This window comes from Streptomyces sp. NPDC096048 (assembly GCF_044763415.1).
Lineage (GTDB): Bacteria > Actinomycetota > Actinomycetes > Streptomycetales > Streptomycetaceae > Streptomyces.
Map to the genome: position 1 here is coordinate 465,278 of NZ_JBIWGG010000001.1, position 222,039 is coordinate 687,316.

General features: G+C 70.9%; 202 protein-coding genes and 4 pseudogenes (1 of these 206 running past the window's edge). 118 read left to right on the forward strand and 88 right to left on the reverse strand.

Annotated features, from left to right (window positions below; translation table 11 throughout):
• Both ACIQ6R_RS02305 and ACIQ6R_RS02310 read left to right on the forward strand, forming a co-directional pair.
• A protein-coding gene (locus ACIQ6R_RS02305) for an NAD(P)H-quinone dehydrogenase (RefSeq protein ID WP_404218163.1) crosses the window boundary here: on the forward strand, positions 1-1,138 show its 3' portion. It extends 311 nt beyond the left edge of the window; 1,138 of the gene's 1,449 nt are visible here — the last part of the coding sequence; its start codon lies off the left edge, out of view; it ends in the stop codon at positions 1,136-1,138.
• Between the two features lie 179 nt (positions 1,139-1,317).
• On the forward strand, positions 1,318-2,304 hold the full coding sequence (locus ACIQ6R_RS02310; RefSeq protein WP_404169514.1) for a DeoR/GlpR family DNA-binding transcription regulator: 987 nt from the start codon (positions 1,318-1,320) through the stop codon (positions 2,302-2,304).
• A gap of 96 nt (positions 2,305-2,400) precedes the next feature.
• On the opposite strand, the gene ACIQ6R_RS02315 is transcribed toward ACIQ6R_RS02310, so the two are convergent.
• Complete coding sequence (locus tag ACIQ6R_RS02315; protein WP_404169517.1) at positions 2,401-4,173, reverse strand: acetyl/propionyl/methylcrotonyl-CoA carboxylase subunit alpha; 1,773 nt, start codon at positions 4,171-4,173, stop codon at positions 2,401-2,403.
• Positions 4,174-4,548: 375 nt separating this feature from the next.
• Here ACIQ6R_RS02315 and ACIQ6R_RS02320 point away from each other — a divergent pair, with 375 nt between their 5' ends.
• Entirely contained in the window at positions 4,549-5,031 is a 483-nt protein-coding gene (locus tag ACIQ6R_RS02320) for a hypothetical protein (protein ID WP_404218165.1), read from the forward strand.
• On the opposite strand, the gene ACIQ6R_RS02325 is transcribed toward ACIQ6R_RS02320, so the two are convergent.
• From ACIQ6R_RS02325 to ACIQ6R_RS02340, 4 genes are all read right to left on the reverse strand, one after another.
• Complete coding sequence (locus tag ACIQ6R_RS02325; protein ID WP_404218168.1) at positions 5,000-5,620, reverse strand: Maf family protein; 621 nt, start codon at positions 5,618-5,620, stop codon at positions 5,000-5,002. The two genes, ACIQ6R_RS02320 and ACIQ6R_RS02325, sit on opposite strands and share 32 nt — an antisense overlap.
• Positions 5,621-5,651: 31 nt before the next feature.
• Positions 5,652-5,780, reverse strand: a complete 129-nt coding sequence (mmpB, locus tag ACIQ6R_RS02330; protein WP_121748868.1) for a morphogenic membrane protein MmpB — start codon at positions 5,778-5,780, stop codon at positions 5,652-5,654.
• A 109-nt stretch (positions 5,781-5,889) separates the two neighbouring features.
• Positions 5,890-6,096, reverse strand: a complete 207-nt coding sequence (locus tag ACIQ6R_RS02335; RefSeq protein ID WP_404169526.1) for an acyl-CoA carboxylase subunit epsilon — start codon at positions 6,094-6,096, stop codon at positions 5,890-5,892.
• Positions 6,097-6,105: 9 nt separating this feature from the next.
• Entirely contained in the window at positions 6,106-7,698 is a 1,593-nt protein-coding gene (locus tag ACIQ6R_RS02340; RefSeq protein WP_404218170.1) for an acyl-CoA carboxylase subunit beta, read from the reverse strand.
• 110 nt (positions 7,699-7,808) lie between these two features.
• Between ACIQ6R_RS02340 and ACIQ6R_RS02345 the strand changes: the two genes are divergently transcribed.
• Complete coding sequence (locus ACIQ6R_RS02345; protein WP_404169532.1) at positions 7,809-8,675, forward strand: biotin--[acetyl-CoA-carboxylase] ligase; 867 nt, start codon at positions 7,809-7,811, stop codon at positions 8,673-8,675.
• A gap of 119 nt (positions 8,676-8,794) precedes the next feature.
• Positions 8,795-9,937, forward strand: coding sequence for an adenylate/guanylate cyclase domain-containing protein (locus ACIQ6R_RS02350; RefSeq protein WP_404169535.1), 1,143 nt, complete (start codon positions 8,795-8,797; stop codon positions 9,935-9,937).
• 15 nt (positions 9,938-9,952) lie between these two features.
• On the opposite strand, the gene ACIQ6R_RS02355 is transcribed toward ACIQ6R_RS02350, so the two are convergent.
• On the reverse strand, positions 9,953-10,657 hold the full coding sequence (locus tag ACIQ6R_RS02355) for a hypothetical protein (protein WP_404169537.1): 705 nt from the start codon (positions 10,655-10,657) through the stop codon (positions 9,953-9,955).
• A gap of 211 nt (positions 10,658-10,868) precedes the next feature.
• Here ACIQ6R_RS02355 and ACIQ6R_RS02360 point away from each other — a divergent pair, with 211 nt between their 5' ends.
• From ACIQ6R_RS02360 to hutH, 3 genes are all read left to right on the forward strand, one after another.
• Positions 10,869-11,669, forward strand: a complete 801-nt coding sequence (locus ACIQ6R_RS02360; RefSeq protein ID WP_404169540.1) for an enoyl-CoA hydratase/isomerase family protein — start codon at positions 10,869-10,871, stop codon at positions 11,667-11,669.
• Positions 11,670-11,860: 191 nt separating this feature from the next.
• On the forward strand, positions 11,861-13,009 hold the full coding sequence (locus ACIQ6R_RS02365; RefSeq protein ID WP_404169543.1) for a diguanylate cyclase domain-containing protein: 1,149 nt from the start codon (positions 11,861-11,863) through the stop codon (positions 13,007-13,009).
• A 93-nt stretch (positions 13,010-13,102) separates the two neighbouring features.
• Positions 13,103-14,641 (forward strand): histidine ammonia-lyase, encoded by a 1,539-nt coding sequence (gene hutH, locus ACIQ6R_RS02370; protein WP_404218661.1) that lies wholly within the window; start codon positions 13,103-13,105, stop codon positions 14,639-14,641.
• Positions 14,642-14,756: 115 nt separating this feature from the next.
• On the opposite strand, the gene ACIQ6R_RS02375 is transcribed toward hutH, so the two are convergent.
• Positions 14,757-15,074 (reverse strand): hypothetical protein, encoded by a 318-nt coding sequence (locus ACIQ6R_RS02375; RefSeq protein ID WP_404218172.1) that lies wholly within the window; start codon positions 15,072-15,074, stop codon positions 14,757-14,759.
• Positions 15,075-15,183: 109 nt separating this feature from the next.
• Between ACIQ6R_RS02375 and ACIQ6R_RS02380 the strand changes: the two genes are divergently transcribed.
• The 3 genes from ACIQ6R_RS02380 (at position 15,184) to ACIQ6R_RS02390 (ending at position 20,762) form a co-directional block, all read left to right on the forward strand.
• A complete protein-coding gene (locus ACIQ6R_RS02380; RefSeq protein WP_404218174.1) occupies positions 15,184-15,537 on the forward strand; it encodes a hypothetical protein in 354 nt (117 codons plus the stop codon).
• A gap of 219 nt (positions 15,538-15,756) precedes the next feature.
• On the forward strand, positions 15,757-17,004 hold the full coding sequence (locus ACIQ6R_RS02385) for an Ig-like domain-containing protein (RefSeq protein WP_404169552.1): 1,248 nt from the start codon (positions 15,757-15,759) through the stop codon (positions 17,002-17,004).
• Between the two features lie 380 nt (positions 17,005-17,384).
• A complete protein-coding gene (locus ACIQ6R_RS02390; protein ID WP_404218176.1) occupies positions 17,385-20,762 on the forward strand; it encodes a S8 family peptidase in 3,378 nt (1,125 codons plus the stop codon).
• 49 nt (positions 20,763-20,811) lie between these two features.
• Here ACIQ6R_RS02390 and ACIQ6R_RS02395 read toward each other — a convergent pair whose 3' ends face one another.
• The gene (locus ACIQ6R_RS02395; RefSeq protein WP_404169558.1) at positions 20,812-21,687 is read right to left on the reverse strand and encodes a helix-turn-helix domain-containing protein; all 876 of its coding nucleotides are present in this window, start codon (positions 21,685-21,687) and stop codon (positions 20,812-20,814) included.
• Between the two features lie 171 nt (positions 21,688-21,858).
• Here ACIQ6R_RS02395 and ACIQ6R_RS02400 point away from each other — a divergent pair, with 171 nt between their 5' ends.
• Complete coding sequence (locus tag ACIQ6R_RS02400; protein ID WP_404169561.1) at positions 21,859-22,899, forward strand: NAD(P)-dependent alcohol dehydrogenase; 1,041 nt, start codon at positions 21,859-21,861, stop codon at positions 22,897-22,899.
• Between the two features lie 225 nt (positions 22,900-23,124).
• Positions 23,125-23,940: an SDR family oxidoreductase gene (locus tag ACIQ6R_RS02405; protein WP_404169564.1), complete on the forward strand. Its 816-nt coding sequence runs from the start codon at positions 23,125-23,127 to the stop codon at positions 23,938-23,940.
• 24 nt (positions 23,941-23,964) lie between these two features.
• On the opposite strand, the gene ACIQ6R_RS02410 is transcribed toward ACIQ6R_RS02405, so the two are convergent.
• Entirely contained in the window at positions 23,965-24,984 is a 1,020-nt protein-coding gene (locus ACIQ6R_RS02410; protein WP_404169567.1) for an aldo/keto reductase, read from the reverse strand.
• A 164-nt stretch (positions 24,985-25,148) separates the two neighbouring features.
• On the opposite strand from ACIQ6R_RS02410, the gene ACIQ6R_RS02415 reads away from it, so the two are divergent.
• Complete coding sequence (locus ACIQ6R_RS02415; protein ID WP_404169570.1) at positions 25,149-25,748, forward strand: TetR/AcrR family transcriptional regulator; 600 nt, start codon at positions 25,149-25,151, stop codon at positions 25,746-25,748.
• Between the two features lie 98 nt (positions 25,749-25,846).
• Here ACIQ6R_RS02415 and ACIQ6R_RS02420 read toward each other — a convergent pair whose 3' ends face one another.
• Entirely contained in the window at positions 25,847-26,038 is a 192-nt protein-coding gene (locus ACIQ6R_RS02420) for a hypothetical protein (RefSeq protein ID WP_404218178.1), read from the reverse strand.
• A 77-nt stretch (positions 26,039-26,115) separates the two neighbouring features.
• The gene (locus tag ACIQ6R_RS02425) at positions 26,116-26,469 is read right to left on the reverse strand and encodes a DUF6247 family protein (RefSeq protein WP_404218180.1); all 354 of its coding nucleotides are present in this window, start codon (positions 26,467-26,469) and stop codon (positions 26,116-26,118) included.
• Between the two features lie 269 nt (positions 26,470-26,738).
• Here ACIQ6R_RS02425 and msrA point away from each other — a divergent pair, with 269 nt between their 5' ends.
• Positions 26,739-27,251: a peptide-methionine (S)-S-oxide reductase MsrA gene (gene msrA, locus ACIQ6R_RS02430; protein WP_404169579.1), complete on the forward strand. Its 513-nt coding sequence runs from the start codon at positions 26,739-26,741 to the stop codon at positions 27,249-27,251.
• A gap of 50 nt (positions 27,252-27,301) precedes the next feature.
• On the opposite strand, the gene ACIQ6R_RS02435 is transcribed toward msrA, so the two are convergent.
• A complete protein-coding gene (locus ACIQ6R_RS02435; protein WP_404218182.1) occupies positions 27,302-28,420 on the reverse strand; it encodes a hypothetical protein in 1,119 nt (372 codons plus the stop codon).
• Positions 28,421-28,517: 97 nt separating this feature from the next.
• Here ACIQ6R_RS02435 and ACIQ6R_RS02440 point away from each other — a divergent pair, with 97 nt between their 5' ends.
• Positions 28,518-29,672 carry a cystathionine gamma-synthase gene (locus tag ACIQ6R_RS02440; RefSeq protein ID WP_404218184.1) on the forward strand — a complete coding sequence of 385 codons (1,155 nt, stop codon included), beginning with the start codon at positions 28,518-28,520 and terminating at the stop codon, positions 29,670-29,672.
• Between the two features lie 19 nt (positions 29,673-29,691).
• Here ACIQ6R_RS02440 and ACIQ6R_RS02445 read toward each other — a convergent pair whose 3' ends face one another.
• The 3 genes from ACIQ6R_RS02445 to ACIQ6R_RS02455 all read right to left on the reverse strand — a co-directional run bounded on the left by ACIQ6R_RS02445 (position 29,692) and on the right by ACIQ6R_RS02455 (position 31,155).
• Positions 29,692-29,949, reverse strand: coding sequence for a hypothetical protein (locus tag ACIQ6R_RS02445; RefSeq protein ID WP_404169588.1), 258 nt, complete (start codon positions 29,947-29,949; stop codon positions 29,692-29,694).
• 73 nt (positions 29,950-30,022) lie between these two features.
• Positions 30,023-30,526, reverse strand: a complete 504-nt coding sequence (locus tag ACIQ6R_RS02450; protein WP_404169591.1) for a sigma factor-like helix-turn-helix DNA-binding protein — start codon at positions 30,524-30,526, stop codon at positions 30,023-30,025.
• Between the two features lie 131 nt (positions 30,527-30,657).
• Positions 30,658-31,155: a MarR family winged helix-turn-helix transcriptional regulator gene (locus ACIQ6R_RS02455; protein WP_404170690.1), complete on the reverse strand. Its 498-nt coding sequence runs from the start codon at positions 31,153-31,155 to the stop codon at positions 30,658-30,660.
• 162 nt (positions 31,156-31,317) lie between these two features.
• On the opposite strand from ACIQ6R_RS02455, the gene ilvA reads away from it, so the two are divergent.
• The 3 genes from ilvA (at position 31,318) to ACIQ6R_RS02470 (ending at position 34,572) form a co-directional block, all read left to right on the forward strand.
• Positions 31,318-32,547: a threonine ammonia-lyase gene (gene ilvA / locus ACIQ6R_RS02460; protein WP_404218186.1), complete on the forward strand. Its 1,230-nt coding sequence runs from the start codon at positions 31,318-31,320 to the stop codon at positions 32,545-32,547.
• 148 nt (positions 32,548-32,695) lie between these two features.
• Positions 32,696-33,718: an ATP-binding cassette domain-containing protein gene (locus ACIQ6R_RS02465; protein WP_404218188.1), complete on the forward strand. Its 1,023-nt coding sequence runs from the start codon at positions 32,696-32,698 to the stop codon at positions 33,716-33,718.
• Positions 33,715-34,572, forward strand: a complete 858-nt coding sequence (locus ACIQ6R_RS02470; protein ID WP_404169600.1) for an ABC transporter permease — start codon at positions 33,715-33,717, stop codon at positions 34,570-34,572. Before ACIQ6R_RS02465 ends, ACIQ6R_RS02470 begins: the two co-directional genes overlap by 4 nt.
• A gap of 85 nt (positions 34,573-34,657) precedes the next feature.
• On the opposite strand, the gene greA is transcribed toward ACIQ6R_RS02470, so the two are convergent.
• Both greA and ACIQ6R_RS02480 read right to left on the reverse strand, forming a co-directional pair.
• The gene (gene greA, locus ACIQ6R_RS02475; protein ID WP_055418146.1) at positions 34,658-35,155 is read right to left on the reverse strand and encodes a transcription elongation factor GreA; all 498 of its coding nucleotides are present in this window, start codon (positions 35,153-35,155) and stop codon (positions 34,658-34,660) included.
• A 181-nt stretch (positions 35,156-35,336) separates the two neighbouring features.
• Entirely contained in the window at positions 35,337-35,735 is a 399-nt protein-coding gene (locus ACIQ6R_RS02480; RefSeq protein WP_404218190.1) for a DUF4307 domain-containing protein, read from the reverse strand.
• A 125-nt stretch (positions 35,736-35,860) separates the two neighbouring features.
• Here ACIQ6R_RS02480 and mca point away from each other — a divergent pair, with 125 nt between their 5' ends.
• Positions 35,861-36,742 carry a mycothiol conjugate amidase Mca gene (gene mca, locus ACIQ6R_RS02485; protein WP_404169603.1) on the forward strand — a complete coding sequence of 294 codons (882 nt, stop codon included), beginning with the start codon at positions 35,861-35,863 and terminating at the stop codon, positions 36,740-36,742.
• Complete coding sequence (locus tag ACIQ6R_RS02490) at positions 36,735-36,977, forward strand: hypothetical protein (protein WP_404169606.1); 243 nt, start codon at positions 36,735-36,737, stop codon at positions 36,975-36,977. Before mca ends, ACIQ6R_RS02490 begins: the two co-directional genes overlap by 8 nt.
• An 84-nt stretch (positions 36,978-37,061) precedes the next feature.
• On the opposite strand, the gene ACIQ6R_RS02495 is transcribed toward ACIQ6R_RS02490, so the two are convergent.
• Positions 37,062-40,268, reverse strand: coding sequence for a tetratricopeptide repeat protein (locus ACIQ6R_RS02495; RefSeq protein ID WP_404169609.1), 3,207 nt, complete (start codon positions 40,266-40,268; stop codon positions 37,062-37,064).
• 614 nt (positions 40,269-40,882) lie between these two features.
• Between ACIQ6R_RS02495 and ACIQ6R_RS02500 the strand changes: the two genes are divergently transcribed.
• From ACIQ6R_RS02500 to ACIQ6R_RS02540, 9 genes are all read left to right on the forward strand, one after another.
• Positions 40,883-42,409 (forward strand): xanthine dehydrogenase small subunit, encoded by a 1,527-nt coding sequence (locus ACIQ6R_RS02500; protein ID WP_404218192.1) that lies wholly within the window; start codon positions 40,883-40,885, stop codon positions 42,407-42,409.
• Positions 42,406-44,850, forward strand: a complete 2,445-nt coding sequence (gene xdhB, locus ACIQ6R_RS02505) for a xanthine dehydrogenase molybdopterin binding subunit (protein WP_404218194.1) — start codon at positions 42,406-42,408, stop codon at positions 44,848-44,850. Before ACIQ6R_RS02500 ends, xdhB begins: the two co-directional genes overlap by 4 nt.
• A gap of 1 nt (position 44,851) precedes the next feature.
• Positions 44,852-45,730 (forward strand): xanthine dehydrogenase accessory protein XdhC, encoded by an 879-nt coding sequence (xdhC, locus tag ACIQ6R_RS02510; protein WP_404218663.1) that lies wholly within the window; start codon positions 44,852-44,854, stop codon positions 45,728-45,730.
• A 169-nt stretch (positions 45,731-45,899) separates the two neighbouring features.
• Positions 45,900-46,403: a nucleoside deaminase gene (locus ACIQ6R_RS02515; protein WP_404218197.1), complete on the forward strand. Its 504-nt coding sequence runs from the start codon at positions 45,900-45,902 to the stop codon at positions 46,401-46,403.
• 131 nt (positions 46,404-46,534) lie between these two features.
• Positions 46,535-48,577, forward strand: coding sequence for a thioredoxin domain-containing protein (locus ACIQ6R_RS02520; RefSeq protein WP_404218199.1), 2,043 nt, complete (start codon positions 46,535-46,537; stop codon positions 48,575-48,577).
• 207 nt (positions 48,578-48,784) lie between these two features.
• Complete coding sequence (locus tag ACIQ6R_RS02525; protein WP_404218201.1) at positions 48,785-50,047, forward strand: glycosyltransferase; 1,263 nt, start codon at positions 48,785-48,787, stop codon at positions 50,045-50,047.
• On the forward strand, positions 50,044-51,693 hold the full coding sequence (locus tag ACIQ6R_RS02530) for an ArnT family glycosyltransferase (protein ID WP_404169625.1): 1,650 nt from the start codon (positions 50,044-50,046) through the stop codon (positions 51,691-51,693). The genes ACIQ6R_RS02525 and ACIQ6R_RS02530 overlap by 4 nt, the downstream gene beginning before the upstream one ends.
• Positions 51,690-52,880, forward strand: coding sequence for a glycosyltransferase (locus tag ACIQ6R_RS02535; RefSeq protein ID WP_404218203.1), 1,191 nt, complete (start codon positions 51,690-51,692; stop codon positions 52,878-52,880). The genes ACIQ6R_RS02530 and ACIQ6R_RS02535 overlap by 4 nt, the downstream gene beginning before the upstream one ends.
• On the forward strand, positions 52,877-55,312 hold the full coding sequence (locus ACIQ6R_RS02540) for a galactose oxidase-like domain-containing protein (protein WP_404218205.1): 2,436 nt from the start codon (positions 52,877-52,879) through the stop codon (positions 55,310-55,312). The genes ACIQ6R_RS02535 and ACIQ6R_RS02540 overlap by 4 nt, the downstream gene beginning before the upstream one ends.
• On the opposite strand, the gene ACIQ6R_RS02545 is transcribed toward ACIQ6R_RS02540, so the two are convergent.
• The 4 genes from ACIQ6R_RS02545 to ACIQ6R_RS02560 all read right to left on the reverse strand — a co-directional run bounded on the left by ACIQ6R_RS02545 (position 55,299) and on the right by ACIQ6R_RS02560 (position 57,878).
• On the reverse strand, positions 55,299-55,634 hold the full coding sequence (locus ACIQ6R_RS02545; RefSeq protein WP_404218207.1) for a hypothetical protein: 336 nt from the start codon (positions 55,632-55,634) through the stop codon (positions 55,299-55,301). The genes ACIQ6R_RS02540 and ACIQ6R_RS02545 overlap by 14 nt on opposite strands.
• 61 nt (positions 55,635-55,695) lie before the next feature.
• On the reverse strand, positions 55,696-56,427 hold the full coding sequence (locus ACIQ6R_RS02550) for a Mut7-C RNAse domain-containing protein (protein WP_404169637.1): 732 nt from the start codon (positions 56,425-56,427) through the stop codon (positions 55,696-55,698).
• A gap of 33 nt (positions 56,428-56,460) precedes the next feature.
• A complete protein-coding gene (locus ACIQ6R_RS02555; protein ID WP_404218209.1) occupies positions 56,461-57,105 on the reverse strand; it encodes a TetR/AcrR family transcriptional regulator in 645 nt (214 codons plus the stop codon).
• A gap of 68 nt (positions 57,106-57,173) precedes the next feature.
• Positions 57,174-57,878 (reverse strand): hemolysin III family protein, encoded by a 705-nt coding sequence (locus tag ACIQ6R_RS02560; RefSeq protein ID WP_404169643.1) that lies wholly within the window; start codon positions 57,876-57,878, stop codon positions 57,174-57,176.
• 286 nt (positions 57,879-58,164) lie between these two features.
• On the opposite strand from ACIQ6R_RS02560, the gene ACIQ6R_RS02565 reads away from it, so the two are divergent.
• Both ACIQ6R_RS02565 and ACIQ6R_RS02570 read left to right on the forward strand, forming a co-directional pair.
• Positions 58,165-59,994, forward strand: coding sequence for a phosphoenolpyruvate carboxykinase (GTP) (locus tag ACIQ6R_RS02565; RefSeq protein WP_404218211.1), 1,830 nt, complete (start codon positions 58,165-58,167; stop codon positions 59,992-59,994).
• A 529-nt stretch (positions 59,995-60,523) separates the two neighbouring features.
• Entirely contained in the window at positions 60,524-62,293 is a 1,770-nt protein-coding gene (locus tag ACIQ6R_RS02570; protein WP_404218213.1) for an Ig-like domain repeat protein, read from the forward strand.
• 143 nt (positions 62,294-62,436) lie between these two features.
• Here ACIQ6R_RS02570 and ACIQ6R_RS02575 read toward each other — a convergent pair whose 3' ends face one another.
• The 4 genes from ACIQ6R_RS02575 to ACIQ6R_RS02590 all read right to left on the reverse strand — a co-directional run bounded on the left by ACIQ6R_RS02575 (position 62,437) and on the right by ACIQ6R_RS02590 (position 67,192).
• The gene (locus ACIQ6R_RS02575; RefSeq protein WP_404218215.1) at positions 62,437-62,859 is read right to left on the reverse strand and encodes a hypothetical protein; all 423 of its coding nucleotides are present in this window, start codon (positions 62,857-62,859) and stop codon (positions 62,437-62,439) included.
• A gap of 78 nt (positions 62,860-62,937) precedes the next feature.
• Positions 62,938-64,149 carry a pyridoxal phosphate-dependent aminotransferase gene (locus ACIQ6R_RS02580; protein WP_404169655.1) on the reverse strand — a complete coding sequence of 404 codons (1,212 nt, stop codon included), beginning with the start codon at positions 64,147-64,149 and terminating at the stop codon, positions 62,938-62,940.
• Positions 64,150-64,247: 98 nt separating this feature from the next.
• Positions 64,248-65,858, reverse strand: a complete 1,611-nt coding sequence (locus ACIQ6R_RS02585; protein ID WP_404169658.1) for an amidohydrolase family protein — start codon at positions 65,856-65,858, stop codon at positions 64,248-64,250.
• A gap of 44 nt (positions 65,859-65,902) precedes the next feature.
• On the reverse strand, positions 65,903-67,192 hold the full coding sequence (locus ACIQ6R_RS02590; protein WP_404218217.1) for an amino acid deaminase: 1,290 nt from the start codon (positions 67,190-67,192) through the stop codon (positions 65,903-65,905).
• 138 nt (positions 67,193-67,330) lie between these two features.
• On the opposite strand from ACIQ6R_RS02590, the gene ACIQ6R_RS02595 reads away from it, so the two are divergent.
• The 6 genes from ACIQ6R_RS02595 (at position 67,331) to ACIQ6R_RS02620 (ending at position 73,338) form a co-directional block, all read left to right on the forward strand.
• Positions 67,331-68,398 carry a sugar kinase gene (locus tag ACIQ6R_RS02595; protein ID WP_404218219.1) on the forward strand — a complete coding sequence of 356 codons (1,068 nt, stop codon included), beginning with the start codon at positions 67,331-67,333 and terminating at the stop codon, positions 68,396-68,398.
• Positions 68,395-69,159, forward strand: a complete 765-nt coding sequence (locus tag ACIQ6R_RS02600; RefSeq protein ID WP_404169666.1) for an IclR family transcriptional regulator — start codon at positions 68,395-68,397, stop codon at positions 69,157-69,159. Before ACIQ6R_RS02595 ends, ACIQ6R_RS02600 begins: the two co-directional genes overlap by 4 nt.
• On the forward strand, positions 69,156-69,566 hold the full coding sequence (locus ACIQ6R_RS02605; protein ID WP_404218221.1) for a RidA family protein: 411 nt from the start codon (positions 69,156-69,158) through the stop codon (positions 69,564-69,566). The genes ACIQ6R_RS02600 and ACIQ6R_RS02605 overlap by 4 nt, the downstream gene beginning before the upstream one ends.
• A 121-nt stretch (positions 69,567-69,687) precedes the next feature.
• Positions 69,688-71,175 carry a GntP family permease gene (locus tag ACIQ6R_RS02610; RefSeq protein ID WP_404218223.1) on the forward strand — a complete coding sequence of 496 codons (1,488 nt, stop codon included), beginning with the start codon at positions 69,688-69,690 and terminating at the stop codon, positions 71,173-71,175.
• 77 nt (positions 71,176-71,252) lie between these two features.
• Positions 71,253-71,948, forward strand: a complete 696-nt coding sequence (locus ACIQ6R_RS02615; RefSeq protein ID WP_404218224.1) for a hypothetical protein — start codon at positions 71,253-71,255, stop codon at positions 71,946-71,948.
• Between the two features lie 67 nt (positions 71,949-72,015).
• Entirely contained in the window at positions 72,016-73,338 is a 1,323-nt protein-coding gene (locus tag ACIQ6R_RS02620) for an Nramp family divalent metal transporter (RefSeq protein WP_404218225.1), read from the forward strand.
• A gap of 265 nt (positions 73,339-73,603) precedes the next feature.
• On the opposite strand, the gene ACIQ6R_RS02625 is transcribed toward ACIQ6R_RS02620, so the two are convergent.
• Positions 73,604-75,310 carry a chitinase gene (locus ACIQ6R_RS02625; RefSeq protein ID WP_404218227.1) on the reverse strand — a complete coding sequence of 569 codons (1,707 nt, stop codon included), beginning with the start codon at positions 75,308-75,310 and terminating at the stop codon, positions 73,604-73,606.
• 399 nt (positions 75,311-75,709) lie between these two features.
• On the opposite strand from ACIQ6R_RS02625, the gene ACIQ6R_RS02630 reads away from it, so the two are divergent.
• The 13 genes from ACIQ6R_RS02630 to ACIQ6R_RS02690 all read left to right on the forward strand — a co-directional run bounded on the left by ACIQ6R_RS02630 (position 75,710) and on the right by ACIQ6R_RS02690 (position 86,158).
• Positions 75,710-76,681 (forward strand): hypothetical protein, encoded by a 972-nt coding sequence (locus tag ACIQ6R_RS02630; RefSeq protein WP_404218665.1) that lies wholly within the window; start codon positions 75,710-75,712, stop codon positions 76,679-76,681.
• An 84-nt stretch (positions 76,682-76,765) separates the two neighbouring features.
• On the forward strand, positions 76,766-77,473 hold the full coding sequence (gene cpaB / locus ACIQ6R_RS02635) for a Flp pilus assembly protein CpaB (protein ID WP_404169679.1): 708 nt from the start codon (positions 76,766-76,768) through the stop codon (positions 77,471-77,473).
• An 8-nt stretch (positions 77,474-77,481) separates the two neighbouring features.
• Entirely contained in the window at positions 77,482-78,744 is a 1,263-nt protein-coding gene (locus ACIQ6R_RS02640) for a CpaE family protein (protein ID WP_404218229.1), read from the forward strand.
• Positions 78,745-78,926: 182 nt separating this feature from the next.
• A complete protein-coding gene (locus ACIQ6R_RS02645) occupies positions 78,927-79,256 on the forward strand; it encodes a pilus assembly protein (RefSeq protein ID WP_375924787.1) in 330 nt (109 codons plus the stop codon).
• 115 nt (positions 79,257-79,371) lie between these two features.
• Complete coding sequence (locus tag ACIQ6R_RS02650) at positions 79,372-79,692, forward strand: TadE/TadG family type IV pilus assembly protein (protein WP_404169685.1); 321 nt, start codon at positions 79,372-79,374, stop codon at positions 79,690-79,692.
• A gap of 18 nt (positions 79,693-79,710) precedes the next feature.
• Complete coding sequence (locus ACIQ6R_RS02655; RefSeq protein WP_404169688.1) at positions 79,711-81,048, forward strand: CpaF family protein; 1,338 nt, start codon at positions 79,711-79,713, stop codon at positions 81,046-81,048.
• A 174-nt stretch (positions 81,049-81,222) separates the two neighbouring features.
• Complete coding sequence (locus ACIQ6R_RS02660; protein WP_404218232.1) at positions 81,223-82,167, forward strand: type II secretion system F family protein; 945 nt, start codon at positions 81,223-81,225, stop codon at positions 82,165-82,167.
• A gap of 17 nt (positions 82,168-82,184) precedes the next feature.
• The gene (locus ACIQ6R_RS02665; protein WP_404169694.1) at positions 82,185-83,078 is read left to right on the forward strand and encodes a DUF5936 domain-containing protein; all 894 of its coding nucleotides are present in this window, start codon (positions 82,185-82,187) and stop codon (positions 83,076-83,078) included.
• Positions 83,079-83,540: 462 nt separating this feature from the next.
• Positions 83,541-83,741, forward strand: coding sequence for a Flp family type IVb pilin (locus tag ACIQ6R_RS02670; protein WP_404218234.1), 201 nt, complete (start codon positions 83,541-83,543; stop codon positions 83,739-83,741).
• Positions 83,741-84,331, forward strand: a complete 591-nt coding sequence (locus ACIQ6R_RS02675) for a pilus assembly protein TadG-related protein (RefSeq protein ID WP_404218236.1) — start codon at positions 83,741-83,743, stop codon at positions 84,329-84,331. The genes ACIQ6R_RS02670 and ACIQ6R_RS02675 overlap by 1 nt, the downstream gene beginning before the upstream one ends.
• A 33-nt stretch (positions 84,332-84,364) precedes the next feature.
• Complete coding sequence (locus ACIQ6R_RS02680; protein ID WP_404218238.1) at positions 84,365-84,943, forward strand: hypothetical protein; 579 nt, start codon at positions 84,365-84,367, stop codon at positions 84,941-84,943.
• 8 nt (positions 84,944-84,951) lie between these two features.
• Complete coding sequence (locus ACIQ6R_RS02685; RefSeq protein WP_404218240.1) at positions 84,952-85,578, forward strand: OmpA family protein; 627 nt, start codon at positions 84,952-84,954, stop codon at positions 85,576-85,578.
• 208 nt (positions 85,579-85,786) lie between these two features.
• Entirely contained in the window at positions 85,787-86,158 is a 372-nt protein-coding gene (locus ACIQ6R_RS02690) for a hypothetical protein (RefSeq protein ID WP_404218242.1), read from the forward strand.
• A gap of 61 nt (positions 86,159-86,219) precedes the next feature.
• Here the strand turns inward: ACIQ6R_RS02690 and ACIQ6R_RS02695 are convergent, their stop codons facing one another.
• Positions 86,220-86,591 carry a DUF192 domain-containing protein gene (locus ACIQ6R_RS02695; protein WP_404218244.1) on the reverse strand — a complete coding sequence of 124 codons (372 nt, stop codon included), beginning with the start codon at positions 86,589-86,591 and terminating at the stop codon, positions 86,220-86,222.
• A gap of 279 nt (positions 86,592-86,870) precedes the next feature.
• Between ACIQ6R_RS02695 and ACIQ6R_RS02700 the strand changes: the two genes are divergently transcribed.
• The 8 genes from ACIQ6R_RS02700 (at position 86,871) to ACIQ6R_RS02735 (ending at position 93,779) form a co-directional block, all read left to right on the forward strand.
• The gene (locus ACIQ6R_RS02700; protein WP_404218245.1) at positions 86,871-87,533 is read left to right on the forward strand and encodes a hypothetical protein; all 663 of its coding nucleotides are present in this window, start codon (positions 86,871-86,873) and stop codon (positions 87,531-87,533) included.
• Positions 87,534-87,559: 26 nt separating this feature from the next.
• Positions 87,560-88,564, forward strand: a complete 1,005-nt coding sequence (locus ACIQ6R_RS02705; RefSeq protein WP_404218247.1) for a hypothetical protein — start codon at positions 87,560-87,562, stop codon at positions 88,562-88,564.
• A gap of 127 nt (positions 88,565-88,691) precedes the next feature.
• Positions 88,692-89,009: a hypothetical protein gene (locus ACIQ6R_RS02710; protein WP_404218249.1), complete on the forward strand. Its 318-nt coding sequence runs from the start codon at positions 88,692-88,694 to the stop codon at positions 89,007-89,009.
• Positions 89,006-90,364, forward strand: coding sequence for a putative T7SS-secreted protein (locus ACIQ6R_RS02715; protein ID WP_404218251.1), 1,359 nt, complete (start codon positions 89,006-89,008; stop codon positions 90,362-90,364). Before ACIQ6R_RS02710 ends, ACIQ6R_RS02715 begins: the two co-directional genes overlap by 4 nt.
• Before the next feature lie 89 nt (positions 90,365-90,453).
• Positions 90,454-91,047, forward strand: coding sequence for a hypothetical protein (locus ACIQ6R_RS02720; RefSeq protein ID WP_404218253.1), 594 nt, complete (start codon positions 90,454-90,456; stop codon positions 91,045-91,047).
• A 20-nt stretch (positions 91,048-91,067) separates the two neighbouring features.
• Positions 91,068-91,742 carry a hypothetical protein gene (locus tag ACIQ6R_RS02725; protein WP_404218255.1) on the forward strand — a complete coding sequence of 225 codons (675 nt, stop codon included), beginning with the start codon at positions 91,068-91,070 and terminating at the stop codon, positions 91,740-91,742.
• A 41-nt stretch (positions 91,743-91,783) separates the two neighbouring features.
• Positions 91,784-92,656: an LLM class flavin-dependent oxidoreductase gene (locus ACIQ6R_RS02730; protein ID WP_404218257.1), complete on the forward strand. Its 873-nt coding sequence runs from the start codon at positions 91,784-91,786 to the stop codon at positions 92,654-92,656.
• Positions 92,657-92,984: 328 nt separating this feature from the next.
• Positions 92,985-93,779, forward strand: coding sequence for a class I SAM-dependent methyltransferase (locus ACIQ6R_RS02735; RefSeq protein WP_404218260.1), 795 nt, complete (start codon positions 92,985-92,987; stop codon positions 93,777-93,779).
• A gap of 27 nt (positions 93,780-93,806) precedes the next feature.
• Here ACIQ6R_RS02735 and ACIQ6R_RS02740 read toward each other — a convergent pair whose 3' ends face one another.
• Positions 93,807-95,000 (reverse strand): winged helix DNA-binding domain-containing protein, encoded by a 1,194-nt coding sequence (locus tag ACIQ6R_RS02740; protein WP_404218263.1) that lies wholly within the window; start codon positions 94,998-95,000, stop codon positions 93,807-93,809.
• 1,045 nt (positions 95,001-96,045) lie between these two features.
• Here ACIQ6R_RS02740 and ACIQ6R_RS02745 point away from each other — a divergent pair.
• The 3 genes from ACIQ6R_RS02745 (at position 96,046) to ACIQ6R_RS02755 (ending at position 100,060) form a co-directional block, all read left to right on the forward strand.
• Positions 96,046-97,371 (forward strand): PhoH family protein, encoded by a 1,326-nt coding sequence (locus ACIQ6R_RS02745; RefSeq protein ID WP_404169739.1) that lies wholly within the window; start codon positions 96,046-96,048, stop codon positions 97,369-97,371.
• 426 nt (positions 97,372-97,797) lie between these two features.
• Entirely contained in the window at positions 97,798-98,502 is a 705-nt protein-coding gene (locus ACIQ6R_RS02750) for a transglycosylase SLT domain-containing protein (RefSeq protein WP_404169741.1), read from the forward strand.
• A gap of 151 nt (positions 98,503-98,653) precedes the next feature.
• Positions 98,654-100,060, forward strand: a complete 1,407-nt coding sequence (locus ACIQ6R_RS02755) for an AI-2E family transporter (protein ID WP_404218265.1) — start codon at positions 98,654-98,656, stop codon at positions 100,058-100,060.
• 195 nt (positions 100,061-100,255) lie between these two features.
• Here the strand turns inward: ACIQ6R_RS02755 and ACIQ6R_RS02760 are convergent, their stop codons facing one another.
• Positions 100,256-100,792 (reverse strand): alkyl hydroperoxide reductase, encoded by a 537-nt coding sequence (locus ACIQ6R_RS02760; protein WP_310871478.1) that lies wholly within the window; start codon positions 100,790-100,792, stop codon positions 100,256-100,258.
• A 6-nt stretch (positions 100,793-100,798) separates the two neighbouring features.
• Complete coding sequence (locus tag ACIQ6R_RS02765) at positions 100,799-101,353, reverse strand: peroxiredoxin (protein WP_404169747.1); 555 nt, start codon at positions 101,351-101,353, stop codon at positions 100,799-100,801.
• Positions 101,354-101,490: 137 nt separating this feature from the next.
• On the opposite strand from ACIQ6R_RS02765, the gene ACIQ6R_RS02770 reads away from it, so the two are divergent.
• Positions 101,491-102,429, forward strand: coding sequence for a LysR substrate-binding domain-containing protein (locus tag ACIQ6R_RS02770; RefSeq protein WP_404169750.1), 939 nt, complete (start codon positions 101,491-101,493; stop codon positions 102,427-102,429).
• Between the two features lie 101 nt (positions 102,430-102,530).
• On the opposite strand, the gene ACIQ6R_RS02775 is transcribed toward ACIQ6R_RS02770, so the two are convergent.
• The 5 genes from ACIQ6R_RS02775 to ACIQ6R_RS02795 all read right to left on the reverse strand — a co-directional run bounded on the left by ACIQ6R_RS02775 (position 102,531) and on the right by ACIQ6R_RS02795 (position 107,549).
• A complete protein-coding gene (locus tag ACIQ6R_RS02775) occupies positions 102,531-104,909 on the reverse strand; it encodes an ABC transporter permease (RefSeq protein WP_404218267.1) in 2,379 nt (792 codons plus the stop codon).
• Positions 104,906-105,595 carry an ABC transporter ATP-binding protein gene (locus ACIQ6R_RS02780; protein ID WP_404169756.1) on the reverse strand — a complete coding sequence of 230 codons (690 nt, stop codon included), beginning with the start codon at positions 105,593-105,595 and terminating at the stop codon, positions 104,906-104,908. The genes ACIQ6R_RS02775 and ACIQ6R_RS02780 overlap by 4 nt, the downstream gene beginning before the upstream one ends.
• Positions 105,592-106,116: a PadR family transcriptional regulator gene (locus ACIQ6R_RS02785; RefSeq protein WP_386319821.1), complete on the reverse strand. Its 525-nt coding sequence runs from the start codon at positions 106,114-106,116 to the stop codon at positions 105,592-105,594. Before ACIQ6R_RS02785 ends, ACIQ6R_RS02780 begins: the two co-directional genes overlap by 4 nt.
• Before the next feature lie 171 nt (positions 106,117-106,287).
• A complete protein-coding gene (locus ACIQ6R_RS02790; RefSeq protein WP_404218668.1) occupies positions 106,288-106,656 on the reverse strand; it encodes a hypothetical protein in 369 nt (122 codons plus the stop codon).
• Entirely contained in the window at positions 106,602-107,549 is a 948-nt protein-coding gene (locus ACIQ6R_RS02795) for an SPFH domain-containing protein (RefSeq protein ID WP_404218269.1), read from the reverse strand. Before ACIQ6R_RS02795 ends, ACIQ6R_RS02790 begins: the two co-directional genes overlap by 55 nt.
• A gap of 281 nt (positions 107,550-107,830) precedes the next feature.
• Between ACIQ6R_RS02795 and ACIQ6R_RS02800 the strand changes: the two genes are divergently transcribed.
• On the forward strand, positions 107,831-110,152 hold the full coding sequence (locus tag ACIQ6R_RS02800) for a transglycosylase domain-containing protein (protein WP_404218271.1): 2,322 nt from the start codon (positions 107,831-107,833) through the stop codon (positions 110,150-110,152).
• A 67-nt stretch (positions 110,153-110,219) separates the two neighbouring features.
• Here ACIQ6R_RS02800 and ACIQ6R_RS02805 read toward each other — a convergent pair whose 3' ends face one another.
• The 4 genes from ACIQ6R_RS02805 to ACIQ6R_RS02820 all read right to left on the reverse strand — a co-directional run bounded on the left by ACIQ6R_RS02805 (position 110,220) and on the right by ACIQ6R_RS02820 (position 116,570).
• Entirely contained in the window at positions 110,220-112,331 is a 2,112-nt protein-coding gene (locus ACIQ6R_RS02805; RefSeq protein WP_404218273.1) for a SpoIIE family protein phosphatase, read from the reverse strand.
• A gap of 295 nt (positions 112,332-112,626) precedes the next feature.
• Positions 112,627-113,343 (reverse strand): DUF402 domain-containing protein, encoded by a 717-nt coding sequence (locus tag ACIQ6R_RS02810; RefSeq protein WP_404218275.1) that lies wholly within the window; start codon positions 113,341-113,343, stop codon positions 112,627-112,629.
• A gap of 77 nt (positions 113,344-113,420) precedes the next feature.
• Positions 113,421-114,824 carry a class II fumarate hydratase gene (locus ACIQ6R_RS02815; protein ID WP_404218277.1) on the reverse strand — a complete coding sequence of 468 codons (1,404 nt, stop codon included), beginning with the start codon at positions 114,822-114,824 and terminating at the stop codon, positions 113,421-113,423.
• A 78-nt stretch (positions 114,825-114,902) separates the two neighbouring features.
• Entirely contained in the window at positions 114,903-116,570 is a 1,668-nt protein-coding gene (locus tag ACIQ6R_RS02820; RefSeq protein WP_404169772.1) for a fumarate hydratase, read from the reverse strand.
• 218 nt (positions 116,571-116,788) lie between these two features.
• Between ACIQ6R_RS02820 and ACIQ6R_RS02825 the strand changes: the two genes are divergently transcribed.
• Together ACIQ6R_RS02825 and ACIQ6R_RS02830 are read left to right on the forward strand one after the other, a co-directional pair.
• Positions 116,789-117,496, forward strand: coding sequence for a DUF1707 domain-containing protein (locus tag ACIQ6R_RS02825; protein ID WP_404218279.1), 708 nt, complete (start codon positions 116,789-116,791; stop codon positions 117,494-117,496).
• Between the two features lie 104 nt (positions 117,497-117,600).
• Complete coding sequence (locus ACIQ6R_RS02830; protein WP_404218281.1) at positions 117,601-117,978, forward strand: WhiB family transcriptional regulator; 378 nt, start codon at positions 117,601-117,603, stop codon at positions 117,976-117,978.
• Between the two features lie 259 nt (positions 117,979-118,237).
• Here ACIQ6R_RS02830 and glpX read toward each other — a convergent pair whose 3' ends face one another.
• Positions 118,238-119,269, reverse strand: a complete 1,032-nt coding sequence (gene glpX, locus ACIQ6R_RS02835; RefSeq protein WP_404169781.1) for a class II fructose-bisphosphatase — start codon at positions 119,267-119,269, stop codon at positions 118,238-118,240.
• 126 nt (positions 119,270-119,395) lie between these two features.
• On the opposite strand from glpX, the gene ACIQ6R_RS02840 reads away from it, so the two are divergent.
• The gene (locus ACIQ6R_RS02840) at positions 119,396-119,929 is read left to right on the forward strand and encodes a DUF4245 domain-containing protein (RefSeq protein ID WP_404169783.1); all 534 of its coding nucleotides are present in this window, start codon (positions 119,396-119,398) and stop codon (positions 119,927-119,929) included.
• Between the two features lie 98 nt (positions 119,930-120,027).
• Here the strand turns inward: ACIQ6R_RS02840 and ACIQ6R_RS02845 are convergent, their stop codons facing one another.
• Positions 120,028-120,618 (reverse strand): malonic semialdehyde reductase, encoded by a 591-nt coding sequence (locus ACIQ6R_RS02845; RefSeq protein ID WP_404169786.1) that lies wholly within the window; start codon positions 120,616-120,618, stop codon positions 120,028-120,030.
• A 251-nt stretch (positions 120,619-120,869) separates the two neighbouring features.
• On the opposite strand from ACIQ6R_RS02845, the gene ACIQ6R_RS02850 reads away from it, so the two are divergent.
• Positions 120,870-121,082 carry a DUF4287 domain-containing protein gene (locus ACIQ6R_RS02850; RefSeq protein WP_404218284.1) on the forward strand — a complete coding sequence of 71 codons (213 nt, stop codon included), beginning with the start codon at positions 120,870-120,872 and terminating at the stop codon, positions 121,080-121,082.
• A gap of 18 nt (positions 121,083-121,100) precedes the next feature.
• On the opposite strand, the gene ACIQ6R_RS02855 is transcribed toward ACIQ6R_RS02850, so the two are convergent.
• The 3 genes from ACIQ6R_RS02855 to ACIQ6R_RS02865 all read right to left on the reverse strand — a co-directional run bounded on the left by ACIQ6R_RS02855 (position 121,101) and on the right by ACIQ6R_RS02865 (position 124,022).
• Positions 121,101-121,352 (reverse strand): exodeoxyribonuclease VII small subunit, encoded by a 252-nt coding sequence (locus ACIQ6R_RS02855; protein ID WP_404169791.1) that lies wholly within the window; start codon positions 121,350-121,352, stop codon positions 121,101-121,103.
• A gap of 9 nt (positions 121,353-121,361) precedes the next feature.
• Positions 121,362-122,570, reverse strand: a complete 1,209-nt coding sequence (xseA, locus tag ACIQ6R_RS02860) for an exodeoxyribonuclease VII large subunit (RefSeq protein WP_404218286.1) — start codon at positions 122,568-122,570, stop codon at positions 121,362-121,364.
• A gap of 78 nt (positions 122,571-122,648) precedes the next feature.
• The gene (locus ACIQ6R_RS02865) at positions 122,649-124,022 is read right to left on the reverse strand and encodes an APC family permease (protein WP_404218288.1); all 1,374 of its coding nucleotides are present in this window, start codon (positions 124,020-124,022) and stop codon (positions 122,649-122,651) included.
• Between the two features lie 128 nt (positions 124,023-124,150).
• On the opposite strand from ACIQ6R_RS02865, the gene ACIQ6R_RS02870 reads away from it, so the two are divergent.
• The gene (locus tag ACIQ6R_RS02870) at positions 124,151-125,167 is read left to right on the forward strand and encodes a 4-hydroxy-3-methylbut-2-enyl diphosphate reductase (RefSeq protein ID WP_210964216.1); all 1,017 of its coding nucleotides are present in this window, start codon (positions 124,151-124,153) and stop codon (positions 125,165-125,167) included.
• A 29-nt stretch (positions 125,168-125,196) separates the two neighbouring features.
• Positions 125,197-125,961 carry a polyphosphate--glucose phosphotransferase gene (gene ppgK, locus ACIQ6R_RS02875; RefSeq protein ID WP_404169802.1) on the forward strand — a complete coding sequence of 255 codons (765 nt, stop codon included), beginning with the start codon at positions 125,197-125,199 and terminating at the stop codon, positions 125,959-125,961.
• A gap of 33 nt (positions 125,962-125,994) precedes the next feature.
• On the opposite strand, the gene ACIQ6R_RS02880 is transcribed toward ppgK, so the two are convergent.
• Positions 125,995-126,645, reverse strand: a complete 651-nt coding sequence (locus tag ACIQ6R_RS02880; RefSeq protein ID WP_404218290.1) for a DUF6542 domain-containing protein — start codon at positions 126,643-126,645, stop codon at positions 125,995-125,997.
• Positions 126,646-126,829: 184 nt separating this feature from the next.
• On the opposite strand from ACIQ6R_RS02880, the gene ychF reads away from it, so the two are divergent.
• From ychF to ACIQ6R_RS02895, 3 genes are all read left to right on the forward strand, one after another.
• Entirely contained in the window at positions 126,830-127,918 is a 1,089-nt protein-coding gene (ychF, locus tag ACIQ6R_RS02885; protein ID WP_404218292.1) for a redox-regulated ATPase YchF, read from the forward strand.
• Positions 127,919-128,199: 281 nt separating this feature from the next.
• Positions 128,200-128,484, forward strand: coding sequence for a hypothetical protein (locus ACIQ6R_RS02890; RefSeq protein WP_404218294.1), 285 nt, complete (start codon positions 128,200-128,202; stop codon positions 128,482-128,484).
• Entirely contained in the window at positions 128,466-128,879 is a 414-nt protein-coding gene (locus ACIQ6R_RS02895; protein WP_404218296.1) for a DNA-binding protein, read from the forward strand. Before ACIQ6R_RS02890 ends, ACIQ6R_RS02895 begins: the two co-directional genes overlap by 19 nt.
• A 16-nt stretch (positions 128,880-128,895) precedes the next feature.
• On the opposite strand, the gene ACIQ6R_RS02900 is transcribed toward ACIQ6R_RS02895, so the two are convergent.
• Complete coding sequence (locus ACIQ6R_RS02900) at positions 128,896-129,981, reverse strand: hypothetical protein (RefSeq protein ID WP_404218298.1); 1,086 nt, start codon at positions 129,979-129,981, stop codon at positions 128,896-128,898.
• Positions 129,982-130,057: 76 nt separating this feature from the next.
• Here ACIQ6R_RS02900 and ACIQ6R_RS02905 point away from each other — a divergent pair, with 76 nt between their 5' ends.
• Complete coding sequence (locus ACIQ6R_RS02905) at positions 130,058-130,291, forward strand: hypothetical protein (protein WP_404218300.1); 234 nt, start codon at positions 130,058-130,060, stop codon at positions 130,289-130,291.
• Positions 130,292-130,309: 18 nt separating this feature from the next.
• Here the strand turns inward: ACIQ6R_RS02905 and ACIQ6R_RS02910 are convergent, their stop codons facing one another.
• The 10 genes and pseudogenes from ACIQ6R_RS02910 to ACIQ6R_RS02955 form a co-directional block, all read right to left on the reverse strand.
• The gene (locus ACIQ6R_RS02910) at positions 130,310-130,852 is read right to left on the reverse strand and encodes a hypothetical protein (protein WP_404218302.1); all 543 of its coding nucleotides are present in this window, start codon (positions 130,850-130,852) and stop codon (positions 130,310-130,312) included.
• An 82-nt stretch (positions 130,853-130,934) separates the two neighbouring features.
• Positions 130,935-132,173: a hypothetical protein gene (locus tag ACIQ6R_RS02915; RefSeq protein WP_404218304.1), complete on the reverse strand. Its 1,239-nt coding sequence runs from the start codon at positions 132,171-132,173 to the stop codon at positions 130,935-130,937.
• A gap of 98 nt (positions 132,174-132,271) precedes the next feature.
• Positions 132,272-134,272, reverse strand: coding sequence for a hypothetical protein (locus tag ACIQ6R_RS02920; protein ID WP_404218306.1), 2,001 nt, complete (start codon positions 134,270-134,272; stop codon positions 132,272-132,274).
• Complete coding sequence (locus tag ACIQ6R_RS02925; RefSeq protein WP_404218308.1) at positions 134,269-135,063, reverse strand: toll/interleukin-1 receptor domain-containing protein; 795 nt, start codon at positions 135,061-135,063, stop codon at positions 134,269-134,271. The genes ACIQ6R_RS02920 and ACIQ6R_RS02925 overlap by 4 nt, the downstream gene beginning before the upstream one ends.
• 308 nt (positions 135,064-135,371) lie before the next feature.
• The gene (locus tag ACIQ6R_RS02930; protein ID WP_404218670.1) at positions 135,372-136,625 is read right to left on the reverse strand and encodes a helix-turn-helix domain-containing protein; all 1,254 of its coding nucleotides are present in this window, start codon (positions 136,623-136,625) and stop codon (positions 135,372-135,374) included.
• 366 nt (positions 136,626-136,991) lie between these two features.
• On the reverse strand, positions 136,992-137,723 hold the full coding sequence (locus ACIQ6R_RS02935; RefSeq protein WP_404218310.1) for a HEAT repeat domain-containing protein: 732 nt from the start codon (positions 137,721-137,723) through the stop codon (positions 136,992-136,994).
• Positions 137,720-138,100 carry a CPCC family cysteine-rich protein gene (locus ACIQ6R_RS02940; RefSeq protein ID WP_404218313.1) on the reverse strand — a complete coding sequence of 127 codons (381 nt, stop codon included), beginning with the start codon at positions 138,098-138,100 and terminating at the stop codon, positions 137,720-137,722. The genes ACIQ6R_RS02935 and ACIQ6R_RS02940 overlap by 4 nt, the downstream gene beginning before the upstream one ends.
• A 340-nt stretch (positions 138,101-138,440) precedes the next feature.
• A complete protein-coding gene (locus tag ACIQ6R_RS02945; protein WP_404218315.1) occupies positions 138,441-138,704 on the reverse strand; it encodes a type II toxin-antitoxin system RelE/ParE family toxin in 264 nt (87 codons plus the stop codon).
• Positions 138,697-138,966 (reverse strand): type II toxin-antitoxin system Phd/YefM family antitoxin, encoded by a 270-nt coding sequence (locus ACIQ6R_RS02950; RefSeq protein ID WP_071271322.1) that lies wholly within the window; start codon positions 138,964-138,966, stop codon positions 138,697-138,699. The genes ACIQ6R_RS02945 and ACIQ6R_RS02950 overlap by 8 nt, the downstream gene beginning before the upstream one ends.
• Before the next feature lie 371 nt (positions 138,967-139,337).
• Positions 139,338-139,523: pseudogene (locus tag ACIQ6R_RS02955) on the reverse strand (DNA-binding protein); the annotation flags it as partial.
• 430 nt (positions 139,524-139,953) lie between these two features.
• Between ACIQ6R_RS02955 and ACIQ6R_RS02960 the strand changes: the two are divergent.
• Positions 139,954-142,116: a SpoIIE family protein phosphatase gene (locus tag ACIQ6R_RS02960; protein ID WP_404218317.1), complete on the forward strand. Its 2,163-nt coding sequence runs from the start codon at positions 139,954-139,956 to the stop codon at positions 142,114-142,116.
• A gap of 81 nt (positions 142,117-142,197) precedes the next feature.
• On the opposite strand, the gene ACIQ6R_RS02965 is transcribed toward ACIQ6R_RS02960, so the two are convergent.
• The 3 genes from ACIQ6R_RS02965 to ACIQ6R_RS02975 all read right to left on the reverse strand — a co-directional run bounded on the left by ACIQ6R_RS02965 (position 142,198) and on the right by ACIQ6R_RS02975 (position 145,090).
• Positions 142,198-143,382: a type III polyketide synthase gene (locus ACIQ6R_RS02965; RefSeq protein ID WP_404218319.1), complete on the reverse strand. Its 1,185-nt coding sequence runs from the start codon at positions 143,380-143,382 to the stop codon at positions 142,198-142,200.
• A 311-nt stretch (positions 143,383-143,693) separates the two neighbouring features.
• On the reverse strand, positions 143,694-144,185 hold the full coding sequence (locus ACIQ6R_RS02970) for a DinB family protein (RefSeq protein WP_404218321.1): 492 nt from the start codon (positions 144,183-144,185) through the stop codon (positions 143,694-143,696).
• Positions 144,186-144,460: 275 nt separating this feature from the next.
• Positions 144,461-145,090, reverse strand: a complete 630-nt coding sequence (locus tag ACIQ6R_RS02975; RefSeq protein ID WP_404218323.1) for a class I SAM-dependent methyltransferase — start codon at positions 145,088-145,090, stop codon at positions 144,461-144,463.
• A gap of 152 nt (positions 145,091-145,242) precedes the next feature.
• On the opposite strand from ACIQ6R_RS02975, the gene ACIQ6R_RS02980 reads away from it, so the two are divergent.
• The 9 genes and pseudogenes from ACIQ6R_RS02980 (at position 145,243) to ACIQ6R_RS03020 (ending at position 155,953) form a co-directional block, all read left to right on the forward strand.
• Positions 145,243-145,824 (forward strand): helix-turn-helix domain-containing protein, encoded by a 582-nt coding sequence (locus tag ACIQ6R_RS02980; protein WP_404169829.1) that lies wholly within the window; start codon positions 145,243-145,245, stop codon positions 145,822-145,824.
• 279 nt (positions 145,825-146,103) lie between these two features.
• Positions 146,104-147,687 (forward strand): S8 family peptidase, encoded by a 1,584-nt coding sequence (locus ACIQ6R_RS02985; protein ID WP_404218325.1) that lies wholly within the window; start codon positions 146,104-146,106, stop codon positions 147,685-147,687.
• A gap of 272 nt (positions 147,688-147,959) precedes the next feature.
• Positions 147,960-149,153 carry a DUF4190 domain-containing protein gene (locus ACIQ6R_RS02990; protein WP_404218327.1) on the forward strand — a complete coding sequence of 398 codons (1,194 nt, stop codon included), beginning with the start codon at positions 147,960-147,962 and terminating at the stop codon, positions 149,151-149,153.
• A 147-nt stretch (positions 149,154-149,300) separates the two neighbouring features.
• Positions 149,301-150,053 (forward strand): GntR family transcriptional regulator, encoded by a 753-nt coding sequence (locus ACIQ6R_RS02995; RefSeq protein ID WP_404169836.1) that lies wholly within the window; start codon positions 149,301-149,303, stop codon positions 150,051-150,053.
• A gap of 323 nt (positions 150,054-150,376) precedes the next feature.
• Positions 150,377-150,619, forward strand: a pseudogene (locus ACIQ6R_RS03000) (SPOR domain-containing protein); the annotation flags it as partial.
• A 95-nt stretch (positions 150,620-150,714) separates the two neighbouring features.
• Positions 150,715-151,137: a (deoxy)nucleoside triphosphate pyrophosphohydrolase gene (locus ACIQ6R_RS03005; RefSeq protein ID WP_404169839.1), complete on the forward strand. Its 423-nt coding sequence runs from the start codon at positions 150,715-150,717 to the stop codon at positions 151,135-151,137.
• A gap of 135 nt (positions 151,138-151,272) precedes the next feature.
• Positions 151,273-151,683, forward strand: a complete 411-nt coding sequence (locus ACIQ6R_RS03010; protein ID WP_404218329.1) for an ATP-binding protein — start codon at positions 151,273-151,275, stop codon at positions 151,681-151,683.
• 279 nt (positions 151,684-151,962) lie between these two features.
• Positions 151,963-154,551 carry a SpoIIE family protein phosphatase gene (locus tag ACIQ6R_RS03015; protein WP_404218331.1) on the forward strand — a complete coding sequence of 863 codons (2,589 nt, stop codon included), beginning with the start codon at positions 151,963-151,965 and terminating at the stop codon, positions 154,549-154,551.
• A gap of 241 nt (positions 154,552-154,792) precedes the next feature.
• Positions 154,793-155,953, forward strand: coding sequence for a glycoside hydrolase family 18 protein (locus ACIQ6R_RS03020; RefSeq protein ID WP_404218333.1), 1,161 nt, complete (start codon positions 154,793-154,795; stop codon positions 155,951-155,953).
• 17 nt (positions 155,954-155,970) lie between these two features.
• On the opposite strand, the gene ACIQ6R_RS03025 is transcribed toward ACIQ6R_RS03020, so the two are convergent.
• The 4 genes from ACIQ6R_RS03025 to ACIQ6R_RS03040 are packed head-to-tail and all read right to left on the reverse strand — an operon-like array spanning position 155,971 to position 159,830.
• A complete protein-coding gene (locus ACIQ6R_RS03025; protein ID WP_404218336.1) occupies positions 155,971-156,735 on the reverse strand; it encodes a succinate dehydrogenase/fumarate reductase iron-sulfur subunit in 765 nt (254 codons plus the stop codon).
• Complete coding sequence (locus tag ACIQ6R_RS03030) at positions 156,732-158,675, reverse strand: fumarate reductase/succinate dehydrogenase flavoprotein subunit (RefSeq protein ID WP_404218338.1); 1,944 nt, start codon at positions 158,673-158,675, stop codon at positions 156,732-156,734. The genes ACIQ6R_RS03025 and ACIQ6R_RS03030 overlap by 4 nt, the downstream gene beginning before the upstream one ends.
• Positions 158,675-159,511: a hypothetical protein gene (locus ACIQ6R_RS03035; protein ID WP_404218340.1), complete on the reverse strand. Its 837-nt coding sequence runs from the start codon at positions 159,509-159,511 to the stop codon at positions 158,675-158,677. Before ACIQ6R_RS03035 ends, ACIQ6R_RS03030 begins: the two co-directional genes overlap by 1 nt.
• Positions 159,512-159,539: 28 nt before the next feature.
• Positions 159,540-159,830, reverse strand: coding sequence for a hypothetical protein (locus ACIQ6R_RS03040; protein ID WP_404169860.1), 291 nt, complete (start codon positions 159,828-159,830; stop codon positions 159,540-159,542).
• Positions 159,831-160,218: 388 nt separating this feature from the next.
• Here ACIQ6R_RS03040 and ACIQ6R_RS03045 point away from each other — a divergent pair, with 388 nt between their 5' ends.
• The 7 genes from ACIQ6R_RS03045 to ACIQ6R_RS03075 all read left to right on the forward strand — a co-directional run bounded on the left by ACIQ6R_RS03045 (position 160,219) and on the right by ACIQ6R_RS03075 (position 171,464).
• A complete protein-coding gene (locus tag ACIQ6R_RS03045) occupies positions 160,219-162,459 on the forward strand; it encodes an ABC transporter substrate-binding protein (protein ID WP_404218342.1) in 2,241 nt (746 codons plus the stop codon).
• Positions 162,460-162,626: 167 nt separating this feature from the next.
• Positions 162,627-164,534 carry a translational GTPase TypA gene (typA, locus tag ACIQ6R_RS03050; protein WP_404169865.1) on the forward strand — a complete coding sequence of 636 codons (1,908 nt, stop codon included), beginning with the start codon at positions 162,627-162,629 and terminating at the stop codon, positions 164,532-164,534.
• A 701-nt stretch (positions 164,535-165,235) separates the two neighbouring features.
• The gene (locus tag ACIQ6R_RS03055) at positions 165,236-166,270 is read left to right on the forward strand and encodes an ABC transporter permease (protein ID WP_404169868.1); all 1,035 of its coding nucleotides are present in this window, start codon (positions 165,236-165,238) and stop codon (positions 166,268-166,270) included.
• A 101-nt stretch (positions 166,271-166,371) separates the two neighbouring features.
• Positions 166,372-168,183: an ABC transporter substrate-binding protein gene (locus ACIQ6R_RS03060; protein ID WP_404218344.1), complete on the forward strand. Its 1,812-nt coding sequence runs from the start codon at positions 166,372-166,374 to the stop codon at positions 168,181-168,183.
• A gap of 103 nt (positions 168,184-168,286) precedes the next feature.
• On the forward strand, positions 168,287-169,264 hold the full coding sequence (locus ACIQ6R_RS03065; RefSeq protein ID WP_404169874.1) for an ABC transporter permease: 978 nt from the start codon (positions 168,287-168,289) through the stop codon (positions 169,262-169,264).
• 10 nt (positions 169,265-169,274) lie between these two features.
• Positions 169,275-170,336, forward strand: coding sequence for an ABC transporter ATP-binding protein (locus tag ACIQ6R_RS03070; RefSeq protein WP_404169877.1), 1,062 nt, complete (start codon positions 169,275-169,277; stop codon positions 170,334-170,336).
• Between the two features lie 12 nt (positions 170,337-170,348).
• A complete protein-coding gene (locus tag ACIQ6R_RS03075) occupies positions 170,349-171,464 on the forward strand; it encodes an ABC transporter ATP-binding protein (RefSeq protein WP_404218346.1) in 1,116 nt (371 codons plus the stop codon).
• Between the two features lie 143 nt (positions 171,465-171,607).
• Here ACIQ6R_RS03075 and ACIQ6R_RS03080 read toward each other — a convergent pair whose 3' ends face one another.
• The 5 genes from ACIQ6R_RS03080 to ACIQ6R_RS03100 form a co-directional block, all read right to left on the reverse strand.
• A complete protein-coding gene (locus tag ACIQ6R_RS03080) occupies positions 171,608-172,648 on the reverse strand; it encodes an ABC transporter ATP-binding protein (RefSeq protein ID WP_404218348.1) in 1,041 nt (346 codons plus the stop codon).
• Between the two features lie 26 nt (positions 172,649-172,674).
• Entirely contained in the window at positions 172,675-173,712 is a 1,038-nt protein-coding gene (locus ACIQ6R_RS03085) for an ABC transporter ATP-binding protein (protein ID WP_404169885.1), read from the reverse strand.
• A gap of 72 nt (positions 173,713-173,784) precedes the next feature.
• Complete coding sequence (locus ACIQ6R_RS03090; protein WP_404169888.1) at positions 173,785-174,765, reverse strand: ABC transporter permease; 981 nt, start codon at positions 174,763-174,765, stop codon at positions 173,785-173,787.
• Between the two features lie 105 nt (positions 174,766-174,870).
• The gene (locus ACIQ6R_RS03095; protein WP_404218350.1) at positions 174,871-176,628 is read right to left on the reverse strand and encodes an ABC transporter substrate-binding protein; all 1,758 of its coding nucleotides are present in this window, start codon (positions 176,626-176,628) and stop codon (positions 174,871-174,873) included.
• 79 nt (positions 176,629-176,707) lie between these two features.
• Positions 176,708-177,697, reverse strand: a complete 990-nt coding sequence (locus ACIQ6R_RS03100) for an ABC transporter permease (protein WP_404218352.1) — start codon at positions 177,695-177,697, stop codon at positions 176,708-176,710.
• Between the two features lie 561 nt (positions 177,698-178,258).
• Here ACIQ6R_RS03100 and ACIQ6R_RS03105 point away from each other — a divergent pair.
• Genes ACIQ6R_RS03105 through ACIQ6R_RS03125 form a run of 5 tightly spaced genes read left to right on the forward strand, consistent with a single transcriptional unit; the run spans position 178,259 to position 183,863 of the window.
• Positions 178,259-179,884: an ABC transporter substrate-binding protein gene (locus ACIQ6R_RS03105; protein WP_404218354.1), complete on the forward strand. Its 1,626-nt coding sequence runs from the start codon at positions 178,259-178,261 to the stop codon at positions 179,882-179,884.
• Between the two features lie 9 nt (positions 179,885-179,893).
• The gene (locus ACIQ6R_RS03110; RefSeq protein WP_345630160.1) at positions 179,894-180,817 is read left to right on the forward strand and encodes an ABC transporter permease; all 924 of its coding nucleotides are present in this window, start codon (positions 179,894-179,896) and stop codon (positions 180,815-180,817) included.
• The gene (locus ACIQ6R_RS03115) at positions 180,810-181,799 is read left to right on the forward strand and encodes an ABC transporter permease (RefSeq protein WP_404169902.1); all 990 of its coding nucleotides are present in this window, start codon (positions 180,810-180,812) and stop codon (positions 181,797-181,799) included. The genes ACIQ6R_RS03110 and ACIQ6R_RS03115 overlap by 8 nt, the downstream gene beginning before the upstream one ends.
• An 8-nt stretch (positions 181,800-181,807) precedes the next feature.
• The gene (locus tag ACIQ6R_RS03120) at positions 181,808-182,791 is read left to right on the forward strand and encodes an ABC transporter ATP-binding protein (RefSeq protein WP_404218356.1); all 984 of its coding nucleotides are present in this window, start codon (positions 181,808-181,810) and stop codon (positions 182,789-182,791) included.
• On the forward strand, positions 182,784-183,863 hold the full coding sequence (locus ACIQ6R_RS03125; RefSeq protein WP_404218358.1) for an ABC transporter ATP-binding protein: 1,080 nt from the start codon (positions 182,784-182,786) through the stop codon (positions 183,861-183,863). Before ACIQ6R_RS03120 ends, ACIQ6R_RS03125 begins: the two co-directional genes overlap by 8 nt.
• 128 nt (positions 183,864-183,991) lie before the next feature.
• On the opposite strand, the gene ACIQ6R_RS03130 is transcribed toward ACIQ6R_RS03125, so the two are convergent.
• On the reverse strand, positions 183,992-186,106 hold the full coding sequence (locus tag ACIQ6R_RS03130) for a prolyl oligopeptidase family serine peptidase (protein ID WP_404218360.1): 2,115 nt from the start codon (positions 186,104-186,106) through the stop codon (positions 183,992-183,994).
• A 198-nt stretch (positions 186,107-186,304) separates the two neighbouring features.
• Here ACIQ6R_RS03130 and ACIQ6R_RS03135 point away from each other — a divergent pair, with 198 nt between their 5' ends.
• Entirely contained in the window at positions 186,305-186,499 is a 195-nt protein-coding gene (locus tag ACIQ6R_RS03135; RefSeq protein ID WP_121749054.1) for a hypothetical protein, read from the forward strand.
• On the opposite strand, the gene ACIQ6R_RS03140 is transcribed toward ACIQ6R_RS03135, so the two are convergent.
• Both ACIQ6R_RS03140 and ACIQ6R_RS03145 read right to left on the reverse strand, forming a co-directional pair.
• Complete coding sequence (locus tag ACIQ6R_RS03140; RefSeq protein WP_404169914.1) at positions 186,489-186,698, reverse strand: DUF397 domain-containing protein; 210 nt, start codon at positions 186,696-186,698, stop codon at positions 186,489-186,491. The genes ACIQ6R_RS03135 and ACIQ6R_RS03140 overlap by 11 nt on opposite strands.
• Positions 186,695-187,582: a helix-turn-helix domain-containing protein gene (locus ACIQ6R_RS03145; RefSeq protein ID WP_404218362.1), complete on the reverse strand. Its 888-nt coding sequence runs from the start codon at positions 187,580-187,582 to the stop codon at positions 186,695-186,697. The genes ACIQ6R_RS03140 and ACIQ6R_RS03145 overlap by 4 nt, the downstream gene beginning before the upstream one ends.
• 110 nt (positions 187,583-187,692) lie before the next feature.
• Between ACIQ6R_RS03145 and mshB the strand changes: the two genes are divergently transcribed.
• From mshB to ACIQ6R_RS03160, 3 genes are all read left to right on the forward strand, one after another.
• Positions 187,693-188,589 (forward strand): N-acetyl-1-D-myo-inositol-2-amino-2-deoxy-alpha-D-glucopyranoside deacetylase, encoded by an 897-nt coding sequence (gene mshB / locus ACIQ6R_RS03150; protein WP_404169920.1) that lies wholly within the window; start codon positions 187,693-187,695, stop codon positions 188,587-188,589.
• Entirely contained in the window at positions 188,586-189,008 is a 423-nt protein-coding gene (locus tag ACIQ6R_RS03155) for a DUF6113 family protein (protein WP_404218364.1), read from the forward strand. Before mshB ends, ACIQ6R_RS03155 begins: the two co-directional genes overlap by 4 nt.
• A 156-nt stretch (positions 189,009-189,164) precedes the next feature.
• On the forward strand, positions 189,165-191,522 hold the full coding sequence (locus ACIQ6R_RS03160) for a hypothetical protein (RefSeq protein ID WP_404218366.1): 2,358 nt from the start codon (positions 189,165-189,167) through the stop codon (positions 191,520-191,522).
• Positions 191,523-191,577: 55 nt separating this feature from the next.
• Here ACIQ6R_RS03160 and ACIQ6R_RS03165 read toward each other — a convergent pair whose 3' ends face one another.
• A complete protein-coding gene (locus tag ACIQ6R_RS03165; protein ID WP_404218368.1) occupies positions 191,578-192,450 on the reverse strand; it encodes a tetratricopeptide repeat protein in 873 nt (290 codons plus the stop codon).
• Between the two features lie 30 nt (positions 192,451-192,480).
• Positions 192,481-193,554, reverse strand: a complete 1,074-nt coding sequence (locus ACIQ6R_RS03170; RefSeq protein WP_404218370.1) for a GNAT family N-acetyltransferase — start codon at positions 193,552-193,554, stop codon at positions 192,481-192,483.
• A 110-nt stretch (positions 193,555-193,664) separates the two neighbouring features.
• On the opposite strand from ACIQ6R_RS03170, the gene fdxA reads away from it, so the two are divergent.
• Together fdxA and ACIQ6R_RS03180 are read left to right on the forward strand one after the other, a co-directional pair.
• A complete protein-coding gene (fdxA, locus tag ACIQ6R_RS03175) occupies positions 193,665-193,985 on the forward strand; it encodes a ferredoxin (protein ID WP_003973842.1) in 321 nt (106 codons plus the stop codon).
• A 110-nt stretch (positions 193,986-194,095) separates the two neighbouring features.
• Complete coding sequence (locus ACIQ6R_RS03180; protein ID WP_404169932.1) at positions 194,096-195,193, forward strand: bifunctional succinyldiaminopimelate transaminase/glutamate-prephenate aminotransferase; 1,098 nt, start codon at positions 194,096-194,098, stop codon at positions 195,191-195,193.
• An 89-nt stretch (positions 195,194-195,282) separates the two neighbouring features.
• Here the strand turns inward: ACIQ6R_RS03180 and ACIQ6R_RS03185 are convergent, their stop codons facing one another.
• On the reverse strand, positions 195,283-195,750 hold the full coding sequence (locus tag ACIQ6R_RS03185) for an ATP-binding protein (RefSeq protein ID WP_404169935.1): 468 nt from the start codon (positions 195,748-195,750) through the stop codon (positions 195,283-195,285).
• A gap of 322 nt (positions 195,751-196,072) precedes the next feature.
• Entirely contained in the window at positions 196,073-197,086 is a 1,014-nt protein-coding gene (locus ACIQ6R_RS03190; RefSeq protein ID WP_404218372.1) for a heavy metal transporter, read from the reverse strand.
• 84 nt (positions 197,087-197,170) lie between these two features.
• Here ACIQ6R_RS03190 and dapE point away from each other — a divergent pair, with 84 nt between their 5' ends.
• Positions 197,171-198,250, forward strand: a complete 1,080-nt coding sequence (dapE, locus tag ACIQ6R_RS03195; protein WP_404169941.1) for a succinyl-diaminopimelate desuccinylase — start codon at positions 197,171-197,173, stop codon at positions 198,248-198,250.
• Positions 198,251-198,358: 108 nt separating this feature from the next.
• Positions 198,359-199,117 (forward strand): TIGR00730 family Rossman fold protein, encoded by a 759-nt coding sequence (locus ACIQ6R_RS03200; RefSeq protein ID WP_404169944.1) that lies wholly within the window; start codon positions 198,359-198,361, stop codon positions 199,115-199,117.
• 115 nt (positions 199,118-199,232) lie between these two features.
• Here ACIQ6R_RS03200 and folP read toward each other — a convergent pair whose 3' ends face one another.
• Entirely contained in the window at positions 199,233-200,093 is an 861-nt protein-coding gene (gene folP / locus ACIQ6R_RS03205) for a dihydropteroate synthase (protein WP_404170704.1), read from the reverse strand.
• 233 nt (positions 200,094-200,326) lie between these two features.
• Here folP and ACIQ6R_RS03210 point away from each other — a divergent pair, with 233 nt between their 5' ends.
• Positions 200,327-200,686, forward strand: coding sequence for a DivIVA domain-containing protein (locus tag ACIQ6R_RS03210; RefSeq protein ID WP_404218374.1), 360 nt, complete (start codon positions 200,327-200,329; stop codon positions 200,684-200,686).
• Positions 200,683-201,303: a DNA-3-methyladenine glycosylase I gene (locus tag ACIQ6R_RS03215; protein ID WP_404169950.1), complete on the forward strand. Its 621-nt coding sequence runs from the start codon at positions 200,683-200,685 to the stop codon at positions 201,301-201,303. Before ACIQ6R_RS03210 ends, ACIQ6R_RS03215 begins: the two co-directional genes overlap by 4 nt.
• Here ACIQ6R_RS03215 and ACIQ6R_RS03220 read toward each other — a convergent pair.
• The gene (locus ACIQ6R_RS03220) at positions 201,288-202,091 is read right to left on the reverse strand and encodes an enoyl-CoA hydratase/isomerase family protein (protein ID WP_404218376.1); all 804 of its coding nucleotides are present in this window, start codon (positions 202,089-202,091) and stop codon (positions 201,288-201,290) included. The genes ACIQ6R_RS03215 and ACIQ6R_RS03220 overlap by 16 nt on opposite strands.
• A gap of 382 nt (positions 202,092-202,473) precedes the next feature.
• Here ACIQ6R_RS03220 and ACIQ6R_RS03225 point away from each other — a divergent pair, with 382 nt between their 5' ends.
• Complete coding sequence (locus ACIQ6R_RS03225; protein WP_003966491.1) at positions 202,474-202,641, forward strand: DUF3117 domain-containing protein; 168 nt, start codon at positions 202,474-202,476, stop codon at positions 202,639-202,641.
• Positions 202,642-202,762: 121 nt separating this feature from the next.
• On the opposite strand, the gene ACIQ6R_RS03230 is transcribed toward ACIQ6R_RS03225, so the two are convergent.
• A complete protein-coding gene (locus tag ACIQ6R_RS03230; protein ID WP_404170707.1) occupies positions 202,763-203,461 on the reverse strand; it encodes an O-methyltransferase in 699 nt (232 codons plus the stop codon).
• 286 nt (positions 203,462-203,747) lie between these two features.
• Here ACIQ6R_RS03230 and sigE point away from each other — a divergent pair, with 286 nt between their 5' ends.
• The 5 genes from sigE to ACIQ6R_RS03255 all read left to right on the forward strand — a co-directional run bounded on the left by sigE (position 203,748) and on the right by ACIQ6R_RS03255 (position 209,230).
• Positions 203,748-204,419 carry an RNA polymerase sigma factor SigE gene (gene sigE, locus ACIQ6R_RS03235; RefSeq protein ID WP_310871372.1) on the forward strand — a complete coding sequence of 224 codons (672 nt, stop codon included), beginning with the start codon at positions 203,748-203,750 and terminating at the stop codon, positions 204,417-204,419.
• Positions 204,416-205,408: a zf-HC2 domain-containing protein gene (locus tag ACIQ6R_RS03240; RefSeq protein ID WP_404169956.1), complete on the forward strand. Its 993-nt coding sequence runs from the start codon at positions 204,416-204,418 to the stop codon at positions 205,406-205,408. Before sigE ends, ACIQ6R_RS03240 begins: the two co-directional genes overlap by 4 nt.
• A 95-nt stretch (positions 205,409-205,503) precedes the next feature.
• Positions 205,504-207,708 carry a S1C family serine protease gene (locus ACIQ6R_RS03245; RefSeq protein ID WP_404218379.1) on the forward strand — a complete coding sequence of 735 codons (2,205 nt, stop codon included), beginning with the start codon at positions 205,504-205,506 and terminating at the stop codon, positions 207,706-207,708.
• Positions 207,709-207,856: 148 nt separating this feature from the next.
• Positions 207,857-208,312, forward strand: a complete 456-nt coding sequence (locus tag ACIQ6R_RS03250; RefSeq protein ID WP_404169962.1) for a sec-independent translocase — start codon at positions 207,857-207,859, stop codon at positions 208,310-208,312.
• A 246-nt stretch (positions 208,313-208,558) separates the two neighbouring features.
• On the forward strand, positions 208,559-209,230 hold the full coding sequence (locus tag ACIQ6R_RS03255; protein WP_404169965.1) for a hypothetical protein: 672 nt from the start codon (positions 208,559-208,561) through the stop codon (positions 209,228-209,230).
• A 77-nt stretch (positions 209,231-209,307) separates the two neighbouring features.
• Here ACIQ6R_RS03255 and ACIQ6R_RS03260 read toward each other — a convergent pair whose 3' ends face one another.
• From ACIQ6R_RS03260 to ACIQ6R_RS03270, 3 genes are read right to left on the reverse strand one after another with little or no spacing between them, the layout of a single operon-like run.
• Positions 209,308-210,441, reverse strand: coding sequence for an Mrp/NBP35 family ATP-binding protein (locus ACIQ6R_RS03260; protein WP_404218381.1), 1,134 nt, complete (start codon positions 210,439-210,441; stop codon positions 209,308-209,310).
• Positions 210,442-210,485: 44 nt separating this feature from the next.
• Positions 210,486-211,085, reverse strand: a complete 600-nt coding sequence (locus ACIQ6R_RS03265) for a DUF1003 domain-containing protein (protein WP_404169971.1) — start codon at positions 211,083-211,085, stop codon at positions 210,486-210,488.
• The gene (locus ACIQ6R_RS03270; RefSeq protein ID WP_404169974.1) at positions 211,075-212,367 is read right to left on the reverse strand and encodes a magnesium transporter MgtE N-terminal domain-containing protein; all 1,293 of its coding nucleotides are present in this window, start codon (positions 212,365-212,367) and stop codon (positions 211,075-211,077) included. The genes ACIQ6R_RS03265 and ACIQ6R_RS03270 overlap by 11 nt, the downstream gene beginning before the upstream one ends.
• Positions 212,368-212,638: 271 nt before the next feature.
• Between ACIQ6R_RS03270 and ACIQ6R_RS03275 the strand changes: the two genes are divergently transcribed.
• Complete coding sequence (locus tag ACIQ6R_RS03275) at positions 212,639-213,376, forward strand: hypothetical protein (RefSeq protein ID WP_404169977.1); 738 nt, start codon at positions 212,639-212,641, stop codon at positions 213,374-213,376.
• A gap of 85 nt (positions 213,377-213,461) precedes the next feature.
• On the opposite strand, the gene ACIQ6R_RS03280 is transcribed toward ACIQ6R_RS03275, so the two are convergent.
• The gene (locus tag ACIQ6R_RS03280; RefSeq protein ID WP_404169980.1) at positions 213,462-213,974 is read right to left on the reverse strand and encodes a hypothetical protein; all 513 of its coding nucleotides are present in this window, start codon (positions 213,972-213,974) and stop codon (positions 213,462-213,464) included.
• A gap of 33 nt (positions 213,975-214,007) precedes the next feature.
• Entirely contained in the window at positions 214,008-215,123 is a 1,116-nt protein-coding gene (locus ACIQ6R_RS03285; protein WP_404218383.1) for a magnesium and cobalt transport protein CorA, read from the reverse strand.
• A gap of 520 nt (positions 215,124-215,643) precedes the next feature.
• On the opposite strand from ACIQ6R_RS03285, the gene ACIQ6R_RS03290 reads away from it, so the two are divergent.
• On the forward strand, positions 215,644-216,240 hold the full coding sequence (locus tag ACIQ6R_RS03290; protein WP_404169986.1) for a suppressor of fused domain protein: 597 nt from the start codon (positions 215,644-215,646) through the stop codon (positions 216,238-216,240).
• Between the two features lie 6 nt (positions 216,241-216,246).
• On the opposite strand, the pseudogene ACIQ6R_RS03295 reads toward ACIQ6R_RS03290, so the two are convergent.
• Positions 216,247-216,615: pseudogene (locus ACIQ6R_RS03295) on the reverse strand (hypothetical protein); the annotation flags it as partial.
• A gap of 103 nt (positions 216,616-216,718) precedes the next feature.
• Here ACIQ6R_RS03295 and ACIQ6R_RS03300 point away from each other — a divergent pair.
• The 3 genes from ACIQ6R_RS03300 (at position 216,719) to ACIQ6R_RS03310 (ending at position 219,036) form a co-directional block, all read left to right on the forward strand.
• Complete coding sequence (locus ACIQ6R_RS03300; protein ID WP_404169989.1) at positions 216,719-217,360, forward strand: DUF6758 family protein; 642 nt, start codon at positions 216,719-216,721, stop codon at positions 217,358-217,360.
• 147 nt (positions 217,361-217,507) lie between these two features.
• Positions 217,508-218,365 carry a PHP domain-containing protein gene (locus ACIQ6R_RS03305; RefSeq protein ID WP_404169992.1) on the forward strand — a complete coding sequence of 286 codons (858 nt, stop codon included), beginning with the start codon at positions 217,508-217,510 and terminating at the stop codon, positions 218,363-218,365.
• A 65-nt stretch (positions 218,366-218,430) separates the two neighbouring features.
• Positions 218,431-219,036 (forward strand): MarC family protein, encoded by a 606-nt coding sequence (locus ACIQ6R_RS03310; protein WP_404169995.1) that lies wholly within the window; start codon positions 218,431-218,433, stop codon positions 219,034-219,036.
• 103 nt (positions 219,037-219,139) lie between these two features.
• Here the strand turns inward: ACIQ6R_RS03310 and ACIQ6R_RS03315 are convergent, their stop codons facing one another.
• Entirely contained in the window at positions 219,140-219,292 is a 153-nt protein-coding gene (locus ACIQ6R_RS03315; protein ID WP_007444413.1) for a hypothetical protein, read from the reverse strand.
• A 236-nt stretch (positions 219,293-219,528) separates the two neighbouring features.
• Here ACIQ6R_RS03315 and ACIQ6R_RS03320 point away from each other — a divergent pair, with 236 nt between their 5' ends.
• Positions 219,529-220,434 (forward strand): NYN domain-containing protein, encoded by a 906-nt coding sequence (locus ACIQ6R_RS03320; protein ID WP_404170710.1) that lies wholly within the window; start codon positions 219,529-219,531, stop codon positions 220,432-220,434.
• A 51-nt stretch (positions 220,435-220,485) separates the two neighbouring features.
• Here the strand turns inward: ACIQ6R_RS03320 and ACIQ6R_RS03325 are convergent, their stop codons facing one another.
• Both ACIQ6R_RS03325 and ACIQ6R_RS03330 read right to left on the reverse strand, forming a co-directional pair.
• Positions 220,486-221,385 (reverse strand): alpha/beta fold hydrolase, encoded by a 900-nt coding sequence (locus ACIQ6R_RS03325; protein WP_404218385.1) that lies wholly within the window; start codon positions 221,383-221,385, stop codon positions 220,486-220,488.
• 209 nt (positions 221,386-221,594) lie between these two features.
• Positions 221,595-222,039: pseudogene (locus ACIQ6R_RS03330) on the reverse strand (ATP-dependent helicase); the annotation flags it as partial.

A 222,039-nucleotide genomic window follows, 5' to 3' on the forward strand; every position in this document is an offset into this window, starting at 1 on the left:
CGCCCAGTCGCACGACATCACCGCCTCCGTGACGCGCGCCGGTGCGCGGGTCATGCGCGGGCGCGGGCGGCTGGAGGGCATGCAGGCGCTCGACGGGTCGCGGAAGGTCGTGGTGCGCGCCGCCGACGGGAGCGAGGAGACGCTCACCGCGGACGCGGTGCTCATCGCGACCGGTGGGCATCCGCGGGAGCTTCCGGACGCGCGGCCCGACGGGGAGCGCATCCTGAACTGGACCCAGGTGTACGACCTCGACGAGCTGCCCGAGGAGCTCATCGTGGTGGGGTCGGGTGTGACCGGTGCCGAGTTCGCCGGCGCCTACCAGGCCCTCGGGTCGCGGGTCACGCTCGTGTCGTCGCGGGACCGGGTGCTGCCGGGCGAGGACCCGGACGCCGCCGCCGTGCTGGAGGACGTCTTCCGGCGGCGCGGTATGAACGTCATGTCGCGATCGCGGGCCCAGTCCGCCAAGCGTGTCGGGGACCGGGTGGAGGTCACGCTCGCCGACGGACGCGTCATCACCGGCTCGCACTGTCTGGTGGCCGTGGGCGCCATCCCCAACACCGAGGGGATGGGGCTGGAGGAGGCCGGGGTCAAGCTCAAGGACTCCGGGCACATCCGGACCGACCGGGTCTCGCGGACCTCCGCGCCCGGCGTGTACGCCGCCGGTGACGTCACCGGTGTCTTCGCGCTCGCCTCGGTCGCCGCCATGCAGGGGCGTATCGCCATGTACCACTTCCTCGGGGACGCGGTCACCCCGCTGAACCTGAAGACCGTCTCGTCCAACGTCTTCACCGACCCCGAGATCGCCACCGTCGGGTACTCGCAGGCCGACGTCGACGCCGGCAAGATCGACGCCCGCGTGGTCAAGCTGCCGCTGCTGCGGAATCCGCGCGCCAAGATGCAGGGCATCCGGGACGGCTTCGTCAAGATCTTCTGCCGGCCGGGTACCGAGATCGTCGTGGGTGGTGTGGTCGTGGCGCCGCGCGCCTCGGAGCTCATCCATCCCATCTCGATCGCGGTCGACAACAACCTGACGGTCGAACAGATCGCGAACGCCTTCACCGTGTATCCCTCCCTTTCGGGGTCGATCGCGGAGGTGGCGCGGCAGCTGCACACGCGGAAGGCCGGCGGAGAGGGCTAGGGCTCTCGTCCGCGGCCGGTATCGACTCCCCGCCGGTCACGGGGAGTTGCGGCGCTTGCGGGTGGCATAGGCGGACTGGGTAGGTCCGTATACCACTTCCGGATCTGGCGTGCGAACAACTTCTGTTATTCGGCGCATACTGCTGAAAGCAGACGGTCGTTGGGGTTACTGTCAGTTTCGTGTTCGCTGCAGAACGTCGCCAATTGATCCTCGAAATGGTGCGAGCGAACGGGGCCGTGTCGCTCCGTGAGCTCGCCCGCGTCGTCCAGACCTCCGAAGTGACCGTACGGCGGGACGTGCGCGCACTGGAGGCAGAAGGACTCCTCGACCGCCGGCACGGCGGTGCGGTATTGCCGGGCGGGTTCACGCGAGAGTCCGGCTTTCCGCAGAAGTCCCATCTCGCGACCGCCGAGAAGACGGCCATCGCCGACCTCGCCGCGGGCTTCGTCGAAGAGGGCGAGGCCATCGTGGTCGGGGCGGGTACCACGACGCAGGAGCTGGCACGCCGGCTCGCGCGGGTGCCCGGGCTGACCGTCGTCACCAACTCGCTGCTGGTGGCCCAGGCCCTCGCCCATGCCAACCGGGTCGAGGTCGTGATGACCGGTGGCACGCTCCGGGGGTCCAACTACGCCCTCGTCGGCTCCGGTGCCGAGCAGTCCCTGCAAGGGCTGCGTGTGTCCAAGGCCTTCCTGTCCGGGAGCGGGCTGACGGCGGAGCGGGGCCTGTCCACGTCCAACATGCTGTCGGCGTCCGTCGACCGCGCGCTGGTGCAGGCCGCCGCCGAGGTCGTCGTCCTCGCCGACCACTCCAAGCTGGGCACGGACACCATGTTCCAGACCGTGCCCACGGACGTCATCACCCGTCTGGTCACGGACGAGCCGCCGGCCCACGACGACCGTGCCGCCACCGAGCTCCAGGCCCTGGCCGACCAGGGCGTGCAGATCGCCGTGACCGGGGCGTCGGGGGGTGCGACGACCGGCTCAGGGGGCCCGGGGGCCTCGGGGAGTGATGCCGTCCCGGCGCGTCAGCAGCGTCGGGACGTGCCGCTTCCGGGGCCGCGCCGTCAGGTCCCGGGCGCGGCGGCGGGTCTGCGGTCGGCCACCGCCCTGGGCGAGCAGAACGCCGGGGCGGAACGGGCACGCGTCGCGGATCTGCGCCGGCGCTGAGCCACCGCACGGTCCGTCGCGCCCCCGGCACCAACGGCGGAGCGCCCGGCGGACCGTCGTGGTCCACCGGGCGCCCCGGACGTCGCGTACGCCCGCTCAGTCCTTGATCTCGCAGATGGCGGCGCCGGAGGTGATGGAGGCTCCGACCTCGGCGCCCAGGCCCTTGATGGTGCCGGACTTGTGGGCGTTGAGGGGCTGTTCCATCTTCATGGCCTCCAGGACCACGACCAGGTCGCCTTCCTGGACTTCCTGGCCCTCTTCGACGGCGATCTTGACGATGGTGCCCTGCATCGGGGAGGCGAGGGTGTCGCCGGACGCGGCGGGGCCGGACTTCTTCGCCGCGCGGCGCTTGGGCTTGGCGCCGGCCGCGAGACCGGTGCGGGCCAGGCTCATGCCCAGGCTGGAGGGGAGGGAGACCTCCAGGCGCTTGCCGCCGACCTCGACGACGACCGTCTCCCGGCCGATCTCGTCGTCCGTCTCCGTGTCGGCGGGGGCGGCGAAGGGCTTGACCTCGTTGACGAACTCCGTCTCGATCCACCGGGTGTGGACCGTGAAGGGGTCGGTGGAACCGGTCAGTTCCGGCGCGAACGCCGGGTCGGTGACCACCGCACGGTGGAACGGGATCGCGGTGGCCATGCCCTCGACGGTGAACTCCTCCAGCGCGCGGGAGGCGCGCTGCAACGCCTCCTCGCGGGTGCGGCCGGTGACGATGAGCTTGGCCAGCAGGGAGTCCCAGGCCGGGCCGATCACGCTGCCGGACTCGACGCCGGCGTCCAGGCGGACACCCGGGCCGGTGGGCGGGTCGAAGAGGGTGACGGTGCCGGGGGCGGGCAGAAAGCCCCGGCCGGGGTCCTCGCCGTTGATGCGGAACTCGAAGGAGTGGCCGCGCAGCTCCGGGTCGCCGTAGCCGAGTTCCTCGCCGTCGGCGATGCGGAACATCTCCCGGACCAGGTCGATGCCGGCGACCTCCTCGGTGACCGGGTGCTCGACCTGGAGGCGGGTGTTGACCTCCAGAAAGGAGATCGTGCCGTCGGTGCCGACCAGGAACTCGACCGTGCCGGCGCCGACGTAGCCCGCCTCCTTCAGGATCGCCTTGGAGGCCGCGTACAGCTCGTCGACCTGCGCCTGGGACAGGAACGGGGCCGGGGCCTCCTCCACCAGCTTCTGGTGGCGGCGCTGGAGGGAGCAGTCACGGGTGGAGACGACGACCACGTTTCCGTGGGTGTCGGCCAGGCACTGCGTCTCCACGTGGCGGGGCTTGTCGAGGTAGCGCTCGACGAAGCACTCGCCGCGCCCGAACGCGGCCACCGCCTCACGCACGGCGGAGTCGTAGAGTTCGGGGACCTCTTCCAGGGTCCGGGCGACCTTCAGACCCCGGCCGCCGCCGCCGAAGGCGGCCTTGATCGCGATGGGCAGGCCGTGCTCCTTGGCGAAGGCCACGACCTCCTCCGCGCCCGAGACCGGGTCCGGGGTGCCGGCGACCAGCGGAGCACCGGCGCGCTGGGCGATGTGCCGGGCCGCGACCTTGTCGCCCAGGTCGCGGATGGCCTGTGGGGGCGGTCCGATCCAGATCAGGCCGGCGTCCAGGACCGCCTGGGCGAACTCGGCGTTCTCGGAAAGGAATCCGTAGCCGGGGTGGATGGCGTCCGCGCCCGACTCGCGCGCGGCCTTGAGGACCTTGGCGATGTCCAGATAGCTGGTGCCGGGGGTGTCACCACCCAGGGCGAACGCCTCATCAGCGGCGCGGACATGCAGAGCGTCCCGGTCCGGGTCCGCGTAGACGGCCACGCTCGCGATCCCGGCGTCCCGGCAGGCCCGGGCCACACGGACAGCGATTTCGCCACGGTTGGCGATGAGCACCTTGCGCACGATTGAGGCTCCCTCCTTGAAACAAGCCGAGTTTAGGGACTGCCGACACGGCACTTCGACCCGTCCCCACTGGTGAGCTTGCCCACACGGAGCGTGATTCGAGGCTCGCTCGACCCGCGAAATCCCTTGTCGTACCGCGATACGCAGGACTCCTCGGGGAAACCCTAGCCCCCCGATGTGGGCAAGGTCTCTGTAAGAGGGTGCTGCGGGCCACTCCGATTCTTTGTGGAGTCCCTACGAATGGCCCAATGATTCTTTGCTCGCGGCAGACCCCTTGTCGCGAGGTTTACCCGTTAGTAACGTTCCGGGTGTCTCGAACGTACTTGGGGTAACAGCTGTCCTGTGCGGGCAGCGGTCGAAAGTGGGTGGGGACCGGTGACAGTGCGCAGGCCGGTGGCGTGGATCGTGGCGGTCGTGCTCTTCGTGGAGGCGGTCGGCGTCGCGGCGCTGAACTGGTTCCTCGGGACTGTCGTCGACCGGCAGGACATGTCCCTGGCCGGTCTCGACCCGGACATGATGTCCGTGTCCTCGAAGGTCGGCGGTGTCGTCTTCGGACTCTACTTCGCGCTGTGCGGGCTGGTGGCCCTGCTCGTGGCGCTGCGCGACCGGGCGCCCGCCGGCCTCGGCCGGGTCCTGCTGATCAGCGCGGCCGTGGTGCACGGGGTGCTGGGTGCCCTCACCTGGGGACTGGTGGGCTGGCACGCCTTCCTGTTCATGATCCTCACCCTCGCCCTCATCGTGCTGCTGCTGATGACCTACGACGCTCGCGGGGAACCCGCGGCCGGTCGGCGGCCCGAGGACGGCAAGGGTGACGACGGCTCCCCGGTCAGCCCTCCGCCGGCGCCCACAACTCCGTGATGCTGACCCCGAGTTCGGCGAGCAGTCGGCGTACCAGGGGCAGGCTGATGCCGATCACGTTCCCGTGGTCGCCCTCGATGCCGTCGATGAACGGGGCCGAGCGGCCGTCCAGGGTGAACGCCCCGGCGACGTAGAGGGGCTCGCCGGAGGCCACGTAGGCCGCGACCTCCTCGTCGGTCGGCTCGCCGAAGCGGACGACGGTGGAGGCGGTGGCCGAGACGTAGCGGCCGGAGGCGGTGTCCCAGACGCAGTGGCCGGTCTGCAGCGTTCCCGCCCGGCCGCGCATCGCCTTCCAGCGGGCGGTGGCCTCCTCGGCGTCCGCCGGCTTGCCGAGGGCCTGGCCGTCCAGGTCGAGCACCGAGTCGCAGCCGATCACCAGGGCGCCGTGCACCTCGGGCTTGGCGGCCACGACGGAGGCCTTGGCCTCGGCGAGGGCGAGGGCCAGCTCGGCGGGGGTGGGCGCCGTGACGGCGTCCTCGTCGACGCCGCTCACGAGGACCTCGGGGGCGAGCCCGGCCTGGCGGAGCAGCCCGAGCCGGGCCGGGGACTGGGAGGCGAGGACGAGTCGCCTGCGGCGCTGAGCAGTCATGGGATCAGGTTAGTCACCCGGGCGGGGCGGTTCACCCCAGGCCGATCACGATCATCGCGAGAACCATGGCCGCCGCCAGGAAGACGCTGAGCCGCCGCAGCATGTCCTGCATGTCGCGCAGTTCCTTGGGCGGCTCGTTCTCGGGGTCGGACCACAGCATGCCACTAGCGTGGGGCTTGGCCGTTGGGGGGCGCTTGAGTACGGGTACTTATTTGGGGCGCGGCGTTCCTCTTCCGTGCGCGGTTCCCCGCGCCCCTGGGGGCCTGGCCTCAGCCCGGCCAGTATGTGCGGCCCCATGAAGCGGGGCCTGGCTGGGGCATGTGCCGGGCTGCGATGCGGGACGGGTCGGACCACGCGTCCCTGCTGCTCGGCGCGCCGGACGGCTCGGGTTCCGCCGTCGCGGCGCGGGCCCTGACCACCGCCAGGGCGGCGGCCAGCTCCTCCGGGGTGGGGTTGCCCCGTACGACCTTGATCACAGCGGCTCCTTACAGGGGGATGTTGCCGTGCTTCTTCGGGGGGAGGGATTCCCGCTTCGTCCGCAGCTGACGCAGGCCGCGGACGATGTGGCGGCGGGTGTCGGACGGCATGATCACCGCGTCGACGTAGCCGCGCTCGGCCGCCGTGTAGGGGTTGAGGAGGGCGTCCTCGTACTCCTGGATCAGGCGGGCCCGGGTGGCCTCGGCGTCGTCACCGGCCTCGGTGATGGTGCGGCGGTGCAGGATGTTGACCGCGCCCTGGGCGCCCATGACGGCGATCTGGGCGGTGGGCCAGGCGAGGTTCAGGTCGGCGCCCAGGTGCTTGGAGCCCATGACGTCGTAGGCGCCGCCGAAGGCCTTGCGGGTGATGACCGTGATCAGGGGGACGGTGGCCTCGGCGTAGGCGAAGATCAGCTTGGCGCCGCGGCGGATGATGCCGTCGTGCTCCTGGTCGACGCCCGGGAGGAATCCGGGGACGTCCACGAAGGTGAGGACGGGAACGTTGAAGGCGTCGCAGGTGCGCACGAAGCGGGCGGCCTTCTCGGACGCGGTGATGTCCAGGCAGCCGGCGAACTGCATCGGCTGGTTGGCGACGATGCCGACCGGGCGGCCTTCGACGCGGCCGAAGCCGGTGAGGATGTTCGGCGCGAACAGCGGCTGCGTCTCGAAGAACTCGGCGTCGTCGAGGACGTGCTCGATGACGGTGTGCATGTCGTACGGCTGGTTCGCCGAGTCCGGGACGATCACGTCCAGTTCGCGGTCCTCGTCCGTGACCTCCAGGTCCGCCTCCTCGGGGAAGGCGGGCGGCTCGGAGAGGTTGTTGGACGGCAGGTACGACAGCAGCTGCTTGACGTACTCGATGGCGTCCTTCTCGTCGCCGGCCATGTGGTGGGCCACGCCGGAGGTGGAGTTGTGGGTGCGGGCGCCGCCCAGCTCCTCGAAGCCGACGTCCTCGCCGGTGACGGTCTTGATGACGTCGGGGCCGGTGATGAACATGTGGCTGGTCTGGTCGACCATGACCGTGAAGTCGGTGATCGCGGGGGAGTAGACCGCGCCGCCCGCGCACGGCCCGACGACCAGGCTGATCTGCGGGATGACGCCGGAGGCGTGGGTGTTGCGGCGGAAGATCTCGCCGTAGGCGCCGAGGGAGGCCACGCCCTCCTGGATGCGGGCGCCGCCGGAGTCGTTGATGCCGATGACCGGGCAGCCGGTCTTCAGCGCGAAGTCCATGACCTTGACGATCTTCTGGCCGTAGACCTCGCCCAACGCCCCGCCGAAGACGGTGAAGTCCTGGGAGAAGACCGCGACGGGGCGGCCGTCGACGGTGCCGTATCCGGTGACGACGCCGTCGCCGTAGGGGCGGTTGGCGTCGAGGCCGAAGTTGGTGGAGCGGTGCCGGGCGAACTCGTCCAGCTCGACGAAGGACCCCTCGTCGAGGAGGAGGTCGACGCGCTCACGGGCCGTCAGCTTGCCCTTCGCGTGCTGCTTCTCGACGGCGCGTTCCGAACCGGCGTGCGTCGCTTCCTCGATACGGCGCCTCAGGTCCGCGAGCTTGCCCGCGGTCGTGTGGATGTCGGGCTGCTGCTCTTCCGGCTCGGACATCGGGATGCGGCTCCCTGCCTGCTCAAAAGGGGGGACGGTTACTCGTTCGTAGAGTAGTAGGGGGCCTTCCGTTCGGCAGTGCGGTGTTTCCCACACCTAGTGTGGGTTGCATGACGCCCCGAGATGCCTCTGACTCCCCGAACAACCGGTGGTCCGACCTGGACCGGCCGCCCCTCAACACCACCGCCCTGCGCCGGGGGCTGGTGCGGGACGGAGGGCTGTGGCGGCAGGTGGACGTGGTGCAGCGCACCGGTTCCACCAACTCCGACCTGGTGGCCCGTGCCGCCGAGGGGAAGCTGGACGAGGGGTTCGTCCTCGTCGCGGAGGAGCAGAGCGCCGCGCGTGGCCGCCTCGACCGGCAGTGGACGGCACCGGCCCGCTCCGGGCTCTTCTTCTCCGTACTGCTGCGGCCCGCCGAGGTGCCCGTGACCCGCTGGGGCTGGCTGCCGCTGCTCACCGGCGTCGCGGTGGCGACGGGGCTGTCCCGGGCGGCGGGTGTCGATACGGCCCTGAAGTGGCCCAACGACCTGCTGGTGACGGTCGGCGACGAGGAGCGCAAGGCGGGCGGCATCCTCGCCGAGCGGGCCGGGGACGACGGGGTCGTCATCGGGGTGGGCGTCAACGTCACCCTCCGGGCCGACGAGCTCCCGGTGCCGCGGGCCGGGTCCCTGGCGCTGGCCGGGGCCGTGAACACCGACCGGGATCCGCTGCTGCGGGGGGCACTGCGGTCGCTGGAGGACTGGTACGGGCGGTGGCGGGCGGCCGAGGGCGACCCGGCGGCCAGCGGGCTGCAGGAGACCTACGCGGCCGGATGCGCGACGCTCGGGCGGGTGGTGCGGGCGGAGCTTCCGGGGGACCGGTCGATCGTGGGGGAGGCGGTGGCCGTGGACGGGGACGGGAGGCTCGTGCTGGCCACCGAGGCGGGGGTGCAGGAGCCGGTGGGGGCGGGGGACATCGTGCACCTGCGGCCGGCGTGAGTGCGCCCGCCCGCGCGGCGGGCCGCTGCCTGCGGCTCGCCGGGAGTGAGCTGGGGCACACCTGACGTAAAGTTGGGGCCGGTCGAACCTGACCGCAGCAGATCGGAAGGGCAGCAGGCGTGACCGTCGACGACACGGGCTCCGGCGCGGACGGGGACGGCCGGGTGGACCCCGAGCCCGACCCGGAGTCCGCCGACTCCGGCGAGGACCCGCTCGCGCTGCGACTCGAAGGGCTCATCCTGGGCGCCGAGCGCCGCTACACCCCCTTCCAGGCCGCCCGCAGCGCGGGCGTCTCCATGGAGCTGGCGTCCCGTTTCTGGCGGGCCATGGGCTTCGCCGACATCGGCCAGGCCAAGGCGCTCACCGAGGCCGACGTCCTCGCCCTGCGGCGCCTGGCCGGTCTGGTGGAGGCGGGGCTGCTCAGCGAGGCCATGGCCGTTCAGGTGGCGAGGTCCACCGGGCAGACCACCGCCCGGTTGGCCGAGTGGCAGATCGACTCCTTCCTGGAGGGCCTGACCGAGCCCCCGGAGCCCGGGATGACGCGCACCGAGGTGACCTATCCCATCGTCGAGCTGCTCCTGCCCGAGCTGCAGGAGTTCCTCGTCTACGTCTGGCGGCGCCAGCTCGCCGCCTCGGCGGGCCGGGTCGTGCAGGCCGGTGACGACGAGGAGATGGTGGACCGGCGTCTCGCGGTCGGCTTCGCGGACCTGGTCGGCTTCACCCGGCTGACCCGCCGGATGGAGGAGGAGGAACTCGGCGAGCTGGTCGAGGCCTTCGAGACCACCTGCGCCGACCTGGTGGCCGCACGCGGCGGCCGGCTGATCAAGACCCTCGGCGACGAGGTGCTCTACGCCGCCGACGACGCCGGTACGGCCGCCGAGATCGCGCTGCGTCTCATCGAGACCATGGCGAACGACGAGACCATGCCGGAACTGCGCGTCGGCATCGCCTTCGGCACGGTGACCACCCGGATGGGCGACGTCTTCGGCACGACCGTCAACCTGGCCTCCCGGCTCACCTCGATAGCCCCCAAGGACGCCGTCCTCGTCGACGCCGCCTTCGCGCAGGAGCTGATCCGTACGCGCGACGCCCCGGCCTCGGAGGCGGCGGCCGCCGAGGAGGCCGCCGCCGCGGAGAAGGAGGGCGAGGAGCCGCCGGCGTACCGCTTCGCGCTCCAGCCGATGTGGCAGCGGCCGGTGCGCGGTCTCGGCGTGGTGGAGCCGTGGCTGCTCACGCGGCGGGGCGACGGCGGGGAGTCGTAGGGCCGCCGGTGCCCGTCAGCCGTCGCCGTCGCGCAGGTCCACGCACAGGCCGATGACCGGCACGCACAGACCCGGAGGGTCCGGCTCCGGCGTCGGGGCGGGCGCGGGCGGCGTGCCGCGGTCCGGGGGCGGGGTCGGCGTGGGGCGCGGTGCGGGGGTGTCCGGCCGCGGTGGCGGCGGAGATCCCGGGGGCCGTGGCGGCCGCGGGGTGTGAGCGGGCGGCGGAGCCGTGTGGTGTGTGTCCGGGGAGTCCGGGACGGTCGTCGCGGAGGGGAGCGCGGCCGAGGGGCCGCTCGCGAACGGCCCCGGTCCGGGTATGAGACCCGGTCCGGGGGAGCCGCTCAGACCGCCCATGGCCGAAGTCGCCGACGGGCTGACCTCGGGCGAACCCGCGGTGCTCGCGGCGGCGGGTGCGGTCGCCGGGTCCGGCGCGGCGCCCCGGCCCCCGCCCGCCTCCACGCTCGGTCCGGCCTCGGCGCCGTATCCGTCCACGTCGCCGCCACCGGACTCCGGCAGCAGGCGTACGAGGCCCAGGGCGCCGGCCGCCAGTGCGAGGCCGCCGGCGGCGAGTACCGCCTTGCGGGGGCGGGGCCTGCGGTGCCGGCCGCGGTTGCCCCACGGGTGCCGTGCCTTCGTCGGTGTGCCGGTCGTGCTGGTCGTGCTGGTCGTGCCGGTCGTGCCGGTCGTGCCGGTCGTGCTGGTCGTGCCGGTCGTCGTCATGATCCCTCCCCGGTGCGCACGCGCCCCCGCTGCGCCGTGGCGGAGCGACGCTATGGGCCGGCGCGGGCCGGGACACGGCGGTCGGCCGGATGTCACCCGAACGGGTAAGCGGGCAGCGGGGGCGAGCGGGCGCGTCCGGTCTTTCGCCGCGCGGGCCCGCCTGCGATGATCGGGTGGTCGACTTGTTAACACGCGTTAACCGGAGGGTGTCATGAGCGAGGAGCGGTTCGGAGAGTTCGTCCTGGTGCGACGGCACGGGGACGGACATGTCGCGGAGCTCGCGCTCGACCGGCCGAAGGCCATGAACGCCGTCTCCACCGCGATGGCCCGGTCCGTCGGGGCGGCGTGCGCGGCGCTGGGCGAGGACCGGAGCGTACGGGTGGTGGTGCTGACCTCGACCCACGAGCGCGCGTTCTGCGTCGGGGCCGACCTCAAGGAGCGCAACTCCTTCTCCGACGCCGACCTGCTGCGGCAGCGGCCGGTGACGCGGGCGGCGTACACCGCGGTGCTGGAGCTGCCGGTGCCGACGGTCGCGGCCGTGCACGGGTTCGCGCTGGGGGGCGGGTTCGAGCTGGCGCTGTCGTGCGACGTGATCGTGGCCGACCCCACGGCGGTGGTGGGACTGCCCGAGGTGTCGGTCGGGGTGATTCCGGGCGGCGGCGGTACGCAGCTGCTGCCGCGCCGGGTGGGGGCGGCGCGCGCCGCCGAGCTGGTGTTCACGGCGCGGCGGGTGGAGGCCGCGGAGGCGCGCGAGCTGGGGCTGGTGGACCAGCTGGTGGACGAGGGCCGGGACCGGGAGGAGGCGTTGGACCTCGCCTCCCGGATGGCCGCGAACTCGCCCGTGGGGCTGCGGGCGGCCAAGCGGGCGCTGCGGCTCGGGCACGGTCTCGACCTGCGGGCCGGGCTGGAGGTCGAGGACGCGGCGTGGCGGTCGGTGGCGTTCTCCGGGGACCGGGCCGAGGGGGTGGCGGCGTTCAACGAGAAGCGGGCGCCGCGGTGGCCGGGGGAGTAGCCCCCGCCGGTGGTCGGGGGAGCGGCCCCGTCGGTGGCCGTGGGAGCAGCCCCGTCGGCGGCCGGGGGGTGTGGCCCCGCTGGTCCGTCTCCGCTGCTGTCCGATGTCCGCATCGCAGGTGGGCGCCCCCGTTCGCCCCCGTTCGCCCCGCTTGAGTCCCGTTTCGGCCTGAATCTCCCTAGCCTGGAGTGATGGGTGACGACAGGCGGCTCGCGGCCGTGGTGGCACTGGCGCAGGGCATGGCCGCAGCGCACAGCTCGCGTGAGGCGTGGCGGGCGGCGGCGGTCGGTGCGTGCCTGGCGCTGGGCGGCAGCTTCGCCGCGCTGTCGGTGTGGGAGCGCGAGCTGGGCCGGCTCCGGGTCCTCGTGAACGTCGGCCGGCGGGCCGAGGGCGAGGAGGAGTTCCCGGAGGACGAGTCCTATCCGGTGCACCAGTTCGCGGAGATCACCGAGTTCCTGCACGAGCGCTGGGCAGGCGGCGGTGAGCCCGACGCCTGGGTCGAGACGGCCGAGGGGCCCGCCGCCGGGCGCCCCGGGTACGTCCACCAGCGCGTCGCCGCCCTGCGCCGCCGGGGGCGCGGCTGCTGCGTGGTCGCGCCGATCGTGCTGCACGGCCGCGCCTGGGGCGAGCTGTACGTGGCCCGTCCGGTGGGGGAGCGGGTCTTCGAGCGGCCCGACGCCGACTTCGCCACCGTGCTGGCCTCGGTCGTCGCCGCCGGTATCGCCCAGACCGAGCGGCTGGAGGAGGTCCGGCGCCTCGCGTACACCGACGCGCTCACCGGGCTGGCCAACCGCCGCGCCGTCGACACGGCCCTGGACGAGGCCGTCGAACGGCACCGCGGGGAGGACGTCGTCGTCAGTCTCGTCGTCTGTGATCTGAACGGCCTCAAGCGGGTGAACGACACGCACGGGCACGCCGTGGGCGACCGGCTCCTGGAGCGCTTCGGGTCGGTGCTGTCGCTGTGCGGGGCGATGCTGCCGGGTGCGCTCGCCGCGCGGCTCGGCGGGGACGAGTTCTGTCTGCTCGCGGTCGGGCCGTCCGCCGACGAGGTGGTCAAGGCGGCCGAGGAGCTGTGCCGCCGCGCGGCCGAGCTGGAGCTGGGGGACGGCGTGGCCTGCGGGGTCGCGTCCACGCAGGACCCCGTCGGCCCCGTGCGCTCCGCCCGCAGGCTCTTCCGGCTCGCCGACGCCGCCCAGTACCGCGCCAAGGCCGAGCGTTCCGCCGGGCCGGTCGTCGCCGGCCGGGAGGGGCCCGACGACCCCGTCGTACGCCTCGCCGACGAGCCCTCCCGGGAGGAGGGCGGGGAGCGCCGGCGGTTCCGCGGGCGGCACTCGCCGTGACCCGGCATCGGTAAGGGGCGCGACCGGCGCGCATCCGTGACGTACTCCCTCGTGACATCATCGAATTCAGTGCGTACGCTCCTGAATATGGATATGCACAGTGTGGTGGTGGGGACCACCGGAGTCACCGCGTCCGACGTCCTCGCCGTGGCGCGGGGCGGCGCCCGGGTCGAGCTCTCCGGCGAAGCGGTGGCCGCCCTGGCCGCGGCTCGTCAGATCGTGGACGCGCTGGCCGCCAAGCCGGACCCCGTGTACGGCGTGAGCACCGGTTTCGGCGCCCTGGCGACCCGGCACATCAGCCCGGACCTGCGGGCCCAGCTGCAGCGCAACATCGTCCGCTCGCACGCCGCCGGGATGGGTCCGCGCGTCGAGCGCGAGGTGGTCCGGGCGCTGATGTTCCTGCGGCTGAAGACCGTCTGCTCCGGGCACACCGGCGTCCGCCCCGAGGTCGCGCAGACCATGGCGGACGTGCTCAACGCCGGGATCACCCCGGTCGTGCACGAGTACGGCTCCCTCGGCTGCTCCGGCGACCTCGCCCCCCTCTCGCACTGCGCGCTCACCCTCATGGGCGAGGGCGACGCCGAGGGCCCCGACGGCACCGTGCGGCCGGCCGGCGAGCTGCTCGCCGAGCACGGGATCGCCCCCGTCGAACTGCGCGAGAAGGAGGGGCTCGCCCTCCTCAACGGCACCGACGGCATGCTCGGCATGCTGGTCATGGCTCTCGCCGACCTCGACACCCTCTACAAGTCCGCCGACATCACCGCCGCGCTGACCATGGAGGCCCTGCTCGGCACGGACAAGGTGCTCGCCCCCGAGCTGCACGCCATCCGTCCGCACCCGGGGCAGGCCGCCAGCGCCGCCAACATGGCCGCCGTGCTCAACGGCTCCGGCCTGACCGGGCACCACCAGGACGACGCCCCCCGCGTCCAGGACGCCTACTCGGTGCGCTGCGCCCCGCAGGTCGCGGGTGCCGGACGCGACACCATGGCGCACGCGGGCCTGGTCGCCGAGCGCGAGCTGGCGGCGGCCGTGGACAACCCGGTGGTCCTCCCCGACGGACGCGTGGAGTCCAACGGCAACTTCCACGGCGCCCCGGTCGCCTACGTACTCGACTTCCTCGCCGTCGCCGCCGCCGACCTCGGCTCCATCGCCGAACGGCGCACCGACCGGCTCCTCGACAAGAACCGCAGCCACGGCCTGCCACCGTTCCTCGCCGACGACGCCGGTGTCGACTCCGGTCTGATGATCGCCCAGTACACGCAGGCCGCCCTGGTCAGCGAGCTGAAGCGGCTCGCCGTACCCGCCTCGGCGGACTCGATCCCGTCCTCCGCGATGCAGGAGGACCACGTCTCCATGGGCTGGTCGGCGGCGCGCAAGCTGCGCACGGCCGTCGACAACCTCACCCGCGTGATCGCCGTCGAGCTGTACGCCGCCACGCGCGCGATCCAGCTCCGCGAGGGCCTCACCCCCGCCCCGGCCTCGCAGGCGGTCATCGACGCCGTACGGGCGGCCGGTGTCGAGGGTCCCGGCCCGGACCGGTTCCTGGCGCCCGATCTCGCCGCGGCGGACGCGTTCGTACGCGCCGGGCACCTGGTCGCGGCCGCGGAGACGGTCACCGGGCCGCTGCGGTAGCGGAGTCGGCGAAGTCGGAGGGGCCCGGTCGGGAGGACGGGGCCCCTCTGCGCCGTCTCCGGCGGGCCTGTCGTCCCCGCACGGTCAAGAACAGCTAAAAGAACGTCAAGCGCTGTCAAAAATCGAGGCGTTCCCGGCGCACCGAATACCCGACGAACCCGGCGCCGAGGCCGAGGCACAGGGCGCCGCCGACGACGTACGGCGTGCTGTCGAAGCTTCCGGTGTCGGCCAGGCGGGCGGTGCCCTCACCGGTGGCCGCCGTGCCCGTGGAAGCGACTCTGGCCTGCTCGGTGACCTGCGGAGACGGGCCCGCGGACGCGGCCTTGAGTACCGGTGTGTCGGGTGTCGCGTTCGCGGACGGGACGAACCACAGGGCGCACAGTAGGCCGCCCGCGGCGGCGGCGGTCAGCAACGGTCGGCGAGCGGATGACACGGAATATCGATCCCCTTGTGGCGCTGGCGAATTGGCCGTGTGGGCAGATGTTAGTGAAAGCCGCGGGTCACAGGAAAGTCACGGGAGCGGTCGGCCTTACGCTCCGGGCATGAGTACTCCAGAGACATCACGTTTTGTACGGATTCGCGTCGAGCTCGTTCTCGAGATCGACGACGAGGAGGCCGTCACCGGGGCCGCGCTGCAGTCGCTCGCCGACGACGCCGACCTGCCCGACGCGGAAAGGGTCCACGCCGAGCGTGCTGTGACGGAGGACACCGCGGAGGCCCTGGCCCACCTTGTGGACCCGTTCGACCTGGTCAGCGCGGTGCCCGGAGTCGAGCTCCAGCAGGCCTCCTGGAGCAGCGAGCAGATCGACTACGACCCCGATTCGCCCGAGTGGGACCTGGACGAGGAAGATGGCGACGAGAACGACCCGGAAGACGATGAAATGACGGTCGGCTGACGCGGTGTGGGGAAAAACGTGACCCCGGGCGGCAACCGTCGTCCGGGGTTTCGTCGTCTCAAGGGGCGCGCTGGCCGAACCCCGCACCGCCCCCGTGGCAAACGTGGCATGCCCCACACCCACGAGCGATGTGGAACGGGACGAACCGGTCGTAGCGTTGAAAGTTCTTGACGGGGAATCTCGGGGTTTCCGGACTCGGCAACGATGGAGAAGCGTGTGATGACGGACGGTAAGCGGCGCAAGGGTCTGGCGGCCGCGTCCGCACTGCTCGGCGGTGTGCTGGTGCTCTCGGCATGTTCCAGTGGCGACGCCGGCACCTCCGGGGGTGGGGACGGCAAGACCTCGCAGGCCGAGGCCGACAAGGCGGCGGCCAAGAAGGCGTCCGAAGCCCAGATCAAGATCACGCCGAAGGACAACTCGGACAACGCCTCCATCAACAACTCCGCCGGCGTCACCGTGAGCAAGGGCACGCTCACCGAGGTGAAGATGACCGCCTCCGACGGCACCGAGGTCAGCGGTGAGATATCCGCGGACAAGACCAGCTGGAAGCCCACCGGTCAGCTGGAGCGGGCCACCACCTACAAGCTGACGGCGACCGCGAAGGACTCCGAGGGCCGCGCCGCCCACGAGAACGCGTCGTTCACCACGGTCTCCCAGAAGAACAGCTTCATCGGCACCTTCACCCCGGACGACGGCAAGACCGTCGGTGTCGGCATGCCGGTGTCGATCAACTTCGACAAGGAGATCACCGACAAGGCCGCCGTCCAGAAGGGCATCACGGTCAACACCAGCAGCGGCCAGGAGGTCGCCTGCCACTGGTTCAGCACCCAGCGCATGGACTGCCGCCCCGAGGACTACTGGCAGGAGGGCTCGACCGTCACCCTCAAGCTGGCGCTCGACGGGGTCGAGGGCGCCGAGGGCGTCTACGGCGTCCAGCAGAAGTCGGTCACCTTCAAGATCGGCCGCAACCAGGTCTCGTACGTCGACGCGAAGACCAAGCAGATGAAGGTCACGCAGGACGGCAAGACCGTCAAGACGATCCCGATCTCCGCCGGCTCCCCCGAGAACAAGACCTACGAAGGCCAGATGGTCATCTCCGAGAAGTTCAAGGAGACCCGGATGGACGGCTCGACGGTCGGCTTCACCGACGACGACGGCAAGGGCGAGTACGACATCAAGGACGTGCCCCACGCCATGCGTCTGAGCACCTCCGGCACCTTCATCCACGGCAACTACTGGAGCAAGGGCATCTTCGGCAGCGCCAACACCAGCCACGGCTGCGTCGGCCTGGCCGACACCCAGGGCGCCGACGACCCGAACACGCCGGGCGCGTGGTTCTACAACAACTCGATCATCGGTGACGTGGTCGTCGTCCAGAACACCGGTGACAAGACCATCGCCCCGGACAACGGCCTCAACGGCTGGAACATGGACTGGGCCCAGTGGAAGGCGGGTTCGGCGGTCTGACGCCGAACGCACCGCGTCCCACCGCGACTTCGCTTCATCCGACGCCCGTCGCCCCTCCTCGGGGCGGCGGGCGTCCGGCGTGCGGTGTGCGGTGTGCGGTGTCTTCCGTCTTCCGTCTTCCGTGTTTCGTGTTTCGTGTTTCGTGTTCGGCGTCCAATCCCGCTGTTGCGTAACGGAGTTCGCGCGGACGCGTAACGCCGGACGGCGATCTCGTAACAGTTGGCAGGCGGTTTCCCGACCGTCTCCGCGGTCGCCGTTCGCGGTCTTGAGCGGCTGATCTTCCCTCGGCATACTCCGAGTTCCGGGGGAGCACGCGCGTGCGAGACCACCCCCGGCCGGGTGAACGGGGAATTCTCCCGGTACTTCCGCAAGGGGGAACTTTGCGCAGAAAAGTGAAAAGGGTCGGCGCGGCCACGGTCGCCACGGCCGCGGCGGTGGCGCTCGCGGCGGGCATGACCAGCCCGGCAGCGGCGGACGGGGCACGGACGGCGGACGGGGACCGTACGGCGGCCTCGGCGCGGGCCGAGACCGCCCAGGCCGGTGCCGCGCGGGCCGCCTCCGGCACGGCCAAGCACCGCGTCACGCTGATCACCGGCGACCGGGTCGCCGTCGACGCCAAGGGCCGCGTCGTCGGCCTGGAGCGGGCCGAGGGCCGCGAGCACATACCCGTCCAGATCCGCAGAGCCGGCGGGCACACCCTCGTCGTCCCGGCCGACGCCGCCCGCCTGGTTGCCACCGGCAGGCTGGACCAGCGCCTCTTCGACATCACCGAGCTGAACAAGGCCACCACCCGAAAGGCCCAGAAGAAGGGCCTGAAGGTCATCGTCGGCTACCGGGGCGGCGCGCAGGCCACCAAGGCCGACGTCCGCGACGCGGGCACCCTCCGCCGCACCCTGAACTCCCTGAACGCCGATGCCGTACAGACCCCGCACGAGGACACGCCCGAGCTGTGGGACGCGTTGACCAACGGCGAGAAGACCGCATCCGGCATCGCACACGTGTGGCTCGACGGCGTGCGCACGGCCAGCCTCGACAAGTCCGTCCCGCAGATCGGTGCCCCCAAGGCCTGGGCCGCCGGCTACGACGGCAAGGGCGTCAAGATCGCCGTACTGGACACCGGCGTCGACACCACCCACCCCGACCTGAAGAACCAGGTCGTCGCGTCCAAGAACTTCTCCGTCTCGCCCGACGCCACCGACAAGTACGGCCACGGCACCCACGTCGCCTCCATCGCCGCCGGCACCGGCGCGAAGGCGGGCGCCACGTACAAGGGCGTGGCCCCCGGCGCCAAGCTGCTCAACGGCAAGGTGCTCAGCGACGACGGCTTCGGCGACGACTCCGGCATCCTCGCCGGCATGGAGTGGGCGGCCGCGCAGGGCGCCGACATCGTCAACCTCAGCCTCGGCGGCGGCGACACCCCGGAGATCGACCCGCTGGAGGCCGAGGTCAACAAGCTCTCCGCGGAGAAGGGCATCCTCTTCGCCATCGCCGCCGGCAACGACGGCGAGTTCGGCGACCGCACCGTCGGCTCCCCGGGCAGCGCCGCCGCCGCCCTGACCGTCGGCGCGGTCGACGACGGGGACAAGCTCGCGTCGTTCTCCAGCACCGGTCCCGGCCTCGACGGCGCGATCAAGCCCGACGTGACCGCGCCCGGCGTCGACATCACCGCCGCCTCCGCCAAGGGCAGCATCATCGCCCGCGAGGAGGGCGAGAAGCCCGCCGGATACGTCACCATCTCCGGTACGTCGATGGCGACCCCGCACGTCGCGGGCGCCGCGGCCCTCCTCAAGCAGCAGCACCCCGACTGGACGTACGCCGAGCTGAAGGGCGCGCTGACGGGATCGGCGAAGGGCGGCAAGTACACCCCCTTCCAGCAGGGTTCGGGTCGTATCCAGGTCGACAAGGCGGTCAAGCAGACCGTGCTCGCCGACCCGGTGTCGGCCACCTTCGGCACCCAGCAGTGGCCGCACGCCGACGACAAGCCGGTCACCAAGCAGCTGACCTACCGCAACCTCGGCACCAAGGCCGTCACGCTCAAGCTGACCTCGACCGCCACCGGCCCGGGGGGCAAGGCGGCCCCCGCCGGCTTCTTCGAACTGGGCGCCGGCTCGGTCACCGTCCCGGCGGGCGGCAAGGCCTCCGTGGCCCTCACCGCCGACACCAGGCTCGGCGGCACGGTGGACGGCGCCTACTCGGCGTACGTCACGGCGACCGGCGGCGGGCAGACCGTCCGCACGGCAGCCGCCGTGGAGCGCGAGGTGGAGTCGTACGACGTCACGCTGAAGGCCCTCGGCCGCGACGGCAAACCCACCGCGAACTACGAGACCGACCTGACCGGCGTCTCCGGCCTCGCCACGGACACCTGGTTCACCCCGTACGAGGCCGACGGCACCGTCACCGTGCGCGTGCCCAAGGGCGCCTACATCCTCAACTCCTCGATCCGCGTGAGCGACGACCCGGAGAAGTGGAAGGGCGCCGACTGGATCGCGCAGCCGAAGCTGAACGTCACGCGGAAGACCACCGTCACCCTGGACGCGCGCACCGCGAAGCCGGTGAACATCACCGTGCCGGACAAGGCCGCGAAGTCCGAGTTCGCCTCCGCTGACTTCACGGTGGAGGCGGGCGGCAACAGCTACAGCTACGGCTGGTGGCTGGACTCCTACGCGGGCCTGCGCACCAAGCACCTCGGCCCGCGGATCACCGACGGCTCGGTCAGCCAGCAGTGGGACGGCCACTGGACCAAGGGCGCCAAGGAGCAGTACGACACCGTCGCCGGCGGCACGGTCAAGCAGCTCGCCACCGGCTACACCCGGCACTACAAGGCGGGCGAACTGGCCACCCTCAAGGCCGGCCTCGGCGCCTCCGCGAGCGGCAAGAAGGGCGCGGTCACCGCGACCGGCTGGCTGCCCGGCGGCATGGGCGCCTCCTCGATCGGCATCGAACAGCCCCTGCCCGGCATCCGCACCCTGCACCTGTCCACCGGGAACGGTGTGAGGTGGGAGCTCGGCTTCGAGCAGTACGGAGGCCTCGACGCCGACGGCTTCCCGGTCGTCGAGGCCGGCTACACGGTCGGCGCCCCGCAGCGCTACAAAGCGGGCAAGAGCTACTCGGCGACCTTCAACACCGCCGTCTTCGGCCCGCGCCTCAACGCCGACTTCGGCCTCCACCGCGACGGCAACACCATCACCGGCACGGTCCCGCTCTTCGCCGACGGCAAGGGCCACGCCGGCTCCTCGGCCTTCACCTCGGTCGCCACCACGCTCTACCGCAACGGCACCAAGGTCGGCTCCCACAAGGACCCGCTGTTCGGCGAGGGCGAGTTCAAGGTGCCCTCCGGTGACGCCCGTTACCGGCTGACGACGTCGGTCAAGCGTTCCGCCAAGGTCGCCGCGGCCTCCAGCCGTATCGACGCGAGCTGGACGTTCCGCTCCAAGAAGACGGCCGACCGCACCGAACTGCCCGCGTCCACCGCCCGCTTCGCCGCGGCGACCGGCCTGGACAGCAAGGTCACCGCCGGCAGGACGGTCACCGTCCCGGTCACCGTCGAGGGCGCGGCGGCGGGCCGCAACCTCAAGTCCCTCACGGTCCACGTGTCGTACGACCACGGCAAGACCTGGAAGAAGGTCACCGTGAAGAAGGGCAAGGTCAGCGTCAAGAACCCGGCGAAGGGGAAGTCCCTCTCCTTCCGCGCCACGATCGTCGACAAGAAGAAGAACGAGTCGGTGATCTCGATCTACGACGCGTACTACGGCAAGTAGGCCGCGCCGCGCGAAACGACCTGGCCGGAGCCCCGCGGTTCCGGCCAGGTCACGTCCGCAGCGAAGCCGCCGCGTCCGTGCCCCAGCTCGCCAGCAGGCGCAGAGCCTCCGCCGAAGGGGAGCCCGGCTCGGCGTGGTACGTGATGAACGCCTGCTCGTCGTCGTCGACGAGGCGGAACGTCTCGAAGGACAGGGTCAGCTCACCGACCAGCGGGTGCCGCATCCGCTTGACGCCGAAGGACTTCTCCTTGACGTCGTGCGTGGCCCACAGCCGCCGGAACTCCTCGCTCTTCACGGACAGCTCGCCGACCAGGGTGGACAGCCGCGGGTCGTCCGGGTGCCGGCCCGCGTCCATGCGCAGGAAGCTGACCATGTCGTGCGCCTTCTGGTCCCAGTCCACGAACAGGTCGCGGTAGTCCGGGTTCAGGAAGACCAGCCGCGCCCAGTTCCGCTCCTGGGCCGGGACCTTGCCCCAGTCGCCGAAGAGGGCCGCCGCCATCCGGTTCCAGGCGAGAATCTCCGAGCGCCGGCCGGTCACGTACGCCGGGACCGTGTCGATCGACTCCAGCAGCTGGAGCAGCGCCACCCGCACCGGCTGCTGCGCGCGTGACGCCGCCGCCCGCCTGCGCTGCTGCTGCGGTTTCGCCAGGTGCGTCAGGTGCGCCTGCTCGGCGTCGGACAGCCTGAGCGCACGGGCGATCGCGTCGAGGACCTCCGCCGACACGTTCCGCCCGTTGCCCTGCTCCAGGCGCGTGTAGTACGCCACGGACACCCCGGCCAGTTGCGCCAGCTCCTCCCGCCGCAGCCCCGGCACCCGGCGGTGCCGCCCGTACGACGGCAGTCCCACGTCCTCCGGCTTCAGCCGGGCCCGCCGGGTGCGCAGGAACTCGCTCAGTTCGGCACGCCGGTCCAGCTGTCCATCCATGTACTCCAGTATTGCCGGTCGTATTCCCGGTCGTACGCACGAGAGCCTGTCCCCGTCAGTGGTACGCACGCTGGTCGTAGGCAAAGCCGTGGTCTGGGTGGATGCCCGCCGCGGCGGCAGGGTGGAGGTATCCCACAGAAGACCAGCCACGAGGAACCCGGAGAACCCGGCATGACCACTGTCGCCGCATACGCCGCACCCGCCGCCAAGGCTCCGCTGGAGCGGACCACCATCGAGCGGCGCGAGGTGCGCGAGCACGACGTCCTGATCGACATCAAGTTCGCCGGCATCTGCCACTCCGACATCCACCAGGTCCGCGAGGGCTGGGGCGAGGCCATCTTCCCGATGGTCCCCGGTCACGAGATCGCGGGCATCGTCTCCGAGGTCGGCCCCGGCGTCACCAAGTTCGCCGTCGGCGACCGGGTGGGCGTCGGCTGCATGGTCGACTCCTGCCGCGAGTGCGAGAACTGCGAGGCCGGCCGGGAGCAGTACTGCACGGGCGGCAACGTGATGACGTACAACGGCATCGGCAAGGACGGTGAGCCCACCTACGGCGGCTACTCCGAGAAGGTCGTCGTCGACGAGAACTTCGTCCTCGGCATCCCCGAGGGCATCGCGCTGGACGAGGCCGCGCCGCTGCTGTGCGCCGGCATCACCACGTACTCCCCGCTCCGGCGCTGGAACGCCGGCCCCGGCAAGAAGGTCGCCGTCGTCGGCATGGGCGGCCTCGGCCACATGGCCGTCAAGCTCGCGCACGCCCTGGGCGCCGAGGTGACGGTGCTGTCGCAGTCCCTGCGCAAGAAGGACGACGGCCTGAAGCTGGGCGCCGACCACTACTACGCGACCAGCGACCCGGCCACCTTCGAGGAGCTGGCCGGCACCTTCGACCTGATCGTCTCGACGGTCTCCGCCCCGCTCGACCTCGGCGCCTACCTGGGGCTGCTGAAGACGGAGGGCACCCTGGCCAACGTCGGTGCCCCCGAGGAGCCGGTCTCCCTCAACCTGTTCGCACTGCTCGGCGGCGGCAAGACCCTCGCCGGGTCCATGATCGGCGGCATCCGGGAGACCCAGGAGATGCTGGACTTCTGCGCCGAGCACGGCATCGGCGCCGAGATCGAGCTGATCGCCGCGTCCGAGGTCAACGCCGCGTACGAGCGGGTACTGGCGAGCGACGTGCGGTACCGCTTCGTGATCGACACCGCGACGATCTGACCGGCCGGAAGCATCCTCGGGATTCCCTCGGGTGCCCTCGTGGATTCCGTCGTGGATTTCCTCGGGGATTTCCCCGTCCCTGTCACACGGCCGCGCCGCCCCGGGTCATACCGCCGTAGACACACGGCGGACGCCCGGACGGGCAGGAACCGGACAGCGCACCAGACAGCGCACCAGACAGCTGTCGACCTGTCCGTCCGGGCGTCAGGACCCTCGGGAGCAGTCATGACGTACCCCTCGTCCCCCACCACCCCCCTCCTGGTCACCGGCGGCACGGGCACCCTGGGCGGCCACGTCGTCCCGCTGCTGCGGGCGGCCGGCCACGAGGTACGGGTCCTCACCCGGCGCCCCCGCCCGGCCGAGGACGGCGTCACCTACGCCACCGGCGACCTCCTCACCGGTGAGGGCGTCGGGGCCGCCGTCGACGGCGTGCACACCGTCCTGCACCTGGCGGGCGGCCCGAAGGGCGACGACGAGGCGACCCGCACGCTGGTGCGCGCCGCCTCGCACGCGGACGTACGGCACCTCGTGTACATCTCGGTCGTGGGCGCGGACAGCGTGCCGCTGGCGTGGCTGCGCACCAAACTGGACTCGGAGCGGGCGATCGCCGACTCGGGCCTCGGGTGGACGGTGCTGCGGGCGGCCCAGTTCCACGAGCTGACCCTGACGATGATCGAGAAGATGGCCAAGCTGCCGGTCCTGCCCGTCCCGGGCGGCCTGCGCCTCCAGCCGGTCGACTCCCGCGAGGTCGCCGCCCGCCTGGCCGAGCTGGCCCTCGCGGCGCCCGCGGGCCGGGTCCCCGACATGACCGGCCCCGAGGTCCACGACCTGGCCGGCCTGGCCCGCCCGTACCTCGCCCTGCACGCCCGGCGCCGCCGTCCGCACCTGCCGGTCCGCATCCCGGGCAAGGCGGGCCGCGCCTACCGCGCCGGGGCGAACCTCACGCTGGACGGGGCGCGGGTGGGCCGGCGGACGTGGGAGGAGTTCCTGTCGGAGCGGGCGGGGCGGGGGACGGTGACGGCCGACGCGCGCCGCTCGTGAGCCCGGCTCCGGCCGGCGTGCTCGTCAGCGGCGCCGCAGCGACGCGTCCAGCAGCGCGGGCGGGGTGTCGAACTTCTCCTGCGCGGCCAGGTCGGTCCCGGGGGCGACGATCGCGTCGATCGCGTCGAGGACATCGGCGGAGAGCACCGTGTCGGCGGCGGCGAGCTGCGCGTGCAGGTGGTCCAGCGTGCGGGGGCCGATGAGCGCGCTGGTCACGGCAGGGTGCGCGGTCACGAAGCCGAGCGCGAGCTGGATCATGGTCAGGCCGGCCTCGTCGGCGACCGTGGCCAGCCGCTCGACGGCGTCGAGCCGGGCCCGGTTGGCGGGCAGGGAGGTGTCGAAGCGCTCCGGCATGAACGCCGAGCGGTGGGTGGCGATCTCCCGGCCCGCACGCACCGCGCCCGACAGCCAGCCCGACGCCAGCGGGCTCCAGGCCAGTACCCCGAGCCCGTACTCCTCGGCCACGGGCAGCACGTGGCTCTCTATCCCGCGCTGCAGGACGGAGTAGCTGGGCTGCTCGGTGACGTACCGGCTCAGGTGGTGTTCGCGGGCGGCCCACTGGGCCTGGACGACGCGGTAGGCGGGGAAGGTCGAGGAGCCGAAGTAGCGGATCTTGCCCGCGCGCTGGAGGTCGGTCAGGGCCGACAGCGTCTCCTCGTCGCTGGTGGCCGGGTCCCAGCGGTGGATCTGGTAGAGGTCGACGTGGTCGACCCCGAGGCGGCGCAGGCTGTCGTCCAGCTCGGTGACCAGCCAGCGGCGCGAGGCGCCCCGGTGGTTGCGCTCCTCGCCCATGGGCATGCCCGCCTTCGTGGCCAGCACGATGTCGTCGCGGCGGCCGGCGATGGCCTTGCCGACCATCTCCTCCGACTCGCCGGCGCTGTACATGTCGGCGGTGTCGATGAGGTTGACCCCGGCCTCCAGAGCGGCGTCGACGATGGCGTTGGCCTCGTCCTGGGTGGTACGCCCGATGCGGCCGAAGTTCATGGCGCCGAGCGCGAGGGAGCTGACCTGCACGCCGGTGCGGCCCAAGGTGCGGTATTGCATGATCGTGTTCCTCCGTCGAGGGAAGGGAGCGCGGTGCGCGCGGGCGCACGGCGTGGCACGACGGCTCCGGCCTCTGGCATGATGGGTAACCGGAACGCCGTCCCGTTTGACGATACGGAACAGCGTCCCGTTTAGCAATGCCGGTATGTGGAGGGAACGACGCGATGGTGGACGCCGACGAGGCCGCGGGGCACACCAGCCGCCCCGGCCGCCCCAGACGGGCGGACGCCCGGCGCAACCAGGAGGCACTTCTGGACGCGGCCGCCGCGGTCTTCGTGAGGTCCGGGGTGGAGGCGGCGGTCCGCGACATCGCGGCCGAGGCGGGCGTCGGAACGGCCACGATCTACCGCCACTTCCCGACGCGGGCGGATCTCATCATCGGCGTCTACCGGCACCAGGTGGAGGCCTGCGCCGAGGCCGGCCCGGCCCTGCTGGCGAGCGGCCCGACCCCGTACGCCGCACTCGGGCGCTGGATCGACCTCTTCGTGGACTTCCTGGTCACCAAGCACGGCCTCGCCGCCGTACTGCAGTCCGACAACGCCGGCTTCGAGACGCTGCACGCGTACTTCCTCGACCGCCTCGTGCCCGTGTGCACCGGACTCCTCGACGCCGCGACCGCCTCCGGCGAGATCCGGTCCGACCTCTCCGCCCTGGAACTCATGCGCGGCGTCGGCAACCTCTGCATCGGCGCGGAGAACGACCCGCGCTACGACGCGCGCCGACTGGTGGGGGTCCTGGTGGCGGGGTTGCGCCGGACGGACTGACCGGGGCGTGGACCTGGCGGTCGAAACCGTCGGCCCGCAGCAGGCCGTCGACTCGGGGCGGATGCCGTCCGGGTGGAGTCCACCACGGCGTACTGGTCCTACAGTGCGTCGAACGGGGGGACGATACGGACGATGACGACCAGCGGGTCCCGCGGTGCCACGAGGAAGTAGAACCATCCGCCGGCAGCATCCATCCGCCGTGGTCCGCCTGGACGCGGACCGTTGCCGAGGTCGCTGATGTCGATACCCGTACTGGCGAGGTCGATGAGCTGGCCGGCCAGACGTTCCACTTCCGCCACGACATGTGCCGGGAACCCGCCTGCTACGTGATCATGGTCCGGGTCGTACTCCCATCGCCATTCCCTGATCACCGGGAGGGGAGCCCGACCGCTGCGTGGGCCTGATCGAGGATGCGCCCGATCTCGGATGCGGCCTGTCGCGCACGGGCTGCGTCGCCCGACTCGGCACTGTCCTCCCAGCTGCGGAGGGCTGCTGCCAGGGCGGGCTGACGCTGAGTGTGAACGTAGACGGCCCACTGGGCGATGAATCGCTGCAGAGGTGCCAGATCCGAGGCCTGCCGGGACTGGTCTGCCGCCTGATCCAGCTCACGCGTGAACGCCGTCAGCGCGGCCGGTGCGATCTGCCTGATGGCTTGGCGCAGTGCGGCGACCGTTGCAGGGGGCTGGGGGATGAGCGGTTGCCCGGCAGCGGAGGTGGTCATTGCTACTCCCATGGGCGCGATTCTGGTCCCATGCCTCAGAGTATCCGGCGTGGGTGTTGCCCCACCGCTCGGACGAGTGAGACAGAACCGATACGCCCGTCTGTACCGACCGGCCTGCTTGGGCGGGGCCGAGGCCGATGCCCGCGGGCAGTCCTGGACGGGCGCGGAATCGCTCGCAACCCTCGTGCGTTGAGGGAGGTGGACGTGGGATGTCGGTGTGCGAGCCGAGTAGCCCGAGTGACCAGAGCGACGGAAATTGGAGGGCCTCGATGGCTGCGCAGACGCAGAGGGCCGTGCTTGCGGGTGGATGCTTCTGGGGGATGGAGGAGCTGATCCGCCGGCTCCCGGGCGTGACGGCGACCCGGGTCGGATACACCGGGGGTGACGTGCCGAACGCGACGTACCGCGACCACGGCACGCACGCGGAGGCCATCGAGATCCTCTTCGACCCCGAGAAGACCGACTTCCGCGCGCTCCTGGAGTTCTTCTTCCAGATCCACGACCCGAGCACCAAGAACCGCCAGGGCAACGACATCGGCATGAGCTACCGCTCGGCGATCTACTACGTGGACGACGAGCAGAAGCGGATCGCCGAGGACACGATCGCGGACGTGGACGCCTCCGGGCTGTGGCCGGGCAAGGTCGTCACCGAGGTGGAGCCGGTCGGCCCCTTCTGGGAGGCCGAGCCGGAGCACCAGGACTACCTGCAGCGGTACCCGGACGGTTACACCTGCCACTTCCCGCGTCCGGGTTGGCGGCTGCCCGCCCGGTCCGAGGGCTGAACGCGAGACGGCCCGGCGGGGATCACGCCGGGCCGTCTCGCGCGGAGGCGTCAGTGCGGGAGCGTCGCCGGGCTGCCGCCGTTCGCCTCGTAGCCCGCGACCGCCAGCGCGCGGTAGACCGCGAACTCCGCCGCCGGGTCGGTGGAGAGGGTCCAGGGCAGGGCGCCGACGTGGCCGTCGATGACCATCAGCTGGTTCATGGCCTCGGCCCAGCGCTCGCCGCGGACCAGGAAGAAGACCAGCAGATGGCGCACGTGCGCCTGCGTCGGGTCGTCCGGGCGGGCCGAGTGGACCGCGTGCAGGGCGCCGTGCACCGCCTTGGTGACGACCTCGCTCTGGTGGAAGCCGCTGACCAGATTGACCTCGGGAAGATGCTCGAAGACCGCGAAGAGCGGCATCGCCGCGAGGAGCGAGCCCTTCGGGGCGCGGGCCGCCGCCGCCTCGGCGAAGGAGTACGCCAGGTCGCGGGAGCCGTGCCACTTCTCGCACCAGTAGTGCAGGGCGGCCAGGTGCGCGCCCATGTGGTTCGGGGCGCGGTCGAGGATCTTGAGCCAGAGCTGCTCGAAGTCCTCGCGCGGGTAGGCGAGCCCGCGGGCGACCGAGAGCTCGACGATGTACGGGATCGGGTCGCCGGGGGCGAGCAGCGCCGCCTCTCCGCAGGCCGCCTTCGCCTCCTCCATGATGATCCGGAAATCGTCCGTGCCCGGCGTCGCCGTCCGCCACGCCTGCTGCACCAGGAACTCGGCGTGCACCGCCGCGCCACCCGCGTCCTTGGGGGCCTCGGCCCGCCACACCCGCAACCACTGACCGCCCGGCGTCTCACCGACGCCGCCGGGCCGCTGCCGCAGCTCGAGCGACGCGGCGCCCGCGAAGGCCTGCACGCGCTGCCAGCGCCGCTCGCTCCCCGCCTCCGTACCGGCGAGGAGCTGCTGGGCGCCCCGGTAATCCTGCGTGCGCTGCACCAGGTCCAGGACGTCCAACAGGTCCTGGTCGGGGCCGGGCATGCGGATGTCCAGCTCCTCCTCGCGCGCGAAGCCGTAGTTCGCGGGGTCCGCCGCGTCCGGGTGGCCGGCGGGTACCAGGCCGACCGCGCTCCGTCGGCGCCGCAGAACGGGGAGCAGCACCACAGCCAGCATGGCCAGTGCCATCAGGACCCAGAGAATCTCCATGTCTCAAGCGAACCAGACTGCGCCGACAATTGGCCAACCTGTCCCCCCGCCCTGTGGAAAACGCGCGGAGTCGTCCGCGCCGCTACCCTCGGTGCCCATGAGCGACAGGCACATCAGTCAGCACTTCGAGACGCTCGCGATTCACGCGGGCAACACCGCCGATCCCCAGACGGGCGCGGTGGTCCCGCCGATCTACCAGGTGTCGACGTACAAGCAGGACGGCGTCGGCGGGTTGCGCGGCGGATACGAGTACAGCCGCAGCGCGAACCCGACCCGTACGGCCCTGGAGGAGAACCTGGCCGCTCTGGAGGGCGGCCGTCGCGGCCTCGCGTTCGCGTCCGGACTGGCGGCCGAGGACTGCCTGTTGCGTACGCTGCTGCGTCCCGGCGACCACGTGGTGATCCCCAACGACGCGTACGGCGGTACCTTCCGGCTCTTCGCCAAGGTCGCCACGCGGTGGGGCGTGGAGTGGTCCGTGGCCGACACGAGCGACCCCGCCGCGGTGCGGGCCGCCCTGACCCCGCAGACCAAGGCCGTGTGGGTGGAGACGCCCTCCAACCCGCTGCTCGGCATCACCGACATCGCCGCCGTGGCCCAGGTCGCCCGGGACGCCGGCGCCCGGCTCGTCGTCGACAACACCTTCGCCACGCCGTACCTCCAGCAGCCGCTGGCGCTCGGTGCGGACGTCGTCGTGCACTCCCTGACCAAGTACATGGGCGGCCACTCGGACGTCGTCGGCGGCGCGCTGATCGTGGGCGACCGGGAACTGGGGGAGGAGCTGGCGTTCCACCAGAACGCCATGGGCGCGGTCGCCGGGCCCTTCGACTCCTGGCTGGTGCTGCGCGGCACCAAGACGCTCGCGGTGCGCATGGACCGGCACAGCGAGAACGCCACCGAGGTCGCCGACATGCTGTCCCGGCACGCGCGCGTGACGAGCGTGCTGTACCCGGGGCTGCCGGAGCACCCCGGGCACGAGGTCGCCGCCAAGCAGATGAAGGCGTTCGGCGGCATGGTGTCCTTCCGCGTCGAGGGCGGCGAGGAGGCGGCGGTCGAGGTCTGCAACCGCGCGAAGGTGTTCACGCTGGGTGAGTCCCTGGGCGGTGTGGAGTCGCTGATCGAGCACCCCGGCCGGATGACGCACGCCTCCGCCGCCGGTTCGGCCCTGGAGGTGCCCGCCGACCTGGTGCGTCTGTCGGTCGGTATCGAGAACGTCGACGACCTGCTCGCGGACCTCCAGCAGGCCCTCGGCTAGTCCGACGCGTACCACGGGCTCACCAGCCCTCCCAGCCCGTCACGGGTGGGGTCGTCTCCGACGGCGGCTCCACCCAGGGCCGGACGGTCAGCGCCCACACCGTGAACGCCACGGCCGCGGCGCACAGCACCAGCCACATCAGGCGGCGGGCGGCGGTCCTGCGCCGCAGCATGCGGCCGCCGCGGCGCACCGCGTCCGCGTACAGCTCGGGCGGCACCCTGGGCGGCGACTGCTCCATGATCCGCCGCGCGGCGGCCTCTCTGCGGGGGCGGTTCACCGACGCCTCCCGGTCCTCCACGCGCGCGTGCCCGTCGTCCCGCAGGCCGTCGTCGTCTCGCGTGTCGCGTCCGTCATGACGTCGCCGCCTCCGCCGCCACCGGGCGGACCGGCTCCGCGGGCGGGTGCAGCAGGGTGGCCGTCGCACGGTCGCAGATCGTCCGTACACGTTCCGCGGGCAGGCCCAGCAGGGCGGCCGCCTGCTCCTCGGCGACGCCCTCGTAGAGCCTGAGCACCAGGATCAGGCGTTCCCGCGGGGTGAGACCGCGCAGCGGGCCCGCTGCGGGCCGGCGGGCCCGACCGATGCCGCCGCCGTACCGGTGCCAGGCCTCGCGGGCGAAACGGGTGGCCAGGTACTGGCGGGCCCGGTCGTACGGGTCCTCCCCGCGCAGCCGGTCCCAGCGCGCGTACGTGTGGGCGAGGGACAGGGCCAGCAGGCGCCGCGCGCGCGGGTTGTCGTCCGCCGGCTCGGCCGTGAGCAGGGTGGCGGCATGCAGCAACCGCCCTGCCGCGCCCGCGACGAACGCCTCGAACTCCCGGGCTCGGCGGGCACTGTGGAACGCCTGCCGTTCTCGCACCGCGCCTCCCGCCCAGAGGGCGACGACCCCTGAGTCTCGTACGACGACCCCTGGGTCTCATATCAGGCCAGGGGCGGCCCGCCGGTCAAGAGTTCGGTCCGAACCGCCCCGGAAAGGCGGTGAGGGGTGGCTCAGGAGGCCGACGAGGACTCCGGACCCGACGGGGCCATACGGGCGGACAGGGCGCCGTTGAAGCGCGCGAGGAGCGCGCAGAACGCCTCCCGCTCCTCCGGCGCCCAGTCGTGGGTCAGTTCGGCCATGAGTTGACGCCGGGAGGACCGGACCTCTTCCAGCCGCGACACGCCGCGCGGGGACAGCTGGAGCACGACCGCGCGTCCGTCCTCGGGATGCGAGGTCCGCTTGACGAGTCCGGAGTCGACGAGCGGTGCCACCTGCCGGGTGACCGTCGAGGAATCGATCCCCATGCTCGCGGCGAGCGCCTTGACGCCCATCGGGCCCTCTTTGTCGAGGCGGTTGAGCAGCAGGTATGCGGCGCGGTCCATGGAGTTGCGTACCTGCCCGACGCCGCCGAGCCGGGTCTGTTCGGCACGACGGGCGAAGAGTGCCACCTCGTGCTGGAGCGTCTCGAGAAGACCGGTGTCACCGGCGGTCGTCATGTCCATCGACATTTCAGGTGTTGTGGGCATGGCCGGGGGCTCACTTCTTGGAGGGCTGCTGATTGGGGGACAGGGTACGCGGCCGGGCGGCGAGGCGTACGTGCGCTGCGCAAAGCGGGTCTCGGAGGTTGGTCACAACGGCCCCGAGCGCCCGTGGCCTGCGATGCTGGTGGCATGAGCTACAGCACGGCCGCCCTTGTCGGATCCGTCACCCTCGACGACGTGCGCGGAGCCCAGAAGATGCTCTCGGGTGTGTCGCGGGTGACGGCGATGGAGGGCAGCAGACACCTGTCCCAGCTGGTCGGCGCGCCGGTCCACCTCAAGTGCGAGAACCTCCAGCGGACGGGTTCGTTCAAGCTCCGCGGCGCCTACGTCCGTATCGCCGGGCTGCTGCCCGAGCAGCGGGCCGCCGGTGTGGTCGCGGCGAGCGCGGGCAACCACGCGCAGGGGGTGGCGCTGGCGTCGTCCCTGCTCGGGGTGGGCTCGACGGTGTTCATGCCGAAGGGCGCCCCGCTGCCGAAGATCAGCGCGACCCGGGACTACGGCGCCGAGGTTCGGCTGCACGGTCAGGTGGTCGACGAGACGCTGGCCGCCGCGCAGGAGTACGCGGAGCGGACCGGCGCGGTGTTCATCCACCCCTTCGATCACCCGGACGTCATCGCGGGCCAGGGCACGGTCGGGCTGGAGATCCTGGAGCAGTGCCCCGAGGTGCGGACCGTCGTGGTCGGCATCGGCGGGGGCGGGCTGGCGGCCGGAATCGCGGTCGCGGTGAAGGCGCTGCGGCCGGACGTGCGGATCGTGGGCGTCCAGGCGGAGGGCGCGGCGGCGTATCCGCCGTCGCTGGCGGCGGGGCGCCCGGTGGCCGTCGAGCATCCGTCGACGATGGCCGACGGCATCAAGGTGGGACGGCCCGGTGACGTGCCGTTCGGGATCGTCGGCGAGCTGGTGGACGAGGTCCGTACGGTCTCCGAGGACGAGCTGTCCACCGCGCTGCTGCTGTGCCTGGAGCGGGCCAAGCTGGTCGTGGAGCCGGCCGGGGCGTCTCCGGTGGCGGCGCTGCTGAGTGAGCCGGGGGCCTTCGAGGGGCCGGTGGTGGCGGTGCTGTCCGGTGGCAACGTGGACCCGGTGCTGATGCAGGGGGTGCTGCGGCACGGCATGGCCGCGCAGGGCCGCAATCTGGCGGTCCGGGTGCGTCTGACGGACCGGCCCGGCGCCCTCGCCACGCTTCTCGGGGTGTTGTCAGTGGTCGACGCTAACGTCCTCGATGTGAGCCACGTCCGGACCGATCCGCGGCTCGGGCTCACGGAGGCGGAGGTCGAACTGCACCTGGAGACGAAGGGCCCGCAGCACTGCGCCGAGGTCGGCCGGGCGCTGCGGGAGGCGGGGTATCCCGTCATCGGCTGACCCGTCATCGATGTGGGTCACTGGTTCGAGCAAGTGCGTTGTGAGACGCGATACATCGCGTTATGGTGTGTCGTAAATCGCTCGCTGAACCGAGCGAGACGTACAAACCTAGGCTTTCCGAAGAATCCCCGACGACGTGGAGACTCATATGCCAGGCGCCATCTATGCCGAAGGCCTGGTGAAGACCTTCGGTGACGTAAGGGCTCTGGACGGCGTCGACCTCGACGTTCCCGAGGGCACGGTCCTGGGCCTGCTCGGGCCGAACGGCGCGGGCAAGACGACCGCCGTCCGCTGCCTGACGACCCTGCTGCGCCCCGACAGCGGCAAGGCGGTCGTCGCGGGCATCGACGTGCTCAAGCAGCCCAACGAGGTGCGGCGGTCGATCGGCCTCTCCGGCCAGTTCGCCGCCGTCGACGAATACCTGACCGGCCGGGAGAACCTCCAGATGGTCGGCCAGCTCTACCAGATGAGGGCCAAGGCCGCGAAGGCCCGGGCCGGCGAGCTGCTCGAACAGTTCCACCTCGCGGACGCCGCCGACCGCCCGACGAAGACCTACTCGGGAGGCATGCGCCGCCGGCTCGACCTGGCGGCCGCCCTGGTCGTCTCCCCGCCCGTCATGTTCATGGACGAGCCGACGACCGGCCTCGACCCGCGCAACCGCCAGGAGCTGTGGGAGGTCATCAAACAGCTGGTCGCCGACGGTACGACCCTGCTGCTGACCACGCAGTACCTGGAGGAGGCCGACCACCTCGCGCACGACATCGCGGTCGTCGACCACGGCCGCGTCATCGCCCGCGGCACCTCCGACCAGCTCAAGGCCCGCACCGGCGGAGAACGCGTCGAGGTCGTGGTCCACGAACGGGAGCACATGGGGACGGCCGCCGAGGTGCTCAATGGGTTCGGCAAGGGCTCGACCACCCTTGAGGAGCACACCCGCAAGCTCACCGTCCCCGTCACCGGTGGCGCCAAGCTGCTCGCCGAGGTCATCCGGGAACTCGACACCCGCGGTATCGAGATCGACGACATCGGCCTGCGCCGACCCACGCTCGACGACGTCTTCCTCTCCCTCACCGGCCATGTGGCCGAGGTGAAGGAGAACGGCCTCGCGGCCGAAGCCGGCCGCGAGGACAAGGACGCCGGCCACAAGGCCAAGAAGGAGACCGCCAAGTGAGCGCCACCACCGACGCCGCTCGGACCGCGGCGCCCACCAGCCCCCTCGGCCAGTCCCTCCGGGACTCCCTGGTCATCGCCCGCAGGAACCTGATCCGGATGACCAGGATTCCCGAGATGGTCCTCTTCGGGGTCATCCAGCCGGTGATGTTCGTGGTCCTGTTCACCTACGTCTTCGGCGGCTCGATGAAGATCGGGAACACCACCGACCCGGACGTCTACAAGGACTTCCTGATGGCGGGCATCTTCGCGCAGACCGTCACGTTCGCCACCGCGGGATCGGCGGCCGGCATCGCCGACGACATGCAGAAGGGGCTCGTCGACCGCTTCCGCTCCCTGCCGATGGCCCGTGGCGCGGTGCTGACCGGCCGCACCGTCGCCGACCTCGTGCAGACGACCATCACGCTGCTCGTCCTCGCGATCGTCGCGCTGATCGTCGGCTGGCGCACCGGCTCCGCGGAGCCGACCAATCTCGGACAGATCCTGGGCGGGTTCGCCCTGCTGCTTCTCCTGGGGTACGCCTTCACCTGGATCGGTGCCCTGATCGGCCTGTCCGTGCGGACCCCGGAGGCGGCGACCTCGGGAGGGATCATCTGGCTGTTCCCGGTGACGTTCGTTTCGAACGCCTTCGTGGACTCCAGCCAGATGACCCCCTGGCTCCGGCACATCGCCGAGTGGAACCCGTTCAGCGCCACGGTGCAGGCCTGCCGGGAGCTGTTCGGCAACCCGGGCGTCGTGCAGTCCGATGCCTGGCCGATGCAGCACCCCGTCTGGGCGTCGCTGATCTGGTCCGTCCTGATCATCGCGGTCTTCCGGACGCTGGCGGTGCGCAAGTACCGCTCGGCCGCCGCATGACGACGAGCCCCCGGCGTCACAGGGACGCCGGGGGCTCGTCGACGGCAGACGGCCTGGTGCGACACCGGCCGTAAGAGGGGCCTGGTCAGCCGTTGTAGGGCTCGGCCTTGAGGATCTTCACGGACGCCGGCTTGCCGTTGGGCAGCTCGTACTGCGCGTCCTCGCCGACCTTGTGGCCCATGACGCCCGAGCCCAGCGGGGACTGCGGCGAGTAGGTCTCGATGTCCGAGCTCGCGTACTCGCGCGAGGCGAGCAGGAAGGTCAGCGTGTCGTCCTCGTCACCGTCGAAGGCGATCGTGACGACCATGCCGGGCGCCACCGCGCCGTCCGCGGCCGGAGCCTCACCGACCTTGGCGCTCTCCAGCAGCTGGGTCAGCTGGCGCACGCGGAGCTCCTGCTTGCCCTGCTCCTCCTTCGCCGCGTGGTACCCGCCGTTCTCGCGCAGGTCCCCCTCCTCACGGGCCGCGGCGATCTTGGCAGAGATCTCGGTGCGCGCAGGACCAGTAAGGTATTCAAGCTCCTCCTTGAGCTTGTTGTACGCCTCCTGGGTCAGCCAGGTGACGTTCTCGCTGGTCTGGGTCACGGGTGCTCCTCGTTGGTACTGGGAATACAAATCAACGCCCTACCCAGAAGGATGTTCCTTCACGGAAGGGCGAAACCACGAGCCTAACAATTCAGTGGCCAAAGGGGGAGGACATAAGCCACCAGATTCATGTCACCGCAGGCCAGTGCCCATGGATTGGGGCCGACAGGGCTCCGCGACGTCAGTCCGCGTGGCAGCCGAGCAGCTCGGCCGTCGTGCCCGCGGCCTTCGTGCGCAGGGTGACGACCTTGTCGATGCGCGTGGCGTCCCCGTCGAAGCGGAAGTCGGCCCGGCCCACCTCGTCGCCGTCCTCCGCCTGGGAGCGCACCGTGCAGTAGCCGACGGCACGGGCGTCCTTGCGGACCTCCAGGTGCACCTGCACCGAGTCCTCGGCGAGCTCGAATCCGATCAACTCGCCGCTGATCTTGTTCTGTCCGACGTAGTGGTAGCCGAACCAGCCGATCACGGCGAGCAGGACGGCACCGAGCACGGCGCCGACGATCTTGAGTGTGCGGTCGGCCCGTTCGTCCGAGGAGCGGCCGTACCGGCTCTCGGGCGTCTGCGTGCTCGCCGTACTCATGATCGTCCTCTCGGCAGGAGCCGGTCTCACCGGGCGCCGGAATTATTCCGCTCCCGATTCGGTCACTATAGAAGCCGCCGATTGCGCCGATGCACACAGGGCGCCGACTGACCGAGGATTGAGCCTTGACTGACCAGCTGCGACTGATGGCCGTGCACGCCCACCCCGACGACGAGTCGAGCAAGGGCGCGGCCACCATGGCGAAGTACGTGTCCGAGGGGGTGGACGTGCTGGTGGTGACCTGCACGGGCGGGGAGCGCGGTTCCATCCTCAATCCCAAGCTCCAGGGCGACGCGTACATCGAGGAGAACATCCACGAGGTACGCAAGAAGGAGATGGACGAGGCACGGGAGATCCTGGGCGTGGGGCAGGAGTGGCTCGGCTTCGTCGACTCCGGTCTGCCCGAGGGCGACCCGCTGCCGCCGCTGCCGGAGGGCTGCTTCGCCCTGGAGGACGTCGACAAGGCGGCCGGCGAGCTGGTGCGCAAGATCCGCTCCTTCCGTCCCCAGGTGATCACCACCTACGACGAGAACGGCGGCTATCCGCACCCCGACCACATCATGACCCACAAGATCACGATGGTGGCCTTCGAGGGCGCGGCCGACACCGAGAAGTACCCGGAGAGCGAGTACGGACCGGCGTACCAGCCGCTGAAGGTGTACTACAACCAGGGCTTCAACCGCCCCCGCACCGAGACGCTGCACAACGCGCTGCTGGAGCGCGGCCTGGAGTCGCCCTACGGGGACTGGCTCAAGCGCTGGTCGGAGTTCGAGCGCACGGAGCGCACGCTCACCACGCACGTACCCTGCGCCGACTTCTTCGAGATCCGGGACAAGGCGCTGATCGCGCACGCCACGCAGATCGACCCCGACGGGGGCTGGTTCCGGGTGCCGATGGACATCCAGAAGGAGGTCTGGCCCACCGAGGAGTACGAGCTCGCGAAGTCCCTCGTGGACACCTCCCTCCCCGAGGACGACCTCTTCGCGGGCATCCGGGACAATGCCTGACATGAGTGCAAGCGCAAGCATGGCAATGACGCACCTCGTCACTCTCGCCGAACTCGACGAGGACAAGGTCACGCCCGGCGTCCTCGGCTTCATCGTGTTCGCGGTGATGGCCCTGGCGGTGTGGGGGCTGATGCGGTCCATGAGCCGGCACATGGGCAAGGTGGACTTCAAGGAGGCGCCGGAGGCGGGGGCCGAGGGGGAGACCTCCGGCCGGGTGGGGCCGCAGAAGGGGTGACGCGGGGTCCGCGGTGGCGCCCGGCGCGGGCGTGGACCGAGGTGAGAGGCGCGGCCCGGCGCTGACGGGGTGCCGCCCGGGCGGCTACGCCGCTGTCACCGCCACGCCCATCACCTCCCGGGCCTGGCGGTTCGGAACCATGCCGAGGTGCCACGCCTGCCAGCCGGACTCCAGTTGGACGCCCCGTTCCAGGAGGAGCTGGTACGCCTCCACGTAGTCGTCCAGCTTGGCGTCCCGGGCCGGGTGGCGTGCGCGGGCCAGCTGGACCAGCTCCTCCTGAGCCACCGCCGTACCGACCTCCACGCCCCCGGGGGCGGCGTACGGCAGGAGGGTGCAGCGCAGGAAGCGGGCCCAGTCCTCGCCCCGCCGGTCGCCGTACGCCGCGAACAGCGCCGCCGCCTCGTCGCACAACGCGAGTGCCTGGGGCGTACGTGCGTTGCCCGCGTCCACGACCGCCAGCTCCAGGCAGGTCCACGCCTCGCCGTGGCCGACGCCGATGCGCTGGAAGTCCGCGCGGGCGTCCACCAGGAGCTGCCGGGCGAAGCCGGAGTTGCGCAGTGAGCCGGTCTGGGCGGCGCGCTGGTCCCGGGTGACCCGCGCCGAGTGGTGCCGGGCGCAGGCGAGGCCGTACACGTCGCGCATCCGGGAGAACATCGTGCGGGAGCGTTCCAGCTCGCGGACCGACTGGTCCAGGGCGCCGGTCTCCTCCAGTGCCTGGCCGACGTAGTAGACCGTCCACGCCTCGCCGCGGGCGTCCTCGTTCTCCCGGTGCCGGGCCGCCGCCCGCCGCAGTTCCTCGACCGCCTCGGAGGCGTCGCCCTCGACCAGCCGGGCCCGTGCCAGCTGGGTCAGCGCCCAGGCCTCGCCGCGGGCGTCCTGGGTGCGGCCGTACAGCTCCAGGGCCGCGCGCAGGTCCGCCTCCGCGCGCGGTACGTCGCCCATGCGCAGGTGCAGCTGGCCGAGCTGGAAGTGGGCCCACGCCTGGCCGTGCACCGACTCGCCCGCGCGGTGCAGCACCAGTGACTCGGTGAGCAGGTCCAGGGCCTCCGCCAGCCGGGCCCGGTCCCGCTGCACCGCCGCCAGGGCGTGCAGCGTCCACGCCCGGTCCGTGTCCAGTTCGGGCGAGGCCTGGAGGTCCAGCGCCTCCCGCAGTTTCGCCGCCGCCTCGGTCAGGTTGCCCTGGTGGTGCAGCGTGATGCCCAGCGAGCACAGCGCGCGGGCCGCCCCCGCGTCGTGGTGGGCCTCCATGTACAGGTCGACCACCGAGGTGAGCGTCGTCCGCGCCTTGTCCAGCTCGCCGAGCTGCCGGGCCGCGATACCGGTGCGCCACTGCACCGAGCGCACCAGCAGCCCCTGGTCCACGGACTGCGCCAGCTCGCTGATCTCACCGAGCCGGTACAGGTCGCCGCGCAGCAGGCAGTAGTCGCACAGCGCGCCGAGCAGGTTCAGCACCGCGCCCTGGTCCACGCCCTCCGCGTGTCTGAGCGCCGCCGTGATGAAGCTCGACTCGTCGTCCAGCCAGCGCAGTGCCTCGTCCAGGGACGTGAAGCCGTAGCCGCCGAACTGGTTCGAGCGGGTCGACATGTTGCCGTCGACCAGGCGCAGTACCGAGTCGGCCAGCTCGGCGTAGTTGGCGATCAGCCGTTCCTGCGCCGCCGTCCGCTCGGCCGGGTCCTCCTCGTCGGCGAGCCGGGCCCGGGCGAAGGCGCGCACCACGTCGTGGAGCCGGTAGCGGCTGCCCCGGACATGATCGAGCAGACCCGCCCGCGACAGCGCCGCCAGCTGCCGCGTCGCCTCCGTCTCGTCCGTGGCCAGCAGCGCGGCGGCGGCAGCGGCACCCAGCGAGGTGCGGCCCGCCAGCGCCAGCCGGCGCAGCAGCCGCCGGGCCGTCTCCGGCTGGTCGGTGTAACGCAGCCACAGCGCCCGCTCGACCGGCTCCACCGGCCCGTACGCGCCCAGGTCGGACGCCAGGGCGCGCGGCGAGCGCGGTCCCAGCGACGACCCCGCCACCCGCAGCGCCAGCGGCAGGCCGCCGCACAGCCGCAGGATCCCGTCGGTGGACTCGGCGTCGTAGGGTCCCGACGCGTCCTGGGCGGCCGCCCCCAGCAGCTCCTCCGCGCCCGCCGCGTCCAGTGCCTCGACCGGGAGGTCGTACACCCGGGCGGGCAGGTCCGGCGGCAGCCGAAGCGGCTCCCGCGCGGTGACCAGGACCAGGCTGTCCGACCGCTCCGGCACCAGCGCGCGCACCTGCTCGGCGTCCGAGGCGTCGTCCAGGACGACGATGACCGGGACGCCCGTCAGATGCTGGTGGTACAGCTCGCTGAGCCGTTTGACCTGCTGGTCCGCCGAGGACCGCTCACGGAACAGCAACTGCTCGCGGGGCGCGCCCAGCCGGTTCAGCAGATGCAGCAGGGCGTCCCGCGTGCTCAGCGGCGACTCGCCGCCCGAGGCGGGGCCGTCCCCGCGCAGATCGACCACGCACGCCCCGCGGAAGTAGTCCCGCAGCTCATGGGCGGCCCGCACGGCGAGCGTCGTACGGCCGCTGCCGGGCACCCCGTGCAGCACGACCACCGTCGGCTTCGTCTCCGTGCTCGCGCGGGCCGCCTGCACCCACTGCCGCAGCCGTGCCCTCTCCTGCCGCCGGCCCGCGAAGGTGCCCTCCGGATCCGGGAGTTGCGCGAACGACTGTTCCAGCGCGCTGCGTCCCCGGGCCGCGGCGCTCTTGTCGGCGCCCCGCAGCTTCGGCCCGGCCTTCTTCGGCCCGGTGGACGCGGCGAGCATCCGCTGCTGGTCCAGGAACGGCCGGATGCCGCGTACCTCCAGCGCCGTCAGCCACTGCAACCGCAACTGCTCGGGCCCGCCGGGCTGGCTGACGGCCCCGGCGCGGTGGTGGACGGCAGGCACGTGCGAGCCGATCACCTTCACCACGGTCGCCGCGGCCCCGACGACCCCGACGGCCACTCCCGCGCCCACCGCCGTGCCCGTGCCGGTGCCGAGCGCCATGTCGGCCACCACCGCGGCGACCGCCGCCACGCCGGCCACCAGCAGGGGAGTGCCGGCGCCCTCCCGGGCGTAGCGCTGCCGGAAGGTGAGCTGTCCGGCCGCCGCCTCGTCGAGGGCGTGGGTGTAGGCCTCGTACTCCTCGGCGGCCGTGCCCGCCATCGCGTCCAGCGACCCGCGGGCCCGGGACAGCAGCACGTTCCCGTCCGTGCGCCCGCCCGAGCGCCGTACCTCCTCCTCCACGGCCCGCCTCAGTAGCCGCTCGGCCTCCGACCGATGACTGTCCCGCATGTCGCGCCCCCTCCGGCGGCATCGGTGTCACCCGGGTGTCCCCGGACCTCGCCGGGGCTCTCCCGGCCCATCCCCGGGTCCTTCCCCAGTTGCGCCTCGGTCAAGTGTCCTGCCAGGGGGAGACCCTGGGGAGGGGCGGGTCCCCGGGGTGCTCCCCGGGGTGCTCCCCGGGGCTGGTATCCACGGCCGTCCCCTGGGTCTCCCCATCGGTCGGGAAAGACGACGAATTCCCCTCTTGACCCCGGTGACCGCAGCCACTAATTTGCGAGGGAAGCAGACTCATGACTACCGAAAGGAGGCGACCGGCGGATGTACACCAACTCTGACCTGGGTCGCCTCGCCCGCCGCACGGTGTGGGTTTCGGGTCGGGTCGCGCACGGCTGCTGAGTACGCCGTTCCGATGTGCCCGTAAGCAGGCACGTCTGTGCCCGTAGGCAGGCACATCTCGGGTTTCCCCTTCACCACTTCTTTCACCTTCACCACTTCACGGCATGCCCCTGTCGCGTGCCGATGTGCGCTCGCTTCTCTCACGCGGCGCGTCTGGACATAGAAAGCTGCCTGAAATTGGCGAACATGATGAATCGACCCGTCCCGAGTCGAAATGAAGGTCTGTCATGGTAGCGGCACGGATCACGGTCAACGGAAAAGAAACACCGATCGCACCGGCCGCCCCCCACACCACGGTGCTGGACTTCCTGCGCGAGCGTGGCCTCACCGGCACCAAGGAGGGCTGTGCCGAGGGTGAGTGCGGCGCCTGCTCGGTCCTCGTGGCCCGCCCCGGCGTGAACAAGCCCACCGACTGGGTGCCGGTCAACGCCTGCCTGGTCCCGGTCGCGGCGCTCGACGGTCAGGAGGTCGTCACCTCCGAAGGCCTCGCCACGCCCGGCGAGCCCGGCACGCCGCCCACCCTGCACCCGGTGCAGAAGGAGATGGCGGTCCGCGGCGGCTCCCAGTGCGGCTACTGCACGCCGGGATTCGTGTGCAGCATGGCCGCCGAGTACTACCGGCCCGACCGCTGCGCGCACGCGGGCTCGGGCTCGGGCTCCGAGGCGGCCGGGGCGACCGACACGGCCGTCGGTACCGACGGCACTGACGGCACTGACGGCACTGACGGCGAGCACGGTCCGAACGGCTTCGACCTGCACGCGCTCAGTGGAAACCTGTGCCGCTGCACCGGCTACCGCCCCATCCGCGACGCCGCGTTCGCCGTCGGCGCGCCCACCGACGAGGACCCGCTGGCGCGGCGTCGCGAGCAGTCCCCGCCCGCGCCGGTCGCCACCGAGTACCACCAGGACGACAGCGCGTTCCTGCGGAAGGACACCCTGGCCGAGACGCTGCGGCTGCTGAGCGAGCGGCCCGACGCCGTGGTGGTCGCCGGAAGCACCGACTGGGGCGTCGAGGTGAACATCCGTTCCCGCCGGGCGGATTGCGTGGTCGCCGTCGACCGGCTGCCCGAACTCCGGGAACTGCGGGTCGAATCCGACCACATCGAGATCGGGGCGGCGCTGACGCTCACCGAGATCGAACGCCGCCTCGACGGAACGGTCCCGCTGCTGGCGGAGCTGTTCCCGCAGTTCGCGTCCCGGCTCATCCGCAACGGCGCGACCCTGGGCGGCAACCTGGGGACCGGCTCGCCCATCGGCGACAGTCCGCCGGTGCTGCTCGCGCTGGAGGCGTCGCTCGTGCTCGCCGACGCCGACGGTGAGCGCGAGGTCCCGCTCGCGGACTACTTCACCGGCTACCGGCAGAGCGTGCGCCGCCCGGGGGAGCTGATCCGCGCGGTGCGCGTCCCGCTGCCGCTGTCGCCGGTCACGGCCTTCCACAAGATCGCCAAGCGGCGCTTCGACGACATCTCCAGCGTGGCGGTCGCCTTCGCGCTCGACATCGAGTCGGGGATCGTCCGCAAGGCGCGCATCGGTCTGGGCGGCGTGGCCGCCACCCCGGTCCGCGCGCTCGCCACCGAGGCGGCCCTGGAGGGCAAGCCGTGGGCGGCGGAGGCCGTCGAGGCCGCGGCCGAGGTGCTGGGGGGCGAGGGCACGCCGATGAGCGACCACCGCGCCAGCGCCGACTACCGCTCCGCGATGCTCGGCCAGAGCCTGCTGAAGCTGTACGCACAGACCACCGAGGCGGTGCCGTCATGAGCCATCTGTCCGAGCTTCCCGAAAAGCCCGTCGTCGGCGTCTCGATGCCGCACGAGAGCGCCGTCCAGCACGTCACCGGGGCGGCGCTGTACACCGACGACCTGGTCCAGCGCACCAAGGACGTGCTGCACGCGTACCCGGTCCAGGTCATGAAGGCCCGCGGCCGGGTCACGGCGCTGCGTACCGGGCCCGCCCTCGCCGTGCCGGGCGTGGTGCGTGTGCTGACCGGTGCCGACGTGCCCGGCGTCAACGACGCCGGCATGAAGCACGACGAGCCGCTCTTCCCCGACGAGGTCATGTTCCACGGCCACGCGGTCGCCTGGGTGCTCGGCGAGACCCTGGAGGCGGCCCGGCTCGGTGCGGCGGCCGTGGAGGTGGAGCTGGAGGAACTGCCGTCCCTGATCACGCTGCAGGACGCGATCGCGGCGGGCAGCTATCACGGCGCCCGGCCCGTCATGGTGCACGGCGACGTCGACGCCGGTTTCGCCGACTCCGCACACGTGCTCTCCGGCGAGTTCCAGTTCTCCGGCCAGGAGCACTTCTACCTGGAGACGCACGCGGCGCTCGCCCAGATCGACGAAGACGGGCAGGTGTTCATCCAGAGCAGCACCCAGCACCCTTCGGAGACCCAGGAGATCGTCTCCCACGTGCTCGGTGTGCCCTCCCACGAGGTGACCGTGCAGTGCCTGCGGATGGGCGGCGGCTTCGGCGGCAAGGAGATGCAGCCGCACGGGTTCGCGGCCATCGCCGCGCTCGGCGCCAAGCTGACCGGCCGGCCGGTCCGGTTCCGGCTCAACCGGACCCAGGACCTGACCATGTCCGGCAAACGGCACGGGTTCCACGCCACGTGGAAGATCGGCTTCGACGCCGAGGGCCGTATCCAGGCCCTGGACGCCACGCTGACCGCGGACGGCGGCTGGAGCCTGGACCTGTCCGAGCCGGTCCTCGCCCGCGCGCTGTGCCACATCGACAACACCTACTGGATCCCCAACGCGCGCGTCGCCGGTCGCATCGCCAAGACCAACACGGTCTCCAACACCGCCTTCCGCGGCTTCGGCGGACCGCAGGGCATGCTGGTCATCGAGGACATCCTGGGCCGCTGTGCGCCGCGGCTCGGCCTGGACCCCAGGGAGCTGCGGGAGCGCAACTTCTACCGGCCGGGCCAGGGCCAGACGACACCGTACGGGCAGCCGGTCACGCAGCCCGAGCGGATCTCCGCCGTCTGGCAGCAGGTGCTGGACAACGGCGGCGTCGCCGACCGCGAGCGCGAGATCGCCGCCTTCAACGCCGCGCACCCGCACACCAAGCGGGCCCTCGCGATCACCGGCGTCAAGTTCGGCATCTCGTTCAACCTCACCGCCTTCAACCAGGGCGGCGCGCTGGTGCTGATCTACAAGGACGGCTCGGTCCTGATCAACCACGGCGGCACCGAGATGGGCCAGGGCCTGCACACCAAGATGCTGCAGGTGGCCGCGACCACGCTGGGCATCCCGCTGCACAAGGTGCGCCTCGCCCCGACGCGGACCGACAAGGTGCCCAACACCTCCGCCACCGCGGCCAGTTCCGGAGCGGACCTCAACGGCGGGGCGATCAAGAACGCCTGTGAGCAGTTGCGCGAGCGGCTGCTTCAGGTGGCCGCGAGCCGGCTGGGGTCGAACGCCTCGGACGTGCGCATCGTCGAGGGCGTCGCGCGCGCCCTGGGCAGCGACGAGGAGCTGGCCTGGGACGACCTGGTGCGCACCGCGTACTTCCAGCGCGTCCAGCTGTCGGCGGCCGGCTACTACCGGACCGAGGGCCTGCACTGGGACGCCAAGTCCTTCCGGGGCTCGCCGTTCAAGTACTTCGCCATCGGCGCCGCCGCGACCGAAGTGGAGGTGGACGGCTTCACCGGCGCGTACCGCATCCGGCGCGTGGACATCGTGCACGACGTCGGCGACAGCCTCTCCCCGATGATCGACATCGGTCAGGTCGAGGGCGGCTTCGTGCAGGGCGCGGGCTGGCTGACGCTGGAGGACCTGCGCTGGGACACCAGTGACGGCCCCCACCGCGGCCGGCTGCAGACCCAGGCGGCCAGCACCTACAAGCTGCCGAGCTTCTCGGAGATGCCCGAGGAGTTCAACGTCACCCTGCTGGAGAACGCCACCGAAGAGGGCGCGGTGTTCGGGTCCAAGGCGGTCGGTGAGCCTCCGCTGATGCTGGCGTTCTCGGTGCGGGAGGCGCTGCGGCAGGCCGCCGCCGCGTTCGGGCCGAGCGGGGTCGGCGTCGAGCTGGCCTCGCCGGCGACGCCGGAGGCGGTGTACTGGGCGATCCGGTCGGCCCGCCAGGGCGCCGCCTCGCGAAACGGCCGGGCCCGCGACGGGGCCGCCGTCGACGGCCACGCCAAGAACGGGCACGTCGACGGCGGGGTCCGGACCGACGCAGAAGTGCTGAGCGGTGCCTGACATGACATGGATCGCCGCGGTCGCGCGGTTGCGGGCACGCCGGGAGTCCGGCGTGCTGGTGACCGTCGCGACCGTGCGCGGTCACGCCCCGCGCGACGCCGGTGCGAAACTCGTCGTGGGGCGGACCGGGACGTGGGGCTCGATCGGCGGTGGAAACGTCGAGGCGGTGGCGATCGACCGGGCCCGGGAGATGATCGCCGCGTCCAAGGCGCAACCGGAGCTGATCGACTTCGCCCTGAACGACAAGGTGACCAACCAGCACGGTGTGCAGTGCTGCGGCGGCACGGTCTCGGTCCTGCTCGAACCGCTGCCCGTGGTACGGGCCGTGGCGATCTTCGGTGTCGGGCACGTCGGGCTGGAACTGGCGCGCGTCCTGGCACGTCAGGACCTCGACCTCCACCTGGTCGACAACCGCTCCGACATGCTCACCGAGGAGCGGCTCGGCGTGCTGGCGGACGCGGTGGCGCAGGTGCACGTGCATCACACGCCGCTGCTGCCCGAGGAGGTGCTGGAGCGGTTGCCGCCCGGCACCCACATCCTGATCATGACCCATGACCACGCCGAGGACGCCGCTCTGTGCGACGCGGCCCTGCGCACCACCCATCTCGGTTCCATCGGGCTGATCGGATCGGCGGCCAAGTGGGTGCGGTTCCGCAAACGCCTGGCCACCGAGGGCGGTCACGACGAGGCCGCCATCGGCCGGATCAAGACCCCGATCGGGCTGGCCGACATCACCGGCAAGGAACCCGCGACGATCGCCGTGAGCGTCGCCGCCGACCTGCTGCGCACCTTCGAGACCGAGGGCGACTCCACCGGGCCTTCGCCCTCGCCTGCCGAGCGCCGTCCGGCCGACGAACCCAGGCCCGAGCGGTCCTTGTAGGAAACTACGAAGCACCGTTCCCGGCCAGCTCGCTGTTCGTGCCTTCGGCCTCTGGCCGGTTGTGATCGGCAGGATGTGTACTCCCCGTACAGGCTGAAAATCCGCGGACGCCCCGAACCGCGCCGAAGGGCGTCCGCGGGCCCACCCACACGCCACCTAGGGGACACCCATGACCACCCACACCGTCGAGACCGGCATCCGCGAGACCGAGCGCGCCTGGATGGACCAGGCCATCGAGCTCGCCACCACCAGCGTCGCGAACGGCGGCGGCCCCTTCGGCGCGCTCGTCGCCAAGGACGGCGAGATCGTCGCCCTCGCCAACAACCAGGTCACCGTCGGCCTCGACCCCACCGCCCACGCCGAGGTCAGCGCCATCCGTGCCGCCTGCCAGAAGCTCGGCACCTTCAGCCTGGAAGGCTGCACCCTCGTCACGTCCTGCGAGCCCTGCCCGATGTGCCTGTCCTCCTCCCTGTGGGCGCGCGTCGGCCGGCTCATCTTCTCCGCCGACCGCCACGACGCCGCCGTGGCCGGCTTCGACGACCGCAAGTTCTACGACCTGTTCGAGAAGCGGCCCCAGGAGATGTGGCCGATGTCCGTCGAGCACCTCGACCTGCCCTACCGCACCCGGCCGTTCGACGCGTGGATCGCCAAGACCGACCGCGTCGACTACTAGAGCGCGCCGAGTACTGGAGAGCGGGAGACCGACCACCGAAGGAGCCCTCTTCGTGGTGCCGGCTGCCCCGTCCGCGCGTCCCTTCCCGTGGCGTTTCGGCGGGGCGGCGGCACGTGCGCGAGGATGGGGGTATGCCGAACCGACTGGCGCACGAGACGTCCCCCTACCTCCTTCAGCACGCCGACAACCCCGTCGACTGGTGGCCCTGGTCGGACGAGGCGTTCCAGGAGGCCCGGCGGCGGGACGTGCCGGTGCTCCTCAGCGTCGGCTACAGCAGCTGCCACTGGTGCCACGTGATGGCGCACGAGTCCTTCGAGGACGGCCCCACGGCCGAGTTCCTCAACTCGCACTTCGTGAGCGTCAAGGTCGACCGCGAGGAGCGCCCCGACGTCGACGCCGTCTACATGGAGGCCGTGCAGGCGGCGACCGGGCAGGGCGGCTGGCCCATGACCGTGTTCCTCACGCCGGACGCCGAGCCCTTCTACTTCGGCACCTACTTCCCGCCCGAGCCCCGGCACGGCATGCCGTCCTTCCGCCAGGTGCTCCAGGGCGTCCACCAGGCCTGGGCCGAGCGGCGGGACGAGGTCACCGAGGTCGCCGGCAAGATTGTGCGGGACCTCGCCGGGCGGGAGATCTCCTACGGCGACGCGCAGCCGCCCGGCGAGGCGGAGCTCGGACAGGCGCTGCTCGGGCTCACCCGGGAGTACGACCCGCAGCGCGGCGGGTTCGGCGGGGCGCCGAAGTTCCCGCCGTCCATGGTGATCGAGTTCCTGCTGCGCCACCACGCCCGCACCGGCGCCGACGGCGCCCTGGAGATGGCGCGCGACACCTGCGAGCGGATGGCGCGCGGCGGCATCTACGACCAGCTGGGCGGCGGCTTCGCCCGTTACTCCGTCGACCGCGAGTGGGTCGTGCCCCACTTCGAGAAGATGCTCTACGACAACGCCCTGCTGTGCCGCGTCTACGCCCACCTCTGGCGCGCCACGGGATCGGATCTCGCGGGCCGGGTCGCCCTGGAGACCGCCGACTTCATGGTGCGTGAACTGCGCACCGCCGAGGGCGGCTTCGCCTCCGCGCTGGACGCGGACAGCGACGACGGCACCGGCCGGCACGTCGAAGGCGCGTACTACGTGTGGACGCCCGCGCAGCTCACCGAGGTCCTCGGGGCCGACGACGCCGCACTCGCCGCGCAGTACTTCGGGGTGACCGAGGAGGGCACCTTCGAGCACGGATCCTCCGTGCTGCAACTGCCGCAGCAGGAGGGCGTGTTCGACGCCGAGCGGATCGCCTCGGTCAGGGAACGGCTGCTGGCCGCCCGGGACGGGCGCCCCGCCCCGGGCCGGGATGACAAGGTGGTCGCCGCCTGGAACGGCCTCGCGATCGCCGCGCTCGCCGAGACGGGCACCTACTTCGAGCGCCCCGACCTGGTGGAGGCCGCCGTCGCCGCCGCGGACCTGCTCGTGCGGCTGCATCTCGACGAGCACGCCCGGCTCTTCCGCACCAGCAAGGACGGCCGGGCGGGCGCCAACGCGGGGGTGCTGGAGGACTACGCCGACGTGGCGGAGGGCTTCCTCGCGCTCGCGTCGGTCACCGGGGAGGGCGTCTGGCTGGACTTCGCCGGGCTGCTGCTCGACCACGTCATCACCCGCTTCACCGACGGATCCGGCTCCCTCTACGACACCGCGGCCGACGCCGAGCAGCTGATCCGCCGCCCGCAGGACCCCACCGACAACGCCACCCCGTCCGGCTGGACCGCCGCCGCGGGCGCTCTGCTGTCCTACGCCGCGCACACCGGCTCCGAGCCGCACCGCGGTGCCGCCGAGCATGCCCTCGGCGTGGTGAAGGCGCTCGGCCCGCGGGTGCCGCGCTTCGTCGGCTGGGGACTGGCCGCCGCCGAGGCCCTGCTCGACGGGCCCCGCGAAGTCGCCGTCGTCGCACCGGCGTTGACCGACAGTGCCGCGAAGGGCCTGCACCGTACGGCACTTCTGGGGACGGCGCCCGGAGCGGTCGTCGCCTTCGGCGCCGAGCGGAGCGACGAGTTCCCCCTGCTCGCCGGCCGGCCCCTGGTGGACGGGGCACCGGCCGCGTACGTCTGCCGGAACTTCACCTGTGACGCGCCGACGACCGACCCGGAGCGGCTGCGTGCCGCGCTGCGTACGGTTCTGAACAGCTGAAACGACATAAACGGAAGCAACTCGAACGCGACCGGCGGGCGAATTGTTCAGAGCCGGTCCTCATTGTGAGGAAACACGCTCTTCACCCAAACAGCTTATGGGTTTCACAGGTTGCCCCTAATCTCTTCACCGTGACGCGGCGGAGCGGTCGCCCGATTCGGGTGCTCCGCCGCGCAGGGGGAGTTCAGAGATCTGGGGGGATCTTTCTTGCTTACGTCCGTCTTCATCGCTGCCGTCTCACTGGCACTTTTCTGGATGGCGGCGTTCACGCTCTGGTGGCAGATGCACGCCTGGCGTACGCCGGAGGTTCTCGCCTCCACCCGGTTCAGCCGGCCCGACGGCGACGAGCACGTGTCGTTCTCGCTGCTCCTGCCCGCGCGGCACGAGCAGGCCGTGCTCGATCACACCGTCCAGCGGCTGCTGACCTCGTCCCACACCGACTTCGAGATCATCGTGATCGTCGGACACGACGATCCGGAGACCACCGCCGTCGCCGAACGGGCCGCCGACCGTGACCCGCGGGTGCGGGTCGTCGTCGACACCCACGAGAAGAAGAACAAACCGAAGGCCATGAACACGGCGCTGCCGCACTGCCGCGGCGACGTCGTCGGGGTCTTCGACGCCGAGGACCAGGTCCATCCCGAACTGCTCGCCCACGTCGACCACGCCTTCCGCACCACCGGCGCCGACGTCGTGCAGGGCGGGGTCCAGCTGATCAACTTCCACTCCAGCTGGTACAGCCTGCGCAACTGCCTGGAGTACTTCTTCTGGTTCCGCTCCCGGCTGCACCTGCACGCGCAGAAGGGGTTCATCCCGCTCGGCGGCAACACCGTCTTCGTCCGCACCGAAGTGCTCCGTGCGGCCGGCGGCTGGGACCCCGACTGCCTGGCCGAGGACTGCGACCTCGGCGTCCGGCTCTCCAGCACCGGCAAGAAGGTCGTGGTCGCCTACGACTCCGACATGGTCACCCGCGAGGAGACCCCGGGCACGCTGGTCTCCCTGCTCAAGCAGCGCACCCGCTGGAACCAGGGCTTCCTCCAGGTGTACCGGAAGAAGGACTGGAGGCAACTCCCCACCTTCACCCAGCGGTTGCTGGCCCGCTACACCCTGATGACGCCCTTCCTGCAAGCCTTCACCGGCGTGATCATCCCGCTCAACGTGGCCATCGCGCTCTTCCTGGACGTGCCCGTCGGCATCGCCTTCGTCACCTTCCTGCCGGCCGTCACCGCCCTGGTCACCTTCGTCTTCGAGGTCGTCGGCCTGCACGACTTCGGCAAGCAGTACGGCCTGCGGGTCCGCTTCACGCACTACCTGAAGCTGGTCGCCGGCGGCCCCTTCTACCAGGTGCTCCTCGCCGGAGCCGCCGTCCGCGCCGTATGGCGTGAGCACCGCGGCCGCAACGACTGGGAGCTGACCAGCCATGTCGGCGCGCACCTCGCGCCCGTGGAGCGAGAGGACGTTCCCGCGTGACCTCCACCCTCCCCGCGGCGACCGGCACCAAGGTCCCCGCGCAGCGCCAGCCTGCCCATGACACGGTGCCGGCCCCCGGAGCGGCCCGGCCACCCGGGCGCCTGCGCGCCTCCCGCCCCGACCTGCTGCTGTGCGGCGGGCTCCTCGTGGCGATCATGCTCGTGCAGGGCTGGAACATCTCCGACTACCCGGCCCTCAGCGACGACGAGGGCACCTACCTCGCCCAGGCCTGGTCCGTCCAGCAGGGCGAGGGCCTCGCCCACTACACCTACTGGTACGACCACCCGCCGCTCGGCTGGATCCAGATAGCCGTGCTCACCTGGATCCCCGCGCTGCTCAGCCCCGAGTCGATGACGGTCGGCGCCATGCGCGGCGTGATGCTGATCATCAGCGCCGCCTCCGCCGTCCTCGTCTACGTCATCGCCCGCCGGCTCTCCCTGCCGCGCTGGGCGGCGGGGCTCGCCATGGCCCTGTTCGGGCTCTCCCCGCTGTCGGTGGTCCTCCAGCGGGAGATCTTCCTCGACAACCTCGCGGTGATGTGGACGCTGCTGGCCTTCGCGCTCGCCGCCTCCCCGAGCCGCCATCTGTGGCACCACTTCGGCGCGGGCATCGCCGCCGCGACGGCCGTGCTCACCAAGGAGACGATGCTCGTCGTCCTGCCCGCCCTGCTGGTCACCATGTGGCGGCACAGCCACCCGGACACCCGCAAGTTCGCGGTGACCGGCGCCGTGACGGCCTGCGCGCTCATCGGGTTCTCGTACCCGCTCTTCGCCCTTCTGAAGGGCGAGCTGCTGCCGGGCAGCGGGCACGTCTCCCTGTGGGAGGGCATCGAGTACCAGCTGACCCGCCCCGGCTCCGGCTTCCTCCTCGACGAGGGCTCCGGCTCGTACGGCGTCTTCCAGTCCTGGCTCTACTACGACCGCGTCCTGCCGCTCGGCGGCCTCGCCGGGGCGCTGCTCCTGCTGGTCACCTGGCGGTGGTCGGTCACCGCACGGGCCCTCGCCGGACCGGCCCTGGCGGTGGCGATCCTCGCCGCCCTCGCCCTGCGTCCGACCGGCTACCTGCCCGCGATGTACGTCATCCAGGCCCTGCCCTTCCTGGCCCTGGTACTGGCCGGAGGTGCCGCGAGCGTCGCCCACGCCGTACTGCGCAGATGGCGGACGGAGGCCGAGAAACGGGGCGTGACCCTCGGCCGGTACGCGCTCGCCGGCGTCCTGGTGCTCGCCGCCGGCGCCTACGTCGTACCGCGCTGGTACGACGGCGACCGCACCGCCGTCACCGCCGACGCCAACGCTCCCTACGAGGCCGCCGCCGACTGGCTGGCCAGTGAGGTGCCGAATCCGGAGGACACCCGCGTGCTCGTGGACGACGCGCTCTGGCTGGATCTCGTGCACGCCGGATACGAACCCGGGCTCGGGGTCATCTGGTTCTACAAGGCGGACCTCGACCCGGCGGTGACGAAGACGATGCCGGGCGGCTGGCGCGACATCGACTACGTGGTCGCCTCCCCGACGGTGCGGCGCGACGCCGTCGACCTGCCCAACGTCAAGGCCGCCATGAACCATTCGGCCCCGGTCGCCGTCTTCGGCACCGGTGCGGACCGCATCGAGATCCGCCGCATCCAGCCCTCCGGAGCCGCCCGATGAGCCACGAGTCCACCGTCCCCGACGAGCTGGGACATCCGGCCGTAGGCGCTGCGGAGGTGCCCGAGCCGGGCGCCGTCACCATCGTCGTACCGACCTACAACGAGTCGGGCAACGTACGGCGGTTGCTGCACCTGATCACCGAGTCCGTACCCGCCCGGCTGCCCTGCGAGGTCGTCTTCGTGGACGACTCCACCGACGACACCCCGGACGTGATCCGCGAGGTGGCGCTCGACTGCCCGTTCCCGGTCACCGTCCTGCACCGGGACGAACCGGCCGGCGGGCTCGGCGGCGCGGTCGTCGAGGGCATGAAGGCGGCCGGCTCGGACTGGATCGTCGTCATGGACGGCGACTGCCAGCACCCGCCCTCCCTCGTGCCGGAGCTGGTCGCCACCGGCGAGCGGGCGAACGCCGGACTGGTCGTCGCCTCCCGCTACATCAAGGGCGGCAGCCGCGCCGGGCTGGCGGGCAGCTACCGGATCGCCGTCTCGCGCGCGGCGACCTGGCTGACCAAGGCGCTCTTCCCGCGCCGGCTGCACGGCGTCAGCGACCCGATGAGCGGCTTCTTCGCCATCCGCCGCAGCGAGGTCACCGCCGAGGTCCTCAAGCCGCTCGGCTACAAGATCCTCCTCGAACTGGCCGTCCGCAACCGCCCCCAGGCGGTCACCGAGGTGCCGTTCGTCTTCGAGGAGCGGTTCGCCGGGGAGTCCAAGTCCACGGCGCGGGAGGGGCTGCGCTTCCTGCGCCACCTGGCCGGCCTGCGCACCACCTCGCCGCTGGCCCGCATGGTCGCCTTCGGGCTGATCGGCCTGAGCGGCTTCGTGCCGAACCTGGCCGCCCTGTGGGCGCTCACCGAGGCCGGGCTGCACTACCTCCCCGCCGAGATCGTCGCCAACCAGTTCGGCGTGGCCTGGAACTTCCTGCTCCTGGAGCGGCTGCTGTTCCGCGACCGGCGCCGGCACCGGCACTGGGCCGACCGGACCCTGCGGTTCGGACTGATCGCCAACGCCGACCTGGTGCTGCGGATACCGCTCATCGCCCTGCTCGTCGGGGAGTTCGGGCTGACCGTGCTGCCGGCCACCGCCCTGGCCCTCGTCATCACCTTCGTCCTGCGCTTCGCCGGGACGGAGGCGCTCGTGTACCTCCCGCGCCGACGCCGTACGGCCCGCACAGCAAGGAGTGAGGCATGAGAAGCAGACAGCGAAGGAGCCCGCGCAGGGCTCCCCGAAGGAGAGCCTCCGCTCTCCTGGCGGTGTCCGCCCTCACCGGCGGGCTCCTCCTCACCGCGCCCCAGCCGGCCTCGGCCGCCAACCTCATCAGGAACCCCGGCTTCGAGACCGCCGGCACCGGCGACATGCCGTACTGCTGGTCGAAGTCCGGCTGGGGCGACAACGACTTCACCTTCGAGACCGTCGCCGACGCCCACACCGGCACCAGGGCCATGAAGGTCGAGCTGACCCGCCGCACCGACGGCGACCGCAAGGCGCTGATCACCGAGTCCACCGAGTGCGCGCCGGTGGTGACGGAGGGCAAGCAGTACGACCTGTCCCTCTGGTACAAGACGACGACGCCGGACGCCTCCCTCACCCTCTTCCGGCACGATGCCACCGCGGGCTGGCAGTACTGGACCGACCTCAAGACCCTGGACCTGGCCGCCGACTGGACCGAGGCGAGCGTCCGCACCCCCGAGGTCCCGGCCGGCACCGACCGCATCAGCTGGGGCGTCTCCGTCTACGGGACCGGCTCGGCGACCACCGACGACTACACGATGGAGCAGGTCGCCGACCCGGTTCCGGACCCGGACTGCACGGGCACTGCCGAGGAGTGCGCGAACGGCCGCTGGGACGTGCTGCCGACGCGGAACCCGGTCCGCTCCATGCACTCGGTCGTCCTGCACAACGGCAAGGTGCTGCTGATCGCGGGCTCCGGCAACGACCCGGAGAGGTTCGAGGCGGGCACCTTCACCTCGGCCGTCTACGACCCGCAGACCGGCGACTACGAGACCGTCCCGACGCCCAAGGACATGTTCTGCGCCGGGCACGTGCAGCTCAAGGACGGTCGCGTCCTCGTCATGAGCGGCAACGCCGGCTATCCGTCGGCGGACGGCACGCTCGGTTACCAGGGCTACAAGGATTCGTACATCTTCGACCCGGAGACCGAGACCTACACCAAGACCAACGACATGAACGACGGCCACTGGTACCCGTCGGCGACGATCCTCGGCAACGGCGACGTCATCTCCTTCGGCGGCCTGCGCGAGGACTCCACCGGATCGGTGACGGCCGACCTGTGGTCCGACGAGCAGCAGAAGTGGCTGCCGACCTGGCAGGTCAACCAGACCTGGTCGTACTGGGGCCTGTACCCGTCGATGATCCTGATGCAGGACGGTCGGCTCTTCTACTCGGGCAGCCACGTCTTCGGCAACAACATCCCGGGCACCGGCTCGGCGATCTACGACTACGACGCCAACAGCATCACCCAGGTGCCGGGCCTCCAGGACAAGGACGTACGCGACCAGTCCGCCAGCGTGCTGCTGCCCCCGGCGCAGGACCAGAAGGTGCTGACCATCGGCGGCGGCAACATCGACTCCAACCCGGACGCCAACCGGCTGACCGACATCATCGACCTCAAGCAGCCCGACCCGGCGTACGTCGCCGGGCCCCCGCTCCCGCAGGGCACCGTGGACCTCGGCAACGGCCCGGTCCCGCAGACCGGTGACCAGGGCAAGATGTACGTCTCCACCGTCCTGCTGCCCGACGGCACGGTGCTGGAGACCGGCGGCGCCCTGCACAACCGGGCCGACCCGGTGTTCGAGACGTCGATCTTCGACCCGGAGACGGAGACCTTCGACCCGGTGGCCGCGGACCCGGAGGCCCGCGGCTACCACTCCTCGGCGTTCCTGCTGCCCGACGGCCGGGTGATGACGACCGGCGACAACCCGGGCAACGGCTCCTGGAACCACGACGTGTCGGTCTACACCCCGCCCTACCTGCTCAGGGGCGAGCGTCCGGCGATCACCTCGGTCATCGACACCGAGTGGAACTACGGCGACACCCAGCGGATCACCGTCGACCGGCCGATCGCCAAGGCGGAGCTGATCCGCCCGGCCGCCGTGACGCACTCCTCGGACCCGAACCAGCGGTTCGTGGACCTGCCGCTGTCCGTCGACGGGAACAACGTCGACCTCAACGTCACCAGCAACCCCAACCTGGCCCCGCCCGGCTGGTACATGCTCTTCGCGGTCGACGCGAACGGCGTGCCGTCGGTGGCGAAGTGGGTGCGTCTCGACGGTCCGCAGGCGCTCAGCACCAAGGACGCCGCCGCACACGTCCACTCCTTCGCCGACGCCCCGCGGGGCAAGGTGGCGGGGCCGGGCAAGAAGCGGACCTCGCAGCCGGTCGGCCCCACCGTCTCCGGCTGCGACCGGCACTACGGTTCCGCCAACGTCTGCGTGCCGACCGCCTTCCCGGCCGAGGTGAAGAAGACGACGGCCGCCCGCTGCGACTGGCTCGAGCGCAACGACTACGGTCGCCTGGCGGTCAACGGCCAGGACGACCCGCTGCGCCTGGACCCGAACGGGGACGGCACCGCCTGCGGGAAGGGTGACGTCAGACGCCGCTGAGGATCAACACGCCCAGCGTCGGCTGAGCGCCCCACCGCGGGGCGACGGCCCCGCACCTGGCGGACGTCCACCGGGTGCGGGGCCACGCCAGTGCCAGTACGCCCAGGGCGCCCGCCGCCCGGAAGCAGGCCCACAGCGCCTCGCCCGGCACGGTCGAGCACTGTTCGCCGTACGTCAGACAGCGGCCGCCCCGTTCGGTGGCGAGCACGGCGAGCCACGCGACGACGACGGTCGGCGGGAGCAGGACGAGCCCGGCCACGGACCACCCGGTCAGGGCGCGGGCGGCGGGCCGCGGGGCGGCGGGGGAGGGCGGGGTGCTCATGCCCTCCATCACAGCGCGCCGGCGGCCCCCGCCGATCGGCCCGCGTACTCGACCGCCGTACTCAACCTCCGTGAGTGCTCCGGCGCACCGCCGCCTCCACGATGGCCTCCAACTGTTCGTGGTGCGCGCCCTTCCAGTACGCGCGCCCGCACGCGCGGCACTTCGCGAACACGTCGTACGACCGCTCGGTCCCGCCCTTGAGCTGGTCCGCCACCTCCTCCTTGGTGGCCTCCTTCAGCAGCCCGTTGCAGGCGGTGCACCTCGTCCACGGGAGCAGCTCGGGCCGGAACCGGTCCAGGACCTCCTGGAGCTGGTCCTCGGGGCGGGTGCTGTAGACGTAGGCGCCGGCCCACAGTTCGCGGCGGCGCAGCAGGCCGCGGTCACGGCTGAGCATGACCCGTTTCTCGGCCGCCGACAGCGCCGCGAGCGCCGGGTCGCCAAGGTCCGTCGACTCGTACGCCGTGTCCACGCCGAGCAGCCGCAGCCGGCGGGCGAGGGTGCCGAGGTGCACGTCGAGCAGGAAGCGCAGGGGAGCGCCCGGGACCCGCTGGGGGCGTTCCACGGGCCGTACGCTCACCGACTCGCCGCCCGTGGGGACGTGTCCGGGCGGCACCTCGCGGCCGTCCACGAGGAGCGTGCCGACCTCGGTCAGCGGGACGCCGAGGGACTCGACGACGTGGCCGAGCGTGGAGACGCCGTCGGTGGCCGCGCGGGCGGTGCCGGTGGGGCGGGCGCGCGGCACGAACAGGTGCAGTTCGGGAGCGAATTCGACGTGGATCTCGGGACCGTTCACCCGGTCAGGATGCCACGGGGCACGGGGGTGAACTCAGTCCTCTCCGGCAGTCGGCAGACCGTGCTCCAGGACGTCCAGGGCGCGTTCGGCCAGGTCGGCCAGGTTCTCCTCGTGGTCGTGCTCGGCCCAGTACCGCGAGACCTCCAGCAGGCCGCCGACGACGGACATGGAGAGGACCCGCACCTCCAGGCACTCGGGGGCGAGGCCGGTGCGGTCGGCGATGGCGCGGCCGAGCAGGCGGCCGGTGACCGACATGCTCTCCAGCATCCGCGAGCGCACCGCGGGCACCTCCGCCAGCAGCCGCGCCCGCAGCCGGGTCAGCTCGGCCTCCTCGCCCGCGCCGAGTTCGACGGCCTTGCGGATGACGTGCCGCAGGGAGGCCGGCCACGGCTCGTCGGCGGGCCGGGCGGCCAGCTCCGCCGCCATGACCGGGTCGTACTCGTCCGTGAGGACGATGTCCTCCTTGGCCGGGAAGTAGCGGAAGAGGGTCGACGGCGAGACCTCGGCGCGCTCGGCGATCTGTTCCGTCGTCGTCGCCTCGTACCCCTGCTCCCGGATCAGCCCGTAGGCCGCGGCACGGATCGCCTCACGGGTCTTGGCCTTCTTCCGCTCCCGCAGACCGGTCGGCGGACCGTCGGCGGGGGAGCGGGGGGAACGGGCGGCCTTCATACCGGCCATTGTCGGCCATCGGCTATCAGCCATCGGCCATTGGCCATAGCCATCGGTCATCGGCCGTCGTGCGGGTCCTAGTAGGCGATCAGCGAGATTCCCACGTAGTGCGCGATGAAGGCCGCGAGCGTGAAGGAGTGGAAGACCTCGTGGAAGCCGAACCAGCGCGGTGACGGGTTGGGCCGCTTGAGGCCGTAGATCACGCCGCCCGCGCTGTAGAGCAGGCCGCCGACGATCACCAGGACCAGCACGGCGATGCCGCCCGCCCGCATGAACTCCGGCAGGTAGAAGACGGCCGCCCAGCCCATGGCGAGGTAGCAGGGGGTGTAGAGCCAGCGCGGGGCCCCGACCCAGAAGACGCGGAAGAGGATGCCCGCCGCCGCGGCGGCCCAGATGCCCCCCAGCAGCCACTGGCCCTTGGCCTCCGGCAGCAGGAGCATCGTGAGCGGGGTGTAGGTGCCCGCGATGATCAGGAAGATGTTGGCGTGGTCGAGGCGGCGCAGTACGCCGTCCATCCGCGGGCTCCAGTCGCCCCGGTGGTAGAGCGCGCTGACGCCGAACAGCAGACAGGCCGTGAGGACGTAGATCCCGCAGGCGATGCGTGCTTCGGTCGACTCGGCGAGGGCGGTGAGGACCAGACCCGCGACGAGGACGGCCGGAAACATACCGAGATGCAGCCAGCCACGCAGCTTCGGCTTGACCGGGTGCGGCAGGGAGAGCGCTACGGGACCGCGGCCGTCGGCGGACGTGTCCCTGGGCGCGTCGGAGGCGGACGCAGTCATGGAGCCATCGTACCTACGGGACCGTAAGTTACGCATCAGTACGGACGCTCGTGGAGGCTGAGTGGTCATCGTCTCACGGTGTACCCGGCCGCGCACTCCCGATGCCTGCACGTGGCGATCCTCACGCCGCTCAGGTGTGACGCCCCCTGGACAGATGGGCGCCGGCGTCGGATGATCAAATGAGTGCGGTCGACACCGGATGAGCGCCCAAGAGGTCAACGTCACGCGTCCGGGTCGCAGCCCCCACGGGGCCTCCAAACAAAAAACCCCTCATTTAGGAGCAATCGTGGCGCGCGACATCGCTGCTCCCCCCGTCCCCACCAACCACCAGGAGCTGATCTCGTGGGTGAACGAGATCGCCGAACTGACCCAGCCGGACGAAGTGGTCTGGTGTGACGGATCCGAGGCCGAGTACGAGCGCCTGTGCGAGGAGCTCGTGGCGAAGGGCACCTTCCGCAAACTCGACCCGATCAAGCGCCCCAACTCGTACTACGCGGCCTCCGACCCCTCCGACGTCGCGCGCGTCGAGGACCGGACCTTCATCTGCTCCGCGAAGGAGGAGGACGCCGGCCCGACCAACCACTGGAAGGACCCCGCCGAGATGCGGGAGATCTTCAGGGGGGAGAAGGGTGAAGGCGGCCTGTTCCGCGGCTCGATGCGCGGCCGGACCATGTACGTCGTGCCCTTCTGCATGGGCCCGCTCGGCTCGCCGCTGTCCGCGCTCGGTGTGGAGATCACCGACTCCGCGTACGTCGCCGTCTCCATGCGCACCATGACCCGCATGGGACAGCCGGTCCTGGACGAACTCGGCGACGACGGCTTCTTCGTCAAGGCCGTGCACACCCTCGGCGCCCCGCTGGAGCAGGGCCAGGAGGACGTTCCGTGGCCGTGCAACAGCACCAAGTACATCTCGCACTTCCCCGAGGACCGCGAGATCTGGTCCTACGGCTCCGGCTACGGCGGCAACGCCCTGCTCGGCAAGAAGTGCTACGCCCTGCGCATCGCCTCCGTGATGGCCCGCGACGAGGGATGGCTCGCCGAGCACATGCTCGTGCTGAAGCTGACCCCGCCCACCGGGGAGCCCAAGTACGTCGCCGCCGCCTTCCCGTCGGCCTGCGGCAAGACCAACCTCGCCATGCTGGAGCCCACCATCTCCGGCTGGACCGTCGAGACCATCGGCGACGACATCGCCTGGATGCGTTTCGGCGAGGACGGCCGCCTGTACGCCATCAACCCCGAGGCCGGCTTCTTCGGCGTCGCGCCCGGCACCGGTGAGCACACCAACGCCAACGCGATGAAGACCCTGTGGGGCAACTCCGTCTTCACCAACGTCGCCCTCACCGACGACGGCGACGTCTGGTGGGAGGGCATGACCGAGGAGACGCCCGCCCACCTGACCGACTGGAAGGGCAACGACTGGACGCCCGAGTCCGGTACGCCCGCCGCGCACCCCAACGCCCGCTTCACCACGCCCGCCGCGCAGTGCCCGATCATCGCGCCGGAGTGGGAGGACCCCAGGGGCGTGCCGATCTCGGCGATCCTCTTCGGTGGCCGCCGGGCGACCGCCGTCCCCCTCGTCACCGAGTCCTTCGACTGGAACCACGGCGTCTTCCTCGGCGCCAACGTGGCCTCCGAGAAGACCGCCGCCGCCGAGGGCAAGGTCGGCGAGCTGCGCCGCGACCCGTTCGCCATGCTGCCGTTCTGCGGCTACAACATGGGCGACTACATGGGGCACTGGGTCGACGTGGCCAAGGACAAGGACCAGTCCAAGCTGCCCAAGATCTACTACGTCAACTGGTTCCGCAAGGACGACGAGGGCAAGTTCGTCTGGCCGGGCTTCGGCGAGAACGGCCGCGTCCTGAAGTGGATCGTGGAGCGCCTGGAGGGCAGGGCGGACGGCGTCGAGACCCCGATCGGCGTGCTGCCGACCAAGGAGTCCCTCGACACCGACGGCCTCGACCTCGCCGACGCCGACCTGGACTTCCTGCTCAGCGTCGACAAGGAGGTGTGGCGCGAGGAGGCGGCGCTCGTCCCCGAGCACCTGAACACCTTCGGCGACCACACGCCCACCGAGCTGTGGGACCAGTACCGCAACCTGGTGGAGCGCCTGGGCTGACCCTCCCCACCCAGCTCCGCGTCCGGTCCGACTAGCCCTGACCCGCGAAGTCGTCACGAAGGCCGGCCGCGAGGGGGTCTCCTCCCGCTCCAGTAGCTCGCAGTTCCCCGGAGCGTGGGGGAGCCCCGCTCGGGCCGGGTCCCCGCACAACGGCGTGCGACGGACCCGGCCCTTCGGCATGTCCGGGCCGCCCCCGCCTCACCCGGACCGTCGTGTGGGTGGCTTCCCCACGCCTCACTGCTGTTCTCCGAGGCCGGAGCGATCTCGCACACCCGCACCTCGGTCACTGCCATGGCGGTCGCCACGGCAGCCGCGGGCCTGTCGCCGGCCCACCCCCCCACAGCGAGCGCGGCCACCTCCGCGGCCGACGACTTCCTTCGGGCGCGCCACGCCGTCGGAACCCTGTCGCTCCGCGCGGTGTGCCGGTGTACGCTCCCGATCTTGCACGACCCGAACGGCCGTTCCCCCTTCCGCGGGAGGGAGGGAGCCGGTCGGTTCAGGTCGCCAACACAGCCTGTGGGGGGCACAGTTGAATACAGTTCGAGGTACCAGAGGTTCCCGGCGTACGGGAGGCACCGGCCGTACCGGACGCCTCGCGGCCACGCTGCTCACCGCCGCGCTCGCGGCCGGCGGCCTGACCGTCGCCGCCGCACCCGCCGCGCACGCCGCGGCCTCCGACGTCGTGGCCAAGCTGCCGATCTCCTCGTTCTCGGCGCTGACGGTCGACTCCGCACACCAGCGCGTGTACGTCGCCGACAGCAATCTGGGCTACTACGACAACAAGGGACTCGTCGCCGTCTACGACTTCTCCGGCGAGCGCGTCACCACCCTCACCACCCCGCGCCACGTCTCCGGCCTCGCGCTGAACACCGACGGCAGCGTGCTGTACGTCGGCAGCCGGGACGGCGTCCTGCGGTACGACACCACCACGTACCTGCCGCTCAGCTCCGTGGTGGCGGGCACCGACACCTGCGGGCGCAGCATGGCCCACGCGGGCGGCAGGGTCTACCACACCGCGCCGTACGCCAACTCCATGTCCGACTGCGACACGACGCTCACGTACCTGGACTACAGCCAGAGCGACAACACCTGGCAGCGCAGCGGGTGGCAGGACCACGGCAAGCTCCAGCTGGAGGCGGGCCCGGGCGACCGGCTGATGATGGGCCAGCCGCTGAACACCAAGGCTCCGGACCCGTTCCTCTCGGTGTTCGACGCGAGCGGGACGACCCCGGTGCGCACGGCCGGACGCCGTTTCGCCGACGCCGACGGCAAGGGCGCCCTGAACCTCAAGGACATGGCGTTCTCCGCGGACGGCACCAAGGTCGCCGTCGCGGACGCGGCCGCCGGTACCCGGCTGCTGGACACCGCCGACCTGTCCGACGCCGCGACCGGCTACCCGGCGCTGCCGTCCGGGGCCTCGGCCTCGGCCGTCGCCTTCAGCGGTGACGGCAAGTACCTCGCGCGCGGCGCCTCGGCCTCCGGGGCCACGCCCGACCTGCTGCTCTCGCCCGCCGACCCGGGCGACGCGACCGCTCCGCTGGAGTTCGCCTTCGAGGGCAGCCTCGACGGCGACCGGGTGGCGCCCCGCGGACTGGAGTGGTCCGCCGACGGTTCCCGGCTGTTCGCGGTCACCACCAACACGGCCGGCAGCCAGTACTGGCTGCACGTCGTCCAGCCCCCGGCCGTGCAGTACGACGCCCGCTTCACCGGCGCTGTGACCCACAGCCCCGCCCAGGCGGTCGCGGGGGAGGCGCTGGCGGTGCGCGGCAGGCTGGAGCTGGACGGTCCGGCACCCGCCGAGCCGCTGAAGGTCACGGCGACCCGCACCGACGCGGCCGGTACGCACGAGCTGGGCACCGCCACCGTCAAGGCGGACGGCACCTTCACCGTGCTCGACGAGCCGGACCTGATCGGCGAGGCCACGTACACCGTGTCCTTCCTCGGCGACCTCACCCACCGCCCGGCCACCGACGTCACCCACACGGTGTCCGTCGGCAAGGCGGCCGCCTCGATCGCGCTGACCGCCCCGGCGGAGGCGTCGATGAGCACCGGCGTCCACCTCACCGGCACGTTCACCGCGCAGGGGAAGGCGCTGCCCGACCGGGCCGTGCTGAAGGTGGAGCGCGCCGACCGGCTCGGCACCGGCACGCTGTCGTCGGTGACGGTCGCCGCCGACGGCACGTTCACCGTCGACGACCTGCCGCGCACCCGCCGGGACACGACCTACACGGTCAGCTGGCCCGGCGACGACCTGCACACCGGGGCGACCGCGTCGGCGACGGTCCGCGTCACCCGCTGATCGCGCGCACAGTGGAACGGGGCACCCCGGGCGGCCTGCCCGGGGTGCCCCGTCCGTGGTGCGGGGTGAGTGGCGCCCGGTCCGCGCGTCGCTGCGGGTGCGCGCGGACCGGGGCCGTCAGGGGGTGCCCGGTGGGAACGGGCTCAGTGGGCCGCGAGTTCGCGCGGCTCCAGGGCCGCGGCGTGCGCGTCCATCCGCTCGGCGGTCAGGATCGCGACCGCCGTGTCGGCGCGGGAGGCGGCCACCACCAGGGCGCGTCCCGCCAGGGTGTGCGCCCGCCGGTGCAGGGCCGCCGGATGCGGCGAGGGGCGGGCCGCGGTCACCGGCACGCGGACCGGGGCCTGTCCGCCCCGCAGCCGGGTGACCTGCTCGGCGAGCCGGTCGGCCGCGGTGTCCAGGTCGGTGTCGGGTACCTGCGCGCGCAGCTCGTCCGTGACGGCGAGCAGCGCGGCGAGGTGGCCCGCGAGCTGGATGTCCAGCTCTTCGTCCCGGGACCGGTGGGGGAAGTCCGAGGTGGTGCCGGCCATCGTGCTGTGGACCGACTTGCCGCGGATCGGTTCGTACATGGGATGGCCTCCTGAGTGCTTCAGGAAACCATCCTACATTGGATTCAATCTAAAGTTGATAGTGATCCGCGATACGGCTCAGGGCTGGCCGTACCCGTCCAGGAAGGTGCCGATCCGCCCCACCGCATCGCGCAGGTCGCTCGCCGTCGGCAGGGTCACCACCCGGAAGTGGTCGGGCTCGGGCCAGTTGAAGCCGGTGCCCTGGACGACCATGATCTTCTCCTGGCGCAGCAGGTCCAGGACCATCCGCCGGTCGTCCTTGATCTTGAAGACCTTGGGATCGAGGCGCGGGAAGAGATACAGCGCCCCCTTCGGCTTCACGCAGGTCACACCCGGAATGCTGGTCAGCGCCTCGTGCGCGGCGTCCCGCTGCTCCCGCAGCCGCCCGCCGGGCAGCACCAGCTCGTTGATGGTCTGCCGCCCGCTGAGCGCCGCGACCACGCCGTGCTGGCCCGGCATGTTGGCGCACAGCCGCATGTTGGCCAGGATCGTCAGGCCCTCGATGTAGGACTCGGCGTGCGCGCGCGGACCGGAGATCGACATCCAGCCGACCCGGTAGCCGGCCACCCGGTACGCCTTCGACATGCCGTTGAAGGTGAGGGTGAGCAGGTCAGGGGCGATCGCGGCGGTCGGCGTGTGCGTGGCCTCGTCGTACAGGATCTTGTCGTAGATCTCGTCGGAGCAGACCAGCAGGTTGTGCCGGCGCGCGATGTCGGTCAGCCCGCGCAGCATCGCCTCGTCGTAGACCGCGCCGGTCGGGTTGTTCGGGTTGATGATGACGAGCGCCTTGGTGCGGTCGGTGATCTTCCGCTCGACGTCCGCGAGGTCGGGCATCCAGTCGGACTGCTCGTCGCACCGGTAGTGCACCGCCGTGCCGCCGGACAGGGAGACGGCGGCCGTCCACAGGGGGTAGTCGGGTGCCGGGACCAGGACCTCGTCGCCGTCGTCCAGCAGTCCCTGCATCGCCATCACGATCAGCTCGGAGACGCCGTTGCCGATGAAGACGTGCTCGACGTCCGTCTCGATGCCGAGGGTCTGGTTGTGCATGACGACCGCCCGGCGCGCGGCCAGCAGCCCCTTGGCGTCGCCGTAGCCGTGTGCCGTCGAGACGTTGCGGAGGATGTCCTCCAGGATCTCCGGCGGGCACTCGAAACCGAAGGCGGCCGGGTTGCCGGTGTTCAGCTTCAGGATGCGGTGCCCGGCCGCTTCCAGCCGCATCGCCTCCTCGAGCACCGGTCCCCGGATCTCGTAACAGACGTTGGCGAGCTTGGTCGACTGGATCACCTGCATGTCCGTGAGCTTACGACCCGGTTACGTCCCACGGGTCGTGTTATCCGCCACTTGAGACGTGCGGTTTGGGTGGGTTTCGTCACGCGCCCGTTGCCGGGTCACCGCGGAGTGCGCCGCACCGACCGCCCCGCCAGCACGTCCGTCCGCCGTCCGTCCTCCATCACGAACCGCCCGTCGACCAGTACGTACGGGATGCCCGTCGGCAGCACGCGCGGGTTCTCGTACGTGCTGCCCGCCGCGACCGTCGCCGGGTCGAAGAGCACCAGGTCGGCCCGGTAGCCCTCGCGGACCAGGCCCCGGTCCGGCAGCCGCAGCCGGGCCGCCGGGCGCGAGGTGAGGTGGGCGACGCACTCCTCCAGCGACAGCACGCCCAGCTCGCGCACGTAGTGCCCGAGGTAGTGCGGGAAGGTGCCGTAGGCGCGCGGGTGCGGCTTGCTCCCCTGGAGGATGCCGTCCGAGCCGCCGGTGTGCACACGGTGCCGCATGATCGCGCGGACGTTCTCCTCGTGGCCGACGTGCTGGAGGATGGTCGGGGCCAGCCGGTCGGTCAGGAGCAGGTGGCGGGCGACCGCCCAGGGGGTCTCGCCGCGCAGCCGCGCCGACTCCAGGACCGTGCGGCCGACGTACTCGCCGAGGGCCGGATCGCCCGTGCCGGAGATCTCGATCGTCTCCCACTCCACGGGCACGCCGTGGCAGCCGTCGGCGCCGATCTCCTCCAAGTGGTGCCGGACGCGCTCGGCGGTGTCGTCGTCCGCGAGCCGCTTCAGGATCTGCTCCGGGCCGCCCTCGCTCGCCCAGCTCGGCAGCAGCGCCACGAGGGTGGTGCAGCCGGGGGTGTACGGGTAGGTGTCGAGCGTGATGGCGGCGCCGGTGGCGAGCGCGTCGTCGAGCAGCGTCAGCAGTTCGGGGGCCCGGCCCTTGTTGACGCCGAAGTTCATGGTGGCGTGGGCGAGGTGGAGGGGGCAGTCCGCCTCGCGGGTCAGCGCCACCATCTCCTCGTACGCCTGGAGGGCACCGGCCCCGTACGAGCGGTGGTGCGGGCAGTAGTAGCCGCCGTACGACGCCACCACCCGGCACAGCTCGGTCAGCTCGGCGTCCTTGGCGTACATGCCCGGCGTGTACGTCAGCCCCGACGACATGCCGACCGCGCCCTGCTCCATGCCCTCGGCGACCAGCCGCCGCATGTGCTCCAGCTCGGCGTCGGTGGCCTCCCGGTCGTCCCAGCCGACCGCGCGGGCGCGCACCGTGCCCTGCGGGATCAGGTAGGCGGCGTTGACCGCGATGCCCCGGTCGAGCCGGTCCAGGTACTCGCCGACCGACCGCCAGTCGAAGTCGATGTCGTCGCCGGGGCCGTTCCATCCGGCGATGGCGCGGCGCACCTCGCCGAGGGTGCGGTCGTCGACCGGTGCGTACGACAGCCCGTCCTGGCCGATGACCTCCAGGGTGACGCCCTGGGCGGCCTTGGCGCTGTGATCCGGGTCCCGCAGCAGCGCCAGATCGCTGTGGGCGTGCATGTCGACGAAACCGGGGGCCAGGACCAGGCCCTCGGCGTCCAGCTCCCGGCGGGCCTCGGGGCGCTGGCACCCGGCGGCCGCCGCCTCCTTGACGATCGAGACGATCCGGCCGCCGTCGACCACGACGTCCGCGCGGTAGGAGTCGGCACCGGAGCCGTCGACGACGTCCGCGTCCCTGATGACCAGCTCTTCCATGTCCGGCTTCCCTTCCCAGGCGTTCTCGGGCGTTCTCGGGCGTTCTAGAAGAACGTGCGGATGTAGTCGACGACCGTCCCGTCCGCCTGCGCGACCGGGATGAGCTGCCACTTGTCGAAGGACGTGCACGGGTGGGAGAGGCCCGTCCCGACCCAGTCGCCCACCTCCAGGTCCGCGTCCCCGGTCGTGCGCAGCCAGGCGTGCTGGTCGGACAGGCCGGTCACCTCGACGCCGGTGGCCGGACGCTCGGCGCCGTCGCGGCGGACGACCTGGGCGAAGGGCAGGTGGAGGTCGTAGGCCGCGTCCCGCTTGCCCGCGTTGGTGAACGCCTGCTCGGGGGAGGGGCGGGAGACGACCTGGCTCCACAGGCGGAAGGCGGGCTCCAGGGCGCCCTCCTCGGGGACCCGGTTGAAGGGCGTCAGCTCGCGGTAGTGACCGTCGTCGTGGGAGACGTACGCGCCCGAGCGCAGCAGCTTCAGTACCGGCAGGGAGAGGCCGGGGACCTCGGCGAACACGTCGGCGACCGCGTCGAACCAGGCGCTGCCGCCCGCGCTCAGCACGATCTCGTCGAGGCCGGCCGCCGTGAACCGCCCCGCCTTGTCGAAGTCCACGGCCAGCGCGACCAGCCGTCGCAGCCACGCGTGCACCTTCTCGGGGTCGGCCCCGGGCACCTCGCCCTCGTACCCGGCGACCCCGGCCAGCCGCAGCGTCCGCGCGCCGGCCACCGCGTCGGCGACGGCCGTGCACTCGGCCTCCGTGCGGACGCCGGTCCGGGCACCCTCACCGGCGGCCAGCTCCACCACGACGTCCACCGGGCGGGAGGCGCCCGCCTCCGTCAGCGCCGCGTCCATCAGCCCGACACCGTGCACCGAGTCGACGTAGCAGACGAAGCGGAAGTCCGGGTCGGCGTCCAGTTCGGCGGAGATCCACCGCAGGGCGGCGGCGTCGACCAGCTCGTTGGCGAGGAAGATCCGCCGGAAGCCGAAGGCGCGGGCGACCCGCACCTGGTGCGGCACGGCGAGGGTGATGCCCCAGGCGCCGTGCTCGATCTGGCGCTGGAAGAGCTGCGGGGCCATGGAGGTCTTGCCGTGCGGCGCGAAGGCGAGACCGTGCCGGGTGGCGTACGTCTCCATCAGCCGCAGGTTGTGCTCCAGGCGCTCGGCGGACAGGGCGAGGACGGGGGTGGTGAAGCCGCCGGTGAAGAGGTTGCGGCGCTGTCCGGTCAGCTCGGCGACGGTCAGGCCGTCGGCGTCCGGCGGGAGGCCCTTGAAACGATGGTCGACGCGCTCCTCGGCCAGATGGGCGAGGGCTTCGGTGCCGGTGTCGAGGGCCATGGAGCCTCCCTGATCTGATGCGTTGCAAGCAGTGCAACGATCGTTGCGTATATCGCTTACTGCTGTCTAACATCTCGGCCAACGCGGGGTCAACGGATCCGCCGGGGCCCGCGAGAGCGACGAGGAGCCCCCACCATCGTGACCGCCACCGGACCCACCAGCACCGCCCCCGACGTCGTGGACGTCGTCGCGCTCGGCGAGTCCATGGTCACCTTCCTTCCCTCCGTGCCCGGGCGGCTCGCCGACGTACCCTCCTTCACCCGGGCCATCGGCGGCGCCGAGTCCAACGTGGCCTGCGTGCTGGCCGCCGCCGGGCACTCCGCGCGCTGGGTCGGCCGGGTCGGCGCCGACGGCTTCGGCGACCACCTCGTCGAGGCGATCGGCGCCTACGGCGTGGACGTCTCCGCGGTGCGCCGCGACCCCGACCGCCCCACCGGCGTGTACTTCCGCACCGCCGGGGACCGGGCCACCGACGCGCACGAGGTGGCGTACTACCGGGCGGGCTCCGCGGCCTCCGCGATGTCGGCCCGGAACATGGACCTCGACGCGATCCGCTCCGGGCGCGTCCTGCACCTGTCCGGCATCACGCCCGCGCTCTCCGCCGACTGCCTCGCCCTGATGCGCGAACTCACCGCCCGCCGCCCCGGCCGGCCCCTCGTCTCCTTCGACGTCAACCACCGCCCCGGACTGTGGCGCGGGGACACCGACGGCTCACGGGTGCTCCTGGAACTGGCGCGCGGCGCCGACCTCGTCTTCGTCGGCGAGGACGAGGCCTGGGACCTGGGCGGCCCCGAGGCCGTGCGCGCCGCGCTGCCCGAGCCCGAGCTGCTCGTCGTCAAGCAGGGCGCGACCGGCGCCACCGCCTTCCACCGGACCGCCGGCGCCGACGGCACCCAGGCCCACCACGTCACCACCGTCCCCGCCCTCACCGTCGACGTCGTCGCCGCCGTCGGCGCGGGCGACGCCTTCGCCGCCGGGTTCCTCTCCGCCACCCTGCGGGACCTGCCCGTCCGCGAGCGCCTGCGGCACGGCCACCTGATGGCCGCCGCCGCCCTCACCGCCCCCGGCGACCTCGCCACACCCCCCGCCCGGCACCACGCCGACCGGCTGGCCGCCCTCGACGACGACGCGTGGGGGAGACTGCGACTCGGCCCCGGCTGGACACAGGCCGGCGAAGGGGCCGAGGAGGAGGTACGAACCCCATGAGCCAGACCGTCGACCGCGCGCTGAGCATCCTGCCGCTGCTCGCCGAGGGCCCCGCCGACCTGGGCCGGGTCGCCGACCGCCTCGGCGTCCACAAGTCCACGGCGCTGCGCCTCCTGCGGACGCTGCACGAGCACGGCTTCGTCTACCGCCAGTCCGACCAGCGCTACCGCCTCGGCGCCCGGCTGATCGCCCTGGCCCAGGAGGCGATGGAGAACCTCGACGTCCGCGAGATCGCCCACCCCCACCTCGTACGCCTCAACGAGCAGTGCGGACACACCGTCCACCTCGCCGTCTACGAGGAGAACGAGGTCCTCTACATCGACAAGGTGGAGAGCCGCTACCCGGTGCGCATGTACTCCCGGATCGGCAAGCCCGTCGCCATCACCGTCGCGGCCGTCGCCAAGCTGCTGCTCGCCGACCTCCCCGAGAACGAGCGCCGAGCCGTGGTCGAGAAGCTCGACTACCCCCTGTACACGGCCCGTTCGACACCGAACGCCGACGGCTTCCTCAAGGAGCTGGCCAAGGTGCGCGAACAGGGCTGGGCCACCGACCTCGGTGGCCACGAGGAGTCCATCAACTGCGTCGCCGCGCCCATCCGGGGCGCCGACGGCCGGGTGACGGCCGCGATGTCGGTCTCCGCGCCGAACGTCGTCGTCACCGCCGACGAACTCCTCACCCTGCTCCCGCTGGTCCGCCGCACGGCGGACGCCATCAGCGGCGAGTACTCCGGCAGGACCCCAGTCAAGGAAGTCACCGCATGACCGACAAGATCGCTCTCACCCCCGCGACCCACACCGTCCCCCCGGCGAAGTTCAGCCACGGCGTCAAGCGGGGCAACATCCTCCAGGTCGCCGGCCAGGTCGGCTTCCTCCCGCACGAGGAGGGCAAGGCCCCCACCCCGGCCGGCCCGGCCCTGCGCGAGCAGACCCTCCAGACCCTCGCCAACGTCAAGGCGATCCTCGAAGAGGGCGGCGCCTCCTGGGACGACGTGATGATGATCCGCGTCTACCTCACGGACGTGGACCACTTCGCCGAGATGAACGAGATCTACAACGCCTACTTCGAGGAGCAGGGCCTCACCCAGCCGCCCGCCGCGCGCACGACCGTCTACGTCGGTCTGCCCGCCGGACTCCTCATCGAGATCGACGCGCTGGCCGTCCTCGGCTGACCCTCGCCTCCGTCTTTCCTTCCGTCTGACTGTCGCACGGGACGGCGCCCCTCACCCCCGGGCGCCGTGCCGCGCCCCGCCCTGCTCGAAAGCTGTATGTGTTTACCCAGAGGACCCCCGTATGTCCCCCATGTCCCTCCAGTTCGCCGCCTCCGCACCAGCGGAGACCCCGCCCCACACCGGCGGCCTGCTCCACCTGATCGACGGCACGGCGGGCCTGCTGACCGTCGCCACGATCGGCATCGTGCTGCTGCTCTTCCTGATCATCAAGGTGCGGTTGCAGCCGTTCGTCGCGCTGCTCGCCGTCTCCATAGCCGTCGGTCTGCTCGCCGGCCTGTCGGTCACCGAACTCTTCGGCACCGTCCAGAAGTCCGACGCCGTCTCCACCATCGAGTCCGGCATGGGCGGCATCCTCGGGCACGTCGCCATCATCATCGGCCTGGGCACCATGCTCGGCGCGATCCTCGAAGTCAGCGGCGGCGCCCAGGTGCTGGCCTCCCGGCTGCTGGGCCTGTTCGGCGAGAAGCGCGCGCCCCTCGCCATGGGCCTGACCGGTCTGATCTTCGGCGTTCCGGTCTTCTTCGACGTGGGCATCTTCGTCCTCGCGCCCATCGTCTACGCCGCAGCCAAGCGCTCCGGCAAGTCGATCCTGCTCTACTGCCTGCCGCTGCTGGCCGGCCTGTCGATGACCCACGCCTTCCTGCCGCCGCACCCCGGCCCGGTGGCCGCCGCCGGACTGCTGCACGTGGACCTCGGCTGGGTGATCCTCATGGGCATCGTCTGCGGTGTCCCGGCCGTGCTCGCCGCCTGGGCGTTCTCCGCCTGGATCGGCCGCCGCATCTTCGTGCCCGTACCGCAGGACATGGTCGAGGCGGCCGAGGAGGCCAAGCAGGCCGTCATCGACGAGCAGAGCAAGGCCGGCGTCGCGCCGCACGAGAGCCCCGTCGCGCTCGGCACGGTCCTCGGCATCATCGGCACCCCGCTGGTCCTCATCCTCGCCGCGACCTTCTCCTCCATCGCCCTGGACGAGTCCACCCTCCGCTCGGTGATCGAGTTCTTCGGCAACCCGTTCGTGGCCCTGACCATCGCCCTGTTCCTCGCCTACTACCTGCTCGGCATCCGGCGCGGCTGGTCCCGCAAGTCCCTGGAGACCGTCTCGACGGCCTCGCTGAAGCCGGTCGGCAACATTCTGCTGGTGGTCGGCGCGGGCGGTGTCTTCGGTGCCGTCCTCAAGGCCAGCGGCGTCGCCCAGGCCCTCTCCGACACCTTCAACGACGTCGGCCTGCCGGTGATCGTCCTGTCCTACCTGATCTCCCTGGTGCTGCGGGTCGCCCAGGGCTCGGCGACGGTGGCCATCGTGACGACGGCGGGCATCGTGGCACCGCTGCTCGCCGAGGGCGACCACTCCCAGGCGTTCGTCGCCCTGGTCATCATGGCCATCTCGGCGGGCTCCATCTTCGCCTCGCACGTCAACGACGGCGGCTTCTGGATGGTCGCCAAGTACTTCGGCATCAGCGAACGGGACACGCTGAAGACGTGGACCGTGCTGGAGAGCGTGCTGTCGGTCGCCGGGTTCGTGGTGGCGGCGGTACTGAGCCTGTTCGTGTAGGCGTCTCGTGTAGGCGTCTGATAACGAAGTTGGGGCTGGCTGTGTCCGACACAGGATCGTCGACCATACTGCCCGCTGTGGAGCAGCGCAGAGGATCGACCAGCCAGCCCCTGGAAGGCGCCGGATTCGACCCGGCCTTCATCCCCGGGCTCACCGCGCCCGTGACCGGTGAGCCGGAGGACGGGAGATCGGCGAAGGAGGCGGAGGAGGAGCCCGAGGACGCTCGCGTCGCGGACGAGACCGCGGCTTCCGAACCCGCCGAACAGGCCGGGGAGCCGGAGGAGGAAGAAGACGCCCCGGACCCCGACGGCCCCGTCTTCGAGGCCGCCGACCGCCGCGCCAGGATCGTCGCCGACCACAAGGGCGTACGTCTCTCCCTCGACGACCAGAGCTGCGAGTTCCGCTGGGACGAGGTCGGGGCCGTCGAGACCGAGACGGGCCGCTTCGGCAAGCGGTTCACCGTCACGGTGCACACGCCGGACCGCCGCTGGTACCCGATCGAGATCGAGGCGACGTCCCGGAGCCGCTTCAAGGAGTGGGAAGCCGCCCTGGACGAGGTCCTGGACGCGTACTTCGAGGACGGCGAGACGCAGGACGGGGCGGAGCCCGACACGACGTCCGACACGCCGTCCGACACGCCGTCCGACACGGAGGATGAGGCGAAGTCAGACGCCCAGGATGAGGCGAAGGGCGACGCCAAGTCCGACGCGAAGGGCGGGGTGAAGCCCGAGGTGAAACCCGAGGTGAAGGGCGCGGCGGACGGCGACGAGTAGGCGCATCGCGTGAAGATCCCCGCACGCCCTCTTGTCCCACCGGCCGCCATGAGATTTGTTGGCCCGCATGGCGGACTCCACGGGCAACACCAGTGACACCGGGGCACCACGCGATCCCGACTCGGCACCCCGTAAATCCAGTTGGCGCTACATCGGCCCCGGCATCGTCGTCGCGGCGACCGGGGTCGGCGCCGGCGACCTCGTGGCCACCCTGATCGCGGGCAGCAACTTCGGATACACCCTGCTGTGGGCGGCGGTCCTCGGCTGCCTGGTCAAGATCTCCCTCGCCGAGGCGGCGGGCCGCTGGCACCTGTCCACCGGCCGCACCCTCTTCGACGGCTGGGCCAGCCTCGGCCGCTGGACCACGTGGTTCTTCGGGATCTACGTCGTCATCTGGGGCTTCTCCTACGGCGCGGCGGCGATGTCGTCCAGCGCCCTCCCGTTGCAGGCGCTGTTCCCCGGCGTGATGGACCTCGAATGGTGGGGCGTGGCCTGCGGCGTGGTCGGCCTGGTCTTCGTCTGGTTCAACAAGTACGCGGTCTTCGAGAAGGTCATGACGGTCATGGTGGGCGTCATGTTCGTCGTGACGGTCTACCTCGCGATCCGGGTCGTGCCCAACCTGGGGAACGCCTTCGCCGGCCTCCTCCCGGTCATCCCGGACGGCGAGGACTCCGTCCTCAACACCCTCGGCCTGATCGGCGGCGTCGGCGGCACGATCACGCTGGCCGCGTACGGCTACTGGGTCAACGCCAAGGGCTGGGCCAACACCGGCTGGATGAAGGTCATGCGGCTGGACAACCGGGTCGCCTACATCACGACCGGTGTCTTCGTCGTCGCCATGCTGTTCGTCGGCGCGGAGCTGCTGCACGCCGCGAACATCGCGCTGTCGGGCGGCGGCAAGGGCCTGGTGCAGCTCGGCGACATCCTGGAGGACGAGTACGGCACGGCGACGGCCAAGTTCTTCCTGATCGGCTTCTTCGCCACGTCCTTCACCTCGCTCATCGGCGTGTGGCACGGCGTGAGCCTGATGTTCGCGGACTTCGTGGCCAGGCAGCGCGACAGGACGGCGGGCAAGGGCAAGGAGATCGCCTCCGGCGAGCACGAACGCTCCTGGCCCTTCCGCGCCTACCTCCTCTGGCTGACCTTCCCGCCCGTCATCCTGCTCTTCCAGGGCGAGCCCTTCCGCCTGGTCATCATCTACGGCGTCCTGGGCGCGGCCTTCATGCCCTTCCTCGCCCTGACCCTGATCTGGCTCCTCAACTCCTCCCGCACACCGCGCGAATGGCGCAACGGCTGGCTGAGCAACGGCATGCTCGCCGTCGCGGGCCTCCTCTTCCTCGTGCTGTGCCTGAAGGAGGTCTGGGACCAGCCGTGGGCGGACTTCTTCTGATCCCACCGGCCCACCGGTCCACCGGCCGCCCGCCCGGTCCTGCCGGAGCTCGTCCCACTCCGGGCTGAGCGCCGTCTCCCGCAGCTGATCCATGGTCAGCCCCTTGCGCAGCGACCAGGCCGGCGTCTCGGGCATCGCGTCCACCACCTCGTGCCACACCTCCGCCGTGGCGACCTCCTCGGCGGACCAGTGACCTGCGCGAGCGGCATCGTGCCGACTGCCCCCGCCCGCGTCTCCGCGGGCGGGGGCAGTCGGTCAACCGTGGCTACGGCAGCGCATGCACATGCGCCCCCACCGCGTTCGACCACGCGTTCCCCGCCGTCGCGTCCCAGTTCGTGGACCAGGTCATCGCGCCCCGCAGGCCGGGGTACGTCCTCGACGGCTTGAAGGAGCCGCAGTTCGTGCCCTTGGTGAGGCAGTCCAGGGCGGCGTTGACCACCGACGGGGCGACGTAGCCGCCGCCCGCCGCACGGGTGGAGGCCGGCAGGCCCAGGCCGACCTGGGACGGGTCGAGGCCGTTCTCCAGCTGGATGCAGGCCAGGGCGGTGAGGAAGTCGACCGTGCCCTGCGCGTACACCTTGCCGTCGCAGCCCAGCATCGTGCCGCTGTTGTAGTACTGCATGTTCACGACGGTGAGGATGTCCTTCACGTTCAGCGCCGTGCGGAAGTACGAGCCCGACGTCGACTGCATGTCGATCGTCTGCGGCGCCATCGTCAGGATCATGTCCGGGCCCGCCTTCGCCGACAGGGCGCGCAGGGCCTGCGTCATGTAGGTCGGGTTGAGACCGTTCTCCAGGTCGATGTCGACGCCGTCGAAGCCGTACTCCCGCATCACGGAGTAGACCGAGTTCGCGAAGTTCGTCGCGGAGGCGGAGTCGTTCACCGAGACGGTGCCCTTCTCGCCGCCCACCGAGATGATGACCTTCTTCCCGGCGGCCTGCTTCGCGCGGACGTCCGCCTTGAACTGGTCGACCGTGTAGCCGCCGAGCCCGGCCGAGTCGAGGTTGAAGGTGACCGCGCCCGGCGTCGCCGTCGCGTCCGCGAAGGAGACCGCGATGATGTCGTACTGGGCGGATACGTCCGAGATCCGCTGGACCGTCGCCCCGTTGTCGAAGTTCTGCCAGTAGCCGGTCACCGCGTGCTTGGGCAGGTCGCCGCCCCCGCCGCCGCCCTGCTCCGTCGTCCGGGCCGTGACCGCCGCCGACTTCGCCGATTCACCGGCCGCGTTCGTCGCCGTGACCTGTATGGAGTACGACGTGGAGGCCGCGAGGCCGGTGACCGTCGCCGACGTGCCGGTGACCGCCGTCACCTTCGTACCGTCGCGGTAGACGTTGTAGCCGGTGGCACCCGCCACCGCGTTCCAGGCGAGCGACGCCGAGGAGGACGTCGTACCGGAGACGCTCAGGCCCGCCGGGGCCGACGGGACCGTGGGCTCCGGCTCACCGTCGCCGCCGCCTCCGTCGGGGCCGAAGACGGACAGGTCGTCGGCGTAGTAGGCCGACTGCCCGTACCAGCCGTGCGTGTACACGGTCACCGAGGTCGTCGAGGAGCCCGTCGTGAACCTCGTCGACAGCTGCTTCCAGGAGGCCGAGTCCGGCGTCCAGGTGGACACGTCCGTCGTGCCGGTGCCCGTCACGCCCAGGTACGCGTACCCGCCCTGGACCCACGCGCTCAGCGTGTACGTCGATCCGGGCTTCACCTTCACCGTCTGGGAACACCGGGCGTTGTCCTGCCCGCTCGGTGACGCCTTGAGCGCGGCGGAGCCCGCGTGCGCCGGGGAGGAGACGGTCGTACCGCTGTTCGCCGAACAGGACCAGTTGCTCAGACCGGCCTCGAAGCCGGCGTTCTTCGCGTTGTTGACGTCCGCGGCGGACGCCTGGCCGACGGCCGTGACCGAGAGGGCGAGCGCGGCGGTGACGGCTCCCGCCCAGAACTTCGTCCGTCTGCCGAACCGTCTGTGCACGGGCTCCATTGAGGCCTCCGGTGGGGGAGTGGGGGCATTGAGGTGAGGGTGGTCCAGACCAATTGTGAGTGTCAAGGGGTAGGTCCGGACCAAGTTCGCCACCGCGTCCCGGACTTGCTGCACCCGGGGGCACCCTCCCTCGGCCGACCGGCCGACCGGCCGACCGGCCGCCAGCGGTCCCGCAACGGGAAAATGCTCAACCTGCCCCGGTTTGCTGCACCTTGTGCAACACAAGTTGTTCCACAGCTACAGAAACGCTGTTCTCCGGTCACAGACGCGTGGATACAGTGCTCAGGTAGTCACGCAGTGAAGTCATCAGGGTGTGCCGTAGTGACACCGGCAGACCGACGGGCATGGGGAGACGGGGAGCCGCGCGTGCCAACTGCCATTGCCGTGACCAGTGCCGACATGGCACTGCCGCCACAGGACGAACGGACGATGCCCGCGGTCGTCCTCCAGGACCTCGACCGGCGTCCGCTGGAGCAGGCGCTGGCCGAGCTGCAATCGCTGGTCGACCAGCACGGGCACGTGATCGTGGTGTGCTCGCAAGCCCTCCCCGAGAGCGTGGAGCGACGGCTGCACACCGTCCGCGCCCTCCTGGAGACCGACCGCATCGCCCTGTTCCGGCCGCCCCTGCCCCCGCTCGGACTCGCCGTACTGGCCCGTCAGTTGCGGCAGCTGGCCTCCTGCGACCTCAGCCCCGGCGTCCTCGCCTCGGCCGGTCGGCTGCTCACCCACTACATCCACGCCGGCGCGCTGCTCGGCTCCGTCGCCCGGCTCGACCACGTTCCCGTCGGTCTGAAGTCGCACGCCAGGTCCTGGATGCCGGGCAGCCAGTTCGGCGTCGTGGCGCATCCCGTGCCGCAACTGGTGCGGATCGGCCCCGAAGCCGCACTCGACGGACCCGAGTTCGGCACCTGGCTGCTGGTCGCCAAGGGCCAGTCGCCGTCCGACTGGGTCGCCGGCACCCTCGCCCCGTCCTGGCGCGTGCAGGGGCTGCGCGAGACGCCGCTGCCCGCCGAGTCCCCCGGCTGGTGGGGGACCGGACGGCTGACCGAGTTCTGCGCCTATCTGCCCGACCTCTCGGTCCTCTACCAGCTGGTCACGTCGGTGCGGCAGAGCACCTGCCACTGGTGCGGCATCGACGTCATCGGAGACCGGTGCGTGTTCTGCTCCGCGACACCGCCGGTCCACGACGCGACCTCACCGGGATACGAGACGACTTCACCGGGATACGGGACGACTTCACCGGGGCAGGACACGACATCACCGGGGCAGGACACGACATCACCGGGGCACGACACGGCGCCGCCGGGGTACGGCGCCCGGCGGGACGCCGCACTCGGGCACCGCCGTGAGAGACGAGCCCTCTCCGGGTAGGCCCGTACCGCGCCGCTCCCGTCGCCCAGCCCGCCCGTCGTCCGATCCGGTTCGACCGATTCCCCCAATGAGGTTGCACGGCTCATGAACTCCCGTCAGCGCCGCGGCATCATCCTGCTGATCCTGTCGGTCCTCTGCGCCCTCGGTGCGTTCGCCGGCGTGCTGTCCATCGTCAACGACGTGAAGTCCAAGGTCGGCCCCGAGGTCACCGCGTACCGGCTCAAGACGAACGTGGAGCCCTACACGCCCCTCGGCGAGGGGCAGTTCGAGAAGATCGAGATGCCCGAGCGCTGGCTGTCGGAGAACGCCGTCACCGACCTGGGCCAGGTCCGCGGCAAGATCGCCGTGACGACGCTGAAGAAGGGGTCGCTGCTGCAGAGCGACATGATCGTCGACCAGCCCGCCCTGCGGCCCGGGCAGCAGGAGGTCGCCATCATGATCGACGCGGCGACCGGCGTCGCCGGCAAGATCACGCCCGGCTCCTCCGTCAACGTGTACGCCACCTTCGAGGGAGCGCGTGAGGGTGACCCCGCCCAGTCCAAGATCATCGTCACGAACGCCAAGGTCATCGATGTCGGCGACCTCACCTCGCTGAAGCCCGACGAGAACAGCCGCGACCGGGAACCCACCGACGCCGTCCCCATCACCTTCGCACTGTCCACCATCGACGCCCAGCGCATCACCTACGCCGAGTCGTTCGCCCAGCGGGTCCGGCTCGCGCTGGTGGCGCCCGGCAGCGACACCACGGTCCCGGACAAGGACCGGACGTACGAACTCGCGAAGGACAAGTGAGAGCCCGTATGCCCACGAGGATCCTCCCGGCAGTCGGCGACGCGGACGCCGTACGGTCCATCACGACCCTGCTCAGCCAGCTCCCGGACGCCGAACCGGTCGCCCCGGTGACCGACTCCACCCAGCTCGTCGACACCCTCGCCCGCCTCGCCGCCGAGTCGGTCGACGAGTTGCCCGAGGTCGTCGTCGTCCACGAGCGCATCGGCCCGGTCCCGGCCCTGGAACTGATCCGCGAGGTCGCCCTCCGCTTCCCGGCCGTCGGCGTCATCCTCGTCACCTCCGACCCCGGCCCCGGCCTCTTCCAGGCCGCCATGGACTACGGCGCCCGCGGCCTGGTCGCCCTGCCGCTCGGCTACGAGGAACTGGCCAGCCGCGTCCAGGCGGTGGCCCAGTGGTCGGTGGGCGTACGCCGGCACCTCGGCAGCGGCGTCGACGTGTTCACCGGAGCCGGCGGCACCGTCGTCACGGTCAGCGGCGCGAAGGGCGGCGTGGGAGCGACCCTGACCGCCATCCAACTGGCCCTGGCGGCACAGGCGTCGGGCCGCCCCACGGCACTGGTCGACATGGACCTCCAGGCCGGCGACGTCGCCTCCTACCTGGACGTCCAGTTCCGCCGCTCGGTCGTCGACCTCGCCACCATCACGGACATCTCGCCGCGTGTCCTGGCCGACGCCGTCTTCCGCCACGACACCGGCCTCGCGCTGCTGCTCGGCCCCGGCGAGGGCGAACGCGGCGAGGAGGTCACCGACCGCGCCACCCGCCAGATCGTCAGCGCCCTGCGCTCCCGCTACGAGGTGGTCGTCCTCGACTGCGGCGCCCAGCTCGGCGGGGCCGGCGCCGCGGCCGTGGAGATGGCCGACTCGGCGCTGCTGGTCACCACCCCCGACGTGGTCGCCGTGCGGGGCGCCAAGCGCGCGGTGCGGATGTGGGACCGGCTGCAGATCCGCAAGGCGGAGGAGACCACGGTGGTCGTCAACCGGCACACGCGGGCCACGGAGATCCAGCCCCCGCTGATCCAGAAGATCACCGGCACGGCGGTCGCCGCCACCACCGTCCCCGCCAACTTCAAGGAGCTCCAGGGCGCCGTGGACGCCGGCCGCGTCCACGAACTGGACAGCAAGAGCACGGTGAAGCAGGCCCTGTGGGCGCTCGCGGGCGAACTCGGGCTGGTCAGGGCCGCCGAGGGGGACCATCGCAAGGGCGGCGGCCGGTTCCGCGGCGGCGACCGGGGGTCGGCGAGCTTCCGGCGGCGGAAGGACGGTGCGGGATGAACGCCTTACGCCGCGGGTCCCGGGTCGCCCGCCCCGCGCGAGGGGTCGCCCGCCCCGCGCGAGGGGTCGCCCGCCCCGCGCGAGGGGTCGCCCGCCCCGCGCGAGGGGACGGGCGCCCGCCTCGGGACGCCCGGCCGGCCGCGGGAGGGGACGCGGGCCAGGTCACCATCGAGTTCCTCGGCATGACCCCGGTGATCATCGCGACGCTGGTGGTGCTGTGGCAGCTCGTACTCGTGGGATACACGTACACGCTCGCGGGTAATGCTGCCGACGAGGCTGTTCGGGCGGCGACGGCGGCGGACCGGGGGGCGCGGCAGGGAGCCTGCCAGGAGGCGGGCCGGGACAAGCTGCCGGGCGCGTGGGAGGGGGGCGCCGAGGTGGGTTGCGACACCGCGGGCGGCTTCGTCACCGCCGACGTGCGCATCGAGGTGCCCATCCTCTTCCCGGGCACGGTCAGCTTCCCGTTCACCGTGCACGGGCACGCGGGCGCGGTGGAAGAGGAGACCGACTGAGATGCCGTACTCCTCGAACTCCTCGAACTCCTCGCACTCCGCGGACTCCTCATGCAGCTCACACTCTTCGTGCTCCTCCTGCTCTCCGAAGGGCCGCGCCAGGGACCGTGGCCAGGTGGCCATCGAGTATCTCGGGTTCCTCCCGATCCTGATCATCGTCGGCATGGCCGCCGTACAGCTGGGCCTGATCGCGTACACCGCCCAGCAGGCCGGTACGGCGGCCCGGGCCGGCGCCCGCAGCGCCTCGCTCCAGGAGAGCGCGGCGGAGGCGTGCGCGGCGGCGGTCAGCGGCTGGCTCGCGGACGGCACCGACTGCCCACCGTCGTACGGCGGGGACGAGGTGACGGTCACCGCCACCGTCGACATCCCCTCGATCGTGCCCGGCTGGGACTTCGGGGACGCCACCAGGACCGCCACCATGCCACTGGACCACTGACCGAGGAGCCGAGGACGCATGAGCCTGCGCGCACGCATCCACTCCCCCGAGGAGCACGGCAGCCGGGGCGAGGACGGACACCTGGTCGCCTCCTACCGGGCCAAGCTCCTGGAGGAGATCGACCTCGCCGAGATGAGTTCGCTGGCGATGGCCGAACGCCGGGCCCGCCTCGAACGGGTCCTCGGGCACATCATCAGCCGCGAGGGCCCGGTCCTGTCGACGGTCGAGCGCTCCCAGCTGATCCGCCGGGTCGTGGACGAGGCCCTCGGCCTCGGCATCCTGGAACCGCTGCTGGAGGACGCCTCGATCACGGAGATCATGGTCAACGGCCCCGACGCCATCTTCGTGGAACGCGGCGGCCGCGTCGAACAACTTCCGCTCCGCTTCGCCTCCAACGAGCAGCTGATGCAGACCATCGAGCGCATCGTCTCGACGGTCAACCGCCGCGTGGACGAGTCGAACCCGATGGTCGACGCCCGCCTCCCCTCCGGCGAGCGCGTCAACGTCATCATCCCGCCGCTGTCACTGACCGGCGCCACCCTCACCATCCGCCGCTTCCCGCGCTCCTTCACCCTCCACGAGCTGATCGGCCTCGGCTCGCTCGACGAGCACATGCTGTATCTGCTCGCCGGCCTGGTGCAGGCCCGCTTCAACATCATCGTCTCCGGCGCCACGGGCACCGGGAAGACGACCCTCCTCAACGCGCTCTCCGGCCTGATCCCGGAGACCGAACGCATCATCACCATCGAGGACTCGGCGGAACTCCAGCTCCAGCAGGCCCACGTCATCCGCCTGGAGTCCCGCCCGCCGAACGTCGAGGGCCAGGGCCGCGTCACCATCCGCGACCTCGTCCGCAACTCCCTCCGTATGCGCCCCGACCGCATCGTCGTCGGCGAGGTCCGCGGCGGCGAGTCCCTGGACATGCTCCAGGCCATGTCGACCGGCCACGACGGCTCGCTCGCCACGGTCCACGCCAACAGCGCGGAGGACGCCCTGATGCGCCTCCAGACCCTGGCCTCGATGTCGGACGTGGAGATTCCGTTCGTTGCCCTGCACGATCAGATCAACAGCTCCGTCGACGTCATCGTCCAGCTCACCCGCTTCGCCGACGGCGCCCGCCGCATCACCGAGATCGCCATGCTGGCCAGCCACGGCGGCGAGCCGTACCGCCTGGCCACGGTCGCCCGCTTCAACGCCCGGCCGATGACCGCCGACGGCGGCATCTACGGCGCCTTCGAGTACTACCCCCTCCCGCGCCGCACCGCCGAGCGCCTCTACATGGCGAGCCAGCCCGTCCCGCAGGCCTTCGGCGTGGCCCACACCGCGGACCAGCTCGCCACCCGGGAGGCCAGGTGACCGAACGGATGCCGGCCCGGCCAGACACGTTCGGACCCGTTCGCGTGGAAGCCGGACAGGACCCGCCCGATGGAAGCCGGGCAGGACCCGCCCCGATGCAAACGAGGTCAGGACCCGCCCCGATGGAAGCCAGGCCAGGACCCACCCCGATGCAAGCCAGGTAGGAACCGCCCGATGGAACTGGAAACGCTCGTCACGCTCACCACCGGCATCACGCTGCTGACCTGCGCCCTGGCGGTCATGGGCCTGCACTCCTACGCCGCCGGTAGGGCCCAGCGGGCTGCCCTGGTCGACCGCCTCTCCGCCGCCGGCCGGCTCCCTTCCGCCGGGCGCCCGCGCCGCTTCCGCACCCTGGACCGCCGCCTGCGCCGCACGAAGCTCGGCCGGAGACTCGAACTGCGCCTGACGGCGACCGGCCTGGACGTCACGCCCGGCGAGTTCTTCGTGTACATGCTCGCGGCGGTCGCGGGCCTGGGGCTGATCGGCCAGGCGACCCTGGCCCCGTTCTTCGGTCCGATCGCCGCACTGCTGGGTGTCGGGGCGGCGCTGCGGTTCCTCGACTGGCAACGCCAGAAACGCATCGAGAGGTTCATCAACCAGCTCCCCGAGATCGCCCGCATCATCGCCAACGCCACCCAGGCCGGCCTCGCCCTGCGCACCGCCATCGGCATGGCGGCGGAGGAACTGGAAGCCCCGGCCGGCGAGGAACTCGGAAAGGTGGCCGACCAACTGGCCATCGGCGCCTCGATGGACGACGCCCTCGGTGAACTCGCCGACCGCCTCCCTTCTCGGGAGTTGGTCGTCCTGGTCACCACCCTCGTCCTCTCCAACCGGGCGGGCGGCCAGGTGGTGAGCGCACTGCGCAATCTCACGGAGACGCTGGAGGAGCGCAAGGAGACCCGGCGCGAGGTCCGCACCCAGCTCTCCCAGGTCAGCATGACGTCGTACGCCGTCCCCGTCCTGGGGGTCGGCTCGTTGTTCCTGATGAACGGAGTGAAGGACGGCGCCCTGGAGCGGATGACGGGATCCCCGGCCGGCCAGGCCGCGGTGCTGATCGCCTTCGCGCTCTACGCGGTCGGCTTCATCCTCATCCGCCGCATGTCCCGCATCGACGTCTGAGGGGGGAGCTGACCGACATGGGACTGGGACTACTCCTCGCCCTGCTCATGGGCCTGAGCGTCTGGGGCGTCTTCGCCGGCATCCGCATGTACCGGGCCGACGCCAAACTGCCCCCCGACCTCGCCCTCGCCCTGGAGGTCGGCTCCACCCGCACCGGCGCGGTGGACTCCCTCATCGACCGAATGGGCATGCGTTACGCCCCCGCCGTACTGCGTCTGATGGGCCCCGCCCTGGTGGCCAGGTACCGGCGCAGGATCGACCTGGCCGGCAACCCCGGCGGCCTGACCATCGACCGCTACGCCGCCCGCCGGGCGGTCTACGGCTTCCTGGGCGCGGTCGGCTTCGTGGTCTTCGTCCTGCGCGGCCAGTTCGTTGTAGCCCTCTTGCTGTTGGCCTTCGGCGCGTTCTGGACGGAGGTAGGCATCTGGTCGGCGATCCGCATCCGCAAGGACGTGATCGAGCGCACGCTCCCCGACTTCCTGGACGTACTGGCGGTCGTGGTGAGCGCCGGCCTGGGCTTCCGCCAGGCCCTGGACCGCGTGTCGATGCGCTACGAGGGCCCCTGGGCCGACGAACTCCGCATCACCCTGCGTCAGATGGACCTGGGCATGAGCCGCCGCGAGGCCTTCGCGGAGCTGCGCCGGCGCAACGACTCCGAACAGGTGGCGATGTTCGTGACGGCACTCCAGCAGGGCGAGGAACTGGGCGCCCCCATCGTCGACACCCTGGTGTCCCTGGCCAAGGACATGCGCCGCACGGACGCCCAGAACGCCCGCCGCAAGGCCGCTCGCGCGGTCCCCAAGGCCACGATGATGATCACCACCTTCATGGTCCCGGCCACGATGATCCTCCTCGGCGCCGGTCTGATCCTGGGGTCCGGTACGGACTTCGGGACCATCACGGGCGAGTAGCCGAGCAGATGAGCGGAGGGGAGGACGCCATGTCGATCAGACGCCAGGGAAACGAGGAGGCCGTACCCGAGAAGAGTGCAACTGCACACATCCCGAAACCGCTAACAGTCCGCGAATGGAAGCCCAGTCGGGCTACTTCAACACAACATCTTTCGCATGTGCAATCAACTGTGAGACAGTCGTTGTCTGGTATTCCCGACAGGTCGAGGTCCCAACTGAACGCGAGGGAGGCGGAGATCGTGGACGACGTGACGTCCGGCATGACCAACCAGCGCATCCCCGCCCCCCACCACCCCCAGGAGTGCCGCCGCCGAGCCGCGGTGCCCGGGACGACCTCGATGGACCGACTCACAGCACATGACGGGGCCCGCGATGACGCCCCGGGGCCCTCTGACCCGAGGGCCCTCCCGCCGCACGTTCCGCACGACGAACGCGGCATCGTCCACCCTGGAGGGGAACACCATGACCAACTGGCTTCACACCACCGCCGCCTACCTGCAGTCCCGCGCCGCCGCCCGCAACGACAAGGGGCAGACGGCCGTGGAGTACCTGGGGATCATCGCGGTGGTGGTGGCGATCGTGCTGGCGATTACGGGGACGGACATCGGTCAGACGATTTACAACGCGATCAGGGACAAGATTACCGAGGTCACCGGCGGCTGATGCCTCTCCGTACACGTGGGGACGCAGGGCAGGCTTTCCCCATCTACATCACGGTGGTGGGAGGCCTGCTCTTTCTCGCGCTCGCGTACTTCGCGGTCGGCCAGGCCGCGGCGACTCGTAGTGAGGCACAGACGGCGGCTGATGCCGCAGCGCTCGGGGCAGCCCTGGAAACCCGCGACCGCCTGGCGGACGAGTGGCTGGCGAACGTTCTGGAACCGGATTCATGGCAGGACATCTTCGAAGGAGAGGCGTCAGTGCCCAGCGCCTGCTGGCGCGCTCACGAGTTGGCGGCACGCAACGACGGCAGCGTGGATTGCGAACCGGACGGACTTCTGGGCTACACAGTCGTTGCCCAGACCAACGACACCGTCGGGGACACGATCGTGCCGGGGACGGAGGAACAGAAGGCGACGGAGTCCGCGACCGCGGTCATCGAAGCCCGCTGTTCGGTCAAGCCGCCCGCCGAGGAAGCCGACCGCGACGCGCTGCCCAGGCTCTCCTGCAAGGGCGAGGTCTGGGATTTGGAGCCGGACGATCTCTCGGACCTGCCGAGGCCCGAGGATCTCTTCGACGTCCATCTGGCCGACTGACAAGCGAACGACGAAGGCGAAGGAAGCGGAGTCATGAGCATTCGGTTCACAACACGGGCTCGCAGGGGTTTGGTCGCATGGCCCATGGCGATCGGGCTGGCCTTCGGTGCGGTGGGTTGTGGTGGCGGAGGTGACGACGACAAACCCGACGCGGCCGCGACCTCCTCCAAGAGCAGTGAGTCGAAGCCGGAAGCTCAGGAGGGGGACTCGAAGGAGACTCTGGCCGAGCTGAAGGGACCCAGCGGTTTGTTCCTCAAGGTCACCACCGCACAGCGCGATGCGGGAGGCTTCGTCACGGTGAGCGGTGACCTGAAGAACGATGGTAGCGAGACAGTCAATGTCCCCGCTCAGCTGAGCGGCAACGAGACCGAGATCATCCGAAACGGTAGCTCCCTCGGCGGTGCCACTTTGGTGGACTCCAAGGGAAAGAAGCGCTATTACGTGCTGCGCGACACTGACGGCCGACCGCTCACGACAACCAACTTCCCTGCTTTGAAGGCGGGTGAGTCACTGCCGGTCTTCATGCAGTTCCCCGCGCCCCCCGCAAGCGCGACCGAGGTGACGCTCCAACTGCCTATGTTCACGACCGGCACCATCGAGATCGCCGGGTGAGGCCCACCATGACCTCCCCCCCGCGCCTCACCCTGGCTGTCACCCTCGCCCTCGTGCTCACCGCGAGCCTGACCGGCACCACCACCGCCCACGCCGAAGACGACCCGAACGACCCGCCAGGCACCGAAGCCTCGGCCTCCGCCCCCGTCGAGGTAGACCCCAACGACCCGGACCTGAAGATCCCGGACGGCGCGACGCTCGCCCAGGCCAAGGTCCTGGACATCAAGACGGTCGTGGAGGAGCAGAGCGGCGACGAACGCCGCGAGGACACCAACACGAGCGTGACGCTCGCGCTGCAGGCCGAGGTGCTGTTCGCCAAGAACAGCGCCAAGCTCGGCGCCGAGGCGAAGTCCCGTATCTCGGGAATCGCGGAGGAGATCAAGACCCAGAACGCCACCAGAGTCCGGGTCTTCGGCTTCACCGACAACCTCGGCTCCTCCGCCCACGGCGACGTACTCTCCAAACAGCGCGCCAACGCCGTACACGACGTCCTGTCCCAGGCCCTGAACGACGCCGACATCACCTACGAGGTCCGCGGCTACGGAGAGCAGTACCCCATCTCGGACAACTCGACGGAGGCCGGCCGCAAGAAGAACCGCCGGGTCGAGGTCTCCTTCCCGCGCACGGAAGCCTGACCGGCGGATGGCGGAGCAAGAGGAACACGTAGGAGCGCGGAAGCCGCGGTTCCCACTGCCGGGCCGCGGACGAGTGATGGTCCTCGCGGTGCTGACGGTGCTCATGGTCGCCGCCTGCGGCGGCCCGGACGAGACAGACACCGCGCCGACGCCTTCGTCGCCTCCGGAGCGGCCGACGTCATCCCGGTCGACCACGCAGTCGGCCTCCGTGGAACCGGAGCCTTCCGTCTCCGCAGCGGACGGCTACGACGCCAGTGCCTGCACCGACGGCAACTGCGAGATCGCGGTGTCCAAGCCCGTGACTGTCCGCTTGCAGGGTCCGGGCGGCCCGGCGACGCTCTCGGTGACCGAGGTCGGCCCGAACAAGATCGAGTACAGGGTGAAGTCGGGCAACGGACAGTCCAAGGGCGGTGCGAGCGGCCCGGGTCAGGGTTGCATCACGGTGCTCCGCAAGAACGGCAGCGGCAACTCCTGCGGCGGCTTGTCCGGTACCCGTCCCAGTGCCCAGCCCGATGCCGTAGTGATCCAGGCGACGACCGGTACGGACGGTACGGCGCTCCTCCACATAGTGTCGCCCTGAGGACTTCTGCCGATGAGTTCGCGTGGCGCTTCAAGGGCAGTCCGGCCTCGTCCATCCAGCCCTACCCGCCTACGACCTCAACCTGCGCACCCACCCGCACCCCCCACCCGGCCAACGCTCCGGCCTCCGCCTCCAGCACATGTCGGGCACGCAGCCGGGGCAGCCCCAGCCTGCCGGGCCGCATGGTGCGCACGGCGATGACGACGAGCCGGCGGTCGAGGTAGGCGACGTCGATGGGCATCCGCATCCGGAAGGTATGCACGCTGTTGGCAGGCGACAGGAGAATCGCCCCGTCTACGGCCTCCCGTCCCAAGAGCCCTTTGGTGCGGGCGCGGTACGAACCGGCGATCTCCAGCGGCACACGGACGCTCCCGCCCCCGGCGGCCCCCTCCACGACCAACGCCCCTCGCCCGTCCCGCCAGCGTCGACCCACGCCGCTACCCCTCTCCGCCAGTCCCCACCACCGCAGGCCGCTTTGCTGCGCCTCTTTGCTGCTTCCTGTGTGAAACGCGCCGAGGCGAGCGGGGTGGCCGCACGCCCAGGGGGCGATGCTGGCGCGTTACGCAACTGTTGTCATCCAAGAAGCCACACGTACGGCTGATGTGGACTCATGGGGCACCGCAGGGAGACAGGTCTCACTCTGGTGCCACTCCATCCTGGTGGATAGCGTTGCTTCGCTCAAGAGAAGCCCCGTCCCACCCAGGAGCCGACCGTGAATCGCCGCCGCCCCACCCTGCTCGCAGCGCTCACGCTGACCGCCGCAGCGGCATTGACGCTGTCCGCGTGCGGCAGTGACGACAGTTCCTCCAGCGACAAGGACGAGATCGCGGGGGCGGACACGGGCAGTTCCAGCCCGTCGGCCTCGGCGACTACGGCGGGACCGTTGGAGACTGATCGGCCAAAGATCGATCTACCCTCCGACCTCTCCTACACCTTCGAGTGGCCCAGGACGGGCGACAAGGAAAAGGACGCGGTGCTTGCCGACAGCGAGCAGTCCATCAAGGCCGTGGACCTGGCAATCGTCAACCAGGATGCTCTCGACAAGGCGTACCTCTACTACTACGAGGGCGAGGCGGCTGCCGGTACGCAGGAATTCATTCAGAACTACGTTGACCAAAAAGCTGGCATTACGGGAAGTTACCGCTTTTATGCCCCTGAAGTAACGGTTGACGAGGACGGTACGGCTTCCTTCACCTACTGCGAAGACCAAGGTAAGGCGTACGTGAAGTACCTCAAGACCGACAAGGTCAGAAAAACCGAGGTAACTGCCAAGAGCTACGTCATCTACCACACGTCCCTGAAGAAGACGAGCGAAGGCGTGTGGGAGATCCAGAAGATCGCCTCGCAGAGCGGGAGTGAAAAGTGCCAGCTCTGACGCACGCGATGAGGACGCTACCGGCCATGGTCGTTGCCAGCGCCTGCCTGTCCCTGGTTGCGCTCCCTGGCCCGGCACACGCCGACGACATTCTGGACGGCAACACACAGAACTCGACCACGGAGCAGCGTGCGGAGACTGGCGGCGACGGTACTGTCGGGGTGACTGTCGGAGGCGTTGTCTTCGACCATTCAAAGAACGGCAGCGGTGACTCGGCCGGGGCGTTGGCATCCTCCACATCGTGGAGCCCGCCACCCTGCTGGTACGCGCCCAAATACACGCCTGAGCAGTTGCAGGAGCACCTGGAACCGATCTGGGAAGCCGGCTCCACGGGATACGAGTGGGACGCCAAGCAGCGGGACAAGTACAACGCCGATGACGAAAAGAAGGGCTTCAACAAGGACAAGACCGACAAGGGATATTGGTGGGGGTCGTACGTCAACAAGAGCTATCCGCCGGGCTGGGACTCCTGTGACGAGGACTACTTCTGGGTGGACACGGGCGATGCTCCGCCGGCCAACGTCGAGAAAGCCGTAACCCCCGAGGTCCTCGCCGAGCTTGCCTACGCGGAAATCCGCGTCCCTGGTACCGAGGTGACGCTGGCGCCCGCGGAGGCCACCAAGGTAAACCTTCCGACGTGGGCGTGGCTGGATGGTGCCGAGTTCAAGCCGGTCTCGGTCACCGCGTCCGTGGAAGCGATCGGTGTCCATGCGACGGCCACGGCGGAACCGGTCTCACTGAGGATCGAGCCGGGCACCGAGGACGCCGAGACCCACCCCGCGTCCGGTGTGTGCGAGATCAACAACGGTCGAATCGGTGAGGCTTACGCCAAGGGCAAGGCGAACGAGACCCCGCCCTGCGGTGTGACTTACCTGCGTTCCTCGGGCGGCGGTTCATATCCGCTCCAAGCCACCGTCACTTGGCAGATCCACTGGACCGGCAGCGGAGGAGCCGGCGGAGACCTCCCCGACGGTACGTTCGGTGCTACTCAGGACGTGATCGTCCAGGAGATCCAGGCCGTCAACCGCTGACCGGCGGCGCCAGCCCTCAGTGCGTAAGTGAGTCCCCGAAGAGGGGCGGTGTCCGCGTACGCGCCACGAAAACCGCATGTCGTCGTTCCTCTCTTCGGTGCGGGTGGACCGGAGAGGGGACGGACACATGGCGGAGCGGCTTGCCGTTGACGGCGACGAACTCGGGCGGTTCATGAAGTCGCTGAGGGAGTCGTCGACCTCGCTCAGAGGCGTCCGAAAGGCGCTGTCGGACGCCACGATCACCGGTCTCGGCACGGACGACCTCGACTCGGCGTGCGAGGCCTTCCAGGAGGACTGGAAGTACGGCTCCGAGGAGATTGGCAAGCAGACGGAGGACCTGGCCGAGATCATCGGTAAGAGCAAGGACAGCTACCTCGAAGTCGACAAGGCGCTCGAGGAAGCGGTGCGGAAGTCGCGCGAGGTCAAGACCGGTGCCGAGAAGTGACCGTCACCGCCGGGAACGACCAGTACGGTGCCGCGCTCGACCCTCGGTCCCGTGCGGACCTTGGCAAGCCGCAGGGTCTCAAGTCCGCCCCGCGCATCCCGAACCCCGGCTATCCGCACCTCGGCTTCAATCCCGTACCGGGGGACACGGAGACCGTGCGGGGCCTCCAGAAGAAGCTCAGCGGGTGCGCCAAGATGCTTCAGGAGACCCACGACCTGGTCACCAAACTCCTGGACGGCAGCTATTGGAAGGGCGACGCCGCGGTCGCCTTCCGCGAGCAGCTCGACGGCGGCCCGCTGCCGTTGAACCTCAAGAACGCGGCCCATTCCATCCGTAAGGCGGCCAGGCAACTGGATCGCTGGGAGGGCGAACTCGACGACTTCCAGCGGCGGGCCAAGAAGCTCGAAGAGGACGCGAAGGAAGCACAGGCCGCGGTCGACCGCGCACAGGGCCGCGCGGACAAGGCCGGCGACGACCCCGACCTCAAGAAGGACGGCACCGATCACGATGCCGCGAAGAAGGCGTTGACGCGCGCGAACGCAGACCTGGACGACGCCCAGGCCGAGCTGGCGAAGATCATCGGCAAGGCGAAGAGGCTGGCCGAAGAGCACGAGGAAAAGGCCGGTCACCGGGCGGGAAAGATCCGCGACGCCACGAAGAAGCTGGTGCCGCACGAGCCGGGGTGGTTCGACGAGGTACTGGACTGGCTGGGCGACAACCTGCCGGACATCCTCAGCTTCACGGCGGGGCTTATTGGGGTGGTGGCGCTTCTTCTTTCAGGGCCACTGGGACTTGGGCTCGCGACGATGGCAGCGTTGATGCTGACAGCGTCCGGAATGAGCGCGACTGCACTTGTGCTGCGACTCACGGACCCGGAGGTGCGAGCATCCCTGATGGACGGCATCACCAAGGGCGAACTGGATGCCGACTTCTGGAGCAACGCTGTCTCGGTCGGTGCAGATTTCGCAGGGGCGTTGCCGGGGGTGGGGGCTGCGGCCAGGGGGAGTATCGAAGCGGCTGACGCTATTCAAACCGGCGCCCGAACGCTCGGTTTCTGGCAGAAGGTATCCCTCTATGGATCGAAATCAGCAGATGAAGCCGAGCGAATTATCGGGCTGGAAAACCGGTTGATTGCGCGCGCTGTGCGGGGCTTCAGCAACCCAGAAAAGGCGGCGAAAGTCGTAGCTGGGGCATCAGGTCTAACCGGGGTCGCCACTGGTGGTTTCGGCCTGTATAACAAGGCGGTGGACGCTGACGGTGACGGCATCAAAGACGGTACGGTCGCGGGAATCGATGGATCCCGCCTCATCCTAGACAACGGCGGGATCATTGGTCTCGTCCGTCATGTTTTCTAGCGCCGTAAAAGAGGAGGCTGGACATGAACCCTGTCGCTTGTGCCACGGCTTGGGATTACAGTCCCACGCGTCGGGCGTGGATTCTGCACATGACCATGAATGTCACCGGGTTGGTCGGTTGGTCCGGTTGCTGGGTCGTGCTGCTGGGAGTTTCCACCTATACGCCTAATTGGGTCGCATGGGTCTTCGTGCCGTACTTCATCTACGGGCCTTACCGGGTATTGACTCAACTGAAATACTTCCCTGCGGCATTCTTGATGTTGCGGATTCTGCGTGCGTACCCCTGGCAGATTGTGCGGGAATCTCCGCGAGGGTTGACTAAACGACCCGAAGTGGTGGGTAAGCAGTACGGCTGGTTCGAGTTCCCCAACCCGGCCTGTCGGCAGCAGCAACTCCCGCTTGTCTTTCCCCGGCATTTCCGACGAAGGTGGTGGGCCCGCCGTATGGCCCCCCGCGCCAAACCTCATCTGAAGGCGGAGATCGAAACGGTGTGGTTCGCCGGCGATCCGCGATTCATCGGGCTTGTCGCCGCGCCTACCCGAAGGGGCACAGCCCCTCGCCATCTCCATGTCGTCGAGCAGCGGATTGATGTGCAGAGCGGCTGGCGCTTCGCCGACTGGGGCGCTACTCCCGCGGATATTGAGCGTGGACGACGTGCAGGCGTCTACCCCGTCCACCCCTGAACCGTGGAATGAGGCATGCCGTGAGTTCGGCTGCGATCGTCGTCGACGAATCCGTCAAGGACCCTCACGCAGAGCTCTGGTTCGCTGAACCCCCAGGCTTCACAGCTCTGCCATTGGACGCTCTGCTCGCCAAGCCGGAAACGTCGGACGCCGACAAACTGTGCGTGGCTGCCGCGCCGTTACTCGAAGCGGCGCCCAGTGAAATCGCTCGGCAGCAGTTCGTCGCGCTCCTCGCATCGGGGCAGCAAATGCTCGCAGCGCTGTGCGAGTCCGGCACCGTCCACTGCTCAATCGGGCTGCACCGCGATGACGTCGGAGGCCAGACGAGTGGCGGCGCGCAGCCTCTGCTCTCCCTCTTCACAATCTCCTGGCGCGACACGAACGTCGCCCCGCGTGCCGTCACGGCGGCCCGTGCGGTCACGGCGGTCGAGGGGCATACGCACATCGCCTTCCAGGAACTCCCCTGTGGACCGGCGGTTCTCAGTGAGACCGCGCGTCAGCCTGCCGCCGGCAGCGGGCTTCCGCAGCGGCCTCTTCTCCAGATCCACGCCCACCTGCCGCACCCCGACTGCAAGCGTCTGGCCGTTCTCACGCTGAGTACAACGGCCACGGCGCGTCGGGAGGAGTACCGGGCGATCCTGCGGCAGGTCGTCGAGACGGTCCGCTTCGAGAATCCCCTGGGTGCCGACTCGTAATGTTGTTGTCCGGCGGCCCCGGCCGGAGGTAGGAAGGCCCCATGACTGGACTCGGCGCCGTATTCCGCCCCCAGCTCGCCCCCGAGCGGCTGCGTGCCGTGGCGCGCGCCGCCGATGAGGCCGGGCTCGAGGAGCTGTGGCTGTGGGAGGACTGCTTTCGCGAGGGTGGGATCTCCACGGCGGCCGCTGCGCTCGCCTGGACCGAGAGGGTGCGCGTCGGGGTCGGGCTGCTGCCCGTGCCGTTGCGGAACGTGGCCGTCACCGCGATGGAGGCCGCCACGCTGCACCGGATGTTCCCCGGCCGCGCGATCCTCGGCGTCGGACACGGGGTGCAGGACTGGATGGGGCAGGTCGGGGCGCGGGTCGAGTCGCCCGTCACCCTGTTGCGGGAGCATCTGGTGGCGCTGCGGGCGCTGCTGGGTGGGGAGCGGGTGACCAGCGAAGGGCGGTATGTCCGGCTCGACGACGTCGCGCTCGACTGGCCGACGGGGCAGGGAGTCGAGGTGCTCGCCGGTGCCACCGGGCCCCGGTCGCTGCGGCTTGCGGGGGAGGCCGCCGACGGGACCGTTCTCACCGCGGCCACTCCGCCCGACGGGGTGCGTCGGGCCCGGCGGCTCATCGACGAAGGGCGCGCGGCGGCCGGGCGGGGGGAAGCGCACAAGGTCGTCGTGTATCTCCTGGCCGCCACCGGGCCCGACGCGGGCGAACGGTTGCGGGCCGAGCTGGACGCCGAAGGTGTCGGATCGGTGCCCGATCTCGGTGTGGCCGGGGATGCGGGGGCCGTCGCCGGGGCCGTGGAGAGGCTGGCCGAGGCGGGGGCCGACACCGTGATCCTCCAGCCGACCGGTGACGAGCCCGATCCGGAGGGGTTCGTGCGGTTCGCCGCGGAGGAGGTCCGGCCCTTGGTTGCCTAGGCCCAGCCCACCGCCGTCGTTTCGTAGGCCACCGTCTGTAGCCCATCGCTCCTGGCCCGCCGTTCATGGCCCGCCGTTCATGACCCGCCGTTCATCACCCATCGCTCCTGGCCCATCGCTTCTGGCCCGCCCGCTCCTGGCCCGCCGTTCACGGCGCACCGCCTCACGGCGCACCGCCTCACGGCGCACCGCCTCACGGCGCACCGCCTCACGGCGCACCGCCTCACGGCGCACCGCCTCACGGCGCACCGCCTCGCGGCGCACCGCCTCGCGGCGCACGCCGCCTCGCTCGCCTCGTTCTCCATTGCTTCGATCGGACTCAACCCCCATGGCCCATCCCCACCACCCCCGCTCCTTCGACGACCTCATGGCCGAAGGCGCCTCCGTACCCACCGAGGGGTGGGACTTCTCCTGGTTCGAGGGGCGGGCCACCGAGGCGCGGCCGTCCTGGGGGTACGCGCGGTCCATGGCGGGGCGGCTGGCCGAGGCCGACTCCGTACTGGAGGTGCAGACCGGGGGAGGGGAGGTCCTGGACCAGGCCCTCGAAGCCGCTGCCCCCCGCCGTCCCCGTCTCGTCGTCGCCACCGAAGGCTGGCCCCCCAACGTCGCCAAGGCCACCGCGCTGCTCGGTCCGCGCGGTGTCCCCGTGGTCGCCTCGTCCGACGACGCGCCCCTGCCCTTCGCGGACGGCGCCTTCGACCTGGTGGTGAGCCGGCACCCCGTCGCGCCGCACTGGGGTGAGATCGCCCGTGTACTCCTGCCCGGTGGCACGTACTTCGCCCAGCACGTCGGGCCCGGCAGCGTCTTCGAGCTCGTCGAGTACTTCCTCGGGCCCCAGCCGGAGGAGAGCCGGAACCACCGGCACCCCGAACGAGAGCGTGCCGACGCGGAGGCCGCCGGCCTGGAGATCGTCGACCTGCGGGCGGAACGGCTGCGGATGGAGTTCCACGACATCGGCGCCGTCGTCCACTTCCTGCGCAAGGTGGTGTGGATGGTCCCCGGCTTCACCGTGGAGGGGTACCGGGACCGACTGCGCGACCTGCACGAGCGCATCGAGGCCGACGGACCCTTCGTCGCCCACAGCACGCGTCATCTCTTCGACGCCCGCAAGCCACAGCGCTAGGGCACGGACGCCCTCGCCGGTGGCCCCTCAGGCGTGTGCGCCCACCGTCACCTCGCCCACCACCAGCTCCGCCCGCGCCTCCAGTACCTCCCCCACCCGTTCCACCTGCGCCGCCAGTTCCCGTTCCTGTCGGGGCGTCAGGCGGCCCAGCGGTTCGACCGTGACCGTGGTACGCCGTCCCCGGCGCCGTTGGTGCCAGACGCCCGCCGCGACGCCGTCCACGAGCAGCACGGGGAAGTTGCCCGCCTGCCCGCCCGCCAGCGCCCGCTGGTAGGCGGCCCCGGGGAAGAGCGACTCCCGCGGCTGCGCGGCGATGAGGTACGCGTCGAAGTACGGCAGCAGCCGCACGCCGTGCAGGAGGGCCCCCTGCTCCGACGCGTCGGGGAAGACGGTGTCGTCCGTCATCACCCACGCCGGCGTTCCCCCGAAGTCGACCTGCTCGATCTCGCCCGCGTCGGCCAGCCGGTCGTACAGGGACCTGGCCCAGCCGGGCGGTGCCGCCAGCCACCGGGCGAAGTGCTGCGCTGTGGCCGGGCCGTAGGCGTGCAGGTAGCGGCGTACGAGGAGCCGCAACGCCTCCTCGGGCCGCATCGGAGTGAAGTGGGGCGGGCGGGTGTACGTCACCTTGCGGCCGCGGTTCGGGCCGAAGGACAGGGCGCCGGACTGGCCCGCCCGGTGCAGCGCCTGCCGCCAGCGCGGCCACATGGTCTGGAACGCCGGCATCACCAGGTCGCCCGCCCAGGGACCGGTGCGGGCGACGACCTCCTCGCCGAGTTCGTCGATGGTCAGGAAGGCGCCGTCGAGGGCGTCGCCGATCGCCGTCACGACCTGTTCCGCCTGCTCCCGCGTCAGCCGTACGTCGGACGGGAGGGATCCCGGCCCGTCGGCGACCGCGGGCAGCGCGGCGCACCACATCGGCAGATCGCGGGCCGGGAGCAGGTGCACCGTCCCGCGAGGACCGTGCGTCTTCACGAGCGAGGGCGGTGGTGCGGAGGGTGTCCCGGTCGGCCACAGCGACGACCGTACGTCCGCCCGGGTCACGCCGTCGGTCCGCAGGCCGACCGAGAGTTCGGCCGCCGACAGTACTTGGGCGTGGACGCCGAGCATCGTGCCGGCCACATCGGCGATCGGCGTGCCCGTTCGGGCAGAGATGGCCAGGAACTGCCGGTCCAGTCGCCGGGCGCTCGCCGCGCCCCAAGTGATCCCCGCCGTCTTCGTCATGAGGTGACGTTAGAGGAGGAGTAGGACAGAAATCGGCCTAGTCGGTGCGTGGGGAAGCGGATATTCGGGGCGTATGCGGCGTACCTTCGCAAATATTGGCACGGCTGGTAACAGGGGGCGGAATCTCCCTCCGATCCTCACAGGGTTCCCACATCGTTATTCATCGTTGTCCGCCTCGCGTCGAATCCGGCGTGCCTGATCGCGTAGGTTCAGAGCAGGTAATTCGCGTGAGCAAAGCTGCGCGTGTGGCACCGCGCAGTGGAGGGGGCTGCGCGGTGCCCGGTCAAGCGGGCGTCCGCCGGTGGGTTCACCCGGTGGAGGGAAGCGGGGGTCGTTCGCCGTGGGGCCCACGGGGGGCGTCGGGGCCGCGCCGGATCGCCTCTTCCGTCCGTTCAGCCCCTTCAGGCGCCCTGTTCACCTGTGTATCCGCTGTGTTCTGGCCATGATTCAGGGCGGAATGAATGCTTTCGGGGCCATCCGGGCGTTGCCGGGCGACTTCGGAGAGTAGTTTTGGCACGCCGATGGGCGCAGCATCACTTACAAAGGGTTATGGTGGAAACCCCCCCTCGGGCCGGTCCGTCTCCCCCCCACGGACCGGCCCGTTTTTTCTGCCCCTCCCGGCCGCGCTTCTCTTCTCCGCACCGGCCGCACCTCCCTTCTCCGCACCGGCCGCACCTCCCTTCTCCGCACCGGCGGGACCGCGCACCGTGCCCCGCAGCCTCCCGGCGGGACGCCCGTAACGAGGAGTTCACCGGTGCGCCGTCCTGTGTCGTGGCATGGCGGCGCTCGTTCGAGGGCATAAGCCAAGCAGGTCGACGCCCGAACCACGGGTGTCGGATCTCAGCGGACGGCACGGAGCCGTCCGCCCGGGAGGCCCTTTGCACCAGCCCCACCGTGCGGTCACGGCACGGAAGACGCGGCGGAGGGCCGGTCCACGGCCCGCGCCAGTGCAGGGCGGCCCTCGACCGGTCGGCTCGTTCCCGCCCTCCCGGCCCAGCGTCCACTCCGTCGCTCCCCGACCTCTTCCGAGGGGGTACGTCCTTCCGTGGTGACCAGCACAAAGCGCCACAAGCCAGATAGGCGCACCTACGTTCTCGACACCAGCGTCCTGCTGGCCGACCCGAACGCTCTGCACCGCTTCGACGAGCACGAGGTCGTGCTCCCCATCGTCGTGGTGACGGAGCTGGAGGCCAAGCGGCACCATCCCGAACTCGGCTACTTCGCCCGGCAGGCCCTGCGCCTGCTCGACGAGTTCCGGGTGCGGCACGGTCGCCTCGACGCCCCCATTCCGATCGGGGATCTCGGCGGCACCGTGCGTGTCGAGCTCAACCACTCGGACCCCAGCGTGCTGCCCACCGGCTACCGCCTGGGGGACAACGACTCCCGCATCCTCGCGGTGGCCCGCAATCTGCAGGCGGAGGGATTCGACGTCACCGTCGTGTCCAAGGACCTCCCACTGCGGATCAAGGCGTCGTCCGTCGGCCTGCTCGCCGAGGAGTACCGCGCCGAGCTCGCCATCACGGACGCCTCCGGCTGGACCGGGATGTCCGAACTCACCCTGCCGGGTGAGCAGGTGGATGTGCTCTTCGAGGAGGGCCGGGTCTACGTCCCCGAAGCCGCCGAGCTGCCCGTGCACACCGGTCTGACCATCCAGTCGGAGCGCGGCAAGGCCCTCGGCCGGGTCACGCCCGACGGCAACGTCCGCCTGGTGCGCGGCGACCGGGAGGCGTTCGGCATCAAGGGCCGCAGTGCCGAGCAGCGGATCGCGCTCGACCTGCTCCTCGACCCGGACGTCGGCATCGTGTCGATGGGCGGCCGGGCCGGCACCGGCAAGTCGGCACTGGCGCTGTGCGCGGGTCTGGAGGCCGTGCTGGAGCGCCGGCAGCACCAGAAGGTGATGGTCTTCCGTCCGCTGTACGCGGTGGGCGGGCAGGAGCTCGGGTATCTGCCCGGCTCCGAGGCGGAGAAGATGAGCCCCTGGGCACAGGCGGTCTTCGACACGCTGTCGGCGGTCACCAGCCGGGAGGTCATCGAGGAGGTGACCGCGCGGGGCATGCTGGAGGTGCTGCCGCTCACCCATATCCGCGGCCGGTCGCTGCACGACGCGTTCGTGATCGTGGACGAGGCCCAGTCGCTGGAGCGGAACGTCCTGCTGACCGTGCTGTCCCGGGTCGGGGCCAACTCGCGGGTCGTACTGACCCATGACGTGGCGCAGCGGGACAATCTGCGGGTGGGGCGGTACGACGGAGTCGTGGCCGTCGTCGAGAAGCTGAAGGGCCATCCGCTCTTCGCGCACGTCACCCTGACGCGCTCCGAGAGGTCCCAGATCGCGGCGCTTGTGACCGAAATGCTGGAGGACGGACACATCTGAGAGGTCTGAGTAATCCGACCCGACACGGGCCGGTTACCCGACGGTTGGCGCCGTCCGGAAGGCGAAGAGCCTAGCCGGGCGGCGCCTTCGCGTGTGGGGATTTCCGTGAATCCCTTGGCCCAAACGGGATGTGAGCTTTCACACGCAACACAGAATTGCCTCACCCCGCCGGGTTACGGCAGAGTCTCATTCCTGTCAGGCCCCGCATACGACACACCTGTACCCCCAGCGGTACGGCACCACAGACGCATCAGCCCCAACTCCATAGCAGCGTCGTATGCCGCCCGAGCACCACGCGGCGCTCCCCGCAGGGGAGTTGTCCACCGGGCCCGTGCCTCCCGTGACCCGTAGTTGGGGAGGCCAGCGCCAGGGGCACGATTGCGTCCGCGAGGGTCACCGAAGCGGGCGATGCTGGAAGGAAACCGTGTGAGCCGGATCTCGGTCCGGGGATTCGCAGTGGCCTCGGCCACGGCGGTCACCGCAGTCGGAAGCGTCGTCGGCGTTGCCTCGGGCAGCACCGCGCAGAACAACGACGCTGAGGCGACAGCAGCCGGTACGACGCTGCTCGCGGACATCCCCATGGGCGAGCAGGCGCAGGTGCAGACCGCGTCCCTGACGCATCAGGCCGACGTACAGGCCATCGCCGCGGACGCGAGCGCCAAGAAGGACGCCGAGGAGGCGGCCCGCAAGGCAGCCGCCGAGACCGCCGTGGCCAAGCAGGAGAAGGCCAAGAAGGAAGCCAAGGCGGCCGAGGAGGCCAAGAAGCGCGAGGCGGAGAAGGAAGCGGCCAGCCGCGACGCCGCTCGCGAGTCGACCAGCTTCGCTGTCCAGAGCTCCTACAGCATCAGCCAGATCCAGGCGATGGCCCGTCAGATGGTGCCCAGCGGCCAGTGGCAGTGCTTCAGCAACATCGTGGACCACGAGTCCAGCTGGAACTACCAGGCGGTCAACCCCTCCTCGGGCGCCTACGGTCTCTTCCAGGCGCTGCCGGCGGGCAAGTACTCCTCCGCGGGCGCCGACTGGCGGACCAACCCGGCCACGCAGATCAAGTGGGGCCTCAACTACATGGACAGCCGCTACGGCAGCCCGTGCGACGCCTGGACCTTCTGGCAGGCCAACCACTGGTACTGAGCCCGCCCGGCGCCGTCCGGCCCGACCGCTCAACCTCGCGCAGCCCCTCACCGTCCTACGGTGAGGGGCTTTCGCGCTCTCGCCATGTACGGTCGGACCGAAACGACTCCAGGGGGGAGTGGTGGGGAAAGACGGGGGAAGAGGACGGATCATGTCTCGAGTGCCAGGGTGGCTCGGTCGGCTCGGCGCCGGACTGACGCGGATGAGCAGGCGGCTGGACCAGCGCCGCGAAGAGTCCGAGCGGGAGGACTCCCACGACGTGCCCGCGCCGGCCGCCGACCACGTGCCGCCGCTGTCATCGGGAGACATGCCTCAGGAGCACACCCCCACGCATCAGCTGCTCGCGGTCGAGACCCGCCCCGACCCGGCACAGGCCGTGCCCTGGGGTGTGCGCGTCGCCGCGGAGGCGGGGTGGCGGCTGCTGGTCCTCGCGGGCACCGTATGGGTGCTGATGCGGGTCATCAGCGCCGTACAGCTGCTGGTGCTGGCGTTCGTGGCCGCCCTGTTGATCACGGCGCTGCTCCAGCCGAGCGTGGCGTGGCTGCGCCGGCACGGGGTGCCGCGGGGGCCGGCCACCGCCCTGACCGCGATCCTCGGGTTCGTGGTGATGGGGCTGATCGGCTGGTTCGTCACCTGGCAGGTCATGGAGAACATCGACAACCTCTCCGACCAGGTCCAGGACGGCATCGACGAGCTGCGCAACTGGCTGTTGAACAGCCCCTTCCACGTCACCGACAAACAGATCAACGAGATCGCCAAGAACCTGCGCGAGGCGGTCGGCGCCAACACCGACCAGATAACGTCCGCCGGCCTCGAGGGCGTCACGGTCGTCGTCGAGGCGCTCACGGGCATCCTGCTGGCCGCTTTCTCGACGCTCTTCCTGCTCTACGACGGCAAGCGCATCTGGCAGTGGACCCTGAAGCTGGTGCCGGCGGCGGCCCGGCCGGGCGTGGCCGGTGCCGGCCCGCGCGCGTGGCGGACGCTGACGGCGTATGTGCGGGGCACGGTGATCGTGGCGCTGATCGACGCCATCTTCATCGGCCTCGGCATCTACTTCCTGGACGTGCCGATGGCCGTCCCGCTGGCCGTGTTCATCTTCCTGTTCGCCTTCATCCCGCTCGTCGGCGCGGTGGTGTCGGGCGCGCTCGCGGTCGTCGTGGCGCTGGTGACACAGGGCGTGTTCGCGGCGGTCATGACGCTCATCGTGGTGCTGGCGGTGCAGCAGATCGAGGGTCACATCCTGCAGCCGTTCATCCTCGGGCGCGCGGTGCGGGTCCATCCGCTGGCGGTGGTGCTGTCGGTGGCCGCGGGCGGCATGGTGGCCGGCATCGGCGGTGCGGTGGTCGCCGTACCGCTGGTGGCGGTGACGAACACCGTCGTGGGCTATCTGCGGGCGTACTCCCGCGAGGCCGCCGCGCGGCAGTCCCCGAAGCCGCGCGGCGCGACGTCGACGGACGCCTCCCCGGCGGCGGGCCCCCCGCCGGAACCCACGACGGCCGAACCGCCACCGCCACCGCCACCGCCGCCGCCGTCGTCGTCGGACACCTCTCCGGCGTAGCGCCCGCGCCGGGTCGCGCGTCCCGCGCCCGCGCCAGGCGGCGCGTCCCGCGCCCGCACCGGCCCCCGCGTCCCGCGCCAGGCCGAGCATCGCGCCCGCACCGGCCCCCGCCACCCGCGCCAGGCCCCCGACACGCAGCGGGCCCCGCTCACCGAGTCGGTGAGCGGGGCCCGTGTCGTGTTCCGCGTCGCGGGACTACTGGTCGGCCAGGACAGCCTCGGCGTCCAGTGTGACGCCGACGGCCTCGACCACGGCGGCGATCTTGAACGCCTCCTGGATCGTCTCGCGGTCCACGCCGGCCTTGCGGAGCACCTGCTCGTGCGAGTCCAGGCACATGCCGCAGCCGTTGATGGCGGACACCGCGAAGGACCACAGCTCGAAGTCGACCTTGTCGACGCCCGGGTTGCCGATGACGTTCATCCGCAGTCCGGCGCGCAGGGTGCCGTACTCGTGGTCCGACAGCAGGTGCCGGGTGCGGTAGAAGACGTTGTTCATCGCCATGACGGCGGCGGCCGACTTGGCGGCCGAGTACGCCTCGGGCGTGAGGTTGGCCTTCGCCTCCGGCTCCAGCTCACGCAGCACGATGGGGGAGCGCGAGGCGATGGCGGTCGCCAGCACGGTGCCCCACAGCTGCTGCGCCGGGAGGTCGGAGTTGCCGATGACCGAGCCCAGGTTGAGCTTCAGGTCCTTGGCGTAGTCCGGGACGGCGGACTTCAGGGAGTCGAGCGACATGTCAGCTCACTCCCCCGACAGCAGCGCGACCGGGTCCAGGGTCTCGTCGCCCTGGCTCCAGTTGCACGGGCAGAGCTCGTCGGTCTGCAGGGCGTCGAGGACCCGCAGGACCTCCTTGGGGTTACGGCCGACGGAGCCGGCGGTGACCATCGTGAACTGGATCTCGTTGTTCTGGTCCACGATGAAGACCGCGCGCTGCGCGAAGCCGTCCTCGCCCTCGATGCCGAGGTCGCGCATCAGCTCGTGCTTCGAGTCGGCCATCATCGGGAACGGCAGGTCGGTCAGGTCCGGGTGGTCCTTGCGCCAGGCGTGGTGGACGAACTCGGAGTCGCCGGAGAAGCCGAGGATCTGGGCGTCACGGTCGGCGAACTCGTCGTTCAGCTTGCCGAACGCGGCGATCTCGGTCGGGCACACGAAGGTGAAGTCCTTGGGCCACGCGAAGACGACCTTCCACTGACCCTCGTAGGTCTTGTGGTTGATCTGCTGGAACTCCTTGCCCTTCTCCAGCGAGACGCAGGCGGTCAGATCGAACTCGGGGAACTTGTCACCGACAGTGAGCACGCGCTCTCCAAAAGTGCAGCGAAGAAACACCCGTTTCACGAGTGTTTCCCATGGGTTGGACGTTATTGATGTTGGCACAGGGTGCATTGATTAGTGAAATAGCTACACTCGGTCGAGTTGATCGGAGGTGGCTATTAGTGTCAGGTAAGAAGAGACAGCCCAGCCTCGCCCAGCTGCGGGCTTTCGCCGCGGTCGCCGAGCATCTGCATTTCCGCGATGCCGCCGCCGCGATCGGCATGAGCCAGCCCGCGCTCTCGGGCGCCGTTTCGGCGCTGGAGGAGGCACTGGGTGTCACTCTGCTGGAGCGTACGACGCGCAAGGTGCTGCTCTCGCCCGCCGGCGAACGGCTCGCGGTACGGACGAAGGCCGTACTCGCGGAGGTCGGCGCGCTGCTGGAGGAGGCGGAGGCGGTGCGGGCGCCGTTCACCGGGGCGCTGCGGCTCGGGGTCATCCCGACGGTGGCGCCGTATCTGCTGCCGACGGTGCTGCGGCTGGTCCACGACCGCTATCCGGACCTGGACCTCCAGGTCCACGAGGAGCAGACGGCGAGCCTGCTGGACGGACTCACCTCCGGCCGCCTCGACCTGCTCCTGCTGGCGGTACCGCTCGGCGTCCCCGGGGTGACGGAGCTCCCGCTCTTCGACGAGGACTTCGTGCTCGTCACCCCGCTCGACCACCGGCTCGGCGGCCGGGAGGGCATCGAGCGCGCCGTGCTGCGCGAGCTGAAGCTGCTGCTGCTCGACGAGGGGCACTGCCTGCGCGACCAGGCACTGGACATCTGCCGTGAGGCGGGCCGTGCGGGCGTCCCGGCGACGACGACGGCCGCCGGTCTGTCGACGCTGGTGCAGCTGGTGGCGGGCGGTCTGGGCGTGACGCTGCTGCCGCGTACGGCGGTCCGCGTGGAGACGAGCCGCTCCAGCCAGCTCCTCACCGGCTCCTTCGCCGACCCGGCCCCCACCCGCCGCATCGCCCTCGCCATGCGCACGGGCGCGGCGCGCTCGGCGGAGTACGAGGAACTGGCGGCGGCCCTCCGGGAGGCGATGGAGGATCTGCCGGTACGGACGGTGCACGGCTGAGGGCACGCCGGCCCGGGTGAACTCCGGCCCCGGCGTGCCCAGCCCCGGCGTGGGGGGCCGGGCACGCCGGGGCCGGGCGTGGGCCGCCGACGTGCCGGGTCCTACTCCGTGCGCAGTCCCTCCGGCCGCATCAGCCGCAGCAGCGGTGGCAGGCTGAAGAGGGTCACCGCCAGGACGACCGCGGCGCCGATGCCGGTCATGGACAGGACGCCGGCCCAGTCGACGCGGACCGGGGTGTTCGTCATCTTCAGCAGCACCGCGCCCAGCGTCAGGCCCACCACCGAGGCCAGCAGCAGGCCCAGTGCGATGGGGACCGCGGTCTGCCACAGGACCGACAGGCTCAGCGTGCGGCGCCGGGTGCCGAAGGCGACCAGGGCCGACAGCAGCCTCTTCCGCTCGCGCAGCTGCTCCAGCTGCGAGACCAGCAGACTGGCACCGATCAGCGCCAGCACACACGCCGCCCCCACGAACAGACCGGTGCGGATCGCGTCGAACCGGCCGGTCCGTTCCGTGGCCGACCACAGCATGGCGTCCGCCAGTGGATCGACGGCCGCGGCGGTGTTGCGGACCCGTTCGTGCACGTCCGTCACGGACTCGTCGAGCTTGAGGTAAGCGTGCCCGGTCAGGCCCGGCGCGAGCGAGTCCGGCGCCGCCTTGGGCGTGATCAGCAGGCCGCCCCGGTCGATTCCGGCCAGCAGCCCGCGCTTCGGCTTCGCCGCCTTGACGCCCTGCGGCACCGTCCAGGGGATCTCCAGGCTCTTCGGACTGCCCTCGTACGACGGGTCGAGGTACAGCTTCCGCCCCGGTGTCGCAAGCTTCGCCACATCGACGTCGCCGTCCCACTCCGCACCGTGGACGGCGAACACGTCCCCGTCACGGCATGACGGCAGGCCGGCCATCATCCGCAGCGACGCGCAGTCGCCCACGGTCAGCATCATGCTGGCGTCAGGTTCCCGGGCGCGGTCGCCGACATAGCCCTCGGAGTAGGCGTAGACCGCGTTGACGCCCTCGGTGTCCCGGAACTTCTCGGCGGCCGGCGCCACCGGCACCTCGCTCGGCAGGGCCACCTCCATCTGCGCCAGCGACACGTCCTGCCCGGTGGGCCGGGTGTAGTCGCCCTCCACGCCGGCGAACAGCATCTGCAGCGCGATCGCCCCGGCGACGGCCACCGCGATGCCGTTGACCATGCGGGCCGCCGTACCGCTGCTCATCTGCAGCCTGCGCACGGCCAGTTGCCAGGCCACGCCGCCGGAGCCGAGCCGGGCGACGACGGTCTCCACGATCCACGGCAGCAGCGCGGTCACGCCGACCAGGAGCAGCACGACGCCGCCGGTCACCAGGTACTGGTTGAAGTCCCCGTTCTCGCGTCCGTTGCCGATCATCGGGTAGAGCATGGCGAGACCGGCCAGCGGCAGTAGCAGCCGCCACCACAGCCTGCGCCGCGTCGGCCGGCCCGCGCGCACCACGCCGAGCGGTTCGATGACCACCGAGCGCAGCGCGAACAGCGTCACCAGCACCGCGGCGGCCGGCACCGCTACCGCCACCAGCAGGGCCAGTAGGGGCGAGGGGTTGAGGTAGCTCGGGAACACGCTGATGCGGAACACCTCGGCCGTCCCGGCGAGCTGGCGTCCGATCATGAAGAATCCGGCGCCGAAGACGAGACCCAGTACCGCGCCCGCCAGTGCCTCGCCGGCGGCGATCCGCCGGGTCATGCCGCTGTCGGAGCCCACCAGCCGCAGCGCCGCGAGCCGTCGGTCCCGCCGCTCGCCGCCGAACCGTACGGCCGCGGCGATGAAGACCGCGACCGGCATCAGCAGCACCACGAAGACGACGAGGATCAGCAGGAGGAGCACCGGGTCGGACCGTTCGGGCCCAGGGTTGGGGTTGCCGAACCGGTCGATACGGGTGATCCGGCCGCTGTCGATGTGCGGCGCGAGCCCGTCGGCGCCCCGGTAGAAGGCGAGTTCGGCCGAGCCGATCAGTCCGGGCTCCCCGATGGTGCCGACGATCCGGTCCGGCAGCCGCTCGCGCAGCAGCGCCCCGGAGTCCGACTCCAGCAGTTCCTTCAGCGCGGGGGAGACCACCATCTCGCCCACCGCCGGGAACTTCTCCACCCCCGGCGGCAACGGCGCCCGCGGTCCCTCCGGCTCCAGGGCCCGGCCCCGGACGGTGTCGTCACGGAAGTCCGTACCGACGTTGGCGACCACGAGGGTGTCGTTCGCCCGCGGCATCCGCTCGCCGCTGAAGGTGATGTCGGTACGGGCCGCCTCCCGGTCGTGCCGGACGGCGAGCGCGTTCGGCAGGGCCGTCGTCAGCAGCAGCAGGGCCACGCCGAGTCCGACACCGACGGCCGTCAGCACGGCCCGGGTCCACCCCTCGCGGCCGCCGGTGAAGGCGAAGCGGACGCCCAGCATCAGGTCCGCGGCCCTCCCCCACGCTCGGCTTCGCTCGCGCGGGCGGTGCCCCCAGCGCAGGTTCATACGACCCGCTCCATGTCCCGGGACTTGCCGTCCCGTACGACGATCTCGCGGTCGGAGTAGGCCGCCACCCGCGCCTCGTGCGTGACGAGGACGACGGCGGCGTTGGTGGAGCGGGCGGCGTCCGTGAGGAGTTCCATCACCCGCTCGCCGTTGAGGGAGTCCAGCGCGCCGGTCGGTTCGTCGGCGAAGAGCACACGGGGGCTGGTCACCAGCGACCGCGCCACCGCGACCCGCTGGCCCTGGCCGCCGGAGACCTCGCCGGGGCGCTTCTTCCTCAGGTCGTCGACCTCGAGGCGCTCCATCCAGGTCAGCGCGGCCCGCTCGGCCTCCTTGCGGGAGGTGCCGTTCAGGCGCAGCGGAAGGGCGACGTTCTCGACGCAGGTCAGCTCCGGCACGAGCTGTCCGAACTGGAACACGAACCCGAAGTCCGAGCGGCGCAGCGCACTGCGCTGGGCGTCGTTCATGGCGGACAGCTCACGCCCGTTGTACGTGATCGTCCCCGAGTCGGGCGGCACGATGCCGGCGAGGCAGTGCAGCAGCGTCGACTTGCCGGAGCCGGAGGGGCCCATCACGGCGACGACCTCGCCGGGGTGGATGGAGAACTCGGCACCGTCGAGGGCGAGGGTCGGGCCGTAGGCCTTGCGCAACTGCTCGGCCGAGAGCAGCGAACCTGCGGGGGGAGTCATCGGGCCACCGCCTCACGGAGCTTGTCGAGGCGCGCCGCGGTGAGCTCCAGCCAGCGCAGGTCGGCCTCCAGATGGAACAGTGCGTGGTCGCAGATGAGCTGGTCGGCGAGGTCGCCCTTGCGCTTGCGGTCGGTGAGGATCCGCATGCTGCGCAGATGCTCCGAGCGCTGCGTGTCGAGGACGTCGGCGGCGTCGCGGTGGGTGAGCAGCGCGAGGACGACCTTGGTGTAGAGCGTCGACTGGAGGTACGGCTCGGGCTTCTCCGGCGTGGCGAGCCACTGCTGTACGTCGGTGATCCCGGCGTCGGTGATCGCGTACCGCTTGCGCTCGGGACCGCCGCCCGCCTCGATGCCGTCGACGACGACGAGGCCGTTCTTCAGCAGGCGGGACATCGTCGAGTAGACCTGGCCGTAGTGCAGCGGCCGGTCGTGACCGAACTTCTCGTCGAAGGCGCGCTTCAGGTCGTAACCGTGACGCGGCCCGGACTCCAGGAGCCCCAGGAGGGTGTGACCAATGGACATGCCGAGCACTCTACATGCGGTGTATACGCGCTATGTATACGCCCGGTGCAGAGAGCGTGGCGTGGTGTAGAGGACCGCAGGTCGGAGGCGATTGTCACGGTTCCGTGACGACGGAGGCCGCGCCTCCGCATGACGCACGCATGACGCGGTGGCGCGGCCTGTCCGGCTTCGTCAGGGCGGTGGCGTGGGCCCGGGGCCCGGGCCCGGACTCCGGGGCGGGCGGCCTCGGCGTGGCAGCGGTCCGGCGTCTCCGGGCAGCCGGCCCGCCTCCGACAGTGCCCTGCGGAGCAGGAACTCGATCTGGGCGTTGGCCGAGCGCAGCTCGTCGCCCGCCCAGCGGGCCAGCGCCTCGTACACCTGCGGGTCCAGCCGCAGCAGCACCTGCTTGCGCTGCTGCCGCGGCCGACGCTTCGGGGCCGGGCCCTCGGGTGCGGAACCCTCGGGCACGGAACCACGCTCGGACGGGGAGCCCTCGGACGGAGTCGTCACTGGTAGAGCGTCCCCGTGTTCAGGACCGGCTGGGCGGCGCGGTCCCCGCAGAGCACGACCATCAGGTTGGACACCATCGCCGCCTTGCGCTCGTCGTCCAACTCCACGATGCCCTGCTCGCTGATCCGGGCGAGCGCCGCCTCGACCATGCCGACCGCGCCGTCCACGATCTGCCGCCGCGCCGCGACCACCGCGCCGGCCTGCTGCCGCTGGAGCATCGCCGAGGCGATCTCCGGGGCGTACGCGAGGTGCGTGAAGCGGGACTCGATGATCTGCACCCCGGCCGCCTCCACGCGCGCGTGCAGCTCGACGGCGAGCTTCTCGGTGATCTCCTCGGCGTTGCCGCGCAGCGAGAGGCCGTCCTCGTCGTGGGCGTCGTAGGGGTACTCGATGGCGATGTGCCGCACGGCCGCCTCGGTCTGCGTGGAGACGAACTCGATGTAGTCGTCCACCTCGAACGTGGCCTGCGCGGTGTCCTCGACCCGCCACACCACGACGGCGGCCAGCTCGATCGGGTTGCCGTAGGCGTCGTTCACCTTCAGGACGGCCGTCTCGTGGTTGCGCACCCGCGTCGAGATCTTGGTGCGCGAGGTGAGGGGGTTCACCCAGCGCAGTCCGTCCTGCCGGATCGTCCCCCGGTACCGGCCGAAGAGCTGGACCACCCGGGCCTCGCCCGGCGCCACCATGTTCAGCCCGCACATCGCGAGGAACGCGGCCAGGGCGACCAAGATGCCCGCGATGATCAGCGCGGCCTTCGCCCCGGTCGTCGTGGCCGCCGTCGCGGTGGCGATCAGGCCGGCGCCGGCGAGCAGCCCGACCAGTCCCAGCAGCAGCGCGAGGCCGCCGCCGATGCTGTGCGCCTGCATCTCGCGCACCCGCGGCACCGGCATCTCGGGTACGTCGGCGGTGACCTGCGAGGTGTCGTGCGTGTCGTGTGTGGACATGGGCGGTCCCCCGTTCCGGCCGGGCGTGCTCGCGCACGTCCGGCGACTATCGTCTGTCTAGCTAAGTGATATCACTTTACCCGCGAACGGCAACCCTGAACCCCCCTCGTACGTCGGTTCCATGGGAGCGGGTGCTGATTCTCACGTCCGTACAAGGCCGGATCGGCAGCCGTTTGTCACATCTCCCGGTGTTAGCTTTCTGAGCTGACCTGAGCGGCGAACCTGTGTGACGCGTGAGCGAGACGTGGTCACAGATGAACGAAGCGGAGCGGATCGGATCCATGGGACGAGCGGAAGAGAGAAAAGCGCGACAGCGCGGTGGCCGCCGCGCGGCGCCGAAACGCCGCCGTTCGTCGGGTGCGGCCGCGGGCACGGGCGGGAAGGGCCGGATACGCCGGCTGTTCACCTGGAAGAAGATCCTCGGGTCCTTCTTCGGCCTCTGCCTGCTCGGCATGGGCGCCTTCATCGTCCTGTACATGGTGATCGACATCCCCGAGGGGAACCCCGAGGCGGAGCTGCAGAGCAACGTCTACAAGTACAGCGACGGCAGCATCATGACCCGCACGGGTGACCGCAACCGGGAGATCGTCGACCTGGCCGAGGTCCCCAAGGAGGTCCAGCGCACCTTCGTCGCCGCCGAGAACAAGACCTTCTACAAGGACGCCGGCGTCGACCTCAAGGGCACCGCGCGCGGCGTGCTGAACACGCTCTCCGGCAAGGGTGCGCAGGGCGGTTCGACGATCACCCAGCAGTACGTCAAGAACTACTACCTGTCCCAGGAGCAGACGGTCTCGCGCAAGCTGAAGGAACTGGTCATCTCCCTGAAGCTGGACCGGGAGAAGTCCAAGGACTACATCCTGGCCGGCTACATCAACACCAGCTACTACGGCCGCGGCGCCTACGGCGTCCAGGCCGCCGCCCAGGCCTACTACCGCGTCGACGCCGAGGACCTGACGGTCGAGCAGGGCGCGTACCTCGCCGCGCTGCTCCAGGCGCCCAACCAGTACGACTGGGCGATCGCCAGCGACACCGGCAAGAAGCTGGTCCAGCAGCGCTGGAACTACGTCCTGGACAACATGGTCGAGCAGAAGTGGCTGGACCAGGGCGAACGCCGGGGCATGACGTTCCCGGAGCCCGAGCAGCCCAAGACCGCCGCCGGGATGGGGGGCCAGATCGGGTACCTGGTGGACGAGGCCAACCACTCGCTCAAGCAGCGGCTCGTCGCCCAGGGCGTCGCCGAGGACATGGAGCAGGCCAAGGCCCTGGTGGACCTCGGCGGCTACACCATCACGCTCAACGTCGACAAGAAGAAGCAGGAGGCGCTGGAGAAGGCGGTCAAGGCCAAGCTCACCAGCAAGCTGGACCCCGACAAGCGCGCGGTCGACGCGGACGTCCAGGCCGGCGCCGCCTCCGTCGACCCGAAGACGGGCGCGGTCCTGGCGATGTACGGCGGCGTGGACTACGTCAAGCACTTCACGAACAACGCCACCCGCGACGACTACCAGCCCGCCTCCACCTTCAAGCCGCTGATCCTCGCCGCGGCCGTCGACCAGGACGCCGAGACCCAGGACGGCGTGCCGATCACGGCCGGCACGATGTACGACGGCACGAGCGAGCGCCCCGTGATGGACGGCGACCGCGAGGTCGGCTTCGCGCCCCCCAACGAGGACGACGTCGACTACGGCGACATCACCGTCCAGGAGGCGATGAACAAGTCCGTCAACTCCGTCTTCGCGCAGATGGGCATCGACGTCGGCATGTCCGAGGTCATCGAGACCGCGGGCGAACTCGGCATGGACACCGAGGGCGTGGAGGCCGTGCCCGCCCAGACCCTCGGCAGTATGGGCGCGAGCCCGCTGGAGATGGCCGGCGTCTACGCCACCCTCGACAACCACGGCAAGAAGGTCACCCCGCAGATCGTGAAGTCGGTCGAGCACAAGGACCGCACGATCGAGTTCCCCGACCCGATCGGCGAGCAGGTCATCGGCCGCGAGGCCGCCGACACGGTGACCTCCGTGCTGACCGGCGTGGTCGACGACGGTACGGCCAGGACGTCCGTGCGGGACAACCCGCTGCGCGACGGCCAGCAGGTCGCGGGCAAGACGGGCACGTCCGACAACAACAAGTCGGCCTGGTTCACCGGCTTCACGCCCGACCTGGTCACCTCGGTCGGCCTGTTCGGTGAGGACCCGAAGACCCACGCCCAGGTCCCGATGTACAAGGCGGGCGGCGTCGACTACCGCGTCAACGGCGGTGGCTTCCCGGCGGAGATCTGGGCGGCGTACACCTTCGGTGTCATGGACGAGGTGACCGAGTTCGACCTGGAGACCAAGCAGGGCGCCGCGGTGAAGCCGAGCAAGTCGCCCACGGCCCCCGAGTCGCCGACCCAGTCGCCGACCCGGGAGGAGACGACCGAGGCACCGCCCACGTCCAAGGACCCGACGACCCAGGAACCGACGTCCGAGGCGCCGACGACCGAGGAACCGTCGCAGTCGCCGTCGCAGTCCCCGTCGAACAGCCCGTCGACCGAACCGCCGACCGGCGGGGAGTCCACGGAGCCGGAGAACCCGCTCTTCCCGAACGGGGACCGGGAGGAGCGATAACCGACGGCAGGAACACGCGAAGGGCGCCCGGTGACCGGCTACCGGGCGCCCTTCGCGCGTATCCGCCTCAGCCTCGGTTCAGCTCGAACCAGACCACCTTGCCGGTGCTCAGCCGGGTCGCGCCCCAGCGCCGGGCCAGCCGGTTCACCAGGTACAGTCCGCGTCCGCCCTCGTCCGTGGCCCGCGCCTGTCGCAGCCGCGGCAGCTGCGGCACGTCGTCGCCGACCTCGCAGCGCAGCACGTCCGTGCGCAGCAGGCGCAGCGTGACCGGCTTCGTGGCGTACCGCACGGCGTTGGTCACGACCTCGCTGACCAGCAGTTCCACGGAGTCGGTGAGGTCCTCCATGCCCCAGCGGGCGAGGGCGCGCCGGGCCAGGCGCCGGGCCCGGCCGGGGGCCGCGTCCTCGGGCTCCAGGAACCAGTACGCCACGTCGCTGGGCGCGATGCCGTCGAAGCGGGCGGCGAGCAGCGCGATGTCGTCGTCCCGGTCGCCGGGACCGAGCATGTCCAGCACCTCGTCGCAGAGGGCTTCCAGGGGCGGCGGGTGGTCCGGTCCGGTGAGCTGCGCGGTCGCCGCGAGGCGCTCCCGCAGCTGCTCTATGCCGGTCCACACGTCGCGCAGGCGGGACTCGACCAGCCCGTCCGTGTAGAGGAGCAGGGTCGCGCCGGCGGGGGCGTCCAGTTCGACGGCCTCGAAGTCCACGCCGCCCACGCCGATCGGCGCCCCGGCCGGTACCCGCAGCACCTCGGCGTGGCCGCCCAGGTGCAGCAGTACGGGCGGCGGGTGTCCGGCGTTGGCGACGGTGATGCGGTGCGATACCGGGTCGTACACGGCGTACAGACAGGTCGCCATGCGGTCGGTGCCCAGGCGCTGGGCCTGTTCGTCGAGGTGGTGCAGCACCTCCTGCGGGGGCAGGTCGAGCCCGGCCAGGGTCTGTGCGGTGGTCCGCAGCTGGCCCATGATGGCCGCCGACGTCATGGAGTGGCCCATCACGTCGCCGACGACCAGCGCGACCCGGCTGCCGGGCAGCGGGATGGCGTCGTACCAGTCGCCGCCGACGCGTGCCGTCTCGGCGGCCGGGAGGTAGCGGGAGGCCAGCCGCACGCCGGTGCAGCGCGGCAGGTTCTCCGGGAGCATCGTGCGCTGCAACTCGTCGGCGATGTACGCCTCACGCCCGTACAGCACCGCCTTGTCGATGCCGAGCGCGCTGTGCGTGGCGAGCTGGGCGGCGACCAGCAGGTCGTCGGCCTCGAAGGCGACGCGCTCCGGGCCGCGCAGGAACAGGGCGGCCCCGATGACCCGGCGCCGGCCGCGCAGCGGCGCGAGGATCGCCCGCCGGCCGTCGGGCACGGCGAAGTCCCGGCCGTCGCCGAGCAGTTCCGGCAGGGCGGCGCGGGCGGCGGGCGTGTCCGTGAAGACCGGTCGCACCCCGCGCAGCACCTCGGCGAGCGCGCTGCCCGGCCGCACCTCGCACAGCTCGGAGCCGACCGTCTCCAACTCGGAGGGTTCGGGCTGGGCCGCGGGCGTGAACCCGCTCTCGGTGTCGCGCTCGGCCGGTATCCGGTCGGTGCGGCGCAACCGCAGCACGAGGGGGCCCGTGGGCCGCTCGTCGCCGACCGGCAGCGGCTCGCGCAGGTAGACGAGGATCGCGTCCGCGAACGTCGGCACGGTGGCCCGGCACAGCCCCATCACGATCTCGTCGAGATCCATGCCCCGGGCGATCCGCCGGGTCGCGGCTCCCACGAACCGCAGCCGGTCGCCGTCCCGCCGCATGGGAGTGGGCTGTCCCGGCGTGGTGGGCTGCCCGGTACGGCGGTCGGGGTCCAGCGGCGCGCCACGGCGCTCCGCCCCCGTCGACGCCCCGGAACCGGAAAGGGCTCCGGGAAGGGCTCCCGCTCCGGTCTGCGCGCCGCCCGGCTGGGCCGGGACGCCGTCGGACGTGGGCCGCGGGCGGTGCGTGTCCGGCTCGGCGGCCTGCTCGGCGCCCGGCTGGGAGTGCTCGAAGGCGCCCGGCGAGTCGGCGCCCGCGGTGGGCGGTGTCTCCCCGGTGCGCCCCTGTGCCGCTAACGCGGACCCGGAGGCGCGTGGCGGCACGGGGGTACGCAGGAGCGCCCCGCGGGGATCCGTGGGGTCGCCGCCCGTCGAGGGGCGGTCGAAGGAGGTCGGGTGCTCCGTCACGCGTGTCGAATCCATCCGTCCGGGACTGCGCGCGGCGCGTGCAGTTCGTCCCGCAGAAATCCCGATACCCGGAATACGTGCCCCAGGAACGGGATTCCCGCGTGGTCAGAAGCTGTTCCTGTGTCACCGGCGGACCGTCTGCGGCCCGTATCCGTGTTGCCCTCGTACCTCTCGCTCACGTCCTGCCGCCCCTCGGTGACGATCGGTCAAGCACAGCGCACGCTCCGCCGGTTGCTGCCGCGCTCCCTTGCGGAGGACGATCCTACGTTTCCTGCCCGGGGGCGTATCAAGGGTCTCATGAGGACACGTGCGCGGGCGTGCGGTCCCAGTCTCCGGGCAGCGACGGTACCGGCCAGGACGGATCCGGTCGCCAGTGCTCCCAGCCGTCCGCGAAGGGGGAGCCCCAGGCACGGATCTCCGCCACCGCGGCACGTCCCGCCTTCCGCACCCGCTCGGCGAGCCGGGCGTCCATCAGCCGGTCCCGCTGGGCCTGCGCGAACTCGTCCTCGTCCCGCCAGTGCCAGGTGCGGTCCGGGTGGACGGAGATGTCCAGGAAGTGGTCCTCGGAGTCGACCCCGCCCTCCCACCGGGCCAGCGGCTCCTCCAGGTTCACGTACCAGTTCTTGAACCGCCAGCCCGGGTCCCAGAACAGCCACACCGACCAGGGCTCGCCGGGCCGGGCCAGCTTCAGCACACCCGTGCCGAACCACCGGTCGCGCTGCACGGTGCGCGGTTTGGTGTAGCGCGAGGCCAGTGGCTCCAGGTGCACGGGCGTGCCGTCGGCGAGCACCGGCCTCACGCAGTCGGTGCCGGGGGCCAGCCACACGGCGAGCAGGTCGGCGTCGTCCCGTACGACGGTGACGGGGCGCGCGATGTGGAAGTGCGGGCCGCCGTTCTCCCGGTACCGCCACAGGATGTGACTGCCCGGCGCCCAGTACCCCCGAGGGGCCGCCGGGCCGCCCGCCTCCGCCCCCGGCTGCGTCGCCGCGCTCACCGCTTCACCGTCTGCCATGGACAGATATTAGGTGCCCTTGCCACCTGGCGCGCCGGTGATCACGACGAACACCCGCGCTCACGACGGCCGTCCGGTCACGGGCGGGTCATGCGCAGCACGTCCAGCGCCTCGTCCAACTGCTCCTTCGTGAGGTCGCCGCGCTCGACGTAGCCGCCCTCCAGCACGACCTGGCGGATCGTCTTCCGCTCGGCCAGCGCCTTCTTGGCGACCTTGGCGGCCTCCTCGTACCCGATGTACTTGTTGAGGGGCGTGACCACGGACGGCGAGGACTCGGCGTACTCGCGGGCCCGCTCGCGGTGGGCGACGACGCCGTCGACGGTCCGGTCGGCCAGCAGCCGCGAGACGTTGGCGAGCAGCCGGACCGACTCCAGGACGTTCTTGGCGATGACCGGCAGCATGACGTTCAGCTCGAAGTTGCCGGCCGCTCCCGCCGCCGCGACCGTCGCGTCGTTGCCGGTGACCTGGGCGGCGACCATGAGCACCGCCTCGGGGATCACCGGGTTGACCTTGCCGGGCATGATGGACGACCCCGGCTGGAGGTCGGGCAGGGAGATCTCCGCCAGCCCGGTGCGCGGCCCGGACGCCATCCACCGCAGGTCGTTGGCGATCTTCGTCAGGCCGACGGCGATGGTCCGCAGCTGCCCGCTCGTCTCGACGATGCCGTCCCGGGCGCCCTGCGCCTCGAAGTGGTCGCGCGCCTCGGTCAGCGGCAGCCCCGTCGCGCGGGCCACCTCCTCGATGACGGCGGCGGAGAAGCCGGGCGGGGTGTTGATGCCGGTGCCGACGGCGGTGCCGCCCAGCGGCAGCTCGGCGAGGCGGGGGAGGGACGCGTTCAGCCGCTCGATGCCGTACCGCACCTGCGCCGCGTACCCGCCGAACTCCTGCCCCAGCGTGACCGGTGTGGCGTCCATGAGGTGCGTACGCCCGGACTTCACCACGTCGGCGAACTCCTCGGCCTTGCGCTCCAGAGCGCCGGCGAGGTGGTCGAGGGCCGGGATCAGGTCACGGGTGACGGCGGCGGTGGCGGCGATGTGGATGGAGGACGGGAAGACGTCGTTGGACGACTGGGAGGCGTTGACGTGGTCGTTGGGGTGCACGTTCCGGCCGAGCCGCTCGGTGGCGAGGGTGGCGACGACCTCGTTGGTGTTCATGTTGGACGAGGTCCCCGACCCCGTCTGGAACACGTCCACGGGGAAGTGCTCGTCCCACTTCCCCTCGGCGACCTCCCCGGCCGCCGCCTGGATCGCGTCGGCGACGTCCGTGTCCAGGACGCCCAGCTCGGCGTTGACCTTGGCCGCCGCACCCTTGATCCGGGCGAGTGCCTCGATGTGCGCGCGTTCGATGCGCTGCCCCGAGACGGGGAAGTTCTCCACCGCCCGCTGCGTCTGGGCACGCCACTTGGCGTGGGCGGGGACCCGTACCTCCCCCATGGAGTCGTGCTCGGTGCGGTACTCGGTCCTGTCCTGCTCGTCGGCCATCGACGATCACCTCCACGTGTCACAGCGTCCTGGACGCGACCACTGTTCCCCGTGGAGGTGAACCGTCACCGGCCTGGCTCAGGCGAGCCCGGGGCCCCGTACCGGAATGCTGGTGAACGTCGGCGCCGGAGCCGGGTCCTGGAAGAAGTCGTTGCCCTTGTCGTCCACCACGATGAACGCCGGGAAGTCCTCGACCTCGATCTTCCAGACCGCCTCCATGCCGAGCTCCTCGTACTCGACGACCTCGACCTTCTTGATGCAGTCCTGGGCGAGCCGGGCCGCCGGGCCGCCGATGGAGCCGAGGTAGAAGCCGCCGTGCGCGTCGCACGCGTCGGTGACCTGCTTGCTCCGGTTGCCCTTGGCCAGCATCACCTTGGAGCCGCCCGCCGCCTGGAACTGCTCCACGTAGGAGTCCATGCGCCCGGCGGTCGTCGGACCGAAGGACCCGGACGCGTACCCCTCGGGCGTCTTCGCCGGACCGGCGTAGTACACCGGGTGGTCCTTCAGGTACTGCGGCATCTCCTCGCCCGCGTCCAGCCGCTCCTTGATCTTGGCGTGCGCGATGTCGCGGGCCACGACCAGCGGGCCGGTCAGGGACAGCCGGGTCTTGACCGGGTGCTTCGTCAGCTCGGCCAGGATGTCGTCCATCGGCTGGTTGAGGTCGACCTTCACGACGTCCCCCGCCTCGTCGAGGTGCTCGTCCGTGGTCTCCGGCAGGAACCGCGCCGGGTCGGTCTCCAGCTGCTCCAGGAAGACGCCCTCGGCGGTGATCTTCGCGACCGCCTGCCGGTCCGCGGAGCAGGACACCGCGATGGCGACCGGGCAGGACGCGCCGTGCCGCGGCAGCCGCACCACGCGCACGTCGTGGCAGAAGTACTTGCCGCCGAACTGCGCGCCGATGCCGATCTTCTGCGTCAGCTCGAAGACCTTCTCCTCCAGGTCCTGGTCCCGGAAGCCGTGCCCGAGCTCCGAACCCTCGGCCGGGATCTCGTCCAGGTAGTGCGCGGAGGCGTACTTCGCGGTCTTCAGCGCGTACTCCGCCGACGTGCCGCCGACCACGATCGCCAGGTGGTACGGCGGGCAGGCGGCCGTACCGAGCGAGCGGATCTTCTCCTCCAGGAACTTCATCATGGAGGCCTCGTTCAGGACGGCCTTGGTCTCCTGGTAGAGGAACGACTTGTTGGCCGAGCCGCCGCCCTTCGCCATGAACAGGAACTTGTAGGCGCCGCCGTCGGTCGCGTACAGCTCGATCTGGGCGGGGAGGTTGGAGCCGGTGTTCTTCTCCTCCCACATGGTGAGCGGAGCCATCTGCGAGTAGCGCAGGTTCAGGTTCTTGTACGCGTCGTAGATGCCCCGGCTCAGGGCCTCCTCGTCGCCGCCCGCCGTGAGCACGTTCTGGCCGCGCTTGCCCATGACGATCGCCGTGCCGGTGTCCTGGCACATGGGCAGCACACCCGCCGCCGCGATGTTCGCGTTCTTCAGCAGGTCCAGGGCCACGAACTTGTCGTTGCCCGACGCCTCGGGGTCGTCGATGATGCGGCGCAGCTGCGCCAGGTGGGCGGGGCGCAGGTAGTGCTGGATGTCGTGGACGGCCTCCTCGGCCAGCTTGCGCAGCGCCTCGGGCTCCACCTTGAGGAAGGTCCGCCCGTCGGCCTCGAAGGTGGAGACACCCTCGGCGGTCACCAGCCGGTACGGAGTGGTGTCCTCTCCCTGAGGGAGCAGATCGGTGTACGCGAACTCAGGCATCTCGCCCATTCCTCACTCGGCATCACGCGCGGCTGGATTCCTCAGCAACGACGGCTGGCCTCCATCGGCAGCGTCCACCAGCGTAAAACCTGCCGTCCGCGCCGAGCTTGTGAGGTAAGGCTCAGTAGGCAGGCCGCTTTCGCGAACCGCGGTCCCGGCCGCGACAAGGTCGTCCCCAGGGGTAGTCGCGATCTATCGCGTTTCGGTACGCTGCTGCCGTGGACCTTCAGAAGCACGCCCAACCGCAGGACGTGGCACCGCGCGGCACCGCAGCGCACGTCTCCGAGATGCGCGCCTCGGACGCCGACCGTGACCGCGTCACCGACATGCTGCGCGAGGCCCTCGCCGAGGGGCGACTCACCGCCGAGGAGCACGCCGAGCGCGTCGAGGGCGTGCTGGCCGCCAGGACGGTCGGTGAGCTGGACGTCTTCGTGCAGGACCTGCCCGCCGGGCACGCCGGGCGGGGCACGGGTGCCGCCCCGGCCCCCAACCGCCCGACCGCCGGCGCCATCCCCGCCGAAGCCGACGAGAACCTCGTGGCGGTGTTCAGCAGCGCGGTCCGCAAGGGCCGCTGGCGGGCGAGCCGCCGTATCCACGCGTACGCGGTCTTCGGCAGCGTCGAGATAGACCTCAGCGAGGCCGTCTTCGAGCACCAGCAGGTCGTGATCAAGGCGTTCTCGGTCTTCGGCAGCGTCGAGGTGCGCGTCCCGGAGAACGTGTCGCTGCGCGGCGCGGGCGGCGGAGTGCTCGGCAGCTTCGAGGTGCACACACTCGACTCGGCCGAGCCCGAGGCCCCCGTCATCTACGTGGACGGCTGGGCGGTGCTGGGCAGCGTCGAGGCGCGCCCCAAGCGCGGCAGGATCGTCGCGGACATCCTCGACCGGGTGCACCGCAAGGTCGACAAGGGTTTGCGCAAGCACTTGTAGCGCGGTACCGGCGGCGGTTGGAAACCCAGTGCATAGGCGTGCGTACAACGGGTAAGCCTTGACGCATCGTCTCTCGCTCGCGAAGCCGTCGTCAGGAGTGGACCGTGCTGCAACCGCCGCCTTCGTCCCTGCAGGTAGCCGCCGTTCCGACCCAGCGGGTGCCCGTGCGGGACAGGGACCAAGACGCTCCCTGGCACACCGAGGCGGTGTGCCGGCGCGACGAGGCCGGACTGTTCTTCGCACCTTCCAAGGAACCCACCGCCGCCAGGCTTTCGCGCGAGGAGGCGGCCAAGCGCGTCTGCGCGCGCTGCCCGGTCATGGTCGAGTGTCGCGAGCACGCCCTCCTGCAGCCCGAGCCCTACGGAGTCTGGGGCGGCCTCACCGCCGCCGAACGCCGCGTGGTCCTCGCGAGGCGCCGCCGCCGCGACGTGGAGCTGAAGAACGCCGCCCGCGCGACGGGCCGCATAGCCGCGGCCGGCTGAACACGAACGCGACAAGGGCGCCCCCTCCGCACAGGGGGCGCCCTTGTCATGCCGTGGGGGGCTGAGTGCCCCAAGGGGGCGCGGGGCTGCGTCTGATCTACGGCTCCGCCACGCGGGCGCGGCCCCGGTGCCTTCTCATGCCGTGAGCCTGGCCGGCCCGAGGGGCGCGGGGAACCGCGCGACCAGCCGCGATCGGCCCGCGCTCGCCACGCGACAATGCCCCCCCACTTCCATGGGCGCCCCCGCGGAACCGACGGAGTCACTTCGCCCGGTCGAAGTCCACCGCGCTGTACGCCCGAAGCTTGCTCAGCCGGTGCTCGGAGTCGATCCGCCGCACCGTGCCCGACTTGGACCGCATCACGATCGAGTCGGTCGTGGCGGTCTCGGACCGGTACCGCACCCCGCGCAGCAGCTCACCGTCGGTGATGCCGGTCGCGACGAAGAAGACGTTGTCCCCGGCGACCAGGTCGTCGGTGGTCAGCACCCGGTCCAGGTCGTGCCCGGCGTCGACCGCGCGCTGCCGCTCCTCGTCGTCCTTCGGCCACAGCTTGCCCTGGATGGTGCCGCCCAGGCACTTCACGGCGCAGGCCGAGATGATGCCCTCGGGCGTACCGCCGACACCGAGCAGCAGGTCGATGCCGGTGCCCTCGCGCAGCGCCAGGATCGAGCCGGCCACGTCGCCGTCGGAGATCAGCTTGATGCGGGCGCCGGTCTCCCGGACCTCCTTGATGAGGCCCTGGTGCCGGGGGCGGTCGAGGATGACGACGGTGACGTCCTCGGGGGTGCGTCGCTTGGCCTTGGCGATCCGGCGGATGTTCACGGACACCGGCGCGTTGATGTCGACGAAGTCGGCGGCCTCCGGCCCGGTGACCAGCTTGTCCATGTAGAAGACCGCGGACGGGTCGAACATGGAGCCCCGCTCGGCGGCGGCCAGCACCGCGATGGCGTTGGTCATGCCGTTGGCGGTCAGCGTGGTGCCGTCGATCGGGTCGACGGCGATGTCGACCTCGGCCCCGGTCCCGTCGCCGACCCGCTCCCCGTTGAAGAGCATCGGGGCCTCGTCCTTCTCGCCCTCGCCGATGACGACGACGCCGTTCATCGAGACGGTGTGGACGAGGGTCCGCATGGCGCGCACGGCGGCGCCGTCGGCGCCGTTCTTGTCGCCGCGCCCGACCCAGCGGCCGGCGGCCATCGCCGCGGCTTCGGTGACCCGCACGAGTTCCATGGCGAGGTTGCGGTCGGGGGCCTCTGAGGGGACGTCCAGTTCGGACGGCAGATGATGCTCGGTCATCGGAGCGCACCTTTCTGATACGACGACGGCCGGATGAGGGTGTGAGCCGCACTCTATCGTCAGTCCGACAAAATGAGCAGGGGACCCCACGTATGAGCGGACCAGGCACCTGCGACGATAGAGGGCGTGGCAGGTATGCAAGGCAAGCAGAAGTCGGCCCGGGACATGATCCTCTCCCTCGGGCTCATCGTGCTCGCGGCGGGCGTGATCTGGATCTTCATTCCGCACGACGACGGCGAGCCCCCCGTCAAGCGGGTGGACTACCGGGTCGAGCTGCTCACCGCGCAGCGCGCGGCGTCGTACCCGGTGGCGGCGCCCGAGGGCCTCTCCGAGGACTGGAAGCCGACCTCCGTCCGTTATCGGGGTGACGAGTTCGAAGCCTGGCACCTGGGCTTCCACGCCCCGGACGGCGAGTACGTGGCGATCGAGCAGTCCACGCAGAAGCCGTCCACGTTCATCGACGAGGCCAGCCAGGGAGCACGGGAGACCGAGGCGACCCAGGAGATCGGCGGCCGGACGTGGACCCGGTACACGGGCGGCCGGTACGACGCGCTGGTGCTGCACGACGCGGACGGCATGAAGGGCGCGACGACGGTCGTGGCGGGCACGGGCTCCTTCGACCAGCTGGGCAGGATGGCGGCGGCGCTGAAGCTGTCGTGAGCGTCCGCCGCGCGCCGACGACGTGACGAGTCCCCGACGACGTGCGAAGCCCCCGGCGAGGTGCCGGGGGCTTCGTCGTGTCATCGGGGTCGCGCGGCTCAGACCGTGGTGACGACCTGGTCGTACGCCAGGCGCGGGGAGCGCGGGAACCATGCGTCCGGGCCCGGGCGGCCGATGTTGACGACCATCAGCGGGGTGTGGTCGTCGTCCAGGAACTCCTTGCGGACGCCCTCGAAGTCGAGGCCGGTCATCGGGCCGGCGGACAGGCCCGCGGCGCGGACGCCGACGATGAAGTAGGCGGCCTGCAGGGCGGCGTTCAGCGTGGCGGCACCCTCGCGCACCGGACGCTCGCTGAAGAAGGCGTCCTTGGCCTGCGGGAAGTGCGGGAAGAGCGCGGGCAGCTCCTCGTGGAACTCGTTGTCCGCCGACAGGATCGCGACCAGCGGGGCGGTGGCCGTCTTGGGCCGGTTGCCCTCGGCCATGTGCTGGACGAGACGCTCGCGGGCCTCGGGGGAGCGGACCAGCGTGATGCGCAGCGGCGACTGGTTGAAGGCGGTCGGGCCGTACTTGACCAGGTCGTAGATCGCCTGCACCTGCTCGTCGGTCACCGGCTCGTCGGTGAACGTGTTCGCGGTGCGGGCCTCGCGGAACAGCAGGTCCTGGGCGGCGGGGTCAAGAACGAGAGACATACGTGATCTTCCTCGGGGGGTGCGTCGGCGCTCCGCGCGGACCGGCGGGGGGCCGTTGACGGGCACGACGCTACGCCAAAGAAGTTCAAGCTTCAACCAATACGGGAGTGCGGTGATCCGCTTCACGTGATCACTGAAGGCCGAGTGACGCGCGTCACGCGCGGTCGGCGATGACTTCCCCCGCGGGCCGCGGTCGTACAGAGCAGTTCACCGTCACTCCACCGTCACTCGCACCCAGGGAGCGCACCGACATGACCGCCGCCGTGAAGGGCCCCGCCTCCTACTTCCCGTCGATCGAGAAGAAGTACGGCCGCCCGGTCGCGGAGTGGAAGGAGCTGATCCGCTCCTCGCCGCTCACCAAGCACATGGAACTCGTCGCCTGGCTCAAGACCGAGCACGGACTGGGCCACGGACACGCCAACGCGCTCGTCGCGCACACTCTGGCCGAGGGCAGCGCCCAGTAGTCCGCCCGTCCCAGGGGGTCAGCGGTCGCCGTCCCCGTCCTCCGCCCCGGCCTCCTCGGCCAGCGCCGCGTCGAGGCGGGCCCGGGCGCCGTCCAGCCAGCGGCGGCAGACCTTCGCCAGCTCCTCGCCCCGCTCCCACAGGGCGAGGGACTCCTCCAGCGTCGTACCGCCGGCCTCCAGCCGCCGTACGACCTCGATCAGCTCGTCCCGCGCCTGCTCGTACCCGAGCGCCTCGGACACGGCCGTCGGCTGCTCCACCTCGCTGGTCATCCACCCACCCTATGCGTCGACTCGTACGGAGAAATCGCCCTCGGAGACCCGTGCGCGCAGCGTCTCGCCCGGCTCGACCTCGCCCGGGTCACGGACGGCGTGGCCGTCGGCCCGCTGCAGTACCGCGTACCCGCGCTTCAGGGTCGCGGCGGGGGAGAGGGCCACCACGCGCGCGTGCGTGTGCGTCAGCTCGGAGTCGGCCCGGTCGAGGTGGTGCCGCAGGGAGCGGCGGCCCCGCTCCAGCAAGGCCGTCACCTGCTCGGCCCGCTCGTCGATCATCCGGTGCGGATCCTGTATCGACGGCCGGGCCAGCGCGTGGGCCAGCCCCCGCTCCTCCCGGTCCACGTACGCCGCCACGCAGCGCCGGGCGCGGTCCCGCAGCTGCCGCACCCGCTCGTACTCCTCGCCGACGTCCGGTACGACCTTCTTGGCGGCGTCGGTCGGCGTGGAGGCGCGCAGGTCGGCGACATGGTCGAGCAGCGGATTGTCCGGCTCGTGGCCGATCGCCGAGACGACCGGCGTACGGCACGCGGCGACCGCCCGCACCAGCTGCTCGTCGGAGAACGGCAGCAGATCCTCCACGCTGCCGCCGCCCCGCGCGACGACGATCACGTCCACGTCGTCCAGCGCGTCCAGTTCCTTCACCGCCTGCACCACCTGCGGCACGGCGTGCACGCCCTGCACGGGGACATTGCGCACCTCGAAGCGGACGGCGGGCCAGCGGTGCCGGGCGTTCTCCAGGACGTCCCGCTCGGCGGCCGACGCCCGCCCGCACACCAGGCCGATCAGCTGCGGCAGGAACGGCAGCGGCTTCTTCCGCTCCGGCGCGAACAGTCCCTCGCGCGCGAGTGCCTTCTTCAGCTGCTCCAGGCGCGCGAGCAGCTCCCCGACACCCACCGGCTTGATCTCGGCGGCCCGCAGCGACAGCTGGCCGCGCGGCGCGTACCACTCCGGTTTGGCCTGCACGACGACGCGCGCGCCCTCGCCCACCACGTCCGCCACCGCGTCGAACACCTGCCGGTAGCAGGTGACGCTCACGGAGATGTCGTACGACGGGTCGCGCAGCGTCAGGAACACGACACCGGCACCCGGCCGCCGTGACAACTGCGTGATCTGGCCCTCGACCCACACCGCGCCGAGCCGGTCGATCCAGCCCCCGATCAGCCGGGACACCTCGCCCACGGGCAGCGGGGCTTCGGGAGTCGAGTTAACAGCCATGCGCCCGAGCGTAACGGCCGGGTGTGACAACCCGCCCCGGCGCGCACGCCGCCCTTCGCCGGGCCCGGCGAGCCCGCCTCACGCCCCCACCGAGCGCCTCCCGCGTGCCTGCACCGCCAGTACCACCAACCCCACCACCAGCCAGATCGCCCCGACCACCTGCGCGGTCCTCGACGCCTCCACGATCACCGCGACGGTGATCACCGCGCCCAGCACCGGAATCAGCGCGTGCCGCCACCAGTTCACGGTGCTCCCGCGGTGCCGGACGACGAACCAGCCCACCACGCTCGCGTGCAGCAGCGTGAACGCGGTCAGGGCGCCGACGTCGACCACCGAGACCAGATGGTCGAGACCGTCGTCCCGGCGCGCCGCCCACACCGCCGCCACCATGGTGATCACGGCGGAGACCAGCAGCGCCACGCGCGGCACCCCGGAGTCCGTCCGCGACAGCACCTTCGGCAGCCGCCGGTCGCGGCCCATCGCGAACAGCAGCCGCCCGGCCGCCGCCTGCCCGGCCAGCGCCGCGAACGCCGCGCCGATCGCCTTGCTCACCGCCACCAGGTCGTGCAGCCACGTGCCCACGGAGGCGTCGACGGCGTCGTAGAACGCCGACCCCTGCCGTTCCGGCTCCGCCGCCAGCTGCGCCGAGGACACCGGCTCCAGCAGCGCCACCAGGTACGTCTGCGCCACGAACAGCACGCCCGCCAGCGCCAGGCAGAACAGCAGCGCACGCGCGACCTTCGCCGAGCCGCCGGTGACCTCCTCCGCGAAGGTCGCGATCGCGTCGAAACCCAGGTACGACAGCACCGCGACGGACACCGCGCCGACGACCGCCGACAGCGCGAACGCCCCCTGCGTCCCGTCCCCGGACAGCGGCGACAGCCAGCCCCGCTCGGCCCCGTCGCGCGCCAGGACCACGATCGCCGCCACCACGAACACCAGCAGGACCACGATCTCCATGGCGAGCACCAGGAAGCCCACCCGGGCCGCCGCCCGCACCCCCCACAGGTTCAGCAGCGTCGTGACGACCACCGCGATCGCCGTCCACACCCAACGCGACACCTCCGGAACCAGCGCCTCCATCGCGATGCCGGAGAAAAGGTACGCCACCGCCGGAATGAGGACGTAGTCCAGCATCGCCATCCAGCCGGCGATGAAACCGGCCCCGTTGCCGAGCCCCGCGCGCGCGTACGCGAACACCGAACCGGCCTGGGGGACCACCCGCACCATCTGCGCGTAGCTGAATGCGGTGAACGCCATCGCGATCGTGGCGACGACGTACACCAGGGCCACCGCGCCGTGCGACTTGGCGTCCAGCGTGCCGAACACGCCGACCGGCGCCATGGGCGCGATGAACAGGAGCCCGTAGACGACCAGGTCCCTGAAGCCCAGGCTGCGCTTCAGCTGGTGTTCCTCACCGGCCCCCTGGGCCGCCGTACCGGTCTCGGACATCCTGCCTCCGCCAGCGCATCGGACTGTGTCTCGTCGCGTCCCCGTCAACGTCCCCGGCGACGCCCCCGTCAGTCTCCCCGGTGACGCCGTACCCACGCGATCTTTGACCCGCCGAACGCGGCCTTACGATGGGTGCCATGACTGCTTCGCCTGGCCGCCGTGTCCTGCTCGCCGCCCCCCGTGGCTACTGCGCGGGTGTGGACCGCGCCGTGATCGCCGTCGAGAAAGCCCTGGAGCAGTACGGGGCTCCGGTCTACGTCCGGCACGAGATCGTCCACAACAAGTACGTCGTCCAGACGCTGGAGAAGAAGGGCGCCATCTTCGTCGAGCAGACGGAGGAGGTGCCCGAGGGGAACATCGTCATGTTCTCCGCGCACGGCGTGGCCCCCGTCGTCCACGAGGAGGCCGAGCGCGGCAAGCTCGCCACCATCGACGCCACCTGCCCGCTCGTCACCAAGGTGCACAAGGAGGCCGTCCGCTTCGCGAGCGACGACTACGACATCCTCCTGATCGGCCACGAGGGCCACGAGGAGGTCATCGGCACCTCCGGCGAGGCCCCCGACCACATCCAGCTCGTCGACGGCCCCGAGGACGTCGCGAAGGTCGAGGTCCGCGACCCGTCCAAGGTCGTCTGGCTCTCCCAGACCACCCTCTCCGTCGACGAGACCATGGAGACCGTCGACGCGCTGAAGGACAAGTTCCCGCAGCTCATCTCCCCGCCGAGCGACGACATCTGCTACGCCACGCAGAACCGCCAGCTCGCCGTGAAGCAGATGGGCGCCGAGGCGGAGCTGGTGATCGTCGTCGGCTCGCGCAACTCCTCCAACTCCAAGCGCCTCGTCGAGGTCGCCAAGCAGGCGGGCTCCCGCGAGGCGTACCTGGTGGACTTCGCCGACGAGATCGACGAGTCCTGGCTGGAGGGCGTCACCACGGTCGGCGTCACCTCCGGCGCCTCCGTCCCGGACGTGCTGGTCGAGCAGGTCCTGGAGTGGCTGTCGCAGCGCGGCTTCGAGGACGTGGAGATCGTCAAGGCCGCCGAGGAGTCGATCATCTTCTCGCTGCCCAAGGAACTCCGCCGTGACCTGCGCGAGGAGGCGGCCTCCCTGGTCGCGGAGCGGGGCGGCTCGGGCACGGCCGGGGCATGACCGTCAGGCGCAGGCCGTAACGTGGTGCCATGCAGATCTTCGGCGTGGACATCGGCGGATCCGGGATCAAGGGCGCCCCTGTGGACCTCGACAGGGGCGACCTGGCCCAGGAGCGCTGCAAGGTACTGACCCCGCACCCCGCGACCCCCGACGGCGTGGCCGACGGGGTGAAGCAGGTCGTCGAGCACTTCGGCTGGACCGGACCGGTCGGACTCACCTTCCCGGGCGTGGTCACGGGCGGCGCCACGGTGCGCACCGCGGCCAACGTCGACAAGGGCTGGGTCGACACGGACGCGCGCGCCCTGTTCAGCGAGCGGCTCGGCGGGCTCGACGTGACGGTCGTCAACGACGCGGACGCGGCGGGCGTCGCCGAGATGCGCTTCGGCGCCGGCCGCGACCGCAAGGGCACGGTCGTCCTGCTCACCTTCGGCACCGGCATCGGCAGCGCCGTCTTCACCGACGGCGTGCTCGTCCCGAACAGCGAGCTGGGCCACCTGGAGCTGGACGGACACGACGCGGAGAAACGCGCCTCCAGCAAGGTCAAGGACGACCACGACCTGTCCTGGGAGCACTGGGCCCACCGGGTGCAGCGCTACCTCGCCCACGTCGAGATGCTGTTCTCACCCGAGCTGTTCGTCATCGGCGGCGGCGTCAGCCGCAAGGCGCACAAGTTCCTGCACTACATCGAGGGCGTCCGGGCCGAGATCGTCCCCGCGCAGCTCCAGAACAACGCCGGGATCGTGGGGGCGGCGATGCGGGCGGCGGAGGGAGACGGCCGGCCGGTCGCGGGCTGAACCTGTCGGTCGCGGGCCGAGCCGAACCCGCCGTCACGCGGGCGTACGGTCCCGGGCGGCGGCCCGGCGGCGACGCAGCAGCCGGACCCTCCGGACGATCACGGTCGACCCCGCGACCAGCGTCCCGCCGTACAGCCAGCCCGCCTCGGTGGCCAGGGCGGTGACGAGCCCCATCAGCCGGCCTCCCACCCCCTTGCCGCTCTCGGCGACGGTCACCAGGCCCACCGCGAAGGCGATCGGCACGACGACGGGGGCGGTCAGCAGGTCCCCCCTGCGCACCCAGAGCGCGGTGAGCAGGCACACCGGCAGGAACAGCACTCCGTACACCGTCAGGGACGCGCCGAACAGCAACTGGTCGAGGAAGCCGAGCACCAGCATCACCGCCGCGCAGAACAGGCCGCTGCCCAGCCCGGTCAGCCGTGGATTGGGCATCCCGCGCAGGGCACGCAGCGCCCGCGCCACCGGCGGACCGGACCGCGCCGCCGGCCGTCCCGCGGCCGGCCTGCGCGGACCGCCGCCCGCACCCGGTCCGGCCGGTCGTCCGGCCGGGCGTCCGGCCGGGCGCGCGACGGCCCGCCCGGCCCGCCCGGCAGCGGCGCCGCCCGCTCCCCGCCCCTGCGGGGGCAGCGGCGCCCGGCCCCGTCGCGGTCCGTACTGCGCAGGTCGCGTCCTGTGTTGCTCCACTGGACCAACTTAGGTCGGTTTATGTGCCGAATAGCCCGACAGACACGCCGTCGGACACAGCTGGGCCAAGCGTTCGACACCGCGCGGGGCCGGTACCGGCCACCCCGTAGACTGGTGGATCGGCCCTTGCCTGGCCCGCCCCACCCTCCAGCCCTCCGCATCCTCACGTACGGGAAGTCGCAACGTGTCGCTCACGATCGGAATCGTCGGTCTGCCGAATGTCGGCAAGTCGACCCTGTTCAACGCCCTGACCAAGAACGACGTGCTCGCGGCCAACTACCCGTTCGCCACGATCGAGCCCAACGTCGGCGTCGTGGGCGTCCCCGACCCCCGCCTGACGAAGCTGGCCGAGATCTTCTCCTCGGACAAGGTCCTCCCGGCCACGGTCGACTTCGTGGACATCGCGGGCATCGTGCGCGGCGCCAGCGAGGGCGAGGGCCTGGGCAACAAGTTCCTCGCCAACATCCGCGAGTCCGACGCGATCTGCCAGGTCATCCGCGCCTTCAAGGACGAGAACGTCGTCCACGTCGACGGCAAGGTCTCGCCCAAGGACGACATCGAGACGATCAACACCGAGCTGATCCTCGCCGACCTCCAGACCATCGAGAAGGTCCTCCCGCGCCTCCAGAAGGAGTCCCGGATCAAGAAGGACGTGGCGCCCAAGGTCAAGGCGGTCGAGGAGGCCAAGGAGATCCTGGAGAAGGGCGACACCCTCTTCGCCCACGGCATCCTCCAGGGCAGCGAGCGCGCCGAGCTCCTCCACGACCTGCACCTCCTCACCACCAAGCCCTTCCTCTACGTCTTCAACGTCGACGAGGACGAGCTGACCGACGAGGACTTCAAGAACGAGCAGCGGGCCCTGGTCGCCCCCGCCGAGGCGATCTTCCTCAACGCCAAGCTGGAGGCGGACCTCGCGGAGCTGGAGGAGGACGAGGCCCTGGAACTCCTCCAGTCCGTCGGCCAGGAGGAGCCCGGCCTCGCCACCCTCGCCCACGTCGGCTTCCGCACCCTCGGCCTGCAGACCTACCTGACCGCAGGCCCCAAGGAATCCCGCGCCTGGACCATCAACAAGGGCGCCACCGCCCCCGAGGCCGCCGGTGTCATCCACACCGACTTCCAGAAGGGCTTCATCAAGGCCGAGGTCATCTCCTTCGACGACCTGGTGACCACCGGCTCGGTCGCCGAGGCCCGCGCCAAGGGCAAGGCGCGCATGGAGGGCAAGGACTACGTGATGCAGGACGGGGACGTGGTGGAGTTCCGCTTCAATGTGTAGCGGCTGACATATCACCACGTCGCTGATCTGGCAAACATGCAGGTCGGAAGGGGTCCGACTCTTCGGGGTCGGGCCCCTAGTTTTTTCCCGTGCTGGGATGGTGCTGGGATAGCTGACCCCTCGTCACCTGTCATCACCCCTGATCATCCCTACCGTGCTGGGATCGTGCTGGGATGGGATGAGGGTGCCCGTGCTGGGATTTGTGCGGGCAGGGCGCTGGCCGAGCTATGAAGGTGGTGCGGACGTGGCACTTTTCCTACTCGTTTGACACAATCGGGGGCATGGCTGAGACGACGTACAGCATCGGGGAAGGACCGGCGACGCGGGTGAGCTTGTCGCTGCCGGAGGGGACCGCGGAGGCGATCCGGGCGCGGGTGGGTAAGCGGGAGTTCTCCGCGTTCATCGCCGAGGCGGTCGAGCGTGAGCTGCGCGGGCAGGTCCTGGACGAGTACCTGGCGGACTACGAGAGCCGCAAGGGGTCGGTCTCCGAACCGGCTCGTCAACGGGCGCGGCAGGTCTTCGACGAGGTATTCGCCGAGGAGGCCGAGTGGCCCGCCGCAGGTTGAGTCACGAGGGGACGCTGGTCCTCGACAGCGAGGGACTCTCGAAGCTGCTCGCCGATGATGAGCAGGTGGTGGCTCTGATCGGTGAGGCACGCTCGCGCGGCATGGAGGTCGTGATCAGTGCGCTCACCATCATCGAGGCCGTCCACGCCCGTACGAACAAGTCACGCCTGAATTGGGTGCTTTCCGGGTTGCGGGTCGTCCCGGTCGGTGACGAGGAGGCGAGGGCGGCCTCGAAGTTGCTGATGAATGCCGGGTTGCACGGACACAAGTACGCGATCGATGCGGCCGTTGCCGAGGCCGCGCTGCGACAGCACCGCCCCGTGGTCATGCTGACTTCCGATATTGACGACATGACCAAGCTGTGCGGCGAGCTGGTCCGGCTTGTGGCGGTGTGATTTCCCCTGGTCCGGCTCAGTAGGAGCGGGGTCCGTAGGGGCTCCAGTGGCCGAGGAAAGGCTTGAGGTCGTCGCCGCTGGGCTTTGGTGGCGTGGGCAGTTTCGGCGCTGAGACCGATTCGGTGAGGATTTGGAGGTGCGCGTCCGCGAAGGCGAGCCACGCCTCGACCTCGGTCCGCTGCTGCCCGGGCGGAAGTGATGTGGCATGGACGCCTACTGCTGCGACGTATTCAGTCAGGCGGCTGGCCTGGTACCAGGTGTCTGCCTGTTCTCCGAGGTGTTTGACGCGGTAGGCGTGGGCGTAGGCGGCGTGGGCTTCCTGCATGGCGGCTTCCCAGCGCTTTTGCTGTACCTCTCTGGCTTGCTGGTCTGCAAGGCGTTTGCGTTCTGCGGCCTCGCCGCGGAGTCCGACCTCCTGCACGATCTCGGCGAGTTGTTCTTCCAGAGGCCGCTCGGGGAGATCTGCCCATTCGCTTGCACGGTGCGGGCTGCCGCCGCAGAGTATGAAGCGTAGGCGGCTAGAGGGGGTGTAGTCGAAGCGGGGGATACGCATCCATGAGTACTTCTTGGCGTCGGCGAGTTCCTTGTCTGTGGGGACGTGTTCGCTGCGGTCCTGTTCTTGGAGGACGAGGAATCCGACACTTTCGCCTTGGGCGATGATGGAGAAGTGCGGTGGTGCCTTGCGGCGCCGATGGGGCGGGGGCGCGCCTTGTGTGGTTCCGAGCGATGCCTTGTGGCCTTGGGCTGTGGTGGCGGCGATGAGCGTTTGGATGATGCGCAAGGCTCGGCCCTGAAGGGGTTTGGACAGGCCCATGGGCTGCGGCTGCTTTTGGAGAGCGGCCACGACGGCATGGGGTTTGGTGAGTCTGGCCGGCACAGGGAGCGGGGTGAGTTCCGCGAGGCGCCAGGCAGGGATGTCGACCAGCTTGATCTCGTGGCCGCGGTGGGTGCGGTGTCCGTGGAGTTCCTGCGTGTGGGGGATCTTGCCGGACTTGCGGGCGGCGTTGACCCGTGACGCCCAATTCACCGCGTGCGGGCCGGATTCGATGGGCTTGATGAGACAGCCGTCGTTCGCAACGGCCAGTCCCGGCACAGCCTTCATTGATCCCGGGGAGAACTGGTGTGGTGTCCGGTGCCCTGTATGCGGCTCCGACATCGAAGACTGTTGGGGCGACGCGATGGACACGGCAACGCTTCCAGACGGCTATTTCGACGCGCTTGCCGTGACGATGTCCTGTTGCTCTGCCCAGACGGACTTGAACGCCCTCGACTACGTCGAGGCTGCGGGTTTCGCCAGGTACAGCCTCGTCACCACAGACCCAGAATGCGAGCTGCCACTACCGCCAGCCACCGTCCAGGCGCTGGAGGACCTCCTGGGCACGGACCTGCGACAGGTCATCACCCGGTACTGACGTCAAGCGCTGGCTTCGCTAGGCGGGGCCGCTCGGAAACAGAAGCTCGTATGGCAGGTGATCGTCGTCAGGTACGCACGGCACGTAGTCCGGGGCCGTGCGTGCGGCCACAGCCAGCAGGCGAGCGGCAGCCTCCTCCTCGGAGAGGGAGGCAAGCCCGAGGGCGTGCAGAAGGCGGTCGCGCTCGGCGTCGAAGTCTGGGTGGTCGGCCCGAAGGCCCGAGCCGAGCTCGCTGATCGCGAAGCCCTTCGCCAGGTCGCGCCAGAAGGGCAGGACCACGATGAGGGCGATGGCCTCGACGAGGTCGGCGCCGATCAGTGTCGCCTGGCCCTCCGAGTCGGCGTACAGGACGGGCCTCTCCTCGGCCCCGGCTTCCCCGCACAGGAAGTAGGTGCCGCCAGCGCCGCAGCCGGCTATCGGGTGCAGGGGAAGCCCGGCGGGAAGGGCAAGGTCCTCAATGGGGTCCCGGCGCTCGATGTCGAAATCGCCAGGCCAGGCGAGCGCGGCAGCAAGGGAAGGCTCCTGCTCGATCCAAAGGAGTAGATCGTCTGGTGCGGTCATGGGCGGAACGTAACAGCAGGAGAGGCTCCCCTGCCGCGGTGTGCGGTGAAGGGGAGCCTCGGCGAGCTGACCGTCTACCGGATCAGACCCCGTTCGCGTCGTCCTCGCTCCATGGGCGGGGTTCGGCGGGCCGGTGCGGGCTGTGTGACGGGTCCCAGAAGTGGGGAGGCGGAGTGTCGTCCTCGCTCGTCTCCCACCGATCCTGGTCCCGGTCACCGGCGTTCGCGCTGCCCTCCGCCGTCCTCGGTGTGAACGTGCTCGCACCGGGGGCCACGTCCGGGTCGGTGAACGGCGGGCCTTCGGGGGCCGGGGAGCGGGGCGGCCAGGGGCCGGTAGTGTTCCCCTCGCTCGAAGGCTCGTCCTCCGGGCCATCGCCGGGAGCCAGGCCAAAGGCCCGCCTGATCTCGGCGGCGGCGTCGTCCAGCCCTTCCGTTTTCAAGAACCTCATTACGCGGTGCGCGAGCACCGTGTACCCGTCCATGTCCGGCTTCAGGCCCGCCTCCGTCAGCAACAGGCGCAGTCGATCCGAGACCCCTACTTCCTCCTCGCGGTCGAAAACCCCTCCTCCGTGGTCGTCCCCGTCCCACAGCGGGCCCCCGACGGTCGCTTCGCTCCGTGCGCTCACGGGTGGGACGAGCAGGTGGCGGAAGAGCTCGGGCACTTCCTCGTCGTTGGCCGCCGCCGCGACCTGTGCGAGCGGGCCGATCATGTCGACCGCCTTCTCGATTTCGTTCTCGTGGCGGGCGAGCCACCACACCACCGCACTGCCCGCGCTCTTGAGCACGTCGTCACCGAGGTAGCGCCGCTTGTTGCGCTCGTGCTGACGCTCGTACTCCCAGATCTCCTCGTCCTTGCGAAGGTCGTTCAGCTTCTGCAGGCGTTCGCGGTCGGCGGGGGCGAGGGTCAGCGTCACATCGGCCGCCATGGCCTTCACCCGTCCGCTCAGGTCGGGGAGCAGGATGCCCAGCTGCCCCTCCAAGAGGTACCGTGCGAAGCTTGCCCGGCCGGGTTCCTCGTGACGGACGACCTCCAGGGCCCGGCTGACGACCGAGGACACGGCGAGGGCTGAGGAGGCACTGTCTGCCTGGCCGGCGTGGTCGGGGACCGGCCTCCACCACACGGTGGCGGAGAAGAGGAAGTCGTAGCCGTTCGTCGCGCTCGACAGCGCCGCGTCGACCACCCGTGCCTCCTGGAACGGCTGCTCAGTCGGCACCGCGGGCGGCTCGGGCTCCCCGGGCTCGTACGGGTCGGCGGACGTGTGGCCACCGCTGAGGACCGTCATCACGAGCAGCAGGGAACCGGAGGCCGTGACCATGGACATAAAGCCCCATAACCATGCCGACCAGTCCAGAAAGTGTCCGAGCACAGCCGGTGCGAGGACGCAGAGAGCGACGAACAGCAGGCTGGGAAAACGGTGTTTCATCGTTCCTCTTCCGTGGTCCGTGGTTCGGCGCCCGCACGCTCCCTACTCTCCGGGCGGGCGTACTGCGCTTGGTCGATGTGCCGCCAGAAGAGGGCGGCGACGGCCGCCCGGGACGGGGGGCGCGCAGACCGTTCCCAGCCGCAGGCGATGACGTAGAGGCGGTGGAGGGCGGCCGTGCGGCCGTGCGTCGCCCTGACCATCACGTCCAGCGCCATCTCTTGCGTGCGGTCGTCCGCCACGGCGTCCAGCCAGCTGCTCACCAGCGGGTTCCAGAGTTCCGTCGGCGGTTGCGAGAACACTGTCTTCCAGCCCAGGAACAGGTCCGGCCAGCGGGGTGGGTCCGGCGCTCGGTCGCTCCTCAACAGCTCTGCGAGTAGGTGGAGATGGGAATGTGCCCCGGGTTGTTCCTGACGTGCCCGGTCCCGCAGGCGGTCGATCAGCAGTCGGTAGAGCCGACGGTCACGGCCGGCGAGGTCGAGAAGCGCTTCCCGGGCCCCGTCCGCTGCCCCCTCCCTTCGTACGGCGAGGTGGTGGAGGCGCACCACTGCTTGATCCGGGTGCGTCGCGCCGAGGCTCTGGTGACAGGCGGTTGTCAAGACACGGGCCAGGCCGTCAGACAAGGAGCCGGACCTCGTGACGCATTCGTACATCCGCCTGCGGAACCAACCCCCGAACTCCTCGTGGCGGAGCCCGAGTTCGAGCGCTGTCGCGGCTCGCGGATCGCTGGACGCCCTAGTCGCGTCGTTCGCCCAGCGCACCACGAGGCCGAAGAGGTCGTCGGGCCGCCGGACGGCCAGAGACTGCTCGCCGAAGCGGACGACGACGTCCACCTGGTCGTCGGTGGTCAGGCCGTCCAGCTCGGCGGCAGAGCCGATCCAGTCCCTGAGGCCGTTGCGTACCCCGGGGAAGTTCGCCCAGAAGTACGTCCGCACCGCGTCGGCGTAGGCCAGCCGCTCGAAGCGGAGCCGTCCGTCCGGGGCCCGTTCGATCCCGAGCGCTTTCAACCGCTCCCCGAAGTCCGTCTGCGCGAACTCGGAGGCCACCTCCTCCTTGTGCCCCACTTCCTTCAATAGGTGTTGCCATGCCTCGTAAACAGTGTCTGCGTGAGATCCTTCGAACATTGCCGCCGCGAGCAGCAAGGCCCGCTCGGGCGCGGTGCGGACCGCGACCATCTGCTGACCCACCTCACCGGCACGGTCGGTCACCGCGTGCATCGCCTGGTCGAGCCATCCCGCGAAGTCGGATCCGAACCGGCCACTGTCGCGAGCGGCCTTCACCAGCCTCGCGAGCCGCGCCAGTTCCCGCATGGGGGAGCGGTCACACAGGTGCTGGAGGCCGGCTTTCCTCAGGTCCGCAGGGTGGAAGGCCATCCGGTCCATGCGGAGGTGCCGGGTGACGACAGCGATGCCCCGGGGGCGCCCCAGCTTCACCCTGTGCGGTTCGAAGTCCGGCGCATGGGCGTACTCCATGACCGACGGCAGGACGACGACCATGTGGGCCCCCGCCTCCTGGACCTTCGTCCGGTGCAGGGCCAGACGGCGCTGGGCCCTGGTGTACTCCTCTTCGTCGGTGATCCCGGAGAGGTCGAGAAGGAAGCGGTCCCCCTCGCCGGGGGTGAGTGGCTTGTCGTTCCTGTTCTCTTCCTTGGCTGTGGCGGGAAGCTCCTCGACCCGAACCCTCTCCTCGTCGGTGTTCCTGTCATCCCCGAACCCGTGCAGCAGCATGATTGCCGCGGCACGGCGGCCGCTGCCGGGCGGTCCCTCCAGCAGCACCACCGATCCTGGCTTCTCCAAGTGGTCGGCGGCGATGCGGTAGCCCCTAGGGGGAACGAACCGGTCGGCCAGGCGCACCCGGTCCTTGAGGGCGATCCGGAGGGACTCGACCCCTTTGCGGGTCATCCAGTCCGTGGCAGCGCCGTAGAAGACGTACTGATGCCCCTCGCTGTTGTTCACCGGGCCGTGCGGATCGCTGACGGTGACGCGGTCCTGCTCGGTCATCGCCCGTCGCCCCAGCGTCGGCGCTCGCGCTCGAAGCGCTGGTGGACCGTACCGCTGTTGTCGCCGGCGGTGAACTGGACCCCGGTGTTGTCGCCCTCGAAGTGAGGCGCGTTGTACTGGTGGCCCCGGCCGGTGTTCACGGGCCCCTGCGGCTCGTTGACGAAGGTGCCGGACAGGTCTCCGTTGAGGTTTCCGATGCCGCCGCGCACGCGCTGTTCGACGTCACGCGTCCGCATCCTGATGTGCCCGGTGTCCCGGGCCGACTTCTCGTGTGACTTCGCCTTCGTCCGCTCCCTTGCCGCACGGCCGTCGCGGTCCACCCTGCTCAGCTCGGGCAGCAGCCGGGCGAGGGTGTCTCCGAGCGTCGTCAGGTCCGATTCGGCGTTGCGGTGGTCGAACCGCCTGTACTGGAAGTCCGCCAGCTCCAGCAGATCGTCCGGAAGGACGGTGCGGTCGATCCGCGTGGCCTTTCCGACGAGCACGGGGATCACCAGGATCCCGCGGTCGAGCGCGGTCTGGATCTCGCGACGGGTCCAGTCCTGTTCGGCTTCGAGCGCGGGGCGGCCGTCGGTCCCCCGTACCTCCGCCCAGCGCGGGCCGATCACGGCGAGGAGCGCCTCGCACTCCTCCACCGCCCTGACCAGTTCCGCCGGGAAACGGCGTCCGGGATCAATTGAGTTGCTGGCGAAGAAGATCCGCTCGTCGCCGAACCTCCGGGTGAGCTCCCGGGCGATCATGGTCGCGGCGGATTCCTCGTCGCCTGTGCGGTAGTTGACGAAGACGTCGGGCATGAAGGTTCCCTTCGTGAGAGAAAGACGAGTGAACGGGCACAGGGCTGTGGACCGGGGTTTCGGTTCACCCGAGCCATGGGGTCCCGACCGTGTGACGGCATGGCGCGTCCACGGGAGGGCATGCGAATTGAGGGGCGCCGCCTGTACGTCACTGGCTGCGGGCAGCCCGGAGAAGCCGGGGGGGCGCGATGCGACGTGTCGGGCGGGAATCAGAGAGGCCCGCGGGGATCATGGGATCCGGAGGGCCGGAGGGGGCGGTAGTGGGGCGAGCCGGGCGGCTCGAGTCCGTGTCGGTCGTGGAGCGGCTGTCAGTCGTGCGCGGGAGCGAGTACGCGCGCCAGCGCGGGTTGTAGATCAAGCACGGCGCGGCTGCTCCGAAACCGGGACAGTTCCCGTGAGAGGCGTCGGACGTCGCTGTTCACCGTCGCCGAGGGCACGGCCGGCATCACTCCCAGGAGCTCCCCGGCGATCGCGCACGCGTGCTCGACCTCCCCGGAGGCGGCATGTGCCAGGGACCTGCGGAAGCCGTACCGGGCGCGGGTACGCAGCGCGTGCGGCGGGAGGCGACGGTACTCTCGGTCGAGTACCTCGGCAGCAGTCTTGGGGCGCCCGAGGTCGTGCAGACACCAGCCGGTCGACATCGCCGCCGGATCGCTCACGTGTGAGGTGCCGATCACGGGCTCGGCGCCGTTGAGGGCGTCATCGTCGGCGAGCAGTTCCCGCGCCCTATCGAGGCTGCGGAGGCAGTCGACTTCGTTGCCGACGAGCGCGTGCCCTTGGGCCTCTCGTTGGGCCGCGAGTCCCCTGATGCGCGGTGGGAGTTCGCTGCTCTGGGCGCGGTGGGCCAGGGCGACGGTGCCAGCGGCGTCCCCGCCGTACATTGTGACCAGGGCGCGCCGCACCAGTGCGTAGGAACCGAGGTACGGGTCACCCCCGGCGCGCGCCAATTCGACGGCCTCGCCCGTCCAGCCGAGTGCTGCGTCGCTGTCCCCGGCCTCCTGGGCCATCCAGCCGGTGAACTCCGCGAACCGTGAGGCGAGCAGGAACGCAGGGGCCCGGGAGGCGGACCGGGCGTCGGAGGCGAGCCCGGCGACCATGCGGGTCTGCGTCTCCAACAGGGGGAGCAAGATCTTGGGAGCGGTGGACTGGCCGAGCTTCCGCAGCTGGTCGAATTGCATGCGGTAGGAGCCCAGGAGGGGGTCGTCGGCGTAGGACAACGCCTGACCGCCGAGTTTCAGGCCGAGGTCGATCAGCACTCCTGTGCCCGCCGAGAGGACTGCCCGACGCCCGACTAGCCAGCGGCAGGGACCGGCGGGGGAGGCGGCGGAGCCCGAGTCCGAGTCCGCTTCGGGGCGGACGACCAGGCGCTGCAGTTCGCCGTCCGCGCAGAGAAAGGCGTCACACCGCCGGGCCAGTTCGGGGGACGCGGAACGCTCTCCGCGCTCGACCTTGCTGAGGTGCCCCTTGTCGTAGTTGAGCGCCACGGAGAACTCGGTAAGAGTTAGCCCCGCTTCCACTCGTAAACGGCGAAGTTCCGGGCCAAAACGTAAAGTCGTGCTCATCATCAACCTCCCCTTGAACAGTGACCGCGAGAGCCGTCCGCCCTCACGGGAGCCGTCATCAGACGACCACCGGTCGACGCGAAACCCGATGGTGAACACTTGCTGTAACGGTGTCGTTTCGCTTCGCGTCCGAAACTGAGTCTGGCACGACCCTCGTTTGGAGAATCGGGGTTCGACGGTGTTGCCCGTTGCCTCTTTCGTTCTTCGTTGTTCCCTGCCCGTTCCTCGGGGCGACCGGGATTGACCATGATCGGAACAAAGTGTTCGAGAGCGACAGGCCCATGGGCGGGGTCCCGTCCTTCGCGAAATCACAGCGCTTGACTACGTAGCCGCAGCTGGTCTCCGCGGGTGCCGGAACGGCATCGGTCACTTATCCGGGTACAGGTCGGTACGGTCGATCCAGGTGGGGACGACGAAGGTGTTGTCGCCGACGGGGGCTTCGGAGGCTTCCAGCAGGGACCAGGTGCGGGACTTTTCGACCAGGTGCTCCCAGGGCGCACTCCAGTCGAGTTCCCAGTCCAGGCCGGGGTCGGAGACGCCGTATGTGCGGCCGGCGTCCACCTGCCAGAACTGGGAGTAGAGGATCACCTGGGCGTGGTCGGCCAGGTCGTTGATGATCTCGGTGAAGCGGGCCGAGGGCCAGCCCGGAGCGTTGTCCGCAGCGGTGGCTCGTAGGTGAGCAGTAGGCGGTGGGACCACGGGGGTGCGTGCGCCGAGTTCGGTCAGGGCCCAGCGGATGCCTTCCGGCTCGCTCCAGTCCGGTGGCGTCGCCCGTTCCAGGCAGGCGCGATAGGCGCTGCGCACGGGCTCGACCGCGTCGTCGATCTTCAGGCTGGCCAGGGCCATCGCCGCCCATTCCCGGACGGTGGAGTTGTCGCTGTGCAGGAGGGCGATCAGCGCGGGGCCGCAGCGGGGGTCCGCCACCTCTTCGAAGACCTCGATGGCGGTCAGCTGACCGAAGCCGCCGAGGGAGGACAGTCCGTCGATGATGGCGGGGATGGCGTCGGAGCCGATACCGATCAGTTCCGCGCGGGCGTCGTAGGACGGGCCGGTCGAGTCGTCGAGCTGCTGGATGAGTCTCTCGATGTGCGTGGTCACAGGTGGTCCCGGCGCCAGAAAGTGGGGAGCCACCAGCAGAGCACCGAGTGGTCATCGGGCCACGGGGCGCGGTCCTCGGCCGCCCAGTCCTCGAAGGAGTCCCGGGTCATATCGATGAGGCGCCAGGCGGGGTCGAGCGGCTCGTCTTCGGCCGGCGGGCGGACGAACCGGCGGCCGTGCTCGTCGCAGGCGCCGAAGCTCTGGTAGTTCCGTTGGGCCTCGATCAGGGAGACCTTGTTCGCCCCGCCTGCCATGGTCGGCCAGCGGAACTGAACCCCGTCGTCCTCCCAGAAGCAGACGGGGCAGATCTCGTACGAGCCGGGCATCTCGCCCAGCACGCGGTGCCCGCAGCATGGGCAGGGGTAGCGGTCGCTCACCCGAGCAGTCTCCTTGCCGGTCCTGCCGGTGCGCCATGGATTTCTTGGCCGCTGCCGGCCCGGCTAGTCCGCAGCCAGTCCGCAGGACACCCGTAAACGGCCGTCGGGAGCCAACGCCTGCCAACGAGGAATCCCAGGTCAGGGCCCCTGCGTGGGGCTCCGCCACAGGTCAGGATCAGCCCTCAGACGTTCCGCTTCAACGTGTGAACAGCCTGTTACTGCACGCTAGGTGATCAGTCAAGTGTGCAGCTCAGAAGGGGTCGGCTCCTCCGGGAGCCGGCCCCTTCGTCGTCACCGTGCTGGATGGGTGCTGGATATTCTGACGTCGGGTCAGCCGGCGTCAGGTGTCGTAAACGGTGGAGCGGTGCCCGACGTGTACGACCCAGACCACGAGCTCTCCGTTGTCGATGGTGTAGACGACCCGGTAGTCGCCGACTCGCAGTCGACGGCGTTCCGGCTGCGACACGAGCGCGGTGGTGTTGAAGCCGAGGGGATCGCTCTCCAGCTCGGTCAGCTTGGCCAGGATGCGTAGCGCCATGTCGCGCGGGATCTTCCGAAGCTCGGCCTGAGCCTCAGGCCGGAAGACGGTTCGGTAATCACTCACCGCGCGCCAGCGTCTCCCTCATGACGTCCTCGATCGGGATGCCGGGGGCCGGGTTGGCCATGCGCTCGTCGATGATGCGGTTGATCTCGCGCTCTTCCCACTCCTGGTACTTGCGCAGCACCTCAATGGAGACGACGGCGGCGACTTCCTTCCCGCGGCGGGTAATGACCGTGGGCACGTCGTCGCGGTCCGCGCGCTCCACGACTTCCGCCAGGTGGGCGCGCACGTCGCGGATGGACTCTATGGGTAGCGGCTGCGTCATGCGCTCAAGCGTACCGAGTGTGCCATGTGTACACCACTCTTTCGGTGCTGGATGTGCTGGATGTGCTGGATAGGTTTCTACCGTGCTGGATCTGTGCTGGACGCGATCACGAAAAGGAATGTTTCCGCAGGTGGGGGCCCTGCGCTACAGATTCCGCTTCAACGTGTGACGGGTGACTGGGCGCCGCCGGTCGAGGCGTTGGCGGATGCGGCGGCAGGGGTGGGCGGTCGGGTCCGTCGGTCCCTCTTCGCCGACGAGCCCACCGGCGCCCCCGACCACGAGACCGCCGCCGCCTGCGACGAGACGCTGATCCTGAAACCGGGGCAGCTGGGTCCCGCAGGGCGGAAGGCTGTGAGGCGCACACGCGTGCGCTACCGCCGTATATGTACGTGGTCGCCGCACAGCTTCGACCAGTCGTCACGGTCCGAGGCCGATACCGACCCGGGCGCCGGGACGCGGAGCGCCATCGCGGCGACGAGGGCGTCGACGGCGTACTCGTGACCGTGCAGGCCGCCGGCGTCGGTCAGCAGCTGTACCGCGGTGAGACTGTCCGCCCGGGCGACGTCCTGGGCCTGAAGACGTCGGGCCGCCCTCGCCGACGCGCCTGTCCCAGTCGTGGCCATCTCGCGCGGTGGACTCGACTGCCCGGGGCTCGCTACCGCCTGCGGTCCCGGCGACTCGCTGAGCGCCCGGCCGTTGTGAGCGCCCGGCCGTTGTGAGTGGCGGATGGCGGATGGCGGATGGCGGGCGAGGCGCGGGCAGCCGCGCTCCGGCAGGCGCCCAGGCCCTCGATGGCGATCCCGGTGCGCCGTCGACCACCGCGTTCCCTCAGTGTCCCGGTTCGCCGCCTGTCTACTGGTGTGGGCGAAGCGGCCCCGGGTGTTATTGAATGAGGTGTGCGCTCAGGAATCTCGGGGTCCCGTCGCACGGCTTCTGGTACGGCCCCGGCGCCGCGCCGGGGTTTGGTGAGCGAGCTGAGAGAGCCGCATGGACTCCACACCCTCCCCCTCGTCCTCGTCGCCGTTCGACCTGGTCAGCAGTGCTCTGGGGCGGTACATCCCGCGTGGTGGAGCGGCAGCGGCCGCCGGTCCGGCCGACTCGCGGGGCGACGGCACCGCCCGCCGGCCCGTACCCGCCGACCCGGCATCCCGCCGTCAGGAGCAGATCCTCGGCGTGGTCAATCTGGACCGGGATCTCAGGATCACCCGCTGCAACCTGGACGCCCCCGTCTTCGCGGGGCTGGACGCCGTGGTCGGGAGCCCGGTCGTCGATCTGCTGCCTCCGGGGGACGTACCGACGGTCACGCGGCGGTTGCGGCAGGTCCTCGAGACCGGTGACGCGCACGTCGCCCGGGTCCAGCGCCTGCGGCGCGGCGACGGGTCGGAGCTGGTGGTCTCGATGAGCATCCTGGCCGCCGCCCAGCCCCATGAGGGCCTGACCGTCTCCCTGATCGCCATGGCCAGGAGGCTGCACCTGTACGCCGCGGAGACCGCGATCGGCACCTCGCTGGACATCGGCGAGACCGCGCAGTCGCTGGCGGAGTCCCTGCTGGCCTGGGGAGACGTGGCCGCCATCGACCTCGACTTCGCCGTGTGGACGGGCGAGGGGGTCACGGACCAGGCGCCGGGGCGTATCCGGCTGCGCCGGGCGGCCCTGGTGCCGGACCGGGCGTGGCCCGAGGGCTATCTGACCCCGGGCGACGATCTTCCCCGTGACGCGAGCCGCCTGCTGTCGCAAGCGGTACGGCGTGACGACGCCGCCCAGGCCATCGTCATACCCGACCGGGAGGCGATCGAGCGGGTGCTCGGCAGTCCGCGGCTGGTGCGCGCCCTGGTGCCCAGCGAGCGGTCGGCGGGTGTGGCGTGCATACCGCTGGTCCTGGAGGGCACGCCGCCGGTCGTACTGGGGGTGGCGGAGGTCTGGCGGCGGGCGGACCGCCCCTTTTACGACAGCGAGCTGTTCGACCTGCAAGAACTGGTGGCCAGGACCTCCCATCACGTCGACCTGGCCCGTCAGCACCAGCGCGAGCACACGCAGGTGCTGGCGTTGCAGCGCCGCCTGCTGCCGCGGGCCGGCGGCGACACCGTCGAGACCGCCAGCGTCTACCAGCCCGCCACCCCCGACAGCGCGGGCGTCGGCGGTGACTGGGTGAACAGCTTTCCGCTGCCGGACGGCCGTACCGCGCTGGTGGTCGGGGACGTCGTCGGGCACGGCCTGGGAGCCGCGGCGACCATGGGCCAGCTGAGCATGGAGGCCCGCGCGCTGCTGTCCGCGGGGCTGGCGCCCGACGAGGTGCTGGAGCACCTGGACGAGACCGTGTCGCTGCTGGACGACGCGGAGTCCGGGCTGGCGGCCGGCTACAGCGCCCTCGGATCGACCTGCTGCATCGCCGTCTACGATCCGGTCAGCCACCACGTGGCGCTGGCCAGCGCCGGCCACCTCCCCCCGGTACTGGTGCCCCCGGACGGGCACTCCGGCCCGCTCGCGGTCCGTCCGCACCCCGGCCTGGGCGCCGAGTTCGCGTTGCGGGAGCCGTTCGCCGTGCACACGTTCGCCGTACCCCCGGGTTCCCTGCTCGCCCTCTACACCGACGGCCTGGTGGAGGATCCCGCCCTGTCGATCGACGAGGGCATCGGCAGGCTGGCGGACGCCGTGGCCGCGGTGCACCCCTGGGACGGGCTGTCGGCGGCTGCCCGGCACGTGGTCTCCGCGCTGGCGCCTGTGCGGCGGCGTGATGACGTGACCCTGCTGCTCGCACGCATGATCGGCTACCGCAAGGGGGACACCGCGACCTGGCGGCTGCCCGCCCGCGACGACGCCGCCGCCCGGGCCCGCACGCTCGTCTCCCCGCTGCTGCGGCAGTGGCGCAGCAGGGACGACACCCGGGACAGCGTGCTGCTCCTGGTCAGCGAGCTGGTCACCAACGCGGTCCGTTTCGGCGGCGGACCCATCACGGTACGGCTGATCAGGGCAGGTCACGGCCTGCTGTGCGAGGTGGGGGACACCGGTAACGGACGGCCGCGGCTGGGCCCGTGCGGGCTGTTCGACGACGGTGGTCGTGGTTTGCACGTGGTGCACCGGCTCACCACCGGGTGGGGGGTGCGCTGGACGGACACCGGCAAGGTCGTCTGGGCGAAGGTCGCGAGGTGACGTGGGCGAGCGCGGGGCCGCCGACCGGCGCTGCGGGCGGCCCGTCCGCCGGTACCGGCCGCGGCGCGGGCCCAGCGCGCGCTACAGCCACTCACCTTCCAGGGCGGTGGCCGTGAGGCCCGGGGCCGCCGCGTACAGGACGGCGCGATCGCCCGGCTTCTGCCCGGCGTCGTGCGCCCTGCGCATGATGTCGAACACGGCGGCGCCTCCGCGGTTGCCGCTGGTGTAGCTGTCGCGGCTGTAGTCCAGCAGCCCCGACGGCCACCCCTCGGGCATCGTCTGCTCCATGTACTCCAGCACCCGGGTACCGCCGGGGTGCGCGAGCAGAACGTCGGGGTGCCAGGATCCGGGGTCGTCCTGGTAACGGAGGCGCAGCCACTCCCACATCGCGGTCACCGTCTCCTGCACGGCGCGCGGGCCGCGCCGGTCCATCACGAAGTGGGTGCCGTCCGACCGCGTGTCCAGGCGGTGCAGGTCCTGGGTGCCCGGCAGGGTGTGGTGCCAGGCGCTGTCCAGCCGTAGCACCGACTCGGGCCTCGGGCGGCCCGTGACCACCGTGGCGACCGCGGTGTCCGCGAACAGCAGCCGGACGATCAGGGACTCCAGGGTGTCGTCCGCGGGCTGGTAGGTCGTGCTCAGCGCCTCCGCGATCACGACCAGGACCACGCGGTCGGGATCCGCGGCCACGAGATCGGCCGCCAACGCCAGGGAGCGGGTCCCGGCCACACAGGCCCACTGCGTGGCCGGCAGCAGCATCGCGTCGCTGCGGAGCGGAAGCCTGTTGGCCAGGGCGACGTCCAGGCCCGGCAGCGCAGGGGTGGTGGAGTGACTGGTGATCAGGCAGTCGACGTCCGAGGCGTCCAGTCCGGCGATCTGCAGGGCCCCGCGTGCCGCGCGCTCCCCGTAGGCCTGCACGGCCTCCCAGGCCGGCGCGGTCCGCTCCTGGACGGTCTGCGGCGAGGGTATCGACTCGAGGGCGGCGACCACGCGGTCCACGTCCTGCTCGGTGAACCCGTCGCGGGCCAGCGCCTGTCGCGCCGCCGCGATGCCGCCGGCCACCGAGCCGCTCCCGTTGCCGGGTGCGACGGCGGTCTCCAGCGGAAGCATCCACCCGCGGGTCTCGATGCCCGTACTGGCCGCGATGCCTTCGATCCGGGGCGCCCATGCCGCGTGCGGGTGCCGGCCGCGTACTTCCGCCACGATCTGGTCGGTCTCCACGGTGTGCTCGCCGTGTATCACGGCGGGAGCGCACAGGTATGCGGCCACGGTTCGCGCCTTTCTGCGGGGAACGGGGGGGAGGAACGTCAGGAGTGCCGCAGGATGGGGCAGTTGGCACTTCACGTCCGGGAAAACGCCGCTGCGCTCTGCTTCGGGCGTCGGCATCCGTTCCGAGCATGGACGCTAAAGGGACATTTCCGCTGTGATGCAGGCAACTTGGGCAGCCTTTGGGTGCGTGACACGGCACACACCTCCGGAGGAGGTTTCCTGCCGCGCGGGACGGAACGCCCTGACGCGGCGTCAATCGGGCGCTCGGCAACGCGCCGACGCGGTGACGGCGCGGGTCGCCCCGGGCGGCGTCAGCGCCCCGTCGTGCCGTCGATCAGTTCCCGGAGGATGTCCGCGTGACCGGCGTGGCGGCCGGTCTCCTCGATCATGTGGGTGAGTGCCCAGCGAACACTGGGCGCGGCACGGCCCGGTCGTGGCCGGGGGACCGGCTCGCCGAGGTCTGTGCACTGGTCGAGGACGGCGTTCGCGCGCTCGACGGTCTCCCGGTAGCGGGCGACGACGTCGGCGACGCCGTCCTCCGGGGCGGCGTGGAACGTCGCCTGCCAGTCGGTGACCTGCTCGCCCAGGAAGGTCGCGCGCTCGACGAAGGTCAGGTGATTGAGCAGGCCGAGCAGGTTCGTGCCGGAGGGGACGTGGGCCGTGCGGACCTGCGGCTCGGGGGCGCCGTCGACCTTCGCGGTCATCGAGGTCCGGAGGTAGTCGAGGAATCCGCGCAGAACCTCGACTTCGCTGCTTCCGGTCCGGGGCGGCGGGGTGTCCCCGCGGCGGGTTGCGGTGGGCATGGTGGCCTCCTGGGGCGGGGGGCGGTTCTCGGGTGGGCGGTCCTTGGTCCGGGGGGCGGTTCTCGGGTGGGCCGGTCCTTGTTCGGCGGGTGGCTCCCGGGTGGGCCGGTCCATGGCCGGGGTCAGCTCGTGGTCCGGCCGGTCCTTGGCCGGAGGCCAGCTCGCCCGGCCGGTCTTTCGTCGGGTACTGGCTCGCGGTCCGGCCGGTCTTTCGTCGGGAAGTGGCTCGCGGTTCGGCCCGTCCCTCGTCGAGGAGTGGCTCGCGGTCCGGCCGGTCAGGCGGTGGTGCGGCGGACGAGCAGGACGTGGTCGACGACCTCGGCGGTGCGCCCGCCCGGGCCGGTCGCGGTCCGGCGGGGCGCGTCGGCGCGCTCGACCGTCCACGTCGCCGGGTCCAGGCCGATGCCCGCCGCGACCTCCCGCGGGGTCGGGTACCGGATGTCGGGGTCCTGGTTCCACGACCACGGCGCGGTGGAGCCATGGTCGACGACCAGCAGCCGTCCGCCCGGGCGCAGCGCGTGCGCGGCCGTGCGCAGGACCGCCGCCCGGTCCAGGTCGAAGGGGGTGTGGAGGTAGTGGGCGGAGACCAGGTCGAACCGGCCCTCGGGGAAGGACGCGCGCAGATCGTGCTGCTCAGCGGTGACCAGGTCGCCGAGGCCGAGTGAGCGGGCGTGGTCGGCGAGCCGCTCGGCGGCCACGGCCGAGATGTCGACGGCGGTGACCCGCCATCCCCGGCGGGCGAGCCACAGCGAGTCGCCGCCGTCGCCGCATCCGAGGTCCAGCGCGTCGCCGGGGGGCAGGCCGGTGATCGTCTCGACGAGACGGAGGTTCGGCCGCGGGTCGGTGGCCGACGGTCGGCCGGCGTAGACGCCGTCCCAGAACGTGACCGCATCGGTGGTGCTCATCGGAGCTCCTTCGTCTGTTGGAAGGCCTGTCGGAAGGCCTGTCGGAAGGCCCGTCGGAACTGCCTGCCGGGATTGCCTGCCGGGATGCGGTCAGTCTCACCGGACGCCGCGCGATCCGGCACGGAATCTTGCCGTTGTGGCAAGGTGGCCGGATGGACGCCGGAACGGACGAGGTGCTCGACGCGGTGGGCCCTCGGCTGCGTGCGCTGCGGCGCGACCGCGGCATCACCCTCGCCGACCTCTCGGCGGCCACCGGAGTGTCGGAGAGCACGCTGTCCCGGCTGGAGAGCGGGCAGCGCCGGGCGACCCTGGAACTGCTGCTGCCGCTCGCCCGGATCTACGACGTCCCGCTGGACGACCTCGTCGGGGCCCCGCGCACGGGCGACCCCCGTATCCACCTGAAGCCGATCCGGCGGTTCGGGATGGTCTTCGTGCCGCTGACCCGGCGGCCGGGCGGGACACAGGCCTTCAAGATGATCATCCCGAGTCGGTCCCGACCGCTCGAACCGACCCCGCAGACGCACGAGGGCTTCGAGTGGCTCTACGTGCTGAGCGGCCGGCTGCGGCTGGTGGTCGGCGAACGCGACCTGACTCTGGCGCCCGGTGAGGCCGCCGAGTTCGACACGTCCCTGCCGCACTGGCTGGGCAGTGCCGACGGCGGCGCGGTCGAGCTTCTCGTCCTGTTCGGCCTGCAAGGGGTGCGTGCGCACGTACGCACCGGCTCGGTCTCGTAGCGCACGCGCGGAGTGCGGCCTGCCGGGCGCACGGCTGAACGACGGGTCAGGAAGCGACTCGGAAAGCGGATCGCGAGGTGGTTCGCTCAAACGGCACCGGGGTCCGCACATCCGTGCAGGCCTCTTGTGTAATTCCTCTGGAAGCCTCAATCTTTCGGCTGACGCACCAAAGTGTCGCCCCACATTGACATGGCCATGACCCAATGGTCGTCATCGGGTGCGGCCTGCTCGGCGTGCACGAACCCCACCACGCACCACCGACTGAGGAGGACCCCTCACATGGCAGTGCTGCGTCACACCCCCCACCGCACCACCCGGCGAAGACTGGCCGCCGTCAGCGCCGCGGCCACCGCGGCCCTCGCCGCGAGTCTCGTCTCCGCGCTCCCCGCCACCGCGGCGGAGGGCCGCATCCAGTACGAGGACGCGGCGAACGCGGTCGCCGGCAGCTACATAGTCACCTTGAAGGCGGACGAGGCGAAGTCCGGCTCGGCCGAGGGCCGCGCCGTCGCGAAGCGCCACGGCGCCGACATCGAGCGCACGTACACCAAGGCCCTCAACGGCTACGCGGTCGAGGCCTCCGAGACCGAGGCGAAACGTCTCGCCGCCGACCCGGCCGTCGCCTCCGTCGTCCAGAACCGCACCTTCCACGTCACCGGCACCCAGCCCAACCCGCCGTCCTGGGGCCTGGACCGCATCGACCAGCAGAACCGCCCGCTGGACAGCTCGTACACCTACCCGGACAGCGCCGGACAGGGTGTGACGGCGTACGTCATCGACACCGGCGTCCGCATCACCCACAACGACTTCGGCGGCCGCGCCTCCTACGGCTACGACGCCATCGACAACGACAACACCGCCCAGGACGGCCACGGCCACGGCACCCACGTCGCCGGCACCGTCGGCGGCGGCGCCTACGGCGTCGCCAAGAAGGCGAAGGTCGTCGGTGTCCGGGTGCTCGACAACTCCGGCTCCGGCACCACCGCGCAGGTCGTCGCCGGCATCGACTGGGTCGCCCGCAACGCCGTCAAGCCGGCCGTCGCCAACATGTCCCTCGGCGGCGGCGCCGACAGCGCCCTGGACGCGGCCGTGCGCAACGCCATCGCCTCCGGCATCACCTTCGCCGTCGCGGCCGGCAACGAGTCCACCAACGCCTCCACCAAGTCCCCGGCCCGGGTGACGGAGGCGATCACGGTAGGCGCCACCACTTCGAGCGACGCCCGCGCGAGCTACTCCAACTACGGCTCGGTCCTGGACCTGTTCGCGCCCGGCTCGTCCATCACCTCGGCCTGGAGCAGCGGGGACTCGGCCACCAACACCATCTCCGGTACGTCCATGGCGAGCCCGCACGTCGCCGGGGCCGCGGCCCTTTACCTGGCCGACAACCCCTCGGCCACCCCCTCCCAGGTCGCCTCCGCCCTGACGTCCACCGCCACCAGCGGTGTCGTCTCGAACCCGGGCAGCGGCTCGCCCAACCGGCTGCTGTACGTGGGCGACGGCGACACCACGCCCCCGCCGACCGGCGACCGCTTCGAGAACACCGGTGACTACACCATCCGGGACAACGCCACCGTCGAGTCCCCGGTGACCGTCTCCGGCGTCTCGGGCAACGCGCCCTCGTCCCTGGCCGTCGAGGTGAACATCGTCCACAGCTACATCGGTGACCTCCAGGTCCAACTGGTCGCCCCGGACGGCACGGCGTACACGCTGAAGTCGTACGGCACCGGCGGCAGCGCGAACGACATCAACACCACGTACACCGTGAACGCCTCTTCGGAGACCGCGAACGGCACGTGGAAGCTGCGCGTCAGCGACAACGCGTCCTGGGACACCGGGCGGATCGACGCCTGGGCCCTGCAGTTCTGACGGACCGCTCCTGACGGACCGCTCCTGACGGCAGCTCAGTGAAGAACCTCGCCCTCGCGGTACGGCTCCGGGTCGACGACCCGGCCCGCCGCGAGGGCGAGACGCGTGCCGAGCCCGGCGAGCAGGGCCACGCACGCACCGCGGGGAGCACCGTGCCGCCGCGCGTGCCTACCATGCGCTCAGTGATCGGTCGGCCGGCCTGCTGTCGGGCCCGGCCGCCCCAGCCCCGCGGCGTCTTCGCGTCACCGCCCGAAACAGGAGCACGGTACACGTTGTCCATACCGCCGCCCGGCCCCCAAGGGCCCTACAACCAAGGGCAGTACCCGCAGGGGCCGCGCTCGCCCGGCCCGTACCCGCAGGCGCCCTACCCGCCGCAGCAGCCGTATTCCGGTGGCTGGGGTCAGCCCTACGGGGCGTATCCCAGGCAGCCTCCCGTCAACGGCGTGGCCATCGCCGCGTTCGTGCTCGGCGTCCTGTGCTTCGTGCCGGCGGTCGGGCTGGTGCTGGGGCTGATCGCGCTGGCCCAGATCAGGCGGCGGGGCGAGCGGGGCAAGGGGTTCGCCGTGGCCGGTTCCGTGCTGTCGTCCGTGGGGCTGGCCCTGTGGGTGCTGTCGCTCTCCACGGGCGCCGCCGCCGACTTCTGGGACGGCTTCCGGGACGCCGCGCGCGGCGAGGGCACCGCCTACTCGCTGGAGAAGGGCCAGTGCTTCACCACCCCCAGCGGTTCCCTGCAGGGCGTGACGTACGACGTCGACGAGGTGTCCTGCGAGGAGGAGCACGACGGCGAGGTGTTCGCCGCCTTCGAGCTGCCGGGCGGGGCCTTCCCGGGCGACGCGGAGATCACCCGGGAAGCCGACGAGCGGTGCTACGCCCTCCAGGACACGTACGCCATGGACCGGTGGGCCCTGCCGACCGACGTCGACGTGTACTACCTGACCCCGACCTCGCAGAGCTGGCGCACGGGCGACCGCGAGATCACCTGCCTGTTCGGCAACACGGACGAGCGGGGCACGCTGACCGGCTCGCTGCGTATGGACGGCACGAGGCTCGACTCGGGCCAGCACACCTACCTGGTGGCGGAGGGCTTCCTCAACCGGGCCATGGACGAGATGCCGGTGGCGGAGACCGTCGAGGAGGACCTCGCCGGATACCAGGTGTGGGCGGGGCAGATGTCGCAGGCACTCGTCCGGGAGACCGGGATGCTGCGCGGGCACAGCTGGCCCGACGACGCCGAGCGGCCGGTCACCGACCTGGTCGAGGACCTGGAGACGGCGCGGGAGGAGTGGGATCTGGCGGCCGAGGCGGGCGACGTCGACACGTACTACGAGCACCTCGACAAGGGCCTCGCGCTCATCGAGGCCGACTCGACGGTCACCGCCCGCAAGGCTCTGGGCCTGGATACCACGCCGCCGGTGTACGAGGAGAGCGGTGACGGTGAGGGAGAGAGCCCCGGCAAGAAGGTGTGACGGCGGCTATAGCGGGGAGAAAGTGCCTGCGTAAAGCCCTCCGAGGGCACAAGTCATCACATCGAGTGATTCTTTGGCCTTTGCTTGCCTGGCACAACCTACGGTTGCCACGCTGTTGCTGTCTGTACAACCTGATGGGAGCGGCCAGTGACTTTCGGTGAGCAGCCGGCGTATCTGCGTGTCGCGGGTGATCTCCGCAAGAAGATCGCCGACGGCCTGCTGCCGCCCCACACCCGCCTCCCCTCCCAGGCGCGGATCCGCGAGGAGTACGGCGTCTCGGACACCGTCGCCCTGGAAGCGCGCAAGGTGCTGATGGCCGAGGGGCTGGTCGAGGGCCGCTCCGGTTCCGGGACGTATGTGCGCGAGCGGCCCGTCCCCCGGCGCATCGCCCGCTCCGGGTACCGGCCGGCCGGCGGCGCCACGCCCTTCCGGCAGGAGCAGGCCGACGCCGGGACACGCGGCACCTGGGAGTCGCACAGCGAGCAGGCCGAGGCGAGCGGCGCCGTCGCCGAACGGCTCGGGATCAAGCCCGGGGACCGGGTGATGTGCACGCGGTACGTCTTCCGGGAGGGGGGTGAGGCCATGATGCTCTCCACCTCCTGGGAGCCGCTGGACCTCATCGGCCGTACGCCGGTGATGCTGCCCGAGGAGGGTCCGCTCGGCGGCATGGGGGTCGTGGAGCGGATGGCCGCCATCGACGTGGTCGTCGACAACGTCACCGAGGAGGTCGGCGCCCGCCCCGGCCTCGCCGAGGAGCTGCTCGCCCTCGGGGGTGTTCCGGGGCACGTGGTCCTGGTCGTCCAGCGCACGTTCTACGCCTCGGGCCGGGCGGTCGAGACGGCCGACGTGGTCGTTCCGGCCGACCGCTACCGCGTGGCGTACCACCTGCCCGTCAAGTAGCGGCGGCGCCGGGGGAGTTCACCCGCCCGCCGGTGGTGTGAGATGGCGCACGCCTCTCGTGCGCCTCCCGCGCCCCTTTTCTCTGCTCGCGCCGGCCTCCGTACTCCGCACCGTCGTCCGCGTGGCGCCGGGATCCGCTCGTTCCCGCAGGTCGTCCGCGAGGTTCCCGGTATGCCTCCGACCGGAAGCGTCGGCGCGCGCGGGCGGCGCGTTTCAAATCGTGCGCCCCCTGCGTTCTGGCTGGTTGCGTACCTCTTTGTGCAAAGCCGTATTCGCTGCGTGAAGGTTAGGCGTAGGGTCGGGCATATGCGGATTGCGGTTTCCTTAGCGGGCGGGGCGCGGCGCGGGCCGTGGGCGGGAAGTGGAGGGGCGCGATGAACGACGGCACGGTCACTCTTCCCTGGCTGGTCTTCCGGCAGGACGACAACGGCAACCGCTACCGCGTGGGCAGGTACGCGACCCGGGCCGAGGCCCAGAAGATCGCGGACACCCTCGACGGTCGCGGCCACCAGCAGCTCTACTGGGTCGAGAAGCTCGGCCCGAACGGAACGGGCACGGCGGGCTGACCGCGCCGACTGGACGGGCCGTAGGGCAGGGCAGGCCGTAGAGCAGGGCAGGGCAGGGCGGGCCGTAGGGCGGGACGGGCCGTAGGCTCCGGCGCATGACGGAACGGATCGTGGTGGGTGCCGCCCTCGTCGACGGCGGACGCCTGCTCGCCGCGCGCCGCAGCGCACCGGCGGAGCTGGCCGGACGGTGGGAGCTGCCCGGCGGCAAGGTGGAGGCGGGCGAGACGCCCGAGGCGGCGCTCGTGCGCGAACTGCGCGAGGAACTGGGCGTGACGGCCGAACCCGGTGAGCGGATCCCGGGGCAGTGGCCCCTGCGAACGCCCTTCGTCCTGCACGTGTGGACCGCACGGCTGCTCCCCGGCTCCACCTTCCCCGAACCCCTGGAGGACCACGACGCGCTGCGCTGGCTCACCCCCGCCGAGATCTGGGACGTGCCCTGGCTCGACCAGGACGTGCCGGCCGTCGAGCGGGTGCTCGCGCAGCTGTGGCCGGCGGTGACGGATGCGCGGGGCGGGTGAGCGCACCGGCGTGAGCGCCCCGTGCGCCGTTGGTGCCACAGTGCGCCCGCCCGGGCGGTACCCGGCCCCGGATTTCGGGTATGTGCCCATTAACCCCACGAAACCGGACATGGGTGGGGGTCGCCGGCCGGGGAAGTGATCGGCGTGATCGACAGCGAAGGCGGCTGTGCCGAATGGGTCTTTCCCGCGGCACCGGACGCGGTGCGGACCGCCCGTTCCCTGGTCCGCCGCACCCTGCGCGGATGGGACCTCGACAGCGTCGGCGACGTCGCCGCCCTGCTGGTCAGCGAGCTGGTCACCAACGCCCTGCGGCACGCCACCGGCCCCATCGGCGTCCGCCTGGTACGCCACCCCGCCGGGCCGGACGGCGTGCTGCTGGTGGAGGTCTCCGACCCGCTCCCGGACCCGCCCCGCGAGCGCGTCGCCCGCCCCGGGGACGAGGACGGCCGGGGCCTGCAACTGGTGGCCTCCTCCGCACGCCGCTGGGGAACCCGGCCCGGAGAGGTGGGCAAGACGGTGTGGTTCGAACTCACGGTGCCGGAATGACCGGGTGACACACCGCTTTTCGGCGTCTTTCACCGCGCCGGGACGGCCCGGTCCCGCCGACCAACTGGTTCAGGCCAGTGGCAGTTGTGGAACTACGTGGTTCGATGTCGTGTCCGCTGGTTAGAAGACTGGAAGTGTTGTCACGGTCCGGACCGAAAAGCATCGGGACCGTGCTGTGATCGTGAACACCGTGTCGTGCGGCGCCGTAGTGCTGGATACTGCGGGCAGCCGCCCCCGGTGACCGGTGCCGGACGCGGTGAGCTGGAGGGGACGGTTCGCGTGAGCGAGATACCAGCGAGGGCCACGGAGTCCGAGGGCCCGTCGGGCGGCGCGCCGTTCGGTGACGCGGTGTGGCAGAGCAGCCCGCCCGGCTCCATCTACGACTACATCAAGGTGGCGTCCTTCTCCATCGGCCCCGACGGACTCGTCGACCAGTGGAGCCTGCGCGCCGAGCAACTGCTCGGCATCCCGGCTGAGCACGCCGTGGGCACCGACCCCATCGACGCCTTCATCGATCCCGACCTGCGGGAGCGCGGCCAGCGCAAAATGGCCGAGATCCTCGACGGACGGGAGTGGACCGGTGTGGTCCCCTTCCGGGTGCCGGACGCCGCGGCCGACGGCGCACAGCGCGGACAGCGCGGACAGCGCGGGCTCGCCGAGGTGTACGTCATGCCGACGCGCACGGAGGACGGGGAGAAGGCCGCCGTCTGCATCGTCGTCGACGTCCGCGTCCTGCGCAGCATCGAGACCGACCTCGCCGCCTCGCAGGCCATATTCGGCCAGTCTCCGTTCGGCTTCCTGCTGATCGACCCCGACCTCCGGGTGCGCCGCGCCAACCAGCGGTTCGCCTCCGTCTTCGGCGGCACACCCGACGACCACCGCGGCAAGGGCGTCCACGACTACCTGCCGCGCGCCGAGGGCGACCGGGTCTGTGCCACCCTGCGCCGGGTGCTGGAGACCGGCGACTCCATCACCGACATGCACGTCACGGGCTTCGTGCCGGGCACCGAGGAACGCCGCCACTGGTCCGTCAACCTCTACCGCGTGCACAGCGGTTCCAGCCGGCCCATCGGCGTGGCCTGGCTGGGAACCGACATCACCGCCCGCCGCGAGGCCGCCCGCGAGGCCGCCGCCGCCCGCCGCAACCTCGCCCTCCTCAACGAGGCGGGCGCCCGCATCGGCAACTCCCTCGACCTGGAGACCACCGCCCGCGAACTCCTCGGCGTCGTCGTCCCCGGCTTCTGCGACCTGGCCACCGTCGACCTCTACCAGGGCCTGCTGGTGGGCGACGAGACCCCGCCCGGCCTCGCCGACGGCAGCGCGGAGCTGCGCCGCGTCGCCTTCTCCAGCGCCGTCTCCGACGCGCCGTTCCACGGCACCGGCGAGCAGGTCGAGCTCGGTGCCGTCCACCACTACGGGTTCAACTCGCCCTGTGCCGACGCCCTGCGCACCGCCCGCCCGCGCATCGTGCCGGCCGAGGACGGCGGCCTCGTGCAGTCCACGCTCGCCGTGCCGATGGTCGCCCACGACACGGTCGTAGGACTCGCGCGGTTCGCCCGGACGAAGGGCAGCGAGCCGTTCGGGGACCGCGACCGCGACCTCGCCGTGGAACTGGCCGCGCGGGCCGCCGTCTGCATCGACAACGCCCGCCTCTACCGGCGCGAACACGAACGCGCGCTGATACTGCAACGCTCCCTGCTCCCGCCCGGCGACCCGGAGGCGTCCGGCCTCGACATCGCCTGCCGCTACCTGCCCGGCAACGCGGCCACCGGCCGGCCCAGCGAGGTCGGCGGCGACTGGTTCGACGTGATCGAACTCCCCGGCCACCGCACCGCGTTGGTGGTCGGCGACGTCATGGGGCGCGGTCTGCGCGCCGCCGTCGCGATGGGCGAACTCCGCACCGCCGTACGGACACTGGCGCAGCTCGACATCGAACCGGCCGAAGTGCTCTCCCAGCTCGACGAGATCGCCCGCGGCCTCGGCGCCCCCGGAGGCGTCCAACAGGCCACCCGGGCCGCCCGCCGGCCCCGCGAGGCCGACCTCTCCGAGGTCTACCTGGCGACCTGCGTCTACGCCGTCTACGACTCGGTGACCAGGCGCTGCACCTTCGCCAACGCGGGCCACCTGCCGCCCGTCCTGGTCGAGCCCGGCGAGTCCGCGCTGATGCTGGACGTGCCGCCGGGCCTGCCGCTCGGCGTCGGCGGGGAGCCCTTCGAGGAGGTGGAGGTCGAACTGCCCGAAGGCGCCCTGCTCGCGCTCTACACGGATGGACTGGTCGAAAGCCGCGACCACCCCCTCGACGAGGGACTCCAGGCCTTCGTAGGGGCGCTCACGGACCCGGCGCGCCCTCTGGAGGACGTCTGCGACCAGGTCCTCCACACCCTCGACAGCCACCACGGCGAGGACGACATCGCCCTGCTGATGGCCCGCGTCCAGGGCCTGCCCAGCGAGTCCGTCGGCGACTGGACCCTGCCGCGCGAGCCGCGCAGCGTGGGCCGGGCCCGCGAGCTGGCCCGGGCCAAGCTGCTCGACTGGGACATGGAGTCGCTGGTCGACACGACGGAACTGCTCGTGAGCGAGCTGGTCACCAACGCCCTCCGCTACGGCGAGGGCGAGATCAGACTCCGCCTCCTCCTCGACCGCACCCTGGTCTGCGAGGTCTGGGACTCCGGCCTGGTCCAGCCCCGTCGGCGCCGCGCCCGCGACACCGACGAGGGCGGCCGCGGCCTGCAACTGGTCGGCCTGCTCAGCGCGGCCTGGGGCTCACGCCGTACGCCGCGCGGCAAGACGGTGTGGTTCGAGCTGCCCCTGCCGGGCGACGACACCCAGCTCACCGACCCGGCGGAGGCGTTGCTGAGCCTGTTCTGACCCGGCCCGGGGTCGTACGGGTCCGGGCCCGCCGGGTGCGGCGCACGTGGCCGTATCCGGCCAGCAGCAACGCCGCCCCGGCCGTGACCAGGGGCGGCACCAGATCGGCGGAGATCATCGCCACGCACCCCTGACCGCAACCGGAACACCGGTTCGAGTCGTCCCCGCTGGCAACACGCTCGGAGCGTATGCGCGGCAACCGGCCACCGCGACCGGGGCCGGGCCAGAGGGAGGGGACACCGTGGAGGACACGGAACCGAGAAAACCCGAACCGGCAGCTGTACCGGCAGCCGAACCGGCAGCTGTACCGGCAGCCGAACCGGCAGCTGAACCGACAGCCGAACCGACAGCAGAACCGTCAGCCGATCCGGCAGCACATCCGACCAAAAAGAAGAGGCGGCTCCGCCGCATCCGCCGCACCGTGCTCGCCGTCCTCCTGGTCCTGATCCTCCCCCTGCTCACCGCCGGCGCGGCCCTCCGCGTCAACTACATGGGCGACCCCGCCGACGGCACCTACACCAGGAACCGCGACGCGATGTGGCTCGGCCACGCCTGGGTCGACGGCCGCAAGGACGACGCGGACCTCGCCGCCTTCGCCCGCCGCATCGAGACCACCGGCATCCGCGACCTGTACGTCCACACCGGCCCGCTGGAACACGACGGCACCCTGCCGAAGGCCCGCTACCCCAAGGCCCGCTGGCTGATCGACGCCGTGCACCGCGAGCTGCCCGGCGTCCGCGTCCAGGCCTTCCTGGGTGACGTCCTCGTCACCGAGGGCCCCGACGGCATGCACCTCGACCGCGCCGACACCCGTGCCGCCGTCGTCGACTCCGCCCGCCAGGTCCTGGACGCGGGCTACGAGGGCGTCCACCTCGACCTGGAGCCCCTGCACTCCGGCGACCGGAACTACCTCTCCCTCCTGGACGACCTGCGCGCCGTCACCCGGGCCCAGGACGCGCGGCTCTCGGTGGCCGCCCACCAGATCGACCCGCTCCCGGCCCTCCACTCCGTCTTCGGCGTCTTCACCGAGAACCCCAAGTGGTGGTCGCAGGAGTTCTTCGGCCAGGTCGCCCGCCGCGTCGACCAGATCGCCGTGATGACGTACGACACCGCGCAGCCACTGGAGGGCACCTACGGCGGCTATGTGGCCCAGCAGACCTCCCTCGCCCTGGAGGCCACCCCGCCGACCACCCACCTGCTGATCGGCCTGCCCTTCTACTACGAGAGCAACTTCGACCACTGGGGCCACGCCGAGACAGTCGAAGCCGCCGTCCGGGGCGCCCGCCTCGGCCTGTCCCGGACGGACGCCGACCGGAAGCTCTTCGGTGTCGCCCCGTACATCGACTTCGCGGCGACGGAGACGAACTGGGACGAGTACCGGGAGGGCTGGGTGAACCGGTGAACCCGGTACCCGCCCCCCTAACGCCTCCTGATCTTCGACCCCAGCCACACCAACGGGTCGTACTTGCGGTCCACGGCGCGTTCCTTCAGCGGGATGAGCGCGTTGTCCGTGATCTTGATGCCCTCGGGACAGACCTCCGTGCAGCACTTGGTGATGTTGCAGTAGCCGAGGCCGTGCTCGTCCTGGGCCGCGCGCCCGCGGTCCAGGCCGGTGTCGCCGGCCGCGTCCAGCGGGTGCATGTCCAGCTCGGCGACGCGCATGAGGAAGCGCGGGCCCGCGAAGGCCGGCTTGTTCTCCTCGTGGTCACGGACGACATGGCAGGTGTCCTGGCACAGGAAGCACTCGATGCACTTGCGGAACTCCTGCGAGCGGTCCACGTCCTCCTGCATCATCCGGTACTCGCCCGGCCCGAGGTCGGCGGGCGGGACGAACGCCGGGACCTCGCGGGCCTTGGTGTAGTTGAAGCCGACGTCCGTCACCAGGTCGCGGACGACCGGGAAGGCGCGCAGGGGGGTGACGGTGATCGTCTCCTCGCGGGTGAAGACGGACATGCGGGTCATGCACAGCAGCCGCGGACGCCCGTTGATCTCCGCGGAGCACGAACCGCACTTGCCCGCCTTGCAGTTCCAGCGCACGGCGAGGTCGGGGGCCTGGGTGGCCTGGAGGCGGTGGATGATGTCCAGGACCACCTCGCCCTCGTTCACCTCGACGCGGAAGTCCTCCAGATCGCCGCCCTCGACGTCGCCCCGCCACACCTTGAAGCGGGCCTCGTAGCCGCTCATTCGGAAAGCTCCTCCTCGGCGAGGTACTTGACCAGCTCGTCCTTCTCGAAGAGGGCGAGCAGGTCCGGTCGGACGGGCTCGGTGGTCCGCCGCTCCAGCGTGATCTGGCCGCGCTCGGGATCCGTCGCCGCCAGGCCGCCGCTCGGGTCGGCCAGGGAGCACAGCAGGTTGGCCGGGCGCCACCGGCGGTCCATCGACGGATGGTCCTCGCGGGTGTGTCCGCCGCGCGACTCGGTGCGTTCCAGCGCGGCCCGCGCCACGCACTCGCTGACCAGCAGCATGTTGCGCAGGTCCAGGGCGAGGTGCCAGCCCGGGTTGAACTGCCGGTGCCCCTCCACTCCGGCGCGGCGGGCCCGTGCCCGCAGCTCCGCGAGCTTCTCCAGGGCCTGTTTCATCTCCGGCTCGCGGCGGATGATGCCGACCAGGTCGTTCATCGTCTGCTGGAGCTCCTGGTGGAGGGTGTACGGGTTCTCCGGCGGCCCGGCGGACGGCTCGGGCGCCTCCGCCTCGGCGGAGAACGGCCGCAGCGCCTCCGCGGCGGCGGCGTCGACCTGCGCGTCGTCCACCCGGGGCCGCGCTCCGGAGCCGCGCTCCGCCGCGTACTCGGCGGCGTGCCAGCCGGCCCGGCGCCCGAACACCAGCAGGTCGGAGAGCGAGTTGCCGCCGAGCCGGTTGGAGCCGTGCATGCCGCCGGCCACCTCACCGGCCGCGAACAGCCCCGGCACCCCGCGCGCGGCGGCGGTGTCGGAGTCGACGGCGATGCCGCCCATCACGTAGTGGCAGGTGGGCCCGACCTCCATCGGCTCGGCCGTGATGTCGACGTCGGCCAGCTCCTTGAACTGGTGGTACATCGACGGCAGCCGACGCTTGATCACCTCGGCCGGCATCCGCGTCGAGACGTCGAGGAAGACACCGCCGTGCGGGGAGCCCCGGCCCTCCTTCACCTCGGAGTTGATCGCGCGCGCGACCTCGTCCCGGGGGAGCAGCTCGGGGGGCCGCCGGTTGTGGTCCGGGTCGTCGTACCAGCGGTCGCCCTCCTCCTCCGTCACCGCGTACTTGTCCTTGAAGACGTCGGGGACGTAGTCGAACATGAACCGCTTGCCCTCGGAGTTCCTGAGCACCCCGCCGTCGCCGCGCACCGACTCCGTGACGAGGATGCCCTTGACCGACGGCGGCCAGACCATGCCCGTCGGGTGGAACTGCACGAACTCCATGTTCAGCAGCGGCGCCCCGGCCAGCAGCGCCAGCGCGTGGCCGTCGCCCGTGTACTCCCACGAGTTCGACGTCACCTTGAAGGACTTGCCGATGCCGCCGGTGGCGATCACCACCGAGGGGGCCTCCAGGACGAAGAACCGGCCGGTCTCCCGCTCGTAGCCGAAGACGCCCGAGACCTGGCCGCCGTCCTTGAGCACACGCGTGACCGTGCACTCCTGGAAGACCTTCAGACGGGCCTCGTAGTCGCCGGTCTCCCTGAAGTCCTCCTGCTGGAGCGAGACGATCTTCTGCTGGAGGGTGCGGATCAGCTCCAGGCCGGTACGGTCGCCGACGTGGGCGAGGCGCGGGTACTCGTGGCCGCCGAAGTTGCGCTGCGAGATCCGGCCGTCCTTCGTACGGTCGAACAGCGCGCCCCAGGTCTCCAGCTCCCACACCCGCTGCGGCGCCTCCTGGGCGTGCAGTTCGGCCATCCGCCACTGGTTGAGGAACTTGCCGCCGCGCATGGTGTCGCGGAAGTGGACCTGCCAGTTGTCGCCGGAGTTGGCGTTGCCCATGGCGGCGGCGATGCCGCCCTCGGCCATCACGGTGTGCGCCTTGCCGAACAGCGACTTGCAGATCACGGCCGTACGGGCGCCCCGCTCGCGGGCCTCGATGGCGGCGCGCAGCCCGGCGCCGCCCGCGCCCACCACGACGACGTCCCATTCCTGCCGGTCGACCACGGACATCAGAACAACCTCGGATCGTCGAAGGCACCGGACGCGACGAGATACACGTAGAAGTCGGCGAGCGCCACGCTCACCAGTGACGCCCAGGCGAGCAGCATGTGCCGGGCGTTGAGCTTCCCGACCAGCTGCCACATCCGGTAGCGCACGGGGTGCCGGGAGAAGTGCTTGAGCTTGCCGCCGACGATGTGCCGGCAGGAGTGGCAGGAGAGGGTGTACGCCCAGATCAGCACGATGTTGGCCAGGAACACCAGGGTGCCCAGGCCCATGTGGCCCCAGTCGTAGTGCTCGTCGCGGAAGGCGAGCACGGTGTCGTAGGTGAGGATGAGCGCGACCAGGAGCGCGGCGTAGAAGAAGTACCGGTGGATGTTCTGCAGGATGAGCGGGAAGCGGGTCTCGCCGGTGTACTTCTTGTGCGGCTCGGCCACCGCGCAGGCCGGCGGGGACGCCCAGAACCCCCGGTAGTAGGCCTTGCGGTAGTAGTAGCAGGTGAGGCGGAAGCCGAGCGGGAAGATCAGGATGATGATCGCGGGGGAGATGCCCCACCAGCCGCCGAACAGCTCCCAGTTGGGGCCGCCGCGCATCGGCTCGCAGTTCTCCGCCAGACAGGGGGAGTAGAACGGCGAGACGTACGGGGCCGCGTAGTAGTCCGCGTTGGCGAAGGCCCGCCAGGTCGAGTAGACGACGAAGGCGAGCAGGCCCGCGGCGGTGGCGGCGGGCGCCAGCCACCAGCGGTCGGTGCGCAGGTGCGGGGCGCGGATGGCGGCGCGCGTCGGGGTGTGGACGCCGCCGCCTCGGGGATGGGGTTCGGTGGCTGGAGGTTCCGTACCAGTGGCCACTGGGCGACTCCGGTCGGTCGGGTCGGGTTCAGGGAGCGCGGCGGTCGCGGGCGCCGAGGCCCTCGTCGTCCGAGTCCGTCCACAGGGAGCCGTCGTACGGCGTGTCGGGGATCGGGACGAGGTCCGGCCGCTTGGGCGCGTCCGGTGCGGCTGTCAGCGCCCGCAGCAGCGCGACGCTCTCGCGCAGATGGTCGGCGTCGGTGCGGACGCGGCGTATCTCGAGGCCGCCGCCGCCCAGCCGCTGTTCCAGCCGGGCCACCGACCGGGACAGGTCGTCGAGACTGCGTTGGATCGATGACAGATCGTCGTGCACGGACATGACGTGACCTCACTTCCGTAGGACACGGCAGGGGGCCGGCCCTGGGTGGCGACGTTCATGCGCCTGAGAGTGTCGCGCGTCACACCAGCCGCTGGGAAGGGACGTGCAGTGATTGGCCGGGGCGTGTCGGTGCATCAGGGGTGGCGTTGCGCCGCACGGGTGACGTTACGCACCGTCGTCGTCGTGTCTCCCAGCGTCGCCGAACCGTTTCCTCTTCAGTGGCGGCATCCCGCCCGGGATACAAATGATCAACTCCAATACCGCCTATAACGCATAACGCATAACGCATAACGCATAACGCCTATCGCCTGACGCATGCAGCACCGCGTTCCACGCATATGCCGCCACAAGCGATCACCAGGCCCGCGGCCCTCCGGAGGTAGCAGAGATGTCCCACGTCGGCGTCGGACCGCGCGCGGTGACGCGCTCGGTCGCCTTCCTCACCGCGGGCGTGCTCGCGGTCCCCGCGCTGGCCGGCTGCAGCTCCGAGGACCCGTCGGGCAAGCCCCTCGCCGAGCAGGACATCTCCGCGGCGAGCCGCGCCCGGATCTCCGACGGCGGCACCCTGCGCTGGGCCGTGGACTCCGTACCGGACACGCTGAACACCTTCCAGTCGGACGCCGACGCCACCTCGACCCGCGTCGCGCAGGCCGTGCTGCCGTCGATGTACCGGATGGACGAGACCGGCCGCCCGGTGCGCGATCCCGACTACCTGGAGTCGGCCGAGGTCGTCGAGACCGAGCCCAAGCAGGTCGTCGTCTACAAGCTCAACCAGCAGGCCGTGTGGAGCGACGGCCGGGAGGTCGGCGCCGCCGACTTCGCCGCCCAGTGGCGCGCCCTGTCCGGCAAGGACAGCGCCTACTGGACCGCCCGCAACGCCGGCTACGACCGCATCGAGAAGATCGAGCGCGGCGCCGGCGACCTGGAGGTCAAGGTCACCTTCAGCCGGCCCTACGCCGACTGGAAGTCGCTGTTCACGCCCCTGTACCCGAAGGACGTCATGGGCACCCCGGACGCCTTCAACGACGGCGCGCGGCGCAAGCTCAAGGTCACCGCCGGCCCCTTCGCCGTCAAGGAGGTCGACACCAAGGACGACGAGGTCGTCCTCACCGGCAATCCGCGCTGGTGGGGGGAGCCGGCCAAGCTGGACCGGATCGTGCTGCGCGCCGTACCGCGCGCCGAGCGGGTCTCCGAGCTGGTCGCGGGCAAGCTCGACCTGGCCGAGATCGCCCCGGACACCGCCGACCAGGTCGGTCTGGCCGCCGCCCCCCGGGACGCCGCCGGCGGCACCCCGCTCATGGGCCCGGACGGCACCCCGGCCGCGGGTTCGGGCGGCTCACCGCTGCCCGGTCCGCAGGGCAGGGCCGCCGCGAAGGCACTGCACTCCTGGGCGGTCGCCAACGGCTCCGACGAGGAGGCCGCCGAGGAGGAGATCCTGGCCCGTGAGGAGCGGCGCGAGGCCCGGGAGAAGCTGGAACGCCGGCGGAAGGCCCTGAGCGGCTTCGAGGTCCGCAAGTCCCTGGAGCCCGCCTACACCCAGCTCGCCCTGAACGGCGCCGACGGCCCCCTCGCCGACGAACGCGTCCGGCGGGCCGTGGCCCGCGCCCTGGACCGCGGGAAGCTGGCCAAGGCGGTGCTGGGTCCGCTGGGCCTGCCCGCCGAGCCCGTGGGCAGCCACCTCGCGCTGTCCGGCCAGGCCGCCTACGCCGACGGCAGTGGCGCCCTGGGCGACCAGAACGCCAAGGAGGCCCGGGCCCTGCTCGCGGACGCCGGGTGGGTGCCCGGCGGGCCCGTGAAGGAGCCCGAGGACGGCGAGAAGGCGGCCGGCGCCAAGGGCGAGAAGGACAAGGACGGCGAGGACGAGAAGAAGTCCGAGGGCGGCGACGACGGGACGTACATCGTCGGCGAGGACGGCAAGAACACGGACGACAAGGAGAAGGGGGAGCAGGCGGAGAAGGGGGAGGACAGCAGCGGCAAGAACACCGCGCAGGGCGGCGCCCCCGGCGCCTACGCCCCCAAGGGCACCGCCGCCCCGGCCGGCTCGGCGACGGCCCCGCTCGCCAAGGACGGCAAGGCGCTCACCCTGCGCTTCGTCCTCCCCTCCGGCCCGGGCTCCGAGGCCCTGCGCACCGTCGCCGACCGCGTCTCGGACATGCTGGAGAAGATCGGCATCGGCACCGACATCACCAAGGTCCCGGACGACAGCTACTTCAAGGACCACGTCGCCTCCGGCGAGTTCGACCTGGCGCTCTACTCCTGGCCCGCCTCCGCCTTCCCCGCCACCGACGCCCGCCCGATCTACGCCAAGCCCGTCCCGGCCGCCGACGGCTCCCTGAACGTCGCGCAGAACTACACCCGGGTCGGCACCGACCAGGTCGACCAGCTCTTCGACCAGGCCATGGCGACGCTGGACCAGAAGGAGGCCCGGGACCTGCTCCGCAAGGCCGACTCGCGGATCTGGGCGGCGGCCGGCTCCATCCCCCTCTACCAGCGCCCCCAGCTCGTGGCGGCCCGCAAGAACCTCGCCAACGCGGGCGCCTTCGGCTTCGAGACCCCGGTCTACGAGGACATGGGCTTCCTCAAGAAGGGCGCCCACGGCTCGCGGCCGTCGGCCACTCCCACGTCCTGACCGGGCGCCCCGGGGGACTGGGGCTTCCCGGTGAGCAGCACCCGGGAAGCCCCAGTCCCCGGGGCCCCGTACCATTGGGTGAGGCCGTGGCATGTATCGCCCGGCAGGCCCGCGTGACACGGACGTACGCGAGGGCCGTCCTCACACCCTCCGGGAGTACGCCTCATATGGCCACGCGCCACGACATCCGCAACGTCGCCATCGTCGCCCACGTCGACCACGGCAAGACCACCATCGTCGACGGCATGCTGAAGCAGGCCGGCGCCTTCGCCGCGCACCAGCTCGAAGGCGTCGACGACCGCATGATGGACTCGAACGACCTGGAGCGTGAGAAGGGCATCACGATCCTCGCCAAGAACACGGCGGTGAAGTACCACCCGAAGGATGGCGGCGACGTCATCACCATCAACATCATCGACACCCCCGGCCACGCCGACTTCGGCGGCGAGGTCGAGCGCGGTCTGTCGATGGTGGACGGCGTCGTCCTGCTCGTGGACGCCTCCGAGGGCCCGCTCCCGCAGACCCGCTTCGTGCTGCGCAAGGCGCTCAGCCAGCGGCTGCCGATCATCCTCTGCATCAACAAGACGGACCGCCCGGACGCCCGGATCGACGAGGTCGTCAACGAGACGTACGACCTCTTCCTCGACCTGGACGCCGACGAGGAGCAGATCGAGTTCCCGATCGTCTACGCGTGCGGCCGGGACGGCGTCGCCTCCCTCACCAAGCCCGAGGACGGCACGGTCCCGACCGACTCCACCAGCCTGGAGCCGTTCTTCTCGACGATCCTGGACCACATCCCGGCCCCGACCTACGACGAGGCCGCCCCGCTCCAGGCGCACGTGACCAACCTGGACGCGGACAACTTCCTCGGCCGTATCGCCCTGCTGCGCGTCCACCAGGGCGAGCTGAAGAAGGGCCAGACGGTCGCCTGGATGAAGCGCGACGGATCCGTGCAGAACGTGCGGATCTCCGAGCTGATGATGACCGAGGCGCTCACCCGCAAGCCGGCCGAGAAGGCCGCCCCCGGTGACATCTGCGCCGTCGCCGGTATCCCGGACATCATGATCGGCGAGACCCTGGCCGACCAGGAGAACCCGGTTCCGCTGCCGCTGATCACGGTGGACGAGCCCGCGATCTCCATGACCATCGGCACCAACACCTCGCCGCTGGTCGGCCGCGGCGCCACCGGCAAGGGCGCGGACAACAAGGCGGCCGTCAAGGACCGCAAGGTCACCGCCCGCCAGGTCAAGGACCGACTGGACCGCGAGCTGATCGGCAACGTCTCGCTCCGCGTCCTGGACACCGAGCGTCCGGACGCCTGGGAGGTGCAGGGCCGCGGTGAGCTGGCGCTGGCCATCCTGGTCGAGCAGATGCGCCGTGAGGGCTTCGAGCTGACCATCGGCAAGCCGCAGGTCGTCACCAAGGACGTCGAGGGCAAGACGTACGAGCCCGTCGAGCGCATGACGATCGACGTGCCCGAGGAGCACATGGGTGCGGTCACGCAGCTCATGGGCGTGCGCAAGGGCCGGATGGACAACATGTCCAACCACGGCTCCGGCTGGGTCCGCATGGAGTTCGTGGTTCCCTCCCGCGGTCTGATCGGCTTCCGCACGGAGTTCCTGACCCAGACCCGCGGCACCGGCATCGCGCACTCCATCCACGAGGGACACGAGCCCTGGTTCGGCACCCTCACGACCCGTAACAACGGCTCGCTGGTCGCCGACCGCTCCGGTGCCGTCACCGCGTTCGCGATGACGAACCTCCAGGAGCGCGGCGTGCTCTTCACGGAGCCCGGCACCGAGGTGTACGAGGGCATGATCGTCGGCGAGAACTCCCGCGCCGACGACATGGACGTGAACATCACCAAGGAGAAGAAGCTCACCAACATGCGGTCGTCCTCGGCCGACTCGTTCGAGGCGATCGTCCCGCCGCGCAAGCTCTCGCTGGAGCAGTCGCTGGAGTTCTGCCGCGACGACGAGTGCGTCGAGGTGACCCCGGAGGCCGTTCGCATCCGCAAGGTGAACCTGGACGCCCGCGAGCGCGCCCGCGCCGCGAGCCGCGCCAAGCACAACTGATCCACCCGCCGGCGCCGGCGCACAGCCGGCACCCAGCGGAGCCCGGGTGCCCCCATCATGGGGGCACCCGGGCTTTTTTCAACCGGTTTTCCGTGGCGCCGGCCCCCTCCCGGGACCCTTCCGGGGGCTCCCGGTGTCCGAAACACGGAGATCGACGACCGATAGCCATGTAACACGTCCGTTTCGCGGCCTTCTCGTCCCGAACAGTTTGTCCAGATTTTGGAAGATCTCCCTGTCAGCTGTGACTGAATTGAGATTTAAAGACGGTGGTCGGTCCTTCTGGTCATGGCAGATAGTTAGCCGCGTAGCGCTCGGGTCAATGGGTCACACGCTGTGGGGACAGCGTCGACTCACGAGCACCAGGGGGTGTCTGGTCTTCCGTCAGGGGTGTCGGAAGGCAGATATGAGCCCCCTCCTGTCGGTGAACACGTGGAGTCATGAGGAGGAGCCCCATGCGCGGTGTCACGAACACCAGGTGGGTCACACGGTCGGTCGCCCCCAACTTCGCCCCGTCGGACGGCGATCGACTCTAGGAAGCGGGTCGGCCGCCGACGTCCGGGCATCCGGCTACGCGCGTCCGGCTGCGGGTTTCCCGCATCCCACGGGACCACTCGACGCTTCTTCATGATCCGTTCCGCGATCGCGCACACCCTGCGCCGGTCGGCGGTTCGGCACACCCACACCTGTGAAATGGGCGAACTGTGACAAGTCCAATCGACATCGAGGGCAGCGGAACGTCGGCCGCCGCCGACGACGCGCCGGATCGCGTCAAGGCCGTGGAGACGAAGAGCCACGAAGGCCGGTCTCCCGGGCAGCTGATGTGGCTGCGCTTCAAGCGTGACCGGACCGGCGTCGTCTCCGCGTGCGTGGTGATCCTCTACTTCCTCGTATCGGCGCTGGCACCGCTCATCGCCAAGCTGTACGGGAAGGATCCGTACACCCTGTACGCCCAGGAGCCGGAGTACCCCTTCCTGCTGGACGACTTCGCCATGCCGACGGGTTCCTTCGGGGGCATGTCCGGTGACTTCTGGTTCGGTGTCGAGCCCAAGCTCGGGCGTGACGTGTTCACCATGCTGCTGTACGGCATGCGAACCTCGCTGTACATGGCCGTGGTCGTCACGCTGCTCTGTGTCCTCACCGGCGTGATCATCGGGATGGTCAGCGGCTTCTTCGGCGGCCGGGTCGACTACTGGCTGGGCCGGATCACCGACTTCTTCCTGGCCTTTCCGCAGCAGCTGTTCTTCATCGCCTTCATGCCCGTCGTGACCGCGATGTTCGTTTCCCCCCAGGACGAGACCCCCACCTATCTGCGGGCCGTGGCCATCACTCTGGTGATGTGGTTCCTCGGCTGGATGGGATTGGCCCGTCTGGTGCGCAGCTCCGTACTGACGCTCCGCGAGCGCGAGTTCGTGGAGGCGGCCAAGGTGTCCGGTGCCTCTCCATGGCGGATCGTGCGCAAGGAGATCCTGCCCAACATCGTCACACCGATCCTGGTGCAGGCCACGTACATCCTTCCGAGCACGATCCTGTCCATCGCCTTCCTCTCGTACATCGGTGTCGGATTCGTCGAACCGACCCCCGACTGGGGCCGCATGTTCGCCATCGGCGCCGACGTGTACGAGCAGGACCCGATGTTCATGTTCTTCCCGGGCGTGGCGCTGGTCGTTTTCGTTCTCTCCTTCAACCTTCTCGGAGACTCCGTCCGGGACGCGTTCGACCCCAAGACCGGACGGTAATCGTCCATTGGTGGGTGGGGGAGCTGCCGCCCCCGTGCCGGGCTTCCGGACCGTCAGGCAGCACTCGTGGACAACTATCGACAGGCAGGTGGATCGGCATCATGAAGCCCATCAAGAACCGCACCACGCGTACCACTCGCGCCATAGCCGTGGCCATCGTGGCCGGCGCGCTGGTGCTGACCGGCTGCTCCGGCGACAGCGACGGCGGCAGCAAGGGCAAGAGCGACGCCAAGGGCCAGAAGGACGCCGCCAAGCAGCAGGACCCGGTCGCCTACGGTGACGTCGCGGCGTCCAACGGCCCGGCCGAAGAGGTCCCCGGCGCCAAGCCCGGCGGCTTCATCAACGTCTACATGCAGTCGGACCTGACCCACATGGACCCGGGCCAGATCTACGTCAGTGACGCCGGTCAGTTCGCCAACCTGGTGCACCGCGGTCTGACGAACTTCCAGGAGGACGAGGAGGGCAACCTCACCGTCGTCGGTGACATCGCCACCGACTCGGGCCAGTCCTCGGACGGCGGCAAGACCTGGACGTTCAAGCTCAAGGACGGCATCAAGGACGACCAGGGCAACCCCATCACCTCGAAGGACGTCCGCCACACCATCGAGCGCCTGTACTCGAAGGTGATCTTCGACGGTCCGACCTTCGTCCAGTCCTGGCTCTCCGGCAACGACTACCGCAAGGCACTGCCGGACGGGCCGTACAAGGGCAAGCACCTGCCGGACTCGGTGCTGGAGACACCGGACGACAAGACGGTCGTCTTCCACTTCTCCCAGCCGCGCCAGGACCTTCCGCAGGCCCTCGCCATGGCCGGGTACGCCATCGTGCCCGAGAAGCGGGACACGAAGGAGAAGTACGACGACGCCCCGGCGGCCCTCGGCCCCTACAAGATCGCCGAGTACAAGCCCGGCAAGTCGATGAAGCTGGTCAAGAACGACCAGTGGGACCCGAAGACGGACTCGGTGCGCCACCAGTACGTCGACGGTTACAACTTCACCAGCACCATCGACCAGGCGAGCCAGACCAAGCGCCTGATGGCCGACCAGGGCGAGGCCAAGAACGCGATCCAGTTCACGGACTCGGTCGACCCGGCCCAGATGTCGGCCGTCATCGGCGACGCCTCGGCGAAGAAGCGGACCATCCAGGGCTACCAGCCCTACGTCTGGCAGCTGACCTTCAACCTCGACCGCATGAAGGACAAGAAGATCCGGGACGCGATCACCTACGCGATCCCGAACCAGTCCATGGTCCAGGCGGACGGCGGCCGCTACGGCGGTGAGGTGGCCGGCGGTCTGCTCGCCCCGACCCTGCCGAACTTCGACCCGAAGTACGACCCGTTCGGCAAGCTCAAGAAGCCGAACGGCGACCCGGAGATGGCCAAGAAGCTGCTGAAGGAGGCGGGAGTCGCGGAGGGCACGAAGCTCACCTACGCCTACTCCAACACCCCGCGCGGCCAGGCCCAGATGCTCATCATCAAGGACGCGCTCAACAAGATCGGCTTCGACGTCCAGGCCAAGGAGATCGACCGGGCCAGCTTCTACGAGCAGGTCGGCAAGCTGAAGAACCCGTACGACCTCTACATGACCGGCTGGGGCCAGGACTGGCCGTCCGCGTCCACGGTCATCACGCCGGTCTACGACGGTGAACTCGTCGCCGACGGCGGGTCCAACTACTCGCACATCGACGACCCGCAGGTCAACGAGATGATCAAGAAGGCCCTGACGCAGGAGCCGGAGCAGGCCGCCAAGACCTGGGAGCAGGCCCACCACCGCATCGTGGAGGAGATCAACCCGGCCGCCCCGGTCTACTACTCGAAGCAGATCCAGCTCTACGGATCGAACATCGGTGGCGCCAGGTACAGCAACGAGTCGAGCTACATCGACATCAACGACCTGTTCCTGAAGCAGCCGTAGCCCTCCAGCCCGGCTGACCGCGGGGGTGCGCGCCAGGCGGAGCGCACCCCCGCGGACGGCAATCCCTCCCTGCCGCCGCGTCCGAAGAGAGCATCCACCTGCCATGCTTCAGTTCCTCGTTCGCAGGTTGATCGGCGCCGTCGTGATCATGTTCCTGATCGGCGCGTTCACCTTCTTCCTGTTCTATACGATCCCTCAGGACTTCGCCGAGCTGTCCTGCGGCAAGAACTGCTCACCCGAGAACATCGCGGTGATCCGCGAGAACCTCGGTCTCGACAAGCCCATCACCGCCCAGTTCTGGGAGTTCATGACAGGCATCGTCGCCGGGCGGGACTTCGCCCAGGGACACTGCTCCGCGCCGTGTCTGGGCATGTCGTTCGACACCGGTGAGTTCGTCTGGGACTCGATCATGGACCGGTTCCCGCTGACGCTCTCGCTGACGGTGGGCGGTCTGGTCATCTTCCTGATCCTGGGCCTCGGCTCGGGCCTGCTCGCCGCCTGGAAGCGCGGCACGGCCGCCGACAAGCTCGTCAGCGGTGCCTCGATCGTCCTCAGCTCGTTCCAGATCTACTTCCTCGGCCCGATCGTGCTCGGCATTCTCGTCTACCAGTCCGGGATCATGGAGAACCCGAGCTACAAGCCGTTCACCGAGAACCCGGTCACGTGGGCCATCGGTCTGCTCATCCCCTGGATGGTGATGGCCACCATCTTCACCGCCCAGTACACCCGTATGTCCCGCTCGACCATGATCGAGCAGCTCCAGGAGGAGCACGTCCGCACCGCACGGGCCAAGGGCATGAAACAGCGGTACGTCTTCTTCCGCTACGCCTGGCGTGGTTCGCTCATCCCGATCGTCACCATCCTCGGCATGGACCTCAGCGCGTTGCTGTCCGGCGCGGTGGTCACGGAGTTCACGTTCGACCTGGCCGGCATCGGTCGCCTCGCGGTCGACTCGTCGCTGACCAAGGACCTGCCGGTGACGATGGGCGTCATGCTGTTCGGAGCCTTCTTCATCCTGCTCCTGAACATCCTCGTGGACCTCGCCTACGCCTACATCGATCCGCGCGTGCGGCTCAGCTAGGAGAAACACCGTGAGCACTCTGACCAAGACCGAAGGCGAGACGGCCCCGACCGGGCCGGAGTCCTTCCTCTCGGTAAGCGACCTCCGGGTGCGGTTCTCCACCGAGGACGGCATCGTCAAGGCGGTCGACGGCCTGTCCTTCGACGTCGCGCGCGGCCGGACTCTCGGCATCGTGGGAGAGTCGGGTTCCGGCAAGTCCGTCACCAACCTCACCGTCCTCGGCCTGCACAACCCCAAGAACACCACCGTGGAGGGCGAGATCGTCCTCGACGGGAAGGAACTCGTCACCGCGACCGAGAAGGAGATGGAGAAGCTCCGCGGCAACAAGGTCGCCATGATCTTCCAGGACCCGCTGACCGCGCTCTCGCCGTACTACACGGTGGGTCGGCAGATCGCCGAGCCCTTCATGAAACACACCGGCGCGTCCAAGAAGGAGGCGCGGGCGCGGGCGATCGAGATGCTGACCAAGGTCGGCATCCCGCAGCCCAAGTCCAGGGTGGACGACTACCCCCACCAGTTCTCCGGCGGCATGCGCCAGCGCGCGATGATCGCCATGGCGCTGGTCTGCGACCCCGACCTGCTGATCGCCGACGAGCCGACCACCGCCCTGGACGTGACCGTCCAGGCCCAGATCCTCGATCTGCTCAAGGACCTCCAGCAGGAGTTCGGATCGGCCATCGTCTTCATCACCCACGACCTCGGAGTCATCTCCGAGATGGCTGACGACCTGCTGGTGATGTACGCGGGCCGGGCGGTGGAGCGCGGCAGCACCGCCGAGGTGCTGCGCAGGCCACGGCACCCGTACACGTGGGGGCTGCTCAGCTCGATGCCGCGGCTCGGCGGCAGCATCGACCAGGCGCTGACCCCGATCCCCGGCTCACCGCCCAGCCTGCTGAACCCGCCGTCCGGATGCCCCTTCCACCCGCGGTGCGCGTTCAAGGGCGAGGTGCCGGGCGACCGGTGCGGCACCGAGCGTCCGCCGCTCGGCGAGGGACGGGCCGACGCCTGCCACCTGACGGCGGAGCAGAAGCAGACCTTCTTCATCGACAAGATCCAGCCCCGGCTGCGCTAGGGAGACCGAGACATGAGCGACAAACTCACCCTTCCCGCACAGCAGGGCTCCTCCACGGCGTCGGCCGAGACGCTGCTGAAGGTCGAGGGGCTGACCAAACACTTCCCGATCTACGGCGGGTTCCCGATCAAACGAAAGGTCGGCGCCGTCCAGGCCGTGGACGACGTCGATCTGACCGTCGGTGCCGGTGAGAGCGTCGGCCTGGTCGGCGAGTCCGGGTGCGGCAAGTCCACCACGGGCCGGCTCATCACCCGGCTCCTGGAACCGACGGCCGGGAAGATCGAGTACGCGGGTCAGGACATCAGCCACGCCTCGCGGAGGCAACTGGCGTCCGTCCGCTCCGAGATCCAGATGATCTTCCAGGACCCGTACTCCTCGTTGAACCCCCGGCAGACCGTCGGCACGATCATCAAGTCGCCGATGGAGGTCAACGGAATCAACCCGGCGGGCGGGCGGGACAAGAAGGTCCGCGAGCTGCTCGAACTCGTGGGCCTCAACCCGGAGCACTTCAACCGCTTCCCGCACGAGTTCTCCGGCGGCCAGCGTCAGCGCATCGGCGTGGCCCGCGCCCTCGCGCTCAACCCGAAGCTCATCGTCGCGGACGAGCCGGTCTCCGCGCTGGACGTGTCGATCCAGGCGCAGGTCGTGAACCTGCTCCAGAAGGTGCAGCAGGAACTGGGCATCGCCTTCCTGTTCATCGCGCACGACCTGGCCGTGGTCCGGCACTTCTCGAAGCGTGTCGCGGTCATGTACCTCGGCAAGGTGGTCGAGGTCGGCGACCGGGACTCCATCTACAGCAGGCCGCGGCACCCCTACACCCATGCCCTGCTGTCGGCGGTGCCCGAGGTGGCGATGGTCGACGAGCCCGAGGGCCGTGAGCGCATCCGCCTGGCCGGCGACGTGCCCTCGCCGATCATGCCACCGTCCGGCTGCCGCTTCCGCAGCCGGTGCTGGAAGGCGCAGGACAAGTGCGCGAGCGAGGTGCCTCCACTGGTCCGCGTCGACGGCAACCGCGACGGTCACCTGACCGCCTGCCACTTCCCGGAGGAGCCGACGATCGCGGCCCGCGGGGAGGCCATCGTCCTCGACCCGGCGCTGGCCGCGCTGGAGCAGACGGACAAGGACTGACCCGGCCCCGCCGCGAACAGACCGAGGGCCCGCGCCTGGGGAGGCGCGGGCCCTCGGTTTCCCTGGAGCGGACGTTCCGGGCTCGGGTCAATGGGCCGTAGAAGGTCCGTTCCGCAGGCGGTGCCGACAGAAAAGGGGTGTTGTCAGGCAGCCGCCTGAGGGCTTTTGGTGAGACGGGGCGAGGCTACGTCATCCGTCTCGGGGTAGTGGCACGCGGTCAGGTGTCCGGCCTTGTTGCCCTCCACCTGCACCAGCGGCGGCGCCTCGGACGCGCACTTGTCCGTCGCCTTCCAGCACCGGGTGCGGAAGCGGCAGCCCGAGGGCGGGTTGATCGGCGAGGGCACGTCGCCGACGAGCCGGATGCGCTCGCGGGGCGTGTCCTCCACCGTCGCCTCGGGCACGGCGGACAGCAGGGCGCGCGTGTAGGGGTGACGCGGGTTGTTGTACAGATCGTCGCGGTCGGCGATCTCCATGATCTTACCGAGGTACATGACCGCCACGCGCTGCGAGAAGTGCCGAACGACGGCCAGGTCGTGCGCGATGAAGACGAACGCGATGCCCAGTTCCCTCTGCACCTTCTGGAGCAGGTTCACCACCTGGGCCTGGATGGACACGTCGAGCGCGGAGACCGGCTCGTCGGCCACGATCAGCTTGGGCTCCAGGGCCAGGGCGCGGGCCACCCCGATGCGCTGGCGCTGACCGCCGGAGAACTCGTGCGGGAAGCGGTTGAAGTGCTCGGGGTTGAGACCCACGATCTCCAGCAGCTCGCGCACCCGGTTCTCCCGGCCGCCCGGCGGGTTGATGCCGTTGATCTCCATCGGACCGGCGATGATCTTGCCGACCGTCTGGCGGGGGTTGAGGGAAGCGTACGGGTCCTGGAAGATCATCTGGATCTCGGACCGGATCGGCGCGAGACCCCTGCGACTGGCGTGGGTGATGTCCTGGCCCCGGTAGACGACCTTGCCGGCCGTGGGCTCCAGCAGCCGGGTGATCAGCCGGCCGGTCGTCGACTTGCCGCAGCCCGACTCACCGACCAGGCCCAGGCTCTCGCCCTCGCGCACCTGGAAGTCCAGGCCGTCCACCGCCCGCACGGCCCCGACCGTACGCGAGATCGGGAAGCCGCCCTTGATCGGGAAGTGCTTGGTCAGGCCGCTGACGTCCAGGAGCGTTTCCGCGTTGCTCATGATGGTGAAGTCCCGTCTCTTTTACGTCAGTTGTGCCGGGAACCGGCGAAGTCGGCGAACAGCTCCGGGCGCTGCCCCGAGGGCAGGTGGCAGGCGGAGCCCCGGCCCTTGACCACCTCGAGCACGGGCTGCTCCGAGGAACACAGCCCACCCTCGACCTTCTCGACGAAGGCGCACCGCGGGTGGAACCGGCAGCCGGTGGGCGGGTTGAGCAGCGAGGGCGGCGAGCCCGGGATCGGCTCCAGCGGCACGTCGACCGGTCCGTCCAGGCTGGGCATGGAGCTCATCAGGCCCAGCGTGTACGGGTGCTGCGGGTCGCGCAGCACCTCCTCCTTGGTACCGCGCTCCACGCACCGGCCGCCGTACATCACCAGCACGTCGTCCGCGATGTCCGCGATGACGCCGAGGTCGTGGGTGATGAAGATGATGGCCGTGCCGAACTCCTGCTGGAGGTCCTTGAGCAGGTCCATGATCTGCGCCTGGACCGTCACGTCGAGGGCCGTGGTCGGCTCGTCCGCGATGAGCAGCTCGGGGTCGCAGACCAGCGCCATGGCGATCATCGCGCGCTGGCGCATACCGCCGGAGAACTGGTGCGGATAGTCGTCCACCCGGATCTCCGGCTGCGGGATGCCCACCCGGCGCAGCATCTCGATCGCCCGGTCCCGGGCCTCCTTCTTGGAAGCGCCGGTGTGCTTGCGGTAGGTCTCGCTGATCTGCTTGCCGATGGTGTGGTACGGCGACAGCGACGCCAGCGCGTCCTGGAAGATCATGGCCATCTTGTTGCCACGCAGCCGCTCCAGCTCCCGCTCGGTGGCGGTGAGCAGGTCCTTGTCGTCGAGGACGATCTCGCCGTCGATCGCGGTGCGGTCCCGGTCGTGCAGGCCCAGGATCGTCAGGTTGGTGACCGACTTGCCCGAGCCCGATTCGCCCACGATGCCGAGCGTCTTGCCCTTGGCGAGGTCGAAGGAGAGCCCGTCGACGGCCTTGACGATGCCGTCCTCGGTGGAGAAGTGGACCTTCAGGTCCCTGACGGAGAGGAAGGGCTGCTGTTCGGTGCTCGTCACGGGGACGCTCCAGGAGGTGATGCGGGGTAGCCGGGCGGGGCGGTGGGAGGGGGCGACTACAGGCGGCGGAGGTCAGGCAAGCCGGATCCGCGGGTCGATGAGGGCGTAGACCGCGTCGACGATGATGTTGAAGATGACGATCGCGCCAGCCGCCAGCACGGTGACGCCGAGGAGCATGGGCAGGTCGCTCTGGTTCACGGACTGGATCGCGAGCCGGCCGATGCCCTGGAGGCTGAAGGTCGTCTCGGTGATGATGGCGCCGCCGATCAGCACACCGAGGTCGATGCCGAAGAGCGTGACGATCGGGCCCATGGCACCGCGCCAGGCGAACCGGAAGAAGACGTTGCGCTTGGACAGTCCCTTGGCCCGTGCCGTGCGCACGTAGTCCTCGCTGAGTTGCTCCACCATCTGGGAGCGCGTCATACGGGTGTAGTTGGCGGTGAAGATGATCGCCAGCACCAGCCATGGCAACAGCAGACCGGACATCCAGGCGCCCGGGTTCTCGGTGAGCGGCGTGTACGACGGCTGGCTGAGGACGCCGAGCTCCGAGACCAGGAAGAACATCGCGATGTAGCCGACGAAGTAGATCTGCAGCGAAGAGCCGAGCAGCGACACGGAGCTGGCGAACTTGTCCAGGAACTTGCCCTGCTTGAGAGCCGCGAGCATGCCCGCGCCGACGCCGACGATCAGGAAGACCACGGCCGCACCGAAGGCGAGCGACAGGGTCAGCGGCAGCCGGTCCATGATCGTGCCGAAGACGGGCTCGCGGTTGGCGAAGGAGTAGCCGAGGCACGGCGCGTCGCAGTAGCCGTATCCGGCGTAGTCCCGTCCGGCGAAGACGCCGACGAGCCAGTGCCAGTACTGCATCAGGATCGACTCGTCGATGCCCAGGTTCTTCCGGATCTGCTCCAGATTCTCCGGCGTGCAGTTCTTGCCGCAGGACATCATGGCGGGGTCACGCGGGATGGCGTAGAAGAGCCAGAAGGTGACGGCACTGATGATCAGCAGGATGACCATCGCACCGGAGACTCGGCGGACTAGGAAGCGGAGCATGGGGCGTGACTTTCCGGACGGGGCGCCGTCGCCGGGGGGTAAGAGGGGGGTGGGCCGCAGAGGGCGGCCATAAGGGTGGTGGCCGCCCCCAGGAATCGTGCGCGCTTACTTCATCGCGTAGAGCTTGCAGAGCGCGATGCAGGTGTTGCCGGCGTCGTACACGACGTTGCCGATCTTGGATCCGTACATCCAGTTGCGGATGGAGTGGTAGTCCGGGACGACCGGCGCCAGCTCCATGATCTGACGGTCGATGGCGCCCCAGGCCTTCTTGGCCTCCTCCGCGTCCACGATCTTGGAGGCCGCGTCGATCGCCTTGTTGACGCCCGTGTCGTTCAGCTGGGCGTAGTTGTTGCGGCCGTCGCCGATGTTCTTGCCGTGCCAGCAGGGGAAGAAGACGGAGTAACCGTTCGGCCAGTCCGGGCTCCAGCCGGCGGCGAACAGGTCGTAGCCGTTCTCGATGTCGCCGATCTGGGTGTAGAAGGTCGACTTGTCGACCTGCTTGTTGACGACCTTGAAGCCGGCCTCTTCCAGGGCGTTCTTGATCGCGACGGCCTGCTTCACCGAGTTGTCCGACTGCTGGTAGGCGATGACCAGCTTCTGGCCGACCTTCCCGGCCTCCTTCAGCAGCGCCTTGGCCTTGGCCGGGTCGCCGCCGGGCTTCTTGGTCGTGCCGTACAGGTCGAACTGCTGGTAACCGGGGGTCACCGGGCTCATGATCGTGGTGGCGATCTCGCTGACGGCGGCGCCACCCTTGATCGTCTGCAGCTGCTGGTGCGGCCAGGCCCAGTTGATGGCCTGGCGGACCTTGAGGTCTGTGATGCGCGTGGTGTTGATCGGCCAGTAGTAGGTGACCGTGTCGACCTGGGTGAGGACGCGCTTCTTCAGCTCGGGCTTGGTGAGCACCTGGGCGATGCGCTCCGCGGCGACCTCGTTGAAGATCGCCATCGCGTGCTTGTCGTTGCCGGAGTCCGCGATGAAGCGGTCGGTGGCGGCCAGCGGCTGGAAGCCGAACTGGAAGTGGAACTTGTCCGGGTACGCGTTGCGGATCGGGTCCGTCTTCGCGTCCCAGTGCTCGTTGCGCACGTAGGTCAGGGACTTGCCGATGCTACGGCTCTCGATCTTGTACGGACCGCAGGAGAACGGGCGCTTGTCGTACTTCTCCTTGGTGTCGTGCTTCTTCGGCACCAGGGAGTAACCGCGCATGGCGACGGTGTAGTTGAAGTCACCGCGCGCCTCGTTGAGACGGAAGGTGATGGTCCGGCCGTCGATCTCGATCGAGTCGAGGTGCTTGTCGTCGTAGGGGCCCTTGTACTTGTCGGCGCCCTCCAGCCACGACTGGACGTAGATCGGACCCTCGGTGATGAAGGAGGCGTAGAGGCGCTCGAAGGTGTGACGGACGTCGTCCATCGTGACCTCGGAGCCGTCCTCCCACTTCAGCCCCTCCTTCAGCGTGAAGGACCAGGTCTTGCCGCCGTCCTTCATCGTGCCGGCGTCCGTGGCGGCGTCGCCGACGAGGGTGGTCGCGCCCTTGTCGTCGATCTTGTAGCCGGTCAGACCGCGCATGATCGGGACGGTGATGGCGCCCTCGGTCGAGACGTAGATCTGACCCGGGTCCATGTGGTCCATGTCGAACTGGTCGAGCGAGTAGACCGTCCCGCCCTTCACCGCGCCCTTGACCTCGGGGGCCGGACCGGTCGAGTCGGCCTTCGTGCCGACCGGGATGTTCACGGTCTCGCTGCCGCTGACCTTGGGGGCGCCGCTCTTGCCGCCCTTGTTGTCGCTGCCGCCGCAGGCGGTCAGGACCGAGGAGGAGGCCGCGACGACACCGGTCGCTATGAGGAAGTTTCTACGGGAGAAAGCCATGGTGAACCTACCAAGGGTGGTCATATGGGGCGGAAGTGGCCGGCCGGACTCCTGTGTACGGACCGGAGGGAGCAACGGGTCAGCGCTTGGACTTCGGGTCGAGCGCGTCGCGCACCGAGTCGCCGAGCAGGTTGAAGGCGAGTACGAAGAGCACCATCGACAGGCCCGGGAAGAGCATGAAGGTGAGGTCCTCGGTGTAGAACTGGGCGCCGCGCTGGATCATGACGCCCCAGTCCGGGGTCGGGTCGATCATGCCGACGCCGAGGAAGGCCAGACCCGCCTCCGCGGTCACGAAGGCCGGGAGCATCAGCGTGGACTGGATGATGATCGGCGTCCACAGGTTGGGCAGCAGCTCCTTGAAGACGATCCGCCCCGGCGACGCTCCCGTGACCTTGGCGGCCTCCACGAACTCCCGCTCGCGCAGGCCGAGCACCTGGCCGCGCAGCAGCCGGGCGAGGGATGCCCAGCCGAAGCCGGCCAGCACGATGATCAGGGAGACGGCCCGGAGCCAGGTCGGGATGTTCTCGTCGGGGGCGACGAAGAGGCCGTAGATGACCGGCATGAAGGCGATGAAGAACAGCGTGGACGGGAACGACAGCAGGATGTCGATGACCCGGCCGACGAAGTAGTCCGTCTTGCCGCCGAGGTAGCCCGCCGTGATGCCGATGACGATACCGAGGAGCGCGGTGAGCAGGGTGGCGGCGACCGCGATGCCCAGCGAGGTCCGGATGCCGTAGAGCAGGAAGGTGAAGACGTCCCGACCGAGCTGCGGCTCGATGCCGAACCAGAACTCCGAGCTCATACCGCCGTTGGGGCCGGCCGGGTACGAGAAGGCGTCGAGCAGTTCGGGGCGCTGGCTGGCGTAGGTGGTGTACGGGTCTTTGCCGTACAGCTTGGCTATGAGCGGCGCGGCGAGCGCGATCACGAAGAAGAAGATCACGATGCACGCGGAAATGACGCCCGCGCGGTCGCGCTTGAAGCGCTTCCAGGCCAGTCGGCCCGGTGAACGGCTCTCGCTGCCCTGAGGGGTGGTGGGCGTGGGCGACTTGACGACGCTCTCGTCGGTCACCTCGAGCGGGGCAGCCGCTGATGGAGTTGGGGGGGTCATGGTGCTCCTGGCCCAAGGGAGGGTCTGATGACTCCGCAGGGCGTCCCCCTACGGGCTACGCCGGACTTTTTCAACGCAATTCGTTCAAGGTCAATAAAATCTCGCTCGGCTTGGCTGCCTCTTTACCTTCTTTGCCTCGCCTTGGGGGAGTCATAGCTACGCGTGTAGCGTGCCGTGATCGATCCGTGCCTTATAACGGGCCAACTGGACTAATCAGGCAAGGCGTTCGTTATGCGGACGCTGACTCGTCGAAATGTGTACACCGAGGGTTCGTAATCCAACGGTTCGGCATCGGATGGTGAAGATCCGTTGCGCCGCTGTTCGAGATCCTCCGCCGCGGGGCGCGGGGGTTCGCCCCGGCATCCCGCCAGGTGCCGTCGGCGGGATGTTGGGTTCCTCCAAAGGGAGGTATCCGTGTGCGATGTGCACCTTTTGCCCTGATGCTGGCCGGTAATGGATCAGCGGACGAGTCAGCGAACGAGTCGAACGAGTCGAACGAGTCAGGGCACGAGGAGGCACTCCATGCGCGGAGCCAGGCACGCCAGATGGGCCGCATGCGCGGCGGCGGTGGCCCTCGCGGCGACCGCCTGCGGAGGCGGGGGCGGCAGCGGCGGGGACACGAGCGCGGTCCTCAGCTCCTCCTGGGGCGACCCGCAGAACCCGCTGGAGCCGGCCAACACCAACGAGGTGCAGGGCGGCAAGGTCCTCGACATGATCTTCCGGGGTCTGAAGAAGTACGATCCCGAGACCGGCGAGGCGCAGAACATGCTCGCCGAGAAGATCGAGACGTCCGACTCGCAGAACTTCACGATCACCGTCAAGGACGGCTGGACCTTCAGCAACGGCGAGAAGGTCACCGCCCAGTCCTTCGTGGACGCCTGGAACTACGGCGCCAGCCTGAAGAACAACCAGCGCAACGCCTACTTCTTCGCGTACATCGACGGGTACGACAAGACCCACCCGGAGAGCGGCGGGCAGAGCGCCGACACGCTCTCCGGGCTGAAGGTGACCGGCCCCCGCACCTTCACCGTCAAGCTGAGCCAGAAGTTCTCTACGTTCCCCGACACCCTCGGCTACCCGGCCTTCGCGCCGCTGCCCCGCGCCTTCTTCGACGACCACGACGCCTGGCTGAAGAAGCCGGTCGGCAACGGCCCGTACATGGTGGACAACTACGCCCGCGGCTCCCGGATGTCCCTGCGGAAGTGGGAGGAGTACCCGGGACCGGACAAGGCGCAGAACGGCGGCGTCGATCTGAAGGTCTACACCGACAACAACACCGCCTACACCGACCTGATGGCCGGCAACCTCGACCTCGTCGACGACGTCCCCGCCGCCCAGCTCAAGAACGTGAAGAACGACCTCGGCGACCGGTACATCAACACCCCGGCCGGCATCATCCAGACCCTCGCCTTCCCGTTCTACGACAACGACTGGAACAAGCCCGGCTCCGAGAAGGTCCGCAAGGGCCTGTCCATGGCGATCGACCGCGAGCAGATCACGGACACGATCTTCCAGCAGACCCGCACCCCGGCCACCGACTGGACCTCACCGGTCCTCGGCGAGGACGGCGGCTACAAGGCCGGTCTGTGCGGCGAGGCCTGCGAGTACAAGCCCGACGAGGCCAAACAGCTGATCAAGGACGGGGGCGGCCTGCCCGGCGGCCAGGTCAGGATCACGTACAACGCCGACACCGGCTCCCACGGGCAGTGGGTCGACGCGGTCTGCAACTCCATCAACAACGCCCTGGACAACGACCGCGCCTGCGCGGGCAACCCGGTCGGCACCTTCGCCGACTTCCGCAACCAGATCACCGACCGGAAGATGAGCGGTCCCTTCCGCGCCGGCTGGCAGATGGACTACCCCCTCATCCAGAACTTCCTCCAGCCGCTCTACTACACCAACGCCTCCTCCAACGACGGCAAGTGGTCCAACGAGAAGTTCGACGACCTCGTCGACCAGGCCAACGCCGAGACGGACACCAACAAGGCGATCGGCCTCTTCCAGCAGGCCGAGGAGGTGCTGAGGGACGAGATGGGGGCCATCCCGCTCTGGTACCAGAACGGCAGCGCGGGCTACTCGGACCGACTCTCGAACGTGAAGCTGAACCCGTTCAGCGTCCCGGTCTACAACGAGATCAAGGTCGGCTGAGGAGGCGCCATGGGACGCTACGTCGTCCGGCGGCTGCTCCAGATGATCCCGGTCTTCATCGGGGCCACGCTGCTGATCTTCCTGATGGTCAACGTGATGGGCGACCCCATCGCGGGCCTGTGCGGCGACCGGGAGTGCGACCCGGCGACGGCCGCGCAGCTGCGGCACGAGTTCGGGCTCGACCAGCCCGTGTGGCAGCAGTACCTGACCTACATGGGCAACGTCTTCACCGGCGACTTCGGCACCGCCTTCAACGGTCAGCCGGTCACCGAGCTGATGGGCACGGCGTTCCCGGTCACCATCCGGCTCACCATCATCGCCATCCTCTTCGAGATCGTCGTCGGCATCGTCCTCGGCGTCGTCACCGGCCTGCGCCGCGGCCGCCCCATCGACACCGGCGTCCTGCTGCTCACCCTCGTCGTCATCTCCGTCCCCACCTTCGTCACCGGCCTGCTGCTCCAGCTGCTGCTCGGCGTCAAGTGGGGCTGGATCGACCCGGCCGTCTCCTCCGAGGCCCCCTTCGGCGAGCTGATCGTCCCCGGCCTGGTCCTCGCCTCGGTCTCCCTGGCGTACGTCACCCGGCTGACCCGTACCTCCATCGCGGAGAACCGGCGCTCCGACTACGTCCGCACCGCCATCGCCAAGGGCCTGCCCCGGCACCGGGTCATCACCCGGCATCTGCTGCGCAACTCGCTGATCCCCGTCGTCACCTTCATCGGCACCGACATCGGCGCCCTGATGGGCGGCGCCATCGTCACCGAGCGGATCTTCAACATCCACGGCGTCGGCTACCAGCTCTACCAGGGCATCCTCCGGCAGAACACGCAGACCGTCGTCGGCTTCGTCACCGTCCTGGTGCTGGTCTTCCTCGTCGCCAACCTCGTCGTCGACCTCCTGTACGCCGTACTCGACCCGAGGATCCGCTATGCCTGAGCAGCAGCCGTACGAGCCGGAGCGCGCGATCGCCGGAACCGGCATGGGCGGGCAGATGGACCTCGGTGCGAGCGAGGCGGTGAGCCTGGAGAAGAGTCCGGGCCCGGACGGCCCGGAGGGCAGCGGCCCACGGGACAAGCCCCGCAGCCTCTGGTCCGACGCCTGGCACGACCTGCGCCGCAACCCGGTCTTCATCATCTCGGCCCTGGTGATCCTCTTCCTGGTCGTCATCTCCATCTGGCCCTCCCTGATCGCCTCCGGCAGCCCCCTCAAGTGCGACCTGGCCAGGGCCCAGGAGGGTTCCCAGTCGGGTCACCCCTTCGGCTTCAACGGCCAGGGCTGCGACGTCTACACCCGCACCGTCTACGGCGCCCGTACGTCGGTGGCGGTCGGCGTCCTCGCCACGCTCGGGGTCGCGGTCCTCGGCAGCGTGCTGGGCGGGCTCGCCGGGTTCTTCGGCGGGGCGGGGGACGCCGTCCTGTCCCGGATCACCGACGTCTTCTTCGCCATCCCGGTCGTCCTCGGCGGCCTGGTCCTGCTCTCCGTCATCACCAGCAACACCGTCTGGCCGGTCATCGGCTTCATCGTGCTGCTCGGCTGGCCGCAGATCTCCCGCATCGCCCGCGGCTCCGTCATCACCGCCAAGCAGAACGACTACGTCCAGGCCGCCCGTGCGCTCGGCGCCTCGAACTCCCGGCTCCTGCTGCGCCACATCGCACCCAACGCCGTCGCCCCGGTCATCGTCGTGGCGACCATCGCGCTCGGCACCTACATCTCCCTGGAGGCGACCCTGTCCTTCCTCGGCGTCGGCCTCAAGCCGCCCAGCGTCTCCTGGGGCATCGACATCTCCGCCGCCGCCCCCTACGTCCGCAACGCCCCGCACGCCCTGCTGTGGCCCTCCGGAGCCCTCGCCATCACCGTCCTCGCGTTCATCATGCTCGGCGACGCGGTGCGCGACGCCCTCGACCCGAAGCTGAGGTGAGCCGCCGCATGCTGCTGGAAGTGCGCGACCTGCACGTGGAGTTCCACACCCGGGACGGCGTCGCCAAGGCCGTCAACGGCGTCAGCTACGGCGTCGACGCGGGGGAGACCCTGGCCGTCCTCGGCGAGTCCGGCTCCGGCAAGTCCGTCACCGCCCAGACGATCATGGGCATCCTCGACGTCCCCCCGGGCCGGATCACCGCGGGGGAGATCCTCTTCGAGGGCCGGGACCTGCTGAAGCTGAAGGAGGAGGAACGCCGGAAGGTCCGCGGCGCCGAGATGGCGATGATCTTCCAGGACGCGCTGTCGTCGCTGAACCCCGTCCTCACCGTCGGCGACCAGCTCGGCGAGATGTTCACCGTGCACCGCGGGATGTCACGCAAGGACGCCCGGACCAAGGCCGTCGAGCTGATGGACCGCGTACGCATCCCGGCGGCGAAGGAGCGGGTGCGGCAGTACCCGCACCAGTTCTCCGGCGGTATGCGCCAGCGCATCATGATCGCCATGGCGATGGCCCTGGAACCGAAGCTGATCATCGCCGACGAGCCGACCACCGCCCTCGACGTCACCGTCCAGGCCCAGGTCATGGACCTGCTCGCGGAACTCCAGCGCGAACTGCACATGGGTCTGATCCTCATCACCCACGACCTGGGCGTGGTCGCCGACGTGGCCGACAAGATCGCCGTCATGTACGCGGGCCGGATCGTGGAGACGGCGCCGGTCCACGACATCTACAAGGCACCCGCCCACCCGTACACGCGCGGCCTGCTGGAGTCGATCCCGCGCCTGGACCAGAAGGGCCAGGAGCTCTACGCCATCAAGGGCCTGCCGCCCAACCTCACCCGCATCCCGCCCGGCTGTGCCTTCCACCCCCGCTGCCCGATGGCCCAGGACGTCTGCCGCACCGACGTACCGCCGCTGTACGACGTGACGGAGTCCGAAGCGGAACGCGGGAGCGCCTGCCACTTCTGGAGGGAGTGCCTGCATGGCTGAGACGACCGAGCCGATCCTCGAAGTCCGCGGTCTCGTCAAGCACTATCCGCTCACCTCCGGCATCCTCTTCAAGAAACAGGTCGGCGCGGTCAAGGCGGTCGACGGCGTCGACTTCCACCTCGACCGCGGCGAGACGCTGGGCATCGTCGGCGAGTCCGGCTGCGGCAAGTCCACGGTCGCCAAGATGCTGGTCAGCCTGGAGAAACCGACGGCCGGTGAGATCCGCTACAAGGGCGAGGACATCACCGAGCTGTCGGGCAAGGCCCTCAAGTCCGTACGCCGCAACATCCAGATGGTCTTCCAGGACCCCTACACCTCCCTCAACCCCCGCATGACCGTCGGCGACATCATCGGGGAGGCGTACGACATCCACCCCGAGGTGGCCCCGAAGGGCGACCGGCGCGGACGGGTGCAGCACCTGCTGGACGTCGTCGGTCTCAACCCGGAGTACATCAACCGCTACCCCCACCAGTTCTCCGGCGGTCAGCGCCAGCGCATCGGCATCGCGCGGGGACTGGCGCTGCGCCCGGAGATCATCGTCGCGGACGAGCCGGTGTCGGCCCTCGACGTGTCCGTCCAGGCGCAGGTGATCAACCTGATGGGCCGGCTCCAGGACGAGTTCGACCTGTCCTACATCTTCATCGCCCACGACCTGTCCATCGTCCGGCACATCTCGGACCGGGTCGGCGTGATGTACCTCGGCCGGATCGTGGAGACCGGCCGCGACGCCGAGATCTACGACCATCCCACGCACCCCTACACCCAGGCGCTGCTGTCCGCCGTGCCGGTGCCCGACCCGGAGGCCCGGGAGCACCGCGAGCGCATCATCCTGGCCGGCGACGTGCCGTCCCCGACCAACATCCCGTCCGGCTGCCGCTTCCGCACCCGCTGCTGGAAGGCGCGGGAGCGCTGCGCCCTGGAGGTACCGGCACTCGCCGTCCCCGCCGAGTTCCGGCACGCGACCGGTCCCGCGGCCCACGACTCGGCGTGCCACTTCGCCGAGGAGAAGCAGGTGGTGCCGACCGAGACGGACGGCGACGGCACCGGGGGGCACGGCAGCGGGCCGGGGTGACATGGCGCTCCCCGGCCCGCTCACGGCACCCGCACGGCCGTACGCTGATCAGCGTCGCGCGTTCGTATATCGGTGCCGCTTCGGTGAAGTTGCCCGCGTGTTAAAGCGGTTGGTGCCTTCGTGTGACGCTATGCCAGCGACCGCTTGAGGAAGTCGACCTGGAGCAGCAGCAGGTTCTCGGCGACCGACTCCTGCGGAGTCATGTGCGTGACGCCGGACAGCGGGAGCACCTCGTGCGGGCGGCCCGCGGCCAGCAGGGCCGAGGACAGGCGCAGGGAGTGGGCGACCGCCACATTGTCGTCCGCGAGTCCGTGGATGATCATCATGGGGCGCCGCGGCTCGGCGGCGCCCACCAGGCCCGCGTCGTCGATCACCGAGTTGCGGCGGTAGACGTCCGGCTGCTCGTCCGGGTGGCCGATGTAGCGCTCCTCGTAGTGGGTGTCGTACAGCCGCAGATCGGTGACCGGGGCGCCCACGACGGCGGCGTGGAAGACGTCCGGACGGCGCAGGGCCGCCAGGGCGGCCAGGTAGCCCCCGAAGGACCAGCCGCGGATGGCGACGCGGTTCAGGTCGAGCGGGAAGTCCGCGGCGAGGGCCTGGAGCGCGTCCACCTGGTCCTGGAGCACGACCGCGGCCACGTCGTCCTTGATGGCCTTCTCCCAGGCGGGGGACCGTCCCGGGGTGCCCCGCCCGTCGGCGACGACGACCGCGAACCCCTGGTCGGCGAACCACTGCGAGGTGAGGTGGGCGTTGTGCGCGGCCACCACGCGCTGACCGTGCGGGCCACCGTACGGGTCCAGGAGCACGGGGAGGGGGGTGTCACCGTGGTAGTCCTTTGGCATAAGCACGGCGCACGGGATGCGGCGTGCGCCCCCTTCGGTGAGCGTCACGCGCGGGGACAAACCGGGGTCTTCGGCGTAAGAGGCGACGGTCGCCAGCGGCTTCCCGTCCCGCAGAACCTGCACCCGGGTGCCTGGCCGGCCGAGCGTCGCGGAGACGAGAACGGTCACGCCTCCGGCGCGCACCGCCGAGTGCACGCCGGGCTCCTGCGAGACGCGCTCCACGCCGAGTTCGTTCACCCGGTACACGTGCACTTCGCCCGTCTCCGGTTCGGCCGCCTCCTCGCCCGCCGACGCGGAAACCAGCACGTCGTCGCCGGAGACGTCCAGCACCGCCCGCAGATGCAACTGGGCACCGGTGAGCGGTCGTTCACCGACCGCCAGGACGCGCGCGCCGCCCTCGTCGGCGATCCGCACGAGCTGCCCGGAGGGGCTCCAGCAGGGCACGCCGGGGAAGAGTTCCAGCCAAATCGGATCTTCGTCGGCGTGCACCATCCGGGTCGCCCCGGACTCGGTGTCCACGGCCAGGAACAACTGGCTGCGCTGGTCGCGCGCCTGTACGAGAAGGAGTGGCGCACCCGCCGCTGACCAGTGCACTCGCGCCAGATACGGATACCGCGCCCGGTCCCAGCGGACCTCCGTGCGCCCCCCGTCCAGCCCGATCACGAACAGCCGCACGTCCGCGTTGGCGGTGCCCGCCGCCGGGTACGGCACGTGGTGTGGATCACGCTCGGGATGGGCCGGGTCGGAGATCCACCACCGGCTGACCGGCGTGTCGTCCACGCGTGCCACCAGCAGCCGGTCCGACTCGGGCCCCCACCAGAAGCCCCGGCTGCGCCCCATCTCCTCGGCGGCGATGAACTCGGCGAGCCCGTGGGTGACGCCCTCCGCGTCCGCCTCGGCCAGCGCCCGGTCCCCGGCCCCCTCGGCACCCACGACCCGCAGGGCGCCCTGGGCGACGTAGGCGATGTGCCGGCCGTCGGGGGAGGGGCGCGGGTCGATCACCGGTCCGGGGGTGGGCAGTTCGCGCGCCGTCCCGGCCCGCAGCTCGGCCGCGAAGAGCCGCCCTGACAAGGCGAAAGAGGCCAGCTCGACGGCCGTGTCGGTGGCGTAGCCGACGATGCCCGCGCCGCCCTCGCGGCTGCGCTCACGCCGCGCCCGCTCCTCGGGCGACAGATGCTCCTCGGCGCCGCCCAGGAGGGCGCGCGGATCGGCGGCGACGCGCTCGCCACCCTCCTCGGTATCGAGGATCCACAGCGCGTTGGCCCGGTCCGTGCCGGTACCGGAGCGCAGGAACGCGACCCGGGACCCGTCGGGTGCCACGGTGAACGAACGCGGCGCGCCGAGCGTGAATCGCTGGGTGCGGGCGTGCCGTTTGGGGAAGGAGTCGGACTCGGTCGTCATGCCTCGACCATATTGGCCATGCGCCCCCTTGTGCGGCCGTGCGCCGAGAGATGCGCGCGCACGGATAGTTATGATCACTAGCGCATAGTGGGTATCAACCAGGTGCCCGCTGCGCGGATTTATCTGCCCCAAGGTGGGACCGCGTCCGACCGCGTCCGACCCTCCCCATGTCCCTGGGCTTATTGGAGGTGAGCCGCCGTGGCACTCTCGATTTCGGCGGTTGTGCTGCTGGCGATCATCGTCTTCCTGCTGGTCAAGAAGTCAGGGTTGAAGGCGGGGCACGCGGTTGTGTGCATGCTCCTCGGCTTCTACCTGGCCTCGTCGACCGTCGCGCCCACGATCAGTGAGCTGACGACGAACCTCGCGGGGATGATCGGGAGCATCAACTTCTGACGGCCGGCCACTGGAAAGTGCCGGACAGGAACGAGGTCCACGCCTCCGGCGCCAGAGCGAGTCGCGGTCCGGCACCGGTGTGCTTGGAGTCGCGGACGTGGACGGCGCCGGGTGCGGTGGCGATCTCGACGCAGGAGTCCCCCTCGCTGCTGCTGCTGTAGCTGCTCTTGAACCACGCCAGGTCGGTTTGGCGGATCATGTCTCCCCCAGCAGTCGCTCGATGAACGCGGCCGACTCACGCGGGGTGAAGGCCTGCGCCCGGATGATGCCATACCGGAGTTCAAGGATACGTAGCTGCTTGGGCTCCGACACGGGTCGGCCGTAGGCCACCACCGGCGAACGTCCCACCATCGAGCCGTCCTGGAACTTCAGCACCTCGATTCCGCCCGCCAGGCCGGCGTGCTCCTCGCGGTCCGTCGGCATCACCTGCAACTCGACGGTCCTCAACTGCCCGACCTCCAGTAGATGCTCCAACTGGCGGCGCAGGTTCGCCCTCCCGCCCAGAGGGCGCCTGAGTGTCCACTCCTCCAGGACGAAGCTGAGTTCGGGCGCCGGGTCCCGCTCGAAGACGGCCTTGCGGGCGACGCGCGCCGCGATGAACCGCTCGACCTCGTCCTTCGAGTAGGCGGGGCGCCGCATCATGAGCAGCCCGCGCGCGTACTCGGGCGTCTGCAGCAGCCCATGGACGTTCAGCGGGTCGTACAGCTGAAGCTCCACCGCCCGCGCTTCCATCTGCGCCAGATCCCGGACCTTCTTCGGGTACCGGACCTTCTTCACGTCCTCCTTCATCGCCGAGAGGAGCCCACCCGCGTCCAGCAGCCGGTCCGCCGCGTCCAGATAGTCGAGCCGGGGGATCCGCTTCCCGCCCTCGACCTTGTAGACCATGTCCTCGCCGTACCCGACCGCCGTCGCGAACTCGGCGGCCCGCATCCCCGCCGCCTCGCGCCGCAGCTTCAGCTGCCTCCCCACCGTGGCGACCACGGCGAGCGCCCAGTCGTCGTTCGGGTCCACCTCCCACCCGGGCTCGTCCGCCTGCTCCGTCCCGTCCCCGAGCCGTACCGTCGCCTCGTCGTCCACCGACATGTCGCGCCCCTCCGTACTCCCGTGCCGCACAGCCACGCCTTACCCGGGGCAACGCCGCCGACCGCCCGGACGGCACTGGACAAGCTCTGGACAGTCATAGGGTGGAGCCCATGACGGAACTCCCCGGCCGGCGTCTGCTGCTGGTGCACGCGCACCCGGACGACGAGTCGATCAACAACGGTGTCACCATGGCCAGGTACGCCGCCGAAGGCGCCCACGTGACGCTGGTGACCTGCACACTCGGTGAGCGGGGCGAGGTCATCCCGCCCGAGCTCGGGCACCTGACCGGAGCCGCACTGGGCGGGCACCGCAGGGGCGAGCTGGCGGCCGCGATGCGCGCGCTCGGCGTCGACGACTTCCGGCTGCTCGGCGGGCCGGGGCGGTTCGCCGACTCCGGGATGATGGGTCTGCCCGACAACGACGACCCCGGCTGCCTGTGGCAGGCGGACGTCGACCGGGCCGCCGAACTCCTCGTCGAGGTGATCCGCGAGGTGCGCCCCCAGGTGCTCGTCACCTACGACCCCGACGGCGGCTACGGCCACCCCGACCACATCCAGGCCCACCGCATCGCCATGCGGGCGGTGGAGCTGGCCGCCGATGCGGGCTGCCCGGTCGCCAAGGTCTACTGGAACCGCGTCCCGCGCACCGTCGCCGAGGACGCCTTCGCCCGCCTCCGCGACGATCTGCCCGGCCTGCCCTTCGAGAAGGCGGCCGGCGTCGAGGACGTACCGGGCGTCGTCGACGACGGGCGGATCACCACCGAGATCCGCGGCGAGGGCGGCGCGAACGCCGCCAAGGCCGCGGCCATGCGCGCGCACGTCACGCAGATCACCGTCGCCGAGCCGTACTTCGTCCTCTCCAACGAGCTGGCCCAGCCCCTCTTCACCACCGAGTACTACGAGCTGGTGCGCGGGGAGCGGTCCGGGGACGGGGACGGACGCGAAAGCGATCTCTTCGCCGGCATCGACGGGATCACCGGGATCGCCGGCATCGAGGTGGCGTCATGAGCAGGCGTACCGAGCCGACGACCTCCGCCCTGGCCCAGCCGCTGCGCGCGCCCTCGCTCGGGCGGGCCGCCCTCTACCTGGGGCTCTTCGTGCTCGGCGCCCTGGTCGGGGTGGCGGGCGCGCTGGTGCAGCCGGGGTGGTTCCCGGGCGGGCTGCTGCTCGCGCTGGCCGCCGAGGCGGGGCTCTGCGTCGGAGCGGGGCGGGCCGTGGGCCGCCGGGGCGGGGCCGTCGCGCCCGCCGCGGGCTGGGCGCTCGCTGTGGTCCTGCTCACGACCAGCCGTCCCGAGGGCGACTTCCTCTTCGCGGCCGGCAGCGGCTCGTACCTCTTCCTGCTCGGCGGGATCGCCGTCGCTGTGATGTGTGCCACCCTCGCGCCGGTGCGGCAACCGGACGGCGACGCCGTCCGACTTGGCAAGTGACGTACTACTTCGCCGTGGTCCGGGCGTGCGAGTCCGGTGTGGGTTTCCCCAGCGGTCACGGGATACGCGCGAGAAGTGGCCAGTATGGTGGTGCGCGCCGCCGAGCCGCCCGCTTTCTGGTGTGCCGGGCGGCGGAGCCAACCGGGAGAACCTGCCTTGAGTCGTGAAACTGACAGTTCGTCCTCCGGGCCCCACGGGCGCGGCGGAGCCGCATACCCGTCGGGCACCCCGCCCTACGGGACACCCACGGCTTCCGACGCCGGTGCGGACGCGGGCCGTTCGGCCTCGCGGCCGGAGGAGCGCAAGACCGAGACGACGCTGACGACCCGAATCCGGATCAACATCCCCGGGTCGCGGCCCATCCCGCCGGTCGTCGTGCGCAAGCCCGTCGCGGAGGCCGAGGGCGCCGGCGGTGACCCGGAGACGACGGCCGAGCGGCCCGCGCCCACGTCGGCACCGACCGCCGCGGAGCCCTCGGGCGCCGAGGAGCCCCCCGCCGAGCCGGGGCAGTCCGCCCGGCCGACCGAGGACAAGCCGACCAGCGACTGGTTCGCGCCGCGCAAGTCCGGCCCGGGCAAGGGCGCTCAGGGTGGCGGCTCCACCAACGGCGCCGGTCTGCCCGGCGGTTCCGGTGCGGCGGCCGGTACGCCGGGCGCACCCTCCGCGGGCCCCGCGGGACCGGGTGCCGGTGCTTCCGGTACCGGTGCGCGACCGGGCGGCGGGAGCGGCCGTCCCGGCGGCGTCGTCGGCTCGATGAACGTGCCGGGCGGCTCCCGGCCCGGCACCACGGGCGGCGCCGGTCTCTCCGGCGCGACGGGCGGACCCGTGGCGCCCGGCCACGGTGGCGGCACCGGCTCCTTCGACGTGACCGAGGCACTGGCGGCCGGACCGCTGGGCAACGGCAACGGCAACGGCGCTCGCCCGGGCGCCGACGGCGGCGCCGGACCGCGCCGCGACGACCTGGCGTACTTCCCGGAGAACGGGCAGGGCAACCAGGGCCCCGGCCCCCGCGGCGGACAGAGCGGCCCGAACGGGCAGTCCCCGTACGGCGGCACCCAGGGACCCGCGGGCGCGACGAGCGGCCCGGTCACCGGGGACAGCCGGCTGACGCCGCCCCCGGTCGGCGACATCGGTGATCTGGGCCGGCCCAGGACGCCCGGCGGCCCCGGCGCGCCCAACGGCCAGCGCGGACCCGCACCGAACGGTCCGGGTGGCCCGGGTGGTCCCGGCGGTCCTGGGGGTCCCGGTGGTCCGGGCAGCCCGCAGGGCCTCGGCACCAGTACCGGCCCCGGCGCCGAGGCCGCCCGCCCCGGCCCGGGTGGCGGGCTCAGCGACGACACCGCGATCCTCACCCCGCAGAAGCCGGCCCCCGAGCCGGGCAGCCCCGGCTACGGCAACCCGGACAACGTCTCCGGGAACACCGTCACCAGCGGCATCCCCGTCGTGCCGACCGACCGGAACGCGCCCCCGTTCCAGGGCCCGCCCGGCGACGGACCGCTGCCGCACACCCCCCCGAAGCTGCCCGAGCCGGTCTCCGCGCCCCCGGCGAGCTCCGCCAAGCCGGCCAAGAAGAAGGGCCGCAAGAAGCTCCCGCTGCTCGTCGGCGGCCTGGTCTTCGTCGCCGGTGTCGCCTACGGCGCAGGCCTGCTCATGAACCGCTCGGACGTGCCGAAGGGCACCACCGTCCTCGGCGTCGACATCGGCGGCGGCACGCGCGACGACGCCGTCGAGAAGCTGGACGACGTCCTCTCCGCCCGCGCGAGCAAGCCGCTCAAGCTCACGGTGGGCGGCGAGACGGTCTCCCTGAAGCCGGATCAGGCGGGGCTCCAGCTCGACACGCAGGCCACGGCCAGCGCGGCGGCGAAGAGCGACTACAACCCGGTGTCCGTGTTCGGCTCCCTCCTCGGCCGGCAGCGTGTCGTCGACCCGGTCATGCCCGTCGACGAGGAGAAGCTGCACGCCGCCCTGGAGGACGCCGCCGGCGGGGCCGGATCGGTGACCGAGGGCACGATCAGGTTCGAGTCCGGCAAGGCCGTCCCCGTGTACGGCAAGGCCGGCAAGGGCATCGACGTCGCCAAGTCGACCGAGGCCGTGCAGGAGGCCTACCGCGCCCAGGTGGAGACCGGCACCGCCACGCCGGTGAACGTACCGACCACCACCCAGCAGCCCACGGTCTCCAAGGCCGAGGTCGACCGGATGATGAAGGAGTTCGCCGAGCCGGCGATGTCGGCGAAGGTGACCGTGCAGGCCGAGGGCGCGCCCCCCGTTCCGATGAGCCCGGAGAAGTCGCTGTGGAAGTTCCTCGGGGTCACGGCCGTCAACGGCAAGCTGGTCGACAAGCCCGACCTGAAGGCCCTCAAGGACCTCTACGGCGGGGCGTTCGACGGCGTGCTCATCACCCGCGCCAACGGTGAGAAGACGCCCGTCACCCCCGAGGACGTCTACGCCGCCCTGCGTCAGGCCCTGAAGAGCAAGACCGACCGCGTGGCGGTCATCGAGACCGACCCCAGCTGACGACGCCACTCCACGAGGGGGCGCCCGGCACTCGCCGGGCGCCCCCTTCGCGTCCTCAGTTGAGCATGGCGCGAGCCGCCCGCGCCTCCCCCCGCACCTGCTCGGCGACCGCCTCGTCCACCGCCCCCACGACCTCCGCGTACGCCTCCAACTCCCCGGCTCCCGCCGAGAACTCCCCGCGCTGCACCAGCAGCCGAGCCCGCTCGTAGCGCAGCCGCGCCGGGTGCGCGGGCAGCAGCAACGCCAGCTCGATCGCCCACAGCCCGACATCCGACCGCTCCGGCCGGGCCGCCGCCCACGCCCGGATGTTGTTCAGGATGCGCGACACCACCTCCAACGGCGCCGCGGGCTCCAGCATCGACGGATGCAGGGCGTCCCCCGTCGCCCCCGCCACCAGCACCTCCGCGTCGTTCCCGCCGAGCACCCGGCCTCCGTCGAACGGATCGGCGAGCACCCGCTCCTCCGCCGGCCCGAACTCCGCCCCGAACCCGACCACGAAGTGCCCCGGCAGCGCGACCCCGTACACCGGCGCCCCCGCCCGCCGGGCCACCTCCAGCCACACCACCGACAGCATGATCGGCAGCCCGCGCCGGCGCCGCAGCACCTCGTGCAGCAACGACGACTCCAGCCGCTGGTAGTCCGCGGCGGTCCCCTGGAACCCGTACCGCTCGCCGAGCAGGTCCCGCAGCGCCGCCGCCCAGGCCCGCGGCGCGCCCGGCCGGAACGGCAGCTCCCCGGCCAGCCGGTCGAGCTCCATCTGCGCGGCGTCCAGACCCGCCTCGTCCAGCGTCCCGTCCGCCTCCGCGCCCACCAGCAGGCACAGCGTGGCCAGGTCGGGCCGCTCGGAGCGTGCCTCTTCGGCGAACCGGCGCCGCACTTCGGCGGAGCGTTCCGGTGACGGCGGACGCGGGGGACGTGGGTGACGCATAGCTGGCTCGTGCCCTTTCACGGCGATCGGTTACCGGTCCGTGCCGGCGCTCGCGGGCTCCCGGTAGTGGTGGTACGCGTGATGCGCCGCGAAGCCCATCCCCGCGTACAGCGCCCGCGCGCCCGCGTTGTCCGTCTCGACCTGGAGCCACGCCGCCGACGCGCCCTCGTCGAGCGCCCGCCGGGCCAGCGCCGCCATCACGGCGGTGGCGAGCCCCCGGCGACGCTGCGCGGGGTCGACCTCGACGGCCGCGAAGGAGGCCCACCGCCCGTCCACGACACACCGCCCGATCGCCGCCGGGGCGTCCGCACCGGGCACCGTCGCGAACCACACCGACGGCCCTCCGCCACGCTCGGCTTCGCTCGCGCGGGGGGACCCCCGGCCCAGTACCCGCAGGGCCACCTCGCTCACGCCCTTGCGCTGGTACCGCGCCAGCCACGCCTCGTCCGCCTCCCGGGACAGGACCACGCCGGCCCCCTCCGACAGGTCGGCGACCGGCGCCAGCCCGCCGGTCCACACCTCGGCCGTCACCTCCCGTACCCAGCCCCGCCGCTCCAGCTCCGCGCACAGGGACTCCTGCGTGCCCTCGGCCCCGGTGGCGGTCTGGACGTACGCGGGCAGGCCCCGTTCGGCGTACCAGCGCCGTACGGCGGTCAGCGCCTCGTCGAGGGGCCGCCCCGGATCGCCGAGCGGGAGCACGGAGTTGGCCCGCCGCGTGAACCCGGCGGCCGCCCGCAGCTCCCACTCACCGAGCCGCTCGCTCTCCACCGGCCGCCAGGCCCGTGCGGCGACCCGCGCCAGCTCCTCGTACGAGGCGGCGGGACCGCGCCGCCGCGCGGGCGCCGACGGCACGACCTTGCCCGCGACCAGCGCGGACTCCGGGACACGGACGGACTCGCCACTCTTTCGTGTGATCAGCAGCACACCGTCGTCCCATGATGTGAGAACACCGACCGTGTCGGTGAACTTCTCACCCGCGACACCCGGTTCGCTCAAGCGCCGCACGGACACTCGTTTGCCCACGTCAGCAGTGGTGATACGGACCTCAAGGCGTCCTGCGGCAGAGAATTCCACGGGTCGGTTCACCCCTCCTGTTCGGATCATGCCCAAGAACGGAGATACTAGGGGCGGGCATCGACGACGCCGCGCTCCCGCGCGCCAGGCGGCGGAGCCTGAGGAGGCCCGCCAGCGCCCTATCGAGGAGGAACGACAGCGTGACCTACGTCATCGCGCAGCCTTGTGTCGACGTGAAGGACAAGGCGTGCATCGAGGAGTGCCCGGTCGACTGCATCTACGAGGGCCAGCGGTCCTTGTACATCCACCCGGACGAATGCGTCGACTGTGGTGCCTGTGAGCCGGTCTGCCCGGTCGAGGCGATCTTCTACGAGGACGACACTCCGGAGGAGTGGAAGGACTACTACAAGGCGAACGTCGAGTTCTTCGACGAGCTCGGCTCGCCCGGCGGCGCCAGCAAGCTGGGACTGATCGAGCGCGACCACCCCTTCGTCGCCGCGCTGCCGCCGCAGAACCAGTAAGAGCGGCCGCACCCGCGCCGCCTCGGTCCCGTACGGCCTGATCACCACGATCGGTGCGGTACGGGACCGAGGCGTTTGCCGTAGGACGAAGACGAAAGAGAGCCACCATCGTGTCCGCAGTCTCCGACCGGCTTCCCACCTTCCCCTGGGACAAGCTGGAGCCGTACAAGAAGACGGCCGCCGCGCACCCGGACGGCATCGTCGACCTCTCCGTCGGCACCCCGGTCGACCCGGTCCCCGAGCTGATCCAGAAGGCCCTGACCGACGCGGCGGACTCTCCGGGCTACCCGACCGTCTGGGGCACCCCGGCACTGCGCGACGCGATCACCGGCTGGGTCGAGCGCCGCCTCGGCGCCCGCGACGTCACCCACCGCCACGTCCTGCCCATCGTCGGCTCCAAGGAACTCGTCGCCTGGCTCCCGACCCAGCTGGGCCTCGGCCCCGGCGACCGGGTGGCGTTCCCGCGCCTGGCCTACCCGACGTACGAGGTCGGCGCGCGCCTGGCCCGCGCCGAGTACGAGGCATACGACGACCCGACGGACCTGGACCCGGCGGGCCTGAAGCTCCTCTGGCTCAACTCCCCGTCCAACCCCACCGGCAGGGTCCTGTCGAAGGCGGACCTGACCCGAATCGTGGCCTGGGCCCGCGCGCACGGCATCCTCGTCGTCTCCGACGAGTGCTACCTGGAGCTGGGCTGGGAGGCCGACCCGGTCTCCGTCCTGCACCCGGACGTCAACGGCGGCTCGTACGACGGCCTGGTGGCCGTCCACTCGCTCTCCAAGCGCTCCAACCTCGCCGGCTACCGCGCGGCCTTCCTGGCGGGCGACCCGGCCGTCCTGGGGCCCCTCCTGGAGATCCGCAAGCACGGCGGCATGATGACGTCCGCGCCGACCCAGGCGGCCGTGGTGGCGGCCCTCGGCGACGACGAGCACGTCCGCGTGCAGCGCGAGCGCTACGCGGCCCGCCGCACGGCCCTGCGCGAGGCGCTCCTCGGTCACGGCTTCCGCATCGAGCACAGCGAGGCCAGCCTCTACCTCTGGGCCACCCGCGACGAGTCCTGCTGGGACACGGTGGCCCATCTGGCCGAGCGCGGCATCCTGGTGGCTCCCGGCGACTTCTACGGTCCGGCGGGCGAGAACTTCATCCGCGTCGCCTTCACGGCCACGGACGAGCGCGTCCGCGCGGCGGTGTCGCGCCTGACGGCCTGACGGGCCGGTTCGACGCGGGCACGCAGAACGCCGGGGCCCAGGAGAGGAATCCTGGGCCCCGGCGCCGTACGAGCGGGGTGCGGCCGCCGTCAGCCGAGCGGCAGCCCCTGCACCGGCAGCGAACCGGTGGCCGGCAGCGAACCGGTGGCCGGCAGCCCGCCCTTGCCCAGCGCGTCCGTCGGCAGCCCGCCCTCGGTGGCGGTACCCGCGGTGTCACCGACGATCTCCCCGGTGGAGCCCGCGGCGTCCCCGGCGGCCTTCTGCGCCACGGGGGTGGTCTTCTTGACGACCGAGCCACCGGTCTTGCCCGCGGCCGGCACGGTCTTCTTGACCGCCTTGCTGCCGGTGTCGCCCGCGGTCTCGGTGACGTTCTGGGCCGCGGCGTCCACGGTGTTGCCGACGTTCGCCCCGTCCAGGGCGGTCAGTCCCCCGAGGTTCGGGGTGGCGGGCAGTTCGGGAGCCGCGCTGGCGGAGCCGGCCGCACCGACCCCGGCGGCCGCTCCCGCAGCGACGAGCAGCGCGGCACGGGCGATCCGGCGGGTCAGGGGGAGGGACATGATGCTCCTTCGACGGAAGTCAGTGATGAGAAATCCGACCGTGCCCGGCGAGTGATCGACCGGGCTCGGACGCAGTGACTACCGCTCGAAGGCGACGAAGGTTGCGGCGGCACAAAGTAAAGAGTTAGTAATGTGTCGCATTATCAGGTGCACAGAAAAACGGGCAAAAGGGCGCCGGTCGGAAAGTCCGTCGAACCCTTACAGCCCTTGATTTTCCTGGCCTCCGGCGGCTTCAAGGGGGACGACCGGAAAATCCGCGCACCGCGTCGCCCCGACGCCGTCGCGGGTAACTCCCAGGAGTGACGAACCGTACGGGCGAGCGCTACCGCGCGGAGGTGATGCGGACGGCTCCCGCGGCCCGCTCGGCGCCGCCGGTGCTGCCCGCACCCGTCGGACGCCACTTGCTGTCGGTGTTCCCCGCGGTCCACTCCCGGCCCGCGTAGGAGACCCGTTCGATGCGCAGCGAGGAGGCGTTGGCCACCGCCCAGTGCGCCAGCTGCCAGCCACGCTGCTCCAGGCGCCCCTCGGTACCCGGGCCGGCGGCCACGGGCAGCGTCACGGTCCGCCCGTCGGAGCCGCCCGTGCCGCCTGTGCCGCCCGTCGTGCCCGTCGTGCCCGCGGTCGGTGCGGGCGACGCCGTGGGCGCCGCCGAGGCGTCGTCCACGGCCGTTCCGGCCGACTGGAGCACGTCCTGCCCGAAGTCCCGTACGAGCGCCGCGCGGACCGCGGCCGGCCCCTGGGCCCGGGCCGTGCCGGGGCGTCCCTCGCAGGTCAGCGTCGCCGCGGACCGCCCGGTCAGCGCGGCGGCGAGCAGCCGGGCGTCCGTCTCGTGCTTGGCGTAGGCATCCGGGAAGCCGCTGCGCTGCACGCGCTGGGCGGCGACGGTCAGCGGGAGGCGGGTGTAGTCGGGCACCTCGACCAGTTCGTCGTAGAACCTGGCCGCCGAGTAGGCCGGGTCCATGATCTCCTCCGGCGTTCCCCAGCCCTGGGAGGGCCGCTGCTGGAACAGGCCGAGCGAGTCGCGGTCGCCGTAGTCGATGTTGCGCAGCGTCGACTCCTGGAGCGCGGTCGCCAGCGCGATCGTCACCGCCCGCTCCGGCAGATCGCGCGCGGTGCCCACGGCGGTGATCGTCGCCGCGTTCACCGCCTGCTCCGGCGTGAACTCGTAGGTCGTCCGTCCGTCCTCGGCCGAGACGACCTCGCAGCCCGGGGCGCCCGCGCCCCCGGTGACGTACTGCACCGCGAGGTACCCGGCGACCGCGAGCAGGACCACGGAGGCCGCGCCGGAACGGACAAGGCGGCCATGGCGTTTGCGGGATGGCGACGGCTCAAGCACGCGTACAAGGTACTGGAGGGTAGGGAGTGGTGTACGCCGGGTACGGACAGTGCCCGAACGGGCAGGGGCGTTAGGGTCGGAGCCATGGCCGATACCCCGCTTGACCTCACGCTGGACGCCGCGGAGCTCACCGCGCGGCTCGTCGACTTCCCCTCCGAGAGCGGCACCGAGGAGCCGCTCGCGGACGCGATCGAGAGCGCCCTGCGCACCCTGCCGCACCTGTCGGTCGAGCGGTACGGCAACAACGTCGTGGCCCGCACGGACCTGGGCCGGACGGAGCGCGTGATCCTGGCCGGTCACATCGACACCGTCCCGATCGCCGACAACGTACCGTCCCGGCTGGACGAGGACGGCGTCCTGTGGGGCTGCGGCACCTGCGACATGAAGGCGGGCGTCGCGGTGCAGCTGCGCATCGCGGCGACCGTCCCGGCCCCCAACCGCGACCTGACCTTCGTCTTCTACGACAACGAGGAGGTCGCCGCCGACCTGAACGGCCTGGGGCACGTCGCCGAGGCGCACCCCGAGTGGCTGGAGGGCGACTTCGCGGTGCTCCTCGAACCGTCGGACGGCCAGGTGGAGGGCGGGTGCCAGGGCACGCTGCGGGTGCTGCTGCGGACGACGGGGGAACGGGCGCACTCCGCGCGCTCCTGGATGGGGTCCAACGCCATCCACGCCGCCGCCCCGATCCTCGCGCGCCTGGCGGCGTACGAGCCGCGCTACCCGGTGATCGACGGCCTGGAGTACCGCGAGGGCCTGAACGCGGTCGGCATCACGGGCGGGGTCGCGGGCAACGTCATCCCCGACGAGTGCGTGGTCACGGTCAACTTCCGCTACGCCCCGGACCGCGGCCCCGAGGAGGCCCTCGCCCACGTGCGGGAGGTCTTCGCGGACTGCGGGGTGGCGGAGTTCGTGGTCGACGACCACAGCGGCGCGGCCCTGCCGGGGCTGTCCCACCCGGCCGCGGCGGCCTTCATCGAGGCGGTGGGCGGCACCCCGCAGCCCAAGTACGGCTGGACGGACGTGTCGCGCTTCTCGGCGCTCGGCGTCCCCGCGGTCAACTACGGCCCGGGCAACCCGCACTTGGCGCACAAGCGCGACGAGCGGGTGGAAGTGGCGAAGATCCTCGCGGGGGAGGAGCGCCTGCGGTCCTGGCTGACGGCGTGATCCACACCGGGTTTACGCCGCTGTGTGACGGACATGCTCAGGTCCCTCGTACGTAACCCGCGTAGATCTACGCTGAGGTGGAAGAACCTGCGACTGGAGGGAGCGCGCATGGCTACCGGCAACCCCGAGGGCAAGAAGCGGCCACCGGAGGAACAGCGCCTGGGCCCTGTCCTCCGGCGGCGGGGTCAGGTCCAGAAGAGCACCACGGACCAGCGCCTGCTGGACGAGCGTGCCCCGACCGACTGGGTCCACACCGACCCCTGGCGCGTGCTGCGCATCCAGTCGGAGTTCATCGAGGGCTTCGGCACGCTCGCCGAACTGCCGCCCGCGATCAGCGTCTTCGGCTCCGCCCGTACGGCGGCGGACTCACCGGAGTACGAGGCGGGCGTGCGGCTGGGCCGCGGCCTGGTGGAGGCCGGCTTCGCGGTCATCACCGGCGGCGGGCCCGGCGCCATGGAGGCGGCCAACAAGGGCGCCCTGGAGGCGAAGGGCACGTCGGTCGGTCTCGGCATCGAACTGCCCTTCGAGCAGGGGCTCAACCCGTATGTCGACATCGGCCTGAACTTCCGGTACTTCTTCGTCCGCAAGATGATGTTCGTGAAGTACGCGCAGGGCTTCGTGGTCCTCCCCGGCGGCCTCGGCACCCTCGACGAGCTCTTCGAGGCCCTCACCCTGGTGCAGACCCAGAAGGTGACCCGCTTCCCCATCGTCCTGTTCGGCTCCGAGTACTGGGGCGGCCTGGTCGACTGGCTCCGCGGCACCCTGGTCGCCCAGGGCAAGGCGGCGGAGAAGGACCTCCTGCTCTTCCACGTCACGGACGAGGTGGACGAGGCGGTGGCCCTGGTCTCCAAGGAGGCGGGGCGGTAACGGCCGGTCACGGGCGGGGGCGAAGCCCTGGGCCGACCCCCGCCGACGCCCTGGTCCCCCCGCCGAGCCCCTGGGCCGACCCCCGCCGAACCCTGTGCCGACCCCCGCCGAACCCCTAGGCCAAGCCGCGCCGGGCCACCGCCGGCGCCCGGTGCCCGGCGATCGTCGCCACCATGTCCAGCACCTGCCGGGTCTCCGCCACCTCGTGCACCCGGTACACCCGCGCCCCCAGCCACGCCGACACCGCCGTCGTCGCCAGCGTCCCCAGCACCCGCTCCTTCACGGGCCGGTCCAGCGTCTCCCCGACGAAGTCCTTGTTGGACAGGGACACCAGCACCGGCCACCCCGTCTCCACCATCTCCCCGAGCCGCCGCGTCGCCTCCAGACTGTGCCGCGTGTTCTTCCCGAAGTCGTGGCCGGGGTCGATCAGCACCGACTCCCGCGGCACGCCCAGCGCCACCGCCCGCTCGGCCAGCCCCAGCGTCACCTTCAGGATGTCGGCCATGACGTCGTCGTACGTCACCCGGTGCGGCCGGGTCCGGGGCTCCGCGCCGCCGGCGTGCGTGCACACCAGCCCGACCCCGTACCGCGCGGCGACCTCCGCGAGCTTCGGGTCGACGCCGCCCCACGCGTCGTTCAGCACGTCGGCCCCCGCCTCGCACACGGCCTCGCCCACCTCGTGCCGCCAGGTGTCCACACTGATCACGACGTCCGGGAACCGCCGCCGCACCTCCGCGACGAACCCCACCGTCCGCCGCGCCTCCTCCTCGGCCGACACCTCGTCCCCCGGCCCGGCCTTCACGCCGCCGATGTCGATGATCGCGGCGCCCTCGGCCACCGCCTGCTCCACGCGCGCGAGGGCGGGCTCGTCGCGGAAGGTCGCCCCCTGGTCGTAGAAGGAGTCCGGGGTCCGGTTCACGATGGCCATGATCACCGGCTCGTGCGCCGCGAATTCACGCCTGCCCAGCCTGAGCATCCCCTGTGACATCTCCTCGTCCATACCGTTCTCACGTCCCGCTGAATCGACCTCGGGGCCCGGCCTTCGACCGCCTGCGGCCCCGACTGTCAGACTCGCATGGCACGATCGGACCCGACACAACCGACTCCGGCTCGGAACCCGGTTCCGACTCCGATCCAACCAGCCACGCGATCCGTCGAATCCTCGATCACGCGATCGCCGCGCTCGACCCGGCCATGGGGGCCTCAGCGATGGTCATGTTCCTGTTCCTCGTCGTCGCGCTGGCCGTCGTGGTCGCCGCGGTGACGCTCGCCGTGGTGAGCGGCGGCGACAGCGGGCCGTTGCCCGACGCCGCCCCCGAGCGACTGCGGGACTCACTGCCCCCGGACCGCCCGGTGGGCCGCGCGGACGTGGAGTGCCTCCGCTTCCCGCTCGCCGCCCGCGGCTACCGCATGGCGGACGTCGACGACGCCCTCGGCCGCCTCGGCGCCGAGCTGGCCGAGCGCGACGCCCGCATCGCCGACCTGGAGTCCGCGCTGTCCGGCGCCCGGGCCGCCCTCGCCCACCAGCACGTCTCCATGGAGAAGCCGGCCCAGGAGGAGCAGCAGTGAGCGCCGGGGAGGCCGTCGCGGGACCGGACGGCGTGCCGCGCTGCCCCTGGGCCCTGTCCACCGCGGACTACGTGACGTACCACGACGAGGAATGGGGCCGCCCGGTCCACGGCGACGACGCCCTGTACGAACGCCTCAGCCTGGAGGCCTTCCAGTCCGGCCTGTCCTGGATCACCATCCTGCGCCGCCGCCCCGGCTTCCGCGCCGCCTTCGCGGGCTTCGAGATCGCCAAGGTGGCGGCCTTCACCGACGAGGACCGCGAGCGCCTGCTCGCCGACGCGGGCATCATCCGCAACCGTGCCAAGATCGACGCGACCCTCGCCAACGCCCGCGTGCTGGCCGAGTGGGCCCCCGGCGAGCTGGACGAGCTGATCTGGTCGCACGCTCCGGACCCGGACGGGCGCCCCGTGCCCACGACCCTCGCCGACGTCCCGGCCGTCACACCGGAGTCCACGGCGCTGTCCAAGGCCCTGAAGAAGCAGGGACTGCGCTTCGTCGGCCCGACGACGGCGTACGCGCTGATGCAGGCGTGCGGACTGGTGGACGACCACCTGGCGGCGTGCGTGGCGCGCGAGAGCCCGTCCGGGGGCCGGTCAGCGGCTCACTTGCCCAGGTAGCGCGGCTTCTCCTTGTCGACGAAGGCCCGCACCGCGATCGCGTGGTCCTCCGAGGAACCCGCCCGGGACTGCAGCTCGTCCTCCTTGTCCAGCGTCTCGGAGAGCGAGTGCGTCAGTCCGTACGCCATCGCCTCCTTCAGCGCCGCGTAGGCCACCGTCGGTCCCTCCGCCAGCGCCCGCGCCGTCTGCTCCGCCTCGGCGCGCAGGTCGGCGGCGGGCACCACCCGGTTGGCGATGCCCAGCTCGTACGCCTCCCGGGCGCCGACGCTGCGCGGGAAGAGCAGCAGGTCGGCGGCGCGCCCGGGGCCGATGACGCGCGGCAGCGTCCAGGAGACGCCCGAGTCGGCGGTGAGCGCGACCCCGGCGAAGGACGTGTTGAAGGCCGCCGTGTCCGCGACGATCCGGTAGTCCGCCGCGAGCGCGAAGCCGAAGCCCGCCCCGGCCGCCACCCCGTTCACGGCGGCGACCACCGGCTTCTTCGCCTCGGCGAGCGCCCGCACGATCGGGTTGTAGTGCTCGCGCACCGTGCTCATGGTCTGCCCCGAGCCCGTCTCCCGGTCGGAGGCCAGCAGCCCGATGTGCTCCTTGAGGTCCTGACCGACGCAGAACGCCCGCTCCCCGGCCGCGGTCAGCAGGACCGCTCGAACGGCGTCGTCCCCCGCCCCTGAGCGCACCGCCTCCCTGAGCGCGACCTTGGTCTCGATGTTCAGCGCGTTCATCGCCTCGGGGCGGTTCAGCGTGATCGTCGCGAGCCCGTCGCTCACCTCGTAGAGCACGGTGTCGGCCATGGGTTCCCCTCCGCGTCGTCGTCGTACGTGTGGGCCGTACGAGTGGGTGGTACATGCGTGTCCGGGACACAGCATGACGGAGATCACCGGCAACGGATCGCCCGGGAGGTGTGACCTGCGTCAAAGAATTTAGGTCCGTATCCATTCGGCGGAAGTGCGTGAGGGCGCGCAGTATTGCAGTCACATCGCCGAATTGAGTGGTTTTGCTCGCGTGCGTTGCCCAAGCGATGCCGACCGATGTTGGTCATCGGGTCCTGGGATGCGGGATAATGGCTGGGAAGCAATGTGTTCGATGCCGGTGTCGCGCGTCCATGCCGGACTGCGCGTGCCCTCACGGGCCGTCGGCGGTGACGGTGAGCTGGTATCAGGAAGGGGAACGAGCATGGCGGCCATGAAGCCGCGGACGGGCGATGGCCCGCTCGAGGTGACCAAGGAGGGGCGGGGCATCGTCATGCGCGTTCCGCTCGAAGGCGGCGGTCGACTCGTCGTCGAGCTGACCCCCGACGAGGCCGACGCGCTCGGCGACGCCCTCAAGAAGGTCGTCGGCTGACGCGCGAGCGACCATACCCGTGCAATCACCCCGGTACCGCACATGGTGCCGGGGTGATTGTTTTTCTGTTTTCACGTGAGATCCCGGTTTTTCCCGTGGGACTCTCGGTTCGGTCGGTCCTTCACCGCTTGACGGCACACAGCAGCCCGTCGCCCACCGGCAGCAGCGACGGCACCAGCTCCTGGCTCTCGCGCACCGCGCGCAGGACCTCCCGCAGGCGCAGCACCTCGGTGGGCTGCGGTCCCGAGTCGATCGTCCGGCCGGCGCCGAAGACGCCCTCGAAGGCGACCAGACCTCCGGGACGCAGGAGGCGCAACGATTCAGCGAGATAGTCCAGGTACTCCAGGCGGTCGCCGTCGCAGAAGACCAGGTCGTAACCGGAGTCCGCGAGCCGGGGCAGGACGTCCAGGGCGCGGCCCGGGATGAAGCGGGCCCGGTTGCTGGCGAAGCCCGCGGCCCGGAAGGCCTGGCGCGCGAACTGCTGGTGCTCCGGCTCCGGGTCGACCGTGGTCAGTACCCCGTCCGGCCGCATGCCGTGCAGCAGATGGATCCCGGAGACGCCGCAGCCGGTGCCGATCTCCGCGACGGCCTTGGCGTCCACGGCGGCGGCGAGCAACCCCAGCGCGGAGCCCGTGCCGGGAGTCACCGAACGCAGGCCCGCGTCCCGGGCCCGGTCGCGTGCCCAGAGCAGCGCGTCGTCCTCGGCGACATAGGCGTCGGCGAACGCCCAGCTCGTCTGCCGGTTGCCGGTAATGACCCTCTCCTGTCCCCGTCGTTGCCTCGGCGTGACTGTATCCGTTGGCGTCGGGAACCCGCAGATGGGACCGGTCGTTTAAAGGGGAGAGCAAAGAGACGACCGAGCGGCGGGGCTGCGACGGGGGTGGCGAATGGACCAGGGCGTCCAGCAAGTGCTGACGCAGCCGTACGAGCCGTGCCAGCCCAGATCAAATTCTCGTAAAACCGCTTATCCGGAGCTAACGGGCGAGGTGGCTATGGTAGGGGCTCCACTGGACACCACCAGAGCCGACAGGGGAGGTGCGGCCGCACCCGCGGATCGGGGAGGAGTGCTGCGGCGCTTCCTCGGATCGGCAGGCAGGCCGAAATCCGTGAACGACACCGCTGCTGACCACAGCCACGCGAACGGTCCCACCACGGGACACGCCCAGACCGCGACCTTCTCCAGCGACGCGGACGGGCAGGCGTGGACTCCGCCCACCTGGGAGGAGATCGTCAGCACCCACAGCGGCCGGGTCTACCGCCTCGCCTACCGCCTCACCGGTAACCAGCACGACGCCGAGGACCTCACCCAGGAGGTCTTCGTCCGCGTCTTCAGGTCGCTGTCGACCTACACGCCGGGCACCTTCGAGGGCTGGCTGCACCGCATCACCACCAACCTCTTCCTGGACATGGTCCGCCGCAAGCAGCGCATCCGCTTCGACGCGCTCGGCGACGACGCGGCCGAGCGACTGCCCAGCAAGGAGCCCAACCCGCAGCAGGTCTTCCACGACGCCCACTTCGACGCGGACGTCCAGCAGGCCCTCGACACCCTCGCGCCCGAGTTCCGCGCCGCCGTGGTCCTGTGCGACATCGAAGGGCTGTCGTACGAGGAGATCGCCGCGACCCTCGGCGTCAAGCTCGGCACGGTCCGCTCCCGGATCCACCGCGGCCGTTCCCAGCTGCGCAAGGCACTCGCGCACCGGTCTCCCAAGGCGCGTGCCGAGCGTCGCTCGTTCGCGGCCCGTGTTCCCGCACTGGGAGGAGGGGGCACGAGCGCGTGAGCGGATCACGGCCGAACTCCGAGGGGCACCTCGCAGAGCAGCATCTGGGAGACCGACTCTCCGCACTGGTGGACGGAGAGCTCGGTCATGACACGCGTGAGCGTGTACTGGCGCACGTGGCCACCTGCCCGAAGTGCAAGGCGGAGGTGGACGCGCAGCGCCGGCTGAAGAACGTCTTCGCGGAAGCGGCCCCACCGGCCCCCTCCGAGAGCTTCCTGGCCCGCCTCCAGGGGCTTCCCGGGGGCGGTGACACGGACGGCGGCGGCTCGCCGCTGGGCGGCGGAGGATTCGCCGGTGGCCTCGACGGGGTCTTCGGAACGAAGCGCGGCGAGCGGTTCGAGTTCGACTACGTCCCCGCCCGGCCGCACAGCTCCGTGCTGTCGCCCTCCTCTCCGGGGAGGGGTTTCCGGATCCACGACGTGAGACGGCACGAGGCCGAGCGGTCGTCCTCGCGCGGCCTGCGGTTCGCCTGTGCCGCCGCCGGTGCGGTGTCGCTGGCCGCGATCGCGCTGGGCGGAGTCACCGTCGGCACGCCGGACACCAGTACGGAGGCCCGCGGCTCCGGGAGCGGCAGCAATGTGACGCCGACGCGCACCCAGGGCGCGGGAGCGGTCACGGGCGCCGAGAGCCAGCGCCGCCGCGGGAGTGGTCCACTGCTCGGGCAGGTCCATGGGCAGCGGGTGCTCGGTGATACCCCGGCCGCCCCCACCACGATGTCCGCGCCGCTGCTGCCCGGGCTGCCCGCCCCCGGGGGCGCCGACCCGCGGCAGCAGGCCGCGCGTGCGCTGACGACTCCGGTGACGGCCGGTGCCGCCGCCATGTCCCCGCTGATACGTCCGCTCGAAGCGCTTCCGCCGCTCGCGCTGACCCCCTGGTCGACGACCCCCGAGGTCAGGCCGCCGGGCCTGTTCGCCGCACCCGTCCCCGACCCGGTCCCGTCCCCCTACCCGGCGGCGTCCCCCGCCGCCTCCCACCGCCCCGCTCCCTGACCGGACTCTGCGCGTCGAGCCGGGAACCTGATTGAATCCTGGGTGGCGCCAGATCTCTTGGAGCCGACGATCTGCGGCCGGCTGCGGGGGAGAACATGAACGAGGGGAAGCCCACGAAAGCGAAGTGGTGGAGTCGTCCCCGCTCGTCCGAAGACGCGACCGACGGCGACTTCGAACTGGAACGCCCTCGCGCGGCCCACACCAGCGGCACCGGTGATGGCGCGGCCGACGGCGGCGACTTCGAACTGGAACGCCCGTCGGCGCCCCGCGTGGCCGACGAGGGAGACTACGAACTCGACCGGCCGGCGACCGGGACGGACGGAGACAGGGCTGCCGATCCGTACGGGGGCGCGGAGATCGATGCCGGTCTGCACGCGGGCGCGGGCGACGGTACGGGCCTTCACGCGGGCGCCGGTACCGATGAGGACCCTCGCACGGATGCGGGCGGCGGTGCCGGTCCGCAGGGGCGTGCGCGTGTCGATGCCGTCCCGCACGCGGGTGCGGGCGTTGATTCCGGCGGTGTCGACAGCGAGGGCGCTTTGGCCGTCGCGCCCGTCGGCGAGCGACCCAGGCCGCTGCACGACCCCGACCCGTACAGCACCCCGCCGTACGGCGAGCCGGGCCCCTGGGCCCCCGCTCCGCCGGTGCAGCACCCGGCGGCGACGCCGGCGCACGGCACGGTGGCGGCGGGGGCTCCCGCGTCCGGCGTGACCGAGGTGCCGTCGCAGGCTCCCCCTCCGGGGGCGATGCCCGCCCCGGCCTTCGCGGACGCGCCGCCTCCGAATGCCGTACCCGACCCGGCGTTGGCGGACGCTCCGCCTCCGGCTCCGCCGGTCCGGCACCCGGCGGTGACTCCCGTGACCGAGGTGCCGTCGCAGGCTCCGCCCCCGGGGGCGATGCCCGCCCCGGCCTTCGCGGACGCGCCGCCTCCGAATGCCGTACCCGACCCGGCGTCGGCCGATGTCCCGCCTCCCGCCCCGCCCGCGGCACCGGCGCAGGGCACGACGGCAGGCGCGGTGCCTCACCCGGCGGTGGGTTCGCCGGAGGCGCCGGTGCCCGTCGGGCCGGGCGGCGACAGCCCGGGAGACGCCGACCCCTGGGGGCGTTACGACCCCTGGGCGGCCTCGGCCGCCGCCGCGCCCCTCCAGCAGAACGGCGCGGTCGCGCCGACACGGGAGCAGCGCCGTAAGCGTGCCGGGAAGGTGATCGTCGGCGGCGCGCTGCTGATCGCCCTGGTCTCCGGCGGCATCGGCGGCGCCCTGGGCACGTACCTGGAGCGGAACGGCGGCGTGGGGACGGTGGAGCTGCCGCAGGCCGGCAAGGAAGCGACCGGGCGGGCGCCGGGCAGTGTCGCCGGGATCGCCGCCCGTGCCCTGCCCAGCGTGGTGACCCTGCACGTGAGCGGCAGCGGCGCGGCCGGCACCGGCACCGGCTTCGTACTCGACGACCGCGGCCACATCCTGACCAACAACCACGTCGTGGAGCCCGCGGGATCCGGCGGCGACATAACCGTCACCTTCAACAGCGGCGACACCGCCGAGGCCACGGTCGTCGGCCGCGACAGCGGATACGACCTCGCGGTGGTGAAGGTGAAGGGCGTCAGCGGCCTCAGCCCCCTGCCCCTCGGCAACTCGGACAACGTGCGGGTCGGCGACCCCGTCGTCGCCATCGGCGCCCCCTTCGACCTGGCCGGCACGGTCACCTCCGGCATCATCAGCGCCAAGGAGCGGCCCATCACGGCGGGCGGCGAGGAGGGCGACGGCAGCGACGTCTCGTACGTCGACGCCCTGCAGACCGACGCGCCCATCAACCCCGGCAACTCCGGCGGTCCCCTCCTGGACTCCCAGGGCCGGGCCATCGGCATCAACTCCGCCATCCGGTCCGCCGACGGCGGCGGCGCCGAGTCGGACGGCGGTCAGGCCGGCTCCATAGGGCTCGGCTTCGCCATCCCCATCAACCAGGGCAAGCGCGTGGCCGAGGAACTGATCAACACCGGCAAGGCCACCCACCCGGTCATCGGCATCACCCTCGACATGAACTACGCGGGCGACGGCGCCCGCGTCGGCGCCAAGGGCAGCGACGGCGGGCCCGCGGTCACCACGGGCGGCCCCGGTGCCGAGGCCGGCATCAAGCCGGGGGACGTGATCACCGCGGTCGACGGCCGGCGCGTCCATTCCGGCGAGGAACTCATCGTGGCGACCCGCGCCCACCGCCCCGGCGACCGCCTGGAACTGACGCTGGAGCGCGACGGCAAGGAGACGAACGTCTCACTGGTGCTCGGCTCCTCCGGCGGGGACTGAGTGACCGGGCAGGTCCCGACAAGGGGCCAGGAAGGCAAACAATTCGGAAAGCGTCCGCATACACGCACTCGGGGCTCACGGGACGGTACCGGCGGGACGGGGTCGGCGGGTACCGTGGTGGCGGCCCGGACATCCCAAGGAGCTTCAGGTGTTCAATGACATAGGCGCACTAGAGCTGGTGACGCTCGTCGTCCTCGCCGTGCTCGTCTTCGGTCCGGACAAGCTCCCCAAGGTCATCCAGGACGTGACCCGCACCATCCGGAAGATCCGGGAGTTCTCGGACAGCGCCAAGCAGGACATCCGGCAGGAGCTGGGCCCCGAGTTCAAGGACTTCGAGTTCGAGGACCTCAACCCCAAGACGTTCATCCGCAAGCAGTTGGACAACGACGAGCTGGGGCTCAAGGAGATCCGCAACGGCTTCGACCTGAAGAAGGAGATGGCCGAGGTCACCGACGCGGTCCACGGCCGTGAGTCGGAGTCGTCGTCCGGTTCCTCCTCAGGCTCCTCGGCGTCCGGCTCCACCGGCGGTCGCGTCGACATGTCCAAGAAGCCCGAGACTCCCGCTCTCGACGACCGCCCGCCCTTCGACGCGGACGCCACCTGAGTCCGTCCCACGGGCCCGCGGCACGGCACGGGAGCCGGCTCCCTCGCCATACGTGACGCGTCTCACACTCCGGACGGGGTGCGCGGGGCCTGAAGGCGACGCCCGAGCGACCCACGCGCCGGGCGATTTCCCGGCTGCCGCCAGTGGTGTGGCTATGCTGCCCGAGTTGTTGTGCGGACCGGACGAGTGCGCCCGAAGGGGGGCGGGCCGTTCCGGTCCGACGAGAGCGAGGAGGCGTCCGGGCACATGGAGACGACGAGTCAGGCGGTCGCGCAGACGCCGGGCACGGAGGATGGACAAGAGGTCCCCTCCGCTCGGCGGACGATCGACGGCTACCTGCGCGCGCCCTTCCCGTGGTACGGCCTCGACGAGGCCTTCACGGGGCGGCGCTGGCTGATGCAGGTGGGTACGGCGGCCGACGGCACCGTGGAACACGGCTCGATCGGGCACGGCGACGAACCGTCCGTGCGCAACGAGCACGTGTCCGGTGACGACCAGGACGCCAAGGAGAAGTTCGCGGTCGTCGTGACCGTCGCGGCCAACCCCGACCGGCGCAGCGCCGACGGCACGGGCCTGCTGGAGGCCACGTCGGTGTCGTCGGCGGCCTGGCTGGCCGGCGTGGGGCTGCTGTCCTTCACCTGGCCGGGCCAGATGGACCACTCGCTGCGCGACGACTGGCTGGAGCAGCAGACGGAGACCGCGTGGGTCCTCGCGGACGATCTCGGCGGGGAGGACTGGTCGACGCTGTCCCTCCCCGTGGACGGCGTGCCGACGCAGTTCCACTACCGGGAGTCCGAGTTCGGCTGGGTGCTCGCCGGCTCCACCGAGCAGGGCGTCCACCTGGGCGCCTACGGCAGGGGCATGAGCGCGTACGGACTGGCCTTCTCCGTGGTCAAGGACATCGCCGCCTACGCCTGACCGGCAGGGCCCGGACGCCCGGGCCTACGACAAGGGGCGCCGTCCCCGTGGACAGCGCCCCGGCCCCGTACGGAGCGTCAGAACTTGTTCCTCGGCGTGATTCCCAGCGACAGCCCCGAGAGGCCGCGCTGACGCCCGCCCAGCTTCCCGGCGATCGCCCGCAGGGCCGCGCCCGCCGGGGAGTCCGGGTCGGACAGGACGACGGGCTTGCCCTCGTCGCCGCCCTCGCGCAGGCGGACGTCGATCGGGATGGAGCCGAGGACCGGGACCGACGCGCCCGTGGTGCGGGTCAGGCCGTCGGCGACCGACTGGCCGCCCCCGGTGCCGAAGACGTCGACCATCTCGCCGCAGTGCGGGCAGGGCAGGCCGGACATGTTCTCGACCACGCCGACGATCTTCTGGTGGGTCTGCACGGCGATGGCGCCCGCCCGCTCCGCCACCTCGGCGGCGGCCTGCTGAGGGGTCGTCACGACCAGGATCTCGGCGTTCGGCACGAGCTGCGCGACGGAGATCGCGATGTCGCCGGTGCCGGGCGGCAGGTCGAGCAGCAGGACGTCCAGGTCGCCCCAGTACACGTCCGCCAGGAACTGCTGAAGCGCGCGGTGCAGCATCGGGCCGCGCCAGACGACCGGCGCGTTGCCCGGAGTGAACATGCCGATCGAGATGACCTTCACACCGTTGGCCGAAGGCGGCATGATCATGTTCTCGACCTGGGTGGGCCGCCCGTCGGCGCCGAGCATGCGCGGTACGGAGTGGCCGTAGATGTCGGCGTCGACGACACCGACCTTCAGGCCGTCCGCCGCCATCGACGCCGCCAGGTTCACCGTCACCGAGGACTTGCCGACGCCGCCCTTGCCGGAGGCGACCGCGTAGACCCGGGTCAGGCTGCCGGGCTTGGCGAAGGGCACCTCGCGCTCGGTCTGGCCGCCGCGCAGGGCGTTCGCCAGCTCCTTGCGCTGCTCGTCGCTCATCACGTCCAGCTCGACGTCGACGCGCGTGACACCCTCCACCCGCGACACCGCGTCCGTCACGCGCTGCGTGATGGTCTCCCGCATGGGACAGCCGGAGACCGTCAGGTACACGGCGACCGCGACCGCTCCGTCCGCGCCGATCTCCACCGATTTGACCATCCCCAGCTCGGTGATGGGCCGGTTGATCTCGGGGTCGTTCACCGTCGCCAGTGCTTCACGCACCGCGTCTTCCGTAGCCATAGGGTCGATGGTACGGCGCCGCCCACGGGGCACGGAAAGCCCCGTCACCGGTCGTGTACGTCACGCCCCGCGGACCGATCTGCCGGGAATACCCCGCGCTCGGGGTGATGGCCGTCGTGCCGCTCCTCCAGGTCCTTGATCACGTCCTGCAGCTCGGAGCGGATCCAGTCCCGGGTCGCGACCTCGCCGAGCCCGATGCGCAGGGCGGCGATCTCCCGGGTCAGGTACTCGGTGTCGGCGATCGACCGCTCGTTCTGCTTGCGGTCCTGCTCCAGGTTGACCCGGTCCCGGTCGTCCTGCCGGTTCTGCGCGAGCAGGATCAGCGGGGCCGCGTAGGAAGCCTGCAGCGACAGCATCAGGGTCAGGAAGATGAACGGGTACTCGTCGAAGCGCAGGCTGCTCGGCGCGGACACGTTCCACACCACCCACAGGATGATGACGACCGTCATCCAGACGATGAACCGCCCGGTGCCCAGGAAGCGCGCGACGCGCTCCGACAGCCGGCCGAAGGACTCCGGGTCCCACTCGGGCAGCAGCCTGCGGCGCGGCGACCGGGGCTGGTCCAGCCGGGCCCGGGTACGGGAGGCCGCCGTGGCCCCCGACGCGGCACGCTCACGGGGCGGGGTCTCGCGCTCAGGCACCATCGGCGCTCACCTCCCCCGTCGTCTCCTCCAGGTGGTACTCGGTCTCCCGCCAGTCGTCGGGCAGCATGTGGTCCAGTACGTCGTCCACGGTGACCGCGCCCAGCAGCGACCCGGAATCGTCGACGACGGGCGCCGCGACCATGTCGTACGCGGCGAAGAACCCGGCGACCACGGGCAGCGCGGCATCCGGATCCAGGGGTTGCAGGTCGTCGTCGATGATCGAGCCGACCAGCGTGTACGGCGGGTCGCGCAGCAGGCGCTGGAAATGGACCGTGCCGAGGTACTTGCCGGTCGGGGTCTCCTCGGGCGGCCGGCAGACGTAGACCTGGGCCGCGTGCGCCGGGGACAGGTCGGGGTTGCGGATGTGCGCCAGGGCGTCCGCGACGGTCGCGTCGGGCCGCAGCACGATCGGCTCGGTCGTCATCAGACCGCCCGCCGTGTGCTCCTCGTACGCCATCAGGCGGCGCATGTCGGCCGCGTCGTCGGGCTGCATCAGGCTCAGCAGCCGCTCCTTGTCCTCCTCGGGCAGCTCGCCGAGGAGGTCGGCCGCGTCGTCGGGGTCCATCGCCTCCAGGACGTCCGCGGCGCGCTCCTCCTTGAGCTTGCCGAGGATCTCGATCTGGTCGTCCTCCGGCAGCTCCTCCAGTACGTCGGCCAGGCGGTCGTCGTCGAGGGCGGCGGCGACCTCGGCGCGGCGCTTGGCGGACAGGTGGTGCAGGACGTTGGCGAGGTCGGCGGGGCGCAGCTGCTCGAAGGTGGCGAGGAGGTTCTCGGCGCCCTGCCCCTGCTCCTCCACGGAGAAGCCGGTGACGCCGGACCACTCGACGGTCAGCGTCTCGCCCTTGTTGCGCCGGAAGGCGCCGCTCTTCTTGCCCTTGCGGACGAAGACCTTGTCGATCTCCCAGTCCCGGCGGGCGGGCAACTGCTGCACCGACAGGTCCAGGACGGTGACCTCCTCACCCGTCTCCGTGAGGGTGACCCGCCGGTCGAGCAGCTCGCCGAAGACGAGGCGCTCGGTGGGCCGCTGCTCGAAGCGCCGGACGTTGACCACGCCGGTGGTGATGACCTGGCCGGACTCGATGCCGGTGACCCGGGTCATGGGCAGGAAGATGCGGCGGCGGGTGGTGAGTTCGACGACCAGGCCGAGCACCCGCGGGGGTTTGCGGGCGACGCGGAGCATGACGACCAGATCGCGCACGCGCCCCACCTGGTCGCCGGCCGGGTCGAAGACGGCGATGCCGGAGAGATGGGAGACGAAGATCCGGGGGGCGCCCGCTGCCATGGCCGCGGCTCCTTTTCTCAAGCTTCGTGGGCGTGCGTCGGAGCGTGTGTGAGAGCTGATTCGTGCCTTGTCCCTTTTCCGAATTGCCCGCTCGGACGGGCTTCAGGCTAGCCCGTCCCGAACGGCTCCGCTCTGGTGGCCGGTCCGGACGGACTGGCTCCGTTCGCCGTTCACGGCCCCGGTACGCTGCGGTACGCCGCCAGGGCCTGTCCGGAGCCGGTCAGCTCCTTGCCAGCCCTTGCCCGCCCATGTCAGAAAGGCAGCCCCATCTGTGTCTGCGACTCCCCGGCGCCGAATCCGCAGGGCCGCTCTGTGGGGCGCGGTGTGCGCCCTGGCGGTGACGGGAGCGGGGCTGACGGGATGCAGTAGTGAGGACCCGGACGCGGGCACCAACGGCGTCGGGAAGCTCTCCGCCGACAAGATCCAGGCCAAGGCCCGCACGGCCGCCGAGTCCGCCGAGGCGGTACGCCTGCACGGGACCGTGGAGGCCGGCGGGAACACGTACACCCTGGACATGCGGCTGAAGCCCGACGGGGGGACCGGGTCGGTCGCCGCCGAGGGGACGACGTTCGGGCTGCTGCGCGTCGGCGAGCAGCTCTTCCTCAAGGCCGACGCCGGGTTCTGGAGCCACGACGGCGGGGACGCCGCGGCCGCCGAGAAGCTGGCCGGCAAGTACGTGAAGGTGCCGCAGAGCGATCCCGTGTACAAGAAGTTCAGCGGCTTCACGGACAAGGACGTCCTCATCGGTGGCCTGCTGACCCTGCACGGCACGGTGGAGACGGACGGCCGCCACGAGCAGGCGGGCGTGCGCACCATCCGGATCACCGGCGACAAGGGCGCCGGCGGTTCGCTGGACGTCTCCCTGGAGGGCACGCCGTACCCGCTGCGCCTGGTGCGGGCGGGCAGCGCGGGCACGCTCAGCCTCTCGGACTGGAACAAGGACTTCCCGCTGGAGGAGCCGGCGCCGGACGACACGCTGGACTACGGCAAGCAGCTGCCGACCTCCTAGGACGTCGGCAAGCAGCCGCCGACCTCCTAAGGCGTCGGCAAGCAGCCGCCGACCTCCCGGGACGCCGCCGGCGTTCCGGTACGGGCTAACGCTTCTTCCGCCGCTTCAGCAGCAGGCGCGGCAGCCCCGCCGGGGCCGGCTCGCGGGTCGTCGCCGGGCTGGGGAGCGGTGCCTCGGCCAGCGAACCGTCGGGCAGTGGCGCCGTCGCCCCGGTCGGCTCCAGGCGCAGCACCCGGCACTCGCGGGCCCAGCGGTCGGTCATCGCCTCGCCGTCCGGGGCGTTCAGGCGCTTGCCCTTGAGATCGGCGACCGCCGCCCGCCAGGCCTCGGAGCCGGCCGGCAGCTCCACGACCCGTGCCGTCCAGGAGACCAGCCGGCCCCCCTTGTCCTTGCTGCGCACGGTCACCTCGGCCGAGGTCCCGTCGGTCAGCCCCGGCAGCGGCTGCTCGCCGGGGCCGTCGCCGATGACGCAGGCCGCGCCCTCGTGCCAGACATGCCACAGCGCGCGGGCGGGCGCCCCGGCCCCCTCGACCCAGATGAGGCCGGACTTCTTCGTGGCCTCCTCGACGAGGGCCTGGTCGAGCAGCTCGCTTGTCATGCGGTCAGCCTAGCGATGCCGGTCCGGCCCCCGTCAGAGCCAGCCGTTGCGCTTGAGCGTGCGGTGGATGCCCAGACAGATGCCGACCGTGATCGACAGCACCAGCGGGTAGCCGAACTTCCAGTGCGTCTCCGGCATGTAGTCGAAGTTCATGCCGTACACCCCGCACACCATGGTCGGCACCGCGATGATCGCCGCCCACGAGGTGATCTTGCGCATGTCCTCGTTCTGCGCGACGGACGCCTGGGCGAGGTTGGCCTGGAGGATGGAGTTCAGCAGCTCGTCGAAGCCGATGACCTGCTCCTGCACCCTCGCCACGTGGTCGGCGACGTCCCGGAAGTACTTCTGGATCTCCGGGTCGATCAGGCGCATCGGCCGCTCGCTGAGCAGCAGCATGGGGCGCAGCAGCGGAGCGACCGCCCGCTTGAACTCCAGTACCTCGCGCTTGAGTTGGTAGATCCGGCCGGCGTCCGTACCGCGCGGCGTGCCCTTGCGTCCCGGCGAGAACACCTCCGTCTCGACCTCGTCGATGTCGTCCTGCACCGCGTCGGCGACCGCGATGTAGCCGTCGACGACGTGGTCGGCGATGGCGTGCAGCACCGCCGAGGGGCCCTTGAGCAGCAGCTCGGGGTCCGCCTGCAGCCGGTGCCGCAGCGCGCGCAGCGAGCCCTGCCCGCCGTGCCGGACGGTGATGAAGAAGTCCCGGCCGGTGAAGCACATGACCTCGCCGGTCTCGACGACCTCGCTGTTGGCGGTGAGCTCGTCGTGGTCGACGTAGTGGACGGTCTTGAAGACCGTGAACAGGGAGTCGTCGTAGCGCTCCAGCTTGGGCCGCTGGTGGGCCTGGACGGCGTCCTCCACGGCCAGCGGGTGCAGTCCGAACTCCCGGGCGATGCCGGCGAACTCGTCCTCGGTGGGCTCGTGCAGGCCGATCCACACGAACCCGCCGTCGCGGCGCACCTGGCGCATCGCCTGGTGCGGGCTCAGCGGCGCGTCCGTCTCGACGCGCGCGCCGTCGCGGTAGACGGCGCAGTCGACGACGGCGGACGTGGTCGCCGGGTCGCGGGTGGTGTCGTAGGTGCCGCTGTCCTTGCGCAGAGAGACGCGGGACGGGCGGACCGCGGCGCGCAGGTCACGGATCATCGACATGGCAGGCTCCTTCGCGACGGGCAGCGAACGAGGCCGGTGACGGGTGGAACCACCCGGAATGAGGACGTCCTGACTACGTGCGTTCGGCACGTCCACAAAGCGGGGAGCACCGCACCGTCGCGGTGGCCGACTTCGCTGCTGATTCAGCTGGTGATTCAGCTGCTGACCCGGATCGATGGACCGGATCAGGCAAAACGAGACGAAGTGCTCTTCCCTGTGAAGGCGCGCGGGCGAAAAGCGACGGCAGAGAGAACCGGAGCAGCTGTGTCAGCGGCCGGAAGAGCGGGTGGTACTGCACGGTCGACTTCGGTCCATGCCAGCCCCACCTCCTCCGGCCGGTCCCTCGTGAGGGACGATCGATTCCCTCGTTTGGAGGGGTTCCCCGTAGGGGAGTCTTCATAGCGTCGGGGGCTTGATCGCGACGCGTTGCGTGCTGCCCCGACGGCTGGGCCAGAGTACCAGTCACCCGGTGTGTCAAGGCGCCGCTTTGCCGCTTCCCTGCGAGTTCTATGCTCGCCGCATGGCTGATGTTCTTCCTCTGGTCGAAGCCCGGTTGGGCAGCGCGCTGGGTGAGCCGGACGCGCGCGCCGCGGTCACCTTCCTCGGCACGGACCGCATCGAGGTGCTGCGCTTTCCCGGTGGTGGCCCGGAGGGCGACATCGTCCGCTACGCCACTCTCGGTATGTCGGCGCAGCCCATGGCGGACCCCACGGCCGTGCTCGCCGACCCGGTCAAGGGCCCCCGTGCCGAGCTGGTCCTCTCCGTCCGAGCCGGTCTCGCGGACACCGACAAGGTGCTCCGACCGCTCGCCGTGCTGGCCGCGTCCCCGCAGGTCGAGGGCGTGATCGTGGCGCCCGGCGCCTCCCTGGACGTCGGCGGGCCGCTGTGGCCCGGGGCGCCGTTCACGTCGGTCCTGGTCGCCGAGCCGGGCGGCCTGGTCGAGGATCTGGAGCTGGACGCGCCACTGGATCCCGTGCGGTTTCTGCCGCTGCTGCCGATGACCGCCAACGAGGCCGCCTGGAAGCGCGTGCACGGCGCGCAGGCTCTCCAGGAACGCTGGCTGACGCACGGGACCGACCTGCGCGATCCGTCCCGCAGGTCCGTCCCGCTGGAGTGACGGAACTCACCGAACGCGGTTGGCCGTTCGACGGCTGACTCGCCTGTCGGCTCGTCGTCCGGCGAAGACCGTGACCCCGTCCTCCGTCGCGTGCTTCGGCTCCAGCTCCTCCGCGTCGTGGGTGGGCGCGCGGCGTCGTAGGAGGACCACGGCCGCGCCCAGCAGGACGGTGATCGCCGCCACGACGAAGGGGATGTGGATGCCGGTCCACTCCTCGATCTTCGGCGCGAAGAAGGGGGCGGCCGACGCCGCGAACCAGCGCACGAAGTCGCAGCCCGCGCTCGCCGCCGGACGCGGCGCGTCCGACACCCCGAGGGTCAGCTCGGTGGAGACGGTGTTGTTCACGCCGATGAAGGCGCCGGACAGGATCGTGCAGCGGGAGTACGAGGTGAACAGGAGGGAGGCCTGGTCGGCGCTCGCCGCCCGGATGGGTGATCGTCCTTGACGTGAGGGAGTGGGGGTAGGACCGTGGGACTCTATGAGGGGCGAACCCAGTTGCCCGAAGTGTGGTGGCCGGGTCAGGGCTCCCGGTCTCTTCGCCGATTCCTGGCAGTGCGACCTGCACGGCAGCGTGCAGCCGCTGCAGCCCGTGCTTCCGCCCAGCGTCGAGGCGCTCGGCGTCGTGGTGCACCGCACGCAGGTGCCGGTGTGGATGCCGTGGCCGCTGCCGGTCGGCTGGCTGTTCACCGGCGTGGCCTGCGCGGGCGACGACCGCAGCGGCGGCCGGGCGACCGCCGTGGCCTGCTCCGGTCCCGGCCCCGTCGGCGGCCTCGGTGAGCTGATCCTGGTCGCCGAGGAACTCGGCGTCGGTCTCGGCGCGCGGTACGCCGGCATCGACGCACCGGACCCGGGCCCGTACATGAACGTCGAGAAGCCGCCCCAGGCGAAGGTCCTGGCCGCCGGCCGCCCGACCCCCCTCTGGCATGTCTCCGGCGCCCCCGCCGACCGCGCCGTCTTCGCCGGTGAGGCCCTCGGGATGTGGCTGTGGGCCGTCGTGTGGCCCGAGCGTTCGGGGCTGCTCATGTACGAGGAGCTGGTGCTGACCGACCTGAGGGACGCGGGCGCCGAGGTGGACCTGGTGCCGTGCGGGGCGCTGTCGCCGCGGTTGATCCAGCCGTAGGCGCAGGGCGCCGTGGGTGGAGCCGGTGATGGGCGCCGGTGGTCGGCGTAGGGGGCGCAGGGCCACTGCGGGTGTGACAGTGGCGGGTGGAATTCCGGTTATCCTTGAGCGTCCCCTTCCGTCCCGTCACCGCTTGGAGTCAGCGTCGTGCGCATCGATCTGCACACCCACTCCACCGCGTCCGACGGCACGGACACCCCGGCCCAGCTGGTGCGCAAGGCCGCCGCGACCGGGCTGGACGTCATCGCGCTGACCGACCACGACACCACCCGCGGTCACGCCGAGGCCGCCGCCGCGCTGCCCGAGGGGCTCACGCTGGTCACCGGCGCCGAGCTCTCCTGCCGTGCCGACGGGGTCAGCATGCACATGCTGGCCTACCTCTTCGACCCCGAGGAGCCGGCCCTGCTCGCCGAGCGCGAGCTGGTCCGGGACGACCGGGTGCCGCGGGCCAAGGGCATGGTCGCCAAGCTCAACGCGCTGGGCGTGCCCGTCACCTGGGAGCAGGTCGCGCGCATCGCCGGCGACGGTTCGGTCGGGCGGCCGCACGTGGCCACTGCCCTCGTCGAACTCGGCGTCGTGCCGACCGTGGGCGACGCCTTCACCCAGGACTGGCTGGCCGACGGCGGCCGGGCCTTCGTGGAGAAGCACGAGACGGACCCCTTCGAGGCGCTCCGCCTGATCAAGGGCGCGGGCGGGGTCGCCGTGTTCGCGCACCCGGCCGCCGCCAAGCGGGGCCGTACGGTGCCGGAGGCCACGATCGCGGAGCTGGCCGCCGCCGGTCTCGACGGCATCGAGGTCGACCACATGGACCACGACGCGGACACGCGGACGCGGCTGCGCGGGACGGCGAGGGAACTGGGGCTCCTGGTGACCGGCTCCAGCGACTACCACGGCAGCCGGAAGACCTGCGTGCTCGGCGAGTACACGACGGACCCCGAGGTGTACGGGGAGATCACGCGGCGGGCTTTCGGGGCGTTCCCCGTGCCCGGGGCCGGCGGGGTCTGAGCGGGGTCTGAACCTCCCTTCCGCACGCCCACCCTTCCCTCTCCCGCAAGGCCAGTAGCTCACCCATGTTCGACGTCGCCGTCTTCGGCTCCCTCTTCCTGACCCTTTTCGTCATCATGGATCCCCCCGGGATCACCCCGATCTTCCTCGCGCTGACCTCCGGCCGGCCCGCCAAGGTGCAGAGGCGGATGGCCTTCCAGGCCGTCTGCGTCGCCGGTGGCGTGATCACGGTGTTCGGTCTGCTCGGGCACCGGATCCTGGACTACCTGCACGTGTCCGTGCCCGCGCTGATGATCGCGGGCGGGCTGCTGCTCCTGCTGATCGCGCTCGACCTGCTCACCGGCAAGACCGACGAGCCGAAGCAGACCAAGGACGTCAACGTCGCGCTCGTACCGCTGGGCATGCCGCTGCTCGCCGGTCCCGGAGCGATCGTCTCGGTCATCCTGGCCGTGCAGAAGGCGGACGGCGTGACCGGCCAGGTCTCGGTGTGGGCGGCGATCCTCGCGATCCACGTGGTGCTGTGGCTGGTGATGCGGTACTCGCTGCTGATCATCCGGGTCATCAAGGACGGCGGCGTGGTCCTGGTGACCCGCCTCGCCGGCATGATGCTCTCCGCGATCGCCGTGCAGCAGATCATCAACGGCGTCACGCAGGTGATCCAGGGCGCGTGAGCGAGCGGCGGACCGGGCGGAGGGCCCGGCCGCGGGCATGTGGCATGCACAGGGCCCCGCACGGAGTTCCGTGCGGGGCCCTGGACGTGTGTGCGGGTCCGCGCTACAAGGCCGAGGTGTCGGCGGGGCGGATCCACAGGCGCTGCCCGATGGCGGCGGCCTGCTGAACGATGCGATTCACGGAGGCGGCGTCCACGACGGTCGTGTCCACGGGGGTTCCGTCGACGTCGTCGAGTCGCATGACTTCAAAGCGCATGGCCTCTCCCTTGTTCTGGTCATCCTCCTGAGGAGAACTACTGGTGTGGCTCCTGGGTCGTCGGTGCCCGGGCTTACGTGAGTCATCAACGGGCTGCGTGGTACAAACATTCCCTACGCTAAGGAAATTTTTCGAACTGCTAATTACTGACCGGTAAGTCGCTTGCTTCGGCGCGTCAGGTGTCCGGTACAAGACTGACCGGGACCGGTTGTGTTCGCAGCGTGACCGCCGGGACAATGGAGGCGATGAACGACGACCTCGCGTCCCTGAACGCCCGCATCGATCGCACCAACGAGCTGCTGCTGCGCATGCTCGCCGAGGTGGCCAAGACGCCCTCGACCCACGCGATCTTCGTCGACGCCGGGTACCTCTACGCGGCGGCGGGACGCCTGGTGGCCGGGACCGAGGACCGCCGGGCCTTCGACCTGGACGCCGAGGGACTGATCGAGGCGTTCATCGACACGGCACGCACCATCTTCGCGGACAGCCGCCTGCTGCGGGTGTACTGGTACGACGGCGCCCGGCGCCGCATCCACACCGCCGAGCAGCAGTCCATCGCCGAGCTGCCCGACGTGAAGGTCCGCCTGGGCAATCTCAACGCCAACAACCAGCAGAAGGGCGTCGACTCACTCATCCGCTCCGACCTGGAGTCCCTCGCCCGGCACCGCGCCATCAGCGACGCGGCCCTGCTCGGCGGCGACGAGGACCTGGTCTCGGCGGTCGAGGCCGCCCAGGGGTACGGCGCCCGCGTCCACCTGTGGGGCATCGAGGCGCCCGAAGGCCGCAACCAGGCCGACCCGCTGCTCTGGGAGGTCGACAGCCAGCGCACCTTCGACCTGGACTTCTTCAAGCCGTACGTCTCCCGGCGCACGGCCCACGCCTTCGACGCGGCGGGCGTGGCCCGCCCGGCCCGCGAGGACGTCCGCTTCGTGGGCGCGCAGATCGCGGCGAAGTGGCTCGCGGCACGCGGCCGCGAGTCTCTGGTGGAACTGCTCCCCGGCCACCCCTACCTCCCCGGCTCGGTGGACCAGGACCTGCTGGTGGAGGCCGAGGGACTGCTCCAGTACTCCCTCCGCGGCCAGGCCGACCTGCGCAGGGCGCTGCGGGACGGCTTCTGGGAGCACTTGCAGGCGCAGTACTGAGCGTGCGGTAGCGAGCGCTCGGTATCGAGAGCGCGCGGTGTCGCGAGCGCGTTACTGGTGGGGGGCCGGCCGCGGCCGGGTGGGGACGCCGTCCCAGAAGTCGGCGAGGGCGCGTGCGGTGGCCTCGGGCCGGTCGGTGTTGGGGGAGTGCTCGGCACCGGCGATCACGGTCCGGCGCGCGTCCAGCCGTACGGCCATCTCGTCCAGGAGGGGCACGGGCCAGGTGTCGTCGTAGGCGCCCGACAGCACGTGGAACGGCAGCGGCACGGCGGCGAGCTCGCCGACGCGGTCCGGCTCCGTGCACAGTTGCCGCCCCGTGGCGAGGAGCTGAGCGGGCCTGGTGCCCAGCCAGCGGCCGCGCAGCCGTTCCGGTTCCCCCGGTCCGTGCGCGGGTGCCGGGGCGCCGACCTCCTCGGGCGGCCCCATCGCCTGGATCACGTCCCAGACCTCGGCCATCGTCATGGTGTCGAGCGCGTCCCGAAGGAGCTTCACGCGCTGCTGCTGGGAGACGGAGATCCGCGCCGGGCCCGAGGACATCAGCGTGAGTGAGACGAAGGGGGTGTGGTCGAGCAGCACGGCGGCCCGTGCGATCTGACCGCCGAGGGAGTGCCCGAGGAGATGCGTACGCGTCCCGAGAGCGGCGACCTGCGCGAGTACGTCCCGGGCCAGCTCGGCCTGCGCGTAGCCCGCTTGGTCGTGCTCGGGCCCGTCGGACTCGTACTGGCCCCGCCCGTCCACGGCGACCGTACGGTACCCGCGCGCCCCGAGCGGCTCGTGCAGCAGCGTGAAGTCCTCCTTGCTCCCCGTGAACCCGGGCAGCATCAGCACCGTCCCCTTCGCCTCGACCCCGTCGGCCACGGGCGAGTCGACGACGGCGAACTCACCACGCGCGGTACGCAGCCGGTACGCGCGGGCGTCGGAGGGCGGGGTGAAGGCGGCGTTACTGCTCACGGGCAGAGGCTATCGGGCGGCGGGGGTCGGAGAGGGGCGGCCGGCCCCACGGCCTCACCCCGCCGTACGCCCGCAGCCGACCACGCGGATTCGTGGCGGGGTGTGAGGTGTCGGGGCGGCGGACGGGCGGAGCCGTGGAGTGGGAACGCCGTCGGCCCGGCCCCGCGTGGATGGCGGGACCGGGCCGACGTTCGGGTGAGCGGCGTTGATCAGCTTTCGCTGGACTCCGCGGATCGCGTGGCGGCCGTGGCCGCCTTGCGGGTGCGGCGAGCCTTCGGCTTCGCCTCGGCCGTGTCGGTGGCCTCGGCGGGCGCCTCGACGGCAGCCGCCTTACGGGTCCGACGGCGCGGTGCCGCCTCCGGCTCCTGCGAGGCCTGGGCCGGGATCTCGGCGGCGGTCTCGGTGGCCGTGACGGTGTCGGCGGCCTTGCGGGTGCGGCGGCGCGGCTTGGTCTCCGTGCCTTCGGCGGTGTCGACGGCGGCTTCCGCCTTGGCGGCGGCCGTCTTCCGGGTGCGCCGGGGCTTGGCCTCTGCGGCTTCCGGCTCCTGTGCGGCCGTTTCGGTGGCCGTGACGGTGTCGGCGGCCTTGCGGGTGCGGCGGCGCGGCTTGGTCTCCGTGCCTTCGGCGGTGTCGACGGCGGCTTCCGCCTTGGCG

Bases quoted from the DNA above. Each gene is read 5' to 3' on its own strand.
- ACIQ6R_RS02325 (WP_404218168.1), bottom strand. From the start codon at position 5,620: ATGACTGCTCAGCGCCGCAGGCGACTCGTCCTCGCCTCCCAGTCCCCG.
- mmpB (WP_121748868.1), bottom strand. From the start codon at position 5,780: ATGCTGTGGTCCGACCCCGAGAACGAGCCGCCCAAGGAACTGCGCGAC.
- ACIQ6R_RS02340 (WP_404218170.1), bottom strand. From the start codon at position 7,698: ATGTCCGAGCCGGAAGAGCAGCAGCCCGACATCCACACGACCGCGGGC.
- ACIQ6R_RS02345 (WP_404169532.1), top strand. From the start codon at position 7,809: ATGACGCCCCGAGATGCCTCTGACTCCCCGAACAACCGGTGGTCCGAC.
- ACIQ6R_RS02355 (WP_404169537.1), bottom strand. From the start codon at position 10,657: ATGACGACGACCGGCACGACCAGCACGACCGGCACGACCGGCACGACC.
- ACIQ6R_RS02360 (WP_404169540.1), top strand. From the start codon at position 10,869: ATGAGCGAGGAGCGGTTCGGAGAGTTCGTCCTGGTGCGACGGCACGGG.
- ACIQ6R_RS02365 (WP_404169543.1), top strand. From the start codon at position 11,861: ATGGGTGACGACAGGCGGCTCGCGGCCGTGGTGGCACTGGCGCAGGGC.
- hutH (WP_404218661.1), top strand. From the start codon at position 13,103: ATGCACAGTGTGGTGGTGGGGACCACCGGAGTCACCGCGTCCGACGTC.
- ACIQ6R_RS02380 (WP_404218174.1), top strand. From the start codon at position 15,184: ATGAGTACTCCAGAGACATCACGTTTTGTACGGATTCGCGTCGAGCTC.
- ACIQ6R_RS02385 (WP_404169552.1), top strand. From the start codon at position 15,757: ATGACGGACGGTAAGCGGCGCAAGGGTCTGGCGGCCGCGTCCGCACTG.
- ACIQ6R_RS02395 (WP_404169558.1), bottom strand. From the start codon at position 21,687: ATGGATGGACAGCTGGACCGGCGTGCCGAACTGAGCGAGTTCCTGCGC.
- ACIQ6R_RS02400 (WP_404169561.1), top strand. From the start codon at position 21,859: ATGACCACTGTCGCCGCATACGCCGCACCCGCCGCCAAGGCTCCGCTG.
- ACIQ6R_RS02405 (WP_404169564.1), top strand. From the start codon at position 23,125: ATGACGTACCCCTCGTCCCCCACCACCCCCCTCCTGGTCACCGGCGGC.
- ACIQ6R_RS02410 (WP_404169567.1), bottom strand. From the start codon at position 24,984: ATGCAATACCGCACCTTGGGCCGCACCGGCGTGCAGGTCAGCTCCCTC.
- ACIQ6R_RS02415 (WP_404169570.1), top strand. From the start codon at position 25,149: ATGGTGGACGCCGACGAGGCCGCGGGGCACACCAGCCGCCCCGGCCGC.
- ACIQ6R_RS02425 (WP_404218180.1), bottom strand. From the start codon at position 26,469: ATGACCACCTCCGCTGCCGGGCAACCGCTCATCCCCCAGCCCCCTGCA.
- msrA (WP_404169579.1), top strand. From the start codon at position 26,739: ATGGCTGCGCAGACGCAGAGGGCCGTGCTTGCGGGTGGATGCTTCTGG.
- ACIQ6R_RS02435 (WP_404218182.1), bottom strand. From the start codon at position 28,420: ATGGAGATTCTCTGGGTCCTGATGGCACTGGCCATGCTGGCTGTGGTG.
- ACIQ6R_RS02440 (WP_404218184.1), top strand. From the start codon at position 28,518: ATGAGCGACAGGCACATCAGTCAGCACTTCGAGACGCTCGCGATTCAC.
- ACIQ6R_RS02455 (WP_404170690.1), bottom strand. From the start codon at position 31,155: ATGTCGATGGACATGACGACCGCCGGTGACACCGGTCTTCTCGAGACG.
- ilvA (WP_404218186.1), top strand. From the start codon at position 31,318: ATGAGCTACAGCACGGCCGCCCTTGTCGGATCCGTCACCCTCGACGAC.
- ACIQ6R_RS02465 (WP_404218188.1), top strand. From the start codon at position 32,696: ATGCCAGGCGCCATCTATGCCGAAGGCCTGGTGAAGACCTTCGGTGAC.
- ACIQ6R_RS02480 (WP_404218190.1), bottom strand. From the start codon at position 35,735: ATGAGTACGGCGAGCACGCAGACGCCCGAGAGCCGGTACGGCCGCTCC.
- ACIQ6R_RS02490 (WP_404169606.1), top strand. From the start codon at position 36,735: ATGCCTGACATGAGTGCAAGCGCAAGCATGGCAATGACGCACCTCGTC.
- ACIQ6R_RS02495 (WP_404169609.1), bottom strand. From the start codon at position 40,268: ATGCGGGACAGTCATCGGTCGGAGGCCGAGCGGCTACTGAGGCGGGCC.
- ACIQ6R_RS02500 (WP_404218192.1), top strand. From the start codon at position 40,883: ATGGTAGCGGCACGGATCACGGTCAACGGAAAAGAAACACCGATCGCA.
- xdhB (WP_404218194.1), top strand. From the start codon at position 42,406: ATGAGCCATCTGTCCGAGCTTCCCGAAAAGCCCGTCGTCGGCGTCTCG.
- xdhC (WP_404218663.1), top strand. From the start codon at position 44,852: ATGACATGGATCGCCGCGGTCGCGCGGTTGCGGGCACGCCGGGAGTCC.
- ACIQ6R_RS02515 (WP_404218197.1), top strand. From the start codon at position 45,900: ATGACCACCCACACCGTCGAGACCGGCATCCGCGAGACCGAGCGCGCC.
- ACIQ6R_RS02520 (WP_404218199.1), top strand. From the start codon at position 46,535: ATGCCGAACCGACTGGCGCACGAGACGTCCCCCTACCTCCTTCAGCAC.
- ACIQ6R_RS02535 (WP_404218203.1), top strand. From the start codon at position 51,690: ATGAGCCACGAGTCCACCGTCCCCGACGAGCTGGGACATCCGGCCGTA.
- ACIQ6R_RS02540 (WP_404218205.1), top strand. From the start codon at position 52,877: ATGAGAAGCAGACAGCGAAGGAGCCCGCGCAGGGCTCCCCGAAGGAGA.
- ACIQ6R_RS02545 (WP_404218207.1), bottom strand. From the start codon at position 55,634: ATGAGCACCCCGCCCTCCCCCGCCGCCCCGCGGCCCGCCGCCCGCGCC.
- ACIQ6R_RS02555 (WP_404218209.1), bottom strand. From the start codon at position 57,105: ATGGCCGGTATGAAGGCCGCCCGTTCCCCCCGCTCCCCCGCCGACGGT.
- ACIQ6R_RS02560 (WP_404169643.1), bottom strand. From the start codon at position 57,878: ATGACTGCGTCCGCCTCCGACGCGCCCAGGGACACGTCCGCCGACGGC.
- ACIQ6R_RS02575 (WP_404218215.1), bottom strand. From the start codon at position 62,859: ATGTACGAACCGATCCGCGGCAAGTCGGTCCACAGCACGATGGCCGGC.
- ACIQ6R_RS02580 (WP_404169655.1), bottom strand. From the start codon at position 64,149: ATGCAGGTGATCCAGTCGACCAAGCTCGCCAACGTCTGTTACGAGATC.
- ACIQ6R_RS02585 (WP_404169658.1), bottom strand. From the start codon at position 65,858: ATGGAAGAGCTGGTCATCAGGGACGCGGACGTCGTCGACGGCTCCGGT.
- ACIQ6R_RS02590 (WP_404218217.1), bottom strand. From the start codon at position 67,192: ATGGCCCTCGACACCGGCACCGAAGCCCTCGCCCATCTGGCCGAGGAG.
- ACIQ6R_RS02600 (WP_404169666.1), top strand. From the start codon at position 68,395: ATGAGCCAGACCGTCGACCGCGCGCTGAGCATCCTGCCGCTGCTCGCC.
- ACIQ6R_RS02605 (WP_404218221.1), top strand. From the start codon at position 69,156: ATGACCGACAAGATCGCTCTCACCCCCGCGACCCACACCGTCCCCCCG.
- ACIQ6R_RS02610 (WP_404218223.1), top strand. From the start codon at position 69,688: ATGTCCCCCATGTCCCTCCAGTTCGCCGCCTCCGCACCAGCGGAGACC.
- ACIQ6R_RS02620 (WP_404218225.1), top strand. From the start codon at position 72,016: ATGGCGGACTCCACGGGCAACACCAGTGACACCGGGGCACCACGCGAT.
- ACIQ6R_RS02625 (WP_404218227.1), bottom strand. From the start codon at position 75,310: ATGGAGCCCGTGCACAGACGGTTCGGCAGACGGACGAAGTTCTGGGCG.
- ACIQ6R_RS02630 (WP_404218665.1), top strand. From the start codon at position 75,710: ATGGCACTGCCGCCACAGGACGAACGGACGATGCCCGCGGTCGTCCTC.
- cpaB (WP_404169679.1), top strand. From the start codon at position 76,766: ATGAACTCCCGTCAGCGCCGCGGCATCATCCTGCTGATCCTGTCGGTC.
- ACIQ6R_RS02640 (WP_404218229.1), top strand. From the start codon at position 77,482: ATGCCCACGAGGATCCTCCCGGCAGTCGGCGACGCGGACGCCGTACGG.
- ACIQ6R_RS02645 (WP_375924787.1), top strand. From the start codon at position 78,927: ATGACCCCGGTGATCATCGCGACGCTGGTGGTGCTGTGGCAGCTCGTA.
- ACIQ6R_RS02655 (WP_404169688.1), top strand. From the start codon at position 79,711: ATGAGCCTGCGCGCACGCATCCACTCCCCCGAGGAGCACGGCAGCCGG.
- ACIQ6R_RS02660 (WP_404218232.1), top strand. From the start codon at position 81,223: ATGGAACTGGAAACGCTCGTCACGCTCACCACCGGCATCACGCTGCTG.
- ACIQ6R_RS02665 (WP_404169694.1), top strand. From the start codon at position 82,185: ATGGGACTGGGACTACTCCTCGCCCTGCTCATGGGCCTGAGCGTCTGG.
- ACIQ6R_RS02670 (WP_404218234.1), top strand. From the start codon at position 83,541: ATGACCAACTGGCTTCACACCACCGCCGCCTACCTGCAGTCCCGCGCC.
- ACIQ6R_RS02675 (WP_404218236.1), top strand. From the start codon at position 83,741: ATGCCTCTCCGTACACGTGGGGACGCAGGGCAGGCTTTCCCCATCTAC.
- ACIQ6R_RS02680 (WP_404218238.1), top strand. From the start codon at position 84,365: ATGAGCATTCGGTTCACAACACGGGCTCGCAGGGGTTTGGTCGCATGG.
- ACIQ6R_RS02685 (WP_404218240.1), top strand. From the start codon at position 84,952: ATGACCTCCCCCCCGCGCCTCACCCTGGCTGTCACCCTCGCCCTCGTG.
- ACIQ6R_RS02705 (WP_404218247.1), top strand. From the start codon at position 87,560: ATGGTCGTTGCCAGCGCCTGCCTGTCCCTGGTTGCGCTCCCTGGCCCG.
- ACIQ6R_RS02710 (WP_404218249.1), top strand. From the start codon at position 88,692: ATGGCGGAGCGGCTTGCCGTTGACGGCGACGAACTCGGGCGGTTCATG.
- ACIQ6R_RS02720 (WP_404218253.1), top strand. From the start codon at position 90,454: ATGACCATGAATGTCACCGGGTTGGTCGGTTGGTCCGGTTGCTGGGTC.
- ACIQ6R_RS02730 (WP_404218257.1), top strand. From the start codon at position 91,784: ATGACTGGACTCGGCGCCGTATTCCGCCCCCAGCTCGCCCCCGAGCGG.
- ACIQ6R_RS02735 (WP_404218260.1), top strand. From the start codon at position 92,985: ATGGCCCATCCCCACCACCCCCGCTCCTTCGACGACCTCATGGCCGAA.
- ACIQ6R_RS02740 (WP_404218263.1), bottom strand. From the start codon at position 95,000: ATGACGAAGACGGCGGGGATCACTTGGGGCGCGGCGAGCGCCCGGCGA.
- ACIQ6R_RS02755 (WP_404218265.1), top strand. From the start codon at position 98,654: ATGTCTCGAGTGCCAGGGTGGCTCGGTCGGCTCGGCGCCGGACTGACG.
- ACIQ6R_RS02760 (WP_310871478.1), bottom strand. From the start codon at position 100,792: ATGTCGCTCGACTCCCTGAAGTCCGCCGTCCCGGACTACGCCAAGGAC.
- ACIQ6R_RS02775 (WP_404218267.1), bottom strand. From the start codon at position 104,909: ATGAACCTGCGCTGGGGGCACCGCCCGCGCGAGCGAAGCCGAGCGTGG.
- ACIQ6R_RS02780 (WP_404169756.1), bottom strand. From the start codon at position 105,595: ATGACTCCCCCCGCAGGTTCGCTGCTCTCGGCCGAGCAGTTGCGCAAG.
- ACIQ6R_RS02785 (WP_386319821.1), bottom strand. From the start codon at position 106,116: ATGTCCATTGGTCACACCCTCCTGGGGCTCCTGGAGTCCGGGCCGCGT.
- ACIQ6R_RS02795 (WP_404218269.1), bottom strand. From the start codon at position 107,549: ATGTCCACACACGACACGCACGACACCTCGCAGGTCACCGCCGACGTA.
- ACIQ6R_RS02800 (WP_404218271.1), top strand. From the start codon at position 107,831: ATGGGACGAGCGGAAGAGAGAAAAGCGCGACAGCGCGGTGGCCGCCGC.
- ACIQ6R_RS02810 (WP_404218275.1), bottom strand. From the start codon at position 113,343: ATGGCAGACGGTGAAGCGGTGAGCGCGGCGACGCAGCCGGGGGCGGAG.
- ACIQ6R_RS02815 (WP_404218277.1), bottom strand. From the start codon at position 114,824: ATGGCCGACGAGCAGGACAGGACCGAGTACCGCACCGAGCACGACTCC.
- ACIQ6R_RS02820 (WP_404169772.1), bottom strand. From the start codon at position 116,570: ATGCCTGAGTTCGCGTACACCGATCTGCTCCCTCAGGGAGAGGACACC.
- glpX (WP_404169781.1), bottom strand. From the start codon at position 119,269: ATGACCGAGCATCATCTGCCGTCCGAACTGGACGTCCCCTCAGAGGCC.
- ACIQ6R_RS02845 (WP_404169786.1), bottom strand. From the start codon at position 120,618: ATGTCTCTCGTTCTTGACCCCGCCGCCCAGGACCTGCTGTTCCGCGAG.
- ACIQ6R_RS02850 (WP_404218284.1), top strand. From the start codon at position 120,870: ATGACCGCCGCCGTGAAGGGCCCCGCCTCCTACTTCCCGTCGATCGAG.
- ACIQ6R_RS02855 (WP_404169791.1), bottom strand. From the start codon at position 121,352: ATGACCAGCGAGGTGGAGCAGCCGACGGCCGTGTCCGAGGCGCTCGGG.
- xseA (WP_404218286.1), bottom strand. From the start codon at position 122,570: ATGGCTGTTAACTCGACTCCCGAAGCCCCGCTGCCCGTGGGCGAGGTG.
- ACIQ6R_RS02865 (WP_404218288.1), bottom strand. From the start codon at position 124,022: ATGTCCGAGACCGGTACGGCGGCCCAGGGGGCCGGTGAGGAACACCAG.
- ACIQ6R_RS02870 (WP_210964216.1), top strand. From the start codon at position 124,151: ATGGGTGCCATGACTGCTTCGCCTGGCCGCCGTGTCCTGCTCGCCGCC.
- ppgK (WP_404169802.1), top strand. From the start codon at position 125,197: ATGCAGATCTTCGGCGTGGACATCGGCGGATCCGGGATCAAGGGCGCC.
- ACIQ6R_RS02890 (WP_404218294.1), top strand. From the start codon at position 128,200: ATGGCTGAGACGACGTACAGCATCGGGGAAGGACCGGCGACGCGGGTG.
- ACIQ6R_RS02900 (WP_404218298.1), bottom strand. From the start codon at position 129,981: ATGAAGGCTGTGCCGGGACTGGCCGTTGCGAACGACGGCTGTCTCATC.
- ACIQ6R_RS02905 (WP_404218300.1), top strand. From the start codon at position 130,058: ATGGACACGGCAACGCTTCCAGACGGCTATTTCGACGCGCTTGCCGTG.
- ACIQ6R_RS02910 (WP_404218302.1), bottom strand. From the start codon at position 130,852: ATGACCGCACCAGACGATCTACTCCTTTGGATCGAGCAGGAGCCTTCC.
- ACIQ6R_RS02915 (WP_404218304.1), bottom strand. From the start codon at position 132,173: ATGTCCATGGTCACGGCCTCCGGTTCCCTGCTGCTCGTGATGACGGTC.
- ACIQ6R_RS02920 (WP_404218306.1), bottom strand. From the start codon at position 134,272: ATGACCGAGCAGGACCGCGTCACCGTCAGCGATCCGCACGGCCCGGTG.
- ACIQ6R_RS02925 (WP_404218308.1), bottom strand. From the start codon at position 135,063: ATGCCCGACGTCTTCGTCAACTACCGCACAGGCGACGAGGAATCCGCC.
- ACIQ6R_RS02930 (WP_404218670.1), bottom strand. From the start codon at position 136,625: ATGAGCACGACTTTACGTTTTGGCCCGGAACTTCGCCGTTTACGAGTG.
- ACIQ6R_RS02950 (WP_071271322.1), bottom strand. From the start codon at position 138,966: ATGACGCAGCCGCTACCCATAGAGTCCATCCGCGACGTGCGCGCCCAC.
- ACIQ6R_RS02960 (WP_404218317.1), top strand. From the start codon at position 139,954: ATGGACTCCACACCCTCCCCCTCGTCCTCGTCGCCGTTCGACCTGGTC.
- ACIQ6R_RS02970 (WP_404218321.1), bottom strand. From the start codon at position 144,185: ATGCCCACCGCAACCCGCCGCGGGGACACCCCGCCGCCCCGGACCGGA.
- ACIQ6R_RS02975 (WP_404218323.1), bottom strand. From the start codon at position 145,090: ATGAGCACCACCGATGCGGTCACGTTCTGGGACGGCGTCTACGCCGGC.
- ACIQ6R_RS02980 (WP_404169829.1), top strand. From the start codon at position 145,243: ATGGACGCCGGAACGGACGAGGTGCTCGACGCGGTGGGCCCTCGGCTG.
- ACIQ6R_RS02985 (WP_404218325.1), top strand. From the start codon at position 146,104: ATGGCAGTGCTGCGTCACACCCCCCACCGCACCACCCGGCGAAGACTG.
- ACIQ6R_RS03005 (WP_404169839.1), top strand. From the start codon at position 150,715: ATGACGGAACGGATCGTGGTGGGTGCCGCCCTCGTCGACGGCGGACGC.
- ACIQ6R_RS03025 (WP_404218336.1), bottom strand. From the start codon at position 156,735: ATGAGCGGCTACGAGGCCCGCTTCAAGGTGTGGCGGGGCGACGTCGAG.
- ACIQ6R_RS03030 (WP_404218338.1), bottom strand. From the start codon at position 158,675: ATGTCCGTGGTCGACCGGCAGGAATGGGACGTCGTCGTGGTGGGCGCG.
- ACIQ6R_RS03040 (WP_404169860.1), bottom strand. From the start codon at position 159,830: ATGTCCGTGCACGACGATCTGTCATCGATCCAACGCAGTCTCGACGAC.
- ACIQ6R_RS03045 (WP_404218342.1), top strand. From the start codon at position 160,219: ATGTCCCACGTCGGCGTCGGACCGCGCGCGGTGACGCGCTCGGTCGCC.
- typA (WP_404169865.1), top strand. From the start codon at position 162,627: ATGGCCACGCGCCACGACATCCGCAACGTCGCCATCGTCGCCCACGTC.
- ACIQ6R_RS03060 (WP_404218344.1), top strand. From the start codon at position 166,372: ATGAAGCCCATCAAGAACCGCACCACGCGTACCACTCGCGCCATAGCC.
- ACIQ6R_RS03065 (WP_404169874.1), top strand. From the start codon at position 168,287: ATGCTTCAGTTCCTCGTTCGCAGGTTGATCGGCGCCGTCGTGATCATG.
- ACIQ6R_RS03075 (WP_404218346.1), top strand. From the start codon at position 170,349: ATGAGCGACAAACTCACCCTTCCCGCACAGCAGGGCTCCTCCACGGCG.
- ACIQ6R_RS03080 (WP_404218348.1), bottom strand. From the start codon at position 172,648: ATGAGCAACGCGGAAACGCTCCTGGACGTCAGCGGCCTGACCAAGCAC.
- ACIQ6R_RS03090 (WP_404169888.1), bottom strand. From the start codon at position 174,765: ATGCTCCGCTTCCTAGTCCGCCGAGTCTCCGGTGCGATGGTCATCCTG.
- ACIQ6R_RS03095 (WP_404218350.1), bottom strand. From the start codon at position 176,628: ATGGCTTTCTCCCGTAGAAACTTCCTCATAGCGACCGGTGTCGTCGCG.
- ACIQ6R_RS03105 (WP_404218354.1), top strand. From the start codon at position 178,259: ATGCGCGGAGCCAGGCACGCCAGATGGGCCGCATGCGCGGCGGCGGTG.
- ACIQ6R_RS03110 (WP_345630160.1), top strand. From the start codon at position 179,894: ATGGGACGCTACGTCGTCCGGCGGCTGCTCCAGATGATCCCGGTCTTC.
- ACIQ6R_RS03115 (WP_404169902.1), top strand. From the start codon at position 180,810: ATGCCTGAGCAGCAGCCGTACGAGCCGGAGCGCGCGATCGCCGGAACC.
- ACIQ6R_RS03120 (WP_404218356.1), top strand. From the start codon at position 181,808: ATGCTGCTGGAAGTGCGCGACCTGCACGTGGAGTTCCACACCCGGGAC.
- ACIQ6R_RS03125 (WP_404218358.1), top strand. From the start codon at position 182,784: ATGGCTGAGACGACCGAGCCGATCCTCGAAGTCCGCGGTCTCGTCAAG.
- ACIQ6R_RS03130 (WP_404218360.1), bottom strand. From the start codon at position 186,106: ATGACGACCGAGTCCGACTCCTTCCCCAAACGGCACGCCCGCACCCAG.
- ACIQ6R_RS03140 (WP_404169914.1), bottom strand. From the start codon at position 186,698: ATGATCCGCCAAACCGACCTGGCGTGGTTCAAGAGCAGCTACAGCAGC.
- ACIQ6R_RS03145 (WP_404218362.1), bottom strand. From the start codon at position 187,582: ATGTCGGTGGACGACGAGGCGACGGTACGGCTCGGGGACGGGACGGAG.
- mshB (WP_404169920.1), top strand. From the start codon at position 187,693: ATGACGGAACTCCCCGGCCGGCGTCTGCTGCTGGTGCACGCGCACCCG.
- ACIQ6R_RS03155 (WP_404218364.1), top strand. From the start codon at position 188,586: ATGAGCAGGCGTACCGAGCCGACGACCTCCGCCCTGGCCCAGCCGCTG.
- ACIQ6R_RS03165 (WP_404218368.1), bottom strand. From the start codon at position 192,450: ATGCGTCACCCACGTCCCCCGCGTCCGCCGTCACCGGAACGCTCCGCC.
- ACIQ6R_RS03170 (WP_404218370.1), bottom strand. From the start codon at position 193,554: ATGATCCGAACAGGAGGGGTGAACCGACCCGTGGAATTCTCTGCCGCA.
- ACIQ6R_RS03185 (WP_404169935.1), bottom strand. From the start codon at position 195,750: ATGTCCCTCCCCCTGACCCGCCGGATCGCCCGTGCCGCGCTGCTCGTC.
- dapE (WP_404169941.1), top strand. From the start codon at position 197,171: ATGGCCGATACCCCGCTTGACCTCACGCTGGACGCCGCGGAGCTCACC.
- ACIQ6R_RS03200 (WP_404169944.1), top strand. From the start codon at position 198,359: ATGGCTACCGGCAACCCCGAGGGCAAGAAGCGGCCACCGGAGGAACAG.
- folP (WP_404170704.1), bottom strand. From the start codon at position 200,093: ATGCTCAGGCTGGGCAGGCGTGAATTCGCGGCGCACGAGCCGGTGATC.
- ACIQ6R_RS03210 (WP_404218374.1), top strand. From the start codon at position 200,327: ATGGTCATGTTCCTGTTCCTCGTCGTCGCGCTGGCCGTCGTGGTCGCC.
- ACIQ6R_RS03220 (WP_404218376.1), bottom strand. From the start codon at position 202,091: ATGGCCGACACCGTGCTCTACGAGGTGAGCGACGGGCTCGCGACGATC.
- ACIQ6R_RS03225 (WP_003966491.1), top strand. From the start codon at position 202,474: ATGGCGGCCATGAAGCCGCGGACGGGCGATGGCCCGCTCGAGGTGACC.
- ACIQ6R_RS03245 (WP_404218379.1), top strand. From the start codon at position 205,504: ATGAACGAGGGGAAGCCCACGAAAGCGAAGTGGTGGAGTCGTCCCCGC.
- ACIQ6R_RS03255 (WP_404169965.1), top strand. From the start codon at position 208,559: ATGGAGACGACGAGTCAGGCGGTCGCGCAGACGCCGGGCACGGAGGAT.
- ACIQ6R_RS03260 (WP_404218381.1), bottom strand. From the start codon at position 210,441: ATGGCTACGGAAGACGCGGTGCGTGAAGCACTGGCGACGGTGAACGAC.
- ACIQ6R_RS03265 (WP_404169971.1), bottom strand. From the start codon at position 211,085: ATGGTGCCTGAGCGCGAGACCCCGCCCCGTGAGCGTGCCGCGTCGGGG.
- ACIQ6R_RS03270 (WP_404169974.1), bottom strand. From the start codon at position 212,367: ATGGCAGCGGGCGCCCCCCGGATCTTCGTCTCCCATCTCTCCGGCATC.
- ACIQ6R_RS03280 (WP_404169980.1), bottom strand. From the start codon at position 213,974: ATGACAAGCGAGCTGCTCGACCAGGCCCTCGTCGAGGAGGCCACGAAG.
- ACIQ6R_RS03285 (WP_404218383.1), bottom strand. From the start codon at position 215,123: ATGTCGATGATCCGTGACCTGCGCGCCGCGGTCCGCCCGTCCCGCGTC.
- ACIQ6R_RS03290 (WP_404169986.1), top strand. From the start codon at position 215,644: ATGGCTGATGTTCTTCCTCTGGTCGAAGCCCGGTTGGGCAGCGCGCTG.
- ACIQ6R_RS03300 (WP_404169989.1), top strand. From the start codon at position 216,719: ATGAGGGGCGAACCCAGTTGCCCGAAGTGTGGTGGCCGGGTCAGGGCT.
- ACIQ6R_RS03310 (WP_404169995.1), top strand. From the start codon at position 218,431: ATGTTCGACGTCGCCGTCTTCGGCTCCCTCTTCCTGACCCTTTTCGTC.
- ACIQ6R_RS03315 (WP_007444413.1), bottom strand. From the start codon at position 219,292: ATGCGCTTTGAAGTCATGCGACTCGACGACGTCGACGGAACCCCCGTG.
- ACIQ6R_RS03320 (WP_404170710.1), top strand. From the start codon at position 219,529: ATGGAGGCGATGAACGACGACCTCGCGTCCCTGAACGCCCGCATCGAT.